Consider the following 227,926-nt stretch of genomic DNA (forward strand, 5'->3'; position numbering starts at 1 on the left):
CTTCACCCTCGACGAGTCCCTGTGGCTGGCGCGCTCGGGGTTCGAGGGCGTCCTCCCCGCCTACCCGTCCCCCGCCCCCACCGGCCTCCCCTGGGGCACCGCCACCCTTGCCGCGGGCCTCGCCGTGGAGGCGTACGGCAACCACACCACCGCCACCACGCACCTGACTCTCCCCGGCGGTCTGCCCCCCGGCCCCCTCAGCATCCTCATCGGCTGGACCCTGACCGCCCTCGGCCTGGCCCTCGCCGGCCCCGGCCTCACCCACCTGTGCGGCCGTCTCCTGCAGACCGCCCGCCCAGGTGCCCTCCGCCTCCTCGCCGGCCGTGTCCTCATGGAGGAAGCCGCCCGCATCGGCCGCCCCCTCGGCGTGGTCTGCGCGGCCGCGTCCGGCGCCTACACCCTGGCCGCCCTCTCCGCCCCGGACGACCCGGCCTTCGGCCCCCTCACCGGCCTCGGCACGCTGCTCGTCATGAGCTGCACGGTCGCGACACTGCTCACCTACGCCGTCGAGGCCCGTCAGGCCCGTGCCGACACCACCGCCGCCCTGCTCCGCCTCGGCGCCCCCGCCACGATGCTCCGCAGCGCCGCCGCCCTCCGCGCCGGCACCCTCCTCGCCCTCTTCGCCCCCCTCACCCTGCTCGTCGCCGAGCTGTCCGTCCTCCCCCTGACCGGCTGACGCCCCGCGGAAAGCGCCCCCCGAGAACCACCACGGAAAACGTCCCCGCTCACCGATGAGTTCCGCCCCGCCCCCCGGTCTACCCCAGCGAACAGCACGCCCCCGACGGGAGAGACTCCGATGACCACGACGTACCAGCAGATGATCTTCGTCAACCTGCCCGTGAACGACCTCGACGCCTCGAAGAAGTTCTTCACGGAGCTGGGCTACGCGCTCAACCCCCAGTTCAGCGACGAGAACGCGGCCTCCGTCGTGATCAGCGACACCATCGTCGCGATGCTGCTCACCAAGCCGTTCTACGCGACCTTCACCGGCAAGGAGATCGCGGACGCCACGAAGACCAGCGAGGTGCTGATCTGTCTGAGCGCCGAGAGCCGCGAGAAGGTGGACGAGCTGGTCGAGAAGGCGGTCGCCGCCGGTGGCACCGCCTCGGACAAGGTCCAGGAAATGGACTTCATGTACGGCCGCGCCTTCGACGACCTCGACGGCCACACCTGGGAGGTCGTGTGGATGGACCCGGCGGCCATCGAGGGCTGAGCCCCGCTGTGCCAGCATGGGCGGGTGCAGACGATGCCCGCCCATGCGGCCCACCACGACGACCGTGAGATCGAGACGCTGGAGGAGTTCGACGCGACCGTCTCGGCACGCGGCACACTCGCCGGATTCCGTGTCCAGGCCGTGGACCTGACGGACCGTACGCGCGAACTGCTCAGCACGGACACCGCGGGCGCCGTCTTCCTCGGCTGCCCGATGCGCGAGGACGCGGCCGCGAAGGTCCGCGCGGGCGGCGCCCTGGTCTTCCCGCCGGTCCCGGACCTCCCCTTCGATCCGTACCGGGGCCGGGTCTACTCCCCCGACGAGTTGTTCGCGTCCCTGCCAGTGGGCTACGAGTCCACGCCCGACGCGCTCGCGTACACCTGGTTCCAGCGGACCAAGTCGGACAGCGACATCTTCGCGTCGATGCTGCGCTCCATCCACGACGACGCGATATCCGACGCGCTCGACGAACTCCTCACCGGTACGCGCGTGGTGGGCGTCATGGGCGGCCACGCCATGGCTCGCGGCACGGAGGCCTACGCCGGTGCCGCCCGCCTCGGCCGCGAACTCACCCGCTCCGGCCTCACGGTGGCCACCGGCGGCGGCCCGGGCGCGATGGAGGCGGCGAACCTCGGCGCGTACGCTGCCCCCTTCGACGACGTGATGCTCGACGACGCCCTCCGGCTTCTCGCCAAGTCACCGTCGTTCACACCGTCGATCACAGAATGGGCCCGTGCCGCCTTCGAGGTGCGCGAGCGCTGGCCTGGCGGCGGGACCTCGGTCGGCATCCCCACCTGGTTCTACGGTCACGAGCCGCCCAACCCGTTCGCCTCGCACATCGCCAAGTACTTCGCCAACGCCACGCGCGAGGACGGCCTGTTGGCCCGCTCCACCGCCGGCGTGGTGTTCCTGCCGGGCGCCGCCGGGACCGTACAGGAGATCTTCGACAACGCGACGCCCAACTACTACGAGTCGCGGGGCGAACCCACGCCCATGGTGCTCGTGGACCGGGCGCACTGGACCGAACGGCTGCCCACCTGGCCGTTGTTGCGGGCGCTGGCGCGGGAGCGGTCGATGGAGACGCGCATCGCGCTGGTCGACCGGATCGAGGAGGCCCCCGCCGCGTTGAAACGCCTCGGTGGTTAATAAGCAGGCAAAGCCAGAGGCTTGAAACGGGCGCACGGATTGACACTTCTTATGGAACGCTTATAGATCTGGGAGACTCGTGGGGGCGATGTTGCTCCATCAGTCGGGGCGTCATCACCCCCTCAGCCCCCCGCAGTTGCTCATTCTGTAAAGGACAAACGTGTCCATATCCCGCCGTACCGTCGCACGTTCCGTGCGCATCCTCGGTGTCGCCACCGCCTCGTCCGCGCTCGCGCTCAGCGCCGCCGGCGGCGCGCTCGCGAGCAGCATCGACGAGTTCTCCGCCGAAGCCAAGTGCGACGGCGCGAAGGGCGTCATCACGGTCACCGACGTGGACCCGACGGGCACCCCGGCCATCGTGTCGGTCTTCCTCGAGAACAACGGCGCCGACGTGAAGAAGGTCGGCCAGCAGCCGGTCAAGGGCTCAAGCAAGGGCGTCACCGTCTCCTTCGAGGAGGACTGGGAGCCCAACGCCGTCTACCGCATCCACGTCAAGATCGGCAAGGACCTCGACGTGGACATCGCCCCCAACCTGACCACGCCGTCCACGGCTTGCAAGGCCGAGGACAGCCCGACGCCGACGCCGACTCCGACACCGTCGGCGAGCTCGACGCCGTCGGCCGGCGCGCGCCCGTCGCCGTCGGGCGCCGCCCCGGCGCCGGGCAAGGCAACGATCCCGCCGTCCCCGGCGGCCCCGCAGGGCGACACCTCCGCCCCGGCGGGCAGCGTGAGCAGCGCCCCGTCGCCGGCGGCCGGTGAGTCGAACCTCGCCGAGACCGGCGCCAGTTCCCGCACCGGTGTCATCGCCGGCATCGCGGCCGCCCTGGTCGTGATCGGCGGAGGCGCGATCTTCTTCGGCATGCGCCGCCGCGGGGCCAGCACCCGCTGACCCCCGTCAGGCACGGCTCCGTGGCCCGGCCCCGCACCAGGGGCCGGGCCACAGGCATGTCCGCTCAGCCGAAGGTGACCCGCTCCAGCCAGAACTCCAGCAGCTCCCGCTCCCCGAGGACCTCCAGCCCGGGAGTGTCGAGCGGCCGCCGTCGGTAGAAGGCGAGCAGCACATCCGTGAGCGGCCCGCGCAGCGCGACCGTCGCCTTCTCGTGCCCGCGCCGCCAGGCGACACCGTCCTCGCCGAGCTCGACCACCCACTCGGCGTTCAGCTCGGGCGGGGTGTCCGTCGAGTGGAGGTGGATGCTGCGCCCGTCCCTCGGCAGGTCCCGCCCCGCCTCGTGGGCCCCGCTCCGCTGCACGAACTCCACGAGTTGCAGCCACTCGTCGAGCGCGTCGGCGGCCACGTCCGGCGCGACGTCGTACGGCTGCTTCGCGGCCAGCGCGGCGTCCGCGCCGTGCACGACGAGTTCATGGGTCATACGGCGGGCCCAGAACCCGGTGTCGAGGATCCCGGCCCACCCCCACACCCGCGTGTCGGGCCCGGCTTCGCGCAGCGCGGCCACGAGCAGCTCGCCGGTCTCCGCGAGCCAGGCGTCGAGTGCGGCGGGATCGTCCTGGGCGTCAGGTCCCTGGCCCAGCGGGATCCGCTCCTCGGGTACTTCCTCCTGCGCCCGAGTGCGCACCATGAACTCCACCCAGCGCAGGGCGCCGCCCGTGTGGCGGACCAACTGCTCCAGCGACCAGTCGGGGCAGGTCGGCACGGTGGCGGAGAGATCGGCGCCGGACGTCACCACGGCCCTCAACCGGCCGACCTGGTGGGCGATCTCGTCGCAGTAGCGGTCATGCGTGAGTAGGGTCATGCGCAAGACCCTAGGCGGACCCCGGTCAGTCGAGCACGACGATTTCGGCCGCGTCGAACTCCACCCCGACCGCCTCCCCGATCTCCGGCGCCGCCCGTAGCGCGCAGGCCGCCTCCAGGCGCGGCGCCTCCTCCGGCTGGAGGTGCACGGCGACATGGGTGCCCCGGAAGGTGCGGGCGGTCACCGTGCAGGGCAGGCCCTCGTCCACGGGCACCAGCCGGACCGCGGCGGGCCGTACGAGCAGCGTGCGCGGGCCCTGCGGGGCGTCCTCGGGTACCGGCACCTTGCCCCACGGCGTATCCGCGGCCTCGCCGGCGACCGTCGCCGGGACCACGTTGTCGAAGCCGAGGAAACGGGCCACGAACGCGTCGGCCGGGCGCTGCCACACCTCGAGGGGCGTACCGGACTGCGCGATCCGCCCGTCCCGCATCACCACCACCCGGTCGGCCAGCGCGAACGCCTCGCCCTGGTCGTGGGTGACGGCGAGCACCGTGGTGCCCAACCGCCCGAACAGCTCCCGCAGTTCGACGACGAGCCGCTCCCGCAGTGAGCGGTCGAGCTGCCCGAGAGGCTCGTCCAGCATCAGCAGCCGTGGCCGCGGCGCGAGGGCCCGGGCCAGCGCGACGCGCTGCTGCTCACCGCCGGACAGCGCGCCCACGGCCCGCCGGGCGGCGCCGGGAAGCCCGACGAGGTCCAGCAACTCCCTTACCCGGTCCCCCTGTTCACTCCGGGACGCGCCGTGCATCCGCAGCCCGAACGCCACGTTGCCGCCCACGTCCCGCTGCGGGAAGAGCTGATGGTCCTGGAACATCAGGCCCACCCCACGCCGGTGCGCGGGCACCCCCGTCTGGTCCCGCCCGTCGAGCGACACCCGCCCCGCGTCGAGGGGTTGCAGCCCGGCGACCACTCGCAGCAGCGTCGACTTGCCGCTGCCGCTGGGCCCGAGCACACACACGACCTCGTTCTCGGCGACGTCCAGGTCTACGGCGTCGAGCACGGCCCGCCCGCCGAACCGCACGGTCGCGCCATCGAGGCTCAGCAGCATCAGAACTCCCCCGTCCGGTTGGTGCGCAGCCGCTCCAGGACCAGCAGCGCCACCGCGCACACCAGCATCAGAATCGTCGACAGAGCCATCGCCTGCCCGTAGTTGAGGTCACCGGCCCGCCCGAGCAGCTTCGCCACGGCGACCGGCAGGGTCGGATTGTCGGGCCGGGCGATGAACACCGTCGCCCCGAACTCCCCCAGCGACACCGCGAAGGCGAACCCGGCCGCGACGAGCAGCGCCCGCCGCACCATCGGCAGGTCGACCTCCCGCCACACCTTCCACGGCGACGCCCCGAGCACGGCCGCCGCCTCCCGCAGCCGTACGTCCACCGCCCGCAGCACCGGCAGCATGGTCCGTACGACGAACGGCACGCCCACCAGCGCCTGCGCGAGCGGCACGAGGATCCAGGAGGCACGCAGGTTCAGCGGGGGCTCGTCGAGGGCGATCAGGAACCCGAAGCCGACGGTCACCGCGGAGACGCCCAGCGGCAGCATCAGCAGCGCGTCGAAGCCGCGTACCAACCGGCCCGCGTCCCGCCGGGTCAGCGCGGCGGCGGCGAGTCCGCCGATCACCACGGCGATGGCGGTGGCGGTGGCGGCGTACTCCAGCGAGTTGCCGATCGCGTCGATCGGCGGGACCAGGAACACGCCCCCGTCCGCCGACGTCAGCGCCCGGTAGTAGCCGAAGTCCGGCGCGTCCAGCGACCGCTGCACCAGGACGGCGAGCGGCAGCACCAACAGGACGGCGATCGTGGCCAGCACGCCGGCCAGCAGCGCCCACTGCCCCGCCCCGCGCGGCCGCCGCGCCGTCACCGACGCGTCGACCAGCCGCAGCGCGGTCTCCCGCCGCCGTACGGTCCACGCGTGCACGGCGAGGATCGCGCCCACCGCCAGGAACTGCACGATCGTGAGGACGGCGGCGGTGGACAGGTCGAAGATCTCCGAGGTCTGCCGGTAGATCTCCACCTCCAGCGTGGAGAAGGTGGGCCCGCCGAGGATCTGCACCACACCGAAGGAGGTGAAGGTGAACAGGAAGACCATCAACGCGGCGGCTGCCACGGCGGGCGCGAGCGCCGGCAGCGTGACGTTGCGCCAGGCCTTCAGGGGCGACGCCCCCAGCATCCGCGCCGCGTCCTCCTGACGCGGGTCGAGCTGCGCCCAGAGCCCGCCGACGGTCCGCACGACGACCGCGTAGTTGAAGAAGACGTGCGCCAGCAGGATCGCCCACACCGTGGTGTCGAGGCGTACGCCCCACAGCTCGTCGAGCAGTCCGCCGCGCCCGACCAGCGCGAGGAACGCCGTACCGACGACGACCGTCGGCAGCGCGAACGGGACGGTGACGACGGCCCTCAGGACCTGTTTACCGGGGAAGTCGAAGCGGGCGAAGACATACGCGCCGGGCAGCGCGATCAGCAAGGTGAGCGCGGTGGAGGCGAGCGCCTGCCAGGTGGTGAACCACAGCACGTGCCGGATGTCGGACTCGGCGAGCACGTCCACGAGCCGCCCGAACTGCCAGCCGCTGTCGGTGTCGAGGCCGCGGGCGACGATCGCGGCGACGGGGTAGGCGAAGAAGAGCCCGAAGAACGCGACGGGCAGGGCCATCAGCCCGAGCCGCGCCGCGCTCCCGCGAGCGCCCGGCTTCACTTCAGTACGAGCGAGGTCCACGACTTGACCCACTGGTCACGGTTGTCGGCGATCTTCGCCGGGTCCATCGTCTCGGGATCCTTGGCGGCGGGTCCGTACCGGGTGAACTCGGCGGGCACCTTCGCCCCGGCGAGCACCGGGTAGACGAACATCTTCAGCGGCATGTCCTCCTGGAACTCCTTCGAGAGCAGGAAGTCGATGAACGCCTTGCCGCCCTTGGTGTTCTTCGCGTTGTTCAGCAGCCCCGCGAACTCGGTCTGCCGGAAGCAGGTGCCGGTCGCCACTCCGGTGGGCGCGGTCGTCGGCCTGGGGTCGGCGTAGATCACCTCGGCCGGCGGCGAGGAGGCGTAGGAGACGACGAGCGGCCGGTCGGCCTTGGCCTTCTTGCCGCCGGCGGACCCGGAGAACTCCTCGTTGTAGGCCTGCTCCCAGCCGTCGACGACCTTCACGCCGTTGGCCTTGAGCTTCTTCCAGTAGTCCTGCCAGCCCTCGTCCCCGTACTTCGCGGCGGTCGCCAGCAGGAAGCCGAGACCGGGCGAGGAGGTGGAGGCGTTCTCCGTGACGAGGAGGTTCTTGTACGCGGGCTCGGCCAGGTCGTCGAGGGAGGTGGGTGGGGCCAGTTTGTGGTCGGCGAAGTACTTCTTGTCGTAGTTGACGCAGATGTCGCCGTAGTCGACGGGCGTGACCCGGTGCTCGTCCTTGTCGAGCTGGTACTGCGCGCCGACCTGGTCGAGCGCCTTGGCCTGGTACGACTGGAACAGACCGTTGTCGAGCGCCCGGGACAGCAGGGTGTTGTCGACGCCGAAGAAGACGTCGCCCTGCGGGTTGTCCTTGGTCAGGATCGCCTTGTTGACGGCCTGGCCGGCGTCTCCGTCCTCGAGGACCTTGACCTTGTAGCCGGACTGCTTCTCGAAGTCCGCGAGGACGCTCTTGGAGACGGCCCATGAGTTGTGGCTGACGAGGGTGACGGTTTTGGAGTCCGCCGAGCTCCCGCCGTCACTGCCGGACGACCCGCAGGCGGACAACGTGATCAGGCCGAGGCCTACGGCCGCCGCCGTGAACGTCTTGGTGTGCACTGGTTTTCCTCCTGGGGTGGACCAGGAAGAGACGCGGCCCTGCCCGGGAGCCTTTCGACTCCCGGGCAGGGCGCAACAGCTTGAGTGAAGACCGAACTTCCTACCCAGAATGACCTGGGCAAGGTTCAGAGGGTCTGCGGCCCCTTCGCCGCACTCTCAGCGCTGTGGCGCTCCCCTGTCGGAATATGAAGATGTGGTGGGACCAATGGAACGCAGCCAGGTTACCGCTCGGTGGCCGCGAGCTGACCACAGGCCCCGTCGATCTCCTGTCCACGGGTGTCCCGGATCGTCACCGGCACACCATGGGCGGCGATGGCCTCCACGAACGCCTTTTCGTCCTCGGGCCGCGAGGCGGTCCACTTCGAGCCCGGGGTCGGGTTCAGCGGGATGAGGTTGACGTGCACGGGCTTGCCCTTGAGCAGCCGTCCGAGCCGGTCACCGCGCCAGGCCTGGTCGTTGATGTCCCGGATCAGCGCGTATTCGATGGACAGCCGGCGCCCCGACTTCTCGACGTAGTCGAAGCCTGCGTCGAGGACCTCGCGCACCTTCCACCGCGTGTTCACGGGCACGAGGGTGTCGCGCAGCTCGTCGTCGGGGGCGTGCAGCGAGATGGCGAGACGGCACTTGAAGCCCTCGTCGGCGAACCGGTGGATCGCCGGGACCAGCCCGACGGTCGACACGGTGATGCCGCGCTGCGACAGCCCGAGCCCGTCCGGGGCGGGGTCGGTGAGGGCCCGAATGGACTGCACGACCCGCTTGTAGTTGGCGAGCGGCTCGCCCATGCCCATGAAGACGATGTTGGACAGCCGAGCCGGGCCACCCGGGACGTCACCGTCCCTGAGCGCCCGCATCCCGTCCACGATCTGGTGCACGATCTCGGCGGTGGACAGGTTCCGGTCCAGCCCTGCCTGTCCGGTCGCGCAGAACGGGCAGTTCATCCCGCACCCCGCCTGCGAGCTGATGCACATCGTCACCCGGTCCGGGTACCGCATCAGCACCGACTCGACGAGCGTCCCGTCGAACAACCGCCACAGCGTCTTACGGGTGGTGCCCTCGTCCGTCGCCAGATGCCGTACGACGGTCATCAGCTCGGGAAGCAGCGCCTCCTGCAGCCTGGGACGCGCGGCGGCCGGGATGTCGGTCCACTCCGCCGGGTCGTGCGCGTACCGCGCGAAGTAGTGCTGTGACAGCTGCTTGGCACGGAACGGCTTCTCCCCGATCTCCGCGACAACCTCCTTCCGCTCAGCAGGCGAAAGGTCGGCAAGATGCCGCGGCGGCTTCTTGGCTCCGCGGGGGGCGACGAAAGTGAGTTCTCCGGGCTTCGGCATAACCCACCCAGTGTCGCAGATCCAATCGGGTGACCTTGAGCTGCCGCCGGAGCCGGGCTGCCCGCGTCGGACGGAGTAGCACCGCTCGCCCGCCCCGGGGCGTGGTCCTAGCGTCGCCGGAAAGGCCCACGATCACGTGGAACGGAGATCCCCGCCATGCCCGTACTGGGATATCACTACGGCCCCGACTGGACCGAGGAGCTGTACCAGGTGACCCTGGAGCGGGTCTTCCCCGACCCGGACGACCTGCCGAGTGGGCTGATCGCCCACTATGCCGCTCCGGCGGAGGGAGGCGGCTGGCAGGTCGTCGACATCTGGGAGTCGCGGGAGCAGCACGACCGTTTCATCCAGGAGAAGGTGCTCCCGGTCGCCAAGGAGTTCGACGCGCCGCCGTTCGAGACGAAGGTGACCGAGATCTACAACGTGATGGTTCCGGCGGACCGCTCCTGAGGCTCTACGCGGTGGTCCGTTCCAGGTGCTGCTTGAGGAGTTGCTCGTCGTACGGCAGCTCCTTGCGGACCTGCGGGCGGACCACGAGCGGGACGAGGACCTTGCCGACGCCGTGGCCCTCGAGCTCGATCTCCATCGTCACGCGCGAGCGGCGGCCGTCGTCGAGCGGCGTGATCTCGCCGTGGACGCGCGGCCGTACGGGGCCTTCCAGTGCGCGCAGGCCCCAGGCGTGGGGCGGGTCGCACTCGGTGTATTCCATGAGGAACGGCATGTCGCGGCGGCCGACGTGCCGGGTGATACGCAGGCGGGAGCCGACGTGGACCGGTCCCTCGTCCAGCTGCTCCACGGCGACGGCGCTCTCCTGCCACTCCGGCAGGTGCTCGGGGTCCATGATGTAGGCCCACACGTCCTCGGGGGTGCGGTCGATGTCGACCGCTTCTCGGAAGTCGGACATCGTGTCCGCCTCCTTTCGGGGAGATCCCTTCGATCCCTTCCCTGCCATGGGCTTCCACAGGAATCGTCCCACTTCAACGCGTCGGGCTCCATCCCTGCGGAAAGGGCCGAGCTCCCCGTCCGCGAGGGACGGGGAGCTCGGTCGAACCGCGTACGCGCGCTCCGGTCGTTGTGCCGGTCAGCCGGCCCCGACGAAGATCACCAGCAGCAGCCACACCACGGGAGCCGTCGGCAGCAGCGAGTCCAGGCGGTCCATGATGCCGCCGTGGCCCGGCAGCAGGGTGCCCATGTCCTTGATGCCGAGGTCCCGCTTGATCATCGACTCGCCGAGGTCACCCAGCGTGGCACTGGCCGCGACGGCCAGGCCCAGGAGCAGGCCCTGCCACCAGGTGCCGTCGTCGATGAGGAACTGCGCGCACAGCGCGCCGGCGACCATCGCGAACGTGATCGCGCCGAGCAGGCCCTCGCGGGTCTTGCCGGGGCTGATGCGCGGCGCGAGCTTGTGCTTGCCGAAGCGCCAGCCGACGGCGTACGCGCCGGTGTCGCTGACGACCGTGAGGAGCAGGAACGTCAGCACCCGCCAGGGGCCGTCGTCGGCCCGCAGCATCATCGCGACGAACGTCGCCAGGAACGGGACGTAGAACGCCGCGAAGACGCCGGCGGTGACGTCCTTGAGGTAGCCCTCGGGCGGCTGGGTCATCCGCCAGACGAGCACGGCCAACGAGGTGAGCGCCATCGCGACCCACGCGCCGTCGGCTCCGCTCACGTACCCGGCGACGACCATGGCCGCACCGCCGATCGCGAGCGGCACCACGGGCGCCTTGATGCCCTTGCGCTCCTCGAGCCGCTTCGTCAGCTCCCACAGGCCCACGACGACGGCGACCGCGACCACACCGACGAACACGGCCTTGACGATGAACAGCGACGCGACGATCACCACGCCGAGCCCGACGCCGACCCCTATGGCCGCGCTCAGGTCGCGGCCCGCGCTCTTCTTCTGCGGCGCGGGCGCCGGCTGAGGGGCGTCGGGCATGGGCTCCGGATTCTGGTTCTGCGGCACAGCCCCATGGGGCTGTGCCTGCGGCGTGTCGTACGACCCGTAGGGCTGGGCCTGCGGCGTCTCGTTGCGGAACGAGGGGCCGCTCAGCCGAGCGGCCCCCCGGTCGTCATCCTGGTTTCCGCCGTATGCGGGCACGTCGGGCACGATGGGCATGGGGCGAGTGTGCTGCGCCTCAGGCGCATCGTACGCGGGACCCGCCGGGGCAGCCCCCTGGACAGGCCCCTGGTCGGACGGTCCCCAGTACCCGGTGTGTGACCCGGTGTGTGGCGGAGCGCCCCAGGAAGAGTCGTTCATCAGACCTCGAGCAGCTCCGACTCCTTGTGCTTGAGGAGCTCGTCCACCTGGGCGACGTACTTCGCCGTGGTGTCGTCGAGCTCCTTCTCCGCACGACGGCCCTCGTCCTCGCCGACCTCGCCGTCCTTGATCAGCTTGTCGATGGCGTCCTTGGCCTTGCGGCGGACGGAGCGGATGGACACCTTGGCGTCCTCGCCCTTGCCCTTGGCGACCTTGATGTACTCGCGGCGGCGCTCCTCGGTGAGCTCGGGGAACACCACACGGATGATGTTGCCGTCGTTGCTCGGGTTGACGCCCAGATCGGAGTCGCGGATCGCCTGCTCGATGTTGCGCAGCGCGCTCTTGTCGAACGGGGTCACGACCGCCATGCGCGGCTCCGGCACGGAGAACGAAGCCAGCTGGTTGATCGGCGTCGGCGCGCCGTAGTAGTCGGCAACGATCTTGTTGAACATCGCCGGGTGCGCACGACCGGTGCGGATCGCGGCGAAGTCCTCCTTGGCGACCACGACGGCCTTCTCCATCTTCTCCTCGGCCTCGAGGAGGGTCTCTTCGATCACCACTTGCTCCTGCGTGTCTTGAGTAGGCCCGGCTGCGGTTCCTTGGCGGTGGCGGCGGCCGGCTGCGTCGCGTCTTCTTCTTGAACGGTTCCCGACCGGCAGGACATTGTCCACCCCCGGCCGGTCTCCGCGGTCAGTCCCGGCTGCCTTGCTCACCCACAAGCGTGCCGATCTTCTCACCCTTGACCGCGCGGGCGATATTGCCCTCCGCCAGAAGCTCGAAGACGAGGATCGGGAGCTTGTTGTCGCGGCACAGCGTGACGGCCGTGGCGTCGGCGACCTTGAGGTCGCGCGTGATGACCTCGCCGTAGCCGAGGGAGTCGAACTTGACCGCGTCGGGGTTGGTCTTCGGGTCGGAGTCGTAGACCCCGTCCACACCGTTCTTGCCCATCAGCAGCGCCTCGGCGTCGATCTCCAGGGCGCGCTGCGCGGCGGTGGTGTCGGTGGAGAAGTACGGCATGCCCATACCGGCGCCGAAGATGACCACGCGGCCCTTCTCCAGGTGGCGCACGGCGCGCAGCGGGATGTACGGCTCGGCGACCTGGCCCATGGTGATGGCGGTCTGGACCCGGCTGTCGATGCCCTCCTTCTCCAGGAAGTCCTGGAGGGCCAGGCAGTTCATCACGGTGCCGAGCATGCCCATGTAGTCCGAGCGGGCGCGGTCCATGCCGCGCTGCTGGAGTTCGGCACCGCGGAAGAAGTTGCCACCGCCGATGACGACGGCGACCTGCGCGCCGTCCCTCACGACGGCCGCGATCTCGCGGGCGATCTTGTGCACCACGTCCGGGTCCACACCCAGGCCCCCACCACCGGAGAAGGCCTCTCCGGACAGCTTCAGCATGTACCGGCCGCGTACTTTGCCGTCGTCGTTCTTCTGGGCCTTGGTGGTCATGGGGATCCCGCCTCTTTCACCTGTCGCACATACGAAGAAGGCCATTGCCGGTGGGGTGTCGTCCGCAACCCGTGCTCGGCAATGGCCTCCTCGTCAGATCTGCTGTCGTCCGTCACCCGCTGACAACTGCGTACGACCCTATCGGGGTCGCGCGTCGATCGCGGTAGGGACTCAGATGCCGACCTTGATGCGCGAGAAGCGCTTCAGGGTGACACCGGCCTCGTCCAGGATCTTCTGGACCGACTTCTTGTTGTCGAGGGCGTACGGCTGACCGAGCAGCGTGGCGTCCTTGAAGAAGCCGTTGAGACGACCCTCGACGATCTTGGCGATCGCGGCCTCGGGCTTGCCCTCGGCGCGGGTGGTCTCCTCGGCGATGCGACGCTCGGACTCGACGACGTCGGCCGGGACCTCGTCCTTGGAGAGGTACTTCGGCGCGAAGGCGGCGATGTGCTGGGCGACGCCCTTGGCGACCTCGGCGTTCGGCTTGTCCAGCTCGACGAGGACACCGATCTGCGGGGGCAGGTCGGGCATCGTGCGGTGCATGTACGCGAGCACGAAGCCGTCCGCGAACTGCGCGAAGCGGTCCAGGACGATCTTCTCGCCGAGGTTGGCGTTGGCCTCGTCCACGAACGCCTGGACGGTCTTGCCGGCCTCGATCTCGGAGGCGAGCAGGGCCTCGAGGTCGGCCGGGGAGGTCTTGGCGACGTGCTCGGCGATCGCGGTGGCGGCGGCCTGGAACTTGTCACCCTTGGCGACGAAGTCCGTCTCGCACTTCAGCTCGACGAGGACACCGGAGGAGTTGTCGTCCGCGATGATCGAGACCACGGCGCCGTTCTCGGCGGAGCGGCCCTCGCGCTTGGCGACGCCCTTCTGGCCCTTGATGCGGAGCGCCTCGACGGCCTTCTCGACGCTGCCCTCGGCCTCGTCCAGCGCCTTCTTGCAGTCCATCATGCCGGCGCCCGTGAGCTCACGGAGCTTCTTGACGTCGGCGGCGGTGTAGTTCGCCATGAGTCTGAAAATCTTTCTCGAAGTCTGGAAGATCGAAGATCTACGGGGTCCACGGCCCCCAGTACATAGCGGGGGCCGTCGACGCTCCGCCGACCTACGGGTGAACGGCGGGAGCGGTTTTTATGTCACCGCTCCCGCCGTCACCACGGACGCTGACGGATCAGGCCTGCTCGGCCTCGGCGGCCGGGGCCTCAGCGGGGGCCTCGGCAGCCTCGGCGGCAGGGGCCTCCGCGGCGGGGGCCTCGGCGGCAGGGGCCTCAGCAGCGGGGGCCTCGGCAGCGGCCTCGGCCGGCTTCTCGCCCTCGGCGGCAGGGGCCTCGGCCTCGTCCGCCTTCTTCTCACCTTCGAGCAGGTCACGCTCCCACTCGGCGAGCGGCTCGCCCGCGGCCTTCTCGCCCTTGTCGCCGGTGGCGACACGAGAGCGGGAGATGAGGCCCTCGGCGACCGCGTCGGCGATCACACGGGTGAGCAGGGTGACGGAGCGGATCGCGTCGTCGTTGCCCGGGATCTTGTAGTCGACCTCGTCGGGGTCGCAGTTGGTGTCGAGGATCGCGACGACCGGGATGTTCAGCTTCCGGGCCTCACCAACGGCGATGTGCTCCTTCTTGGTGTCCACGATCCAGACGGCGCTGGGCACCTTCTGCATCTCGCGGATACCGCCGAGGGTCTTCTCCAGCTTGGCCTTCTCGCGCGAGAGCACGAGAAGCTCCTTCTTGGTCAGACCGGACGCGGCGACGTCCTCGAAGTCGATCTGCTCGAGCTCCTTGAGGCGCTGCAGACGCTTGTAGACGGTCGAGAAGTTGGTGAGCATGCCGCCCAGCCAGCGCTGGTTGACGTAGGGCATGCCGACGCGGGTGGCCTGCTCGGCGATGGCCTCCTGCGCCTGCTTCTTCGTGCCGACGAACATGACCGTGCCGCCGTGGGCGACGGTCTCCTTGACGAACTCGAAGGCGCGGTCGATGTACGACAGCGACTGGAGCAGGTCGATGATGTAGATGCCGTTGCGCTCGGTGAAGATGAAGCGCTTCATCTTCGGGTTCCAACGACGGGTCTGGTGACCGAAGTGGACGCCGCTCTCCAGCAGCTCCCGCATCGTGACGACGGCCATGGCCGTATCTCCTTGAATTTCTCGGTTGTGCCGCGGATGCCGGACGGCTCCCGCGCCTGACGCCCGCGACGCGCCGTGCCACGAAGGACCGAGGGGCGCTTGATACGTGGGGGCCGTTTCCGGCCGCCTCATATCGGGGCGTGCGAAGTCGACCCGGTGACCCGGATCGCCAGAAGAAGTGTACGGGACCCGGGAGGTACCGGGTGACGCCACTGTCCACAACCGGGCGGTAGTCCACAGCCCCCGGCCCTGATCGACCGGCCTGCGCGAGGCTCCTGCCATGCGACAAGCACGAGCGACACGGGCGTTGCTGTGGGGCCTCGCCCTCACCGTCCTGACCCCGCCGGCCTGGGCGGACGCCCCCACACCACCCTCTGCTCCGGCGCCGCCGCCACCCGTACCGGCCATCGGCCGCGCCTGGCCGGTGGGCACCCGCCCCCCGATCCTGCGCGGCTGGGAGCCCCCGGCGACGGTCTACGGCCCCGGTCACCGCGGTGTGGACCTGGCGGCGCCTCCCGGCACGCCGGTACGGGCAGTGGCGGCGGGCCGGGTCTCCTACGCCGGCCGGGTGGCGGGCAGGGGAGTGGTCTCGGTGGAACTGCCGGGCACGGGCACGCCACCCCTGCGCACCACCTTCGAACCGGTACGGCCCTCGGTGCGCGAAGGCGACGAGGTGAGCGCGGGCGAGGTGATCGGCACGGTGGAACCCACGGGCTCCCACTGCACCGGGCCCTGCGTCCACTGGGGCCTGCTGAGGGCCGACACCTACCTGAACCCCCTCACACTGCTCCCCGGGTGGCTGCTCAACAGGGGCCCCTCACGCCTGCTGCCGGTACTGGGCGTGCCGCTCCCGACCTAGGGCCTGTCCGGCGGATCATGCCGCAGACGCGGGGCTTGGCACGCCCATCTGCGGCGTTGTCGTCGGTTGCCGACGCTCCGCGTCGGCGCCCTCCTCCGCCTTGCAGCTGGACGCGCCAAGCCCCGCTCACCAGCGTCAATGGGGCAACGCCCATTTCCTGCGACTTGATCCGCCGGAAAGGCCCTAGGGCGGCAGCCGCGCGACCGACCTCAGCCCCGGACCCCCCGCAGCGCCATCGACACCGCCGCGTCGGTGATCGCCGCGGGATCCTCCGCCGCGCCCAGCTCGATCCTCCGCACGGCCGCGTCCACCACTCCCTGCAACAGCATCGCCGCGAGCCGGGGCTCCCCGTGCCCCATCTCCCCCAGCGCCTCCACGATCATCGCCACGAGCCCGCCGTGCGCGGCCCGGATCCTCTCCCGGGCCCCGGCGTCCAGCTCACTCGCCGAGATCGCCACAACCGCCCGGTGCCGCCGGTCCCCCACCAGCACCAGTTGTTGCCGCACGTAGGCCTCGACCTTGCCCTCAGGCGTGTCGGCCCGCTCCATCGCCGCCGAGACCTCCGCCGCCCAGACCGGAAAGTCGACCGCGCACAGTTCCTCGACGACGGCCGCCCGCGACCGGAAGTACTCGTAGACGGACGAGCGCGCCAGCCCCGTCCGCTCCGCCAGAGCGGGGAAGGTCAGCGCCTCCGTCCCGCCCTCGGACAACAAAGAACGCGCCGCGTCCAGCAGGGCGGCACGCTGCATCGACCGGTGCTCGGCCACGGAGGCCGCTCGAATCCTTGGCACGCCGACCACTTTACGGACGCGCCGCCCCCGGCGGGAGTGACTCCCGCTCACCTGCCCCCGGACGGCCGCTCCCACCAGCCGGCCGCTCCCGACGCACGGGCCTGCTCAGCGACCGAAGCTCGCCAGTTTCGCGCGCAGCTGGAGCACCGACTTGGTGTGGATCTGACTGACCCGGCTCTCGGTCACCCCCAGCACATTGCCGATCTCGGCCAGCGTCAGCCCCTCGTAGTAATACAGCGTGACCACCGTCTTCTCCCGTTCGGGCAGCGTGTTGATCGCCCGCGCCAGGAAGCGCCGCAGTTCCCGGTCCTCGGCGACCTCCACCGGGTTGTCGGCGGTGGTGTCCTCCAGCGTGTCCATGAAGCTGAGGCCGTCACCGCCCTCGCCGCCGACGTGCAGCAGCTCCTCCAGGGCCACCACGTTCGCCAGCGACAGCTGACTGAACACGGCGTGCAGTTCGTCCACCGCGATGCCGAGCTCGGTGGCGACCTCGCTCTCCGTGGGCGTGCGTCTCAGTCGCGCCTCCAGCGTCGCGTACGCCCGCTCCACGTTCCGCGCCTTCTGCCGTACGGACCGCGGGATCCAGTCCAGCGCGCGGAGCTCGTCGATCATCGCGCCCCGGATGCGGGTGATCGCGTACGTCTCGAACTTGATCTCCCGGTCGATGTCGAACTTCTCGATCGCGTCGATCAGACCGAAGACCCCCGAGGACACGAAGTCGGCCTGCTCCACGTTCGGCGGCAGACCGACGCTCACCCGTCCCGCGACGTATTTCACGAGCGGTGAGTAGTGCAGGATCAGCTGCTCCCGCAGCCTGTCGTCCCCCGTCGCCTTGTAGGACCGCCACAGCTCGTCGAGCGTCGAGGGAGCGGGCGGCCGCACGCTGCCACCGTCGCGGGCGGCTGGGGGGACAGCCGCCCGGTCGGACCCGGAGGTGTGCTGGGGCATTCGTCGCCTTGTGCCGTTCTGCCGTGAAGTACGTGAGGTGTCGGTCTGATGTCGAGTTGCCGGACTGTGCCGGAATCATCGTGAGCGTAGCGTGACTGGAAGGTTGCGGTGCGCGAAGGGCGAGGGCGCTACCCATAAGCGGCATTCTCACGCCGGACGACTTGCGGCGACGCGGCGATCGCTCTCGGTAATGACCCGGAGATCCCAACTCCGGGAAACCCCAAGGACATCGGGGTTCCCCCGGACGGCCGAACACGCTCGGTCAACACGCACCGCGACCACTGCGGGCGGAGATCATCGCCTGGCGTGTCAACTTCCAGCCATCGCCGTGTCGTTCGACGTAACCAAGTGCTCTAAGTTCGTACAGTCTCGCGATCGCGTCGTCCTCCGCCGTCTGGGCGCCCCGGGCGATCTCACCGGCCGTCGCCGCTCTGCGCGCGGGCAGCGCGGCCAGGACGCGTCGGGCGCCGGGTTCCAGCAGGTCACGCGGCAGGACGGGCCCGCGCCGGTCCGGGGCGAGCTCTCCGATGTCGCCGACCTGTTCGACGACCTCCGCGGCGTCGGTGACGAGCACCGCCTCCCCGCGCAGAAGTTCGTGCACGCCCGCGGAGAGGCCGCTGGTGGCCGGCCCCGGCACACCCATGGTGTGGCGGCCGAGGCGCTGCGCCGCCCGGGCCGTCACCAGCGAGCCGCTGCGGTACGCCGCCTCGACGACGACCGTGCCCCGGGTGAGTGCGGCGATCACCCGGTTCCGCAGGATGAACCGGCTGGGCGTGGGGTGCTCGCCGGGCGCCAGCTCGCCGACGACGAGTCCCTGTTCAGCGATTCTGCCGATCAGCTCGGTGTGCCCGCGGGGGTAGGGCCGGTCGACGCCGCAGGCGAGGACGGCGACGGTGGCCCCGCCCGCGCCCAGGGCGCCCCGGTGGGCGGCGCCGTCGACCCCGTAGGCGCCGCCGGAGACCACCACCCAGCCGCGCTCGGCCAGGCCCGCGGCGAGGGTGGCGGCCATGTGGGCGCCGTACTCGGTGCAGGCGCGGGCGCCGACGACGGCCACCGAGCGCAGGACCCACATCCGCAGGCTGGGCCGCCCGCGCACCCACAGCCCCAGAGGCCGGGCGTCCCCCAGGTCGTCGAGCACGCCCGGCCACTCCACCGCACCGGGCCACACGAACCGCACGCCGGCCTCCCGCGCCAGGGCGAGATCCCGCTCCGGCTCCGCCCGCCCGGCCCGCGCGAGCAGCCCCGCCCACCGCTTCTCACTCGCCCCGGGAAACGCGGCTCCACCATCCCGCAGCCGCCGCGCCACCCCGACGGCCCCCACCTCCCGCACCCACCGCCCGGCGACCTCGTCCCCGGGCTCGATGACCCGGGTGAGGAAGACACGCGCGAACAGTTCCGTGTCCGGATCGTCGCCGCTCACGTCAGGGCTCCGATGGACATCGGCACGCCGCGCGGCACCCCGGTGCGCAGTTGCAGTGCCAGGGCGAGGTCCGTGGCGTCGGGCCGGTCATGACCGACGAGGTCGGCGACGGTCCAGGCGACGCGCAGGACGCGGTCGAGACCGCGGGTGGTCAGCACGCCCCGTTCCAGGCTCCGCTCGGCCTCGTCCATCGCGCCGGGCGCGGCGTGCCAGCGGTTGCGCAGTTCCCGGCCCGGAATCTCGCTGTTGGTCCGCCAGGGCGTGCCCGCCAGCCGCACGGCCGCCCTTTCCCGGGCAGCCCGCACCCGAGCGGCGACCGTGGCGGTGGATTCGCCCGAGGCGCCGCGCTGCGTGAGCTCGGCTCTGCCGACGGGCTCGACGTCCACCCGCAGGTCCACCCGGTCGAGAAGTGGTCCGGAGATCCTGGCCTGGTAGCGGCGGATCGCCGAGGGCGGGCATTCGCAGAGGTTGTCCCTGAGGGAGAACCGACCGCAGGGGCACGGATTGGCCGCGAGCACCATCAGGAACTTCGCCGGGAACCGCACCACTCCCGCGCTGCGCGCGATCACCACATGGCCCGCCTCCAGGGGCTGCCGTAGGGCGTCGAGCGCGTGGCTGCTGAACTCGGGCGTCTCGTCGAGGAAGAGCACCCCGCGGTGAGCGAGTGACACGGCCCCGGGCCGGGCGACGCCCGGGCCGCCGCCGACCAGCGCCTGCATCGTGGCGGAGTGGTGCGGGGCGCAGTATGGCGCCACGTCGATCATGGGCTTGCCCGGCGGCAGCAGTCCGGCCACCGAGTGCACCGCCGTGACCTCCAGTGACTCCTGCCTGGCGAGGCGGGGCAGGATGGCGGGCAACCGCTCCGCCAGCATCGTCTTGCCCGCCCCCGGCGGCCCCTCGAGGAACAGGTGGTGTCCGCCGGCGGCCGACACCTCGACCGCGGTGCGTGCCGAGACCTGGCCGATGACGTCGGCGAGGTCGTGCCCCTGGTCGTGCTGGGCGGCGCCGGAGCTGTGCATACCGGTGGCCGCACCCGTGCCGGGTACGCGCAGCCCGGCGAGCAGCGGGTCGGGGCGCCCCGGCTCTTCCGGTTCCTCCTCGGGGACGGGCTCGTCCGTCAGCACGGCGATCAACTGGCGCAGGCTGCGGATGCCCAGCACGGAGATCCCCGGCACCAGCGAGGCCTCGGCGGCGGCGCACTCCGGTACGACCACCTGCTCGTACCCCGCGTCCGCCGCGGCGATCACCGCCGGGAGGATGCCCCTGACGGGGCGTACCCGGCCGTCCAGGCCCAGCTCTCCGATCATGACGATGTCGGCGAGCACCCTCGGGTCGATCCGCTCGGCGGCACCGAGGACGGCGCAGGCGACCGCCAGATCGAAGCCACTGCCCGCTTTCGGCACCGATGCGGGGCTGAGGCCCACCGTGAGTTTCTTCTGCGGCCACTCGCCTCCCGAGTTCACCACCGCCGCCCGAACCCGGTCCCGGCTCTCCGTCAGGCTCTTGTCCGGCAGCCCCACCAGAGTGAACGCCGCCACGCCGGGTTCCAGGTCGGCCTGGACCTCGACGACGACGCCCTCGACGCCGACCAGGGCCACGGAGCAGGTACGTGCGAAACCCATCTCAGGCCACCCCCCGCACGTGCTCGACGACGGGTGCGCCGCGCAAGGGCAGCTGGACGCCGACGAGGTCGATGCGGACGCCACCGGGCGGCGCTCCGCCGTGTTCCTGGATGAAGCGTTGCGCGAGGCCCCGCAGGCGGTCCGCCTTGAGGGGTGTGATCGCTGCCATGGGGTGCTGGAAGGGACCCGCCCTGCGGGTCTTCACCTCGCAGACGACCAGGACGTCCCCGTCCCGCGCCACGATGTCGATCTCTCCGGTCCTGCCGCAGCGCCAGTTGCGCTCCAGGACCGTCATTCCGGCCTCGGCCAGCCGCCGCGCGGCCAGCGTCTCGCCGTACCTGCCGAGTGCACTGCGTGCCCGATGTGCGTTCATGTCGGCACCACCTCCGGCGCCAACCGTCACGCAACCGCTCCCACGAAGTGGATCTTGGTGGAGAACTCAGTGGTTGTGGATAACTCCGTCACCCACTCGGGAGCTCCAGATCGCTCTTGTTGAGCTCCTCGATGTTCACGTCCTTGAACGTGAGGACGCGCACCTGCTTCACGAACCGGGCCGGTCGGTACATGTCCCAGACCCAGGCGTCCGCCATGGACACCTCGAAGAACACCTCGCCCTGGACCGAGTGCACCTGCATCTCGTAGTCGTTGGTCAGGTAGAAGCGCCGCTCGGTCTCGATCACGTATTTGAACAGACCGACGACATCGCGGTACTCCCGGTAGAGCTTCAGCTCCATCTCGGTCTCGTACTTCTCGAGGTCCTCGGCGCTCATGGCATGTTCCCCTTCAGCCGTGCGATCCCACCATTGTGCGCCAGTCCCGTGAGCCTCTAGACGATTTCCGTGTCAAGGATCTCGGGCCTGGCCGGGGGACCTTCGTCGAGCAGCCTGCGCAGCAGCTCGGCGAGTCTGGTCGGATACACCGTCTCATGTGCCCGGCTCAGTTCCCGACACGTCCACCAACGCGCTCCGGCGACACTGCGCCGTTCCAGCTCGGTGAGGGCCGTGGCCCGGGTGGCCGTCTGGGTCGTACGGGCCAGGTAGTACCACTCGTCCTGGTCCCAGCGGCGGCCCGCGAACGGGAACGAGCACATCCGTCTCCACAGCACCGGACCGAGCTCGACCTCGGTGATGCCGGTCTCCTCCGCGAGTTCCCTGAGCGCGGCCTCCTCACGACTCTCGTCGCCCTCCAGGCCACCGCCGGGCGTGAACCACCAGCGGTCGTCCGGATCGTCCGGTTCGTGGCCGTGCAGCAGCAGGATGCGGTCCTCGGGATCGAGGAGGACGACCCTGGCGACCTTGCGCAGGCCGCCTTCGTACGAGTCCGCACCGGCGCCGGCATCCCCACCGGCATGAGCGCCGGTCTCCGCGCCCGATGTCTCAGCGGACACCGGCGGGCTCCGTGCGGGCACGCCCGCGGCCGCCGAGCCGCTTGGCGACGGGACCGTAGGCCCCGCCACCGAGCACCAGCACGGCACCGACGGCGATCATGAGGCCGATCGTGCCGAGCGGGCCGGGCGAGGAGAGGGCGCCGAGCTCCTCGAAGCCCGTGGGGCGCTTCAGCATGCCGTTCATGGGCCACACGACGGCGTCCACCCGGGCCTGTACGGCCTTCACGGCCACCGTGCCGCTGGCCGCGTCCGTGAGGTGGGCGGAGGAGTCCAGGGAGCTGTGGCGTTCGTCGCCGAGGAGGAAGAGCCGCCCCTTGGGGACCTCCACCGTCGGGATCTTCTTGTCCTCGGCCGGGCCGCCCGGGGCGAGATACGGTTCGTCGATCTGCTTGCCGTTGACGGTCAGCTTGCCGTCGGTGCAGCAGGAGACCGTGTCCCCGCCGACGGCGACCACACGCTTGACCACGGGAGCGTTGGCCCAGGTGGTGTCCTTGAAGACGACGACGTCACCGCGGCGCACCTCGTCGCCGTCCACCCGCTCGGCCAGCACACGGTCGCCCACGCCGATCGTCGGCGTCATGGAGCCGGTCGGCACGGTGTACGGCCGGTAGATCAGCGCCCCCCAGCCGAAACCGCCCAGGAACAGCGCCAGGCCCAGCGCGACGGCCAGCCCGGACAGCCTCTGTCCGGTCCGGCTGCCCACCGGGCCCTTGACCGCGCCCGTGCTGCGCGGGGCCGTACGTGTCGCACTCTCGCCACTCATGGACCCGCACCCTACCCGGGGGTACGGCCCCGGGTCAGCCCGTGCTCGAGATCATGACCGGTCCTTGGGCAGGTGGCGCTGGGCCGGCTCGGTCAGGAGCCGCCTGCGGCGCCACAGGGCCACCGGCACCACGCCGACGAGGGCGAGGCCCTCGGGGGCGACCGTGAGGGTGGCCGCCGCGGAGGACTGGTCGTTCAGGCCGTCCTGGTCGAAGGTGTCCGGGACGGGCAGCGTGCCCCAGCGGTTGATGGGCCAGGCCTTGACGATGGCGCGTCCGACGACGTCGCCGACGGGAACCATGCCGTGGTGCTCGTCCGACTGGTTGTAACGCGAGTCGCGGGAGTTCTGGCGGTGGTCGCCCATGACCCAGACGGAGCCCTTGGGCACCTTCACCTTGAACTGGCCGCCCTGGTCGTCGACCGTGCACGGGGTGTTGCCCGGGTAGATGTACGAGTCCTCGCTCAGGGCCTTGCCGTTCACCCGCACCGGGCCGGTGCCCTTGCACTCGACGGTGTCGCCGCCGACGCCGATGACCCGCTTGATGAGGTCCTTCTCCTGCGCGGACGGCATCAGGCCGATCCAGCTGAGGAACGTCTGCAGGGCGTTCGGGTCGGGGGTCGGTTCGCCCGCCAGCCACTGGTCGGGGTCGTGGAACACGATGACCTCGCCGCGCTCCGGCTCGGAGCCGAACCACGGGGTCAGCTTGTCGACGAGCACGCGGTCGCCCTGCTGGAGGGTGTTCTGCATCGAGTCCGAGGGGATCGAGAACGCCTGCACCAGGAACGTCTTGATCAGCAGCGCCAGCACGAGCGCGATACCGATCAGGATGGGCAGTTCCTTCCAGAACGAGCGTGGCTTCTTCTGCCGGGGCCCGGCGTCGCCCGGCCCCTCGCCACCGCCCTGGGTCAAGTCCTCCACCGGCCTGCCGTCCTCGGTCGCTCCGGAGTCACTCCCGGAGGTCACGGCGCTGTCCGCGGCAGGGACGGCAGCTCCCGCGGGGCTTCCGCGGTGCTCCTCGCCATCGTGTCCGGACCGTGCGCCAACCGCCACATCCCCCACGCCAACTCCTTACTCTGTGCCGCCGCCTGCCCCATACACGGCGCAGGCCCACCACTCCCATAACGAGCGGGAGTTCCGCAGGGCTCGGGAGCTGGATCGTTCCGTTCGAATCGTCCGGGACAACCCTATGCGACAGCCGGGCAGCGGCGGTCGACCCCGCCACCGAGTCGGACACGGAAGCGTAGGTCTTCGGTTCGTCGAGGCTGGTCATGTGGTTGAAGGGCCAGGCGATCACCATGGCCCGCCCCACCACCTCGTCCTCGGAGACCGTGCCCCCGTCGGTGTCCTGGTGGAAACGGGAGTCCGCGGAGTTGGCCCGGTGGTCACCCATCACCCACAGCCGCCCCGGCGGCACGGTGATGTCGAACGGCGTGTCGGACGGAGCGTTCCCGGGATACAGGTAGTCCTCGCTCAGGGGGATGCCGTTGACGGTGACCCTCCCCTGCGCGTCGCAGCACTGCACGCGGTCCCCGCCGACCCCGACGACCCGCTTGATGAGGTCCTTCTCGTTGTCGGAGGGCAGCAGGCCGATGAAGGTCAGCGCCTCCTTGGCCTGCTTGATGACGACCGGGTCGTTCTTCTTCGTGGTCGTCTGCTCGTCCTTCAGCCAGCCGCCGGGGTCCTTGAACACGACGACGTCCCCGCGCTGCGGCTTGGAGCCGAACCACGGGGTGAACTTGTCGACCAGGACGCGGTCGCCGATCTGGATCGTCTGCTCCATGGAGCCCGACGGGATCACGAACGCCTGGACGAGGAAGGTCTTCAGCACCAGCGCTATGAGCACCGCGACGCCGACCAGCAGCGGTATCTCCTTGACCGCCGAGCGCCGGCGGCGCCGCTTGACCTTGCGCTGGAGCTTGCGCCGCTCGGCGCGGCTGCGACCGGCCGACGGAGCGGGTCCGGCCCGTCGGGAGCCGGTGGGCAGAAGACTGTCGGCGGGGCTGATGCTCGCGCCGCGTGGTTTGCCGCGGTTACCCATGGGCGCCCTCCGCGGCGGGCACGCGCGCGTAGGCGACGGGCCGTTCCAGACGGGAGAAGTGGTCGAAGGGCCAGGAGATCCAGTCGGCGCGCCCGATGACCTCGCCGACGGGGATCATGCCACCACCGGGTGACCCCAGGTGGTCACGGGAGTCGCTGGAGTCGCCGCGATGGTCGCCGAGGACGAACAGGGTGCCGTCGGGCACGACGACGTCGAAGGGCACCGAGGACGGGCTGTCGCCGGGGTACAGGAACCCCGACTCGTCGACCGACCGGCCGTTCACCTGGATCCTCCCCTCCTTGTCACAGCAGACCACATGGTCTCCCCCCACACCGACAACGCGCTTGATGTAGTCGGCGTCCCCGAAATACCCAGTGCCGTCGAACACAACCACGTCGCCCCGCAGCGGCTCGGCTCCGAAACGGTACGCCAACTTATTTACGAGAACGCGGTCCCCGATCCTCAATCCCTGTTCCATGGATCCGCTCGGAATCTGGAACGGTTGCACCACGAACCTGTTGAGGACGAGCAAAAACAGCAGGCAGACGAGCAGGGTCAGGGTGATCCGTCCACCGGGAAGCCAGTCGGTGATCCGCGACACCAACGAGAAACGCGACCGTCCCTCCTGCCCCCCTGTGTCCGAGATCGTCTCGGAATCGGAGGGGCTGGAGGAGCGGTCGCGCTCCGTCGGCTGTGCTTCGGTGTCCATCGGGGCCAGATGTTATCCGGCCCTTCTGTGAACCCCGGGAAGCGCTCAGTTCTCGCGCTTCTCCTTGATCTTCGCGGCCTTGCCGCGCAGCTCGCGCAGGTAGTACAGCTTGGCGCGACGCACGTCACCGCGGGTGACGAGCTCGATCTTCTCGACGATCGGGGTGTGCACCGGGAACGTGCGCTCGACGCCGACGGAGAACGAGACCTTGCGGACCGTGAAGGTCTCGCGGACACCGGCGCCCTGGCGGCGGATCACAACGCCCTTGAACTGCTGCACACGGGAGCGGTTGCCCTCGATGACGCGGACGTGGACGTTGACGGTGTCACCCGGGCGGAAGGCCGGGATGTCGCTGCGCAGCGACGCGGAGTCGACGGTGTCGAGCAGGTGAGACATTTCGTCTGCTTTCCTCGCTGATGCCACAGGTCATCAACGGAACTAGAGGTTCTTGGATGAGAGTCGTACGCGTCGGGGCGGGCGTCGTGTCCCCCTGTGGCAGGGGCGCACGCCGGACGGCGCACAACAGCGGCCTATTCTTCCACGCCCGGTGTCCTGCGCCAAAATCGGCCGTGGGGCTCGCCCTGCGGGTCCGGTTCCCAGCCCAGGATGGAGAGCATCTCGCGGTCCTTCTTGTCGAAGGCCTTGGGGTCACAACGCTCGATCAGGTCGGGCCTGTTGGCCGTCGTACGCCGTAGTGCCTCGTCGCGGCGCCAGCGCGCGATCTTCCCGTGGTGGCCACTGAGCAGCACTTCCGGGATCTCTCGGCCGCGCCACTCGGGCGGCTTGGTGTGGACGGGCCCCTCCAGGAGGTTGGCCATGGCGCCGGGCGCGAAGGAGTCGTCGCGATGGGACTCGGCGTTGCCGAGGACGCCGGGCAGGAGGCGCGCCACCGCCTCGGTGACCACGAGGACGGCCGCCTCGCCGCCGGCGAGGACGTAGTCGCCGATGGACACCTCGTAGACGGGCACACGGGTCGCGTACTCGTCGACGACGCGGCGGTCGATGCCCTCGTAGCGGGCCGGCGTGAAGATCAGCCAGGGGCGCTCGGAGAGCTCGACGGCGAGTTCCTGGGTGAAGGGCCGGCCACTGGGGGTGGGGACGATCAGCGCGGGCGCGCGGGAGCCCGTCTCGTAGCCGTCGGCGAGGACGGAGTCCAGGGCGTCGCCCCAGGGGTCCGGCTTCATGACCATGCCGGGCCCGCCGCCGTAGGGCGTGTCGTCGACCGTGTTGTGCCGGTCGTACGTCCAGGAGCGCAGATCGTGCACATGGACGTTCAGCTGTCCACGCGCGCGGGCCTTGCCCACCAGGGAGACGTTCAGGGGTTCCAGGTACTCGGGGAAGATCGTGACGACGTCGAGGCGCATCAGGATTCTTCTTCCCGGGACGAGGCGATCTCGGCGCGGTCGTCGATCAGGCCAGGCGGCGGCGTGATGACGGCTCGCTGTTCCTCCAGGTCGATCTCGGTGACGATCTCCTCGACGAACGGGATCATGACCTCGGTGCCGTCGGGCCGCTCCACGATGAACAGGTCCTGTGAGGGCAGGTGCGAGATCTCGGTGATCCGGCCGACCTCCACGCCGTCCGAGGTCACCACGTCGAGGTCCATGAGCTGGTGGTCGTAGAACTCGTCCTCGTCCTCGGGCAGCTCGTTCGGGTCGACCTCGGCGATCAGGAGGATGTTGCGCAGCGCCTCGGCGGCGGTGCGGTCCCCGACGCCCTCGAAGCGCAGCAGGAGGCGGCCACTGTGGACGCGGCCCGTCTCGATGGTGAGCGGACCGACCGAGGCCGGGTCGGTGGCCAGGACGGCGCCCGGCGCCAGCCGCAGCTCGGGCTCGTCGGTACGTACCTCGACGGTGACCTCGCCCTTGATGCCGTGGGCGCGGCCGATCCGCGCGACTACCAGCTGCACGTGTTCAGATCTCCTGTCGTACGACTACGGGCCGGGGACGGCCCTCAGGCCCTCCCCGGCCCGAGCCGGTTGCGATAAGCGTCAGCGGACGTGGTCCACATCGACGAGGTCGACGCGGACACCGCGGCCACCGATGGCGCCCACGACGGTGCGCAGGGCGCGTGCGGTGCGGCCGTTGCGGCCGATCACCTTGCCGAGGTCGTCCGGGTGGACCCGGACCTCGAGCACACGCCCGCGACGCAGGTTGCGCGAGGCGACCTGCACATCGTCAGGGTTGTCGACGATGCCCTTCACGAGGTGCTCGAGAGCCTCCTCGAGCATGCTCAGGCCTCGGTCGACTCGGACTCAGCCGCAGCCTCGTCCTTCTTCTCAGCCTTCTTCTTCTGGGTGATCGCCTCACCCTTGCCCTCGTCGTCGCCGCCGAGGGACTCGAACGACACGCGCGAGGTCTTCGGCTCGGCGACGAGCAGCGGGGCCGGGGCGGGCTCGCCCTTGAACTTCTGCCAGTCGCCGGTCTTCTTCAGGATGGCGAGCACGGGCTCGGTCGGCTGGGCGCCGACGCCGAGCCAGTACGCGACGCGCTCGGCGTCCACCTCGATGACCGAGGGGTGGTACGTCGGGTGGTACTTGCCGATCTCCTCGATCGCACGGCCGTCACGACGGGTACGGGAGTCGGCGACGACGATGCGGTAGTGAGGCGAACGGATCTTGCCCAGACGCTTCAGCTTGATCTTGACTGCCACGGGAGTGGGTTCTCCTGGATTTGACGTGGTTGGGCACGGCGAGATGGCCGCGTGGGGTTGCGGTACCCGAATGCCCGATGGACGCGTCAGCCGGAGGAGAGAGGGGTCCTGTGCGGCTGTCGAGTACAGCTAGCCATTGTGCCATACCCCGCGGGTCGCCTTTGGCCGAGGGTGCGGTGAGCTGAGCTCGGGCATGGCTGAGAGGCACCCGGCGTCACGGTGACCGCACGTCGGATGCCCGACCCGGCGCCCGCGGGGTGCCGCTGCGCCCACCCTCCCCCAAGCTCTCGACAGGACAGCGCCACCCCACACCGCACACCGAACCGACAGCCACGAGATGCCGGTTCTCGCGTCGCGGCTACGCCGCGCCCATGACCTCCGGGATGCGGAACGGCTTGCCGCAACCGCCGCAGACGATGGGGGCCTGGGCCAGGACCGACGGGACGACGCGGACGTTGCGGCCGCAGTCGCAGACCGCCTTGACGCGGACGCCCCCGCCGGAGGAGCCGTGCCGGGCGGCGGGGCCGCGGAAGGCGCGGGTGGTCTCGGCGGAGGTGGCCGCGGTGTGGGCCTTCAGGGCACGCTGCAGGCGCTCGATCGTCGGCCGGTACCGGCGCTTCGCCTCGGGGTTGAGCGTGACCAGCGAGAAACCGCTGCTGGGATGCGGCTCCTCGGGATGGTCCAGCCCCAGCTCCTCGGCGATCGCGAGGAACCGGCGGTTGTGGTAGCGGCCGGCCCGGGACGTGTCGCGGACCCCGCGGGCGGCCGCGATGCCATGGACTGCCTCATGGAGCAGTCGTTCGAAGGAGAGCTCGTGACCGCACGCGGACGACGACTCCCCGATCAGGGACTCTGGCGCGGCGAGATCCGGCAGCTCGGGGTGGTACCGCTGAATGTCGGCCCACGCCTGCGCCAGTTCTGCGGCGAGAACAGGTGGTGTCTGTGTCGTGCTCACGTAATGACAACGAGCCGGGGTGCCCCAGTGTTCCGATTCCGGGGCATCCCAAATAATTTGCACGTACCCGTCAGTTGCGAATGATGCGCCACGACGAGGGCGGGTGCGCCGATCTGCGGAGAAGCCTCACAGCTCATACCAAGCTGGTGCGTAGTTCGCCCTACGCCCACCGTCTAGGCATGTGAGGTCCGCGGGCGCACAAGGAGCGTTTCGGCCGCTCTCCCGCCGCCGGGGCTCCCCTCAGTAAGCGCGCGCGACGATCGCGACGTTACCCGGTGCGTCACCGTCCTCCGGCACCGACCCGTCCTCGGCGACCAGACACCGTACGGTCACCGCGTGGTCGGCCAGCTTGGCCTCGCCCTCCTCGCCGAGGGTGGCCCACGGGATGCGCGCCCAGTTGCCGGCCGTGGCGGCCTCGACCGCCTCGTCGATCGAGGTCACCTCCACCGTGCGGGACTCGCGGCGCTCCCGGGCCTGCCTCAGCAGCAGCGCCTGGTCCTCCTCGAGGACCGTGGGCAGCAGTTCGGCCAGCGCGTCCAGGGAGACCGGCTCCTTGCCGCCGGGGATACGGCGGGCCAGCATCGCGGTGCCGTTCTCCAGGTCGCGTGGGCCGATCTCGATGCGGACGGGCACGCCCTTGAGCTCCCAGTCGACAGCGCGGCGGCCGAAGGGGGTGTCGGTGCGGTCGTCGACCTGGACACGGATGCCGGCCGCCTTGAGCCGGTCGCCGATCTCACGGACCTTGGCCAGAACCGCCTCGTCGCCCTTGATCGCGAGGACGACGGCCTGGATCTGGGCCAGGCGCGGCGGGACACGCAGCCCGTTGTCGTCGCCGTGCATCATCACCAGGGCGCCGATCATGCGGGTGGTGGAGCCCCAGGAGGTCTGCCAGACCAGTTCCTGGGCGCCGTCCTTCGACAGGTACGAGGTGTTGAACGCCTTGGCGAAGTTCTGCCCCAGCTCGTGGCTGGTGGCCATCTGCAGCGCCTTGCCGTCGCCCATCATCCCTTCGAGGGTGAGGGTGTTGATGGCGCCGGCGAACCTCTCCTTGACGGTCTTGCGGCCGGGCACGACGTCCATCGCGAGGACGTTCACCATGAAGTCCTCGTAGACCTCGCGGTGGATGTGCGAGGCGAAGTCGCGGGCGTCCTCGTAGGTGGCGTGCGCGGTGTGCCCCTCCTGCCAGAGGAACTCGGTGGTGCGCAGGAAGAGCCGGGGCCGCAGCTCCCAGCGGACCACGTTCGCCCACTGATTGATCAGCAGGGGCAGATCGCGGTAGCTCTGCACCCACTTCGAGAAGTAGTCGTTGATGATCATCTCGGAGGTGGGGCGGACGACCGCCGGCTCCTCCAACTCCTTGCCGCCGCCGTGCGTGACCACGGCGAGCTCGGGCGCGAAGCCCTCGACGTGGTCGGCCTCCCGCGTCAGGTACGACTGCGGGATCAAGAGGGGGAAGTACGCGTTCTGGGTGCCCGTCTCCTTGATCCGGGCGTCCATCTCGGCCTGCATGCGCTCCCACAGCCCGTACCCGTACGGTCGGATCACCATGGTGCCGCGCACCGGCCCGTTGTCGGCCAGCTCGGCCTTGTTGATCAAATCCTGATACCAGCGCGGGAAATCGTCCGCCCGCGGTGTGAGAACGGGTGCTTTGGCCATGACGAGATGGTACGGGCCCACGTTGCCGGGATGTGAATTCTCGCCACACGCACCAGTGAGCCCCAACCCGCGCTCCACAACCCCTGGACGCCGTCGCGAGCCGGGAGTTTCCTGGCATACGGGGGAAGTGCCAGCGCGCACCACGGGGGCCTCGGAAACGACGAGCACACACCCGGCAACTCTCGGCGGATTGGGGCGCTTTCATATGACACCTACGCTCGTGCGGCAGCATCTGCCTCACGCGGGAGCCGAATCCCGCGTGGACCCCGGTGCACGCGCGCGTGACTGGTCCGAGATTCAGGAGCGGATGCTGGTCCCGCTCCACGAGACCGTCTACGAGCGACTCCAAGTGGGCCCGGCCACCCGACTGCTCGGCCTCGGCTGCGGCTCCGGGCTCTCCCTGCTGATGGCGGCGTCCAGAGGCGCCGCCGTCACCGGTGTCGAATCCCGCTGCGCGGAGCGGCTGGCGCTCGCGCGGGAGCGGCTGCTGGTGGAGGCGTCGGGCACGCGCGCGCGTGCGGCCACCCGGCTCATCGACGGCGGGCCCGCGGACGCGGCCGACGCGGAGACACCCCCGTACAACCTGGTGACCGCCTTCGAGCCCATCGGGTGCCTCGCGGGCGACTCGGAGGGGCTGAGCGAGTTAATCACGGCGGCGGTACCGCTCACCGAGCGCGGGGCACCCGTGGTACTGGCCGGCTGGGGCCCGCCGGAGCGGTGCGCCACGTCGTCCGTGCTGCGGGTGGCCACCAGGCCGGCCGAACCGATGCGCACCACCGGCGGCTGGCGTCCCGCCCTGCGCGACGACCTGGAGGAGGTCGCCCAGCGCGCCGGTCTGCGGCCGGACGGCTCCGGACGGGTGTCCTGCCCCTTCGGCTACGCCGACCTCGACAGCGCGGTGCGCGGGCTGCTGTCGACGGGGCTGTTCGACGCGGCGATCTCCGCGACGGACCAGGAACAGGTCGACAAGGAACTGGTCGAAGCCCTGCACGCGCATCAGCGGCCGGACGGAACGGTGTGGATGCCGAACGTCTTCCGGTACCTGGTGGCCCGGACACCCTGATCCCGATCGGACCGGAAAGCACGGGGGCGCCCCTCTTGCGAGGAGCGCCCCCAGCGGCGTACGCGGTGACGAGACGGCGTGGGCGTCGGCCCGTATGCCGTGTCAGCCCATGAACTTCTTGAACTCGTCCGGCAGTTCGAAGTCCTGGCCGGCCTGCTGACCCGGCACCCCGAAGGCGTTGCCGCCCTGCGCGGCGGCGGCCCGGCGGGCGGCCTCCTCCTGCTCCTGCTGCTTGCGCTTCATCGGGTTGCCGGAGCGCTGCTTGCCCTTGGCCTTCTTCGGCTGCTTCTTGGTGCGGCCCGGGCCGCCGCCCATGCCCGGCATCCCCGGCATGCCCGGCATGCCGCCGCCCTGGGCCATGCGGGACATCATCTTGCGGGCCTCGAAGAACCGCTCGACGAGGTTCTTCACCGCGCTGACCTCGACGCCGGAGCCCTTGGCGATACGGGCACGGCGGGAGCCGTTGATGATCGTCGGCTCCTGGCGCTCGGCCGGGGTCATCGACTTGATGATCGCGGCCGTGCGGTCGACGTCCCGCTCGTCGAGGTTGTTGATCTGGTCCTTGATCTGCCCCATGCCCGGGAGCATGCCGAGCAGCTTGGAGATGGAGCCCATCTTCCTGACCTGCTCCATCTGCGCCAGGAAGTCGTCGAGGGTGAAGTCCTCACCCTTCTTGGACGCCAGCTTGGAGGCCATCTTCTCGGCCTCTTCCTGGCTGAACGTCTTCTCCGCCTGCTCGATCAGGGTGAGCAGGTCACCCATGTCGAGGATGCGGGAGGCCATCCGGTCCGGGTGGAAGGCGTCGAAGTCGTCGAGCTTCTCGCCGTTCGACGCGAACATGATCGGCTTGCCGGTGATCTGGCGGATCGACAGGGCCGCACCACCGCGGGCGTCACCGTCGAGCTTGGAGAGCACCACGCCGTCGAAGCCGACGCCGTCGCGGAAGGCCTCGGCCGTGTTGACGGCGTCCTGACCGATCATCGCGTCGACGACGAAGAGGATCTCGTCGGGGCTGACCGCGTCACGGATGTCCGCAGCCTGCCGCATCATGTCCTGGTCGATGCCCAGGCGGCCGGCGGTGTCCACGATCACGATGTCGTGGACCTTGCTCTTCGCGTGCTCGATGGAGTCCTTGGCGACCTTCACCGGGTCGCCCACGCCGTTGCCCGGCTCGGGCGCGAAGACGGCGACACCGGCGCGCTCGGCGACGACGCTCAGCTGGTTGACCGCGTTCGGGCGCTGGAGGTCGGCGGCGACGAGGAGGGGCGAGTGCCCCTGCTCCTTGAGCCACCGGCCGAGCTTGCCCGCGAGGGTGGTCTTACCGGCACCCTGCAGACCGGCCAGCATGATCACGGTCGGCGGCTGCTTGGCGAACCGCAGCCGCCGGGTCTCGCCGCCGAGGATCGTGACCAGCTCGTCGTTGACGATCTTCAGGACCTGCTGGGCCGGGTTGAGCGCCCGCGAGACCTCGGCGCCGAGCGCGCGTTCCTTGACGTTCTTGATGAAGGTGCGCACGACGGGCAGGGCGACGTCGGCTTCGAGGAGGGCGATGCGGATCTCACGCGCCGTGGCGTCGATGTCCGCCTCGCTCAGCCTGCCCTTGCCGCGCAGGTTCTTGAAGGTCGCTGAGAGGCGATCGGAGAGAGTGTCGAACACGGCGGCGTCGGTCCTCGGGGGTCGGGGGCGGTCTGAGCGTCTTCCAGACTATCTGGCCGCGCAAGACATTCGTCCCCGCCTGCCGCATCCGGCGGACGGGGACGAGCGCGCGGGGTCACGCGCGAAGCGTCTCCTCCAGCTTGCGTGCCAGCCCCGCCGCCTCCGCGCCCGGCAGCGGCGTGCCCTTCGGGCCGGTGACGTAGAAGGCGTCGACCGCGTTGGCACCCAGGGTGCTGACATGGGCGCTGCGGACGTGCACGGCCGCGTCCTCCAGGGCCCGGCCGATGCGGAAGAGCAGTCCGGGCGCGTCCTGGGCGCGGACCTCGATGACCGTGGCCAGGCGAGAGGCGGCGGAGGCGACCTTGACGCGGGCCGCGGGCGCCACGACGCCCCGGCGGCGCGGATAGGCCGCGTCGCGTTCGGCGAGGCGCCCCGCGATGTCCAAGGAGCCGTCCAGGGCGCGTACGAGATCGGCGCGCAGCCGGGCGGCCTGGGGCAGGGAGCCGTACTCGGCGGCGACCCGCCAGTTCAGCAGCAGGACGGAGCCCTCGTCGACGCCGTCGGGCAGGCCCAGGGTGCGCAGTTCCGCGGTGCGCACGGTGAGGCGGTGCATGGCGAGGACACCGGCGACCGCGGGCAGCACGCCCGGCTGGTCGGGTACGGCGATGAGCAGTTCCACGCCGAGCGGCTCGGGGTCGCCGGACGGTTCGACGTCGGCGGGCGGCTCGGTCTGCGCGCGCAGGGACAGCACCGGCCCGCCCGTGCGGTGCGCCTCGACGGCGAGCCGCTCCTGCTCGGCGGTGGGCGCGGCGGCCTCGGGCTCCTCGGGGTCGTCCCCGGCGAGCACCGCCGAGACCCGCTTGACCAGGTCGGCGACGAGCGAGCCCCGCCAGGACGACCAGGCGGCCGGGCCGGTGGCCAGCGCGTCCGCCTCGGTCAGCGCGTGCAGCAGCTCCAGCGTGCCCTGGGAGCCCACCGCGTCGGCCACGGAGCGGACGGTGGCCGGGTCCTCCAGGTCGCGCCGGGTGGCCGTCTCGATGAGCAGCAGGTGGTGGCGTACGAGGGAGGAGAGAACCGTCACGTCGGTGCGGTCGAAGCCGATGCGGGTGGCCACGTCCTTGGCGATGATCTCGCCCGCGACGGAGTGGTCGCCGGGCCAGCCCTTGCCGATGTCGTGCAGCAGCGCGGCGACCAGGAGCAGGTCGGGGCGGCTGACGCGGCGGGTGAACTCGGAGGCGCGCACGGCGGTCTCGATCAGGTGCCGGTCGACGGTCCAGAGGTGGACGGCGTTGCGCTGCGGGCGGCAGCGCACCCGCTCCCAGTCCGGCAGCATCCGGGTGATCAGGCCCTCGGCCTCCAGCGCCTCCCAGACGTCGATGGTGGGCTGCCCGGAGCCGAGCAGGGTGACGAGCTGTTCGCGCGCCTCGGCGGGCCACGGTGTGGGCAGGGGGCGGGTGGCGGCCGCCATGCGCCGTACGGCGTGCAGGGAGAGCGGCAGCCCGGCCTGCGCGGCGGCGGCCGCGGCGCGCAGCGGGAGCACGGGGTCGCGTTCAGGGCGTGCGGCGCGGGCGAGCACCACCTCGCCGTCCTGCTCGACGACGCCCTCCGCCAGCGGGGACCGCTCGGCTACCGGCTTCCCGCCGCCGCCCAGCATGGCGCGCAGCCGTGGCCGCACCGCGCGTGAGCGCAGCACGCGCCCCACTTCACGCCAGGTGACATCGCTGGCGTACGAGATGACGCGCGCGGCCTCGTACACCTGCCGCAGCAGAGTGTCGGCGTCGAGGAGTCCGAGTTCGGCGGCGACCTGGTCCTGCTCCTGGAGCGCGAGCCGGTCGGTCGCGCGCCCGGTGGTCAGGTGCAGGGCGTCGCGTACGTCGAGCAGCCGGCGCCGGGCGTCGGCAAGGCCTTCACGCGGGGCGTCGGCCAGCCAGGAGGCGGCGACGGCACGCAGCGCGGTGGCGTCGCGGAGTCCGCCCCGGGCCTCCTTGAGGTCCGGCTCCAGCAGGTACTGCAGCTCGCCCTGCCGTTCGGCACGCTCGGCGCACAGCTCCTGGAGTTCGGGCAGACGCTTGGGCGCCTGGTTGCGCCAGTCGGCGAGGACCGCGGTGCGCAGGCCGGCCGTGAGGCCGCGGTCGCCCGCGAGATGGCGGGCGTCGAGCAGGCCGAGCTGGACCTTGAGGTCCTCGCCGGCGGTCTTGCGGGCCTCCGCGGGGGTCCGCACGGAGTGGTCGAGCGCCAGCCCGAGGTCCCACACGGGGTACCAGAGGCGGTCGGCCAGGGCCGCGACGGCCTTGGGGTCCTGACCGTCGTGCAGCAGGAGCAGGTCGAGGTCGCTGCGCGGGGACAGCTCGCCCCGGCCGTAACCGCCGACGGCGACCAGGGAGGCGCCGTTCAGTTCCTCGGCGCCCGCCTCGAAGAGGCCGGTGAGCCATTCGTCGGTCAGTTCCGCGAGGGCCGCACGGCGCGGCGGCCCGGACCGCGCCTCCTCCTGGAGGAGGCGCAGCCGGGCCGCCGCGTAGCCGCTGGGTCCCGAGTCCTCTGCTTCCGTGCGCGTCTCCGTACTCGTCACCCAGCGACTCCTGCCTGTATTCAGGTGGTTCTCTTCTTACAGCGCGTCCGGACCGCGCTCGCCGGTGCGGACCCGGACGGCCGTCTCGACCGGCAGGGACCAGACCTTTCCGTCACCGATCTTGCCGGTGCGGGCGGCCTTGACGATGACCTCGATCAGCTGCTCGGCGTCGTCGTCCTCGGCCAGGACCTCGATGCGGATCTTGGGGACCAGGTCGACGGTGTACTCGGCACCGCGGTAGACCTCGGTGTGGCCCCTCTGACGACCGTAGCCGCTCGCCTCGGTGACCGTCAGGCCGTGGACGCCGAAGGCCTGGAGGGCCTCCTTGATCTCGTCGAGCCGGTGGGGCTTCACGACGGCGGTGATGAGCTTCATGCGTCCACCTTCTTGCTCGCGGCCGGGGCGGCCGGGGCGACGGCGGTCTTGACGGCGCCGCCGCCGGCGCCACTGAAGTCGTATGCGGTCTCGGCGTGCTCGGCCTGGTCGATGCCGGACACCTCCTCGTCCTCGGTGACGCGCATGCCGATCGTCTTGTCGAGGAGGAAGGCGAGGATCGCGGAGGCCACCAGCGAGTAGGCGAGGACCGCGAAGACACCGGCGCACTGCTTCCAGAACTGGGTCATGCCGCCGCCGTAGAAGAGGCCCGCGACGTCGGACTGGCCCTTGCCGCTGGCGAAGAAGCCGATCAGCAGGGAGCCGACGACACCGCCGACCATGTGCACGCCGACGACGTCCAGGGAGTCGTCGTAGCCGAACTTGTACTTCAGGCCGACGGCCATGGCGCACAGGACACCGGCGATGGCACCGATCGCGATCGCGCCGATCGGGGTGATCGCACCGCCGGACGGGGTGATGGCGACCAGACCGGCGACCGCGCCGGAGGCGGCACCGAGCGTGGTGAACGCGCCGTGGCGGATCTTCTCGTAGATGAGCCAGGCCAGCATGGCGGCGGCGGTGGCGATCTGGGTGTTGACGAACATCAGCGAGCCGACGCCGTCGTCGTTGCCGAGCCACGAGCCGGCGTTGAAGCCGAACCAGCCGAACCACAGCAGACCGGCACCGAGCATGACCAGCGGGAGGCTGTGCGGGCGCATCGGGTCCCGCTTGAAGCCGACGCGCTTGCCGATGACCAGGATCACGCCGAGTGCCGCGGCACCCGCGTTGATGTGGACCGCCGTACCACCGGCGAAGTCGATCACTCCGAGCTCGAAGGCCCAGCCGCCGGTGCCCCAGACCCAGTGGGCGACCGGGAAGTACACGATCGTCGCCCAGAGCACGACGAACAGCGACCAGGCGGAGAACTTCACGCGGTCGGCGATCGCGCCGCTTATGAGGGCGGGCGTGATGATGGCGAACATCATCTGGAAGACGGCGAAGGCGAAGACCGGGATCGTGTATCCGGACCAGATGTCGCCCTTGTCGATGCCGGTCCATCCGAAGAAGTCGGACTCCCAGCCGATGAGCGAGCCGTGGTCCGTACCGAACGCCATGGAGAAGCCGTACAGCACCCACAGGATGGTGACGATCCCCATGCTGATGAAGCTCATCATCAGCATGTTGAGGGTGCTCTTGACCCGGACCATGCCTCCGTAGAAGAAGGCGAGGCCCGGGGTCATGATCAGCACCAGGGCGGAACAGATGAGCATGAAACCTGTGTTGGCCACCGACAGCTTGTCTGCGGCGAGCGTGATGGCTGGTGCCATCGGCGTCTCCTCGTCGTTGGTACGGCCCCGTGCGGGCGAAGCCTGAGCGGATTGAGGGGTGGGCCGGTTATGCGCCATGAGATTGGCGCAGCGCGGTTTCGGTGGAAGCCCCTCGTTGTTTCGCCGCCGTGACGAAGGCGCCCTGCGTGTTACACGTCGATGAACTGCCGGATGTCCGGCGAGTGGATCGTTATCGTGGCGCAACCTTCACTCGAAGGAAGAAAACCGGCCGCGGTCGGCCTTCCGATGACCTGGCACGGGGGAGCCGAGTCGGGCAGTTCGGGAAGGCCGGCCACGGCCGGGGCTCAGCGGGCTTCAGACGGCTTCGGCCGCCTCGGGCAACTCGGTCGCGAGCCGCTCCGTGAGGTCCGTGATCTCGGTGAGGTCCCCGAAGTCGCGTACAGCCGTGTCCACTGTCTTCCGGATCCGTGTGTTGACGCGTTCGGAGCGCACCTTCTTGGCGATCTGCATGGCCTGCACGGCAGGTACCGTGCCCTGCTCGGGCTCGCGCTGGAGCAGGTGGACCGTGGCCATACCGATCAGGTTCAGCGCGTACGACCGCTGGTGCTCCTTGTCGTCGGCGAACAGCTCGACGGCCCGCCGCATCAAGGGCTCGGCCAGCGAGGCGTAGGTGGGGCTGCGGCCCGCGACATAGGCGAGGTCGCGGAAGGAGTGGCTGTTCTCGCCGTGCAGCTCGGCCTCGGAGAAGAAGCGGATCCAGTCGGGGTCCGGCTCGTCCCAGTCGTCGGCGTCGGCGAAGGAGTCCTCGGCCATCCGCACGGCCCGCTTGCACCGGCCGGGCTGTCCCATGTTGGCGTACGCGCGGGCCTCCATCGCATACAGCATGGCCTGGGTGCGCGGGCTCGCGCAGTCCCGGCTTCCGTACTGCGCGAGGTGGATCAGTTCCAGGGCGTCCTCGGGCCGCCCGAGGTGGATCATCTGGCGGCTCATGCTGGACAGGACGTAGGAACCGAGTGGCTTGTCCCCCGCTTCCTTGGCGGCGTGCAGGGCGAGGACGAAGTACTTCTGGGCGGTGGGCTGCAGGCCCACGTCGTAGCTCATCCAGCCGGCCAGTTCGGCGAGCTCGGCGGCGCACTTGAACAGCTTCTTCGTGGTGGCCTCGGGCTGAGGTTCCTGGAGGAGGTCGGTGACCTCGTGCAACTGGCCGACCACCGCCTTGCGGCGCAGGCCGCCGCCGCACTGGGCGTCCCACTGCCGGAACATCACGGTGGTGGACTCCAGCAGCTCCAGCTCGGGCTTGGAGAGCCGCCCGCGCGCGCGGCTGCTGGGGACCGGCTCGGGATCGGTGCGCGGGGCGGGCGGGGCGGGCACGAGCCAGCGCTGCATGGGTTCGATGAGGGACGGGCCCGCGGACAGGGTCAGCGAGCTCCCGAGGAAGCCGCGCCGCGCCAGCATCAGGTCGCTGCGCGAGAACTCGCCGAGCAGGGCCACTGTCTGCGGCCCCGTCCAGGGCAGGTCCACACCGGACACGGACGGTGACTGGCGGGCGGCGCGCAGGCCGAGGTCCTCGACGGATACGACACAGCCGAACCGCTCGGAGAACAGCTCGGACAGGATCTTCGGGATGGGCTCCCGAGGGTTCTCGCCGTCCAGCCAGCGGCGCACGCGCGAGGTGTCCGTGGAGATGTGGTTGGCCCCCAGCTGCCGGGCCCGGCGGTTGACCTGGCGCGCGAGCTCGCCCTTGGACCAGCCGCTGCGCACGAACCACGAGCCGAGAAGCTCGTTGGGGCGCTTGTCAGCGTTCGTGACGCTTCCGCCGTTGCCGCCCACTGGAACGCCCCCATCCCTGAGACCACTTGTCGCCGAGTGCGCCAAGCCCTATCAGAATGCCGCCAATCGACGCTCCCGTACGCCGGTTGCCACCCTTCGAACGGAAAGCCGACTTGCCTCCGGCATACTCATAGAGGCATGTGCCCCCGGGCCTCGTGCACTCAAAGTAATCCCGCGATCACGCGTCCAGCCACGGCGAACACGGAATCGCCACCATTCGCCACCCCTTCGAATGAACTAAGGGCCACCCAGGCGCGATTCACTTGACAGAGGACAGCCGAAAGCGAGCGGAACGATGCACTCAGGGGCGCGTGTTGACGCGCACGCCACCCTGCGCGCTTCCCGGCGCCGATTCGGCGGTGACCGAACACGGAAGTGAATAACGCAAAGTGACACTCCGGGTGCTTCTCGTAACCATCGGTGTGTCGGACCCGTTGGAGGGGGCATGGGCTTCACGATCGGCAGCAGTCGGGGGATCCGCGACCTCCGGTCCACCTCACGCCGTCGCGGCCGCTCGTCCGAGTGCACGGCCGTGGCCGAGTTCACCGGCCTGTGGGGCTGGGACGTCGTACCGGGCGCGCGGGCTGCCGCAGACGCCTGCTCCTGCGGCCGCTCCGGCTGCCGGGCACCGGGCGCGCATCCACTGGACTTCGCGCCGGAGATCCCCGCGGGAGCGACGCTGGACGAGGTGACCGACGCCTGGGGCGAGGTCCCCGGGGCCGCGGTCATGCTGCCGGTCGGGCGCGCGTTCGACGTGATCGAGCTGGCCGAGCCCGCCGGCCGCCGGGCGCTGGTCCGGCTGGAGCGCATGGGCCTCCCCCTCGGCCCGGTGACCGCGACCCCTGAGGGCCGCACCCACTTCTTCGTCGCCCCCGGCGCGGCGGCGGACCTGAAGGCGCTGCTCTACCGCATGGGCTGGGACGACCCCTCCTCCCTCGACCTGCGCGGCCTCGGCCCCGGTACGCACATCACGGCGCCCCCCTCCGACCGCGGCGGCCGCGGCCCGGTCCGCTGGCTGCGCCCGCCCGCGCTCGACTCGGCCACCAAGCTCCCGGCGGCCCGCCTGCTGCTGGGCACGCTGGCGTACGTGGCCCACCGGTCGCGCGCGTAACCCCGACCCCGTACACAGCGAAGCGCCCGCCCCCCGATGCGTCTCGGGGACGGGCGCTTCTTCGCCGGGACGGGTGTCTAGTCACCGATCAACGCGTCGATGAACGCCTCCGGCTCGAAGGGCGCCAGGTCGTCGGCGCCCTCGCCGAGTCCGATCAGCTTGACCGGCACTCCGAGCTCGCGCTGGACCGCGATGACGATGCCGCCCTTGGCCGTGCCGTCCAGCTTGGTCAGCACGATGCCGGTGATGTCGACGACCTCGGCGAACACCCGGGCCTGCACCAGACCGTTCTGTCCGGTGGTGGCGTCGAGGACCAGCAGCACCTCGTCGAGAGGGGCGTGCTTCTCGACGACGCGCTTGACCTTGCCGAGCTCGTCCATGAGGCCGGTCTTGGTGTGCAGCCGCCCGGCGGTGTCGATGAGGACGACGTCGAGCCCCATCTCCTTGCCCTCCTTGACCGCGTCGAAGGCGACGGAGGCTGGGTCACCGCCTTCGGGCCCGCGCACGGTGTGGGCGCCGACGCGCTCACCCCAGGTCTGGAGCTGGTCGGCGGCGGCGGCCCGGAAGGTGTCGGCGGCACCGAGGACGACGCTGCGGCCGTCGGCCACGAGCACGCGCGCGAGCTTGCCGGTGGTGGTGGTCTTGCCGGTGCCGTTGACGCCGACGACCATCACGATGCCCGGCTTGCGGTCCTCGGGCTCGGTCTTCACCGTGCGGTCGACGTCGGTGCCGACCAGCTTGACGAGCTCCTCGCGCAGCAGGCCGCGCAGTTCCTCGGGAGTGCGGGTGCCCAGCACCTTCACCCGCTCACGCAGCCGCTCCACCAGCTCCTGGGTGGGCTGCACGCCGACGTCGGCGGTGAGAAGGGTGTCCTCGATCTCCTCCCAGGTGTCCTCGTCGAGGTGCTCGCGCGAGAGCAGCGTGAGCAGACCCTTGCCGAGGGCGTTCTGGGAGCGGGACAGGCGGGCGCGCAGGCGCACCAGGCGTCCCTCGGTGGGCTCCGGGATCTCGATCTCGGGAACCTCGACGACGGGCGGCTCCTCGACTGCGACGCCGGTCGAGCCGCCGTCCGGGAGATCCACCTCCTCTATCGTGCGGCGCGGTTCGTCGCGCGGCGTCTCGGCCTCGTCGCCGACGTGCGGTTCGGCTGGAGGGGCGGTGATGTCGGGCGCGGCGGGCGGCGGCGGGGGCAGCGGCTTCTTGCGCCGGCTGCCGACGATGAGCCCGCCGATCGCACCGAGCACGACCACGGCGATGATTACAGCAAGGATGACGATGTCCATAACCCGTCCAGTATCAGCCATGGGTCCGCGACGGACCCGGCTTGTACTTTCCTCCGAGTGAGAAAGTCGCCGGGCCCGAACACCCGGGATCCTTCTCTGGCTGTCTGACGCCCCGTCAGCTACGGTCCCCCTTCGCACGCGACTCCACACACGAAGGGGGCTCGCCATGCCCGTCACGGTCGTCCGTTTCAACCTCGTCGAGCCCGGCGCCACCCCGGCCTCGCTGAGCGCCCGCTACCGGGCGGCCCTGGAGATGGCGGCGTACGCCGACGAGCACGGGGTCACCGCCGTGCAGACCGAGGAGCACCACGGCGCCGACAACAACTGGCTGCCCTCCCCGTTCGCCTTCGCGGGCGCGGTCCTCGGCGCGACCCGGCGTCTGGCGGTCACCGTCTCGGCGGTCATCGGCCCGCTGCACGACCCGCTGCGGCTGGCGGAGGACATCGCCGTGCTCGACCTGCTCAGCGGCGGCCGGCTCGTCACCGTCGCCGGGATCGGCTACCGGCCCGAGGAGTACGACCACTTCGGCGTCGACTTCAAGCAGCGCGGCCGGCTCCAGGACGAGCTCCTTGAGACGGTGCTGAAGGCGTGGACCGGCGAGCAGTTCACCTACCGGGGCCGTACGGTACGGGTCACCCCGCGCCCGTACTCCGACCCGCACCCCCTGCTGCTGGTGGGCGGCTCCTCCAAAGCCGCCGCCCGCCGGGCCGCCCGGCTGGGTCTGCCCTTCTTCCCCAGCGCGCACCTTCCGGAGCTGGAGGCGTACTACAAGGAGCGGCTGGCGGAGTACGGCACCGAGGGCTGGACGATGATGCCGGGCGCCAAGGTCCCGCTGTTGCATCTCGCCGAGGACCCGGACCGGACGTGGGCCCGCTACGGCGGGCATTTCCTGCACGAGGCACGCACCTACGCCTCCTGGCAGTCCGGCTCGGTCCGCTCGGCGGTGAAGTCGGGGGCGACGAGTGTGGCGGAACTGCGGGCCGAGGGCGTGTACCGGGTGCTGACGCCGGACGCGTGTGTGGCCCTGGGCCTGGACAGCCTCGTCCTGCATCCGCTGGCCGGCGGGATGCCGCTGGAGGAGGGGTGGCGCAGCCTGCGCCTGTTCTGCGAACGCGTACTGCCCCGGCTCGGGGGGTGAGCCGGGGCAGTACGTCCTACGGATACGGGGAGAAGGGCGGCGGGGACTTGGCCCCTTCTCCCCGAGTTCGTGGGGCCGGGCGAGAGCCCGGCCCGTCGAGGGCTGGGACTCAGCCCATCTCCTCCAATGCCTTGCCCTTCGTCTCCTTGACGAACTTCAGGACGAACGGGATGGAGAGCGCGGCGAACACGGTGTAGATCACGTAGGTCGCGGAGAGGTTCCAGTCGGCCAGCGACGGGAAGCTCGCGGTGATGGCCCAGTTGGCGAGCCACTGCGCGGCGGCGGCCACACCCAGGGCGGCGGCGCGCAGCCGGTTCGGGAACATCTCGCCGAGCATGACCCAGACGACCACGCCCCAGGACAGGGCGAAGAAGAGGACGAAGATGTGGGCCGCGATCAGGGCGGTCCAGCCCTGCGCGCTGGGCAGCTTCCCGCCGACCAGGTCGAACGAGAACGCCCAGGCCTCCAGCGCCAGGCCTACGACCATGCCGACCGAGCCGATGATGGCGAGCGGGCGGCGGCCGATGCGGTCGACGAAGATCATCGCGACGACGGTGCCGACGATGTTGATGATCGACGTGGTGAAGGAGTAGAAGAACGAGTCCGTCGGGTCGACGCCGACCGACTGCCACAGCGTCGAGGAGTAGTAGAACGCGACGTTGATGCCGACGAACTGCTGGAAGACCGACAGGCCGATGCCGACCCAGACGATCGGCTTGAAGAAGAAGCCGCCACCGAGCAGGTCCTTGAAGCTGGACTTGTGCTCGCTCTTCATGGCCTGCTCGATCTCGGCGACCCGCGCGTTCAGGTCGACCTGAGTGCCCTCGACCTCTTCGAGGATCTCGCGGGCGCGCTCGCGCTTGCCGACGGAGATCAGGAAGCGGGGAGACTCGGGGATGGCGAAGGAGAGCAGGCCGTAGAGGACGGCCGGGACGACCATGACACCGAGCATGACCTGCCAGGCCTCCAGGCCCATCAGCTCTCCGCGCTGGTCACCGCCGGAGGCGTTCAGCAGACCCCAGTTGACCAGCTGCGACACCGCGATGCCGACGACGATCGCGGCCTGCTGGAAGGAGCCGAGGCGGCCGCGGTAGGCGGGCGGGGCGACCTCGGCGATGTAGGCCGGGCCGATGACCGAGGCCATGCCGATGGCGAAGCCGCCGACGACGCGCCAGAAGGCGAGGTCCCACAGGGCGAAGGGCAGCGCCGAGCCGACGGCGCTGACGGTGAACAGGACGGCGGCGATCTGCATGCACCGGATGCGGCCGATGCGGTCGGCTATGCGGCCGGCGGTCGCGGCGCCGATGGCGCAGCCGATCAGGGCGATCGCGATGACCTGGGCCAGTGCCGCGGATCCGATGTCGTACCGGTCCCGGATCGCCTCGACGGCGCCGTTGATGACGGAGCTGTCGTAGCCGAAGAGGAAGCCGCCCATCGCGGCGGCTGCCGCGATGAAGATGACGTGCCCGAGATGATCGGGGTGAGCCGTCCTGGCTCCTGACTGTGATGCCTGCGCTGTGCTGGTCACGTGTACTCCTCGAACCACCGGCAACGCTGCCGGATGGGGGCGACCCTTCTGGTTGGTGGTACCTGAAGGTAAAAGCAACGTTGCCGAGACTATTCCTTCAAGTTTCGAAGTCAATAGAGCCTGTATGTGATTTAAGGGGCCATGGGTGAAGGTGATGTGTTCAAGTGTTGAAGAAGTGAAGATCGCTCAGCGCGAACTCTCAGCGCAGTCGCTGGCTGATGACCTTGGACACGCCGTCACCCTGCATGGAGACGCCGTAGAGGGCGTCCGCGACCTCCATCGTCCGCTTCTGGTGCGTGATGACGATGAGCTGGGAGGCCTCCTGGAGCTCCTGCATGATGCGGATCAGCCGCTGGAGGTTGGTGTCGTCGAGGGCGGCCTCGACCTCGTCCATGACGTAGAACGGGCTGGGGCGCGCCTTGAAGATCGACACCAGCAGGGCGACGGCGGTCAGTGACCGCTCACCGCCCGAGAGCAGGCTGAGCCGCTTGACCTTCTTGCCCGGCGGCCGCGCCTCGACGTCCACACCGGTGGTGAGCATGTTGTCGGGGTCGGTCAGGATCAGACGCCCGTCACCACCGGGGAACAGCCTGCTGAACACACCCTCGAACTCCCGGGCGGTGTCCCGGTAGGCCTCGGTGAAGACCTGCTCGACGCGCTCGTCGACCTCCTTGACGACCTGGAGCAGGTCGGCACGCGTCTTCTTCAGGTCCTCCAGCTGCTCACTGAGGAACTGGTGGCGCTCCTCCAGCGCCGCGAACTCCTCCAGGGCCAGCGGGTTCACCTTGCCCAGCTGCTGGTACGCCCGCTCGGCGGCCTTCAGCCGCTTCTCCTGCTCGGCTCGCACGAACGGCACGGGCTGGTTGCGCGGGTGCTCGGGGTCCTCCGGCAGCTGCTCCCCCTCGGCGGGGGGCGAGGGCGGCACCAGGTGGTGCGGACCGTACTCCGCCACGAGCCCCGCCGGTTCCACACCGAGTTCCTCCAGCGCCTTCGTCTCCAGCTGCTCGATCCGCAGCCGTTTCTCGGCGCCGAGTACCTCGCCTCGGTGGACTGAATCCGTCAACTTGTCGAGTTCTGCCTTGAGATCGCGTCCCGTGCCCCGAGCGGCGGTGAGCTCCTGCTCACGCCGGGCCTTCGCGGCGTCGGCCGCGGCGCGCTCCTCCTCGGCGCGGGCCACGGACACCTCGACGTGTGCGAGCAGTTGCCGGGCACCGGAGGCGACGGCCTCCGCGACGGCCGCCTCGTGCCGCAGCCGGGCGCGCCGCTGTTCGGCACGCGCGCGTGCCTCGCGTTCCGCGCGGGCGCCCCGGTCCAGCGCGTCGGCCCGCCCGGCGAGTCCCTTGACCCGTTCCTCGTGCGTACGGACCTGGAGGCGTGCCTCCATCTCGGTCTGCCGCGCGTTGGCCCCGTCGGCGGCGAGCCGGTCCCGCACGGACGTGTCGGGCTCCTCCTCGACCGGCATCTCCTCGGCGACGGCGAGCCGTTCGGCCAGTTCCTCGACGTCCTGGAGCGCCTTGTCCAGCGCCTCCTGGGCCCGAGCGGCGGCCGCCGCCGACCGCTCGGCCTCGCCGGCCGCACCGCGTGCCTGCCCGGACAGCCGCCCGAGCTGCTGGGCCACGGCCGACTTCTCCCGGTCGGCGGCCCGGCGCCGCTCCCCCAGCTCCTCGACGAGCGTGGCGCACTCCGTGCGCCGCTCCCCGGCCGCGAGCTGCGCCCGCGTCAGCTCCTCGCACCGCACCGCCAGCTCCTCCAGCTCGGCGGCGGCCTCGTCCACGGACGCCTGCACCTCCAGCAGGCTGGGCGCGCCCGCGGATCCGCCGTGCGCGAAGTGCGCCCCGAGCAGGTCGCCTTCGGCGGTGACGGCCGTGAGGTCGGGGTGCGCGTGGACGAGGTCCACGGCGTCCTCGAGGGTGTCCACTACGACGATGTCCCGAAGGAGGCGGCGGATGGTGGGGAGGAGGTCGGCGGGGCCGCGTACGAAGCGTTCCGCGGGAGGGGCGGGGAAGGGCCGTCGTTCGTCTGCGGGCTCGTCGTGGTCGGTCGCGCTGTTCCCCGCGCCCCTTGGGCGCGCTGTCGTACCGTGCGACTCTCCCGCCAGCAGCAGCGCCGCGCGCCCCGCGTCCTGCTTGCGCAGCAGCCGGATCGCGTCGGCCGCGGCCGACGGTGAAGTGACCGCGATCGCGTCGGCCGCCGCTCCGAAGGCCGCCGCCAGCGGGATCTCGTACCCGGGTGCCACCGTCAGCAACTCCGCCGCCGGGCCGAGCAGACCGCTCAGGCGATCCTTCGCATCGAGCAGCGCGCCCGTCCCGTCCTTGCGCCGCAGGCCCAACGCCAGGGCCTCGTGGCGGGCCTGGGTCGCGGCGCGTTCGCGTTCCGCCGCGGTGGCCGCCTCGCGGGCCGCGGTCAGGGCGGTCTCCGACTCGGCCAGCTGCAGCTTCGCCGCCTCGTGCCGCTCACCGAGTTCCGCGTCGCCGGCGTCGAGTCCGTCGACCTCGGCCTTCAGTGCCTCGTACTCCTCCCGGGCCCGGACGGCGCGTTCCTGCGCCTCGTCCCGGGCGGCGGCCAGGCGGTCGATCTCGGCCTGGGCGGAGGCGGCGCGGGAGCGGGCCGCGTTCACCTGGCCGCCCAGCCGGGCCAGGCCCTCACGCCGGTCGGCGATGGCGCGGGCGACGTCCTTCAGGCGGCGTTCCTCCAGGGCCAGTTCGCGCTCCAGGTCGGCGCGGTGGGCGACCGTGTCCTCCAGGGCCCGCTCGGCCGCCTCCAGCGCCGCCTCCAGTTCGGCCTCCTGCTCACGGATGCGGGCGGCCTCGCGCTCCATGTCCTCGGGGTCGCGGCCGCGCCGCTCCTCGGGCGGCACGGAGGTGGCGCTCTTCACGCGGGCGTCGGCCAGCGAGATCGTGCCGCGTACCCGCTCGGCGAGCTGGGACAGCTCGTACCAGGTCTGCTGGGCGCGCTGGAGGCGGGGCGTGAGCTGCCGTACCTCGTCCTCCAGGAGTGACTCGCGCTGGAGTGCCTTGCGCAACTCCTCCTCAGCGGTCTCCTTGCGTTCCTTCAGCGCGGCCTCGTCGGCGACCTCGGCCTTGAGCGCCTCCCGCAGCCGTACGAGGTCGTCGGCGAGGAGGCGCAGGCGCGCGTCGCGCAGGTCGGCCTGGATGACGGCTGCCCTGCGGGCCACGGCGGCCTGACGCCCCAGGGGCTTGAGCTGGCGGCGCAGCTCGTCCGTGAGGTCCTGCACGCGCGCGAGGTTGGCCTTCATCGCGTCCAGCTTCCGCAGCGCCTTTTCCTTGCGCTTGCGGTGCTTGAGGACGCCGGCCGCCTCCTCGATGAAGGCGCGTCGGCCCATGGGGTCGGCGTGCAGGACGGAGTCGAGCTGGCCCTGGCCGACGATGACGTGCATCTCGCGGCCGATGCCGGAGTCGGACAACAGTTCCTGGATGTCGAGCAGGCGGCAGGTGTCGCCGTTGATCTGGTACTCGCTGCCGCCGTTGCGGAACATGATCCGCGTGATGGTGACCTCGGCGTACTCGATGGGCAGGGCGCCGTCGGAGTTGTCGATGGTCAGGGAGACCTCGGCGCGGCCCAGGGGCGGACGGCCGGTGGTGCCGGCGAAGATGACGTCCTCCATCTTGCCGCCGCGCAGCGACTTGGCGCCCTGCTCCCCCATGACCCAGCTGAGCGCGTCCACCACATTGGACTTGCCCGAGCCGTTGGGTCCCACCACGCACGTGATGCCCGGCTCGAACCGGAGCGTGGTCGCGGAGGCGAACGACTTGAAGCCGCGGAGGGTCAGAGCCTTGAGGTGCACGCCGCCGGACTCTACCTCCCGGTGTTGTCTCACTCCATGAACCCGCGGTTTCGCCCATGAACGCGCAGGGCACACCCAACGTTAAAGACGGTGAAAGGATGCGCGGGGAAAGCACATGGAGGCCCCGGAGAACCTGGGGCCGCGGGGGTGCGGGGGTAAACGCGGGGGAAAAGAAAGAAGGGACGCCGAAGCGTCCCTTGCAAATCTGACAACTTAGCGGTTGATACGGGCAGCCCAACCGCTGCGTGTGGTGTAGAGCGATGCAGCGATCAGGTGAGCGCAGGCTCCGCCTGGTGTGCGTCGATGCTCTCCATGATCCTGTCGTGAGAAGCGGCAGCCGTCAGCGCGTCGTTCTCCGCCTGGATGCGTCCGAGCTCGGATTCCAGGTCCTGTACGCGCTGCTGGAGCCGTCGCATCTCGGCGAGGAGTCGAGGGTCGGAGCCGCCGACGTAACCGAGAAGCGCCTTTGCCATGATGGATGGTCCTCCACAATGAGTGACCGACCGAAGCGGTGTGGGTCGTGAGGGATTCGCACCCGCGGTGCTTGACACTCTTCAGTTCTTGCTGCTGTTCATCCATGCCAAACAGCTAAGGTGCGCGGGGTGCTTTCAGCGTCTCACCAAAAAGTTTGACGGTCAACACGATCACGCCCCGTATTGGCGGGCATCCCGGGGGCACGCGGCCTGAAAAGGCGGCGCGGCGGCTCCTGCGGGCCCCTCGGGGCGTGGCGATCATCCTTGCGTGCGGAGCCTGCCATCGCAAGCGGTTCTTGGCAACCACCTGCTCCTTTCTGCTGGGGGCATGTGCCCGTGGCATGCCCCTCCGCTGCCAGCGGGCTCGGTTCCCGGTACGGGTCAGCGGATCGCGAAGCCGTCGTAGCCACCACGCGGTGTGTCCCAGATCTCGGTGACTCCGTCCACGCGCCCGGGCGTGTCGTCACTCTGGAGCCACTCCAGGAGCCCCTCGCACCCCTCGGATGCCCCCTCGGCGACGACCTGCACCCGGCCGTCGGCCAAATTGAGAGCAAAACCACTCAGCCCGCCGATCTCCAGCGCCTTGGCCCGCGTGAACCAGCGGAAACCCACGCCTTGGACGCGTCCTCGTACCCAGGCGACCAGCCGTACATCCTCGCTCATGGGTGCAACCTAACCGGCCAATGTCACTCGGGACACTTCCACCCCGGGCGCCATGCGGTACCGTCCCCACCCAAACGAATCTCATATGAAACTCACTCGATCAGGTGAGTCAGACTGACCACAAGATCGTATGGGTGGGGTTGACCGCTAGGACGAGGAAGGCCAGGACATGGGACGCCACCGACGCCACGCCGCCGGCCGCGCCGCCACGGGCCGCGCCACTGGGGGCACAGAAACCAACGGCTCCTTCCCGGGGGGCCGCGACCCACAGGACTCGTACGAGGGCGAGCACGCCACGATGGGCATCGCGCCCTATCTGCGGCCCGAGGCCTACGGCGACACCTACACCAGGAGCCACGACTACCTCTTCGCGACGGACGACGACTACGCCCGCGCCACCGACACGGGCGCCACCGCGGTCTTCGGGTCCGAGGGCTACACGCCGTCCGGCGGGAGCGCCGGGCGCGGCGCAGGCCGCCGCCGCAGGAAGAGGGTCGCCACACCGGTCCGGGCCGGCCTGCTCGGCGTCTCCGCCGCGGTCGCCCTCGGCACCGTCGCGGTCGCCACGGGCGCGGTACCCGGACTGGAGAACTACAGGCTCGGTGGCGGCAGCGGCAGCGACACCACGCAGGCCGCCGAGACACCGACGAACGCGGAGGCGCAGCAGGGCGGCACCTCAGGCTCCGCCTCGGCGTCCGCCTCCACGAACGGCCGCGGTGGTACGGCGGCCAGCCGGGGCTCCGAGCGATCCGCCTCCCCCACGCCCACCCCCTCGGCCTCGACGACGTCGGCGACGCCGTCCGAGAAGCCCACCACCGAGAAGCCGGCACACGAGCCGACGGCGACCCCCTCGAAGAAGCCGAGCTCCACGCCGTCGCACACGGCGACGAAGGCACCGGAGCGCGGCAGCACCCCGGGGACGGTCTCCCCGGAGGCCGCCGTAGAGGCGGAGGTCCTCAGGCTGGTCAACGAGGAGCGGTCGAAGGTAGGCTGCAGTGCCCTGGCCGCCAACAGCTCGCTGACCGAGCTGGCCGAGAGCTTCAGCGCGGACATGGCCGCGCGGGGCTTCTTCGACCACACCGACCCTGACGGGGCCTCCCCCTGGGACCGGGCCGCCAAGGCCGGCATAACCGACCTCGGCGGCGAGAACATAGCCCGGGGCCAGGCCGACGCGGCCGCGGTCATGGAGGCCTGGATGAACAGCCCCGGCCACCGCGCCAACATCCTGAACTGCGACTTCAAGACCCTGGGCGTCGGCGTGCACTACGGCTCCGGCGGACCGTGGTGGACCCAGGACTTCGGTTACTGAGCCTCACCACTCGGGCGGCGCCACCGACTGGTGCACTGACCACTGATGCACTTACTATGAGTTAGTGCAACCTGTCGGTTAGCGCTGCGTTCGAGTACGCTTCAGACATGAACAGCACTCAGGAGCGCGCGGAGGAGCAGGACCTCCCCTTCAACGTGTTCGCCAAGGCCTGCCCCTCGCGCGGCACGCTGGAGCACGTCACGGGACGCTGGGGCGCGCTCGCCCTCGGCGCGCTGCACGAGGGCTCCCTGCGCTTCAACGAGCTGCGCCGCCGTGTCGACGGTGTCAGCGAGAAGATGCTGTCCCAGACCCTGCACGCGCTGGAGCGCGACGGTCTGGTGCTACGCGAGGCCCAGCCGACCAACCCGCCGAGGGTGGACTACGAACTCACCCCGCTCGGCCACGAGGTCGCCGAGCGCCTGCTGTCCCTCATCCACTTCGTCGAGGGCAACATGGAGGACGTGCTGGCGGCACGGCAGCGCTACGACGACACGCGCGGCGGCCGCTGACACCTCGGGCAGAAGTAGCTGGACCGGTTCATCCACGGGCGCCGGCGCATCGGCGTGCCGCACCTCTTGCAGGGCAGCCCCTCGCGGCCGTACGCGTCCAGGGACCGGTCGAAGTACCCCGACTCGCCGTTGACGTTGACGTACAGGCTGTCGAAACTCGTGCCGCCGACGGCGAGGGCGGCGGTCATCACGTCCCGTACGTGGCCGAGGAGTTCGGCCGTGCGGGGGCGGGTGAAGCCGGCCGTCGGGCGTTCGTAGTGGACGCGGGCGCGCCACAGGGCCTCGTCCGCGTAGATGTTGCCGACGCCGCTGATCAACGACTGGTCGAGCAGGGCCCGTTTGATGGTGCTGCGCTTGCGGCGCAGCGCCTGGTGGAACGCCTCGTCGTCGAAGAGCGGGTCGAGGGGGTCACGGGCGATGTGCGCGATGACGTCGGGCAGACCGTCTGCCGTGCTGTCGTGCAACGACAGGCCGCCGAAGGTGCGTTGGTCGACGAAGCGGAGTTCGGTCGCGAACTCGTCGGCGAAGCGGACCCGGATGCGCAGGTGCTTCTCGTCGGGCGACCCCTGCGGCTGCACCAGCAGCTGACCGCTCATCCCGAGATGCGCCAGGATCGACTGGCCGGTGTCCTCCAACGGCAGCCACAGATACTTGCCGCGACGGCTGGGGACGCCGATGCGGTGGCCCTTGAGCCGGTGCGCGAAGTCGTCGGCACCGGCGATGTGCCGGCGCACCGCGCGAGGGTGCAGGACCTCCGCGTCGGCGACGGTCCGATGGGCGACCCACCGCTCCAGACCGCGCCGTACGACCTCGACCTCGGGCAGTTCGGGCATGGCGTCCCCCGTGACAACCGGTTGATGAGCCGAGCGCCCGCCCCGGGGCGGGGCGGGCGCTCGGGTCGCTGTCGTTGTTCGTCAGGCGGAGGCGGACGCTTCGTCGGCATCCGCGGCGGCGGCCCTGGCGCGTGCGTCCACGGTCGCGGCCTCGGCTGCCGCCTTGGCGCGCTCGTCCGCCGCGGCGCGGATGGAGCGCCACGCGGACTCGGCGGCCTGCTGCTCCGCCTCCTTCTTGCTGCGGCCGGTGCCGGTGCCGTACGAGACGCCTCCGACGCGGGCAGCAGCAGTGAAGGTCTTCTCGTGGTCGGGGCCGGTCTCCGTGACCAGGTACTCGGGGACGCCGAGGCCTTCGGTCGCGGTGAGCTCCTGGAGACTGGTCTTCCAGTCCAGGCCGGCTCCGAGGTTCGAGGACTTCTCGATCAGCGGGTCGAACAGGCGGTGCACCAGTTCGGAGGCCGCTTCGAGGCCCTGGTCGAGATAGACCGCACCGATCACCGCTTCCAGGGTGTCGGCGAGGATGGACGCCTTGTCCCGGCCGCCCGTGCCCTCTTCACCGCGGCCGAGCCGGATGAAGGAGCCCAGGTCGAGGCCACGACCGACCTCCGCCAGCGCACGCGAGTTGACCACCGCGGCCCGCAACTTGGCCAGCTGGCCTTCGGGCAGGTCGGGGTGGGTGCGGTACAGCGTGTCCGTGACGACGAGGCCGAGCACGGAGTCCCCGAGGAACTCCAGCCGCTCGTTCGTCGGCAGGCCGCCGTTCTCGTACGCGTAGGAGCGGTGGGTCAGCGCACGCACCAGAAGGGCGGACTCGAGCGTGTAGCCGAGCCGCCCTTCCAGAAGCGTGTGGGACGAGGCCGTGTTGTCCGCCTTTTTCTTGGCGGTTGAGTCCGCCTTGGCGTCATCCGCCTGCTTGGGGCTAGACACGGTGCCTCTCACCAGCCGCTCAGACCTCGAGGACCTGGCGCTTGTTGTAGGTGCCGCAAGACGGGCACGCGATGTGCTGCAGCTTGGGCTCGTGGCAGCGCTCGCACGCAACCAGGGTGGGGACCGCAGCCTTCCACTGCGACCGGCGGTGGCGCGTGTTGCTGCGCGACATCTTCCGCTTCGGAACAGCCACGGCTACTTCTCCTGCTTCTCGTCGACGCCCGGTTCGGCGCCGCTCATCTCGTCCTTCTCGCCGTCCGTCATGGTTTCGGCGAGTCCCTGCAGTGCCGCCCAACGGATGTCGACGGCGTCATGGTGGTGGTCCGGGTCGTCCGTGAGCCGCGCTCCGCACTCGGAGCACAGGCCCAGGCAGTCGTCCTGGCACACCGGCTGCATCGGCAGTGCGAGCACCACCGCATCGCGCAGCACGGGTTCGAGGTCGAACAAGCCGTCCTCGAGGAAGAGCCTGTCCTCGTCTTCCTCGGCGTCGTCGGCCGGTTCCGCCTTCACGCGGCCACGGTCGTCGGCGTCAGGGTACGAGAACATCTCCTGGAAGTCCGCTTCGAGCTCAAGCTCGAGCGGCTCCAGACACCTTACGCACTCCCCCTCGGCCTGTGCACGGGCGGTGCCCGTGACGAGCACCCCTTCCATGACCGACTCGAGCCGGAGTTCGAGCTCGACCGGGGCGCCTTCCGGCACTCCGATGACTCCCTGGATACCGAAGTCCTTGGGAGCGTCGACCGTGCGAGTCAGGCGCTGCAGCGCACCAGGACGCCGTCCCAGCTCGTGCGTGTCGAACACGAGGGGGTTGCGGTGGTCGAGGCGGGCGTTCAGTGCCATTCCTGCTTTCGGTCTTTCCGAGCTCGGGGTCGCCACCCTCGGTCTTCCCGGGCAGCGTTGATCGCGGATGTACGCGCGACCGAAGAGCCAGGATACTGGACCTTTCCCTGACAGCCCAATCCGGTCCCTGGCAGCCCCTCCGTCACAGGCCGCGGCCCTGTTCATAGGCCCGCAACTGCTCCGCGCTGATCATGCCGGTGTCGAAGAGGCTGGTCTCGTCGAGGGCGTATCCCTGCTGGGACTGATCCTGGTGAGACTGATGGTCCTGATGCGACTGGTGGTCCTGATGCGACTGGTGGTCCTGGTGGGTCTGCTGCGGCTGCTGTGCGGCCTGGTGCGGGTCGTAGGCGGCCTGCTGGGGGTCGTAGCCCTGGAAGGGGGCACCTCCCGCCGGAGCGTAGCCGGAGGCGGGGGAATACGGATCGGCCTGCTGGTAGCCGTACGGGTCGGCCTGCTGGCCGTAGCCCTGCTGCTGGTAGCCGCCGTAGGGGTCGGCCTGCTGTTGGTATCCGTAGGCAGGCTGCTGGTCGTACTGCCGCTGGGCGTGCTGCTCCGCGGCGGCCGGGGTGTCCGCCTCGGCGAGGGCGGCCAGGTCGGCCAGGTAGTCGGCGTCACTGGAGTGCTGGACGGTGGTGAGGTCGTCGGCGAGGGCGCCGAGGTCGTCCGTGGCGATACGGCCGTGCAGCTTCTGGCGACCGCGGCCGACGGCCTCCAGGGTCTTGGCGAGCACCGCCTCGAAGGCACCGAGTTTGACGTCGACGTAGGCGTCGGCGTCCCGCCGCAGCGTCTCCGGGTCGTGGCTGCGCTCGGGGGCGTCCTCGTCCTCGTAGCCCTGCTCGTCGACGCCCGGACCGGTGCCGAGGAGCTTCTCGCGGCCGCGACCGACGGAACCGAGGGTCTTGGTGAGGACGACCTCGAAGTTGGCGAGCTTGGAGTCGACGTAGTCGTCGGCCTCGGCGCGGACCTCCTCGGCCTCCTTGCGGGCCTCGGCGAGGATGCGGTCGGCCTCGGCCTGGGAGCGGCGGGCGACCTCGGTGTCGGAGATCAGGGAGCCGCGCTCGGCGTGGGCGGTCTCGATGATCCGTTCCGCCTCCTGACGGGCCTGCTCGACCATCTCCGCACGGCCCCCGATCAGCTCCTGGGCCTGGGCGAGGGAGTCGGGCAGCGCCGCGCGCACCTCTTCCAGCATCGAGAGCAGTTCGGCGCGGTTGACCACGCACGAGGCCGACATGGGCATGGACCTGGCGCCGGAGACCGCGGTGACGATCTCGTCGAGCTTCTTCTGCACGTCCACCGTGTGCTCGCCACTCTCTACAGATGCGTTGGAGACGGACGGGACGACTGTACGGCCATGAGCGGGCCGCCGGACACCGGGTGACGGGCCGTCAGCGCGTCAGTCCTGGCGCAGGCGCCGGGTGAGCGCCTCCAGGACCAGCGGCGGGACCAGGTGGGAGACGTCGCCGCCCCAGGTCGCGACCTCCTTGACCAGGGAGGACGACAGGAAGCTGTAGGTGGGGTTGGTGGGCACGAAGAGGGTCTCCACGCCCGAGAGGCCGTTGTTCATCTGGGCCATCTGCAGCTCGTAGTCGAAGTCGCTGACCGCGCGCAGGCCCTTGACGATGGCCGGGATCTCGCGCTCCTTGCAGAAGTCCACGAGGAGGCCGTGGAAGGCCTCGACCCGCACGTTGGCGTACTCGGCGGTGACCTGGCGGATCAGGTCGATCCGCTCGTCGATCTCGAACAGGCCCTTCTTGGACTTGTTGATCATCACCGCGACGTAGACCTCGTCGTAGAGGCGAGAGGCGCGGGAAATGATGTCGAGGTGTCCGTTGGTGATCGGGTCGAACGACCCGGGACAGACGGCGCGGCGCACTTGTGATCCCTCGCTCTCCGGTCCGGTCATCGTGCGTCTTCGCACGTAGAGGCGGCGCGACCGTACCAAAACGTTCCCTCGCCGTAGCGACGGGACCGGACCGCGTCGAAGCCGGCCGGCCAGCGGAATTCGCCGCCTCTGGTGCTGCGCTCCACGGTGACGAGGGCGTCGGCCGCGAGCCAGCCCCCCGAGCGGAGTGTGAGCAGGATCTCGCGAAGATCGTCGTCCGTGACGGCGTAGGGCGGGTCGAGGAAGACGAGGTCGTACGGCGCTGCCGGCGCCGTCTGGATCACCTGGTGGGCCTTGCCCGCCCTCACCTCGGCGCCGGGGAGCGCGAGGTTTCTCACGTTCTCGCGGATGATGCGGGCCGCTCGCGCGTCGGCTTCCACGAGGAGGGTGTGGCTCGCGCCGCGGGAGAGGGCCTCGAGGCCGACGGCGCCGGAGCCGGCGTAGAGGTCGAGGACGCGTTCGCCGTCCAAAGGGCCGCCGAGGAGGGACTGCCAGGTGGAGAAGAGACCTTCGCGTGCGCGGTCGGAGGTAGGACGGGTGCCGGTCCCTGGCGGGACGGCCAGGCGACGTCCGCCGGCTGCGCCGGCGATCACGCGGGTCATCTTTGGTCCTTGGTCGAGGGTGGTTACGGATTCAGTCTGGCAGCAGGTTCGTCGTGGTCGCTCGCGCCCACGCGGCGGTAGCCGCATATCCAATGCAGCCCCGCGCCCCTTCAGGGCGCGCTGTCCTCAGCCCTTCTCCAAGTACTGCTCCCTCTCCTCGTCCAAGAGGGCGTCCAGGGCCGTCCGCAGGCCGGGAAGTCCCGTCAGCTCCGGATCTTCCGCCACCACCGCCACCGCCTCCTCCCGCGCTTCCGCGATGACCTCCTCGTCCTCGATCACCGCCAGCACGCGGAGCGAGGTGCGTGCGCCGGACTGGGCCTGGCCCAGGACATCGCCCTCGCGGCGCTGCTCCAGGTCGATGCGGGAAAGCTCGAAGCCGTCCAACGTCGACGCGACCGCGTTCAGGCGCTGTCGGGCGGCGCTCGCCTCGGGCATCTCGGTGACCAGGAGGCAGAGTCCGGCGGCCGAGCCACGGCCCACGCGGCCGCGGAGCTGGTGCAGCTGCGAGACGCCGAAGCGGTCGGCGTCCATGATCACCATCGCCGTGGCGTTGGGGACGTTGACGCCGACCTCGATGACGGTCGTGGCGACCAGGACATGGGTCTCGCCGGCGGCGAAGCGGCGCATGACCGCGTCCTTGTCGTCGGGGTGCATCCGGCCGTGCAGGACCTCGACCTTGAGTCCCTGGAGGGGGCCCTTGGTGAGCTGCTCGGCGACCTCGAGGACGGCGAGCGGCGGCCGTTTCTCCGCCTCGTCCTCGGCGGACTGCTTCCGCTTCTTCGGGTCGTCCTCCTCGTCGCCGATGCGCGGGCAGACGACGTACGCCTGGTGTCCGTTCTCCACCTCCTCGCGCACCCGTTCCCAGGCGCGGGTGAGGAAGTGGGGTTTGTCGGCGGCCGGGACGACATGGCTGGCGATGGGTGAGCGGCCGGCCGGGAGCTGGTCGAGGACGGAGGTCTCCAGGTCGCCGAAGACCGTCATGGCGACCGTGCGCGGGATGGGCGTGGCGGTCATGACGAGCAGGTGCGGGGGCTGTTTGCCCTTGCCGCGCAGGGCGTCACGCTGTTCGACGCCGAAGCGGTGCTGTTCGTCGACCACGACGAGGCCCAGGTCGTGGAACTGCACCTTGTCCTCGATGAGCGCGTGCGTGCCGATCACGATGCCGGCCTCGCCGGTGACCAGGTCGAGCAGCGCCTGGCGGCGTGCGGCCGCTCCCATGGACCCGGTGAGCAGCACCACCTTGGTGGCCCGCTCGGCCCCGCCGAGCATGCCGCCCTCGGCGAGCTCGCCCATCATCTCCACGACCGACCGGTGGTGCTGCTGGGCGAGCACCTCGGTGGGCGCGAGCAGGGCGGCCTGCCCCCCGGTGTCGACGACGGCGAGCATGGCGCGCAGGGCGACCAGTGTCTTGCCGGAGCCCACTTCCCCTTGCAGCAGCCGGTGCATCGGGTGCTCCGTCGCCAGGTCGTCGAAGATCTCCTTGGAGACCTTCCGCTGCCCGTCGGTGAGGGTGAAGGGCAGGCGGGCGTCGAAGGCCGTGAGGAGGCCGTCGGGGGCCGGCTTCCGGGGGACCGCCGGTAGTTGGGCGTCGGCGTGGCGGCGGCGGGCGAGGGCGACCTGGAGGATGAAGGCCTCGTCCCACTTGAGGCGGGAGTGGGCGTCGGCGATGTCGGCCTTGGTGTGCGGGCGGTGGATCTTCAGGAGGGCCTCGGGCAGGGGGACCAGGCCGCGGCCCTCGCGGAGGGAGTCCGGGAGGGGGTCGAGGGCCTCCTGGGCGCTGGGCAGGACCGTCTGCACCGCCTTGCCGATCTTCCAGGACTCCAGCTTGGCGGTGGCGGGGTAGATCGGGATGAGGGCGCCGGCCCAGGTCTCCACGGACTCTGCGGCGCCGTCGGGATCACCCCGCAGCAACTCGTACGCCGGATGAGCGAGTTGGAGTCGGCGGTTGAAGAGGGAGACCTTGCCGGCGAACATCGCGCGGGTGCCCGGCAGGAGTTCCTTGTGGGGCTTGTGCACGCCGTTGCCGAAGAAGACGAGTTGGAGGCGGCCACTGCCGTCCGTGATCGTGACTTCCAGGCGCTGGCCCTTGCCCCGGGGGGCCTTGGCCGAGGCGAAGGTGTGCAGCCGGGCGTCGGCGACCTGGGCGACCACCGTGACGTGCTCGTCCATGGGGAGGTCGGCGAGGTGGGTGAGCTGGCCGCGCTCCTCGTACCTGCGCGGATAGTGGTGCAGGAGGTCGCCGACGGTGTGCAGGCCGAGGTGCTCGGCCATCACCTTCGCGGTGGCGGGGCCGAGCACCTTCTTCAGCGGTTCTTCCAGTGCGGGCACGAGATCCATTGCACACCACACCACTGACATTGCCGTAAACATAGCCGGAAACCCCTGGTCAGGCCGCTCGTTCGGGGCCTAGGATGACGCGCTCCGGCCATCCCTCCCCGCGGTCACCGCCTCACCGGGACCGCCCGACCCCGCGCCGTTGCGAAGTTCCCCCCACCGGCGCCGTGACGATGGACTCCCAGACCTCACAGTCATCCCAGGCACCACAGTCACCTCATACGTTCCAGGTCGACCTGCGTGGTCTGGTGGACCTGCTGTCCCATCACCTCTACTCCAGTCCCAAGGTCTACCTGCGGGAACTGCTGCAGAACGCCGTCGACGCCATCACCGCCCGGCACGCCGAGGAGCCGGACGCCCCGGCCCGGGTGCGGCTGTACGCGGACGGTGGTTCGCTGCGGGTGGAGGATTCCGGTGTCGGGCTCACCGAGTCGGACCTGCACAGTCTGCTGGCGACCATCGGGCGCAGTTCCAAGCGCGCCGAGGGGCTTCAGGAGGTCCGCTCGGACTTCCTCGGGCAGTTCGGCATCGGGCTGCTGGCGTGTTTCGTGGTCGCCGAGCGGATCCGGGTCGTCAGTCGCAGCGCCCGCACTCCGGGCGCGCCTCCGGTGGAGTGGACGGCGCGGGACGACGGCTCGTACACCGTGCGGACGCTGCCGGACGAGGAGCGGCCCGAGCCGGGCACCACCGTGCATCTGGTGGCGCGGGCCGGGGCCGCGGAGTGGCTCGCGCCGCAGCGGGTGCGGGCGCTGGCGCGGGACTTCGGGTCGCTGCTGCCGTACGACGTCCAGGTGAACGGCGAGGCGGTCAGCGACCTGCCGGCGCCCTGGGACCGTTCCTACCCCTCCCCGGCTGCCCGGCGGGTGGCCCTGGCGCGGCACTGCCACGACCTGTTCGGGTTCACCCCGCTGGACTCGATCGACCTGGACGTGCCGCTCGCCGGGATCCGCGGGGTGGCGTACGTGCTGCCGTCGGCGGTCAGCCCGGCCCAGCGGGCGGGTCATCGTGTGCACCTCAAAGGCATGCTGCTGACCGAGCGCGCCGAACAGCTGCTGCCCGACTGGGCGTTCTTCGTGCGCTGCGTCCTGGACACCGACAGCCTGCGTCCCACCGCCTCGCGCGAGTCGCTGTACGAGGACGAGACGCTGGCCGCCGTGCGCGAGGCACTGGGCGAAAGGATCCGGTCCTGGCTCACGGCCCTGGCTGCGGGTGACCCGGAGCGGCTGGCGGCCTTCCTGTCCGTGCACCACCTGGGCGTGAAGTCCCTGGCACGGCACGACACGGAGATGCTGCGCACGATGCTGCCGTGGCTGCCCTTCGAGACGTCCGACGGGCGGCTGTCCCTGGAGGAATTCGCACAGCGGCACCCGGTCGTGCACTTCACCCGGACCGTCGAGGAGTACCGGCAGGTCGCGCCGATCGCGTCCGCGCAGGGCGTCGGCGTGATCAACGGCGGTTACACCTACGACAGCGAGCTGGTCGAGGCGCTGCCGTCGGTGCGGCCGGGGACGGTCGTCGCCGAGCTGGACGCCGACACCGTGACCGCGCACCTGGACGCGGTGGACCCCGCCCTGGAGCTGGCGCTGTCGGGCTTCCTGGCGGCCGCGCGGGCGAAGCTGGACCCGCTGGGCTGCGACGTCGTCCTGCGGGCCTTCCATCCGCTGTCCGTGCCCGCGCTGCACCTGGACGACCGGGCGGCCCGGCACGAGCAGGCCCGCGCGGAGGCGGAGGCGCAGGCCGACGACCTGTGGGCGGGCATCCTCGGCTCGCTGCGCGGCAGCGCCCCGCGCGCGCGGCTGGTGCTCAACCATCTCAATCCGCTGATCCGCAGGATCAGTTCCCTGCACGACCCGGAGCTGATCGGCACCGCGAGCGAGTCGCTGTACGGGCAGGCGCTGCTGATGGCGCAGCGCCCGCTGCGGCCCGCCGACTCGGCGCTGCTGAACCGGGCGTTCATCGGCCTGCTGGAGTGGGCCACGCACGGCGAGGACGGCCACTGATGAGCGAGATCACCGACTTCGATTCCCTCCGCCGGGCGATGGCGGAGAACTCCGAGCAGCCGGAGGGGCCGACCCGCAACGCGCGCGCGGAGCAACTGCTCGTCGAGGCCGAGAAGCTGGACGTCCCACTCGCCGTGATCGAGGCGCTCGGGCACCAGCTGAAGGTCTACAACTACAGCTCCGAGAAGGACAAGATGTTCGTCCCGTTCGCGCGTCTGCTGCGCCTGTGGGACGAGCGGCCCGAGGACTTCGACGAGTACGAGACGCACTCGCTGCACTGGGTCTTCAAGTGGATGTCGTCCGGCATGCTCGACCAGCCGCACGTGCCGCTCGCGTCCATCGAGAAATGGCTCGGCGAGATGGAGCACCGCTACCGGCTGGCCGGGCATTCCGAGCGGGCGGTGCGCAGCGCCGAGTTCAGTGTGGCAGCGCACGTCGGTGACGTGGCGCGGGCCGAGCGGGCGTACGCGGCCTGGCTGGCGGCCGACCGCGACAGCATGGCCGACTGTCACGCGTGCGAACTGCACGGGCAGGGCTGGTGGCAGGCGGAGCGGGGCCGCGCCGCGGAGGCGCTGGAGCTGTGGCGGCCGGTGCTGGAGGGCGAGTTCGGCTGCGCCCACGAACCGCACACCGTCCTGGCGTCCTCCCTGGTGCCCCTGCTGCGGCTGGGCCGCCTCGATGAGGCGCGCGGCAACCATCTGCGGGGCTTCCGGCTCGTGCGGCCCATGGAGAGCATGCGCGGCGCCTACGCGGACCACGTGGAGTTCTGCGCGCTGACCGGCAACGAGGCCCGCGGTCTGGAGCTGCTGGCGGAACGGCCCGCGTACTTCACCGATGACGGGCATCCGCGCAGCAAAATGGACTTCCTCACGGTGGTGGTCCTGCTCATGGACCGTCTGTCGGCCCTCGGGATGGGCGGTCAGCGGGTGCCGGGCCCCGCGGGCCGCACCTGGACGGCGGACGAACTGTCCACCCACGCGCGCGGGGAGGCCCTTACGCTCGCCGCGCGCTTCGACGCGCGCAACGGCACGTCGTACGTCAGTGAGCGGGCCCGCGCGCGGATGGCGCAGGAGCCCCTGGTGGAGCGGCTGCCGCTGGGCGTGCGCGCGGCGCGGCCGGCCGCCCCGGCGGTGGTGGCGGCGCCTCCCGCGGCGCCGCAGGAAACCGCCGAACCGGACCTGGCCGCCCTGCTCGCCGAGGCACGGCGCCGGTCGGACACCCTGCAGCCGAACGCCGTCGAGGCGTGGGCGGCCGTCGCGCGGGCCGCGCGGGACGTGGAGCTGGACCCGCGCGACCGTGCCGAGATCGCCGATCACCGGGCGATGGACCTCGGCCCCGAGGGCGCCGAGCTGTTCGCGCGCGCCGCCGAGCTGTACGCGGAGGCGGGTGACCCGGGCGAGGCGCTGGCGGCACACGCGCGTGCGGCCTACGTCCGTGCTCTGGCCGGTGACGTGGACGGGGCGCTCGTGGCCGTCGAGGAGTCGTACGACGAGGTGCTCGCGCTCTACGCCGACGAGGGCACGGGCGTGCGGCAGACGGCGTCGGTGCTGATGGCGCGGGCGCGGATCGTGATGCGGCGGGTGCACGAGGCCGAGGGCCCGGTCGCCCGGAGCGTGCTGACGGACGCGCGCGCGGCCGCCCGTGAGGTGCTGGCGCTGGTCGACGGGCGGGCCGGGGACGACGTACGGCTCGCGTCGCGGGTCGCCGAGGCGCAGGCGATGCTGGCGGAGATCGCCGCACACGAGGGGGACGCTCAGACGGGCGCGGAGCTGTTCGCGCGGGCCGCGTCGGTGTTCGTCGAGGCGGGGCTGCCGTGGTTCGCGGTGGAGTACGAGGCCCGGCTGGCCGGACTGGCGCACCACCTCGGCGACACCGTGCAGGCCGAGCGGGCGCTGCGGGCGGCCCTGGAGCACGGCGGGCCGCACCTGGAGGCCGTCGGGCGGGCGCAGCTGCACCTCCAGCTCGCCGAGGTCGTGGGCGGCCTGGGCCGGGCGGACGAGGCGGCCGAGCACGCCCTGGAGGCCGCGCACTGGGCCGACGAGGCGGGTGAGGGCCCGACGCTCGGGGCGTGGGCCCGTCAGCAGCTCGGCGGGCTCCTGCTGCGCCTTCGCCGGTTCGCCGAGGCCGCGGAGGTGCTGGAGTCGGCGCTGGCCGACCTCACCGCCGACACGCACGGCGACGGGGCGGTCGTCCAGACGCAGTGGTGGCTCGGCGACTGTCTGAGCGAGCTCGGCGAACACCGCGCGTCCGCGGAACGCCGGCTCCAGGCCGCCGAGATCGCCCGGCACTGGCCCGAGCAGCACGACCACGCGACGCTCGCGCACCTGGCCGCCGAGTCCCTCGGTCAGGCGGGGCTGCACGCCGAGGCGGACCGGGCGTACGCCCGCGCGGGTGATCTGTGGCGCTCGCTGGGCAACGTTCACGGCCTGGTCCGGTCCCTGCGGGCCCGCGCGTGGCTGGCGCTGCGCACCGAGGACGGGTCGGAGGGGGCACGGGAGTTGATGGCGGCCGCCGTCCACGCGTGCGTGAGCGCGCGGGACGCGGCGGACGACGAGGAGGACCGGCAGCGGCTCACCGCCGAACTGGGGCACACCCACCGACAGTTCGGCGACCTGCTCGCCCGTTCCGTCGCCGACGACGCCGAGGACGGATCGATCCACGGCGCGTTCCGGGAGGGCCTGGCACGGCTGGCGGACGCCATAGACGTCTTCGCCTCCCTCGGGGACGGCGCCCTGGACAGCCGCACCGGCGCGGAACTCGCCGCGGGCTGGCTGGAGGCCGACCTGGGCCACCCCGCACAGGCTGCGGCACGCGCGCGTGCGGTGCTGGCCGCCTACGAGGGGGCCGAGGGTGCCGCCGACCTGGACGGGACGGCGGGGGCACGGCGTGCGGAGGCCGAGCAGCTGCTGCAGGTGGTGGCGGAACAGACGGTGCGGTGACCGGTGGTGCGGTGACCGGTGGTGCGGTGACCGGTGGTGCGGTGACCGGTGGTGCGGTGACCGGTGGTGCGGTGACCGGTGGTGACCACCGTGTCGACGGCCAGGTACGCCTCCCGCACCCGGGCCTCCAGGTGGTCGGCGACGCCGTCGGGGGCCTCGTCGCCCAGGACGAGGGTGACGAGCTCCCCGCCCGCCGAGAGCATGCGGTCCAGGACGGCCGCCGCGGTGGCGGTGACGTCCGAGCCGATCACGGCCACGTCGCCGTCGACGAGGCCGAGGACGTCACCGGCCTGGCAGATGCCCGCCATGGTCCAGGACTGGCGTTCGGCGACGGTGACCTCGGCGTAGCGGGTCGCGCCGGCCGCGGAGGTCATCGCGACGACGTCCTCGTCGAAGCGGCGGTCGGGCTGGTGGACGGCGAGCGCCGCGATGCCCTGGACCGCGGAGCGGGTGGGGATCAGGGCGACCCGGACACCGTCCGCGCGGGCCTGTTCGGCCGCGGCGGCCGCGGTGTGGCGCAGCTCGGCGTCGTTGGGCAGCAGCACCACCTCGCGCGCGTGGGCCCGCCGTACGGCCTCGACGAGCTCTCCGCTCGCGGGCGCCTCCCCGGGGCGCGCGAGCACGGTGGTCGCGCCCGCCTCGGTGTAGAGGCCGGCCAGGCCCTCACCCGGCACGACGGCGACGACGGCCCGCTCGGCGCGCTCCCGGAGCGGCCGCTCGCCCCCTCCGCGCGTGTGCGCGTCGCCGAGCCCGAAGTGGGTGATGCGGATCCGGTGCGGCCGCCCGGCCTCGATGCCCGCCTCCACGGCGGCGCCCGCGTCGTCGACGTGCACATGGACGTTCCACAGTCCGTCGCCGCCGACCACCACGAGCGAGTCCCCGAGGCCGTCGAGCCGTTGCCGCAGCCGCGCGACGGCCGCGTCCTCGGCCTCCAGGAGGTAGATCACCTCGAAGGCGGGCCCGCCGTCCTCCGGGGTGGCCGAGCCGTCCGCGCACTCGTCGACGCCGTCGAGCCCCGCCAAGCCACCCGACTCCCCAGCCACGGCGGGAGCCTGCGACGCCTCCCCGCGCGCGTGCCCCCCGAAGCCCCCCGCGGCCGTGGCCGTCGCGGCCACCACCCCCGGTGCCTCCCCCGTGAACGTCTCCACCAGCGCCCCGAGAACCGCCACCAGCCCCCGGCCGCCCGCGTCGACCACCCCGGCCCGCTCCAGGACGGTCAGCTGGGCGGGTGTCTCGGCCAGCGCCGCGCGGGCTCCCTCGTAGGCGGCCCGGGCGACCGTGCCGCAGTCGCCCTCCGTCCTGCCCGCCGCGTCGGCGGCGGCCGAGGCGACCGACAGGACGGTGCCCTCGACGGGGTGGGCCACGGCCTGGACGGCGGAGTCGGCGGCCTGCCGCAGGGCCAGCCGCAGCCCCTGTCCGTCGGTGTGGCGGGCGTCGTCGTCCGCGGCGAGCACCTGGGCCATGCCGCGCAGCAGCTGCGCGAGGATCGTCCCGGAGTTGCCGCGCGCGCCTATGAGCGCGCCGTGCGCCATCGCCCGCACGGTGTCGGCCAGCGTGGGTCCCCCGTAGCCGGAGCCGTGCCCCGTGAACACCGCCTCGACCGCGGTCACCGCCGACTCGACGGTCAGGTACATGTTCGTTCCGGTGTCCCCGTCCGCGACCGGGTACACGTTGATCGCGTCGATCTCCTCACGCGCCCGCCCCAGTGCCCCGAGCGTCAGACCGCACCAGGTACGCACCGCGAGAGCATCGAAGAATGTCTGCGGCACCTGCGCCACCTGCGCCTCCCTGAGCTGCTGGACTGGACGCAGCGTAGACCCCGGGCCGGTGTCCCCCGGAAGAGGGCAGGGGCAGGGAACCGGGCCGACCATGGTAGTTTCGTTGTACTGGCGCAGTCGTTGTATGCTGCTCCGGTTGCCCGATCCTGATCGGGCCATTCCCCTGGCAGCGCCACTCAGATCCTCGATCCTGATCCCGGCATGCCGGGATCAACCGTAAGTGCATCTGAAGTCTTTGGAGTGACCCGTGGCTGCCAACTGCGACGTCTGCGGCAAGGGGCCGGGCTTCGGCAACAACATCTCGCACTCGCACCGCCGTACGCCTCGCCGCTGGAACCCGAACATCCAGCGCGTGCGTACCGTGGTGGGCGGGACGCCGAAGCGCGTGAACGCTTGCACCTCGTGCATCAAGGCCGGCAAGGTCTCGCGCTGACGCTCAGCTGAGCGCGCGGCCACAGCCGGTTCGCTGCACTGAGCCGGTCCACCTCAGGGTGGGCCGGCTTTTTGCCGTACCCGCACGCGCCCGAGCTGCCAGAATCTGCCGAATGCGCTTCGGCATCCTCGGCCCGCTGGACATCCGCACCGACGACGGCGCCCCCGTGGACCCCGGCGGTCCCCGCCCCCGCGCCCTCCTCACGCTCCTGCTCCTCGACACCGGCCGCACGGTCTCCACGGACCGCCTGACCCTCGGCCTGTACGGCACCCGGACGCCCGCAGGAGCCGCCAACGCGCTCCAGTCGCAGATATCCCGCCTCCGCAGGCGTCTCGCGCCGCACACGGGCATCGAGGCCTCTTCCGCCGGTTACCGCCTCACCACCTTTCCCGAAGCCGTCGACGCCCATCGGTTCGAACACACGGCCGGGGAGGGGCGGGCCGCCCTCTCGGCCGGGGACCCCGCGCGCGCGGCGGCCCGGCTGCGGGAGGCGCTCGCCCTGTGGCGCGGGCCCGCGCTGCCCGACCTGCCGGAGGCGCACGCCGAGCGGGCACGCCTGGAGGGGCTGCGGCTGGCCGCCGTACAGGACCGGATCGAGGCGGACCTGCTGCTCGGCGCAGGGGCCGAGCTCGTCGCCGAGCTGCGGGCGCTGCTGTCGGCGCATCCGCTGGACGAGCGGCTGTACGGGCAGCTGATGCGGTCCCTGCACGCGGCCGGGCGGCCCGCCGAGGCGCTCACGGTGTACGAGGAGGCCCGCCGCACCCTCGCCGACGAGCTGGGCGCCGACCCGTCCCCCGAGCTGTCCGCCCTCCACCTGGAGTTACTGCGGGGCAACGGCGTGCGCAGGCCCGCCCGACCGCGCGTCCCGGTCCAGCTCACCCCCTTCGTCGGCCGCGACCGCGAGCTCGCGCGCATCGGGCGCGGTCTGTCCGGCTCCCGTCTGGTCACGCTCACGGGCCCCGGCGGTGTCGGCAAGACCCGCCTGGCGATCGAGGCGGCCCGCACCCGGGCCCCCTCCCCACCCGACGCCTGCTTCGTCGAGCTGGCCCCCCTCAGTGACGGCGCGGGCATCCCGTACGCCGTGCTCGCCGCCCTCGGGGTGCGGGACGGCTTCCGCACTCCCGCCACAGACACCATCGACCGTCTGCTGGCCGCCCTGGAGGAGCGTGAGCTGCTGCTGGTGCTCGACAACTGCGAGCACCTGGTGGAGGACGTGGCGCGGCTGTCGGCGCTGCTGCTCGGCGCCTGCCCGGGCGTCCGGGTCCTGGCCACCAGCCGGGAGGCCCTCGGCATCACGGGCGAGGTCCTGGTCCCCGTGCCGCCGTTGCCGCCCGAGCCCGCGGTCCGGCTCTTCCTCGACCGCGCGCGGGCCGTACGTCCCGACTTCGACGACCACGCGCGCGTGGCCGACATCTGCCGGGCCCTCGACGGGCTTCCGCTGGCGATCGAGCTGGCCGCGGCCCGGCTGCGCACGCTCACCCCCGACGAACTCGCCGACCGCCTCGACGACCGGTTCCGGCTGCTGACCCGCGGCGACCGCTCCAAGGCGCCCCGGCACCGCACCCTGCGCGCGGTCGTGGAGTGGAGCTGGGACCTGCTGGACGACGAGGAGCGTGAACTCGCGGCCGAGTTGACCGTCTTCCCGGGCGGGGCGACCCTCGACGCCGTGACGGCAGTGTGCAACGCGGACCACCCGGAGGACCTGCTGGCCTCCCTGGTCGAGAAGTCCTTCCTGGAGGTGTCCGAGGGGCGATACCGGATGCTGGAGACGATCCGCGCGTTCGCCGCCGGGCACCTCATCGGCGCGGACGGCCTCCTGGACGCCCACGCGGAGTACTTCAGGCGGCTGGCCGAGCGCGCCGAGCCGTACCTCAGGGGCGGGGGCCAACTGCCCTGGCTCGCCCGGCTGACCGCCGAGCACGGCAACCTGGACGCGGCGCTGCGGCACCTCGTCCGCAGGGCCCCCGCGGACGCCCTGCGGCTCATGGCGCACCTGTCCTGGTTCTGGCGGCTGCGCGGCCCGCACGACGTGCACGCCTCGCTCGCCCGCACGCTGCTGGCGGCCGTCGGCGACCTGGTACCGGCGGAGCTGGCGGAGGAGTACGCCCTGTGCGCGATGAACACGGTCTCCGGCCGCGGTGACGACCCCGCGGAACCCGACCGCATGGCGCGCGTGGCCGACGTCCTGCGGGGCCTGGAGAAGCCGCTGCGGCTGCCGTTCACCCTGGTCCTGTGGTCACTCACCGGCGGCCCGCTGCTCGCCTCGGACGAGGAGCTGCGGGCCGTCCAGGTCGGGGACGACCCGTGGGGACGGGCGCTGCTCGACCTGGGGCTCGGCTACCAGATGCAGTTCAGGGGCCGCCCCGCCGAGTCGGAGGCCGCCTTCGCCCGCTCCCTGGCCGCCTTCCACGTCACCGGGGACCGCTGGGGCATGGCCAACTGCCTTGACCCACTGGCCGGTTTCGCGGCCCGGCGCGGCGCGTACGACGAGGCGCTGGCCCTGCTCGACGAGGGCCTGCCGTACGTACGGGAGCTGGAGGCCCCCGAGGAGACGGCGGACCTGCTGCGCACGCGCGGGACCGTGCTGCTGCACCGGGGCGACGCCGAGGCGGCGGTCGTCCACTACGAGGAGTCGGCCGCACTCGCGCGCGGCGCCGGTGCCCCGGACAAGGTGGCGGCCGCGTGGCGGGGTCTCGGTGACACCGCCCGGCTCTCCGGGCACACGGCCCACGCGCGCGTGCACTACGACAACGCCCTGGAGGCGTGCGCGGCGAACTGGTTCAGCGTCGGTGAGACGGCGCGGATCCTCATCGGCCTGGGCCGCACGGAGGCAGCCGAGGGCGACCCCGACAAGGCCCGCGAATGGTTCACCCGGGCCCACACGCACGCCCTCGAGTCGCCCGACTGCCTCGCCCTGGCCGACATCGCCGACGCCCTGGCGTCGGTCGCCCGGAGCGCCGGCCGGGCGGCCGAACTCCTGGGCGCCGCCGTGGGCCTGCGGGGCGAGCCGCTCGACGCCGACCCCGATGTCGTCCGGACGCGGGACGACGTACGGGCGGCGCTGCCCGCGGAGGCGTACGACGAGGCGTTCGAGCGGGGGCGGGGTCTGCGGGCAGCGGCGGTCAGCGGACGGTAGGAGGACGGTCAGCGCCCCCGCCCAAGCTGCCGTGCATGACGAACAAGACGCACGACCTCAGCCACCTCACCGTCCTGATCTCCGGTGCCAGTGTCGCCGGCCCGGCGCTCGCGCTGAACCTCCTCCGCCACGGCGCGCGGGTCACCGTCGTCGAGAAGGCGCCGGAGCTGCGCGGCGGCGGCTTCGCCGTCGACTTCCGCGGTCACATCCATCGCAAGGTCCTCACCGAGATGGGCATCCGGGACGAGATCCACGCCCGCCAGACCCACATGGGCCGCCAGATGGTCGTCGACGCGGAGGGCTCCCCGCAGGTCGATCTGCCGTCGGAGATGATGAGCGGCGACGTGGAGATCTTCCGCGGCGAGCTCGCGCGGATCATGTACGAGCGCACCAGGGATCGCGTCGAGTACGTGTTCGGCGACTCGATCGCCGCGCTCACCGACACGCCCCACGGTGTCGACGTCACGTTCGAGCAGAGTCCCGCCCGCCGCTTCGACCTGGTGATCGGCGCGGACGGCCTGCACTCGAACACACGACGTCTCGTCTTCGGCGACGAGTCCCGCTACCTGCGCTTCCTCGACCACTACGTGGCCGGCTTCGAGGTCCCCAACCACCTGGGCCTGAACCGCACCGGCCGCCTCTACAGCGAGCCCGGCCGCGCGATCGCCCTCGGCAACTACGACGGCGACCCGGACCACGCGGGCGCGTTGTTGGTCTTCCGGTCCGAGCGGTTGTCGTACGACCGCCGGGACCTCGCCGCGCAGAAGCGGATCCTCGCCGAGCGGTTCGCGGGGATGCGCTGGGAGGGGCCCAACGTCCTGAAGGCCCTGGAAGCGGCCGACGACCTCTACTTCGACGCGATCGCCCAGATCCACGTCGACCGGCTGACCAAGGGCCGGGTGGCACTGCTCGGGGACGCCGGGTACGGCGCCACGATGGGCGGCATGGGGACCGGCGTGGCGATCGTCGGCGCGTACGTCCTCGCCGGTGAGCTGGCCCTCGCGGGCGGGGACCACCGTACGGCGTTCGCCGCGTACGAGGCGCGGATCTCCGGCTTCGCCAAGGGTTGCCAGAAGACCTCCGGCAACGCGGGCCCCTTCTTCGCGCCGGCCACGGAGCGGCGGATCCGCAGCCGGGACCGGATGTACCGGCTGCTCGCCTCCCGCCCGCTGGCGGCCTTCTTCAAGAAGATCACCGAGAAGTCGGCGACCGGCATCAAGCTGCCGGAGTACCCCGGGTGAGCGCCCACCCGTGGTCCACCGGCCCGATGCCGCCGCCCAGCGCGAACCCGGCCGCGATCGCACCGGTGACGTACTCCTTCGCCGCCGTCACCGCCTCCGGCACGGACCGCCCCTTCGCCAGCTCCGCCGCGATCGCCGAGGCGAGGGTGCAACCGGTGCCGTGGGTGTGCCGGTTGTCGTGGCGCGGCGCGCGCAGCCAGTGCTCCTCGGAGCCGTCGGTGAGCAAGTCCACGGCGTCGCCGGAGAGATGACCGCCCTTGATGACGACCCACCGCGGCCCGTACGCCAGCACGGCCTCGGCGGCGGACCGCATGGAGTCCTCCGAGTCGACGTGTACGCCGGTCAGTTGCGCCACCTCGTCGAGGTTCGGGGTGGCGACGGTGGCGGCCGGCAGCAGCACGCTGCGCACGGAGTCGAGGGCGGAGGCCGCCAGCAGCGGGTCCCCGTGCTTGGAGACGCCGACCGGGTCGACCACGGCCGGCGCGTCCGTCGCCGCGATCAACTCGGCCACCGCCTGAACGAGTTCGGCGGAGGCGAGCATGCCGGTCTTCACGGCCTGTACGCCGATGTCGTCGACGACGCTGCGGTACTGGGCCCGCACCGCCTCCACCGGCAGCTCCCAGGCGCCCTGCACGCCGAGGGAGTTCTGCGCGGTGACGGCCGTGACGACGCTCATGCCGTGCACACCGAGGGCCAGCATCGTCTTCAGATCGGCCTGGATCCCCGCGCCGCCACCGGAGTCGGAGCCGGCCACGGTCAGCACCCTGGGCGGGGCGTCGCTCATGACTCCATGTCCCCGAAGTGGTCCCAGCCGCCCTTGCTGGTCCATGGCGCCCCGTCGACCGTGACCTGGGGCAACGCGGAGGGGTTGAGCACCTCGCCGATCACCTTCCAGCGGGCGGGGAGCTTCACGTCCGGCGGGAAGGTGGCCACGATCGCGTGGTCCTCTCCCCCGGTCAGCACCCACTGGATCGGGTCGACGCCGACGGCCTGCCCGATGTCGTTCATCTGGGTGGGGATGTCGATCGCTCCGGAGCGGATGTCGATCCGGACCTTGCTGGCCTCCGCGATGTGCCCGAGGTCGGCGATCAACCCGTCACTGACGTCGCACATCGCGGTCGCGCCGAGCCCGGCGGCGGCCGGGCCCGCGTGGTAGGGCGGCTCGGGGCGGCGGTGGGCCTCGACGAAGGCGCGGGGCGAGCGGAAGCCCCGGGAGAGCACCGCGTACCCGGCGGCGGACCAGCCCAGCCAGCCGGTCACCGCGACGAGGTCCCCGGGCTGGGCGCCGGCCCGGGTGATCGGCTCCTGATTGCGCAGGTCGCCGAGCGCGGTGATCGACACCATGATGGTGTCGCCGCGTACGACGTCGCCGCCGACCACGGAGGCACCCGCGACCTGACACTCGTCGCGCAGGCCGTCCATCATCTCGGTCGGCCAGGCGACGGGCAGTTCGGCGGGCACGACCAGGCCGAGCAGCAGCGCGGTCGGCACGGCGCCCATGGCGGCGATGTCGGCGAGATTCTGTGCGGCGGCCTTGCGGCCGACGTCGTAGGCCGTGGACCAGTCGCGGCGGAAGTGCCGGCCCTCCACGAGGATGTCCGTGCTGGCCACGACCCGGCGGTCGGGCGCGGCGACCACCGCGGCGTCGTCGCCGGGGCCGACCCGGACCGCCGGGGTGGTGGTGAGACGGGAGGTGAGCTCCCTGATGAGCCCGAACTCCCCGAGCTCACCAACAGTGCCCTTCATTGCCCTTTCTCCCCTTCTGTCCCTGTCCGTGCCCGGTCGCGCGCGACCAGTGTCCTCGATACGGTCGAAGTGACCGTCAACTTCTGTCGTGCCCGCACCCCGGCGCGCACGCCCCCGCCCCCACAGGTCTCCCCGCGGCGAGCGGCGACGCGATACCGTGGCGTTCCTTTTCCCCACATGATCCTCGTGGCCGCCCTGGAGGTTCCGTGGTACAGGCGTACATCCTGATCCAGACGGAGGTCGGCAAAGCGTCGACCGTCGCCGAAACGATCAGCAAGATCCCTGGGGTCGTCCAGGCCGAGGACGTGACGGGTCCCTACGACGTCATCGTGCGCGCCCAGGCCGACACGGTGGACGATCTCGGCCGCATGGTGGTCGCGAAAGTCCAACAGGTGGACGGCATCACCCGCACCCTGACCTGCCCGGTGGTGCATCTGTAGCCCCCGTCTACCCTTGGCCGGTGCGAACCTTCCTCCGTCACCGGCCTTTCGGACTGCCCGCGCTCGCTCTGTTGATCGCTGCGGCGGGCTGCTCATCAGCAGACGACAGTGCGTCGGCGGCGGTTCCCAGCCCCTCCTCGAAGACGGTGAGGCTGTGCCGGAACCTGGACGAGGCGCTGCCGTCGAAGGTCGACGGTCAGGATCGCCGGGACCCCGAGCCCGAGTCCGCGCTGACAGCGGGCTGGGGGAACCCGCCGATCATACTGCGCTGCGGTGTTCCGCGACCGCCCAAGATGATCGACCCGAAGATCGCCGAGGGGCACGACCCGGACGCGGTCGCGGGCGGTGTGAACGGGGTCGACTGGCTGATGGAGAAGCAGGACGACGGCGCGTACCGCTACACCACGGCCAGCCGTGAGGCGTACGTGGAGGTCACCGTGCCGAAGGGGCGCGACAGCTCGGGTGCGCTGATCGACCTGGCGCCGGCCGTCAAGAAGGCGATCCCCGAGGGGATCGCCGACTGAACGATGCTGCTCAGGCCTGAGCCCGCCCTCACCTGAGCCCGGTGGAGCGCCTCAGTGCCGCCTGCACCAGCCGGTCCACCAGCTCCGGGTAGCTGATCCCGCTCGCCTGCCACATCTGGGGGTACATCGAGATCGGGGTGAAGCCGGGCATCGTGTTGATCTCGTTGATCACGAACTCGCCGTCCTCGGTGAGGAAGAAGTCCGCGCGGACCAGGCCCTCGCAGGAGGCCGCCTCGAAGGCGTCGACGGCGAGTCGCTGGACCTCTGCCGTCTCCTCCGGCGTCAGCGGGGCCGGCACGATCCCCGGAGTCGAGTCGATGTACTTGGCCTCGAAGTCGTAGTACGCGTGGGCGTCCGGCGGCGGGATCTCGGCCGGGACGGAAGCCCGGGGGCCGTCCTCGAACTCCAGGACGCCGCACTCGATCTCACGGCCCCGCAGCGCCGCCTCGACGAGGATCTTGGGGTCGTGGCGCTGCGCCTCGGCGATCGCCTCGTCCAGCCCGGAGAGGTCGTCGACCTTGGTGATGCCGATCGACGAACCCGCGCGCGCGGGCTTCACGAACAGGGGCCAGCCGTGTTCGCCGGCGAGGTCGACGATCTTCTTGCGGGCGGCCGACTCGTCCTGCTCCCACTCGCGCGGCCGGATCACCACGTACGGGCCCACCTTGAGGCCGAACGACGTGAACACCCGCTTCATGTACTCCTTGTCCTGGCCGACGGCCGAGGCGAGCACGCCCGAACCGACGTACGGGACACCGGAGAGTTCCAGCATGCCCTGCAGGGTGCCGTCCTCGCCGTAGGGGCCGTGCAGCACCGGGAAGACGACGTCGACCTCACCGAGGGCCTTGGGCACGGAGCCGGGCTCGGTGTAGACGACCTCGCGGTTGGCGGGGTCGACCGGGAGCACCACGCCGCCCTCGCCGGACTCGGCGAGTTCCTCGACCTCGGGCGTACGGCGCTCGGTGATCGCCATCCGCTCCGGCGCGTCGGCGGTGAGCACCCAACGCCCCTCGCGCGTGATGCCGATCGGCAGGACCTCGTACTTGGTCCGGTCGATGGCCCGCAGGACGGCGCCGGCGGTGACCATGGAGATCCCGTGTTCGGAGCTGCGTCCGCCGAACACGACGGCCACCCGCGGCTTGCGGGACGACGGCTGCTCAAAGCTCTGGGGCTGGTTCTCGGTGCTCATATCGCGTTGAGAGTACCCGGTGGTAAGGCCCCGAGGCAGCGTGCCCCGGCCGGGTTCGCTCAGCGTCGTTCCGACTTCGCGCTGCGCGACATGAGCTCCTTCAGCGCCACCACCGGGGGCTTGCCCTCGTGCACGATGCCGACGACCGTCTCCGTGATCGGCATGTCGACGCCGTGCCGGCGGGCCAGATCCAGAACGGACTCGCAGGACTTGACGCCCTCGGCGGTCTGCTTGGTGACCGCGATCGTCTCCTGCAGCGTCATGCCCTTGCCGAGGTTGGTGCCGAAGGTGTGGTTGCGCGACAGCGGCGAGGAGCAGGTCGCCACCAGGTCGCCCAGACCGGCGAGTCCGGAGAACGTCAGCGGGTCGGCGCCCATCGCCAGACCCAGGCGGGTCGTCTCGGCGAGACCGCGCGTGATGAGCGAGCCCTTGGCGTTGTCCCCGAGGCCCATGCCGTCGGCGATGCCCACGGCGAGCCCGATGACGTTCTTGACCGCGCCGCCGAGTTCACAGCCCACCACGTCGGTGTTGGTGTACGGACGGAAGTACGGCGTGTGGCAGGCGGTCTGGAGTCGCTGGGCGACGGCCTCGTCGACGCAGGCGACCACGGCGGCGGCCGGCATGCGGGCGGCGATCTCACGGGCCAGGTTGGGACCGGTGACCACGGCCACGCGCTCCGAGGGGACCTTGGCGACGTCCTCGACGACCTCGCTCATCCGCATGGTCGTACCGAGTTCGACCCCCTTCATCAACGACACCAGCACGGTGTTCCGCGCCAGCAGCGGGGCCCACTCGGCGAGGTTGGCGCGCAGGGTCTGGGAGGGGACGGACAGGACGGTGAAGTCGGCGCCCGCGGTGGCCTCGGCCGGGTCCGTGGTGGCCCGCACGTTCCTCGGCAGCTCGACACCGGGGAAGTAGTCGGGGTTCGTCCGCGTGGAGTTGATCGCTTCGGCGACCTCCTCGCGGCGCGCCCACAGGGTGACCTCGCACCCCGCGTCGGCGAGCACCATGCCGAACGCGGTTCCCCACGAACCGGCGCTGAAGACCGCCGCCTTGACCGGGTTGCTCACGTGCCCTGCCCTTCGACCTGGGTACCCGGGGTCTGTGCCGGTGCCTGCGTCTGTGTCTGTGTCTGCGCCTGTGTCCGGCGCCGCTGCTCGACCCGCTCCCGGCGCGGGTCGTAGGGCGTCTCGGGGGCCTTCTCGCCGCGGATCTCCTCCAGCTGGGCGGTGATCGCGGCCATGATGACCTCGGTCGCCTCCTTGAGGACCTCCGCGGTCATCTCCCGGCCGTAGAAGCGCGAGAGGTCCACCGGCGGCCCGGCCAGCACATGGTGGGTCTTGCGGGGGAAGAGCTCGGGCTTCTTGGCGTACGGCGGCAGCAGTTCGTTGCAGCCCCACTGGGCGACCGGGATCACCGGGCACTTGGTCTGCAGGGCCACACGCGCGGCACCCGTCTTGGCGGTCATGGGCCAGCCGTTGGGGTCGCGGGTGAGGGTGCCCTCGGGGTAGAAGGCGACGCACTCGCCGCGCTCCACCGCGTCGATCGCGGCCCGGAAGGCACTGAGCGCGTCCGTGCTCTCCCGGTAGACGGGGATCTGACCGGTGCCACGCATGGCTGCGCCGACGAATCCCTTGCGGAAAAGGGCGCTCTTCGCCAGGAATCGCGGAACCCGTCCGGTGTTGTACTGATAGTGCGCGTACGCGAAGGGATCCACATACGAATTGTGGTTCACCGCGGTGATAAATCCGCCCTCGGCCGGAATGTGCTCCATTCCGCGCCAGTCCCGCTTGATCAGAGCCACCAGCGGCGGTTTGCAGATCACCGCGGCGAAGCGGTACCAGAAGCCGATTCTGCGGCGGGGCACGCGAACACCTTCCTCTAGGGCCTGGGGGCCGCACAAGTGTCACCCCAGGCCGCCGGTCTGTCGAGAACACCGTACGCCCCGACCCCAGGACGACCCGATGGCCCGGGGGACAATGTCCGCGAGAAGAGAGGGACGATACGCCTGTGCAGTGGACCTTGGTCATACCCCTGAAGCCTCTGGCGCAGGCGAAGAGCAGGCTGTCGGACACCGCTGCCGACGGGTTGCGCCCCGGGCTGGCCCTCGCCTTCGCCCAGGACACCGTGGCGGCCGCGTTGGCCGCGCCGTCCGTGGCGGATGTGGCAGTCGTCACCAATGACGCCCTGGCGCGTCGCGAGCTGGCCGCGCTGGGCGCCCGCATCGTCCCCGACGAGCCGGGCAACGGCCTGAACGCCGCTCTGGCACACGCGGCGGCCGCCGTACGGGGATCACGACCCGGAAAGCCGGTGGCGGCCCTGAACGCCGACCTGCCCGCCCTGCGCCCGCTGGAATTGGACCGGACCCTGGACGCGGCCGCGGAATTCCCCCGCGCGTTTCTTCCCGATGCGGCCGCAATCGGCACCACTCTCCTGGCCGCAGGCCCCGGCCATGAATTGCTTCCGGCGTTCGGCACCGATTCCCGGGCCCGCCACCGCGCGTCGGGCGCCGTGGAACTCCCGCTGACGGCGGTGGATTCGGTACGGCAGGACGTGGACACCGGCGACGATCTGCGCGCGGCGCTGGCGCTGGGCGTGGGGCCCAGGACGGCGGCGGCGGCCGCGCGCCTGTTGATCCCCGGGCAGTAGGCTGCCGCCATGCAGGCCACCGCATACACGTACGACCCCGAAACCCGCAGCGGGCAGGTCCTGCTGGACGACGGCACCCCCGTGCCCTTCGACGCGCCGGCGTTCGACGCGGGCGGTCTGAGGCTGCTTCGGCCAGGGCAGCGGGTGCGGATCGAGGTGGAGGGGGCGAAGGGCGACCTCCGCATCACCCTCGTGACACTCCAGACACTCTGAGTGACCGACCCCGAACACGCCGCGGGCCGGGCTCCCGAAGGAGTCCGGCCCGGCGCGTGAGTGCCCTTGTGCCGCCGCGCCCTCAAGACTTGCGGGCGGTGGCCTTCTTGGCGGTGGTGGTCTTGCGGGCCGTCGACCGCTTGGCCGGGGCCTTCTTGGCCGTCGTCTTCTTCGCCGGGGCGCTCTTGGCCGTGGTCTTCTTCGCCGCCGTGGTCTTCGCCGCGGAGGTCTTCTTGGCGGCCGCTCCGGTGGTCTTCTTCGCGGTCGTCTTCTTCGCCGTGCTCTTCTTCGCGGCGGCGGCCCCGGTCGTCTTCTTGGCCGTGGTCTTCTTCGCCGTGGTCTTCTTCGCGGCCGCCGTCCCCCTCGCCGGGGCGGCCTTCCTGGCGGCGGCCTTCTTGACCGTCGCGGAAGCACCGCCGGTCAGGCTGCCCTTCGGCGCCTTCTTCACGGAGACCTCGCCGCCGCGCGGGAGCTTCTTCGTGCCGCTGACCAGGTCCTTGAAGCCCTGGCCCGCGCGGAAGCGCGGAACGGAGGTCTTCTTGACCCGAACCCGCTCGCCCGTCTGAGGGTTGCGGGCGTAGCGGGCCGGACGCTCGACCTTCTCGAACGAACCGAAGCCGGTGACCGAGACCCTCTCCCCCGCGACGGTCGCCCGGACGATGGCGTCCAGGACCGCGTCGACAGCATCGGCGGCCTGCTGGCGGCCACCCATCTTGTCGGCAATCGCTTCTACGAGCTGCGCCTTGTTCACGTCTTCCCCTTCGGAGACATCGCCCGAACGAAAGTGTTCAAGCTTTTCGCACGTTAGGCAGATATATACCGCAAATCAAACACGAAACGGGCTAATCACCCGTTGTGCCGCAGCGAACTCGACTGTCCCGGTCCGTTCAGCGTTCCTCGTCGGGGATTCGTCCCTCGTCCAGGTCCTCCATGAACCGCTCCAGACGCCTTGTCGCATCGGCGAGATCGTGCTTGGCCGCGGCCGTAATGACCAGCAGCTTCCGGGTCAGCGCCATCCGTACGCCCTCCGGGACTTGCAGTGCGCGCACTTTTGCGTGCGCTTCCTTGAGTTGGATCGCGACTGCCGCATAGAGCTCGAGTTGGCCGTCGTGTTCCATGCACAGATTGTGCCATCTGGGGCGAGTTGTCGCCCGCTCAGGGGGCAACTCCTGCCTCGAACGGCCCTCCCGGCGCTGGCGGAAGTCACGTCCTCAACACTCGCGTACCCCGGCAACAAGGCCCCTAACGTGGGAAGTTGGCTCGGGGTGCGGCGGCGGGCGGGGCCGTTCGGGTACAGAAACAGCTGTACCCCCGATCGGGCTGATCGGGGGTACAGCGGGGGTGTTGAGGTGGCCGAAACTCGACTTGCGCCGAGCGATCAAGCCTGTCCGGTCACGCCTGGAGCGTCCGCGGCTTGTACGACGGGCGCTTGGCCTCGTAGGCGGCGATGTCGTCCTCGCTGCGGAGCGTGATGGAGATGTCGTCCAGACCGTTCAGCAGCCGCCAGCGGGAGTTCTCGTCCAGCTCGAAGGGGGCGCTGATGCCCTCGGCGCGCACCTCGCGGTTCTCCAGGTCGACCGTGATCTCGGCCTGCGGGTCCCGCTCGACGAGCTCCCACAGGACGTCCACGACCTTCTGCTCGAGAACCACCGTGAGCAGGCCGTTCTTGAGCGAGTTGCCACGGAAGATGTCGGCGAAGCGGGAGGAGATGACCGCCTTGAAGCCGTAGTTCTGCAGCGCCCAGACGGCGTGCTCACGGGAGGAGCCGGTGCCGAAGTCGGGGCCGGCGACCAGCACGGTCGCGCCCTCCCGCTCGGGCCGGTTGAGGACGAAGGACTCGTCCTTGCGCCAGGCCTCGAACAGCCCGTCCTCGAACCCGTCCCGCGTGACCTTCTTGAGCCAGTGAGCAGGGATGATCTGGTCGGTGTCGACGTTGCTGCGGCGCAGCGGGACGGCCCGGCCGGTGTGCTTGGTGAATGCTTCCATGACTGATCAGACTCCAGCGGGCGTACGGGTGGCGGCGTCGGACAGGTCGGCCGGGGAGGCCAGGTGACCCAGGACCGCCGTCGCGGCGGCGACCTGCGGCGACACCAGGTGCGTACGACCGCCCTTGCCCTGTCGGCCCTCGAAGTTGCGGTTGGAGGTGGACGCGGAGCGCTCACCGGGGGCCAGCTGGTCGGGGTTCATGCCGAGACACATCGAGCAGCCCGCGTGCCGCCACTCGGCGCCGGCCTCCTTGAAGACGACGTCCAGACCCTCGGAGACAGCCTGCAGACCGACCCGCGCGGAGCCCGGGACGACCAGCATGCGTACGCCGTCGGCGACTTTGCGGCCCTTGACGATCTCGGCGGCGGCACGCAGGTCCTCGATGCGGCCGTTGGTGCAGGAGCCTACGAAGACGGTGTCCACGTTGATGGAGCGCAGCGACTGTCCGGCCTCCAACCCCATGTATTCCAGGGCCTTTTCGGCGGCGAGGCGCTCCGAAGCGTCTTCGTACGAAGCCGGGTCGGGGACGGACGCCGAAAGCGGCGCGCCCTGGCCGGGGTTGGTACCCCAGGTGACGAACGGCGACAGCTCGGCGGCCTCGATGACGACCTCGGCGTCGAACTCGGCGTCCTCGTCCGTCTTCAGCGTCTTCCAGTACGCGACGGCGGCGTCCCAGTCCTCGCCCTTGGGCGCGTGCGGGCGGCCCTCCAGGTAGGCGAACGTCGTCTCGTCGGGAGCGATCATGCCCGCGCGGGCGCCGGCCTCGATCGACATGTTGCAGATGGTCATCCGGGCCTCCATCGAGAGCTTCTCGATGGCCTCGCCGCGGTATTCCAGGACGTAGCCCTGTCCGCCGCCGGTGCCGATCTTGGCGATGATCGCCAGGATCAGGTCCTTGGCGGTGACGCCGTCGGGGAGTTCGCCGTTGACGGTGATGGCCATGGTCTTGGGCCGGACCAGCGGCAGCGTCTGCGTGGCCAGCACATGCTCGACCTGGGAGGTGCCGATACCGAAGGCCAGACCGCCGAAGGCGCCGTGCGTGGAGGTGTGGGAGTCGCCGCAGACCACGGTCATGCCCGGCTGGGTCAGACCCAGCTGCGGTCCCACGACGTGGACGACGCCCTGCTCGACGTCGCCGAGCGGGTGCAGGCGGACGCCGAACTCGGCGCAGTTCTTGCGCAGCGTCTCCAGCTGGGCGCGGGAGACCGGGTCGGCGATCGGCTTGTCGATGTCGAGGGTCGGGGTGTTGTGGTCCTCGGTCGCGATGGTGAGGTCGAGGCGGCGCACCCGGCGACCGTTCTGACGCAGACCGTCGAAGGCCTGCGGGCTGGTCACCTCGTGCAGCAGGTGCAGATCGATGAAGAGGAGGTCGGGCTCGCCCTCGGCGCGCCGGACGACGTGGTCGTCCCAGACCTTCTCCGCGAGTGTCCTACCCATCGCTTTCCCTTCGGCCGGAAAAAGGTGCACCGGCCCAACTAGAGATCTTGAGGAGACGGCGACGCCTCCTTTGTGGCGGCTCACCTCCGGTGCGCTCCAGCTGTAGCGCATCCCTGCGGTTCACCGGCTGCCCCTGTGTGTTTCCGGGCGTCCGCCGCCGGGCCCGTCGGTCTGCGGGCCGCTGTGTATTCCAGGGTGGCGCGTTCCACGGAAAATTGAACTTGCGTTTCACAGAGTGAGACGCGAGTATCGTTTCATGGACAACAGTAGCGGCGTCGGCGTTCTGGACAAGGCGGCCCTCGTCCTGAGCGCTCTGGAGTCCGGTCCGGCCACCCTCGCGGGTCTGGTCGCGGCCACCGGACTGGCACGACCCACGGCCCACCGTCTGGCCGTGGCTTTGGAACACCACCGTATGGTGGCGCGCGACATGCAGGGCCGTTTCATTCTGGGCCCGCGTCTGGCCGAGCTGGCCGCGGCCGCCGGCGAGGACCGCCTCCTCGCGACCGCGGGCCCGGTGCTCACCCACCTCCGTGACATCACCGGCGAGAGCGCGCAGCTCTACCGCCGCCAGGGCGACATGCGCATCTGCGTCGCCGCGGCGGAGCGCCTGTCCGGACTTCGGGACACGGTCCCGGTCGGCTCGACGCTCACGATGAAGGCGGGCTCCTCGGCCCAGATCCTCATGGCCTGGGAGGAGCCCGAGCGCCTGCACCGGGGCCTCCAGGGCGCCCGCTTCACGGCGACGGCCCTGTCGGGCGTGCGGCGCCGCGGCTGGGCCCAGTCCATCGGCGAGCGGGAACCGGGCGTCGCGTCCGTCTCCGCGCCCGTACGAGGCCCCTCCAACCGCGTCGTGGCCGCGGTCTCCGTCTCCGGCCCCATCGAACGCCTCACCCGCCACCCCGGCCGCATGCACGCCCAGGCGGTCATCGACGCGGCAGCCCGCCTGTCGGAGGCGCTGCGCCGCACGGGCTGAGGATCACCATCGAGGAAGAGGCGGCCTCAACGCCGCGGCAGCCTCTTCCCCGACGGCAGGTCGACCCACTCAGGGGCGCGGGGCTGTATCGACATGCGGCTCCGCCGCGCGGGCGCGACAAGCCACGCACCACCCGCACCCGCCGTACAACCACGCCCCCGGCGCCTACGCGCCCCGCCGGTGCGCGAACCGCTCCTTCGCCCGCCGCCCCCGGCGCTCGACCGGCAACACCCCCGTGGCTGCCGCGAGGCCGAAGGGCGGCATGTCGACGTAGATCGCCTCGTAGGACCCCTCGGGCACGACGTACGTCTCGTGCCACAGCCCCACGTGCCCGCGCACCTTCCCCGCCCGCTCCTTGCGGTTGATGATCGACCACGCCCGGTGATGGAACATGTCGGGCGAGGTCGCGTACGCGTACAGCTTCTCCTTGGACTCCCAGTACTGGACGACGTAGTACGTCCGCGGCGAGGCCGTCAGCAGTACGCGCCCCAGCAGCCCCCGGTCCTTGTCCCGCGTCAGCTCCGCCAGCATGCGCAGCATCGCCAGGATGACCGGCACCCACTGGTGCACCGCCCAGAAGTGGTTGACGCGCATGCCGATCAGCAGGACCACCACATCCCCCTCGGCAGCCGCGGTCGTACGACCCCGCACCGGTTTCGCGAACATGACGGCCCCCCGTGTCCTCATCGGATAGCGGCACTATCGTCTGCAGCGATGCTTGGATAGTGGCACTACCCAAAGGAAGGCGCAAGAGATGCGACTGGCGGAGCTGAGCGAGCGCAGCGGGGTGTCCACGGCGACGATCAAGTACTACCTGCGCGAAGGGCTGTTGGCGCCCGGCCGCCAGATCAACACCACCACGGCCGAGTACGACGAGGAGCATCTGCGCCGGCTGCGTCTGGTCCGCGCGATGATCCAGGTCGGCCGGGTGCCGGTGGCCACCGTCCGTGAGGTGCTGCGGCATGTCGACGACGATTCCCTGGGCCGCACGATCCGTCTCGGCGCCGCGCTGTGGGCACTTCCGCAGATTCCCGAGCCGGACACGGAGGACGAGTACGTCCGGGCCGCGCACGGTGAGACGGAGCAGCTGCTGGACACCCTGGGCTGGTCGAACGCCAAGGCGCTGGTCACCATCTCGCCCGCCTATCGCTCACTGGTGGTGGCGGTGGCGGCACTGCGCCGGCTCGGCTACGACTGGAGCCCCGAACTCCTCACGTCCTACGCCCGGTTGATGCACCAGGCAGCCGTCCTCGATCTGGACTTCATGGAGACCCACCCGACGGAGGCCGAGAAGGTGGAGGTCGCGGTCCTGGGAGCGGTCCTCGTCCAGCCGATGCTGCAGGCCCTGCACCGGCTGGCGCAGGAGGAGGAGTCGGCGCGGCGGTACGGCTTCGAGTAACGGCGAAGGCCCTCCACCGAAGTGGAGGGCCTTCCCTTTGTGTACCCCCGACCGGATTCGAACCGGCGCTACCGCCTTGAGAGGGCGGCGTGCTAGGCCGCTACACAACGGGGGCGTGGACACTGCGTTTCCGCAGGTCCGAGCTGGTCTACCTGGACTCGAACCAAGACTAACTGAACCAGAATCAGTCGTGCTGCCAATTACACCATAGACCAATGTGGTTTAGACCAGTCCGTACCCCCGACCGGATTCGAACCGGCGCTACCGCCTTGAGAGGGCGGCGTGCTAGGCCGCTACACAACGGGGGCCCTAGCGATCCCGAGTTGATCGAGATCAGTACCCCCGACCGGATTCGAACCGGCGCTACTGCCTTGAGAGGGCAGCGTGCTAGGCCGCTACACAACGGGGGCGGGTGCAGATGAGCTCTGCGAGCTGGCCTACCTGGACTCGAACCAAGACTAACTGAACCAGAATCAGTCGTGCTGCCAATTACACCATAGGCCACTGGAACGCAAGCCCCTGAGGGGATCTTGTTCTAGCTTGCACCTCCGGCTCCGGCCTTTCGGCTCGCTGCCCGGCGGCGCAGGAAGAACATTACCCGAAGGTGGACGGGGCTCCAAAACGACTATCCGTGCCGAGGATCGCGGGAAGTTCGGCGAGGGAGGCGATGCGGTGGCGTCCGGAGGGCAGTTCGACGGTGGCCGTGCCGCCGTAGCGATCGATCCACACGGAGAGCAGACCGGCGTCGGCGGAACCCTGCCCGTCGATCTCCGGGTGGTCGCCGACGTACGCCACCTCGTGCGGAGGCAGGCCGAGGGCCTCGCAGGCCGCGAGGAAGGCGGCGGCCTCCGGCTTGGACACGCCGAGCTCGGCGGCGCACAGGATCGCCTCGAAGCGGTCGTGGACACCGAGGACGCGCAGCTTGTGGTCCTGGACGTGGATGCTGGAGTTGGAGAGCACCGCGTGCCGGTGGCTGACGGCCAGCGCGTCCAGCACGGGCAGGACGTCCGGGAAGAGGGCCCAGGCGGCCTCGTAGTGGCCGATGTAGCGCTGGAACCAGTCGTCGGCCTCGGCATCGGTCATCCGTCGGCCCAGGAAGACCCGTACGCGGTCGCGACGCTGCTCCTCCCAAGTGAGCTCGCCGGCGGAGAAACGCGCCCACTGCCGGTCGGTGACCTCGCGCCACCGGACGAGGGCGGCCTCGGGCGTGTCGTACCCCTCCAGCAGGCCTTCGGCGGACAGGTGGCCGCGCATGCCCTCACGGTCCGCGGTGGTGTAGTCGAAGAGGGTGTCGTCAACGTCCCAGACCACGGCACGGATGCTCATGGGTCGACGGTAACCCGAAGGCCCGGAGTACGTCCGGGGAACGGCGAAGGGGCGGCGCCCGTCGCCCGGGTGCCGCCCCTCATGTCACGCGCGTGTGCGTTACGCCGTCAGCCTGGCCAGCGCCGCGTCGACACGGGCCAGCGCCTTCTCCTTGCCGAGGACCTCGAGGGACTCGAACAGGGGCAGCCCGACCGTGCGGCCGGTCACGGCGACACGGACGGGGGCCTGGGCCTTGCCGAGCTTGAGGCCGTGGGCCTCACCGGCGGCCAGGACGGCCTCCTTGAGAGACTCCGGGGAGCTCCAGTCGGCCGCGTCGAGCTTCTCGCGGGCGGTGCGCAGCAGGGCGTCGCTGCCCTCCTTCATCGCCTTCGTCCAGCTCGCCTCGTCGAAGACCGGCTCCGGCAGGAACAGGAAGTCGACGTTCTCCGTGATCTCGGAGAGCACCTTCAGGCGGGTCTGGGCGTGCGGGGCGATCGCCAGCCACTTGGTCTCGTCGAAGTCCTCCGGCGCCCAGGGCGCGAACGGGGCCTTCAGCCACGGGCCGCAGCGCTCCGTGAAGTCCTTCACATCCAGCAGGCGGATGTGGTCGGCGTTGATCGCCTCGCACTTCTTGAGGTCGAAGCGGGCCGGGTTGGGGTTCACGTCCTTGATGTCGAAGGCCGCGACCATCTCGTCCGTCGTGAAGATGTCCTGGTCGGCGGAGAGCGACCAGCCAAGGAGCGAGAGGTAGTTGAGCAGGCCCTCGGGCAGGAAACCGCGCTCCCGGTAGAGGTTGAGGGACGACTGCGGGTCGCGCTTGGAGAGCTTCTTGTTGCCCTCGCCCATCACGTACGGCAGGTGTCCGAACTCCGGGGTCCGCTTGGCGATGCCCAGCTCGGTCAGCGCCTTGTACAGGGCGATCTGGCGCGGGGTGGAGGAGAGCAGGTCCTCGCCGCGCAGGACGTGGGTGATCTCCATCAGGGCGTCGTCGACCGGGTTGACCAGGGTGTACAGGGGCGCGCCGTTGGCGCGGACGATCCCGTAGTCCGGGACGTTCTCCGGTGTGAAGGTCAGCTCGCCGCGGACCAGGTCGGTGAAGGTGATCGTTTCGTCGGGCATCCGGAAGCGGACGATCGGCTCGCGGCCCTGGGCCGTGTACTCCTCGACCTGCGCACCGGTCAGGTCGCGGCAGTGGCCGTCGTAGCCGGACGGCTTGCCGGCGGCGCGGGCGGCCTCACGGCGGGTGTCCAGCTCCTCCTGGGAGCAGTAGCAGTGGTAGGCGTGGCCGGTGTCCAGGAGTTTGGCCGCGACGTCCTTGTACAGGTCCATGCGCTGCGACTGGCGGTACGGGGCGTGGGGGCCGCCGACCTCGGGGCCCTCGTCCCAGTCGAAGCCCAGCCAGCGCATCGAGTCGAGCAGCTGCCCGTAGGACTCCTCGGAGTCGCGGGCCGCGTCGGTGTCCTCGATGCGGAAGACCAGCGTGCCCTGGTGGTGCTTGGCGAACGCCCAGTTGAACAGGGCGGTGCGGACCAGGCCCACGTGGGGGTTGCCGGTGGGCGACGGACAGAAACGGACGCGGACGGGTACGGGGGAGCCTGATGCGCTAGCCACGCTTGACAACCTTGTTGGTGAGAGTGCCGATGCCTTCGATGGTGACGGCGACCTCGTCGCCGACGTTGAGGGGGCCGACCCCTGCCGGGGTGCCCGTGAGGATCACGTCGCCGGGGAGCAGTGTCATGGCCTCGGTGATGTTGACGATCAGGTCCTCGATGGAGTGGATCATCTCGCTGGTGCGGCCGAGCTGGCGCTGCTGGCCGTCGACCGTGAGCTGGATGGTCAGGTCGGAGGGGTCCAGGTCTGTCTCCACCCAGGGGCCGAGCGGGCAGGCGGTGTCGAAGCCCTTGGCCCGGGCCCACTGCTTCTCGCGCTTCTGGACGTCGCGGGCGGTGACGTCGTTGGCGCAGGTGTAGCCGAAGATCACGTCCTTGACGCGCTCCCGGGGGACCTCGCGGCACATGCGGCCGATCACCACGGCCAGCTCGGCCTCGTGGTGGAGTTCCTCGGAGAAGGACGGGTACTGGATCTGGTCGCCGGGGCCGATGACCGAGGTCGAGGGCTTGAAGAAGGCGAACGGGGCGTCGGGCACCTCGTTGCCCAGCTCCCGCGCGTGCTCGGCGTAGTTGCGGCCGAAGGCGACGACCTTGTTGGGGAGCACCGGCGGCAGGAGCCTGACCTTGCTCAGCGGGACCTTCGTACCGGAGAGTTCGTGGTCCGCGAAGGGGATGCCCTTGATGATGTCGAGAACGAGCTCGTCCTGCTTTTCGCCCTCGACCGCGCCGAAGGCGACGTTCCCGTCGATGGAGAACCTGGCGATGCGCACGGGTTGCTTGGCCCCTTGACTGAGCTGGCTGGAGTCTGACGCTCCAGGCTAACGCGGCAGGGGCGCCGCGCCGCGCGCATTACCGCCCGGCACGGACCAAGGGCGCCCCGGGATCGGGGCGCCCTTGAGGTTTCGTGTCCGGCCGTCTTGAGCAGGAGACGGCCCGTGCGCGTACTACTCCGCGGCGGTGGCGGCGACCGGGGCCTCCATGAGGACGGTGCGCCGAGGGTTGGCGGTCTGCGAGGGGAGGTCGACGGAGTGCTCCGGCAGTTCCGGCGTCTGCAGTGCGTCGGCGTCCTCGAGGTGCACCAGCGTCGTGCGTCGCGGGTTGGCTATCGTGCGGAACATCGTCGTCGTCTTCACGGTTGTACTGACCCTGTCGTGCTCGGGCGCCTGGAAGGTCCAAGGACCTTCGCCTCGGCGCGGGTTGTCGGATTTGCGATCTCTGTAAAGCGTCAGGCTAGACACGCCATTCCCCGCGAGGACGCGAAGGGCTCATGATCACTGTGTGAGTTTCCTCACGATTCCATGGCCAAACCGGTCAATTCAGGCCCTCAACCGACCGCAACGAAACGGACATTGACACCCTGAAGCCGTCATTCCGCTCCTGATCATGGCGACTGGGACACCAGCCGAGTCGAGTCGATAAGGTGCTGAAAGTCCGTTATGAAGGAGATCGGCCGCTACGGCTTGCAACGGACCCCTCACGCGGTGTCATGGATGTCACAGCCTGGACAACTGGCCTTGTTGGAGATCCTGCACTGTGCTGGAATCTCACGGACCGCCGCAGGATCGAGCCGGCGCGCAGGGGGCGCTCAGCAGCGCCGAGTGGCGGCGAGATAGGGGGAACCAGCGCCGGTCACTCACGACCACCCGGGGAACGTATTCAGGACGTTCCCCAAGACGCCGACACCCGTCCTTCCGTTCACCCGGAGGGGCGCCTGGTCCAGAGGTTGCGACGCTAGTGCAGGGACGTTTCAAGAGGGATGGCAGCGCTTCGGCGGAGCCGGAGCCGCAAGGCGGGACTGGCCCCATGAATGGCAGCTCCGCGCCCCAGCACGCCCAGAACCCAGGCCCGGCCCCGTCCGGCGACGGCGGTGAGCGTGCTGGTCGCCCCGGCGCGTCCACGGCGCCGAACCCCTCGGCATCGACGGTGAAGCCGCCGAGCGGGCCCAGCGGCCCCGGCTCGCGAATAGCTCTGCGCAACTGGCGCATCTCCACGCGTCTGGTGGCGCTGCTCACGCTGCCCGTGGTCGCGGCCACCACCATGGGCGCCCTGCGCATCAACCAGTCCATGGACGACATCCAGCAGCTCGACAACATGAAGCTGCTGACGGACATGACCAAGCAGGCCACCGAACTGGCCGCCGCGCTCCAGGAGGAGCGCGACCAGTCCGCCGGTCCGCTCGCGCACGGCTCGACGTCGACGAAGTACACGATCAAGGGCTTCCGGGACAAGACCGACCGGGCCTCCGAGAACTTCATCAACGCCTCCGAGGAGATCGACGCCTCCAGCAAGGACGGCAACCTCCAGGGCGTCCGCGAGAGCCTGGTCGGCCTCGTCGGCGAGATCGGCAACATCGCCAAGATCCGCAACACCGCCTACCAGTCCAAGGGCAACTCCACGCAGACGGTCGAGGCCTACCACCGCCTCATCACCCATCTGCTGGAGCTCTCCCAGGACATGGCAGAGGCCACCAGCAACCCCGAGATGATCAGCCGCACCCGCGCGCTGTCCGCGTTCTCCTCCGCCAAGGAGTACGCGTCCATCCAGCGCGCGGTGCTCGCGGCCGCGCTGCCCGCCAGCAACACGACCTACGGTGACCTCTCCGACAACGACCGGCTCTACGCCGAGTCGGCCCTGGAGAGCGAGGAGTCCGAACTCTCCAGCTTCCGCAGCATCTACGGCGACGAGGGCGCCGAGGAACTGCTCAAGCCCATCGAAGAGGGCAACCCGACCATCGAGGCGGCCGACACCTACGCGACCCGCGCCTTCAACCAGGGCGGTCTGCAGTCGCTGGACAAGCGGTCGTACAAGGACTGGGTGGACGACTCCTCGACCAAGATCGAGGAGATGCGGAAGATCGAGCACACGCTGCTCGACGACATGGAGCAGAAGGCGCGCGAGCTGCGCAGCGAGTCGGAGCGCGAAGCGATCATCTCCGGTGCGCTGATCCTGCTCGTGCTCGGCGTGTCGCTGGTCGGCGCGTTCGTCGTGGCCCGCTCCATGATCCGCTCGCTGCGCCGCCTCCAGGAGACCGCCACCAAGGTCGCCCAGGACCGCCTGCCCGAGCTGGTCAAGCAGCTGTCCGAGTCCGACCCGCAGGACGTCGACACCTCCGTCGAGTCCGTCGGTGTGCACTCCCGGGACGAGATCGGCCAGGTGGCCGCGGCCTTCGACGACGTGCACCGCGAGGCGGTACGCCTCGCCGCCGAGCAGGCCCTTCTGCGGGGCAACGTCAACGCGATGTTCACCAACCTCTCGCGCCGCTCCCAGGGCCTCATCCAGCGCCAGCTGTCGCTGATCTCCGAGCTCGAGTCCCGCGAGGCCGACCCGGACCAGCTGTCCTCGCTGTTCAAGCTCGACCACCTCGCGACGCGTATGCGCCGTAACGGTGAGAACCTCCTCGTCCTCGCGGGTGAGGAGCCCGGCCGTCGCTGGACCCGCCCGGTCCCGCTGGTCGACGTGCTCCGCGCCGCCGCGTCCGAGGTGGAGCAGTACGAGCGCATCGAACTGTCCGCCGTGCCGACCACCGAAGTGGCCGGCCGCGTGGTCAACGACCTCGTGCACCTGCTCGCCGAGCTGCTCGAGAACGCGACCTCCTTCTCCTCGCCGCAGACCAAGGTCAAGGTCACCGGTCACGCGCTGCCCGACGGCCGCGTCCTGATCGAGATCCACGACACCGGTATCGGCCTCTCCCCCGAGGACCTCGCGGCGATCAACGAGCGGCTCGCCTCGCCGCCCACCGTGGACGTCTCCGTCTCCCGCCGCATGGGCCTCTTCGTGGTCGGTCGTCTGTCGCAGCGCCACGGCATCCGCATCCAGCTGCGCCCGTCCGACTCCGGTGGTACGACCGCGCTGGTCATGCTGCCCGTCGACGTCGCCCAGGGCGGCAAGAAGCCCCAGCCCAAGCCGGGCCAGGGCGGCTCCGGCGGCCCGGCCGCCGCGCAGGCCGCCGCCGGTGCGGCCGCGGCCCGTCGCCAGGCCGGTCAGGCCGGTGGTGGTGCCCTCGGTGGTGGCGCCTTCGGCGGAGGCGCGCCGGGTGGTGCCCTCGGTGGTGCTCCCGCACCCGGTGGCCGTCTCGCCCCCGGTCAGGGCCCGCGGGCCGCGCTGCCCGGTGCGGGCCAGGGCGGACACCCCGGTGCTCCGGGTGGTCCGCGCGGACCGCAGAACCCGCCCGCCCCGCAGCAGGGCCGGCCGGCTCCGGCCGGTGCGGGCGCCTTCGGCCAGGCGCCGGGTGCGCCGCAGGGCCTGCAGGCGGCCGGTACCGGCGCGCCGGGCCAGGACGCCTTCGCGCCCCGCAACCCCGTCGCCCCGCAGCGCTCCGGCAACGGCAACGACAGTGAGCAGCAGGGCGGCCGTACGCGCCGTCGGCCGCAGCTCCCCGGCCGCGGTGGACCGCGCGCCGAGCTGCCGGGCGGCGACCAGCAGCAGCCGCGCACGCCGAGCTGGGGCGACGAGAACGCGCAGCCTCCGGTGCCGCGTGCCTCGCTGGACGCCCCGCGCGGCCACGAGGAGCCGGACGTCTCGCAGACCGCGCCGATGCCCCGCGTCGACGACCGGTACGGTCCGGGCTCGACCTCGGAACTCCCCGCGGTCCCCCGGCTCGACGACCGCCAGGGCCCCGGCTCCCGCCAGGACTTCAACCGCCCGGGTGCGAACGCGCCGCAGGGCACGGGCCAGTTCCCGCGCCCCGACGCCGATGCCCAGCGCCCCGGCGCGGACGGTTCGCAGGACAGCGGCCAGTTCGTCCGCCCCGACGTCTTCGGCACCGGCGGCACGGGCCGGTCCCCCGCTCAGCAGGGCTACGACAACGGCTCCACCGGCCAGTTCCCCGCTCAGCAGGGCTACGACAACGGCTCCACCGGCCAGTTCCCCGCGCCGGGCTATGACGGCCCGTCCACGCCCGGACGGCAGAACCCCGCCTCCACCGGGCAGTTCGAGCGCCCGCAGGTCAACGGTTCCACCGGTGGCTACGGCTACCCGCAGCCGTCGGCGCCGCAGCGGCCCGCCGCCCGCCCCGAGCCGGAGGCTCTGCCGCCGGCCACCGGTCCGGGTGACGGCCGTACCCCGCTGTACGACACGCTGGAGACCAACTGGTTCCACGGTGGTCAGCAGTCGGGCGGCAACAGCGGCGGCAACAACAGCAACGGTGCGGCGCAGGCCCCCCAGCAGCCGGCACCGGCCGCGCCCGCGCCCGCCGCGCCCCAGCGTCCCGCCGCGCCCTCGGGCTGGCGGACGTCTCCCAATGACGAGCTGGTCCGGCAGGCCGAACGCGTCCGCCAGCCGGCCGCGGGCGGCATCACCACCTCCGGCCTGCCGCGCCGGGTGCCCCGGGCGAACCTGGTCCCGGGCACGGCTCAGCAGCAACAGCACCAAACCGGTCCGCAGGTCTCGCGTGCGCCTGACGACGTTCGCGGCCGGCTGACCAATCTCCGTCGGGGTATCGCGCAGGGTCGCCAGGCCGGCAACGGCCAGACCGGCAGCTTCCCGAGCCCCACTCACCAGCAGGAGCGTTAGTTGAGCCAGATGAGCCAAGCGGCACAGAACCTCAACTGGTTGATCACCAACTTCGTGGACAACACCCCGGGTGTGTCCCACACCGTCGTCGTGTCCGCCGACGGTCTCCTTCTGGCGATGTCCGAAGGCTTCCCGCGCGACCGCGCGGACCAGCTCGCCGCGGTGGCGTCCGGGCTGACCTCGCTGACCGCGGGAGCCTCCCGGATCTTCGAGGGCGGCAGCGTGGCGCAGACGGTCGTCGAGATGGAACGCGGGTTCCTCTTCCTGATGTCCGTCTCCGACGGCTCGTCGCTGGCCGTACTCGCCCACCCCGAGTGCGACATCGGCCTCGTCGGCTACGAGATGGCGCTCCTGGTCGACCGCGCGGGCGCCGTGCTCACGCCCGACCTGCGCGCCGAGCTCCAGGGCAGTCTGCTCCACTGATCGGTTACGGCACCACCCATCTCACCAAAACACCGTCCGGCCGCCACAATCCCCCCACCGGCCACGTCAGACGGCTTGACTGACCCACTTGCTGTCCCGCCCGGAGGATTCATGACCCCGCCCACCGCCTCTCATGATCCGTACGCGGAGCCGTACGGGGACGAAGGCGACCAGCCGCTGGTACGTCCCTACGCGATGACCGGCGGGCGGACCCGGCCGCGCTATCAGCTCGCCATCGAGGCGCTGATCAGCACCACGGCCGACCCGGCAGCACTCATGGGGCTGCTTCCCGAGCACCAGAGGATCTGCCACCTGTGCCGCGAGGTGAAGTCGGTCGCCGAGGTCTCGGCGCTGCTCGCCATGCCGCTCGGTGTGGCGCGGATCCTCGTCGCCGACCTCGCCGAGGCCGGCCTGGTCGCCATCCACCAGCCGGGTGGCGACGAGAACAACGGCGGTGCACCGGACGTGACACTGCTCGAAAGGGTGCTCAGTGGACTTCGCAAGCTCTGACGCGGGCCGGGCGACCACCTCGGCGAAGATCGTGGTGGCGGGCGGCTTCGGCGTGGGCAAGACCACGTTCGTCGGCGCCGTCTCGGAGATCAACCCGCTGCGCACCGAGGCCGTCATGACGTCCGCCAGCGCGGGCATCGATCGGGCCCGACACCCCGATCATCACGACGGACGCCCGGCACCGCTCGGACGCCAAGAGCGCGCTGATCACCCTGGTGGAACACGCCCTGATGGCACGGCTGAGATAGCCCTCAAGTCAGAAGATCAATACGGCAGTTGTCGTAGGCGTTCCGGAGTCGGCTGTGGCCTTTGACACGGTCGGCTCCGGTGTTCATAACGTTTCGGCAGAGGAATCGGGTGGTACGGCCACGCGTCGCGGTCAACCGGTCTCGCTGCGTCCACATAAGCCCCGTCATTTGACGGGGCTCGCTCTGTATGACCGTTTTATGTGGGGCTTACTTCACTCGGAACCATCTCTTTCCCATGTTTGGAAGACCGCAGGCCGTCGTGCTGGAATGCCTGAACTGCCCAATAGTCAAAGACGTACTTGTACGAGGTACTGGTTGGTCGATGGCGGACCGGGCTCTGAGACACTGCGGCACGACGAAGGTGCCGACCGCCGAGAGGTTGTTGGTCGAGTGAGGCGAAGCAAGAACAGTCCCGAGCCGGCGGCGCGGGGCAACTTCACCCCGCCGCCGCGCGGAGCGGCGCCCGCCCCTGTGCCCGGCTCGGAGCCGACGGCCGCGCCCGCCAAGAGCGGTGGCCGTCTCTCGCCGCGCAACTGGCGCGTGCCCACCCGGCTGAACGCGATCCTGCTCATACCTGTGCTGGTCGGCCTCGTCATGGGCGGCTTCCAGGTGAAGGGCTCGATCGACACCTGGCAGGAGGCCCGCGACGCCGAGAAGGTCGCGAAGATCGTGGCCGCCGCCGGCGACTACGCCGAGGCCCTCCTCGACGAGCGGGACGTCTCCGCCCAGCCCCTCCTCAAGGGCGACCGCAACAGCCAGATCGTGAAGGACGCCCGCGCCCTCACGGACGAGAAGGCCGCCGCCTTCCACAAGGAAGTCATCGGCATGCCGGCCAAGCAGGGCCTGGAACGCCGACTGGCCCTGGTCGAACAGGCCGAGCCGAAGCTGGAGCAGATCCGCCAGGCGGCGTACACCGCGTCCATGGACCCGGTGAGGACCGAAGAGGGCTACGTCGCGGTCGAGCACCTGCTGATGGAGTTCTCCAACGAGCTCGGCCTCGGCACCGGCAACATCACCGCCTACGGCCGCACCGTGTACGCCGTCGCGCTCGCCAAGGGCGCCGAGTCGCTGCAGCGCTCCATCGGCATGCACCTGCTGGTGCGGCCCAGCAGCGACCAGAAGATCTACCGCCAGCAGGTCACCGCCTTCACCTCGTACGCCTACCTGGAGGCCGTCGCCGTCCAGGAGTACCAGTCCGGTGGCACCACGCAGGACGCCGCCCGCCTCCAACAGGTCATGCAGCAGAAGACCGAGGAGGCCAAGAAGCAGTTCGCGGCCGCCCAGGCCAAGGAGGAGGCCGCGGGCAAGAACGTCGTGACGCCGCCCTCCATGAGCGAAATGATCACGGCGATCGGCAGCGGCCGGACCCCCGACCAGCTGGAGCAGGCGGGCATCACCCCCTCCACCTGGATGACGGCCGCCACCGCGAAGTTCGAGGGCTACAGCCAGGTCGAGAGCGAGCTCATCAACCGGGCCGTGCAGGACGCCGGCCAGATCGCCTCCGACGCCCAGCGCGACGCCTACATCAACGGCGCCATCGTCGTGGTGGCCCTGCTCGCCGCGTTCATCATCGCCGGCCTCATGGCTCGCCAGATGAGCCGCTCGATGCGCCAGCTGCGCAACGCCGCCTTCGGTATCGCCGAGCAGCGCCTGCCCATGCTGGTCGACCAGCTCTCCCGCACCGACCCCGGCCGTGTCGACACCCGGGTCGCGCCGATCCCGATCACCACCACGGACGAGATCGGCGAGGTCGCCCGCGCCTTCGACCAGGTCCACCGCGAGGCGGTCCGGCTCGCCTCCGAGCAGGCCCTGCTGCGGGGCAACATCAACGCGATCTTCACCAACCTCTCGCGCCGCAACCAGTCCCTGATCGAGGGCCAGCTGACCCTGATCACCGACCTGGAGAACAACGAGGCCGACCCGGACCAGCTGGAGAACCTCTTCAAGCTGGACCACCTGGCCACCCGTATGCGCCGCAACGGCGAGAACCTCCTCGTCCTCGCCGGCGAGGAGCCCGGCCGCCGCTGGGACCAGCCGGTCCCCCTGGTCGACGTGCTGCGCGCCGCCTCCTCCGAGGTGGAGCAGTACGAGCGCATCGAGCTCTCCGGCGTCCCGGAGGCCGAGATCCACGGCCGCGCCGTGACCGACCTCGTGCACCTGCTCGCCGAGCTCCTGGAGAACGCCACCACGTTCTCCTCCCCGCAGACCAAGGTCCGCGTCACCGCGACCCGTCTCCCCGACGGCCGCGTGATGATCGAGATCCACGACAAGGGCATCGGCCTCACGGCCGAGGACTTCGCGGACATCAACCACAAGCTGGCCAACCCGCCGACCGTGGACGCCGCTATCTCCCAGCGCATGGGCCTCTTCGTGGTCGGTCGGCTGTCCGACCGGCACGGGATCCGCGTCCAGCTGCGCCCCTCGGGCGAGCAGGCCGGAACCACCTCGCTGGTCATGCTGCCGGACGCGATCACGCACGGCGGTGGCGGCGAGACCGCGCTGGGCGCCGACGAGTTCACCGTCTCGCAGATCATCCCGGAGCAGCAGTTCCAGGGTGAGAGCTTCAACCAGCTCCCGCCCATGCGCACCGCCGCCGAGCTCGGCTTCGACGACAGCCGCTACACCGAGGTCCCGGACGACATACGGGACCTGGACCCGGTGGGCCGCTCCCTGATGCGTGAGGAGCGCCGTGCGGCCCTGGAGGCCCAGACGCAGGGCCAGCCCTCCCCCGAGACGCCCGGATACGGCGACGAGTTCGAGGCCCAGCAGCCCGGCTACACCAACGGGCACGGCGCGTACCCCGAGCAGACGACGGCGTACGACCAGCAGACGGCGTACGACGATCAGCAGCAGACGGCGTACGAGGAGCAGCAGCGCCCCTCGTACGACGAGCAGTACTACGCGCCTGGCGGCGGTCTGCCGCACAACGACTCCTTCACGCCCAACGGCCAAGGCTCCTTCACGCCCAACGGCGGTGAGTCGTTCACGCCCAACGGCGGTGAGTCCTTCTCGTCGAACGGCGGCTACCCCGAGCCCTCCTATCCGGAGCCGGCCCAGGAGGAGCCCGCGTCGGCCGCCGCCGCCACTCCGGAGGGCTACCAGGCCTACGACGAGCAGCCCTACCAGGACGACTGGCCGCAGCAGCAGCCACAGCAGAGCGGTTTCCAGAACGGCTACCCGGACCAGTACGCTCCGGAAGCGGAATCCACGCAGGCCGCTGACGCGAGTGAGCAGGACCGCGTAGGCTTCGACCGTCCGGAACCGGCCCCTTCCGCCGGTCACGGGCTCACCGACGCCGGGCTTCCCCGCCGCGGATCCTTCGCGAGTGGTTCGAACGGCGCGCGGCCCGCGCGCCAGGAAGCGCCGGCCCCCACGTCGGAGAGCAACGGCGAGGGCGACTGGCGTTCGGCGAACGACGCGCGCTGGCAGCAGGCCTCGCAGCTCCGGAAGCCCAAGGCAGGCGGGGTCACCTCGTCCGGTCTGCCGCGGCGGGTGCCCAAGGCCAACCTGGTCGAGGGAGCCGCCGAGACCACCCCCCAGGGCGGTCCACAGATCTCCCGCGCCCCGGAGGACGTCCGGGGCAGGCTGAGCAACCTGCGTCGAGGCGTCCAGCGCGGACGCAACGCAGGCAGTGAAACGAACGGCCAGGGCTTCGGTCCTGACAGCACCTACAACCAGGAGCGTTAGTGTGAGCCCGATGAGCCAGGCGGCACAGAACCTGAACTGGTTGATCACCAACTTCGTGGACAACACCCCGGGGGTGTCCCACACGGTGGTGGTCTCCGCCGATGGACTCCTTCTGGCGATGTCCGAAGGCTTTCCCCGCGACCGCGCCGACCAGCTCGCGGCCGTCGCATCCGGTCTGACGTCACTGACGGCGGGCGCCTCCCGAATCTTCGAGGGCGGCCACGTGAACCAGACGGTTGTGGAGATGGAGCGGGGATTCCTGTTCCTCATGTCCATCTCCGACGGTTCCTCCCTCGCGGTCCTCGCGCACCCCGAGGCGGACATCGGCCTCATTGGGTACGAGATGGCCCTTCTGGTGGACCGGGCCGGATCGGTCCTGACGCCCGATCTTCGTGCGGAACTCCAGGGAAGCCTGCTCAACTAACAGACGGACGGTGCGTTTTGGCGTCTCGGGGCCGTAAGGTTTCGAGACGCGGCTTCCACAGCGATGGGTGCCCGGCACAGTCGGAGGAGGAGAGAAAGTGGCAACACCCCCAGGCGGTTCGTCTTCGGGTCATTGGCCGTACGGCCCTGGCCAGGGCCAGGGCGACGGCTCGGCGAACCGGTACAACTTCCCCTCCGCACCCAGCCACGGGCGGCAGCCGTACGCACCCCAGGGCCCCCAGGGGCCCGGGCCGTCGCCGTACGACCAGCCGCCGGCGCCGCGCATCCAGCCCGTGCAGCCGCAGCGCCGAGGCCCCGAGCCCGCGCCCGCCGGGGCGTCGAACAACCCTCTGGTGCGCCCGTACGCCATGACGGGCGGCCGCACCAGGCCGCGGTACCAGCTCGCCATCGAGGCGCTGGTCCACACCACTGCGCAGCCGCACCAGATGCAGGGCCAGCTGCCCGAGCATCAGCGGATCTGCAACCTCTGCCGGGAAATCAAGTCGGTCGCCGAGATCTCGGCGCTCCTCACGATCCCTCTCGGCGTGGCCAGGATCCTCGTCGCCGACTTGGCGGAGGCGGGACTGGTCGCCATCCATCAGCCCGGCGGCGACGAGAACGCCGGCGGCCAGCCAGACGTGACACTGCTCGAAAGGGTGCTCAGTGGACTTCGCAAGCTCTAGCGGAGGGCCTTCCCGCTCCACCACGTCCGCGAAGATCGTGGTGGCTGGCGGCTTCGGCGTGGGCAAGACCACGTTCGTCGGCGCCGTCTCGGAGATCAACCCGCTGCGCACCGAGGCCGTCATGACGTCCGCCAGCGCGGGCATCACGACGGACGCTCGGCATCGCGCTGACGCGAAGAGTGCGCTGATCACTCTCGTGGAGCATGCGCTGATGGCTCGGCTCCGGTAGGACATCTCCCTCCCCGCCGCCGCGGCGCGCAGCCACGACGGCGGGGACCGGCGGTGCCGAACCGACCGGGAACCGTCGCACACAGAGAAGGGCCCCTCCTCGACGGAGGGGCCCTTCTCTTACGTACAACCGGCTCAGCGGCGCAGCCTAGTGCCAGCTGTGCGGGGCGCGGAAGCCGCCCTCGCGCTCCAGGCGGCGCCAGCCGGCCTTCGCGCGGCCGCGGTGCGTCGGGGTGGGCTCGGAGGTGCGCGCCGCGGCACGGGCCAGGAGGATCGCCGTGATGGCGGCGACTTCCTCGGGCTCGGCGTGGCCCTTCTCGACGCGGATGTCAGGGGTTTCCATGGCTGTCAGTCTCCAGGAGAGAGGTTTCCGCGGAGGTACCGCGAGGAATCCGCCGGGTTACTGCGGGGGGTTGCCGTGCTTGCGGGAGGGCAGGTCGGCGTGCTTGGTGTGCAGCATCGCCAGGGACTTGATCAGTACCTCGCGCGTCTCCGCCGGATCGATGACGTCGTCGACCAGGCCGCGCTCGGCCGCGTAGTAGGGGTGCATCAGTTCGGCCTTGTACTCCTTGACCATCTTCTGACGCATGGCCTCGGGGTCCTCGGCGCCGGCGATCTGGCGGCGGAAGATGACGTTGGCCGCGCCCTCCGCGCCCATCACGGCGATCTCGTTGGTCGGCCAGGCGTACGTGAGGTCGGCGCCGATGGACTGGCTGTCCATGACGATGTAGGCACCGCCGTAGGCCTTGCGCAGGATCAGCGAGATGCGCGGCACGGTGGCGTTGCAGTAGGCGTACAGCAGCTTCGCGCCGTGCCGGATGATGCCGCCGTGCTCCTGGTCGACACCGGGGAGGAACCCGGGGACGTCCAGGAAGGTGACGATCGGGATGTTGAAGGCGTCGCACATCTGGACGAAGCGCGCGGCCTTCTCCGAGGCCTCGATGTCCAGGACGCCGGCCAGCGCCTGCGGCTGGTTGGCGACGATGCCGACGACCTGGCCGTCGAGGCGGGCCAGGGCGCAGATGATGTTGCGCGCCCAGCGCTCGTGGACCTCCAGGTACTCGCCGTCGTCGACGATCTCCTCGATCACCTTGGCCATGTCGTACGGCCGGTTGCCGTCCGCGGGGACCAGGTCGAGCAGGGCGTCGCCGCGGCGGTCGGCCGGGTCGGAGGCCTCCACGCGCGGCGGGTTCTCGCGGTTGTTCTGCGGCAGGAGCGAGAGGAGGTAGCGCACCTCGGCGATGCACGTCTCCTCGTCGTCGTAGGCGAAGTGGCAGACACCGGAGGTCTCCGCGTGCACGTCCGCGCCGCCGAGGCCGTTCTGGGTGATCTCCTCGCCGGTGACCGCCTTGACGACGTCCGGGCCGGTGATGAACATCTGCGAGGTCTCGCGGACCATGAACACGAAGTCCGTCAGGGCGGGGCTGTAGGCCGCGCCGCCCGCGCAGGGGCCGAGCATCACGCTGATCTGCGGGATGACACCGGACGCCTTGGTGTTGCGCTGGAAGATGCCGCCGTACCCGGCGAGGGCGGAGACGCCCTCCTGGATGCGGGCGCCGGCGCCGTCGTTCAGGGAGACCAGCGGCGCACCGGCCGCGATGGCCATGTCCATGATCTTGTGGATCTTGGTGGCGTGGGCCTCGCCCAGCGCGCCGCCGAAGATGCGGAAGTCATGGGCGTAGACGAAGACCGTACGGCCCTCCACCGTGCCCCAGCCGGTGATGACACCGTCGGTGTGCGGCTTCTTGGCCTCCAGACCGAACCCGGTCGCCCGGTGCCGGCGCAGCTGCTCGACCTCCTGGAAGGAACCCGGGTCGAGCAGCAGCTCGATCCGCTCCCGGGCGGTCAGCTTGCCCTTGGCGTGCTGCGCCTGGGTCGCCTTCTCGCTCGGTCCGGCCAGTGCCCGCGCACGGATCTCGTGCAGCTCGGCGACGCGGCCGCGAGCGTCCGTCGGCTCGTCCGTCGGCCCGTCGGTCGACTCACCCGTCGTCTCTTCCAAAACGGTCATGTAGCGACCATACGAAGCCGGGCAAGAAAAGCGGGCCGTCGACTCCTCACAGTCTCCGGAGCGTTTTCCTGGTACCACTGAACAGAACCGCACCGCCATGCAGCCCTTCTGACTGCTCAGGGGGCATGCCCGTTGTAGGTGTCGGACAAAGTCAGGGGCTGAGAGTCAGCTCACATACATGTGTGGCGCATACCGCCCCCGGAGTGATGAGCAGCCTCGCACGACGGCCGGTCGCGAGTACGTCGACCGTATCGTCCGCCCGCACCACCCCTGCCACCGGACGGTCCCAGACGATCTCCAGCGGCTCGCCCGTGCGGGGCGGCTCGCTCACGCAGAGCGTAGCCGTCCGGCCCCGCCGCCTGACCAGCACGCTCGCACCCGCCGACACGGACAGCCGGCCCACGCTGCCGCCCCGCCAGAAGACGGCCGCCGTGAGGCCGAGCGCGGGCACGGCCACCGCCTGCCGGTCGCCGTCGTTGGCGAGGACCGACAGCCGCCCCCCGGCCGCCGCCCACGTCCCGACGGTACGGCGGGAGGCACCGGGGAGCAGGACGTAGGCGTAGGTGGCGCCGGCCGGGTCCGTGCCGTGGTCGAGCCAGAGCGTCTGCCAGCGCCGGGTGCGCCGCTCGGTCGTACCGCCGGTGTTGATGTCGGCCCAGGCCCCGGTGCGGTCCTCGCGCAGCGCCCGCAGCTCCCCGTCGAGCACGATCCAGCCACCGTGGCCCTCCAGGTGTGCCCAGTTCCGGCCACGCACGAAGGCCTGGGTGCCGCCCTCGCCGAGGTTGCGGTTGTCCACGACCGTTTCCACGGGCACCCCGTCGGCGCAGCTGATGTCCGCACCGAGGCAGATCACAGCCTCGGCGGCGCAGAACCACGCCTTGCGGGCCTCGAGCGTCGAGCCGAGCCCTTCGAGGTGCTGCCCGATCGCCGCGTACTCCCCGTCCGTGGTGCCCCCGACCCACCGCACGTCCGGCTTCGGCTCGCCCCACTCACCGCCGGCGCGGTCGGGCAGGCGCCGGGTGGAGACCGTGGTGCCGGGCAGCCGGTACCAGTCCACGGTCGGCCAGAACCAGTCGCTGTACTGGTCGGTGCGCCCGGCCCACCAGCAGAGCATTCCGGCGCCCGTGTGCCAGCCGCGCGGGTTCTCGCCGTTGCCGCACTCGTAGTGGGCGATGCGGTCGCTGGCCATGGAGATGCCGGCGGTGAAGGCCGGGCGCCGGTGCACGGCACGGTCCATCGCCGCGAACAGGTGGTGCCCGACGGGTTCCGGGGCTGCCGGCACGGCGGACGCGGCGACGGCGTGCAACCGTGCGAGGTCGGCGACGCCGAACTGGGGCGCCGTCAGGACCGGTGTGACGTCGTCCCGTTCGATCCACCCCTTGATCAGGCCGTACCAGCGCTCGCGCTCACCCCGGCCGGCGCCGGCCGCGAGCAGGGCGATGGCGGCGATGAGCGCCTGTCCGTGGAAGTGGTCACCGCGCGGAATCTGCCGGTCGTCGCTCTTCAGCTGTCCCCGGCTGATGGCCCGCCCGCTGACGCAGTCCATCACCAACCCGTCGTGGATCAGCGGCGCGTAGGCCCGCTCGACACTGTCGAGGACGATCCGCCGGTTCGGGTCGGTCACCTCCCAGTCGGAGCCGGCGAGCAGAGTGAGAAGCCGGCCGAGCCCGTCCAGCATGACCTGTCCGTACGTCCCCGAGTAGGCGACCCAGGTGTGCTGCACGAACGAGCCGTCGGCATACAGGCCGTCCCCCTGGGTGACGTACGGGAAGACCGGCGAGAGCGCGTCCCGGGCGAGGGCGATGCGCTCTCCGGCCCGGCCGAGGACGCCGCGCAGGGCGACGGAGCGGCACAGGTCGACACGGTTGGCGCCGGTGGACGTGCCCGAGTAGTCGGTGAGCATCGCGTCCGGAATGAAGTGGTCGACGGCGGCGCAGGCGGCGGCTCGCTGTCCGTCGGTGAGGTGGTCGTGGAGGGCGAGCGCGATGTCCATCAGCAGCCGGGGGCTGCCGATCTGCCATTCCCACCAGTTGCCGTGGCGGGTGGTGGAGGGGTTGTAGACCGTGGCGGAGAGGTGGTCGAGGCCGCGCAGCACGTCGGCGAGGAGGGCGGGGTCGCCGGTGGATCCGGTGCCGCGCTGGACGTACGCCTGGGCCATGGTCCACAGCCGGCTGTAGCTGTGGGTGATGCCGGACGGGGGGTCGTAGGGGTGGTCCGGCCAGAGGGAGGTGAGGCTGGGGACCATCGCGGCACGGTGGGAGCGGGCGAGCCGGCCGGTCTGGGCGAGGCGGGAGGCGTAGGGCTCGGCGGTGGGGTCGTAGCGGGTGCCGAGGGTGATGTCGAGCCAGCGGTGGCGGAGGGAGTCGTAGGGGTCGGGCGGGAGGCCGGGGGTGATGGCGAGGAGGGGGGTGAACAGGAAGCTGCGGCGGGTGGGGGCATGTCACCGGCATCTATCACGTGGGGCGACGAATGTGAACAGAAAGTAGTTTCGTGAACACTCTGCGAATGGCGACCGATGATGTTGAATCTTGAACAGAATGGGTCTATGGTCGTAACCGTTGGATCTGATTGAAGGTTCAACAACAGCCTGAACGCCTGAACTCATCCCCCCAGGAGCACGCCATGGGCATCTTCGGCCGCAAGGACACCAGCGACGCGACCGCCGCCGCAGCAGCCGTCAACCCCGAGCTGGCCTCACTCACCGGCGACTACACGATCGACACCGCTCACTCCACCCTGGGCTTCGTCGCGCGCCACGCGATGGTCACCAACGTCAAGGGCAAGTTCTCCGACTTCGCCGGCTCGCTGCACCTCGACGGCAGCGACCCGGCCGCGTCCACCGCGTCCCTCGACGTCAAGATGGACAGCATCGACACGGGCTCCGCCGACCGCGACGGTCACCTCAAGAGCGCGGACTTCTTCAAGACGGACGAGTTCCCGACGATGACCTTCCGCTCGACCTCGGCCGAGGCGCTGGGCGGCGACGACTACCGCATCACCGGCGACCTCACCATCCTCGGCGTCACCAAGCCCCTCACCATCGATCTCGAGTTCAACGGCTCCGCCAAGGACCCCTTCGGCAACGAGCGCGTCGGCTTCGAGGGCAAGGCGGAGATCCTGCGCTCCGAGTGGGGCCTGACGTGGAACGCGGCGCTGGAGACGGGCGGGGTCCTGGTCTCCGACAAGATCAAGCTCAACTTCGACATCTCGGCGATCCGCAACGTGTGAGGCCGTTCCTGCGTGGTCTCCTGATCGCCCCTCCCTGAGCGCGCCCGCCCTCCACTCCCCCGCCATGGGGAGGGCGGGCGCTCGGCGTTTCGTCACACGGCCCGCAGTCCGGTGAGGGCGGCTGCCGGTTGAGCCGCGCGGGTGTCCGGGGTACGGGCGCGGAGCAGCCCGAGCATGAGGAGGTACTGATCCGTGTGTCCGAGCGCCTCGAAAACCTCCTTGCGCCGGGGTCACGCTCGAGCGCGGCGGCAAGATCCTCGGGGACGGTGGCGTTCCGCTGCGACGCGTAGGCACCGGCCCACCGCCCGTCCGCCTTCGCCTCCTCGGCCTCGGCAATCCCATCCGGCCGCATACGACCGTCGGCGGCCGACTCCCCCGCCCGCCGCACGTTGACCATCGACCACAGACTCGCCGGCCGACGCGGGGCAGTCCTTCCGGGCTGCCGGTGTGGCCGGAACGCGCCCCTTGTGCGGGCGCTTCCGGCGTTTACATAATCCAGCAGCAAGATTTGACAAGAACATGCCAGCAGAACGGCCATTTTTTACCGTTTTCTGCTTGGCATGCGCATGCCATCCCCGAAGGTCGACCCCCCACGGAAGGCATCACCTTGAAGAAGCTCCTCACGGCCCTCAAGAGATGCGCGGCCGCCGCTGCCGCCGCCCTCGCGATCGTCAGCCTTCAACCCGTTTCCGCCGCGCAGGCGGCCCCGTCTCCCGTCGTCGGCGGAACCCGCGCCGCGCAGGGCGAGTTCCCGTTCATGGTCCGTCTCTCGATGGGGTGCGGCGGCGCGCTCTACACCCAGCAGATCGTGCTGACGGCCGCCCACTGCGTGAACGGCTCCGGAGCCAACACCAGCATCACGGCCACCGCCGGAGTCGTGGACCTCCAGTCCAGCAGCGGGCGCGTCCAGGTCCGCTCCACCAGGGTCCTGCAGGCCCCCGGCTACAACGGCACCGGCAAGGACTGGGCGCTCATCAAGCTCGCCCAGCCCATCAACCTGCCGACCCTGAAGATCGCGACCACCGCGCAGTACAACACCGGTGACTTCACGGTCGCCGGATGGGGAGCGGCCCGCGAGGGTGGCGCGCAGCAGCGCTACCAGCTCAAGGCCACGGTTCCGTTCGTCAGCGACGCCACCTGCAAGGCGTACGGCGGTCTCTACCGGGGTCTGGTCGCGAGCGAGGAGATCTGCGCCGGCTTCGCCGCGGGCGGTGTCGACACCTGTCAGGGCGACTCCGGCGGCCCGATGTTCCGCAAGGACAACGCCGGTGCCTGGATCCAGGTCGGCATAGTCAGCTGGGGCGACGGCTGCGCCCGGCCCAACGCCCCCGGCGTCTACACCGAGGTCTCCACGTTCGCCTCTGCCATCGCCTCGGCGGCGTCCACCCTCTGATCCTCGGCCTCGCACACCTCTTCCGCGGGCCCGGCGCCACCAAGCGCCGGGCCCGTACGCCGTTCCGCCCTCAGAACCCTCCCCCGAAGTCCCCGCCGCCCCCGCCGAAGTCCCCTCCCCCGCCGAACCCGCCGCCGAAGTCGCCGAAGTCGCCCGAGTCGAAGTCGGCGCCGGAGACGTCGCCGCCCTCGTACCCGCCGCCTGCGAAGTCGCCGTAGCCGGAGCCGTAGTCGGTGGCGTAGCCGGGGGTGGCCATCATGCTGCCGAGCAGGGTGCCGACGAGCAGGCCGGGCAGGAGGCCGCCGCCGAAGTAGCCGCCGGCCCAGGGGCCGTAGGCGGGGCCCGCCTCCCAGTAGGGGCGGCGGCCGTAGTCGCTGTCCACCTCGCGGATCACGGGGTCGCGGCCGTCGGCGAGACGGGTGCGGTCGGCCGCGCAGACCGGGACCTCGCGGGCGGCACCGGACGGCGGCGACCAGGCGGCGTCGGCCACCGACGGGCCGTGGCGGGGGTCGAAGAAGCAGGGTGGGCGGCGTTCCGGCAGGGGGCGGCGCTCGCGGCGGGCGGCCAGTTGCGCGAGCGAGAAACGGCCGTCGTCCAGGGCCTGGGTGACCGGGCGGACGTCCTCCGGTCTACGGGCCTGCGCCATGGACGTCTTCGCCGTGTCGTAGGCGTCCAGCGCGCGTTCGTAGTCCGCGCGCATCGCGTCGTCGGCGCCCCGTTCGGCCGGGTGGAAGTCCAGGCGGTCCAGTTCCTCGCCGAAGGCCGTGATGTCCTCGTCCACGACCACGCGCAGACGCTCCAGGGCGGCTCGCTGTTCGTTCTCGTGGCGGCGGCGGTTGCGGCGGACCAGGGTGTACGCGCCCGCGCCGCCCGCGAGCAGGATCGCACCGACGGTGATCAGGCCGGTGGCGGAGACCCCGCCCCGGCTGCCGTCGGAGCCCCAGCTCGCCGGTGCCGAGCCGCCCATGTTGGTCAGGGCGCGGTCGGTGAAGTCGTCCAGCTGGGTCTTGGCGTTCGACTCGTCACTGACGCTGGTGACGAGGTTCCGCACGGCCGCGTTGGACAGGACGGTGGAGTCGGCGCGGGCGCTGAACTCGTCGCCGAGGCGGATGGCGTACAGGCCGGTGACGCCGGTGGCCGTGCGCAGGTCGGTGAAGAGGTCCTGCTTCGGGTAGTCCTTCGGCAGCACCGCGATGAAGAGCGGTTTGTCCGCGTCCTTGATCTGCTTCTCGAGGGCGTTGGCGTCCGCCTCCGACAGCTGGCCGGAGGCGGCGGGGTCGACGTAGACCGGGCTCTCGCGGAGGGCGGCGGCGATCGTAGAGACGCTGGTGGCAGCACCCGCTCGTGGGGCGCCCGCCGAGAGCAGGGTCAGGGCGGCGAGCGCCAGCGCGATCAGCAGTCCGGCGAGGCCTCGGGTCGGTGTCACGACCTTCATACTTCGAAGCTACCCAAAGCGCATCAATGCCAGACATAAAGAGCAATTCTCAGGCGGTGCGGGTGGGCGCCCCGCTTCAGCGGTGCCCACCCGCCCCGGCTCACTTCGCCGGCGCCACACCCGCTCGCAGGAGGCCGTAGGTGTACGCGTCCTCCAGCGCCTGCCAGGACGCGGCGATGACGTTCTCGGCGACGCCCACCGTGGACCACTCGCCGGAGCCGTCGGTCGTGGAGATCAGGACGCGGGTCGTGGACTGGGTGCCGTGCACGCCCTCCAGGATGCGGACCTTGTAGTCGACCAGGTCGAGCTTGGCGAGCTGGGGGTAGATCTTCTCGAGGCCGACGCGCAGGGCGCGGTCGAGGGCGTTGACCGGGCCGTTGCCCTCGGCGGTGGCGACGATGCGCTCGCCCTTGGCCCAGAGCTTGACGGTGGCCTCGTTGGCGTGGGTGCCGTCGGGGCGGTCCTCGACGATGGCGCGCCAGGACTCCACGTCGAAGTACGTGAGGGGCCTGCCCTCGACCTCCGCGCGCAGCAGGAGCTCGAAGGAGGCGTCCGCGGCCTCGTAGGTGTAGCCCTTGAGTTCGCGTTCCTTGACCCGCTCGACGACCCGGCCGACCAGTTCGCGGTCGCCGCCGAGGTCGATGCCGAGTTCCTTGCCCTTGAGCTCGATCGAGGCGCGGCCGGCCATGTCGGAGACCAGCATCCGCATGGTGTTGCCGACCAGCTCCGGGTCGATGTGCTGGTACAGGTCGGGGTCGACCTTGATGGCGGAGGCGTGCAGGCCCGCCTTGTGGGCGAAGGCGGAGACTCCCACGTAGGGCTGGTGGGTGGAGGGAGTGAGGTTGACGACCTCGGCGATGGCGTGCGAGATGCGGGTCATCTCACGCAGGCGGCCGTCGGGGAGGACCTTCTTGCCGTACTTCAGTTCCAGGGCGGCGACGACCGGGAAGAGGTTGGCGTTGCCGACGCGCTCGCCGTAGCCGTTGGCGGTGCACTGGACGTGGGTCGCGCCGGCGTCGACGGCGGCCAGGGTGTTGGCGACCGCGCAGCCGGTGTCGTCCTGGGCGTGGATGCCGAGGCGGGCGCCGGTGTCGGCCAGGACGGTGGAGACGACGGCCTGGACCTGGGCGGGGAGCATGCCGCCGTTGGTGTCGCAGAGGATGACGACGTCCGCGCCGGCCTGGGAGGCGGTGCGGACGACCGCCTTCGCGTACTCGGGGTTGGCGCGGTAGCCGTCGAAGAAGTGCTCGCAGTCGACGAAGACCCGGCGGCCCTGCGCGCGCAGGTGGGAGACGGTGTCGCGGACCATCTCCAGGTTCTCGTCGAGCGTGGTGCGCAGGGCCAGTTCCACGTGCCGGTCGTGCGACTTGGCGACGAGGGTGATCACCGGGGCGCCGGAGTCCAGCAGCGCCTTGACCTGCGGGTCCTCGGATGCCTTGGCACCGGCGCGGCGGGTGGAGCCGAACGCCACCAGCTGCGCGTGCCGGAACTCGATCTCCTGCTGGGCGCGGGCGAAGAACTCGGTGTCGCGAGGGTTGGCGCCGGGCCAGCCGCCCTCGATGAAGCCCACGCCGAAGTCGTCCAGGTGCCGTGCGATGGCCAGCTTGTCGGCGACGGTGAGGTTGATGCCCTCACGCTGGGCGCCGTCGCGGAGGGTGGTGTCGAAGACGTGGAACGAGTCGTCGAGCTCGCTGGTTTCCGTCATGGTGTCAAGGCTCCTGTTGAAAATCTCGGTCTACCGGAATGACCGGCTCCACCGTCCCCCCATGGTCCCTCGCGCTCCCTTCCCGGCTGTAGGTGGGCCAGGAAAACGAAAAACCTCTCGCGGGTGCGAGAGGTCTGCGCGCGGGTCGAGGACACGATGGCCGCCCGTACCTGGTCGTACGTGGCGGTCACTGCGGACCGGCGCGCCTGCTGCCAATAATCGTGGCGAACGAGAGCACGGAGGCAGTCTGGCACAGCGCTGCGCCCGTCTCACGCCCGTCTCAGGATGCGAGCAGCGTCATGGGGCCGCCGCCACGCGGACGGCGTCCGGGACGAGCCGCGTCTCGTACCCGCTGCAGCAGTCGCTGGCCTCGACGGCGATCTCCGCGCCGCAGGAGCAGATCCGGTTGATGCCGCGGTAGGGGTCGGATCCGCAGCAGCCGCCCCAGCGGGAGGTGTCGGGGTGGTTGTCGAGCTCCACGACGTCGTCCGGGTGCAGGACGTACGTGCCGCGCGGTCCGGCCGAGACGAGAAGGCCGCGTTCGTCGGACATCCACTTGCCGCCGGGCACGATTCCGTCGTACTCGTCCTCCGCGTCGGCCCCGACCGGCTCGAACGGCGCCCCGAAGGGAAGCGGATCGACGACGTACGTCCCGCGCGGGACGCTCGGGGGGCCGTGCCGCCGGCCGTCCGGGCCGGGGAGGCCGTCCCAGCCGGGGTACGGGGGCATCTCGTCGAGCCGGCGGACGGGTTCGGTCAGCCGGCGTCCACAGGAGACACAGAGGAGTACGTTCACTCGTACGTTCTAGTCGGTCGTCGGCCCGGGCCGCTGCTGAATTTCGCGGTGGCGCACCAGCAGCGGCCCGTGTGGCGTTGCTCAGCCCAGCTCGTGCATCCAGCCGTGCTTGTCCTCGGCCGTTCCGCGCTGGATGTCGAGGAGGGCGCGGCGCAGCTTCAGGGTGACCTCGCCGGGCTCGCCGCCGGACTGCTGCCACTCGGCGCCGGTGCGCTTGACCGTGCCGACGGGAGTGATGACAGCGGCGGTGCCGCAGGCGAAGACCTCGGTCAGGGTGCCGTCGGCGGAGTCCCGCTGCCACTGGTCGACGGAGACGCGACCCTCCTCGGCCTCGTAACCGAGGTCGCGGGCGACGGCGAGGAGGGAGTCGCGGGTGACGCCCTCCAGGATGGAGCCGGTGAGGGACGGGGTGATGATCTTGTTTCCGTACACGAAGTACAGGTTCATGCCGCCGAGCTCCTCGACCCACTTGCGCTCGACCGCGTCGAGGTAGCAGACCTGGGCGCAGCCCTGGGCGGCTGCCTCGGCCTGGGCGAGGAGGGAGGCGGCGTAGTTGCCGCCGGTCTTGGCGTCGCCCATGCCGCCGGGGACGGCGCGGACGTGGTCCTCGGAGACCCAGATGGAGACGGGCTGGACGCCGCCGGGGAAGTAGGCGCCGGCCGGGGAGGCGATCACGAGGAAGAGGTACTCGTTGGCGGGCTTCACGCCCAGACCGACCTCGGTGGCGATCATGAAGGGGCGCAGGTAGAGGGACTCCTCGCCGCCGTGGGCGGGCACCCAGTCCTTGTCCTGGCTCACCAGGACGTCGCACGCCTCGATGAACGTCTCGACGGGCAGCTCGGGCATGGCGAGGCGGCGGGCGGAGGCCTGGAAGCGCTTGGCGTTCTTGTCCGGGCGGAAGGTGGCGACGGACCCGTCGGGGCGGCGGTAGGCCTTGAGGCCCTCGAAGATCTCCTGGGCGTAGTGCAGGACGTTGGTCGCCGGGTCGAGCGGAATCGGCGCGTACGGAACGAGCTGGCCGTCGTGCCAGCCGCGGCCCTCGGTCCACTTGATCATCACCATGTGGTCGGTGAAGTGGCGGCCGAATCCGGGGTTGGCCAGGATCGCCTCGCGCTCCGCGGCGGAGAGCGGGTGGGCGGACGGCTTGAGCTCGATCGTGGGCGTCGTCATGAGTGGTTGTCCTTCACCGGTTGTAGTGACGGGCCGCGCTCACGCCTGTACTGCCAGTCGTCAGTGCTAGGACGTCCGAGCATTCCCTCACACCGCGGCTCCGCGTTCGATTATCTCGCGAGCCTGGCGGCGGAAGAAAACGGGGTGAACTCGGCCCAGGGGATCGATGGTGGCACCCGGCGAGGCATACGAAAAGCCGCCGGGTGCGGATGCGACCCGGCGGCTTCGAGGAAGCGGAGCAGCCCGGGTCAGCCGGCTACTCGTACGGCGAGCGCGTCGCCGATCTCCGACGTGGAGCGGGCGGGCTTGCCGGTGCGCTCCGCGAGGTCGGTGGAGACGGCCTCGTCGATGCGGGCGGCCTCGGCGTCGTAGCCGAGGTGGCGCAGCAGGAGGGCGACGGACAGAACCGTGGCGGTGGGGTCGGCCTTGCCCTGGCCGGCGATGTCCGGGGCCGAGCCGTGGACGGGCTCGAACATGGACGGGAACTCGCCCGACGGGTTGATGTTGCCCGAGGCCGCGACGCCGATGCCGCCGGAGACGGCCGCGGCGAGGTCGGTGATGATGTCGCCGAAGAGGTTGTCGGTGACGATGACGTCGAAGCGCTCGGGCTGGGTCACCAGGTAGATGGTGGCCGCGTCGACGTGCATGTACTCGGTGGTGACCTCGGGGAACTCCGCGGCCACCTTGTTGAAGGTGTTGGTCCACAGGTGACCGGCGAAGGTCAGCACGTTGTTCTTGTGGATCAGTGCGAGCTTCTTGCGCGGGCGGGCCTGAGCGCGGGCGAAGGCGTCACGGACCACGCGCTCGACACCGAAGGCCGTGTTGACGGAGACCTCAGTGGCGACCTCGTGCTCGGTGCCCTTGCGGATGGTGCCGCCGTTGCCGGTGTACGGGCCCTCGGTGCCCTCACGGACCACGACGAAGTCGATCTGCGGCTCACCGGCGAGCGGGGTGGCGACACCGGGCAGGAGCTTCGACGGACGCAGGTTGACGTGGTGGTCGAAGGCGAAGCGGAGCTTGAGCAGGAAGCCGCGCTCCAGGACACCGGACGGCACCGAGGGGTCGCCGATGGCGCCGAGCAGGATGGCGTCGTGCTGCTTGAGGGCGTCGAGGTCGGCGTCGGTGAGGGTCTCACCGGTGGCGTGGTAGCGCCGGGCGCCGAAGTCGTACTCCTTGGTCTCCAGCTTCACATCCTGCGGAAGGACGGCGGAGAGGACCTTCAGGCCTTCGGCCACGACCTCCTGGCCGATGCCGTCACCGGGGATCACTGCGAGATTGAGGCTGCGAGACATGCGGGCACCCTACTCCTCGTCCCATGGAATGACATGGACTGTCCGCCATCCGGACACGTCCCGGGGTGGCGGCTTCATCCTGTCGGGTTGCGTTCACCCCTACGTTGGACGGGCGTTGGGGTTTGCTGGGAAGTTCACCGTCATGGAGACCCCGGACTTCGGCATCCCGCCCAGGCTCGCGAGCCGGATGAGCATGGCGGAACAGTACGAGTACCTGCGCACGAGGCTGTCCCGGCGCCGCACGCTGGTGACCGCGGGCGCGGTGGCGGGCGGGCTGCTGACCGGCTGCTCGGGAGGGTCGCAACCGTCCGGCGCGGCGACTCCCGCCCCCTCCGCCTCGTCCCTCGACAAGGCACCCGGCTCCGCCGTCGTCCCCTTCGGCCGCCATCTCGCCTTCGGCGCCGACCCCAGGACGCAGATGCGGATCTCCTGGCAGGTGCCGTCCACGGTCAGGAAGCCCTACGTGCGCGTCGGGGCGCGGCCGGACGACCTGGGCCGCAGGATCGAGGCGGAGGTGCGCGACCTGCACACCCCCGGGGTCGAGGGCGTGCGGCCCGCCGTCGAGCAGTACTACCTGCACGCGGCCCTGGACGACCTGCTGCCCGGGACGACGTATTACTACGGCGTCGGCCACGACGGCTTCGACCCGGCCGCCCCGGACCACCGCTCCACCATCACCTCGTTCCGTACGGCGCCCTCGAACCCGGAGACGTTCGTGTTCACCGCGTTCGGCGACCAGGGCGTCGGGCGGGCCGCGGCCGCCAACGACCAGGTGCTGCTGCGGGAGAAGCCCGCCTTCCATCTGCACGCGGGTGACATCTGCTACGCGAACTCCAGCGGCAGCGGCAAGGAGTCGGACGGCTACGACGCCCGCTTCTGGGACCTGTTCCTGAAGCAGACCGAGCCGGTGGCGAGGTCGGTGCCGTGGATGGTGACGACCGGCAACCACGACATGGAGGCCTGGTACTCCCCCGACGGCTACGGCGGCCAACTGGCCCGCTTCTCCCTCCCGGACAGCGGCTTCGACCCGCGCACCGCGCCGGGCGTCTACGCGTTCAGGTACGGCAACGTCGGCATCGTGGCGCTGGACGCCAACGACGTGTCGTACGAGATCCCGGCCAACTTCGGCTACTCGGAGGGGAAGCAGACGGCGTGGCTGGACACCGAGCTGGGTGAGCTGCGGGCGGCCAAGGGGATCGACTTCGTCGTGGTCTTCTTCCACCACTGCGCCTACTCGACGTCCGCCCACGCCTCCGACGGCGGTGTCCGCGCGGAGTGGCTGCCGCTGTTCGCCCGGCACCAGGTGGACCTGGTGATCAACGGGCACAACCACGTCTACGAGCGGACCGACGCCGTGAAGAACGGCGAGGTGGGCAAGCCGGTGCCGATCGGCGGGTCCACGGATCCCACGCGGGACGGGATCGTGTACGTCACGGCCGGCGGGGGCGGCAAGGACCTGTACGGCTTCCCGGCGGGCGTGAAGGAGAGCTACGAGGGGCACGTCGGCGAGCGTGAGGCCGTCGACACCTTCCACTGGACGAAGTCACGGCAGAACAGCCCGGAGACCGTTCAGTGGTCGCGGGTGCGCTACCGGGGCTTCTCCCTGCTGTCGGTTCAGGCGCGGGCCGGGTCCGACCCGCGCCTGACGGTGTCGGCGTTCACCGACACCGGTCGGCGTGTCGACCACTTCGAGGTGCGGCGCGGCCGGTGAGAGGTTCAGTGGCCGGTCTCGCCGCCGTTGTCGCGGCGGTCGAGGGCGCGCTGGAGGGCTGCGGCGGCGTTCTTGCGGTCGGACTCGCTCGTGCGGGAGACGTGACGGACTCGGCGGCGGACGGTCGTCTCGGCCATGGGGATCGACTCCTTCGAAAACCCGGGAGGCGGACAAGAGACGCCGGAAGGGGCGGGGAGCGTGGGCCGCAGGGATTGCCTGCGTGGGGCCCGGCTCACGACCGCCATTCGCTTGGTCGAGCGAGACGTTCGGCTTCTACAAAAGTAAGTGAGGACAGCGCGCCTGTCTCCACAATTACTTGGGCTTCCTACTATCTGAGACGGTGAAACGAGTCACACGGCGCTGACCTGCCCTTTCGCCGTTGCCGTCAGTTCCCCGATCTGCGCCCGCGCGGCCGCGTGGCGGCGAGTTCCGGGGAGGGGCGATGCCGAGGTCGGCCCGCCCCTCGACCACGCCCGTCAGAGCACTTCCCCGTCCCGCCAGTCGAAGACCAGTTCGGCCTCGGGGTTGTCCACGTCCGCCGGGCCGGGCCATACGAAAATGGAGCCCTCCTCCTCGGGCAGCCGGACCACGCCGTCCGGGCCGAGCGCGCAGATCCGCCCGGCCCAGCTCCGCCAGCCACGGGCCGTGTACAGCTGGGCGCCCTCCGCGCTCCCGGACAGCGCGCCCAGGGCGTAGGCGCGGGTGATGACACCTTCGAGGGCGCCCATGATCTGGGTGCCGACCCCGGTGCGCCGCACGTCCCGGCGTACGGCGACCCCCTCGACGTAGCCGACACGCAGCCAGCGCGTCCGGTACCGCACGCGCCGCATGACGACGGCGCCGTGCCCGGCGAGCCCGCGCTCGTCGTGGGCGAGGGCGTGCATGCCGCCGAGGGTGTGGTCCCAGTCGTCGTCGCTGAAGTCCGCGTCGAAGGCGTCGTACAACAGGCCACGGACGGACCGGAGTTCGGCGGGGGTGAGGTCGGCGGTGTGGGCGGTGCGCAGGTCGAGGGCCATGCGGCGAGTATCACCGGCCCCGTCGGCGGCACGGCCGTCATTCGGTCACAGCGCGCCGGTCACAGCGCGTCCGTCACCGCCTCGCGGAAGCCCTCCGGGTCCTCGACCCAGGGCAGGTGGCCGGCGTCCGGCAGGATCACCCGGCGCACCCGGGGCAACGCCCGCTCCAGCGAGTCCACCGCCGGGCGGGGGCGGATGTCGTGGGCACCGTCGACGATCAGCACCGGCACGTCAAGGGCCTGGCAGGCGGCGTACAGCCCGGGGGTGCCCCATGCGCGTCGCCGCTCGTCATTGAGGGTTCTGCTGCACTCGACGTTGACGCCGAGCCAGGGGTCGGCCAGGCGGGCGGCGTGCTCCAGGGCCCGTTCGCGGTCCTCGAACTCGACGGACCACTGGAGCACCGCCCTTTCCCGCTCCTCGGCCTCGGTGAGTCCATGACGGTCGGTCAGTTCCCGCCAGCGGGACAGGCGTTCGGGGTGTTCGCCGAGCCGGGCGCGGAGGTTCGCGTGGTACCCACCGTGCCAGTCGGCGTCCGGGCCGATGCCGGTCCCGGAGGCGTAGATCAGCGTGCCGACCCGCTCGGGGTGGGCCAGGGTGTAGCTCAACGCCAGCTGGGCGCCCCAGGAATGGCCGAACAGCGCCATGCGCTCCAGGCCGAAGTGGTGGCGCACGGCGTCGAGATCGGCGACGAACCGCTCGCTCGTCCAGGGCCCGGCGCACGGCTCGGAGCGGCCGCACCCGCGCTGGTCCCAGCGGATCGTCATGGCCCGGTCGGCGAGCAGGGCGGCGACGTCGGTGAACGTGTCCCACAGTCCGGGGCCGCCGTGGCACAGCACCAGCGGCACGCCCTCGCCCGACCGGGACGCCCACAGGCGTACGCCGTCGTCGGCGGTCACAGTCATCGTCATGCCGACAAGTCTGCCCGTGCGGAAAAGCGCGAGGGGCCGGGCAGGTGCCCGGCCCCTGTCACGCCACGGACGTCAGCCCATGTGCGGGTAGGTGTAGTCGGTCGGCGGGACCAGCGTCTCCTTGATGGCCCGGGTCAGCGTCCAGCGCATCAGGTTCTGCGGGGCGCCGGCCTTGTCGTTGGTGCCGGAGGCGCGGCCGCCGCCGAAGGGCTGCTGGCCGACGACGGCGCCGGTCGACTTGTCGTTGATGTAGAAGTTGCCCGCCGCGTAGCGCAGCTTCTCCATCGTGTACGCGGCGGCCGCGCGGTCGCCGGAGATGACCGAGCCGGTGAGGGCGTAGGCCGACACCGACTCCATCTGGGTCAGCATCTCGTCGTACTTCTCGGGCGAGCTGTCGTCGTAGACGTGCACGGCGAGGATCGGGCCGAAGTACTCGGTGGTGAAGACCTCGTTCTCCGGGTCGCCGCACTCGATGACGGTCGGGCGGACGAAGTAGCCGACCGAGTCGTCGTAGCTGCCGCCCGCGACGATCGTGCAGGCCGGGTCCGCCTTCGCGCGGTCGATGGCGGCCTTGTTCTTGGCGAAGGCGCGCTCGTCGATGACGGCCCCGATGAAGTGGGACAGGTCGGTGACGTCACCCATGGTGATGCCGTCGACCTCGGCGGCGAACTCCTCCCTGAAGCCGGAGTTCCAGATGGAGGCCGGGACGTACGCCCGGGAGGTCGCCGAACACTTCTGGCCCTGGTACTCGAAGGCGCCGCGGGTCAGGGCGGTCTTGAGGATCGCCCGGTCGGCGCTCGGGTGGGCGACGACGAAGTCCTTGCCGCCGGTCTCGCCGACCAGGCGCGGGTAGGAGCGGTACTTCTCGATGTTGTTGCCGACCGTCTTCCACAGGTACTGGAAGGTCTTGGTCGAGCCGGTGAAGTGAATGCCGGCGAGATCGCGGTGCTCCAGGGCGACCTCGCTGACCTCGATGCCGTCGCCGGTGACGAGGTTGATGACGCCCTTGGGCAGGCCGGCCTCCTCGAGGAGCCGCATGAGCAGCACGGCGGCGTGGGTCTGCGTCGGGGACGGCTTCCAGACCACGACGTTGCCCATCAGCGCGGGGGCGGTGGGCAGGTTGCCCGCGATGGCCGTGAAGTTGAACGGCGTGATCGCGTAGACGAAGCCCTCCAGGGGGCGGTGGTCGAGGCGGTTCCAGACGCCCGGGGAGTTCGCCGGGGGCTGCTCGGCGAGCAGGTCACGGGCGTACTTGACGTTGAAGCGCCAGAAGTCGATCAGCTCGCAGGGGGTGTCGATCTCGGCCTGCTGGGCGGTCTTCGACTGGCCGAGCATGGTGGAGGCGGCGAGTGTCTCGCGCCAGGGGCCGGACAGCAGCTCGGCGGCGCGCAGAATGATCGCGGCGCGGTCGTCGAAGGACATGGCGCGCCAGGCGGGCGCGGCGGCGAGGGCCGCGTCGATGGCGTCCTGCGCGTCCTGCTGGGTGGCGTTGCCATAGCTGCCGAGGACGGACTTGTGGTTGTGCGGCTGTACGACGTCGAAGCGCTCGCCGCCGCCCATCCGCCGCACGCCGCCGATGGTGCAGGGCAGGTCGACCGGGTTCTCGGCCAGCTCCTTGAGCTTGGCCTCCAGCCGGGCGCGCTCGGGCGAGCCGGGGGCGTAGCCGTGCACCGGCTCGTTGACGGGGGTGGGGACCTGGGTCACAGCGTCCATGGGTTCCGTAACTCCTTACTGAGCGGGTGTTGCTGCGAGCGGGGTGGGCTCAGCCCTTGGTGATCATGCTTCGTGCGAAGAACCGCAGGTTGGCGGGCTTCTCAGCGAGACGGCGCATGAAGTAGCCGTACCAGTCGGTGCCGTAGGCGGTGTAGACGCGCATGCGGTGGCCCTCGGCGGCGAGGCGGAGGTGTTCGTCGCCGCGGATGCCGTACAGCATCTGGAACTCGTACTCGTCGAGTTTGCGTCCGGCGCGGTGGGCGAGCTCCTGGGCGATGGAGATCAGGCGGGGGTCGTGGGAGCCGATCATCGGGTAGCCCTCACCGTCCATGAGGGTCCGCAGGATCCTCACGTACGCCTTGTCGATCTCGTGCCTGTCCTGGTGGGCGACCTCGGCGGGCTCCTTGTACGCACCCTTGACCAGCCGTACGCGGCTGCCGTTCGCGGCGAGCCGGCGGGCGTCGGCCTCGGTGCGGAAGAGGTAGGCCTGGATCACACAGCCGGTCTGCGGGAAGTCCTTCCGCAGTTCCTCGTGGATGGCGAACATCGAGTCGAGGGTGGTGTGATCCTCGGCGTCCAGCGTGACCGTCGTACCGATGGCGGCCGCGGCCTCGACGACCGGGCGGACGTTCTTCAGCGCCAGCTCGTGACCGTCCTCCAGCGCCTGGCCGAACATCGACAGCTTCACGGACATCTCGGCGCGGGTGCCGAGGTCGAGTCCCTCCAGCCGCTCGACGAGCCGGAGGTAGGCGTCCCGGGCGGCCTCGGCCTGCTCGGGGCGGGTGATGTCCTCGCCGACGACGTCCATCGTCAGCTCAAGGCCGCGGTCGGTGAGGTTCCGCACGATCGGGACGATCTCGTCCACCGTCTCGCCCGGGATGAAGCGGTCGACGACCTGTTTGGTCACCGGTGCCGCCGAGATCAGGCGTCGCATCCGGTCGCTGCGCGACGCGGCGAGAATCACGGGACCCAGCACGGGGCACCTCCATACCTACGCGTACGAGGCCGATGCCCGACGATCCGGGAACGGCACGGAGAACCACCGTGAAACCTAAGGATCCCTCCGATCGTGGGCCATCGACAGCTGTCACGCATCCGTGCCCCAGATCTCAGACAGATGTATGAAGGGCCCGCGGGGATGGGGGAGAATGCCCGGGTGACCGCCGATTCCGCATCCTCCAACCGCGCAGGTGACTACCAGGATCTGGTCGACGAGATCTCGGAGCTGCTGGGCGCCCCGGCGACCCTGGAGAACCGGGACTTCGAGCTGATCGCCTTCGGGGCGTACGACAGTGAGGGCGAGCTGGACGCGTCCGCGCTGGATCCGGTGCGGACCCGCTCGATCCTGACCCGGCGTTCGACGGCGGCGGTGCGCGCCTGGTTCGAGGGCTTCGGCATCACCCGGGCGACCGGTCCGGTCCGCATCCCGCCGACCCCCGAGGCGGGGGTGAACCGCGGTCGCATCTGTCTGCCGGTACGCCATCGTGGCGTCGTCCTCGGCTACGTCTGGCTGCTGGCCGACGATCCGGGGCCCGCCGAGCGGCAGCTGGCGGCGGCGATGGAGGTGACGGTCCGCATCGGCGCGCTGCTCGCGGACGAGGCGCAGCACGGGGCGGATCTCACCCGGGAGCTGCGGGCGGTCCTCACCGCCGAGCCCGGCTGGCAGCGCGACGCCGCGATCGCCGAGCTCCGCACGGCCCTCGGGTCCCGCGCGGACGCCCCCCACACCATGGTGTGCGTGGCCCCTTGGCCGTCCGCCGACCCCGAGGACGCCCCCTCGGTCCGTACGATCCCGGGTGCCACGGCCCTCTGCACGGTCCCGTGGGGGACCCGGGGCCACTGCCTCGCCCTGCTGGTACGGCTGCGGTCGGCGGACTTGCTGACTCCGGCGACGACGGCGGCGGGGAGACTGCTGGAGCGCGCGGGGGCCGGCGCGGGGGCCGGGAACGGTTCGTCCGGGGGTGCGGTGTCCGCGAAGGGGCCGGTCGCCGGTGTCGCCGGAGCGCGGCCCGGGCTCGGGGAGCTGGGCGCCGTGTGGCGGGAGGCGTCCGGTGCGGCCCGGGCGGCGCTGGCGGAGCCCCGCTTCGGCCCGGTCGCCGAATGGGCGTCGATCGGCCCGTACCGCCTGCTCACCGCCCTGCCCCCGGAGGCGGCCCACGACCCCGCCATCGACCCCCTCCTCTCCCCCACCCACCACGAACTCGCCCGTACCGCCGAGATCTACCTCGACTGCGGCGGCCAGGCCGGCCGCACGGCGGCGGAGCTCGGCATCCACCGCCAGACCCTCTACTACCGCCTCTCCCGCGTCGAGCAGCTGACCGGCCTCGACCTGGACGACGGCGAGGACCGGCTGTTGCTGCACATGGCGCTGAAGGGGGCGCGACTGTAGGTCCGCGGAGCCGGATCGATTCCGTTCGAGCCGACGACGTCGACCGTGGCCGGCTGGGCGGCCGGGTGGTACGGCGACCGGTACGGGGCCGCCGCACTCGTGCTGCCGGGCCTCCTGCCGTCCGCCGAGTCGGTACTGATCACTGCCCCCGACCGGCAGCCCCGTCGCCGTCGTCACGGTAACCGCGAGAGCCATGGTTGAGACGTCGTCGATCAGCCCGTCGTAGCCCCCTTGACGACCCGGCGCAGCCCCTCGGTGAGCTGCTCGGCGTCCGTCGCGGTGTCCGGGTCGAAGAGCCACTGCACCATGAGCCCGTTGAGCAGGGTCTGGTAGAAGCGGCCCTCCGTGTCGACGGTCTCCTGGTCGAGTTCGGCCTCCGGGACGCCGTTGAACAGGGGCACGATGCCCGAGCGGCCCTGCTCCTGTGCCTCGGCGAGCAGTTTGCGTACTTCCTGGAGCCGATCCGCGTGGACGACGACCTCCAGGCTCAGCATCCAGATCGCGCGGGCCTCGGGCAGTGAGCGGATGACGGTCGTCCACACGGCCTGGAAGCGCTCCAGCGAGCCGGGGGCCGACGCGGGCTCGTCGCCACCCCAGCCGGGATCGAAGGTGTCACCGAGCCCCTCGATCAACGAGACGTACGCCTGTACGAGCAGTGCGTCCTTCGATCCGTAGTGGTAGCCGATCGACGCCAGGTTGGTCCCCGACTCCTTGACGATGTCCCGCGCCGTCGTACGCACGAACCCCTGGCCGAGCAGGCAGCGCTTGGCGCCTTCGAGCAGATCCTCACGATGTCCCATGCCGGCCACCCTACAACGGATCTATACAACCGTCCTATACGGATGACCTATACAACCGACTCACACGGTTGACCTATACATTCGTTCTAGACAATCGTTTAAGACGACCGTACATTTCTCGGCATGACGAACTCGACCACGCACGAGACGAGCGCCACCCAGCCCCCGCCCGCCCGGGCCGGCCGCCGCGAATGGACCGCCCTCGGCGTCCTGATGCTTCCGCTGCTGCTGGTCTCGATGGACGTCTCGGTCCTGTACTTCGCGATCCCGGCGATCAGCGCGGACCTGGAGCCGAGCGGCACCCAGCAGCTGTGGATCTTCGACATCTACGCGTTCGTGCTGGCCGGGCTGCTGATGACGATGGGATCGCTCGGTGACCGCATCGGCCGCCGCCGCCTCCTGCTGATCGGCGCCGCCGCCTTCGGCACCGCCTCCCTGATCGCGGCCTACGCCGACAGCGCGGAGACCCTGATCGCGGCCCGCGCGGTCCTCGGCATCGGCGGCGCGACGCTGATGCCCTCGACGATGGCCCTGACCCGCACGATGTTCACCGACCCCGCCCAGCGCGCGAAGGCGATCGGCCTGTGGTCCGGAGTGATGACGGCGGGCGTCGCGCTCGGCTCGGTGCTGAGCGGGGTGCTGGTCGAGTACTTCTGGTGGGGCTCGGTCTTCCTGGTCAACCTGCCGGCGATGGCGCTGCTCCTGGTCCTCGGCCCGGTGCTGCTGCCGGAGTCGCGTGACCCCGCTCCCGGCCGCTTCGACTGGCCGAGCGTCCCGCTGTCGATGGCCGCCGTGCTCCCCGTGATCTACGGCCTGAAGGAGATCGCCGCCGAGGGATGGCACGCCGAGTACGTCCTCTCGATCACCGTCGGCCTGCTCTTCGCGGCCCTCTTCGTCCACCGCCAGCGCACCGCGGACTCACCGATGATCTCCCCGGCACTGTTCCGCGGCCACGGTTTCGCGCCCGCCGTCGTCCTCAACCTCGTCGCCTCGTTCGGGATGATGGGTTCGGCGTACTTCACCATGCAGTACCTGCAGTCGGTCCTCGACAAGAGCGCGCTGGAGGCGGCCCTGTGGGCGCTGCTGCCCTCGGTACCGATCGGTATGACCGCCCCGCTGGCCACCTCGCTGGTCCAGAAGGGTGTCAACCGGGCCTACGTCGTGACGGCGGGCTTCGCGATCGCCGCGGCCGGCTACGCCCTGCTGCTCTTCGCCGGCGCCGACTCGATGTGGCTCGTGCTGGCCGCCTGCGGGGTCCTCGCCTCCGGGATGGTCATGGTCGTCTCCCAGATGACGGACCTGGCGATGGGCGCGGCCCCGGTCGAGCGCGCCGGCTCCGCCTCCTCGCTGCTCGAGACCGGCGGCGAGTTCGGCGGCGCGCTCGGTATGGCCGTCCTCGGCTCCATCGGTACGGCGGTCTACCGCGACGACATCCCCGCCTCGGCTCCGGCTGCGGCCCGGGAGACCCTGGGCGGTGCGCTCTCGGTCGCGAACCAGCTCCCGGGGCGCGCGGGAGACGCCCTGGCGACGGCCGCGCGGGAGGCGTTCACCAGCGGGATGCAGGGGGCGGCGGTCGCGGGGGCGGTGCTGCTGGCGGGGTCGGCGGTAGCGGCTTCGGTGACGCTGCGGAGGATCCGCGTGAAGTGACGGAACAGGCGAACGCCGGGCGGGCTGACCTCGGTCAGCCCGCCCGGCGTTCGTGTGTGCTGTGTCAGACGAGGTTCACGGAACGCGCGGACGTCGCGCCGATCTCCTCCGCCACCTCGGCCAGCACGGCCGCGGTCACCGTGTCGTCCACGGTGAGAACGGCCAGCGCCTCGCCGCCCACCGCCGCGCGGGCGACCTGCATACCGGCGATGTTGATGCCCGCCTCGCCGAAGATACGGCCGACCGTGCCGACGACGCCGGGACGGTCCTCGTAGCTCAGGACGACCATGTGGTCGGCGAGCGCGAGGTCGACGTCGTACTCGCCGACCGCGACGATCTTCTGCAGGTGCTTCGGGCCGGCCAGCGTGCCGGAGACCGAGACCTCCTCGCCGCCCGACAGCGTGCCGCGCACGGTGACGACGTTGCGGTGGTCGGACGACTCCGAGCTGGTGGTCAGGCGCACCTCGACACCGCGCTCCTGGGCGAACAGCGGCGCGTTGACGTACGACACGGTCTCGTCGACGACGTCCTCGAAGACACCCTTGAGGGCGGACAGCTCCAGCACCTTCACGTCATGCTGGGTGATCTCGCCGTACACCTCGACGTCGAGGCGGACCGCGACCTCGCCCGCGAGGGCGGTGAAGATGCGGCCGAGGCGCTCGGCGAGCGGCAGGCCCGGCTTGACGTCCTCGGCGATCACACCGCCCTGGACGTTCACCGCGTCGGGCACGAGCTCACCCGCGAGCGCGAGGCGGACGGACCTGGCGACGGCGATACCGGCCTTCTCCTGCGCCTCGTCGGTGGACGCGCCGAGGTGCGGGGTCGCCACGACCTGGTCGAACTCGAACAGCGGGGAGTCCGTGCACGGCTCCTTCGCGTACACGTCCAGGCCGGCGCCGGCGACGCGGCCCTCCTTGAGCGCCGAGTACAGCGCCTCCTCGTCGACGATCCCGCCGCGCGCGGCGTTGACGATGCGCACGCTCGGCTTGACCTTGCGCAGCGCCTCGTCGCCGATCAGGCCGACCGTCTCGGGGGTCTTGGGCAGGTGGACGGTGATGAAGTCGGAGACCTCGAGCAGCTCGTCCAGCGACAGCACCTTGACGCCCATCTGCGCGGCGCGGGCGGGCTGGATGTAGGGGTCGTAGGCGACGACCTTCATGCCGAAGGCGGACATGCGCTGCGCGACGAGCGCGCCGATGCGGCCGAGGCCGACGACGCCGAGGGTCTTCTCGGCGAGCTCCACACCCGTGTACTTGCTGCGCTTCCACTCGCCGTTCTTCAGCGCGGCGTTGGCCTGCGGGATGTGGCGGGCGGTCGCGACGAGGAGGCCGCAGGCCAGCTCGGCGGCGGTCACGATGTTGGAGGTGGGGGCGTTGACGACCATCACGCCGGCCTTGGTGGCGGCGGAGACGTCCACGTTGTCCAGGCCGACGCCGGCTCGCGCGACGACCTTCAGCTTCTTCGCGGCGGCGACCGCCTCGGCGTCGACCTTCGTGGCCGAGCGGATCAGGATCGCGTCGACGTCGGCGATGGCGGGGAGCAGTTCGGCTCGGTCCGCGCCGTTGCAGTGCCGGATCTCGAAGTCCGGGCCAAGTGCGTCCACGGTCGCGGGCGACAGCTCTTCAGCGATGAGTACGACAGGTTTCGAGCTCACGTGAGTCCTCACAAGTCCAGAGCGTGCGGACGGCCGTCCCGACGGCCGCAGGCGGAGGAGGGGGCGCGACGCCGGGGAATTTCGGGTGCGCTCCCGCGCCCGCCGCGGCAGCGGCTGATGTCTCAGCCGGAGAGTGCGTGCCGGGCGGCGTGGGGGCGTGCTCGCAATTCCTCGGTGTCGCTGGGCCGCGTGGAAGACGCACGACGCTGTGGGCCTGAACGCGTATATAAACAGCAGTGTAGTGCTGCGACGGAGGTCGCCTCATGCCTCCGCGAAAGGATCACCCGTCCGTGGCGGGACGGGGATGGCCAAGAGGGCCGGAGCAGCGCCCCGGCCCCCCTGACATGAGGCTTACGCCTCCTCGTCCACCCAGCTCATCAGCTTGCGCAGCTGCTTGCCGGTGGTCTCCAGGAGGTGCTCGGAGTCCTGGTTCTTGTACTCGTTGTACTTCTTCAGACCGCCGTGGTACTCGTCCATCCAGTTCTGGGCGAAGGTGCCGTCCTGGATCTCCGCGAGGATCTGCTTCATCTCGGCCTTGGTGGCGTCCGTGATGATGCGCGGGCCGGTGACGTAGTCGCCCCACTCGGCGGTCTCGGAGATCGACCAGCGCATCTTCTCCAGGCCGCCCTCGTACATGAGGTCGACGATCAGCTTCAGCTCGTGCAGGCACTCGAAGTACGCGATCTCCGGCTGGTAGCCAGCCTCGGTCAGCGTCTCGAAACCGGCCTTCACCAGGGCGGCCGTACCACCGCAGAGGACGGCCTGCTCACCGAACAGGTCGGTCTCGGTCTCCTCGGTGAAGGTCGTCTTGATGACGCCGGCGCGGGTGCCGCCGATGCCCTTGGCGTAGGACAGGGCCAGCTCGAAGCCGTTGCCCGTGGCGTCCTGCTCGACGGCGGCGATGCAGGGAACGCCGCGGCCCTCCTCGTACTGGCGGCGGACCAGGTGGCCCGGGCCCTTGGGGGCGACCATGCAGACGTCCACGCCGGCCGGGGGCTTGATGAAGCCGTAGCGGATGTTCAGGCCGTGGCCGAAGAACAGCGCGTCGCCGTCGTTCAGGTTCGGGGCGATGTGCTCCTCGTAGACCTGGGCCTGGATCGGGTCCGGGACGAGGATCATGATGACGTCGGCCTCGGCGGCGGCCTCCGACGGGGTCACCACGCGCAGGCCCTGCTCCTCGGCCTTGGCCTTGGACTTGGAGCCCTCGTGCAGACCGACGCGGACGTCGACACCCGAGTCACGGAGCGACAGCGCGTGGGCGTGGCCCTGGCTGCCGTACCCGATGACCGCGACCTTGCGGCCCTGGATGATGGACAGGTCGGCGTCGGCGTCGTAGAACAGCTCGGCCACTTTGGGTTCTCTCCTTGAATGCAGGTGGTGCGTCCACCGTATGACGTGGAGCGGTGGTGAAGTCTCGGGGTCTCGGTATACGGGCGGCCTGTGGTTCACGGCCGCCCGTTTCCGGTCGTGACCGTGGCTTACGCCGATCGGTCCAGAGCGCGCAGGGACCGGTCCGTGATCGAACGCGCACCGCGTCCGATCGCGATGGTGCCGGACTGGACGAGCTCCTTGATGCCGAAGGGCTCCAGCATCTTGAGCATGGCCGACAGCTTGTCGCTGCTGCCGGTGGCCTCGATGGTGACGGCCTCCGGGGAGACGTCGACCGTCTTGGCGCGGAACAGCTGGACGATCTCGACGATCTGGGAGCGCGTCTCGTTGTCGGCGCGCACCTTCACCAGAACGAGTTCACGGTGAACGGCGGCGGACGGCTCCAGTTCGACGATCTTCAGCACTTCGACGAGCTTGTTGAGCTGCTTGGTGACCTGCTCCAGCGGCAGGGCGTCGACGCTCACCACGATAGTGATGCGGGAGATGTCGGGGTGCTCGGTGACGCCCACGGCGAGCGAGTCGATGTTGAAGCCGCGGCGGGAGAACAGGGCGGCGATCCGGGCCAGGATGCCCGGCTTGTTCTCCACCAGGACGGAGAGCGTGTGCTTGGACATGGTCTTTTTACGTCTCTCTCGCTCAGTCGTCTTCGTTGTCGCCGAAGTCGGGGCGGACGTCCCGGGCGGCCATGATCTCGTCGTTGGAGGTGCCGGCGGCGACCATCGGCCACACCATCGCGTCCTCGTGGACGATGAAGTCGACGACGACCGGGCGGTCGTTGATCGAGTTCGCCTCCTCGATGACCTTGTCGAGGTCTGCCGGGTCCTCGCAGCGGATCGAATAGCAGCCCATGGCCTCCGACAGCTTCACGAAGTCGGGGACGCGGGTGCCGGCGCTGGGCTGCTTTCCGTCCGCCTCCGGGCCGGAGTGCAGCACGGTGTTGGAGTAGCGCTGGTTGTAGAACAGGGTCTGCCACTGACGGACCATCCCGAGGGCGCCGTTGTTGATGATGGCGACCTTGATCGGGATGTTGTTCAGGGCGCAGGTGGTGAGCTCCTGATTCGTCATCTGGAAGCAGCCGTCGCCGTCGACGGCCCAGACGGTCTGGCCGGGCGCGCCGGCCTTGGCGCCCATGGCGGCCGGGACGGCGTAGCCCATGGTTCCGGCGCCGCCGGAGTTCAGCCAGGTGGCGGGCTTCTCGTACTGGATGAAGTGGGCGGCCCACATCTGGTGCTGGCCGACACCCGCGGCGAAGATCGTGCCCTCGGGGGCGAGCTGTCCGATGCGCTCGATGACCTGCTGCGGGGAGAGCGATCCGTCGGCGGGCTGGTCGTAGCCGAGCGGGTAGGTCTCGCGCCAGCGGTTGAGGTCCTTCCACCAGGCGGTGTAGTCGCCGGGGCCGCCCTCGCTGTGCTCCTTCTGCACCGCCTGGATCAGGTCGGCGACGACCTCGCGGGCGTCGCCGACGATCGGCACGTCCGCGGCGCGGTTCTTGCCGATCTCCGCCGGGTCGATGTCGGCGTGGACGATCTTGGCGAAGGGGGCGAAGCTGTCCAGCTTGCCGGTGACGCGGTCGTCGAAGCGGGCGCCGAGGGCCACGATCAGGTCGGCCTTCTGCAGGCCGGTGACGGCGGCGACCGATCCGTGCATGCCCGGCATGCCGAGGTGCTGGGGGTGGCTGTCGGGGAACGCTCCCAGCGCCATCAGGGTGGTGGTGACGGGGGCGCCGGTCAGCTCGGCGAGGACCTTCAGCTCGGCGGTGGCGCCGGCCTTCAGGACGCCGCCGCCGACGTAGAGGATCGGCCGCTTGGCGGCGGTGATCAGCTTGGCGGCCTCGCGGATCTGCTTGGCGTGCGGCTTGGTGACCGGGCGGTACCCGGGCAGGTCCAGGACCGGCGGCCAGGAGAAGGTGGTCTTCGTCTGGAGGATGTCCTTGGGGATGTCGACGAGGACCGGTCCGGGGCGGCCGGTGGAGGCGATGTGGAACGCCTGCGCGATCACTCGGGGGATGTCCTCGGCCTTGGTGACCAGGAAGCTGTGCTTGGTGATCGGCATGGTGATGCCGACGATGTCCGCCTCTTGGAAGGCGTCCGTGCCGATCGACGAGGACACCACCTGGCCGGTGATCGCGACCAGCGGCACGGAGTCCATCTGCGCGTCGGCGATCGGGGTGACCAGGTTGGTCGCACCCGGTCCCGAGGTCGCCATGCAGACGCCGACCTTGCCGGTGGCCTGCGCGTAGCCGGTGGCCGCGTGGCCGGCGCCCTGCTCGTGGCGGACGAGGATGTGGCGCACCTTGGTGGAGTCCATCAGCGGGTCGTACGCCGGAAGGATCGTGCCGCCGGGAATGCCGAATACCGTGTCGGCGCCGACCTCCTCGAGAGAGCGGATGAGGGACTGCGCACCCGTGACGTGCTCGATGGGAGCGGAGTGCTGTCCTCCGGATCGGGGCCGCGGCTGCGGATGGGCCCCGGTGGCCTGCTCGGTCATCGTCATTCTCTTCTCGATGCTGAGGTTTTTGCGACGTTCGTGCGGTGTACGACTCTTGTACGACTGGTGCGTGTGCAACAAAAAACCCCTCGTGCCATAAGGCAAGCGAGGGGAGCGCGTCGGGAAGGGGCGCTGAGCGGTCGAAGCTCAGCGTCAGCCGACGCGCTGTCCAAGTACGAGAATTCGGGTGCGCATGGATCTGACCCTCTCCCCGGCGCACACCGACTGTCAAGTGGGTGGGACGGGAGTCTCATTATGTGGGCGCAACCCACTCCCGCCTCCGAGCACGGCGGGGACACCGCCCGCGAACACCGGTTCCGCCGGTCCGTTGGGCATCGGATAGTGGCCGGAGCCGAGTGCCCGGCGCAGCCGATACTCGTCCAACGGCCCGGAGAACGCCATGCCCTGCCCGTGGGTACAGCCCATCGCGCGCAGGGCGACGACCTGTTCGGGCAGATCGACACCGTCGGCCACGGACTGCAGCCCGAGGTCGTTGGCGATGCGCAGCAGCCCACTGGTGATCTTGTGCAACCGCGCGGACTCGACGACCCCCTCGACGAGACTGCGGTCGAGCCTCAGCACGTCCACGGGAAGTCGCCTCAGGGCCGTGATCGCGCCATGGCCGCTGCCGAACCCGTCGAGCGCGATCCGGACGCCGACCCGTGCGAGGGCGCTGAGCCTGCGCTCCAGCTCGTCCAGCGGGACCCGTGGGTCGGTGTCGGACAGCTCGATCATCAGCGACCCGGACGGCAGTCCGTGCCGGGTCAGCAGCGCCTCCACGGTGCCCAGGGGCATGGAGCGGTCGAGCAGGCGCCGGGCGCTCATCCGGACCGCGACCGGCACGTCGATGCCGTTCGCGGCGCGTTCGGCGGCCTGTTCGACGGCCTCCTTGAGCACCCAGCGGCCGAGCTCGGCGGTCTTGTCGCTGTCCTCCGCCACCCGCAGGAACTCGGCGGGTGTGAAGAGGACCCCCTGTGCGGAGCGCCAGCGGGCCTGGGCGGCGACCGATGTGATCCGGCCGTCCTCCAGGCACACCACGGGTTGGTGCAGCAGCGCGAACTCGCCGTCGTGCAGTGCGGCCCGCAGCCGCGTGGCCAGCTCCGCCTTCCGTACGACGTCCTGCTGCATCTGCGGCTTGTACAGCTCGACCCGGCCCTTGCCTCCCGCCTTGGCGCGGTACATGGCGAGGTCGGCGTTGCGCAGCAGTTCGCCCGCGCCCAGGCCGGGCTCGGCGAAGGCGACGCCGATGGAGGCGGCGACGCGGACGTCCTGGCCGTCGATGAGGTAGGGCTGGGAGAGCGTGAGCCTGAGGCGGTCGGCGAGCTCCAGGATGTGGCGCTCCCGTGCGGTGCGGTCGCGGGTGCCGTCGCCGATGATCAGTGCCGCGAACTCGTCGCCGCCGAGGCGGGACGCCGTGTCGCCGTGCCGGACCGATTCATGGAGCCGGCGGGCGGCGTGCACGAGCAGTTCGTCGCCGGCCTGGTGGCCGATCGTGTCGTTGACGGCCTTGAAGCCGTCGAGGTCGATGAAGAGGACGGCCGTGCCGCGCAGGATGGCTCCGCGGTCGGTGGCGCGGCGGCCCGAGACGGCCTGCTGGACGCGCTTGGTGAACAGGGCGCGGTTGGGCAGGTCGGTGAGCGGGTCGTGTTCGGCGTTGTGCTGCAGCTGTGCCTGCAGGCGCACGCGCTCGGTCACGTCCCGGCTGTTGAAGATGAGGCCGCCGTGGTGGCGGTTGACGGTGGACTCGACGTTCAGCCAGCCTCCCCCACCGCCGGACCGGAAGCGGCACTCGATGCGGGTGGTGGGTTCCTCGAGCGGATTGGCGGCGAGGAAGCGGCGCACCTCGTGCACCACGCAGCCCAGGTCCTCCGGGTGGATGAGGTTGGCCAGTTCGGTGCCGACGAGTTCCTCGGCGGGCCGGCCGTAGACCCCGGCGGCGGCCGGGGAGACGTACCGGAGGATGCCGTTGGGTGCGGCGATCATGATGACGTCGCTGGAACCCTGGACCAGGGAGCGGAAGTGGTTCTCCTTCTGCGCCAGTTCCTGGGTGAGGGTGATGTTGTCGAGCAGCATGATGCCCTGGCGCATGACGAGGGCGAGGACGACGGTGCCTCCGGTGAGCAGGACCACGCGGTCGACGCTGCGGCCGTTGAGGACGTTGTACAGGATGCCCAGGGTGCAGACCGCGGCGGCGAGGTAGGGCGTGAGGGCGGCCAGGGAACCGGTGATGGGCCGGGTGGCGGGATACCGGCTGTGGTCACCTCCCTGCGCGGGTACGTGGTGGTGGTGGCCGCCGGTGCGCCGGCCGGGAAGGTGCTCGTGCACCACGCGCGTGTGCCCGTCCGGGACGTGCCGCTCGGGGTGGTGCCGGACGGTGTGCTGCTGACCGTGCCGGGGCACGACCCAGGGGGCGTACGCCAGCAGCAGGGAGCCCGCGAACCAGCCCGCGTCGAGCAGCTGGCCCGAGCGGTAGCTGTGGTGCAGCAGCGGTGAGGTGAACAGGGCGTCGCACATCACGGTCAGGGCGAGGGCGCCGATCGCGGTGTTGACCGCGGAGCGGTTGACCGCCGAGCGCCGGAAGTGCAGCGCGAGCACCATGCTGACCAGGGCGATGTCGAGCAGCGGGTAGGCCAGTGACAGCGCGGCGTGGGAGACGCTGGAGCCTTCGGACTTGGCCGCCTGGGCGAGCGCCAGGCTCCACGACAGCGTGAGCAGCGAGCCGCCGATCAGCCATGCGTCCAGGCTCAGGCAGACCCAGCCGGCCTTGGTCACGGGCCGCTTGGCGAGCACGAGCAGGCCCACGATGGCGGGCGGTGCGAAGCACAGGAAGAACCCGTCGGCGTAGCTGGGGCTGGGCACGGGACGGCCGAGGACGACCTCGTACCACCCCCAGACCAGGTTGCCCAGGCAGGCCATCGCCGAAGAGAGCGAGAACAGCAGCCAAGCGGGTCGGAAGCGGACGCGGCGGGTGCGCGCGTAGAAGAAGCAGGACACCGCGGCGGTGCCCGCCGCGGCGCTCAGCCCGAAGTCGCCCATGATCAGCGCGACTTCGTCGGAGCCCCAGCCGAGGGCGGAACCGAAGGCGTATCCCGCGCACATCAGGGCCAGCACGAGTTGGCGGACCAGGCTCGCGCGGCCGCCGGGGGTCGACGGGCGAGTGAGCGGCTCCTTCGCCGGCGGCTGTGCCCGCGGCGCTCCGTCGAGCGTGGTCGTGGGAGACGGGGGCGAACTCACCGGTCCCTCCCGGTCCGTGTCGCCCCCGCGCCCGGCGTGCCGCGTTGCGCCGGCGGGGCGGACCTGCGGCGATGGGTGCGATCGGGGTGGTAGTGACTGTGGTGGCCGCTGTCGCTGTCGCTGCCTTGGCGGCCGCGCCTGCGCGCGGTCGGGTCGCAGGGTCGCCGTCGGCGGTCCCGCCGCGTCGGATCGTTCGCCCATGGGCCGTGCATCGCCCGTCGCCCCCCTCACAAGTCTGAAATGTCCGTCCCCGGCGCCGAAGGTACGCGGCGCAGCCCCTGTCGGGACGATACACCAGTATCGTCACTCAGGGACATAGTTCCTCTACGCTCCGTGACGATCAGCGGCGATGCGAGTACGGACCGCTTTCGCGGGATTGCGGAGGGTACTCGAACCGGGCTAGGCGCCGGTCGGGCCCGTCGTGAGGATCACGTTGCCGAGCGGCTCCCGGTTCACGAAACGGGTCAACTGATCCACCAGCAGCCGCTTGGCGCGGGGCAGGAACGCGGACGTGGGGCCGCCCACGTGCGGGCTGATCAGCACGCCCGGCGCACGCCACAGGGGGTGTTCGCGGGGCAGCGGCTCGGGATCGGTGACGTCGAGCGCGGCGGTGATGCGGCCGCTGTCCAGTTCGGCGAGCAGGGCCTTGGTGTCGACGACGGGGCCGCGGGCCACGTTCACCAGGAGCGCCCCGTCCTTCATCCGGCCGAGGAAGTCGGCGTTGACCAGGTGCCGGGTGCTCTCCGTCAGGGGCGTCGAGAGGATCACCACGTCCGCCTCGGGGAGCAGGGCGGGCAGGTCGGTGAGCGGATGCACCGGACCGCGCGCCGTGGTGCGCTCGGAGCGCGCGACGCGCGCCACCCGCGCGACCTCGAACGGAACGAGCCGGTCCTCGATCGCCGCTCCGATCGATCCGTACCCCACGATCAGCACGTTCTTGTCGGCGAGGGCCGGCCGGAATCCGCCGAGCCACTCCCCCCTGTCCTGCGCGCGCACGAAGCCGGGGACACCGCGCAGCGAAGCCAGGACGAGGGTGAGCGTGAGCTCGGCCGTGCTCGCCTCGTGCACTCCGCGCGCGTTGCACAGCCGCACGCCGGGAGACAGGTACCTCAGGGCGGGCTCGACGTGGTCGATGCCGGCGGAGAGCGTCTGGACCACCTGGAGGGAGCTCATCCCGGCCAGCGGGCGCTGTCCGAGCTCGGGCGGCTTCATGTACGGGACGACGTAGAAGACGCAGTCGGCCGGGTCGGCGGGGAACTCCGGCTCGCCGTCCCAGAAGCGGTAGGCGGGTCCCTCGGGGAGTCCCTCGATCTGGTCCGGCGGGATGGGCAGCCACACGTCAGCAGTCATGCTCAGGAGGCTATGTCAGGTACGCGCGAGCGCAGAGGTTAGGTTGGGGGGCCAGGAAAGGGAGGGTCACGACCAGGTGGAGCGCAGGACGATCGGCGCGGCGGCGCTCGCGGTGGGGGCCGTCGGACTCGGGTGCATGCCGATGAGCTGGGCGTACAGCGGGTCGCGGCAGCGGGGGGAGGAATCGCTGCGGGCCGTGCACCGGGCGCTCGATCTGGGCTCGACGCTGCTCGACACGGCCGACATGTACGGCCCGTTCACCAACGAGCTGCTGGTGGGGCGGGCGTTGAAGGAGCGGCGGCAGGACGCCTTCGTTTCGACGAAGGTCGGGCTTCTGGTGGGTGAGCAGCACATCGTGGCCAATGGCCGTCCCGGATATGTGCGACGGGCCTGCGACGCGTCGCTGCGGCGGCTCCAGACCGACGTGATCGACCTCTACCAGCTGCACCGTGCCGATCCCGAGGTCCCGGTGGAGGAGACCTGGGGCGCGATGGCGGACCTGGTGCGGGCCGGGAAGGTGCGGGCGTTGGGGCTGTGCGCGGTGGGCGCGCGGGGTAGGAGGCGGTCCGGGGGGCTGCACGACGCGACGATCCGGCAGCTGAAGCGGGTGCAGCAGGTGTTCCCGGTGAGCGCGGTGGAGGCGGAGTTGTCGGTGTGGTCGCCGGAGGCGCTGGACACGCTGCTGCCGTGGTGCGCTTCCCGGGGGATCGGCTTCCTGGCGGCTATGCCGCTCGGCAACGGCTTCCTGACCGGCACGCTGAGGCCCGGCGAGGGCTTCGAACCCGACGACATGCGTGCCCGCCACCCCCGCTTCACCGCCGAGATGATGGCCGCCAACCAGCCGATCGTCGTCGGCCTGCGGCGCGTCGCCCGGCGCCACGGGGAGGGCGTCACCCCCGCCCAGGTGGCGCTCGCGTGGGTGCTGGCGCAGGGCCGCGACGTGGTGCCGGTACCGGGGACGAAACAGGAGCGCTGGGTGACGGAGAACGCGGCCGCGACGGCCCTGCGGCTCACCGAACGGGACCTGGCGGAGGTGGCGGAGCTGCCCCGGGCGCTGGGGTCGTGGGACTGAGGGGTGCGAGGTCCCTGCGGAAGCGGGGGTGACGGGTGCCGGCGTCACCCGTTCTGCTTGGGGTGGGCGTGATCGGGAACCCGGGACGCGCGAGGCGCGTATGACAGGAAGAACGGCCGTGTCGAAGGGGGACGATGATGGTGCAACGGCGAGCGGTGTCGGCGGTGTTGGCCGCCGCCGCGCTCCTGGTGACGGCCGGTTGCTCTTCCGGCGACGGGGGCCCGCCGGGCACCGCGGGCACCACGAAACCGGGTGGTACGGGCACACGGTCGCCGTCGCAGGCCGCCGAACAGGCCCCGCCCGCGAAGGGCACGGTGAAGGTGGTCCGCACGGTCACCGAGGGCCTGGACTCGCCCTGGGGCCTCGCCCCGCTCCCCGAGGGCGGCCTGCTCGTCTCCTCCCGTGACGAGGGCACGATCACCCGTGTCGACGAGCGGACCGGGAAGAAGACGGAGCTCGGCGAGGTACCCGGGGTGTCGGCGGCCGGCGAGGGCGGCCTGCTGGGCATCGCGCTCTCCCCCGACTACGCCTCGGACCACATGGTCTACGCGTACTTCACCTCGGCCTCGGACAACCGCATCGTCCGCATGCTGTACGACGCGAAGAAGCCCGCCGGTGAGCAGCTGGGCGCCCCCGACACGGTCTTCAAGGGCATCCCCAAGGGCATGATCCACAACGGCGGCCGGATCGCCTTCGGTCCCGACCGGATGCTGTACGCGGGCACGGGCGAGAGCGGTGACCGCGGTCTGTCGCAGGACCGCGGCTCCCTGGGCGGCAAGATCCTGCGCCTGACACCGGAGGGCGAACCGGCCCCCGGCAACCCGTTCCCGGACTCCCCGGTGTTCTCCTACGGCCACCGCAATGTCCAGGGCCTGGCCTGGGACGACCATCAGCGACTGTTCGCCTCGGAATTCGGCCAGAACACCTGGGACGAGCTGAACGCGATCAAGCCGGGCGGCGACTACGGCTGGCCCCGGGCGGAGGGCAGGTCCGACGACTCCGGGTTCGTGAACCCGATCGCCCAGTGGCACACCGAGGAGGCCTCCCCCAGCGGCATCGCGTACGCGGAGGGCTCCATATGGATGGCCGGTCTGCGCGGCCAGCGCCTGTGGCGCATCCCCCTGAAGGGCACCGAGGCCTCGGCGGCCCCGCAGGAGTTCCTCGCGGGTGACTACGGCCGTCTGCGTACGGTCGTGTCGGCGGGCGGCGACAAGCTCTGGCTGGTCACCAGCGAGACCGACGGCCGCGGCTCTCCGCAGGGCGGGGACGACCGCGTCCTGGAGCTGCGGGTGAGCTGAGCGGCCTGCTCAGTCCTCTCCCGGGCCGTGGTCCGGCCCGGCCTGGGGCTGAGCGAGGCGTACGACGACCTTTCCGGACGCGAGGTCTATCGGCCCGCGCCCCGGATCGGCGTCCCCGACGTCCACCCGGGTGAGCTCCAGACGGTTCTGCTCGTCGCGGGTGTGCTTGCGACCGGGTGCGAACAGTTCCTCGAACATGTTGAACACGGTGCCTCCCCTGGCGGTCCGCTCCCCTGACGGTCCGCCTCCCCTGACGGTCTCCCTCAGCGTACGCCTCGCCCCGTCAGGGAAGCCGGGTGAGCGTCGGGCGGGAACAGTCCCAGCCGGTGTGCCACCGCCGCCGCCTCTCCTCGGGTCGAGACGTCGAGCTTGGCCAGGATGTTGGAGACGTGGACGCTGGCTGTCTTGGGGGAGATGAAGAGTTCCCCGGCGATCTGGCGGTTGGTGCGGCCGGTGGAGACCAGGCGCAGGACGTCGCGCTCCCGGCTGGTCAGACCGAGGGCCTGGACGGGGCCCGCCGACGGCGCGACGGCGTGTGTCAGGGACAGACGGGCGCGCTGGGCGAGCGCGGTGACCGCGTCGGCCAGCGGTCGGGCGCGGAGGTGGTCGGCGACGGCGTGGGCGAGGCGGAGCAGTTCCGTGGCGCGGGCGCGCTCGTCCTCGCCGCCGGTGCACAGGAGGGCCTCGGCCAGCCGGCGCCGGACGCGGGCGAGGTCGTAGGGGCGTTCCAGCGACTCGAAGGCGGTGACCACGTCGGTCCAGGTGTCGGCGGTGTCCCGGTCCTCGGCGCGCAGCAGTTCGGCACGGACCCACTTCTCGTGGGCGAGCCAGACCGGGGCGTGCGTGGTGAGTTTCCTGGCCGTCTCGAAGAGGAGCGACAGGGTCTCGGGGCGCCCCTGGTGCGCGCCGGGGGTGCGGGCCTCGGCCTCGGCGGTGGCGGCGGCCAGCAGCAGGGGCCAGCCGTAGCGGTGGGTTCCCGGCGGGAGGCCGGCGTGCAGGGCTCGTTCGAGGTGGGCGCGGGCGTCGGGGAGCCGGCCCTCTTGCGCGGCGAGGCCGATGGCGAGGCGGGTGAGGGGCAGTCGGTGCTGGGGCGCGTCCTCGTGGTCGCCGAAGTGGTCGCGGGCGGCGGCCAGGTGCTGTGCGGTCCCGCCCAGGTCACCGTGGGCGAGGGCGAGTTCGGCGCGGTGGGTGGCGTGGAAGCCCTGGGTCCTGGCGGACCGGCCGACCTGCCGGGCGGTGGCTCCCGCGCGGTCCGCCTCGTCCCAGCGGCCCAGGGAGAGAAGGGATTCGGCGAGGTTGCCCCATACCCAGGCCTCGGTGTCGGGCAGTCCGTGCCGCTGGGCGAAGGCGACGCCCTCCTCCAGGATCGGTACGGCCTCCCGGGAGCGGCCGAGCGCTTCCAGCTCGGCCGGCAGGTTCACATAGGCGTTCAGCGCGACATGGGGGATGTTCTCGGCGAGCGCCCGTTCCTTGATCTCGTGCAGCTCCGCGAGGCCGTCCTCGATGTGGCCGGCGTCGACCATGAGGACACCGAGGACCTGGCGGGCGTCGAGCTCGGTCTCACGGGCGCCGACCATCCGGGCGTACTCGACCGCCCGCTCGGCGGCCGAGTAGGCGTCGGGGCCGGGGGCGTGGACCATGGACCAGCAGGCGACCTGTACGAGCACCTCGGCGTGCACCTCGCTGGGCGGCAGACCGCGCACCAGTTCCTCCGCGGCGGCCAGTTCCTCCCGGCCGTCGCCGCAGGACAGGGCCCGTACCAGCCGCGAGCGCTGCACCAGGAACCAGGCGGTGCGCAGGGGGTCGGGGTCGTCCTCCAGGAGGTGCAGCGCCCGCTTGGTGATCTTCAGGGCGCGTCCCCGCTCGCCGCACAGGCGTCCCGCCACGGCGGCCTCGGCCATCAGGTCCAGGTACCGCAGCGGGGTGGTGGCCGGGTCGCAGCCGCACGGAGGGTAGAGCTCGGCGTGGTCGGCGGGGCGCAGGGTGGCCCGTACGGCCTCGGGGGTGGTGTCCCACAGCTCCATCGCGCGTTCCAGGAGCCGCAGTTGTTCGGCGTAGGCATGCCGGCGGCGGGCGGTGACGGAGGCGTCGAGGACGGCGGGGAGGGCCTTGGCCGGGTCGTGGGCGTGGTACCAGTAGCTGGCCAGGCGGGTGACACGTTCGTCGGCGGGGACGAGCGTCGGGTCGGCCTCCAGGGCCTCGGCGTAGCGGCGGTTGAGGCGGGTGCGTTCGCCGGGCAGCAGGTCGTCGCTGACGGCCTCGCGGACCAGGGAGTGGCGGAAGCGGTAGCCGTCGCCGGCGGGCGAGGCGAGCAGGAGGTTGGCGTTCACGGCGGCACGCAAGGCGTCGATGAGGTCGTCCTCGCCGAGCCGGGCGACGGCGGCGAGCAGCCGGTACTCCACGGTGGAGCCGCCCTCGGCGACGATCCGGGCGATCCGCTGGGCGCTCTCTGGCAGGCGCTCGACGCGTACGAGGAGCAGGTCGCGCAGGGATTCGGTGAGGCCGGTGCGGTGGCCGTCGCAGCCGGCGGCGGCGAGTTCCTCGACGAAGAAGGCGTTGCCGTCGGAGCGGGCGAAGATCTCGTCGACGCGGGCGGGTTCGGGTTCGGTGCCGAGGATGCCGGCGATCTGGCGGGCGACCTCCGGGCGGGTGAGGCGGGCGAGTTCGACGCGCTGGACGGTGCGCATCCGGTCGAGTTCGGCGAGCAGGGGGCGCAGCGGGTGGCGGCGGTGGATGTCGTCGGCGCGGTAGGTGGCGAGGACGACGAGGCGGCCGGTGCGCAGGGTGCGCAGGAGGTAGGCGAGGAGGTGGCGGGTGGAGGTGTCGGCCCAGTGCAGGTCCTCCAGGGCGACGACGACCGTGCGGTCGGAGGCCACGCGTTCGAGGAGGCGGGCGGTGAGTTCGAAGAGGCGGGCCATGCCCTCCTCGTCGTGCCGGCCCGGGGAGGCTTCGCCGAGTTCGGGCAGCAGCCGGGCGAGTTCCTCCTCCTGGCCCGCCGCCGCGGCGGCCAGGTCGTCCGGCAGTTCCCGGCGCAGGGCGCGCAGGGCGGTGGAGAACGGGGCGAAGGGCAGTCCGTCGGCGCCGATCTCGACGCATCCGCCGACCGCGACGACGGCGCCGCGGCGGGCGGCTGATGCGGCGAATTCCTCGATGAGCCGGGTCTTGCCGACCCCCGCCTCACCGCCGATGATCCATGCCTGCGGCTCGCCCCCGGCGGCGCGGTCGAGCGCCTCGTGCAGCGCGCTCAACTCGTCGGCCCGGCCGACGAAAACGGGACTGACGCACCTGGTTTCCACGGCCCCGAGCATCCCATGGTGCGGGGACGCCCTGGGGCCGGTTTCCGGCAGTGCGGGGGCGCGGCCGGGGCCGGCCGTCACCGGTCTCATGCGACGCGGGCGTACCAGGGCCGCCGTGGGCGGTCGGTATGGGAGTCGGGCTCGGCGGTGCGTGCGGCCGCTTCGCGGCGGGCGGCGCGGCGGACGCGGACGGCCTCGCGGACCCGCCGCTGGTGCTCGGCCCGCCGGATGAGTTCGGCGGACCGGAGCTGCTGGAGTTCGTACTCGTACATGGTGTGTCCCTCGGTGGAGATCGGTGTGGTGCGTCGCTCGGTGCGATGGGTCCACCTTCGTCTGCCAGGGGGGTACGCCACATCGGGAGAGTTCCGCATCTTCGGCCGGGGACGGGGGCCTTAGACGCACGTGAGGGGTCTTAGGGCTGCCGTAAGGTACTTACGGCGGCCCTAAGACCCCTCGTGGCCTGCGCTGACGCGGGCCGGTGCTCAACCGGCCGAGGGCAGGCCGAGCAGGATGTCGGTGTACTTGAGGACGGCGAGGAACAGGCCGAGGACGCCGAGCGAGACGCCCGCCCAGGCGACCGACTTGATCCACGGGGCCTGCGGCCGGCCCGGGGCGCCGAACGCGGGCCGGACGAGCACGACGACGCCGACGATCAGCGCGATGAGGGCGAAGACGCCGGCCCACAGCGCGGTGGCCTGCCAGGCGTCGCCGTAGCCCTCCTTGATCATCTTGGCCACGCTGGAGGACTGCGAGTTCTGCAGCTGGCCGATGAGGGACTCCCGTGCGGAGGCCACCGTGCCGACCCAGCTGCCGGTCAGGGACACGATGCCGAGTCCGGCGGAGACGACGGCACCGGCGCCCTGGCCGACCCCGGAGGGACCCTCGTCCTGCGTGGCCTCGATCTCGTCCGCCTCGGTGTGTGCCACCGCGTCCGGGGTGTCAGTCGCTTCGGTGGCCTCGTCCTCGGCGGGGGCCGCCGTCTCGTCGTCGTGCTTCACGTGGGCCGCGCCGGCCTCGTCAACAGTCTTGGTTTCCATGCCTCGCACCGTACGGACGCTCTCTGAGAGGTCTCTTAATGATCGTTGTGTGCGGCACGCGCGCGTGCCTCGCGCCACTCGGGGGCGAGCACCGACCAGATCTCGGTGTTCTGCCGTACGCCTCGGTACGGGTAGTCCTCGCGGAGCACCCCGTCGCGGCTCATGCCGAGCCGTCGCGCCACGCTGATGCTGGCCGTGTTCGCGGACGATGCGTGCCACTCCACACGGTGCATGGCACGTTCGTCAAACGCCCAGTCGATGAGCACGCGCGCGCCGCGGGTGACGAGGCCCCGGCCGGTTCCGGCGGGCTCCAGCCAGCAGCCGATCTCGCAGGTGCCGGTGTTCGCGTCGAAGACGCGGAAGAGCAGCCCGCCCACCAGCTTGCCCTCCAGCCACAGTCCGTGCAGGGAGCCGCTGTCGGCGGCGCGCTTGTCGGCGTAGCTCTGCAGGATGGCCCGCGCCGAGTCGACGTCGGTGGCGTTCACGCCGAACGGGATGTGCCGGGTGATGAACTCGCGTCCCCGGTCCAGGTTGCCGAGGAACTCCTCGGCGTGCCAGGGCTCCAGGGGACGCAGCTCGGCTCCGTCACCCAGGGATATCGCGTACATCCTGTTGCCGCTCCTTCTCCATGACCTCCACGACGTCCGTGAGCCTCTCATGGGCGGCACGGCTCTCGGGCGGTTCGATGCTGATGCGCGGCATACGGCGGTCTAGCCAGCCGGGCAGCCACCAGTTGGCGCCGCCGAGCATGTGCATGAGAGCGGGGACGAGGAGGGTGCGCAGGACGAAGGCGTCCAGGGCGACGGCGGAGGCGAGCGCGATGCCGAACATGGCGATCACGCGGTCGCCGCTGAGGACGAAGGCGAGGAACACCGAGATCATGATGACCGCGGCGGAGTTGATCACGCGACTGGTCTCGGCGAGACCGACGCGTACGGCGCGCCGGTTGTCCCGCGTCTCCAGCCACTCCTCGTACATCCGGCTGACCAGGAAGACCTGGTAGTCCATGGAGAGGCCGAAGAGAACGGACACCATGATCACGGGGAGGAAGGGTTCGATGGGGCCCGCGTGGCCGAGTCCGAGCAGTTCGCTGCCCCAGCCCCACTGGAAGATGGCGACCACGATGCCGAAGGCGGCGGCGACGGCGGCGATGTTCATCACGCCGGCCTTCAGCGGGATGCCGAGGGAGCGGAAGGCCAGCAGGAGCAGGAGACAGCCCAGCCCGATGACGACCCCGACGAACAGCGGCAGCTTGCCGACGATGACGTCGGCGAAGTCGTCGTAGGAGGCCGTCACCCCGCCGACGTGCACATCGAGCGAGGTGCCCGTCTCGGCGCGGGGCAGCACCTCGGTGCGCAGCCGGTCCACGAGGTCGCTGGTCTTCTGGGACTGCGGCGCGGACTCCGGGACGATCGTGAAGAACGCGGTGTCGCCGCCGGTGTCGTACGTCACCGGGGTCACCGAGGCGACGCCCTCGGTGGTGCGGATGGTGGCGTCGAGGTTGTCGAGGGCGAGCTTGTCCTCGGCGCCGTCGACGTGGGTGACGAGGGTGAGGGGCCCGTTGACTCCGGGGCCGAAGCCGTCACCCAGAAGGTCGTAGGCCTGGCGCGTGGTCGAGGACCGCGGGTTGTTGCCCTGGTCGGAGGTGCCCAGGCGCAAGGAGAACGTGGGCAGGGCGAGGACGGCGATGACGACGACGGCCACCGTTCCGAGCACCTTGGGGTGGCGCTCGACGAACGCCGACCAGCGGGCGGCGAAGCCGGTCGGCAGCTCCGGCTCGGGCCCGTGCTCCTCCAGCCGGCGCCGTTCGCGGCGGCTGAGGGCGCGCATGCCGATGAAGGACAGCAGGGCGGGCAGCATGGTCACGGAGGCCGCGACGGTCAGGACGACGGTCAGGGATGCGGCTATCGCGACGCCGTTGAGGAAGTTCAGGCGCAGGATCAGCATGCCCAGGAGGGCGATGCACACCGTCGCACCCGCGAAGACGACCGCCCGCCCGGTGGTGGCGACGGCGTCGGTGACCGCTTCGGCGACCGGCAGGCCCCGCTTCAGTCCGCGTCTGTGCCGGGTGACGATGAACAGGGCGTAGTCGATGCCCACGCCGAGCCCGATGAGCATGCCGAGCATGGGGGCGAAGTCGGCGACGGTGATGGCGTGGCCGAGCAGCACGATCCCGGCGTACGCGGTGCCGACGCTCACCAGCGCGGTCGCGATGGGCAGCAGTGAGGCGGCGAGCGAGCCGAAGGCGAGGAACAGCACGGCCGCGGCGACGATCACGCCGACGACCTCGGCGAGGTGTCCGCCGGAGGATTCGGTGAGTCCGACCGCCGTGCCGCCCAGCTCGACCTGGAGCCCATCCGTCCCGGCGGCCCGGGCGGTGGTGACCACGGCCTGTGCCTCGGACCGGTCGATGTCCTGCGCGGGGTCCTCGAAGGTCACCGTGGCGTACGCGGTGTGTCCGTCCTGGCTGATCTGCCGGGTGCCCTGGCCGCCGTACGGGCTGGTCACCGCGGCCACACCGGGCAGGTCGGCGATCTTCTCGAGGGTTTTGGTCATCGTCTGTTCGACGTCGGCGGCGCGGACGGTGCCGGACGTGGTGTGCCAGACGACGGTGTCGCTGTCGCCGCCGAGCCCCGGGAAGCCGTCCTGCAGCAGCTGGGTGGCACGGCCCGACTCGGTGCCGGGGACGTCGTAGTCGTTGGAGTACGCGGAGCCCGTGACGGTGGCGGCCGCCGCGACCCCGCCGAAGGCGAGGAGCCACAGCAGAACGGCGACGAGGCGTCGTTCGACACACCAGCGTGCGAGGGCTGCCACGGATCGTGCTCCCGGAGTTCAAATTGTGCATCTTTGCCCGGGAACCGTCGTTCATGAACTGAACAGCCCGCAAAGAACGCATGAGCAATGCGAAGCCACTCTTGCAGCCAGAAGTGATCGTTTGCGCCATTCGTGGGGTTATTCACAGGAGTGGGAGGCAGATCACAGGACAGTAACGTTCCCTCTGTCGACTCTGTCGCCTCGGCCCTGTCGACCGCCCGTCTCAGTCGAACTGGTCCCCCAGGGCCATCACCATCACCCCGAGGATCAGCAGCCACAGGGCCCGCCGGGTGCGGCCCCGGGACCCGAGGACGGACGCGAACGCGCACACGGCGGCGCCGACGGCGTAGGCCACCGGGACGAGCGTCGGGGCGGAACCCGTCAGGCGCAGGGCCGCCGCCGCCAGTCCGGCGAGGGCCAGCAGCACCCCGGTACCGACTGCCGTCCAGCGGGCACGCCGCGCGTCCTCCGCCCGGTCGTCGAGGTCCGGATCCTCAGCGGCCGCCCCGTCGGGTGTCTCGGAATCACCGCTTCCACTCATGGCGGGCGAGCGTAGCGCCTCCGGCCGGAAAACCGGGTGCGGGGCGTCCCGGCGCACTGCTACGGTCCCGCCGTCCGTCGTCTCCGGCTGATCGCCGCCGACCGAAGCAGGTGCATTGTTTGAAGGTCCGACCGAGCTCCTACGCATCTCTTTCCCCTACGAAGGACTCAAGGAGCCCGTTCACCGATGTCCGACACCACGACCGACATCACATCGACGACCTCGAACGATGACGACCTCACCAGGCGTCTGACCCACCCCGGCCATCCGCGCAGCAACCGCTACGACGCCCGCTGGACCATCGAGAACCAGATGGGCCCGAACGCGCTGTGGCTGCTGGAGTGGCTGGCCCCCGCCCTCGGCCTGGAGGAACTGCGCCCCGGCGCCCGTGTCCTCGACCTCGGCTGCGGACGCGCCATGACGTCCGTGTTCCTCGCCAGGGAGTACGACGTCCAGGTCGTCGCCGCCGACCTGTGGGTGAAGCCCGACGAGAACGCCCCGCGCATCGCCGAGGCGGGCGTCGCGGACCGGGTCCTGCCCGTGTTCGCCGAGGCCCACGACCTGCCGTTCGGCGAGGGCACCTTCGACGCGATCGTGAGCATCGACGCGTACCAGTACTTCGGCACCAACGACCTCTACCTGCCCACCGTGACCAGGCTGCTGAAGCCCGGCGGGCGGATCGGTGTCGTGATGCCGGCGCTGCGGGAGGAGCCGGAGGGCGACGAGCCGCCGGCGCACCTGAAGGAGTACTGGAAGAAGGATCCCGGCTTCTGGGCGTTCCACTCCCCCGCCTGGTGGCGGCGGCTGTGGACGCGGAGCGGGGCCGTGGAGGTCGAGACGGCCGACTGGCTCGACGACGGCTGGCGCGACTGGCTGCTGTGGAGCGAGGTGTGCGCCGAGGAGAGCCCGAGCGAGTTCATGGCCGAGATGGCCCGCTGGTCGGTCGAGCTGATGCACGCCGATGTGGAGCACGTCCTGGGCTTCACCCGGATCGTCGGCCGCCGCCTGTAAGCCCCTGCGTGTAAATGCCCAGGGGGATGCATCGAGTCCGATGCATCCCCCTGGGGTTCACGCTCAGCCTTCGCTGACTCCCAGCTTCTGAAGGATCAGTTCCTTCACACGGGCCGCGTCGGCCTGACCGCGCGTGGCCTTCATGACCGCGCCGACCAGGGCGCCGGCCGCGGCCACCTTGCCGCCGCGGATCTTGTCCGCGACGCCCGGGTTGCCGGCGATGGCCTCCTCGACGGCGGCGGTCAGCGCGCCCTCGTCGGAGACGACCTTCAGACCGCGCTTGTCGACGACCTCGTCCGGAGTGCCCTCGCCCGCGAGGACGCCCTCGATGACCTGACGGGCCAGCTTGTCGTTCAGGTCACCCTTCGACACGAGCGCGGTGACCCGGGCGACCTGCGCCGGGGTGATCGCCAGCTCGTCCAGCGCCTTGCCCGACTCGTTGGCGGCGCGCGCGAGCTCGCCCATCCACCACTTGCGGGCCGAGGCCGCGTCGGCGCCGGCGTCCATCGTGGCCACGATCAGGTCCAGGGCACCGGCGTTGGTGATCGACTGCATGTCGACGGCGCTGATGCCCCACTCCGCGAGCAGCCGGTTGCGGCGGGCCAGCGGCAGCTCCGGCAGCGCGGAGCGGATCTCCTCGACCCACTCGCGGGACGGGGCGACCGGGACGAGGTCGGGCTCCGGGAAGTACCGGTAGTCCTCGGCCTCCTCCTTCACGCGGCCCGAGGTCGTCGACCCGGTGTCCTCGTGGAAGTGGCGGGTCTCCTGGACGATCAGGCCACCGCTCTGGAGTACGGCGGCGTGCCGCTGGATCTCGAAGCGGGCCGCGCGCTCCACGGACCGCAGCGAGTTCACGTTCTTCGTCTCGGAACGCGTGCCGAACTTCTCGGTGCCGTTCGGGCGCAGCGACAGGTTCACGTCGCAGCGCATCTGGCCCATCTCCATACGGGCCTCGGAGACGCCGAGCGCCCGGATGACCTCGCGCAGCTCACGGACGTAAGCCCGCGCGACCTCGGGGGCACGCTCGCCCGCGCCCTCGATCGGCTTGGTGACGATCTCGATGAGCGGGATGCCGGCGCGGTTGTAGTCGAGCAGGGAGTGGGACGCGCCGTGGATACGGCCGGTGGCGCCGCCGACGTGGGTCGACTTGCCGGTGTCCTCCTCCATGTGGGCGCGCTCGATCTCCACGCGGAAGGTCTCGCCGTCCTCCAGCTGCACGTCGAGGTAGCCGTTGAAGGCGATCGGCTCGTCGTACTGGGAGGTCTGGAAGTTCTTCGGCATGTCCGGATAGAAGTAGTTCTTCCGGGCGAAGCGGCACCATTCGGCGATCTCGCAGTTCAGCGCGAGACCGATCTTGATCGCGGACTCGACGCCGGTCGCGTTGACGACCGGGAGCGAGCCGGGCAGTCCGAGGCAGGTGGGGCAGGTCTGCGCGTTGGCGTCCTGACCGAGTGCGGTCGAACAACCGCAGAACATCTTGGTCTTGGTGCCGAGTTCGACATGGACCTCGAGGCCCATGACGGGGTCGTACGACGCGAGTGCTTCCTCGTACGACACCAGGTCGGTCGTGGTGGTCACGGTGTAACTTCCCTCTCAGCCCAGCAGGACGTCGTCGTCGCCCAGCCGCTTCAGCTCGCGGTAGAGGATGGCGAGGCCGGTGACGATCGCGGCGGCGGACACGGTGGCGTCGATCAGGACGAGCGTGTCCTGCTCGGCCCGGGCCTTCTTCAGCCGCTTGGCGACACCGATCGCGCCGAACGCCGTGGCGGCCATGGACAGGTACGTACCGGACTTGGACTTCTTGAAGCCCTTGGCCTTGTTCAGTGCGCTCACAGCGACGGAGCCTCCTCGATCAGCGGGTGCCCCCACTTTTCCACGAAGGCGGCCTCGACGGCGGCGCCGACCTTGTAGAGGCGCTCGTCCTTCATCACGGGGGCGATGATCTGCAGGCCGACCGGGAGGTTGTCCTCCGGGGCGAGGCCGCAGGGCAGGGACATGGCCGCGTTGCCCGCCAGGTTGGTCGGGATGGTGCACAGGTCGGCGAGGTACATCGCCATCGGGTCGTCGGCGCGCTCGCCGATCGCGAAGGCGGTGGTCGGGGTCGTCGGGGAGACGATCACGTCGACCTGCTCGAACGCCTTGTCGAAGTCCTGCTTGATGAGCGTACGGACCTTCTGGGCGCTGCCGTAGTAGGCGTCGTAGTAGCCGCTGGACAGGGCGTACGTGCCCAGCATGATCCGGCGCTTGACCTCGGGGCCGAAGCCCGCCTCACGGGTGAGGGAGGTGACCTCCTCGGCCGAGTGGTTGCCGTCGTCGCCGGTCCGCACGCCGTAGCGCAGGCCGTCGAAGCGGGCGAGGTTGGACGAGCACTCGGAGGGGGCGATCAGGTAGTACGCCGAGAGGGCCAGGTCGAAGGACGGGCAGTCCAGCTCGACGATCTCGGCGCCGAGCTCCTTCAGGAGGGCGACGGACTCGTCGAAGCGCTGGATGACACCGGCCTGGTAGCCCTCGCCGCGGAACTGCTTGACCACGCCGACGCGCATGCCTTCGACGCTGCCGTTGCGGGCGGCCTCGACGACCGGCGGGACCGGGGCGTCGATGGAGGTGGAGTCGAGCGGGTCGTGCCCGGCGATCACCTCGTGCAGCAGGGCCGCGTCCAGGACCGTACGGGCGCAGGGGCCGCCCTGGTCCAGGGAGGAGGAGAACGCCACCATGCCGTAGCGGGAGACGGCTCCGTACGTCGGCTTGACGCCGACCGTGCCGGTGACGGCGGCCGGCTGACGGATCGAGCCGCCGGTGTCGGTGCCGATGGCGAGCGGGGCCTGGAAGGAGGCGAGCGCGGCGGAGGAGCCGCCGCCGGAGCCGCCGGGGATCTTGGTGAGGTCCCAGGGGTTTCCGGTCGGGCCGTAGGCGCTGTTCTCGGTGGAGGACCCCATGGCGAACTCGTCCATGTTGGTCTTGCCGAGGATGACGACGTCGGCGGCCTTCAGCCGCTTGGTGAGCGTCGCGTCGTACGGCGGGATCCAGCCCTCGAGGATCTTCGAGCCGACGGTCGTGGGCACGCCCTCGGTGGTGAAGATGTCCTTGAGCGCGAGGGGGACGCCGGCCAGCGGGCCGAGCTTCTCGCCGCGCTCGCGCTTGGCGTCGACGGCGCGGGCCTGCGCGAGGGCGCCCTCGCGGTCGACGTGCAGGAAGGCGTGCACCTTCTCGTCGACGGCCTCGATCCGGGCGAGGTGGGCCTCGGTGACCTGCACCGCGGTGAGCTCACCGGAGGCGATCTTCGCGGCGGTCTCGGCGGCCGTGAGCTTGATGATGTCCGTCATGGCTGTTAGTCCTCCCCCAGGATCTGCGGCACCTTGAAACGCTGCTGCTCCTGGGCCGGGGCGCCGGAGAGCGCCTGCTCGGGGGTGAGCGACGGACGGACCTCGTCCGCGCGCATGACGTTCGTCAGCGGGAGCGGGTGCGAGGTCGGCGGTACGTCTTGGTCGGCGACCTCGCTGACGCGGGCCACCGCGCCGATGATGTCGTCCAGCTGTCCCGCGAAGTGGTCGAGCTCTTCGGGCTTCAGCTCCAGACGCGCCAGCCGGGCGAGGTGGGCGACCTCCTCGCGCGTGATGCCAGGCATGCAGCGATCCTCTGGGGTGAGTGTGTGTGGTTTGGGGCCGGGGCTGGTCGTCCCCTTCCCGTCGCCCGCCCGAAGGGCGGGTCGCGCGGCGTCTGGTGCGTGCGATCGCAAGGCGCCGGAGCGTCCTCGTGGCGGAGCCACGTGGACGATTCGGCAACGCGGCGAGCGTGCGTGCCAGGCGTCGCGCGACAGATGGGAATGGGACGACCAGCTCCAATCCTAGGGTGTGGCGCCCACTGCCCGTGAAACGGTTTGCCGCTAGCGCCTTCCGTCCCACGCCGCGCTCTTCAGGAAGTGGTTGTCGTACAGCTCCTGCACTTCGAGGAGGCTCTCCGGGGTGGCCTCGCCCAGGGCGATGCGCTGGAGGTGGCGGAAGTACTCGAAGCGTTCGACGCCGGGCGTGAGAACGATGAGGAGGTCGGCGTCGGCCCCGGGGACGGCGGCGAAGGCGTGCGGCCTGCCCGGCGGGACGATGACGAGGTCGCCCGGGCCGGCGGTGACGACGTCCTCGCCGGAGAGGATCTCCGCGGCGCCGTCGAGCAGGAAGAACATCTCGGCGGAGTTGTCGTGCCAGTGCGGCTTGGCGCCGTCCGCGCCCCCTGTGAGGGTGACGCGCTGGGTGGACAGGGCGCCGCCGGTCCGGCTGCTGTCGGCCAGCAGGCGGATGGTGGTGGGCGCGCGGCCGACGACTTCGGCCTCGGCCTCGCGCACGATCACGGTCTCGTCGAACTTCGGAACGAACAGCGACATGGTTCGGCTCCCCCTGTGAGACGTCGTCAGACCGCGAAGAGCAGTCCGGCACTGATCAGGACGATGATCGCGGTGGCGAAGTGGACCCCGAACGCTACGGCCTTCTTACCACCGTTGCGCAGGACTATCAGGGTGTCGCCGAACGGGATCAGCGCCACGGACAGCATCAGCCAGGCCTCGGCGTACGCGCCGCCGCCCGCCAGTACGGCGAGGCCGACCACACCGAGGGTGCCGTCCCGCAGCCCCTTGATCGAGAGGTAGGCCCCGGCGTCCCCGTCCGGACGGGCGGGCACGCCGTAGCCGGCGGCGGCCGCGCCGGGCTGGAACAGGAACCGGTAGCCGAGGAACAGGCAGAACAGGTTGAGGGCGATGGCCAGGGTGTACGCGGTGACGGTCATGCCGTTTCTCCTTGCTAGCAGCGCTAGGGACAAGAGCGAAGCTAACAGAAGCGTCGTTAGATTGTCTAGCGGTGCTAGAATCCGGAGCATGTCTATTCAGACGCGCCGGGAGCGCGAACGAGCGGAGCGTGAGCGGCTGATCGTGACGGCCGCGCGGGAACTGGCGGAGGCGGAGGGCTGGGACGCGGTCACCACGCGGCGGCTGGCCGCCGAGATCGAGTACAGCCAGCCCGTCCTCTACAGCCACTTCAAGGGCAAGGGCGCGATCATGGCGGCGGTCGCCGTGGAGGGCTGCGCCGAGCTGGCGGCGGAGCTGCGGGCCGCGCGGCCGGCGGCCCGGGACACCAGGGCCGCGCTCAGGGCGGTGGGCAAGGCGTACACGGCGTTCGCGCGGCGTCGGCCGGCCCTCTACGACGCGATCTTCACGCACGCCGTGGACCTGCCGTTCGCCACACCGGAGGCACCCGCGGCCCTGTGGGACGCCTTCAACGAGCTCGCCGCTGCGGTGAAACCGGTGGCGGCCGAGGGCGACGACCCCGGACTCCTGACGGAGACGTACTGGGCGAGCCTCCACGGCCTGGTCACCCTGATGCGCAGCGGCCGCCTCCCGGAGGGCGCGCACGAGCGGCGCCTGGAACTGCTGATCGGGCACTTCGCGGTGGGGGCCGACTGAGAGCGCGGGACGGGGCACGGCGGGCAGCGACGGCGGGCGGCCCCCACAGGGAACGCCCGCTCTGCCCTCGCATTCGCGCGCGGGCTATTCGTCGGTGGCCGCCGCCGGGAGGGCGGCGGCGGGGCGCTGCCAGCCGCGTGAGCCGCGGGCCCGCAGCCAGGCCGTGGTCTCTTCGGGCGGCATCGCCGCCGCGACCAGCCAGCCCTGTACGGCGTCGCAGCCGAGGTCGCGCAGCCGCTCCCAGGTCTCGTCGTCCTCGACGCCCTCGGCGACGACGAGCAGGCCGAGGGAGTGGGCGAGGTCGACCGTGCAGCGCACGATCTCGGCGTCCTCGGTGTCGACGGCCAGCCGGGCCACGAAGGAGCGGTCGATCTTCAACTCGCTCACCGGGAGCCGTTTCAGGTGCACCAGCGAGGAGTAGCCGGTGCCGAAGTCGTCCAGGGACATCTTGACGCCGTGCCCGGTCAGCCCGTGCAGGGTGTCGGCGGCCCGCTGCGGGTCCTCCAGCAGGACGTGTTCCGTTATCTCGAGTTGGAGCGCTCCCGCGGGCACTCCGTGGCGGGCGAGGCGGGCGGCGACGGAGCCCGCGAAGCCGGGAGTGTGCACATCGCGCGGGGAGACGTTGACGGCGACCGGTACGTACAGCCCCTGGGCCCGCCAGGCGGCGACCTGGCCGAGCGCGGTCTCCAGCACGTACTCCGTCAGGTGGGGCATCAGCCCCGAGGACTCGGCGATGGCTATGAACTCGTCCGGCGGCACCTTGCCGCGTTCCGGATGCACCCAGCGGACCAGGGCCTCCAGACCGGCCACCTGTCCGTCGAAGCGGACCTTCGGCTGGTAGTGCAGCTGCACCTCGTGGGCGTCGAGGGCACGGCGCAGATCGCCCAGCAGGCCCAGCCGGTCGGGGGTGTTCGAGTCCCGCTTGGACTCGTAGACCTCCACGCCCGTACGGTCGCGTTTCGCCTGGTACATCGCGACGTCCGCGCGGCGCAGCAGGCCCTCGGCGTCGAGGGCGTGGTCGGGAAAGACTGCGACGCCCGCGCTGGCCTCCAGCACGAGCGTGAGGCCGTCGAGATCCAGCGGTGAGCTGAGGGCCGCGACCAGGCCACGGGCGATACGGGTCGCGGAGGTGGTGGAGTCCGCGACGGGCAGTAAGACCGCGAACTCGTCACCACCGAGCCGGGCCGCCTCCGCCCCGCGCGGGAGGGCGAGCCGCAGCCGGTCGGCTATCTGGAGCAGCAGCCGGTCACCGGCGAGGTGACCGAGGGTGTCGTTGACCGAGCGGAAGCGGTCGAGGTCGATCAGCATCAGGGCGGCGCGGGCGTCGATGCGCTCGGCGTCGTCGAGAGCGGTCCAGATGCGCTCCAGGAGCCACTGCCGGTTGGGCAGCCCGGTGAGCGGGTCGCGCAGTTGCTCCTCCGCGCGGGCCCGGGCCATCCACAGGGTGGAGTCGAGCGCGATGAGCGGAATGGAGAACAGCGGCAGCAGGATCGGCTTGGCGACGGCCACCACGCACAGCAGCGGTGCGATGCCGAGCAGCGCGACCGCGACCAGACCGTGCCTGACCAGGGCGGTACGGGCGACGGTGGGCACACCCGCGCGGGGGGCGTGCAGGTACCAGAGCAGGACGCGGGTGATGGCCAGATAGGCGGCCGCGACCAGGACCACCTGGGGGCCGGTGTAGAGCGTCCAGCTGTCCGGGTTCCAGGGGTCCTCGACGGACGGCACGCCGCCGAAGAGGCCGAGGACGAGGGCGCCGGCGCCGATTCCGAGGATGTCCACCGCGCCGTGCAGGACGCCCTGCCGCCAGCGGTGGCGCCGGGCTATGCCGACCAGTACGACGACGGTGAGGCTGACCATGCCGGCGGGCACCCAGCCGTACAGCAGCAGGACGGCGAGGGTGAGGGCGGCGCCGGAGCCGGTGCCGCCCCACCAGCGGGCGCGGCCCAGCATGACGAGGTGGCCGACGATGATGCCGGTGAGGACGGCCAGGGACCAGCCGACGGTGCCGGACGGGAAGAGGGCGTGGCCGCCGGTGAAGCCGCGGTAGAAGCCGGCGCCGAGCACGAAGCCGGCCGCCGCGACGATCGCCGCCGGCAACGTGGGCCAGGACAGGTGCCGTTCGTGCTCCGCGCCGGGCAGTCCGGAAGCAGTGGCGGTGAGCGCGGCGCGGCCGTGGCCGTCGGCGGGGGTGTACTGTCCGGCGGCGCGCCCCGCCGCGCCGGAACGCTCCGCGGACCGCGTCGCCCAACGGCTCCCCCGCCAGACGCCGGTGACCCGGCGCAGGCGCAGCCGTGAGCCCGGGGCGGCGCTCTCGGTCGGTTCCATTCCCGTCCCTCTCACAGCCGGCGGTGCCCGCGCCACGCGGCCCGGTGCCCGACATCCGTCACGGCGCCGCGTTGGAAAACCCTTCCCCGAGCCCGTCACGGACACGGGGATGCACCGGCCGCAGCTGGGCACGGCAGGCGCACATCTCAACAGTAGGCCGCGGAACGCTTCCACGGGCAGCGGTCGTCGACGGTTGCCCGAATGCGCCCCGGCCACCCGTATGCATCTGGTATGCGCCGATCGGGTGGCCTTCAACCGCCGATCCCAGCTACTCCTGTGCCGGCAGGGCCACTTCGGTCGCCGCCTCCGGTCCCCGCTCCAGCAGGACGTCGAAGCCGTCCTCGTTCAGCACGGGCACCTTGAGCTGCATCGCCTTGTCGTACTTGGAGCCGGGGTTGTCCCCCACGACGACGAAAGACGTCTTCTTCGAAACCGAGCCGGTCACCTTGGCCCCGCGGCTCTGCAAGGCCTCCTTCGCGCCGTCGCGGGTGAAGCGTTCGAGCGTGCCGGTGACCACGACGGTGAGGCCGTCCAGGGGGCGGGGACCGTCGTCCTCGCCGGAGCCCTTCTCCTCCATGCGGACGCCGGCCGCCTTCCACTTGCGGAGGATCTCCCGGTGCCACTCCTCGGCGAACCACTCCTTAAGGGAGGCGGCGATGATCGATCCGACGCCGTCGGTGCTCGCCAACTCCTCCTCGGATGCCTGCTCGATCCGCTCGATCGAGCGGAATTCACGGGCCAGCGCCTCGGCGGCGACCGGGCCGACATGACGGATCGACAACCCGGTGAGAACGCGGGCGAGCGGGCGTTCCTTGGCGGCGGCGATGTTCTCCAGCATGGCGAGCGCGTTCTTGCGGGGCTCGCCCTGCTGGTTGGCGAAGACCGTGGCGATCTTCTCCTCGCCGGTCTTCGGGTCGCGCTTGGGCAGGCCGCTGTCCTGGTCGAGGACGTACGCCGTGATGGGCAGCAACTGCTCGACGGTGAGGTCGAACAGGTCGCCCTCGTCGATCAGCGGCGGCTGCTCGGGCTCCAGCGGCTTGGTCAGGGCGGCCGCGGCGACATAGCCGAAGTGCTCGATGTCCAGCGCCTTGCGACCGGCGAGGTAGAACAGGCGCTCACGCAACTGGGCGGGGCAGGTGCGGGCGTTGGGGCAACGCAGGTCGATGTCGCCCTCCTTCATCGGCCGCAGGGGCGTGCCGCACTCCGGGCACTCGGCCGGCATCACGAACTCGCGCTCGCTGCCGTCGCGCAGGTCGACGACCGGGCCGAGGATCTCCGGGATGACGTCACCGGCCTTGCGCAACACCACGGTGTCGCCGATGAGGACGCCCTTGGCCTTGACGACGTCCTGGTTGTGGAGGGTGGCGAACTCGACCTCGGAACCTGCGACCTTGACCGGCTCGACTTGCGCGTACGGCGTCACCCTGCCGGTGCGGCCGACACCCACGCGGATGTTCACCAGCTTGGTGTTGACCTCCTCCGGCGCGTACTTGTACGCGATCGCCCAGCGTGGGGCGCGGGCCGTGGAGCCCAGGCGGCCCTGGAGGCGGATCTCGTCGAGCTTGACGACGACGCCGTCGATCTCGTGCTCCACGGAGTGACGGTTCTCGCCGTAGTACGCGATGAACTCCCTTACGCCGTCGAGGCCGTCGACCACTTTGTTGTGCCGGGAGGTGGGCAGGCCCCAGGTCTTGAGGAGGTCGTAGGCCTCGGAGAGGCGGGTCATGCCGTCGAAGCCCTCCAGGGCGCCGATGCCGTGGACGACCATGTGGAGGGGCAATGTCGCCGTGACCTTCGGGTCCTTCTGGCGCAGTGAACCCGAGGCGGAGTTGCGCGGGTTGGCGTACGGCTTCTCACCGGCGGCCACGCGGCGCGCGTTGAGGTCCTGGAAGGCCTCCATCGGGAAGTAGACCTCGCCGCGGATCTCGACGAGCCGCGGGACACGGTCGCCGTTCAGCCGGTGCGGGATCTCCGCGATCGTCATGACGTTGGGCGTGATGTCCTCACCGATCCGCCCGGTGCCCCGAGTGGCCGCGCGGGTGAGCCGGCCGTCCTCGTACGTCAGGTTCACCGCCAGGCCGTCGACCTTGAGTTCGCACAGGAAGTGGTGATCGGACGCCCCGACGTCCTTGGCCACTCGCTCGGCCCAGGCGGCGAGCCCCGCGTCGTCGAAGACGTTGTCGAGGGAGAGCATGCGCTCGCGGTGCTCGACCTCGGCGAGATCGGTCGCGAACTCCACAGCGACCTTCTGGGTCGGCGAATCCGGGGTGCGCAGCTCGGGGTACGACTCCTCCAGGGCCTCCAGCGAGCGCATCAGCTCGTCGAACTCCGCGTCGCTGATGACGGGAGCGTCCTTCACGTAGTACCGGAAGCGGTGCTCCTCGATCTGCTCAGCGAGCTGCGCGTGCTGGTCGCGTGCCTCGGCGGGCACCGTCGTCTCCGCTTGCTTGTCGCCGGCCACCGTGTTGTCCTCCCGTTACTCTGGGTTGTCAGCGAGGGATCTCGCCGCCCGGGCGCAGTGGGCGAGCGCCCGGCGGGCGTACTCCGGGGAGGCGCCCGCGAGTCCGCACGCCGGAGTGACCGTGACCGCCTCCGCGAGCAGCCCCGGCCGCAGCCCCAGCCTGCGCCACAGCGTCCTGACACCCATGACGCTACCGGCAGGGTCCGACAATGCGCTGTCCGTGCCGGGTACGACACCGGTGAAGAGGTGGGTACCCGCTTCCACCGCCTCACCGATCGCGTCGTCGTCACGTTCGGTGAGGAGTGAGAAGTCGAAGGAGATCGCCGCGATGCCCGCCCGGCGCAGCAGGGCGAAGGGGACGTCCGGTGCGCACGAGTGGACCACGACGGGGCCGCTGTCGTGAACCCCGACGACGTCGCGGAGGGTGGCCTCGACGATCTGGCGGTCGACGGCGCGGTGGGTGCGGTAGCCGCTGGCACTCCTCACCTGGCCGCGCAGGACCGCGGTGAGGGAGGGCTCGTCGAGCTGGAGGACGAGCTGGGCCCCGGGGATACGGCGCCGCAGCTCCGCGAGGTGCAGGCGCAGGCCCTCGGTGAGGGAGGCGGCGAGGTCGCGGCAGGCGCCGGGGTCGGAGAGGGCGGCCTCGCCGTTCCTCAGTTCCAGGTTCGCGGCGAGGGTCCAGGGGCCGACGGCCTGCACCTTCAGCGGGCCCGCGTACTCCTGGGTGAACTCCTCCAGCGCGTCCAGGTCCTCGCCGAGCCAGGAACGGGCCCGCCTGGTGTCCCGGCCCGGGCGGTCGCCGAGGCGCCATCCGCTGGGCTCCACGCGCGCGTACAGCTCGACGAGCATCCCCGTGGTGCGGCCGATCATGTCGGCGCCGGGACCTCTGGCCGGGAGCTCGGGGAGGAAGGGAAAGTCCTCGAAGCTTCCGGTGGCCGTCTTGGCCGCTTCCCGGGCGTCGGCGCCGGGGAGTGAGCCGATACCGGTGGCGGGACCGAAGCGAAAGTTGTCGTTCACGGGGTGCAGCCTACGTAGGTTGAAGGAGTGCCCTTTCAGCCAACCGAGTCGGATGGTGGGTGGGCAAAGGCCGGGGCCTGGGGGCGGAGCCCGCCAGGTGGGATCAGCGGCCCGGGCGGACTGTCATGTCGTTGATCTCCGCGTCCCTCGGGAGGTCCAGCGCCGTGAGGATCGCCGTGGCGACGGACTCGGGGTCGATCCACCGCGCGGGGTCGTACTCCTTGCCCTCCTGCTGGTGGACCTTCGCCTGCATGGGGCTCGCGGTGCGGCCGGGGTAGACCGAGGTGACGCGGACGCCGTTCGCGTGCTCCTCCTGGCGCAGGGAGTCGGCGAGGGCCTTGAGGCCGTGCTTGGAGGCCGCGTAGGCGGACCAGTCGGCGTGGGCGTTGAGACCCGCGCCGGAGTTGACGAAGACCACGTGCCCCCGGGCGGCCCGGAGTTGGGGCAGGAAGTGGCGGGTCAGCTCGGCCGGCGCGATGAGGTTGACGTTCAGCTGGTGGCGCCAGGACTTGGGCGTCAGGTCGCCGACGGGGCCGAGGTCGACCACGCCGGCGATGTGCAGCAGGGAGTCCACCCGGTCCGGGAGCGTCTGGTGGGAGAAGGCCCAGGACAGCTTGTCCGGGTCCGCGAGATCCCCGACCAGCGTCTTCGCGCCGGGGAACTCCGCCGCCAGCTCCTTCGCCCGGCCGGCGTCGCGCGCGTGCAGCACGAGGTCGTCCCCGCGCGCGTGCAGACGGCGGGCGACGGCCGCGCCGATGCCGGATCCGGCGCCGGTGATCACATGAGTAGCCATGACGGCCATGCTCGCATCACCGCGGACCTACTCGATGCCCTGGCTCTCTTCCAGGTAGGCCAGCGCGCCCACCGGCTCCTGAGCGAAGAACAGCAGGTCGGTGAGGGGGCGGGGCAGGAATCCCTCGTCCTCCATGCGCCGGAACTGCTCCTTGAGTCCGTCGTAGAAGCCCGCGGTGTTCAGCAGGACGACCGGCTTGTCGGTGTGGCCGTGCTTCTTCAGTTCCAGGATCTCGGTGGCCTCGTCCAACGTGCCGGTCCCGCCGACCATGATGACGACGGCGTCGGACTTCTCCAGCAGCAACCTCTTGCGTTCGGCCAGGTCACGCGCGACGACCATCTCGTCCACACCGACCCGCGCCTTCGCCGCGAGGAAGTCCACCGACACCCCGCACAGCCGGCCGCCCGCCTGCTCCACGCCGTCCGCGACCACCTTCATCAGGCCCACGTCGGAACCGCCCCATACGAGCGTGTGGCCGCCCCTGCCCAGCAGCTCCGCGAACTCCCGCGCGGGGCGGGTGTAACGGTCGTCGAGGTCGGCGGCGGAGAGGAAGACGCAAATACGCATGGAGCCACCGTACGCGGGAAGAACCCGGGGCCCGCGAGCGCTTCTCCGGTATGGCAGACGGACACACGATCACAATCGAGCAGGGCGCCCGGCACATCCGGGTCGTCCACGGCGACCAGGTGCTGGCGGAGACCGACCGGCCCCTCCTGCTGAGGGAGACCGGCTGTCCCGTGCGGTACTACATCCCCGCCGAGGACGTACGCCTGGACCTTCTCACTCCCTCCGAGACGCACACGTACTGCCCTTTCAAGGGGACCGCGTCCTACTGGTCGCTGCCCGACGCGGCGGACCTCGTCTGGGCGTATCCGGACCCCAAACCCGACGTCGCCAGGATCAAGGACCACCTGTGCTTCTACGAAGTCGAGGTGTCGTGACCCGATGAGGCCGCTGCCCGGTGGCAGTCTGCACAGGCATGGACAAGAGGATTCTTTCGCGCGACGGCACCGAACTCGCCTATACGCGCGCCGGGACGGGCCCCGCCGTCATCCTGGTGAGCGGGGCGATGTCGACGGGCGGCACGGTGGCGCCCCTGGCCGGGCTTCTCTCGGGCCGCTTCACCACCCTGTGGTACGACCGCCGGGGCCGTGGCGAGAGCGGTGACACGGCGCCCTACGCGGTCGAGCGGGAGGTCGAGGACCTTGCCGCGCTCATCGACGCGGCGGGCGGCGAGGCGGCGCTGTACGGCATCTCGTCGGGCGGTGCGCTGGCGCTGCGGGCGGCGGCCGACGGGCTGCCCGTGCGCCGGGTGGCCGTGTACGAGACGCCGTTCGCCCTCGACGCGGAGGGTGCGCGGGGGCGCGCCGAGTACACCGCCCGACTGACCGAGGCGCTCGCGGAAGGCCGGCGCGGGGACGCGGTCGAGCTGTTCCTGCGGCTGACGGGTCTGGCCGAGGAGATGATCAAGGGGGCACGGCAGTCGCCGATGTGGGCCGCCATGGAGGGGATCGCACCGACGCTGGCGTACGACGACGCCGTGATGGGCGACGGACTGGTCCCCCAGGAGCGGCTGGCCTCGATCGACGTCCCCGTGCTGGCCGTCGCGGGCGGGGAGAGCCCCGATTGGCTGAAACAGGCCACCCGCGCGGTCGCCGACGCGGTCCCCCGGGGCGCCTATCGCACCCTGGAGGACCAGACCCACATGGTGGACCCGAACGCGCTGGCGCCGGTGCTCAGCGAGTTCTTCGCGCCGTAGACCGAGCCTCGGCGGGGAGGGCGGTTAGGCGACCGCCGTCCGCGCGCGCGTGGTCGACGCGATGGTCGCCGAGCCCACCACGCGTGTGCCGTCGTACAACACGATCGCCTGGCCGGGGGCCACCCCGCGGACCGGTTCCCCGAACAGCACCCGCAGCTCGCCGTCGACCAGTTCCGCCGTCACCTCGGTCTCGCCACCGTGGGCGCGGAGCTGGGCGGTGTAGGTGCCGGGGCCGGTGGGGGCGGTGCCGCACCAGCGGGGCTTGACGGCCGTCAGCCCGGTGACGTCGAGCGCGTCGGCCGGGCCGACCGTCACCGTGTTGTTCACGGGCGAGATGTCGAGGACGTAGCGCGGCTTGCCGTCGGCGGCCGGGGTGCCGATGCGCAGGCCCTTGCGCTGGCCGATGGTGAAGCCGTACGCGCCGTCATGGGTGCCGAGCTTGGCGCCGGACTCGTCGACGATGTCGCCCTCGGCCTTGCCCAGCCGCTTCGCCAGGAAGCCCTGGGTGTCGCCGTCGGCGATGAAGCAGATGTCGTGCGAGTCGGGCTTCTTGGCGACGGACAGGCCCCGGCGCTCGGCCTCCGCGCGGATCTCGTCCTTCGTGGTGACCGTGTCGCCGAGCGGGAACAGCGCGTGGGCGAGCTGCTTCTCGTCCAGGACGCCGAGGACGTACGACTGGTCCTTGGCCATGTCGGAGGCGCGGTGCAGCTCACGGCTGCCGTCCTCGTGGACGATCACCTTCGCGTAGTGGCCGGTGCACACCGCGTCGAAGCCCAGCGCGAGCGCCTTGTCCAGGAGGGCGGCGAACTTGATCTTCTCGTTGCAGCGCAGGCACGGGTTGGGGGTGCGGCCCGCCTCGTACTCGGCGACGAAGTCCTCGACGACGTCCTCGCGGAAGCGGTCGGCGAGGTCCCAGACGTAGAAGGGGATGCCGATCACGTCGGCGGCGCGGCGCGCGTCGCGCGAGTCCTCGATGGTGCAACAGCCCCGGGCGCCCGTGCGGAAAGATTGTGGGTTCGCGGAGAGCGCGAGGTGGACGCCGGTCACGTCGTGGCCGGCTTCGGCGGCGCGGGCGGCGGCCACGGCGGAGTCGACCCCGCCGGACATGGCGGCGAGGACACGGAGGGGGCGGGGGCGCTGCGGGGTGTCAGTCATAGCTCTTCAAGAGTACGGGGGTGCGGGAACCGGAGCCCGCGGATATCCGTTGTCGATCTCAGGGGGCGAGGAAGGATCCCATGGGGGCGAGGCAGAAGGACTCGGATCGGCGGATCGGGCGGCGTGCCCTGCTGGTGGGCGGCGCCGTAACGGCCGTCGGCTCGGCCGTGCTGGCGCGTGACGAGCTGGCGCACCTGTGGTGGCGGCTGCCCGGGGTGGAGAAGCCCCGGGTGGAGGGCGCGGTCGACTACCGGGGCGCGCGCTGGGTGGCGGCCTCCTCGGCGAACTGGCGGCGCGCGGACCGGCCGGACGACTACGACGTCGACATGGTGGTCATCCATGTCACCCAGGGCGACTACGGCAGCGCGGTGAAGGCCTTCCAGGACCCGGAGCACAAGGCCGCCGCCCACTACATCGTCCGCAAGGACGGGCGCGTCACGCAGTTGATCCGCGAGCTGGACGTGGCGTTCCACGCGGGCAACCGGGAGTACAACGAGCGCAGCATCGGCATCGAGCACGAGGGGTTCGTGGACCGCGCCTCCTCGTTCACGGACGAGATGTACGCGGCCTCCGCCCGGCTGACGGCGGGAATATGCGCGCGGTACGGCATACCCGTCGACCGGGAGCACATCATCGGGCACGTGGAGGTGCCGGGGACGGACCACACCGACCCGGGGAAGCTGTGGGACTGGGACCGGTACATGCGGCTGGTGCGGGAGGCCGGCGCCGCCACACGCGCCTGAGGCGGACGGCCGGTTAGGGCCTGTCGTGTGGATCAGGTCGCAGGGAATCGACGGTGCCTCGTCGGTGCCGGTGAGCGGGGCCTGGGGCGTGCAGCTGCAAGGCGGAGGAGGGCGTCGATGCGATGGGGCCCCTCCTGCGCGAGCGAAGCCGAGCGTGGGGGAATCGGCAACCGACGACAACGCCGCAGATGCGCGGCCAGGCCCCGCGTCTGCGGCGTGATCCAGACGACAGGCTCTACGTCAGTCCCGCGGCCCGGGCGCGTTCCACCGCGGGGCCGATGGCCTTGCCGACCGCCTCGACGTCATCCTCCGTGGAGGTGTGGCCCAGGGAGAAGCGCAGGGTGCCGCGGGCCAGTTCGGGATCGGTCCCGGTGGCGAGGAGGACGTGACTGGGCTGGGCGACGCCGGCGGTGCAGGCGGAGCCGGTGGAGCACTCGATGCCCTGGGCGTCGAGCAGCAGCAGGAGCGAGTCGCCCTCGCAGCCCGGGAAGGTGAAGTGGGCGTTGGCGGGGAGGCGGTCCACCGGGTCGCCGCCGAGGATCGCGTCCGGGACGGCCGTACGGACGGCGGTGATCAGGGCGTCGCGCAGGGCGCCGATCTCACGGGCGAACCACTCGCGCTGCTGGGCCGCGAGCCGGCCGGCGACCGCGAAGGAGGCGATCGCGGGGACGTCGAGGGTGCCGGAGCGGACGTGGCGCTCCTGGCCGCCGCCGTGCAGCACGGGTACGGGGGTGTGCTCGCGGCCCAGGATCAGGGCGCCGATGCCGTAGGGGCCGCCGATCTTGTGGCCGGAGACGGTCATCGCGGCGAGGCCGGAGGCGGCGAAGTCGACGGGGATCTGACCGAAGGCCTGGACGGCGTCGGCGTGCAGCGGGACGCCGAACTCGTTCGCGACGTCGACGAGTTCACGGACCGGGGTGATGGTGCCGATCTCGTTGTTCGCCCACATGACCGTGGCGAGGGCCACGTCGTCGGGGTTGCGGCCGATCGCCTCGCGCAGTGCGTCGGGGTGGACGCGGCCGTAGCGGTCGACCGGGAGGTAGTCGATCGTGGCGTCCTCGTGTTCGCCGAGCCAGTGGACCGCGTCGAGGACCGCGTGGTGTTCGACGGGGCTGGCGAGGACGCGGGTGCGGCGGGGGTCTGCGGCGCGGCGGGACCAGTACAGGCCCTTGACCGCGAGGTTGTCGGCCTCGGTGCCGCCGGAGGTGAAGACGACCTCGCTGGGGCGGGCGCCGAGTGCTTCCGCGAGGGTTTCGCGGGACTCCTCGACGGTTCGCCTGGCGCGGCGGCCGGATGCGTGGAGGGAGGAGGCGTTGCCGGTTCCACTGAGGTGCGCGGTGAGTGCCTCGACTGCCTCGGGAAGCATCGGGGTGGTCGCGGCGTGGTCGAGGTATGCCATGGTGTGGCCGAGTCTACGGCGCCGTGTTCGCGGGGCTCAGGGCAAGGTCGGCCGAAGCGGGTGGGGGGTGGTGCGCCTTGCCTGCGGTGCAACTGACCGAGCGAGGTGCCCCTAGAAGCTCCACGAGACCGTGCTGTCCGCCTGCATGAAGGCGACCAGGACGATCAGGTCGGCCACTCCGAGGGCGAGGCCGAGGTAGGCGCGGCCGCGGCGGGCTGTGCCGCGCCAGAGGGCGGCGGCGGCCAGGGCGATGGCGACGGGGCCGAGGAAGACGTTGAGGACGAGGAGGCCGACGAGGCCGAGGATGAAGGCGGCGACGGCCATGCCGTCGGCGTCGCGGACACCGGTGCGGCGCGTGGCCGGTGCGGTGAGGTGCATGGTGGGCAGCTCCAGACGGTCAGTGGTGGATCTCGGGGCGGAGGTCAGTGGGTCGAGGTGTGCCGGCGTCCGTGGCGCTCGCGGAGCGCGAAGATGCCGAGCCACGCGGCGATGACGACGGCCGCGACGAGGGTGAAGGTGAACGGCGCGTGGGCGACGGTGCCCAGGACGGCGCCGAACAGCAGCAGAGCGGCGACCAGGAACAGCATGGGACGATTCCCCTTACGTTTCGGTGAACGGTTGTAGTTACAGTTGTTCACTGACTTTCGAGTCTAGCGCCCTTCACGGCTTTCCAATTACAGAGAACAGTTGTTAACTGCATGGTATGAGTCACACCTTCGGCATCCGGCAGGCCCAGAAGCAGAAGACCAGGCAGGCGCTCCTGGACGCCGCCCTGGCCCTGCTGGAGGAGCAGAGCCTGAGCAGCCTGGGCCTGCGCGAGGTCACCCGCGCCGTGGGCGTCGCCCCCACCGCCTTCTACCGGCACTTCCGTTCCACCGCGGACCTGGGCGTGGCCCTCGTCGAGGAGGCGCTGGGCAGCCTCCACCCGATGATCCGCACCACGGTGACCGCCTCGGACAACAGCGAGGAACGCATCACGCGCGCTGTCGAATTGATCGCCCGTCATGTCAACGCGTACCCCGCACATGTCCGGTTTATCGCCCGTGAGCGACACGGCGGCGTCCAGCCGGTCCGGGAGGCCATACGGGCGCAACTGGTCCGGTTCGCCGAGGAGGTGAAGGCGGAGCTGGCCAAGGACCCGGAATCCGAGGGCTGGAGCGACGACGACCTGCTGATGCTCGCCCATCTCTACGTCGACCAGATGCTCATCACCGCCTCGCTCTTCCTGGAGGCCCTGGAGGCCCCGGAGGACGAGCGGGAGCGGGCCACCCAGGTCGCCACACGCCAGATGCGGCTGATCACCATCGGGCGGCACCACTGGCTGGACTGAGCACACGCGAGGGGCGGCGCACCCGGTGCCGGGCGCGCCGCCCCTCGCCGTACGGCCGCCGTGTCAGCCCTGCCGGTCCCCGCCGCCCGGGCCGCCGCAGCCACCGTCCTGCCCGCCGTGTCAGCCCTGCCGGTCCCCGCCGCCCGGGCCGCCGCAGCCACCGTCCTGCCCGCCCCCGGGGCCGCCCTGTCCACCCTGACCGCCCTGTCCTCCTCCGGGACCACCGCCAGGCATGCCGGACGGGGCACCGCTGGGCCGTCCCGAGGCGTTGCCGGTCGGCACGCCGGACGGCGCCCGGCAGGCCTGCTGTCCGGAGTTGCCGCTGTTGGAGGGAGAGGAGTCGCCGGAGCCGCACGCCACCAGGGCGAGGGGCGAGAGCGCCAGCAGGGCCACCGCGGGGACGAGACGCGCACGCATCATGAGAAACAACTCCAGGGGAGATGAGGGAGTCCTGAGGCGGGCACTCAACCAACGGCCCTTAGGGCCTCCTTGAGCTTCTGCTGTACGCCCCCTGTCAGCGGAGTAAAGGCAGGCTCAAGCCACCCCGCTGACCAGGTGTTTCACTCGGAGGGCGCGCTCACCCGCTGGTACAGGTCCGTGACAGAGGCCACCGCCGCGCGCAGTTCCGCGCGCGCCTCCGGCGGGGAGAGGACCTCCACGCGGTCGGAGAACGCGAGCAGTTGGCGGACCTCGCTCACGAAGCCGTACGACAGCCGGGCGGTCACCCAAGGGCTCTCGCCGTCGTCCTCGGGGAGTTCGGCCAGCGCGGAGGCGTTCAGGCGCAGGAACATGTCGAGGCGGTCGCGCCGGACGCGGACGGTGACGTCGAGACCGCCGGGGCGCTCCTCGACCTGGCGGCGCAGGACCTCCCAGGCGTCGCTGAGCTCGACTCCGGGCCGCCGTCGGACGGGGTCGTCGAGGGCCTTCGCCGAGTGCACCCGGTCGGCGCGGAAGAGCTGGGGCCTGGCCCGGCGGTCGGCGACCAGGTACCAGACGCCCGCCTTGGAGACGAGGCCGTACGGGTCGACGGTGTAGGTACGGGGCTCGCGGTCGCCGCTGTGGCGGTAGCGCAGGCGCAGCCGCCGGTCGGCGAAGACCGCGTCCTGGAGGGTGTCGAGGTCGACGGCGGGACTGGGGCCGCCCTTCCAGCGGGTGGCGTCGACGAGGATGCGCCTGCTGGTGACCTCGGCGGCCGGACGGTGCGGGGCCGGCAGCGCGGCCATCACCTTGCGCAGGGCGGACCCGAGGGCGGCGTCCAGGCCCAGCGCGGCGTGCGCGCCCTGCGCGGCCAGGATGAACAAGGCGCGGGACTCGTCGGCGGTCAGGCCGGTGACGTCCGTACGGAAGCCGGCGAGCAGTTCGATGCCGCCGTGCCGCCCGCGTTCGGCGTAGACCGGGACGCCTGAGGCGGACAGGGCCTCGATGTCTCGGTAGATGGTGCGGACCGACACCTCCAGCCGGTCGGCGAGTTCGCGGGCCGGGACGCGGCCGCGGGTCTGCAGGAGCAGCAGGATCGACAGCAGGCGGTCGGACTTCACGGCCCCAGGATCGCCCCGGCACGAGGTCGAGGCAAATGTTGACGGAAGCTGTCAGGTTATCCGGGGAACCTCGGCACACCGACTCGCAGAGAGGCCCAGCATGATGAACACCGCCGACCCCCGTCCCTTCTACGCCCGCGCCACCGAACAGGCCGCCTCGCTCATCAAGACCGTACGGCCGGAGCAGTTGACCGGCCGCACCCCTTGCGGCGACTTCGACGTCCGCACACTGCTGTCCCACATGGTCGGCGGCACCCTGCGCATCGCGGTCGTCGGGGAGGGCGGCGACGGGCTCGCCGTGCGGCCGTTCGCCGAGGGGGTCGCGGACGACGGGTGGACGGCGGCGTACGAGGAGGTGCGGGAGCGGGTGCTCGCCGCCTGGGCGGACGACGAGCGCTTGACGGCGCCGGTCCGGGTGCCGTGGGGCGAGGTGCCGGGGCACGCCGCCCTCTCCGGGTACGTGATGGAGCTCGTGACCCACACCTGGGACCTCTCCGAGGCCGTGGGACATCCCCTGGAACTCGACCCCGAACTGGCCGAGTTCGCGCTCGCGGCCGCCCACCGCGCCCTGCCCGACGCCCAGCGCGACGAGCAGACCCCGTTCGACTCCGCACTGCCGGCCCCCGAAGGGGCCGACGCCTACGAACAATTGGCCGCGTGGCTGGGCCGCGGGCCCCTCAGCCGAGCCTGACCCGCGCCAGCTGCCGTGACTGGGCCACCAGCCGGTCCGCGCTGTCCCAGACCTCCGCGTCCTCCTCCAGGAAGCCGCCGGCGAGGTTGCGGGTGGTGATGGAGACGCGCAGGGGGCCGGGGGCCGGGCGGGAGCGGACGTGGACGGTCAGCTCGACGGTCGGCACCCAGCCCTTGATGCCGAGTTCGAAGGCGGTGGGCGGCAGCGCGTCCACCGCGAGGAGCAGCGAGAGCGGGTCGTGGTCGCGGCCGTCGGCGAGGCCGAACCAGGCGCGCATCTCGCCCTTGCCGGAGGGCTGCCCGAGCGCCCAGCCCAGGGTGGAGGGGTCGAGCTTGAGCATCAGCCGGTCGGTGATGGCCGAGCTGCCGTCCACGGGGGCCGGTCCGTCCTCGGGGCCGAAGCAGTGCGCCATGGGCGGGATCGCGGGCGGCTTCGCCGTGGTGCGCACGTCGTCCGGGAGGGAGTCCAGGTCGCCGTAGGAGGCCAGGACGCGGATCCGCTCGACCTCGCGGCCCTGGTCGTCGTACTGGAAGAGGGAGGCCTGGCCGGTGGAGAGGGTGCGGCCGGTGCGTACGACGTCCGCGCGGACGACCGCCGGTCCCGGCTGGGAGGCGGTCAGATAGTGCGCGGAGATCGTGAACGGGTCGCCGTGCGGCAGGGTGTCCGCGAGGGCGCGGCCCAGGACGGCCAGCAGATAGCCGCCGTTGACGGCGTTGATGATCGTCCAGCCGGCCGAGAGGTCGATGTCGTAGACGCCCGGTTCGCGCCGGGTGAGCGCGGTGTCACGGTCGAACTCGCTGTCGCCGATGCCGGCGCACATGGTCCCGGTAGCTGCTTCTGGCATGGCTGAACGGTACAACATGAGATTACTAAGCGGTAGCTTTGGCATGCGCCCTCTCCCCGCCAAGGTGAGATGTGGTCAATTTCTCGGTAAGCGTCCCCACTCGTCCGTCAACCCTGGGCCCCGGCTTCGCCTCTTCAAAGGCATGAGCCTCACCGGAACTGCGTTCCTCTACACCCTGATCGCACTGGCCGTCGTCGCGATCGCGCTGCCACTCGTCCTGTGGTCACGAATGCGCGGACCCAGGGTCGTGCGGGCCGGGACACGGATGCTGATGCTGCTCTTCGCCCAGGGCACCGCCGTGGCCCTGGTCTTCACCCTGGTCAACAACAGCAACAACCTGTACGACAACTGGGACGACCTCCTCGGCACCGGCAACCACGTCCAGCAGGCCGCCGACCTCGGCGTCAACGGCACCGGCGGCATCGCCCTGGAGCGGCTGCCCAAGGTCGCCCAGAAGTTCAAGTCCGCGCACGGACCGGGTATGAACCAGGCCGGCGGAGTGCGCGTCACCCAGCTCAAGGGCCGTGTCTCCGGGGTGAACGCCGAGGTCTACGTCTGGCTGCCACCGCAGTACGACGAACCCGCCTACCGTCACCACAAGTTCCCCGTCGTGGAGCTGCTGCCCGGCTATCCCGGCTCGGCGAAGGCCTGGTTCGGGTCGCTGAAGGCGCACGAGCAGCTGCTGCCGCTGATGCGCGACGGGCGCGTGGCTCCGTTCATCCTGGTCGCGCCGCGCACCTCCCTGCTCCCCGGCGTCGACACCGGCTGCGCCAACCTCCCGGGAACGGTCAACGCGGACACCTGGCTGAGCGTCGACGTGCCCAAGATGGTCATGGACAACTTCCGGGCCGAACCGGCGCCGCGGGGCTGGGCGGTCGCCGGGTACTCGGCCGGCGCGCACTGCGCGGTGAAGCTGGCGGTGGCACACCCCGACCGCTACCGGGCGGCGGTGAGCATGTCCGGCTACAACGACCCGATCGGCGAACGTGACTCACTGGCCGCCGAGACCCCGGCCCTGCGCGCGCAGAACAACCCGTTCCTGCTGCTGCGCAAGCGGGCCGTGCCGCCCCGGATCGCGCTCTACCTCTCCGGTCAGCCGCACGACGGCTACGAGGCCGCCGTGGCCCTGGAGCAGATCGCGAAGGCGCCGACCGCCGTGCACGTGGTCTACATCCCGAAGAGCGCGGGCGGTCACACCATGGCGCTGTGGCGGCCACAGGTGGTGCCCGCGTTCCTGTGGTTGACCCAGGAGATGGGCGCGGGGCACATCACACGCGGAGCCACCGGGGCCGTGGGGGACGGCGGGGGCACTACTCCTCCCGCACCGTCGAGCGACGGTTCCACGCGCGCGGAGCTCGCCAGTGGTACCGCATCGCGAGCAGGCGCAGTACGAAGGCCGTGATCGCGGCGAGGCCGCTGGTCACCGGGTTCAGGGCGTCGTTCCGTATGCACAGCACGACCAGGGTGGCGCCGACCATCGCGGGGACCGCGTAGAGATCGCGGTCCCAGCGCAGCAGTGAGGGCACCTCGTTGGCCAGGACGTCACGCAGCACACCGCCGCCGACGGCGGTGGCGAGGCCGAGGGCGGCCGACGAGGTCAGGCCGAGGCCGTACTCGTACGCCTTGGTCGTGCCCGTGACGCAGAACAGGCCGAGGCCCGCCGCGTCGAAGACGTTCACGCCGGCCTGGATGCGCTCCACCTGCGGGTGGAGGAAGACGACCAGCAGGGCGGCGAGCAGCGGCGTGAGGAAGTACCCCAGGTCGGTGAAGGCGGCCGGCGGCACCGCGCCGATCACCACGTCCCGGAACAGTCCGCCGCCCAGCGCGGTGACCTCGGCGAGCATGGCGATGCCGAAGACGTCGAAGTTCTTGCGGACGGCCAGCAGCGCGCCGGAGATGGCGAAGACGAAGATGCCGATCAGGTCCAGGGTGTGCTGGACGGACGGGGTGAAGAGTTGCTGGAGCACCCTTCCATTCTTACGCAACACAAAACCCCTGCCTTACATTGCAAGGCAGGGGCTCCGCGTAGGGCTACTTCTCGGTGGTGTCAGAGGCCTCAGCGGCTTCGGAAGTACCGGTGGTCTCCTTGGCGACCTCCGCCGCCACCGCGGCCGACGTCGCCGCCGACTCCGCCAGGACCTCGTCGGCCACCAGCTCAGCGGCCTCCTTCGCGGCGCTCAGCAGGACGGTGTCCTGCGGGGCCTGGTCCGCGAAGTTCTCCGGGTGGTGGCAGGCGACCTGCTGGCCGGGACGCAGCTCGAGCAGCGGCGGCTCGGTGGTCCTGCAGATCTCCGTCGCCTTCCAGCACCGGGTGTGGAACCGGCAGCCGCTCGGCGGCGAGATCGGCGAGGGCACGTCGCCCTTGAGCAGGATCCGCTCGCTCTTGGCGTTCTTGCGCCTGGGGTCCGGGATCGGCACCGCCGACATCAGCGCCTTGGTGTACGGGTGCATCGGCGTCCGGTAGAGCAGGTCGCGGTCGGCCAGCTCCACGATCTTGCCGAGGTACATCACCGCGATCCGGTCCGAGACGTGCCGGACGACCGAGAGGTCGTGCGCGATGATCACGTACGTCAGGCCGAGCTCCTCCTGGAGGTCGTCGAGGAGGTTCACGACCTGCGCCTGGATCGACACGTCCAGTGCGGAGACGGGCTCGTCCGCCACGACCAGCTTGGGGTTCAGGGCGAGCGCGCGGGCGATGCCGATGCGCTGGCGCTGACCGCCGGAGAACTCGTGCGGGTAGCGGTTGTAGTGCTCGGGGTTGAGACCGACCACCGACAGCAGCCGCTGGACCTCCGTCTTGATGCCGCCCTCGGGCTCGACGCCCTGCAACCGGAAGGGGGCGCCGATGATCGTGCCGATGGTGTGGCGCGGGTTCAGCGACGAGTACGGGTCCTGGAAGATCATCTGCACGTCACGGCGCAGCGGACGCATGCCCGCCACCCCGAGATGAGTGATGTCCTTGCCCTCGAACTCGACCTTGCCGCCGGTCGGTTCGAGCAGCCGGGTGATCAGCCGGCCCATCGTGGACTTGCCGCAGCCCGACTCGCCCACGACACCCAGCGTCTCCCCGGCCCTGACCTCGAAGTCGATCCCGTCGACCGCGTGCACCGCCCCGACCTGCCGCTGGAGCAGGCCCTTCTTGATCGGGAAGTGCTTCTTCAGCCCGGTCACCTTCAGCAGGGTCTCGCCGGGGGCGGCGTCCTTGGTGAGGGTGGCGCCGTCGGCCTGCGCGGACTTGGTCACTGCTTTCTCGTCACTCACAGCTTCGGCGCAATCTCTTCGGTCCAGATACGCTCCCGCTGCTCCTTGCCCAGGTGGCAGGCGGCCCAGTGCCGGCTGCCGACCTCGGCCAGCTCCGGACGGACCGTGCGGGTGACGTTGTCCTTCGGGAGGTCCGCGTACGGGCAGCGCGGGTTGAAGGCGCAGCCGGACGGGATGTTGATCAGCGAGGGCGGGGAGCCCTTGACCGGGATCAGGCGCTCCTGCTGCTCGCGGTCGAGACGCGGCATCGAGCCGAGCAGACCCCAGGTGTAGGGGTGGCGGGGCTCGTAGAACACCTTCTCGGCCGGACCGCGCTCCACGCATCGGCCGCCGTACATCACCAGGATGTCGTCGGCCAGTTCGGCGACGACGCCCAGGTCGTGGGTGATGACGATGACCGCGGAGCCGAACTCCTTCTGCAGGTCCCGGATCAGGTCGAGGATCTGCGCCTGGACGGTCACGTCCAGGGCGGTCGTCGGCTCGTCCGCGATGAGCAGCTCGGGGTTGTTGACCAGCGACATCGCGATCATCGCGCGCTGGCGCATACCGCCGGAGAACTCGTGCGGGTAGCTGTCGACACGCTTGTCCGGCTGCGGGATGCCCACCCGGTCGAGCATCTCGACCGCGCGGCGCTTGGCGGTCTTCTTGTCGACGTCGTGGTGGATGCGGTACGCCTCCACGATCTGCTGGCCGATCGTGTAGTACGGGTGCAGCGCGGACAGCGGGTCCTGGAAGATCATCGCCATCTGACGGCCACGCAGCTTGCGCACGTGGTCGGGGTCGGCGGACAGCAGCTCGGTGCCGTCCAGCCAGATCTCGCCGGAGAGCTGCGCCTTGCGCTTGCCGTACTGGCCGGCGGTGTGCAGACCCATGATGCCGAGCGAGGTCACCGACTTGCCGGAGCCCGACTCGCCCACGATGCCGAGGGTCTTGCCCTTCTCCAGCTGGAAGCTGAGCCCGTCGACGGACTTGACCAGGCCGTCGTCGGTCGGGAAGTGCACCTTCAGGTCGCGTACTTCGAGGAAGGAGCTCGGCGCCGACGAGTTGCTCGTGGGTTCGCCCACGGCCGCTCCGGTCTTGCTCAGTTCGGTCATGAGAGCCTCACTCGGGGGTCGATCACGGCGTACATAACGTCCACCACGAGGTTGGCGATGAGCACCGCGAGGGAGGTGATCAGGACGACGCCCAGGATGATGGGCAGGTCCTGCGTCTTGATGGCGTTCAGCACGGCCTGGCCGAGTCCGGGAAGGCTGAACGTGGTCTCGGTCAGGATCGCGCCGCCGATGAGGGCGCCGAGGTCCATGCCGAGCATCGTCAGGATGGGCGTCATCGTGGAACGCATGGCGTGCTTGCCGATGACGGTCTGCTCACGCAGGCCCTTGGCGCGGGCGGTGCGGATGTAGTCCTCGCCGAGCACCTCGAGCATGGTGGCGCGGGTGATGCGGGCGTACATCGCCGCGTAGAGGAACGCCAGGGTGATCCAGGGCAGGATCATGCCGCCGAACCAGCCGGAGAAGCTGTCCTCCAGGGGCACGTAGTCGCCGTTGAACCATTTCAGCCCGAAGACGAAGATCGCCAGCGAGAGCATGCCGGTGAAGTAGATGGGCAGGGAGACACCCGCGAGCGCGACGACCATCGCGGTGCGGTCCCAGAGGGTGCCGCGCTTGAGCGCGGAGAGCACACCCGCCGCGAGACCGAAGATCAGCCACAGCACGGCGGCACCGAGCGCGAGTCCCAGGGTCACCGGGAGACGGTCGGTCAGCACCGGCCAGACGGACTGCTCGGTGCGGAAGGAGTAACCGAAGCACGGCGCGGGGCAGTTCGTCACGTCACCGCCGCCCGAGTAGGTGCGGCCCGCGAAGATGCCCTTGAAGAACTCCCAGGCCTGGGTGTAGATCGGTTCGCCCAGTCCCAGCTTCTGGCGGACTCCCTCGACGGCGGCCGGGTCGGCCTGCTTGCCGACGAAGCTCAGGGCCACGTCGACGCCCGCCCACTTGGGGAAGAGGAAGAAGATGCTGAAGACCACCAGGACGATGACGACCAGCATCACTGCGGCGGCGAACAGCCGCCTGATGAGGTAAGCGAGCACAGCTCTCGGCCCGCCGCGGACCGCGGGCCACCGGAGGTCTTCCGGTGGCCCGCGGTCACGCGTCGCCGGCCTTCACCTGCCTTTCGTGCCGTACGGCGGGTGCGCCGGGTTTTTACTTCGCGGACTTCAGGCCGAGGTTGACGAAGTCGTACATACCGCTGTAGCCGTCGGTGGTGTAGACGTTCGCCAGGCGGCTGGAGCGCCAGTTGAGGAACTTCTCGAAGACGAAGGGCAGGTAGTAACCGCCCTCCATCACCTTGTGGTTGATCTCAGTGGCGATCTTGGCCTTGCCGGAGTCGTCCAGCGTGTTGACGTACTGGTCGAAGAGGCCGTCGATCGTCTTGTCGTTGATGAGCGCGAAGTTGTTGTTGGCGCTCTCAAGGATGTACTTGCTGTTCCACAGCGGCAGACCGAAGCCCTGGACGGACGGGAAGTCCGGGCCCCAGCCCATGATGATGATGCCGTAGCCCTTCTTCTTCACGTTCGAGGGGCTGCCGATGACGCTGGAGCTCTGCGAGCCGTCGTACTGGTCGATCTCGACGTTGACGCCGATCTTCTTCAGCGACGCCTGCAGCGACTGGGCGGTGGCCACCTCGACCGGCTTGTTGTTGCGGACGGCGATGGTGGTCTTGAAGCCGTCCGGCTTGCCGCAGGCCTTCAGCTCTTCCTTGGCCTTGGCGACGTTGCCGCTCTTGTTGGCACCGTTGAGCTCGAACGGGTCGTACTTCTGACCCTCGGAGCCCGGGACGGACGGCGGCAGCATGTTGGTGCCGATGTCACCACCGGCGACGGGGCCACCGCGCGCGGTCTGCAGCGACACGTGGTCGGCGCCGTAGATGACGGCGTTGCGGCAGTGGATGTTGTCGAACGGCTTCACGCTCTGCGGGAAGGTCGCGTAACGGATGTAGCCGGAGACCGGGTTGTCCAGGTTGGCCTTGTGCTGCTTCAGGGCGATGGTGCGGCCCTGCGGCGACATGCCGGTCTGGTTGAGGTCGAGGTCCAGGTCACCGCTGATCAGGCGCTGGTCCAGGTCGTTGGCGTTGGAGAAGAACTTGATCGTGATCTTGTCCGGGTACGCCTTGCGGACCGGGTCCGAGGCCTGCTTCCAGTTCTCGTTGCGGACCAGGGTGAGGTCCTTGCCCGGGTTGTACGACTGGAACTTGTAGGGGCCCGAGGAGAACGGCTTCAGCTGGTACTTGGACTTGGTGTCCATGTCCTGGCGGACCGGGGAGCCCGAGATCAGGCCCAGCATCTCCTCGAAGTCCGAGTTGGCCTTCGGCAGCTTGAAGACGATGGTCTTGTCGTCCGGCGTCTCGATGGCCTTCAGGCCCAGCTTGTCCTTGGAGGTGTCCTTGTACGGGCCCTTGTACTCGCCCTTGGGGTCGAGGACTTCCTTGATGTAGGTCGGACCGCCGGACAGCACGTCCTGCGCCCAGATGCGCTCGATGCCGTACTTGACGTCCTTGGAGGTGATCGGCTTGCCGTCCTCCCAGGTGATGCCGTCACGCAGGGTGTACGTGTAGGTCTTGCCGTCGTCGGTGATCTTGGCGAGACCGGTGGCGAGGTCCGGGGTCAGCTCCGCGCCGGCCTTGCCGGGCTCCGTCTTGTTCGTGACGAGCTGACGGCTGTAGTAGCGCGCGAAGTTCCACATCATGCCGTAGTAACCACGCGTGGTGTCCCACGAGTCGGCGTCCTGGGCGGCGCCGAACTTCAGCTCGCCGCCCTTCTTCGCCGCGGACGCCTGGGCGACCTTGTTGTTGGCGGCGTCGAAGCCGGCCGCGCCGGTCTTCGAGCCCTTGTCGCCGTCGCTGTCTCCGCCGCCGCACGCCGCCGTGGTCAGCAGCGCGGCGACCACGGCGGCAGCGGCCATGGCCTGCTTGCGCCGCCCTGAGGTGCGTTGGGTAGTCACGATCTCGGATCCTCCGGATTTGATGAGAGACCCCGTAGTCGATGCCACGGGACGCTTGGGGTACGGCAGTTCAGCGGGAGCCCTTCGGGTCCAGCGCGTCACGCACGCCGTCGCCGAAGAGGTTGAAGGCAAGGACGGTGATGAAGATCGCCACACCCGGGACCACCATGTACATGGGGTCGGAGTCGTAGTAGTCGATCGCGCTCGAGAGCATCTGTCCCCAGGAGGCCGTGGGCGGCTTGACGCCCACGCCCAGGAAGCTGAGGGCCGCCTCGGTGAGGATGTTGGTGGGGATCATCATCGTCGTGTACACGATGATGGGCGCCACGAGGTTGGGCAGCAGTTCCTTGAACAGGATGTACAGCCGCCCGGCGCCCAGCGATCGGGCGGCCTCGACGTACTCGCGCTCACGCAGCGAGAGCGTCTGGCCGCGCACGACGCGTCCGATGTAGGGCCAACCGAAGAAGCCGATGACCAGGATCATCACGAAGACACGCACGCCGGTACCGGTCAGACCCAGCATCTGGTTCGGCATGACGGAGACCAGCGCGATGATGAACAGCAGCTGCGGGAAGGCCAGCAGGCCGTCCATGATCCGGCTGATGAGCGAGTCGACCCAGCCGCCGAAGAAGCCGGCGAGGATGCCGAGGACGGTGCCGAGGATGACGGCGACGACCGCGGACAGGAAGCCGACGAGGAGTGAGATCCGGGCCCCGTAGAGGATACGGGCGAAGATGTCGCGGCCGTTGACCGGCTCGACGCCCAGCAGGTGGTCGCCGCTGATGCCGCCGAGCGACCCGGTGGGAGTGCCGAACAGCGGGTCGATCAGGTTCTCGTGATACTCGTTCGGGTCCTGCCCGACCAGGCTGGTGATCACCGGCGCGAGCAGCGCTATCAGGATGAGCACGAGCACCACGACGCCGCCCGTCAGGGCGAGCTTGTCCCTCTTCAGGCGCTCCCAGGCGATCCGGCCCAGGGAACGACCCTGTACGGCCTTCGCGCCCGCGGTGCCAACCGCCGCTTCCTCGACCGCACTCGGGGCCGCTTCCGCGGTCGGCTCGTGCAATGGTGCCGTCATCTGGCAGGGACCCCTCTCAACCGGCGGTTGGCCGGCCCGCACTTGCCGCTGTGGCGGCATTGATCAGTCCGTCGTACACAGGGGCGAACCACCCCTGGAGCGGGAGTCTTCAACGCTTTGGCGATCTGTTGCCAGACTTAAGGGTGAAAGGATGCGTAAACGTGATGCTGTCTGAGGGGTTCCGTTATCCGGACAGCCGGTAACGGCCGCCGGACGAGGATCAAACATGACAGATCTGGACATAAGGTGACACAACTGCGCTATCTACGCGCGAAGATGAGCCTCCGCTACTGCTTCGGTGATGTCCGGACATCACCGACGGTCAGTATCTTCCGGCGGTCGGCGGATAGCCGTACCCGGACGCCGGAGCCGGGGCGGGCGCCGCGTGGGCCTCACGGTCGTAGAACGGGCGCGCCTGGTTGCGCAGCCACATCACGACGGGGTCGTACTCGTCCGTCATGGCGACGGTCGACACCGGCAGCCCCTCCGGGACCGCACCGATCGACTGCTGCATCATCGCCCGCACGGAGTCGACGGCGGTCGGAGAGGTCTCGTACACGTCCAGGCCGATGGCCAGGTACGGCGCTCCGAGCGCCGGTTGTACCCAGGCGCGGCGCAACGAGCGGACGGCGGGCGTGCGGTGGGCGTTCTGTGCGAGAAGGGCGTAGAACTGCGGGATCTCGATGCCGGGTTCGGACAGCCGCAGGGGTCCGGCCGGCTGTCGGTCCAGGCCGGTCGCGATCCGCCGCAGGTCGAGCCAGGGGATGCCGACGCCGCCGCCCGGCGCGTGCGGGTTCAGCCAGAGACCGTAGTGGTCCGGGTAGAGGGTGCGGGCCACGTCGAGCCCGTCGACCACTTCGTACGAGCGGTTCCAGCCGCTCGCCGAGAGTTCCTGGGCGGAGGTGACGCAGGGGGCGTAGCCGTGGCCGTCGACCTCCATGTTCCCGTACTGGGCGTCGGGGGAGCCGGCCTGGCCGTGCCACAGCAGCATCCAGACCTGGCCGGAGGAGGGGGTGGCGAGCGCGCGCAGGAGTGCCTCGTAGGCGTCGTAACGCCCGGGCGTGACCTGGCGCAGCATGTGCTCGACCTGTCCGGCCGCGGCGGTGCCGCTCGCGCTCACCTGTGCCGCCCTTCGTGAGTTGAGTGGGCCTCGTGTATGAAACCAGCTTAGGCGCTGTGCTGGGTTGAGCCGCTTGGGCGCGGGGGGCTGATTCGCCGTGGTCGGGTGCGGGTTGCGGGGGGTCTCGCGCCCACGCGGCGGAGCCGCACATCGATACCGCCCGCGCCCCTGGGCCGGCTACAGATCCCGTATGTAGAAAGGGCGGACCCTCTCGCGCATCCACTCCGCCACCGGGTCGCCCTGGGCCACGTCCAGAAGGACGAGGTTGACGGGCCAGGGGGTGGGGGTCTGACCCAGGGCTCGGCCCAGGGCGTCCAGGGGGAGGGCTCGCAGGTCGCCCTCCAGATGGGAGAGTTCGACGCCGACGAACATGACCGGGTCGGCCGTCTCGATGGTGGCGAGGCAGCGGCGGGCGGTGAGGACGACGCCGGTGGCGGCGAACTCGGTGGCGGCGGCGGCGAGGAAGTCGACCGGGTCGTCCTGCCAGTCGGGCTCGAAGAGGCGGACCCGCCCGCCGCTCGTGGGACCGTCCAGCGGGGTGCGGCCGGAGCGGCACAGCTCGGCGACGGCCTGCGGCGGCAGTGGGACGCCGACCACGCCGTCCGGGTTCACCATGATGCCGACCTGCGGGGGCAGCCCGCGGGCGAACTCGACGGCCGGGGCGATGGTGTACGACATGTGGGAGCCGACGACCTGGCGGAACTGTTCCTCGGAGCTGAAGACGGGCACGTAGGCCTGGCCCTCGATCTCCAGGGTGGGCAGGTCCAGGGGGCCGCTGTGCGGGCCGCGGCCGTTGGGCAGCGGCACCCACACGAAGCTGCGGCCGAGGACCTCCACGATCCGGCCGCCGGATCCGGGTACGCCGAGGGAGGCGGAGAGCACCTCCTCCAGTTCGTTGCCGGGCCAGCCGCCGTGCGAGTGGGGGTGTGCCTGTGCCGGGAAGTCCGCGGGAAAATCCGCCGGGAAGTCCATCTCTCTCAACCGTCTGCCGGGAACCACTGCTGTGGCGGAAAGGCTAGCGGGTGCCGGCCGTCGCGTTCCCCGCCCGTTCCCGCCCTGTGCTCAGGCCCGATCCGGCCCGCCTCGGCCCGTGGCCCGCTCAGCCCGTGAAGCCGATGCGGCGCAGCGTGTCCGCGGCGTCCCGGTCGACCAGGACCGCCGAGCCGCAGCCCGGGGGCAGCTCGCCGCGTTCCACGGAACGCAGCAGGCGGGAGGCGGCCGTGCGGTGGCGCAGGAACGCGTACCGGGAGACGCCCCGGCCGCGTTCGCGCTGACCGGCCAGCGCCGTGTCCGCGGTGACGTCCAGCAGGAGCAGGTGCAGGGTGCCGCCCCGGCGGCGGGCCTCGCGGGCCAGCCAGCGGCGCACCCAGGTCTGCGTACCGCAGTCGTGCACGACCACGCCCGTGCCGGAGCGCAGCGCGCGGTGCAGTCCGGCGTAGTGGGCGAGACGGACGAGGGGGCGGTAGAGGGCGTAGGGCACGAGGCGGGGCAGGCGGGCGTCCCAGCGGTCGCGGGTGTCCTGGGAGTCGATGCCGACGTCCTTCACCGTGCGCCGCATCAGGGTGGACTTGCCGCTGCCGGGCAGGCCGGTGACCACGACCAGGTCGTGGGGGCCGAAGAGCAGGGCGTGGGGGCTGTGACCCGCGCGCTCGCGCAGGTCACGGACGACGGGCTGCGGGCCGTACGCCTCCCGGGCCGGGGCGGCGGGCTGTGCGGGCAGCGCGACGGCCGTGCCGGTCGCGTACGCGGTGGTCCTGTTCACCGTGATCGTCCTCCCCTGGGGTGGCTCGGGTGTAACCTCCCCGCCGAGTGTAAAGAGAAGGTAATACGCGGTGTCTCGCCGTTTCGTTCGCTTTCTGCCACAGGCGGGTTACAGATGCGGCCTGCCACCGGCCGGTACGGGCGTGCAATGATGAGGCCGCCAACTGCATACCGGCCGTTTGAATCCGCGCGGGAGAGTCCCCAGCAGCAGCTGTCCCTGGGGCGCCGAAGGAGCAAGTCCCTCCCTTGAATCTCTCAGGCCCCGTTACCGCGCGGGCGAGGCACATCTGAAAAGCGGATCGCCGTCTGCGGTGGTCCCACCCAAGGTGCAAGCCATGCCCACAGTGGTCATGGCGAACCTCTCAGGTTCCGATGACAGATGGGGAGGAACGACCTCGCCCTGTCCTGTCATGCCATGGGAGACGACCGACCGATGAGCAGTACCGCACTCCGTCACACCGCGCTCGATGCCGTGCATCGCTCGCTCGGCGCGACGATGACCGACTTCGCCGGCTGGGACATGCCCCTGCGCTACGGCTCCGAGCGGGACGAGCACAACGCCGTACGCACGAAGGCCGGGCTCTTCGACCTCTCGCACATGGGCGAGATCACGGTCACCGGACCGCAGGCCGCCGCCCTCCTCGACCACGCCCTGGTGGGCAACATCGGGGGCGTCAAGGCCGGCCGGGCCCGCTACACCATGATCTGCCGGGCCGACGGCGGCATCCTCGACGACCTGATCGTCTACCGGCTCGCCGAGACCGAGGCCGCTTCTTCTGAATACCTGGTGGTCGCCAACGCCTCCAACGCCCAGGTGGTGCTGGACGCCCTCGTCGAGCGGTCCGCCGGGTTCGACGCCGAGGTGCGCGACGACCGGGACGCGTACGCGCTGATCGCCGTGCAGGGGCCGGAGTCCCCCGGCATCCTCGCCTCCCTGACCGACGCCGACCTCGACGGGCTGAAGTACTACGCGGGCCTGCCCGGCACCGTCGCCGGCGTCCCGGCGCTGATCGCGCGCACCGGCTACACCGGTGAGGACGGCTTCGAGCTGTTCGTGAAGCCGGAGCACGCCGTCGAGCTGTGGCAGGCGCTCACCAAGGCGGGCGAGGGCGTGGGGCTGGTCCCGTGCGGTCTGTCCTGCCGGGACACGCTGCGCCTGGAGGCGGGCATGCCGCTGTACGGGCACGAGCTGAGCACCTCCCTCACGCCCTTCGACGCCGGGCTCGGCCGGGTGGTGAAGTTCGAGAAGGAGGGCGACTTCGTGGGCCGCCAGGCGCTGGCCGAGGCTGCCTCCAAGGCTCAGGAGAACCCCCCGCGCGTCCTGGTCGGCCTGGTCGCCGAGGGCCGCCGGGTCCCGCGCGCCGGGTACGCCGTCGTGGCCGGCGGCGAAGTGGTCGGCGAGGTCACCTCCGGCGCCCCCTCCCCCACGCTGGGCAGGCCGATCGCCATGGCGTACGTCGACGCCGCGCACGCGGAGCCGGGCACCAAGGGCGTCGGCGTGGACATCCGGGGCACTCACGAGCCGTACGAGGTCGTGGCGCTGCCCTTCTACAAGCGGCAGAAGTAGACACTGGGCGCGGTGTCCCGCCCGTGCGTGACCCCGCGCACATTTTCGCTGCTCACAGCGGTTTCCGCAGTCACTCATTCACCAGCACTCCCCCGCGTACAGGAGAATTCAGGCCATGAGCAACCCCCAGCAGCTGCGCTACAGCAAGGAGCACGAGTGGCTGTCGGCCGCCGAGGACGGCGTCGCGACGGTCGGCATCACGGAGTTCGCGGCCAACGCGCTCGGTGACGTCGTCTACGCCCAGCTCCCGGACGTCGGCTCCACGGTCGCCGCGGGCGAAACCTGTGGCGAACTGGAGTCCACCAAGTCGGTCAGCGACCTGTACTCCCCCGTCTCCGGCGAGGTCACCGAGATCAACGAGGACGTGGTGAACGACCCGTCGCTGGTGAACTCGGCCCCCTTCGAGGGTGGCTGGCTGTTCAAGGTGCGGGTCTCGGAGGAGCCCTCCGACCTGCTCACCGCCGACGAGTACGCCGCCCACTCCGCCGGCTGAGGAGCCGTAGCCCCATGTCTGTTCTGAACACCCCCCTGCACGAGCTCGACCCGGACGTGGCCGCCGCGGTCGACGCCGAGCTGAACCGCCAGCAGTCCACGCTCGAGATGATCGCCTCGGAGAACTTCGCTCCGCTCGCGGTCATGGAGGCGCAGGGCTCGGTCCTGACCAACAAGTACGCCGAGGGCTACCCCGGCCGCCGCTACTACGGCGGCTGTGAGCACGTCGACGTCGCCGAGCAGATCGCCATCGACCGGGTCAAGGACCTGTTCGGCGCCGAATACGCCAACGTGCAGCCGCACTCGGGCGCCTCCGCCAACCAGGCGGCCCTGTTCGCGCTCGCCCAGCCGGGCGACACGATCCTCGGCCTGGACCTGGCGCACGGCGGTCACCTGACCCACGGGATGCGGCTGAACTTCTCCGGCAAGCAGTTCGACGTGGTCGCCTACCACGTGGACACCGCCACCGGCCTGGTCGACATGGCCGAGCTGGAGCGGCTCGCCAAGGAGCACCGCCCGAAGGTGATCATCGCGGGCTGGTCGGCCTACCCGCGCCAGCTGGACTTCGCGGAGTTCCGCCGGATCGCCGACGAGGTCGAGGCGTACCTGTGGGTCGACATGGCCCACTTCGCCGGTCTGGTCGCGGCGGGCCTGCACCCCAACCCCGTCGAGTACGCGGACGTGGTCACCTCCACCACCCACAAGACGCTGGGCGGCCCGCGCGGCGGCATCATCCTCGCGAAGTCCGCCTTCGCGAAGAAGCTGAACTCGTCCGTCTTCCCGGGCTTCCAGGGCGGCCCCCTGGAGCACGTGATCGCGGCGAAGGCGGTTTCCTTCAAGGTCGCAGCCTCGGAGGAGTTCAAGGAGCGCCAGCGGCGTACGGTGGAGGGCGCGCGGATCCTCGCCGAGCGTCTGACGGCCGCCGACGCCCGCGAGGCCGGGGTCAACGTGCTGTCCGGCGGCACGGACGTGCACCTGATCCTGGTCGACCTGCGGGAGTCCGAGCTGGACGGGCGGCAGGCCGAGGACCGTCTCCACGAGGTCGGCATCACGGTCAACCGCAACGCCGTCCCGAACGACCCGCGTCCGCCGATGGTCACCTCGGGCCTGCGCATCGGTACGCCGGCCCTCGCGACCCGCGGCTTCACGGCCGAGGACTTCGCCGAGGTGGCGGACGTCATCGCCGAGACGCTGAAGCCGTCGTTCGACGCGGAGGCGCTGAAGACCCGGGTCAGGGCGCTTGCCGACAAGCACCCGCTGTACCCCGGTCTGAGCAAGTAATCAAATACCGGTGGGGCACTCGACCGGAGTGCCGGGTGCCCCACCCCCTTGCACCACCCCTGTATTGAGGAGTCACCGTGGCCATCTCGGTCTTCGACCTGTTCTCGATCGGCATCGGCCCGTCCAGCTCCCACACGGTGGGCCCGATGCGCGCGGCGGGACTGTTCGCCCGCCGACTGCGCAACGAGGGTCTGCTGGAGTCCGTCGCCTCCGCACGCGCGGAGCTGTACGGCTCACTGGGCGCGACCGGTCATGGCCACGGCACCCCCAAGGCCGTGCTCCTAGGTCTGCAGGGCGACTCGCCGCGCACGGTGGACGTGGAGCGCGCGGACGAGCGGGTGGAGGAGATCAAGGCGTCCGGGCGGCTGCGGCTCCTCGGCGACCACGAGATCCCCTTCTCCTTCGACGACGACATGGTCCTGCACCGGCGCAAGACCCTGCCGTACCACGCCAACGGCATGACGCTGTGGGCGTACGACGCGTCGGGCGCCGAGCTGCTGTCGAAGACGTACTACTCGGTGGGCGGCGGGTTCGTCGTCGACGAGGACGCGGTCGGCGCGGACCGCATCAAGCTCGACGACACCGTCCTCAAGTACCCCTTCCGCACGGGCGACGAGCTGCTGCGCCTGACGCAGGAGACGGGCCTGTCGATCTCCGCGCTGATGCTGGAGAACGAACGCGCCTGGCGCACCGAGGACGAGATCCGCGCGGGTCTGCTGGAGATCTGGCACGTCATGGAGGCGTGCGTGGCGCGCGGCATGTCCCGGGAGGGCATCCTGCCGGGCGGTCTGAAGGTACGCCGCCGGGCCGCGAACACCGCGCGCAAGCTGCGCTCCGAGGGTGACCCGAAGGCCCTGGCCATGGAGTGGATCACGCTCTACGCGATGGCGGTGAACGAGGAGAACGCGGCCGGCGGCCGGGTCGTCACCGCCCCCACGAACGGCGCGGCCGGCATCATCCCGGCGGTCCTGCACTACTACGTCAACTTCGTGCCGGGCGCCGACGAGGAGGGTGTGGTCCGCTTCCTGCTCGCCGCCGGCGCGATCGGCATGCTCTTCAAGGAGAACGCCTCCATCTCCGGCGCCGAGGTCGGCTGCCAGGGCGAGGTCGGCTCGGCCTGCTCGATGGCGGCGGGCGCGCTGGCGGAGGTGCTCGGCGGATCCCCGGAACAGGTGGAGAACGCGGCCGAGATCGGCATGGAGCACAACCTCGGCCTCACCTGCGACCCCGTGGGCGGCCTCGTCCAGATCCCCTGCATCGAACGCAACGGCATGGCCGCGGTGAAGGCGGTCACCGCCGCCCGCATGGCGATGCGCGGCGACGGCTCCCACAAGGTGTCCCTCGACAAGGTCATCAAGACCATGAAGGACACGGGGGCGGACATGAGCGTCAAGTACAAGGAGACGGCGCGGGGCGGGCTGGCGGTGAACATCATCGAGTGCTGAGCACTTTGCCCTCACCGGGCCCGGTAGTGCCGCAGCCGCGCCGAATCCCACTCGACGATGTCCAGGACATCGTCGGCATACCCCTTGGCCTCAGGGGTCTGGGCGCCGAGAAACGCCCGGTGGACAAGCCAGAGCCCGTCGCGGACTGTCTCCACGCAGCGCGCCTGGAGACTGTCCTCGACCGAGTCGCCATCCACCTCGCCCGAGACGAACCCCAGAAGCAGCCTCAGGATCTCCTTTTCCTGCGGCACAGCCATGCCCTCGAGCATTTGAGGGCCCGGTCGCTGTTGCCGTTGCCGAAGGTGCCTTTGCCGGTGTGACGGATCGACTGCAGCCACATCACGGCCTGCAGCGAGCTCGCGTCCTTCGGGTCGACGGTGGTGCCGGTGACCGGGTCGACCGTGCCGCCCGCGTCGGAGTACACCTGCCCGAGGGCGTAGGAGTCGACCGGGACCAGCTTGTCCGTGTCGCCGTCCCTGACGTGCACCTTGGTGGTGATGGTGTCCAGCCGGGTGGTGGACCAGAAGGTCGGCGACGACACGATGCACACGTCGGTGGGCACCTTGGTGGCGTCGTCGGGCAGCTTGGTCTTGTCGGTCGAATCACAGTGCAGCTCCCAGGGGACGTCCGGCCAGTGCGGGGCCGTGTTGTCGTCCAGGTTCCCGGCGGAGCAGTCGGTGAAGGAGGACGTGGTCTGGCAGCGCTGCTTTGAGGAGAAGTCCACCTGCGCGGCCGGGGTGCGGCCAGCCCAGAACCGACTGGAACGCCGCCGGCCCTGTCCAGTTCGGCCGCCGCCTCTTCCAGGGCACGTACGGCGAGTACGCCGACGGCCGCCTCAGCGACGTCCGCCTGTACGCGACGGCCCTCCCCCCGGCGGACGCGACGGCGATCGGCGGGAGCCCTGCCCTCACCCAGCTCGGCTGACGACGCGATTCCTCCCAGATGTGAACGCCGTGGCATCCGGCAAAAGTCAGGTGACGTCAGCAGCAGCGAGGTGGACAACACCGTTCTGGGTGCGGCAGGAACATGTGCCAGAAGGTACAACGTACCCGCACTTGGAACGACCGCACCTGGAAGCCGGCCCTCGCCGTCTCCTTGTACTTCACGGTGCCGGCGCGTTCGTTGCTTTCAGCGCTGAGCCATGCCGTCTGTCAATCGTCCTGGGGTGGTTCCAGACCCCGGCGCATGAGGGCGAGAAGCACAAGAAGGCCCAGAATGCCCGTGGCGCCTATGACGACGCCCGGCTGTGCATACACGCCGACGGCCCCGGACACGGCAATGCCGATCCCCTGAGCCGTCATCAGGCCGCTGGTCTGAACCGTGAAGATGCGTCCCCTGTAGGAAGGGTCGCTCTCCTTGAGGATCAAGGGGTCGATCCCCTGGTTACAGGCGTATCCCGCTCCGGACAGCGCAAGCAGCACCGCCGCGACGGGAACTGACGGAGCCAGGAAAAAACCCGTCAGAGGGATCTGCGAGCAGATCACGAGGGGGATGACGAGGCGACGCCGATTGCTGGGCGAAAAGCGCGTGACGATCAGCTCCCCCAGGACGGTGCCGACGGCGTAGCCCGTGAAGAGAGCACCTGCCGCAGCCGCGGCCGCTCCGGCCTCCGCCACGTACGCAACAGCCAGGCCGTCACCCACGGACGAGAAACCGGGGACGGCCCAGGTCACCAGGATGAGCCGGCGCAGACGCCGGTGGGTCCACACGTAATGCAGCCCCTGCGTCGAGTCCTTCAGAACAGACCGCAGCGAGCGCTCGGCACCGGCTGCGGCGGCGGGAGTCATCGGGGTGCCGAAACCGATGAGGGCAGCCGACACCAAGAAACTGAACGCGTCAGCGGCCAGCAGCCACAGCGGACCGACCGCGGCAGCCATGACACCGCCTGCCGCGAATCCGGACACCACCGCGATCTGACTGATCGTACGCAGCAGCGAACGCCCTATCGGAAAGGTCTCCGCATCCAGCAGATGGGACAGACTCGCGGCTCTGGCGCCTTGGAAGAGGGGAGCGATGAATCCGGTGATGAGCAGCAGTCCCAGCAGAGCGAGAACCGGCATTCCCGGTATCAGCATGCAGGCGATGCAGGTCGCGCTGACCAGATCGCACACGACCAGCACGCGCCGCGGGGGGAATCGGTCCGCGAGGGACGACAAGGCCGTCCCGCCGACCGCATAGGGAAGAAATGAACAGACCAGGACCAATGCGGACAGAAAAGCGGATTCTGTGCGCTGGAAAATCAGGACGGACAGGGCAACCTCGGCGACAAGGGTTCCTGCCATCGAGATGGCGTGCGCAGCGAACACCGCACTCATCCCGGGAAAACCTAAGACCGACCGAATTCCCGGGGATGGTTTTGCGTCAATGTCCGATTGCCCCATGAGCTTCTCCCCATGCTAGCCCCTGTATCCTGCCGAGACCAGAATTCTGGTCTCGGCAGGATACAGGCTAAAACTCTCTCACTTTCGCATCAGTGAGCGTGACGCATAACTGTCCACCCCCATCCATGGTTCAGAGAATTCCACCTGCTCGGTACGATTCGTTCTGCGAGATCAGTGAGCGTGGCGCATGAAAGCTCACCCCCTTTCACCGGTCGGCGTAACGAACTCGCTCTGCGGGGGCCCCGGCTACCCGGGACAGCCCCTCAGAACGAAACCTCAAGGCGGTGCATCCCGTGCTCGGTCACGTTGAGCCGGGGCACCGGCTCCGCGACGAGACGGGCATCCGGGAAGCGACGGCCGATGGTGCCGAAAGCGATGCGGGCCACCTGGACGGCGACCTGGGCCCCCAGGCAGGCATGTGGTCCTCGGCCGAACCCGAGATGCCGGTTGGGCGTGCGCCCCCACTGCAGGACGTCCGGATCCACGAACATCCTGGGATCCCTGTTCGCCGCGCCGAGGAACATCGAGACGATTTCGCCCTTGCGGATCTTCTTGTCGCCGAGAGACACGTCGCGCACGCATGCGCGACTCTCGACGTGCACAGGACCGGCAAACCTGACGAGTTCATGGACGGCCGTGTCCGTGTCGACCGGAACACGACGCTCGGGCGGGAGCCTCAACAGGGCGAGCAGACCGGTGACCAGGAACCGACTCGCCGTCTGAAAGCCCGCTTGCAGCACAACGCGCAGCGAGTTGAGCAGCACTTCTCGATCGACTCCCACGCTCGGAGCCCGCCTGACGACGTGGGCGGTGAAACCGTCCGGCAGCGGTGAGTCGAGCCATGTCTTCACCAGCGCCGACAGTTCCGCGCGAGCCTCGACTCCAGGCTCATAGCACTCCGGTCGCAGACTCGAGTCCATGCCGTCCACGATGGTGTTCGACAAGGGCACGAACCATTCCCTGTCCGGCTCGGGAACACCGAGCAGCTCGGTCACCGCCCGCAGGGTCAGGGGCTCGGCAATCCTCGAGACGAAGTCGAACGTCTCGTGCTGCTCCACGGCTGCCAGCAACTCGTCGAGGGTGGCTCGGACGGTCTTCTCCAGGACCTCGGTGTCCGCCGCCTTGAATCCTTCGAGCATCAGATGCCGGATCTGGGTGTGCTCCGGCGGATCGAGCGTCTGAAGGCTGAGCAACGAAGGCGGGGTGTCCACGCCCACCCGCCGCCAGTCCTGGCAGAAGTTGTCGGCATCTCGCAGTGCCGCGAATGCCTCCTCGTAGCCCGTCACGAGCCATGCCTCGATGTCGGCGTCCCACAGGACGGTGGACTGCTCGCGCCACCGCCGGTAGATCGGATGGGGATCGAGCAGCGCACTCGGTTCGAGCAGGCTCCAGATGTTGGGCTCCGTCACGCTCTTCCTCTTCCTTCCGTGCGAGACCGGGCGGGCGGAACGGCCCAGCGAGAGAGAGGCATCCGGCTCTTCCCTCAGCCCCTGGTGCGCATGTGTTCGTCGGCGCGTCGCTCGAACTCCTCCGCGGACACGTCCTCGATGTGGGTGGCGAGCGTCCACCGGTGACCGAAGGGGTCGATGACCTGCCCTGCACGGTCACCGAAGAAGTGGTCCTGGACTGCTCGCTGCTGCTTCGCTCCGGCCTGCACGGCACGGGCGAAGGTGGCATCGGCGTCCTCGACGAACAGGTAGAGGGTGACCGGGGTACCGCCGACGCTCTTGGGGCCGAGCAGGCCGGCCTCCACCGACTCGTCGGACAGCATGACGATCGTGCCGCCGATCTGGATCTGTGCGTGCATGATCTTTCCGTCGGGGGCGACGTAACGGGACACTTCCTTCGCCCCGAAGGCCTCGGTGTAGAAGGCAATCGCCTCGCTCGCCCCGTCCACGGACAGATACGCCGTCAGCTCAGCGTATCCGTCCGGAATTGCCTTGACCATTCTTGACCTCCCTGATGTTTCGAGTGCTAGCCGGCGGTGAGCTGATCGAGTGCGTCAAGGAACTTCCGCAACTCGTCCTCCGTGCCGAGCGAGACGCGAAGATGGCCGGGAAAACCGAACATGCTGGTATCCCGTACGAGAATGCCGTAATCCTTGGCGAGTACGTCCTGCGCCTCCGCGGAGGCGTCTACCTGGACGGCGACGAAATTCGTCACCGACGACAAGTACCGGTATCCGCGCCGCTCCAGTTCCGCGGTGAACCACTGACGCCGTTCCGCAGTGCCCTCGCGGATCTCGTTGAGGAACCCCTGATCGGCCAGCGCGGCCGATGCAGCGGCCTGTGCGACACGGTTCACGCTGAACGGAAGGACGTTCAGGGTCCGGCGGACTTCGGCGATGAGATCGGCTCGACCAATGGCATATCCGATCCGCAAGGCAGCCAAACCATATGCCTTGGAGAAGGTACGCAACGCGAGTACCGGAGCACCCCGCTCAAGGAAGTCCCGTGTCTGCGGCAGGCCCGGGTCACTGAATTCCTGGTACGCCTCGTCCAGAACCAGCGGAACGTCGCCGTCGTGCGCCGCTGAGATCAGGGCGAACAACGCGTCCCTTGACAGCGCGGTTCCCGAGGGATTGTGCGGATTGCACACGTACCCGATGCCGCACTCGGGAAGTCTTTCCGCGAAGTCCTTGACGTCGATGGCGGCATCCCGCAGGGGTAGCGCGACAGCTCCACGGCCAATACGTTCAAGGACTTCCCGGTAGCCGGGAAAAGTGCCGGCGGTGACCAGGCCGGGGCGAGAGAGCTCACCGAGCGTCAGAGCGGTGGCCAGCACCAACTCGTCGCTGCCGTTGGCCACCGCGACCTGGTCCTCGGAAACGCCCCAGTACTCGGCGAGGGCCTTGACCAGGGTCTCCCTTTGCGGCGCCGGATAACGGTTGACCCGTTCCAACGCTCCGGTCGCCGCGGCGACGGCCTCCGGGCTCGCGCCGAAGGGACTCTCGCTCAGGTGCAGCCGCACCAGCCTGTCCGCATCCGGCACACTGGTGTTGTAGACCTTCGGCTCCGGCCGTGTCGGCGCACTCACAGCTGAGATCCCAACAGGATTCCGAAGCAGTAACTCCCCACCGTCGCTTCCTTGGTGACGAAACAGTGCTCGCTGCCCGCCGGAATGCGCATCACCGCCGGCGAAGTCAGTTCATGACGCACCCCGTCGAGATGGACCTCGATACGAGCCTGACCCGGAACCGGCGAGATGAGGAAGTAGATCTCGTCGACTTCGTGGGTGTGCGGCTCGGCGACCGGCTTGCCCACGAGGGCGCTGAGCTCACCACCCGCGATCTGCACCGGCATGCCGCCGAACATGTCCGCGGTGAGATAGAAGGGCGCGGGCTGGTGATGCCCTGCCACCGCGAGCGGAATGGGAAGCTTGGATTCGATTTCAGCGCTGGTGACGCGGCTCACGCTGCCTCCAGTACGAAGAGGTAGGTGTGCGGCGCGCCGAACGGCACCGCGCGACGCAGGCGCATGCCGCCCTTTTCGAAGAGCTCTTCGTACGACTCACGGGTGTAGATGGGGACGCCCATGAGAGCGTGCGCCAGTTCAAAACCACTGGAGAAGATCGGCAGGCTGCTCTCGCCGTTTCGCGGCCGCACTGTGGTGTCACCGAGCAGGAACGTGTTCGCCTCGGGAAAAGCAGCACGCAGCCGGGGGATCACTTGGTCGCGACGTTCCGGGTCGACCAACAGGTCGTGCAGGAACATGAAGCTCATGACGACATCGGCTTCGCCCGCACCCTGGACCTGGTGCCCGTTGAACAGGATGTCGAGTACGTCGGCGCACACGGGCTGGACCGTGCCGCCGAGACCGTACCGATCTACGGTGCCGGCCGCGAGTTCGGTGGCGGACTTGCTGATGTCGATTCCTATTCCGCGGCTTCCGGGGCGTGCCTTGACCAGCCGGGAGACCCGCTCGCTGACGCCGGCCCCGAGGTCGACGAGCGTGGTGAAATCGAGCTGGGAGATCTCCTCGTCCAGGATGTGCCGCATGAGCGCGGTGTCCGCCTGTGCCGAGCCGAGTGCCACCATCCCCTCGTCGCGATGGAGATCGACGCCGAATCGGCGCTCCCCCCGTGCGATGGAAGCGGCGTTCGCGAACACGTCGTGGTAACCGCCGACCCCCCACGTGAAGAAGCCGATCATCCGACGGACATCCTCGCCCGTCCGGGTCATCCGAACGCGGTCACCGTGCGAGGACACGAAGCCGAAGGATTCCGCTGCGCGGACCAGGGCGTGGACGACCGCCTCGTCCAGCTTGTTCTCCTGGCAGAACGAGGAGACATAGACGGAACCGTCGTCCTGCAGTGCGTGGAACAACCCAAGGCGCTCCATTGCGTGCACCACGTGTGCACCGATGAAGCCGTTGAAGGCGGTATCAGGGTTCAGTGGCGTCAGAGCCTCGCCGTGCCATTGTGCGGTCAACGTGTGTACCGGCGACAATCGTCTACACCTCTCAGGAGAAGCGGCGGACGGGGAGCGCGCCGTCCGCCGCGAGAACGACCCGGTCAGAAGGCCTCAAGCCGGGCCAGGTTGGTGGCCAGCGAGTACGGCGTGAGATCGACGCTGGGCTGGCGGCCCAGGTAGAGGTCCCGGATGATCTGGCCGGAGATGGGCGCCTGCGCCAGTCCGTGGCCGGTGTAACCGGCGGCGAAGAAGATCCGCTCGTGCTCGCCGCCGGCCTTGCCGATGAGGGCCGACTTCGTCGGCGTGACGTCCAGGCTGCCGGTCCACGCGCTGTGCAGCTTGACGTCCTTCAGCTGGGGATACCACTTCGGCAGCTCGTCGACGGCCGCCTGGAACCAGATGTCCCGCATTCCGTCCTGCTTGGAAATGCGCTCGAGGCCGACGAGGAAGGACTTGCCCATGCCCATCGTCTTCAGCCCGGACACGGGGTGGAACGTGAACGGCGAATCGTGCACGTCGCCCTCGGTGACGAGCGGGTCGGTGTGCAGGAGTTCGGCGAACTGCCCCCACACCGGCAGGTCCAGGCCGGCCATCTTGGCGACGTCGCCGCTCCACGGTCCGGCCGCGATGACGACCGCGTCCGCGGTGAAGTCGCCGGCGCTCGTGCTGACCACGCCGCTGCCGGCGTCCAGCCCGGTCACGGTGATGCCGCTGAGGAGCCGTGCGCCGAGCTTCCGCGCGCCCTCGGCGTAACCCTCGACGATCACCTCGGGCTTGATGCGGTACGTCTGCGGGTTCCAGATGGCGGCCTCGATGGTGTCCGGGTCCAGCCAGGGGTTGAGCTCGACGGCCTGCGCGGCGGTGAGCAGTTCCAGCTCCGCTCCGGCCTCGCGGTGGTCGGGCAGCTCCGCCTCCAGCTCGGCCGCCTGCTGCGGGTTGGTCAGCACTGTCAGCAGCCCCAGGTTGGCAAGCCCGAGGTCGACACCCATGGCCGTGGCGAACGACTTGAAGTCGGCCAGGCTGCGTGCTGCCAGCTCGGAGTCGTGCGGCTTCCTCGGGAAGTAGGTGCGGAAGGCGCGGGCGGTCTGGGATGTGGTCGCGGCCCCGAACGTGCCCTTCTCCAGGAGGAGGACGTCGATGCCCTCCTTGGCGCAGTGGTAGGCGATGGACGTACCGATCACCCCGCCACCGATGATCAGCAGCTGTGCCGTGTTCTTCTGCTCAGACATTCGCACCCCTCATGACGGTCGGACGGTAGGTCCACTTCTCGCCTTCCAGAGCCCACGGGAACAGCTGAAGATTCCATGCACCGATGGCATTGACGTACGTCGCCATCTGCCCCATCAGTGCGACGAAGTCTTCCTTCGTGGTAATTCCTTCGAGCGCGGCAACGACTTCTTTGGTGATGTCCCACAGCGTGTTCAATCCGCAGTAGCCGAGGAATTCGGTCGGCTTGACCAGCAGGATCTTGGCCATCTCGAGCAACGCCGAGAGCTCAATTTCAGTCTGCCGGGCCGCACGCACGAGACTCGTGTAGGACACGTAGCCAAGGGGTCGCGTCTCACCATTGACAGCCACCAGGGTTGTCAATACCGATTTCTTCGTCCCAGCTCCGGACGGAAACGTGCCCTCGTGGATGTCGACCAGTTCATCCGTCGGGTCGACCAGCACCCGCTCGGTTTCCGCGGCGATCCTCTCGATCAGCTCGCGGACCCGCTCGGACTCGGCGGGAAGCCGACGCACGCCGTGGCCGGCCGGCCCGTCCACCCGCCGCACCTGGGCAATCACCGGCTCACCGTTGCGGTATACGGAATCCCAGATCAGCTGCCCGATCTTCGGCAGCGACTCGACGTCCTCCGGCACGACGGAGCCGATCGGCGAGGTCGGCATCGGCTCGGTCAGCTCGCCGTACTTGATGGTCAGGTGCTGCACCGGGGAGAGGAACACGGTGCCGTTGGGCTGAATCTTGCGGTCCACCCGGTAATCCGGCACCGCGTGCAGCACATCGTGCGCCGGCGGCACGTGGTACATGCAGTCGCCGGCCACGAGCGCGTGACCCTGCAAGGTCCGGTACGGCAATGCTGCCCATAGCGGCTCGACAAGGCCTGCGTTACGCCCCTCGTCGAGGGTGATCCGAACCCTGGCGCCGATCGACTCCCAGGCGATCTCAATTTGGCGCATGATGCCCCTACCTCGTTCTACTCGACCCCTGTTTTCTGACGAGAGTGCATGACAGTTTCCAGGGGATTTGGATACCAGCAACGGGCAAGATGCCGTCTCCAACGACTATAGGAGCCACTGCTTTTTTTCGGTCAACACGAGCGCCACCTTTGTCAGAACGCCGAGTGTTTGTCACTTCGAGTTGCGCGCCGTATTTAGGCATGCCGAATGCCGGGGCCTGCCACGGCAGGTACCGGCATTCGGCACAGTGAAATATGGGAGATTTCCTGAGTGCTGAGGTCCTCAGCCCGCTCGTCGCGTGGGAAGGTGGACCTGACTCGTGCTCCCCGGGCCCGTCATCGGCGCCTGGGGTGTCCGGTGCAGCAACCTCGACGCACAGAGCAGCGCGATCAAGGAGACCCCGACGGGCAACATCGTGGTCTGCCGCATGGCGTCGACGAACCCGTCCCGGAGCACTTCGCCGCCGACGCTTCGGATCGTGTCGATGACATCGGGCGACTGGCCGGCGGTCAGTGTCCCGGCGAACGTGTCACCGTCCTGCAGGGTGATGGTGCTGACATTGGCGAAGTGGTCGATGAACGAGGCTCTGACCTCCGGCGGAAGCTCGGCCGCCTGCTGGACGGCATGCTCGTGCAGCGAGGCGTTGAGCCGGTTCTGCAGCAACGCGCCGATGGCGGATCCGCCGAGCACCGCGCCGATCTGCCGGGTGGTGTTGAAGACGCCGGATGCTCCTCCGGCCAGTCTCGGGTCCAGGTCACCGACAGCCAGGTTGGCCGTCAGGACGAACACGCAACCGATACCGACGCCCGTGATCAGGAGCGCGGGTATGAACTGCCACGGACTCGCGCCTGCCCTGGCCTGGATCGCCAGCAGCGCCAGGCCGACGGCGTAAGCGATCAAACCGAACATGAGCATGGGCTTGCGGCCCATCCGGTCGGACAACCGGCCGCCGATCGGGGCCACCAGGCCCGATGCGAACGAGGCCACGGCCAGCGTCATCCCGGCCATGCTCGACGACAGGCCCAGCACGAACTGCAGATAGATCGTCATGGGCAGTGCCAGGCCGATCATCGCGAAGCCGAAGCACAGCATGGTGCCGCTGGCCACGGAGAAGCTCCGGTTGGCGAACAGACTGAGCGGAACCAGCGGCTCCCGTTTCTCCACCCGTTGCAGGAACACGAACGCGACGAGGAGGAGCCCACCGAGGGCGAGCAGCAGGGGGATCGACAGCGGACCCGCGACGGTGCCCCAGTGGTAGCGCTCGCCCTCGAGCAGGCCGAAGCTGATGGCGAGCAGCGCCAAGCAGATCAGGATCATGCCGGGGACGTCGAACCGGTGGTGGGCGCCCGGCCGCGGATCGGGAACGACCACCACCGCGAGGATCACGCCCAGGACACCGATCGGCACGTTCACCAGGAAGATCCACTGCCACCCGAGCGCGTCGACGAGCACACCGCCGAGCACCGGACCGCTCACGGTGGAGAATGCGGCGACCATGCCCCACAGCCCGATGGCGGCACCCCGCCTGTGCGGCGGGAAGAGCATCGTGATGAAGGCGAACGTCTGCGGGCCGAGCAGGGCGGCGCCGGTGCCGGCGAGGACACGGGCCGCGATCAACTGGTTCGCACTCGTCGCGGCGCCGCAGAGCGCGGAGGCCACCGTGAAGACGATCAGCCCGGCCACGTAGAGCCGTTTCGGCCCGAAGCGGTCACCCAGCCGGCCCGCGGCGATCAGCTGCACGGCCAGGGCGAGGACGTAGCCGTTGACGACCCACAGGATCTGGTCGAAGTCGGCGTTCAGATCGGCCTGGATGGCGGGTATGGCGACGTTGACGATCGAGGTGTCGAGCAACGTCATGAAGAACCCGGCACACAGCACCCCCAGCACGCCCCATGGGCTGTCGCGGAATCGCGCTCCCGCTCCCCGCATGGTCAGGCCCCGTTGCGGGCCAAGGAGAACGGCGTGATGTCGACGCCGGGCTGCCGGCCGAGACAGAGGTCTCGGATGATCTTGCCGGTGGCGGGTGCCTGGCCGAGATCGTGGCCGGTGAAACCGGCGGCGAAGAAGATTCGCTCGTGTTTGCCGCCCGCCTTGCCGATGAGTGCTGTCCTCGAGGGCGTGACGTCGAGGGTTCCGGTCCAGGCGCTGTGCAGCTTGACGTCTCGCAGCCGCGGGTATCGGCGCGCCACCTCGTCGCAGGCCGCCTCGTGCCAGATGTCCCGCATACCCTCCCTCTTGGAGAAGCGCTCGAGTCCCACCAGGAATGACGGCCCCATCCCCATCGTCTTCAGCCCGGCCTCGGGGTGGAACGTGAATGGCGCTTCGACATCACCGTCACCGACCGGGTCGGTGCGGAACAGCTCCGCGTACTGGCCCCACACCGGCAGCTTCAAGTCGGCCATCGCGGCGATGTCACCGCTGCACTGCCCGGCCGCGATGACGATCGCCTCCGCGGTGAAATCACCCGCCGTGGTGCTGACGCGGCCGGTGCGCGCATCCACCTCGGTGGCGGTCGTGCCGGTCCACACGCGCGCACCGTGCTTCCGTGCGCCTTCCGCGTAGCCTCGGAGCACCTCGTCCGCTCTGAGGTGGATCATCTGCGGGCACCAGACCGCCGCCTCGACGCCCGCCGGATCCAGCCAGGGGTTGCGCCGGATGGCCTGAGCGGCGGTCAACAGCTCCAGTTGCACACCGACATCGCGCTGTGCGGGCACCTCCGCTTCCAACACGGCCGCCTGATCCGCAGTGGAGGCCACCACCAGCATTCCCGTCTCCGTCAGCCCGAGATCCACCCCCACGGTGGCGCCGAACGAACGGAAGTCGGCCAGGCTGCGCACCACCAGCTCGGAGTCGTGCACCCGCCCCGGAAAATAGGTGCGGAACGCGCCCGCGGTCTGCGTCGCGGTGGATTCGATCGCATCCCGTTCCAGGAGAACGACGTCGATGCCCGCCTCCGCACAGTGGTAGGCAATGGACATGGCGATCACGCCGGTACCGATGATCAGTAATTGTGCCGTGTTCTGCTCAGACATGCACGATCTCCCGTGACGTGGTCTACCCGCAGCGATACCGGAAACGTATCAGCGGCGATAATTTATCCCGGCTGCAAAAGAACAGGCTTTGTCACCTTCGCGCCCGCGCGAAAAAATTAAGCATGTGTCAGCTTCGAACGTGCGGCGGGCTAGGAGCAGTTCTGCCGGTTCATGGTGCCCGTACCCCAGTGCCGCGAAAGGCTCGGCTGATGACCGGTGCCGGACAGCACGCGTGCGGCGTGTGCCGCAGAGGCAAGGGTGACGTGCCGATGCCAGCCGGGGTAGGACCGGCCGCTGAAGTCCCAGATGCCCACCTGCTCGGCAATCACCTCGAGGTCACGGTCGACCTGCGGCAGAAGTCTGGTCAGGCTCACCAGGGACGCGATCGGCATGGTCGTCAGATTCGTGAGCCACAGTTCCTCGCCCGTGCTTTCACCGAGGGGATTGATCGTCAGCAGTTGCAGCGGGGTTTTCCGGGAATCAGATCCGGGGGCCTGGACGTCAACGGTCGCGACCATATGCGCCTTCGGTCTCCCCGGTTCCATAAAGGTGATCGGACGGCGGCGGAATTTGGCCGCCTCCGCGACCTGGCGGGCGACCTGCGGGGCGTGCCCACGGTAACCGGCGAAACCCCCGTCATCGATAGCCAGCGGCATACTGTGCGGAATACGGACCAGCATGGGAAACTTGCCCGCGCGTAGTGTCCGGAAAAGCTGGGTGGCGTCCAAAGCACGACCGTCGAGCAGCACCGGACGGTCGGTGACGTCGCGCTCCCCGGGAAGGTGCAGAAATGCCTGGGCCATGCATTCGCCGAGTGTCTCGGCGCGCAGGTCGTCGGGAAGCGCCGCGCGGGTCCGCCGGCGATCGTCTTCCAGCCACTCCTTGGGCATCTGGAGCCGCCAGCCCACGGGGAAGCTCCCCTGCTCGGACACGGCCAGAACGCCGACTGCCTGCTGGGCGTGCACGGCCTTGCGGCGGTCGGGGCAGAACCGCCTGCTCACGCCCACGGTGTGCAGGCCCGCCTTGGGAATCATGACCGGACGGATGACCCACACCTCGGGTGCCGCCGCGCGCGTCACGTACTGGGTCAGTGCCGCTCGGACCGGCTCCCAGTCCCACGTCGAGTCGCTGATGAAGTGGTGCAGGCGCTGATCGATCCCCGGTCCGCCGATGAACGCCGCGATGTTCCTGATGGTTTTGCGCCCCGGTGTTTCCAGCAGCCCGTGCAGGTACTGCCGCGCCCGCTGCCGTTGGTCACGGCGGACCAGCCTGCCGAACAAGTCGTCACACAGGTCGTCGAGGACAGAAGTGAGCAGCTCGGGCGCACCCTGGCGGACCAGGTCCGGCAGGTCGGCGCGCCCGCTGTCGGATTTCGGCACGTCCGGCTGCCGCTGCGAACGGCCCTGTCCGTCGGGCATCCGGGGCGAGCGGTTCGACTGACGCGGCGGCAGGTGTCGAGCCGGCGCTTCCGGCTCGGATCCCACCGGTTCGCAGATGTTCCCGTGACCGGTGGCCATGCAGAGGGGGAGGACACGGCCGTCGAACGCGGCTCGCGTGGTCGACGCGACGTCCGGGACGGCCGAGCATCCACACATCGCGCCCACGGTTCCCGGCTCAGGACGGGTCGCTGCCGCAATGGCCCGGTCCGACCGCTGGGGATGCGGTATGACGAACCGATTCTCTTTCGAATTACCGTCGGCGCGCGGCAATGGCGCACCCTGCGCGACGACCGGCCTGTCCGACGTGATGAACACGTCCTCCTCGTCGCCGTCGAAGAAGACGACGTCGATGGATTGCTCCCCACGGATTTCCGCAGCCCTTAATCGGTGCATGCCTTCGATTATTCGCATCGTATTACGATGCACGATTATGGGCGGTAATCTCCCCGACAGCTGGGCAAGCATCTCCACATACTCGTCGTCCTCACCCTTGCCACGGGCGGATTCCTCCAGCCTCAGACAGCGGATCGGAACGTTTCTCACCTGTCCGGACTCCTGCGCATCCGCGTCAGGAAATGTCGCATCGGTTCGGTTGGCATGAATGTCCGGAGAACGCTTGCACCCCATCGACGGTACCCCCTGTCCCTTTTTGTCGGTGCCAGTACCTCGTACGCATCCCGGGATCTGAATTGCCAAGCTCTTAGTATCCGCTCCCTTCCGACGTCGGCAACGGGTTCTTTCCGGACCGGCTCAAACCGGCTAATACTCGAGGATCAACCACGTCGAGCAAAAGGAATGAAGACAGTTGAGGCATGCCTGCAACCATGCGTTCCGCCAAAAGGCAAGACAGTGTTCAGCGGGCACTACCGCGAGGCACGCCCGCGGCTCGTGCTGGGGGACGCGCTCCGCGCGCCCGGCTCGGGCCGGTAGAGACACAGGAATGCCTTGACCCCGCCAATGACGAGCTCGGTGATGTCGGACTCGTGAAGCATGATCGCACCGTAGAACGACCGCTGCGCCACACTGACGAATGTCAGCAGGTTGAAGTGCATCGCGGCCGTGTCGGCGTCCTCGAAGACAAGGAGTCCGCGGTCGGCCATCTGGCTCAGATACCTGGCGAGCTCACGCTGGAACGCCCGAGGCCCGGTGTCCTGCCACGCCTCCAGTACCGCGGGCGGGATACGCGCGGCCTCCGACTGGATGATGCGGACCAATGCGAAGTGTCCCGCGAACGCCGCGGGGGAACTGGCCCACTCCAGCGCGAAGGCGACGAGATCCTCCTCGAGGTCGAGGATCTTGCGCAGGTGCCGGTCCGCGATCTGGGTGTGGGTCTCGGCCACCTCTGCGGAACCTTCGAGGATGACCGAAAGGAACAGCTGTTCCTTGTCCGTGTAGTGGTTGTAGATGGTGCGCTTGGAGACACCGGCTTCCGCCGCGATCATGTCGACGCTGGCGCCCGTGTAACCCTGCTGTCCGAACACCGCCCGTGCCGCCCGCGCGATGGCACGGCGCTTGTCCGGCTGACCACGGTATACACGCTGAGGTACTGAATCCTGGCTGGCCATCCTGCCCTCCCGGCAGATCACGCCGTGCGTCAGAACACTGGGGAGGCGGGCGGTCAGGTCGTACTTCTCGAGCGCGGATACCGCTTCCCCCATGTGGCGCATCTCGGCACCGTACGGCACCCACCACCATGATCATGGGGCGGTGATCACCGTGTTCGACTCCGAGATCTTCGCCGATCTCGCATGTCGGGACGTTACACTGGCTAGTGTAAGGACGCAACTGCTCGTTGCAGTCGGCGGACGGGACCGGGCACCGGAGGGGTTGCCGACCTGATGCACTGCCGACCCACTTGACGAAGTCGGGCGACGGGAGTTTGCGGCGCCTGCGGGTCACGCAGAAGACTTGCAGCGCGGTTGGAGTGGACGGCGTTGCCGATGAGGGCCGAGAAGTCTCGTGCCTGTCGAGTTGCATGCCCGCCCTACCGTGCGGAACGCCACAGCACGGCATCGAAATCCGTCCGCAGCTCGACACACATGAGCAAGTTCCGGGGGATCACTGTGCTCACCACTCGTTCGTCCCAGGACCGATCAGCTCACTCCGTGCACGACGTTGTCCGTGACTGCGAACTGAGGCCGGCCCTGCAGCAGCCGCAGTGGGACGACCCGTCGCTTGTTCAGCGAGTGCGCAGGGAACTGGCCGCCCTCCCCGGACTGGTCACCGGCGAGGACGTGGACACACTGCGTTCCCTGCTGGCCATCGTCGCCGCCGGCGGCGCCGACGTGGTACAGGCGGGAGACTGCTCAGAGGATCCCGCTGAATGCACGCCGGGCTATGTGGCCCGCAAGTCAGGACTCCTGGACGTGCTCGCGGGCACGATGAAGATGAACACCCACCGGCCCGTGCTGCGCGCGGGCCGGCTGGCCGGCCAGTTCGTCAAGCCTCGCTCCCGGCCCACCGAGCGGGTCGGGGACCTTGAACTGCCCGTCTATCGCGGCCACATGGTCAACGGCCCGGAGCCTGATCGTGAGTGCCGGCGGCCGGATCCGAAACGCATGCTGACCGGATACTGGGCGGCCAGCGCGGTCATGAGCCACCTGGGCTGGCCCGACCGGCACCGGGTCCCGGACGTGGACCCATTGATCTGGACCAGTCACGAGGCATCGTTACTCGACTACGAGTTGCCGATGCTGCGCAGGCTCGACTCCGGGCGACTGCTGCTGTCCTCGACGCACTGGCCCTGGGTGGGTGAGCGCACCCGACAGGTGGAGGGCGCCCACGTCGCCCTGCTCGCGCAGGTCGTGAATCCGGTTGCCTGCAAGGTCGGCCCCCGCATGACGGCCGACGAACTGCTGGCTCTGTGCGAACGGCTCGACCCGGGGCGTGAACCGGGCCGGCTCACGCTCATCGCCCGGATGGGCGCCGACAAGGTCGCCGAACGGCTGCCCGCGCTCGTCCGCGCCGTTCAGGCAGCGGGGCACCCGGTGATCTGGTTGTGCGATCCGATGCACGGCAACACCGTCGGGACACCGGACGGACTCAAGACTCGTTTCGTACAGACGATGGTGCAGGAGGTGCTGCAATTCCAGGTCGCGGTCCGCGACTCGGGCGGGGTCGCGGGAGGACTCCATCTGGAAACCACGCCTGACGACGTGACCGAATGCGTGCAGAACGAGTCCGACATCGGCCACGTCGGGGACAAGTACACCAGTTTCTGCGACCCACGCCTCAATCCGGGCCAGGCCGTCTCAGTGATCTCGGCATGGCGGGACTGAGGCCCTCAAAGGAGGTCGGAGCATGGAACACAAGGTTGCCCTCGTCACTGGGGCCGCAAGCGGGATCGGCGCGACCGTCGCCCGTGCGCTCGCCGAGCGCGGTGCGCGGGTCGCCGCGGTGGACCGGAACGCCACACGGCTCAGCGCGGCAGTGGAGAAGATGACCGCGGACGGCCTGCGCGTTGAGGCGTTCGCGGCCGACGTCACCAAAAGCACGGACGTGGAAAACGTCGTGGAGCAGGCCGAACGGCGGTTGGGGCCGGTGGAGTTCCTGGTCAACGCCGCCGGTGTGCTGCGTCTCGGGCAGGCACGCCATCTCACGGACGACGACTGGGCAGCCACGTTCGCGGTCAACGCGACAGGTGTCTTCCTGATGTCCAGGGCCGTGGTCAACCGGATGGTGCCCCGCTCGCGCGGCGCGATCGTCACCGTGGCGTCCAACGCGGCCGGCACGGCCCGCATGGAGATGGCGGCGTACTCCGCGTCCAAGGCCGCGGCGACGATGTTCACCAAATGCCTCGGCCTCGAGGTCGCCGCACACGGGATCCGGTGCAATGTGGTCGCGCCGGGATCGACCGACACTCCCATGCTCAGGTCCATGTGGCAGGACGAGAGCGGTCCGAAGGCGACGGTCGAGGGCAGGCTCGAAGCCTTCCGGGTGGGCATCCCGCTCGGCAAGCTGGCCCAGCCGTCGGACATCGCGAACGCGGTGCTGTTCCTCCTGTCCGACCAGGCCGAGCACATCACGATGCACGACCTGACCGTCGACGGCGGTGCCGCCCTCGGTGTCTGAGAAACCCTTGGTGGTGAAGGAGGAGTTCATGGCAGGCATCCCTGTCATCGCGCCCTACCCGGTGCCGACAACAGGCGAGCTGCCCGGAAACATCGCGCAGTGGGTGGTCGATCCGAAACGAGCGGTGCTGCTCATCCATGACATGCAACGCTATTTCCTGCGCCCTTTGCCCGACACCATCCGGCAGGACCTGGTCCGGAACACGGCGGTGCTGCGGGAGCGTTTCGCCGCAGTCGGCGCTCCGATCGCCTACACCGCGCAGCCCGGCGGCATGACGGATGAACAGCGCGGTCTGCTGAAGGACTTCTGGGGTCCCGGGATGAACACCGATCCCGTCGACCAGGAGATCGTCGAGCCGTTGTCCCCGGCCGAAGACGACTGGGTGTTCACCAAATGGCGCTACAGCGCCTTCTTCCGATCCGACCTGCGGGAGCGCCTGCACGAGTGCGGTAGGGACCAGCTCGTCATCTGCGGGGTGTACGGGCATGTCGGCGTGCTGATGACCGCACTCGAGGCGTTCTCCCACGACATCCAGCCCTTCATCGTCGCGGACGCCATCGCGGACTTCTCCGCCGACTACCACCGGCTGACGATCGAGTACGCCGCTCAGCGCTGCGCAGTGGTCACCACTGTCAAGGAGGTACTGGCGTGACAGCGTCCGAGGAAGCGGACACCTTACTCGACCGGGTGCTCGCGCCCCGGCCACCTGCCTTCGCTCTGCTGTACCGCCCCGAGACCGGCACGGGCATGCTGGACGTCCTCGTCGGCGACGCGTCCACGGTGGACACCGTTGAGAACATTCCGTTGCCCGCCTCCGGCCGCCGGCCAGGACACGACGTGCTGGTGCTCGTGCCCTACCGGCAGATCGCCGAGCGTGGTTTCGCGTGCGTCGACGACGGCGAGCCCCTGATCGCGATCACCGTCACCGACCAGGCCACCACGACGTGCCCTCGCGCGCTGGCCAAACTGCCCGACCTGCCGACCCGGTTGTCCCACACCGACTTCGACGTCTCCGACGACGAGTACGCCGAACTCGTCCGCAAGGTCATCACCGACGAGATCGGCCGGGGCGAGGGCGCGAACTTCGTGATCCAGCGTTCCTTCGTCGCGGACATCACGGATTACACACTCCACCACGGACTGTCGTTGTTCCGTCGGCTGCTGCAGCAGGAGGCCGGGGCCTACTGGACGTTCATCGTCCATACGGGAAGCCGCACGTTCGTCGGCGCGACTCCGGAACGGCACATCAGCCTGACGAACGGCACCGCGGTGATGAACCCCATCAGCGGCACCTACCGCTATCCACCGTCCGGTCCGTCACTGCCGGACGTACTGGAGTTCCTCGACGACCGCAAGGAGATCGACGAGCTCTACATGGTCCTCGACGAGGAACTCAAGATGATGGCACGGATCTGCCACACCGGCGGTCGCGTGACCGGGCCGTATCTGAAGGAAATGGCACGGCTGGCACACACCGAGTACTTCATCGAGGGGCACAGCACCCAGGATCCGCGCGAGATCCTTCGTCAGACGATGTTCGCTCCCACCGTGACCGGAAGTCCGCTGGAGAGTGCCTGCCGGACCATCAGCAGGTACGAACCGCGGGGTCGCGGCTACTACAGCGGAGTCGCCGCGCTCATCGGCCGTGACGAACGCGGCAGACGCACCATGGACTCCGCCATCCTGATCCGCACCGCCGACATCGACGGTGACGGCCGGATCCGGATCGGGGTCGGCGCAACGCTCGTCCGCCACTCCGACCCGGCATCCGAGGTCGCCGAGACCAAGGCCAAGGCCGCCGGGTTGCTCTCGGCGCTGCAGGCCGACGAACCGGCGCGGCTCGCGGAGCATCCACAGGTCCGCACGGCCCTTGCCCGGCGCAACACCGACATCGCCGCTTTCTGGCTGGACACGACGGGAAAACGAGCCCGTCCCCAGCCGACGCTCGCCGGCCGCCGCGTGCTGGTCGTCGATGCCGAGGACACCTTCACCTCCATGCTCGACCACCAACTGCGGTCTCTGGGACTGGTAGTGACGGTGCGTCGGTTCGATGAGAAGTACGCCTTCGACGGGCATGATCTGGTCGTCATGGGCCCGGGCCCCGGGGATCCGCGTGACACCGATCATCCGAAGGTCGCCCATCTTCACGCGGCGATCGGCCAGCTGCTCGCCGAGCGGCGACCGTTTCTCGCCGTCTGCCTCAGTCACCAAGTGCTCTGCACGCAGCTGGGACTCCAGGTGGTCCGCCGGGACGTGCCGAACCAAGGCCTGCAGCGCGAGATCGACCTCTTCGGGGTGCGGGAACGGGTCGGCTTCTACAACACCTTCAGCGCCCGCAGTACCGAGGACAAGACCAACTGTGCGGGCGTCGGCATGGTGGAAATCAGCCGGGACGTGGCGACGGGCGAGGTGCACGCGCTGCGCGGGCTCGGTTTCTCCTCCATGCAATTCCACGCCGAGTCGGTGCTCACTCAGGACGGAGTCCGGATCATCGGCACCCGTCTGAACGAGATCCTCGATCACTGATCTTCCCGGCCGGGTACGGGCCCGGCCTCCGAGGAACCACCCATGGCCGCATTGTCCGGCAATGCGGCCATGAGGCGTGCTCGGACAGCCCCGCCATCCGTCCGTACAGACGAAGCCGATGCTCCGTACGCAGGCCGCACAGCCGCCTCGGCGAACACGGCCGACCGGTGCGGCGTCCGATCGACTCGGGCGCCGCACCGGCCAGTCACTCAGGCTTCGTCACTGGACTTTCGCATGCTTCTCGGCAGCTGCCCCCACCGGGATGACGCGGTACGCGAACAGCACTCCGCACAGGACGATCACGGCGAACGTTCCGTACAGCCACTGCGAGGAGTCACCGATCTCCGACGTGTCTCCGCCGACGCCGGTCAAGTTGGTGACCGTTCCGGCGAGGGCCGCGCCCAACGACGTGGCCACGAGTTGGACGGTCGTGATGGACGCCGCAGCGGTGTCCTTCTCCTGCGGGGTGTCACCGACCGTCATGGCGGCCGCGCTCATGTGCGGCCACGCGATACCGACCCCGCTGCCCACGACGAACAGCAGCACTGCCCAGAGGAGGACCGTCGCGAGCGAGGCCGACGGCCGCGACACCAGAGCCAGGCCGGTCAGTCCGACGGCGCTGACGACGGGCGCGACCCCGACCAGCAGCCGCGACTTGGCCGTCCATGCGGCACTGGTCATGGAGCCCACCGTCCAGCCTGCGGCGATCGCGGCCCCGAGGAAGCCGGCCGCCAGCGGGGCGGCACCGCCCAGCTCCTGGCCGTAGAACGGCACGAAGACCTCGGTGGTGCTGGCGATGACCAGTACGGTGAGCGTGGCGTAGAGCGGACGCAGCGGCGAACGGGGCGTGAAGGCCATCGGCGGGAGCAGCCGTGGCGCACGGGTCCGCTCGCGGTGGATGAGCAGACCGAGCAGGAGCGCGGCGCCGACGAGTCCACCGAGGTTGACCAGGGCCTGGTGGGACAGGCTCGTCGCGCTCACCGTCAACACCGCGGCCGCGACGAGGGCGAGGTTCGGATACGCCACCGGCGCGGTCTCGCTCGCCGTCCGAGCGCCCGGCATCGTGGACCGCAGCAGCAGGGCCACTCCCAAGGCGAAGGGCACCAGGAGCAGGAAGGCGATGCGCCACTGCCCCCACTGGGCGACGCCGCCGCCGAGCGCGGGGCCGACGAGCGTGCCGACGCCCCACATCGCGGACAGGATGCCCGCCGCGCGCGTCCACAGTGCGGGAGGCAGGGTCGAGCTGATCATCGCGTAGGACAGACCGATGAGCAGCCCGCCGCCGATGCCTTGCACGGTACGGCCGATGAGCAGCACGGCCATGTTGGGAGCCGCGGCGCACGCAAGGGTGCCGACGACGAAGGCAGCCAGCGCGAGCTTGTAGGAGTTGCGTGGGCCGAGCGAGGCGAGACACTTCGGCGTCAGCGCGGACGACACCACGGACGCGAACATGAACAGCGTCGTGCTCCATGCGTAGAAGCGAAGACCGCCGACGTCCGCCACGACCGACGGCAGCATCGCGGTGACTAAGTAGATGTTGATCGCGTGCAGGGCCGTGCCGCCCGCGAGCACGATCGTGACCGCCAGATGGGGTGGTCGCAGCAGCGTCACCCAGCTGCGGGACTCAGCGGCAACGGTGGATTCTGCGTTCTCTTGTGCTTGGGTCATCGGAGGCTCTCACACATCCCCACGTAGTTTCGTTACGATCCGGATCGTATCTGAATCAGGTCGGGGTCACCATACGGCAGAAGCCCTACGTCGCGCCCGTATGCTGTCCGACGTGGCATCACATTCGTCAGAACGTCTTTCCGGTCGGCCCCGGGATCCAGCCATCGACCGGGCCATCCTCGAGGCGACCCTCGACGTGCTGCGCAAGAACGGTTATTCGGGCTTCAGTCTCGAAGCGGTCGCCACCGGGGCAGGCACGACCAAACCGTCCATTCTCCGACGCTGGCCGAACCGCCAGCATCTGATCATCGCCGCCCTGGTGACCGTGCTGGTCACGCCGCCGGTGCCCGACACCGGCTGCACCCGGTGCGATCTCATCGTCAGTCTCGAGCTGCTGGCGGACGCACTGCTACGGCGAGTGCCGCCGGGCGTGCTCGCCCCCCTGCTGGCCGACTGCTCGGCCGACCCGGAGCTCCGGCAGCATCTGACTTCGGCGCTCGTCCAGCCGGCTCGCGACGCGGTCGCGGCCACGGTCGCCCGTGCGATCGACCGAGGCCATCTGCGACCCGGCCTCGATGCCGACCTCGTCGTCGACATGCTGGCGTCCGTGGTGTTCCAGGGCAACATGTTCGGCGAGTCCCGGTTTCCCGTCGATCTCGCCGCCCACGTCGTCGATGTGTTGCTGCAAGGCATCGCGGTCGACTTCGACGAACTGGTCGCGATCAGCCGCGCCACACCGAAGTCGCACCGGCATCGACACGACACCTGACAAACCCCGCTCCCCGCCAGGCGGTCTCCCCGTCGTCCCGGTGTTAGTTTCACAAGCCGGAAGCGATCAAGGGGTGGACAGGTTTCCATGACAGATCTGCAGTTCGGCTTCTCACTCACGCCGACCACCGACATCTCCCTGCACCACGACCTGGTCACGGCGGCCGAGGAAGACGGCCTTGACCTGGTCGGCATCCAGGACCATCCGTACGCGTCGACACTGCTCGACACCTTCAGCCTGATGTCCACCTTGTTAGTACCCACGAATCGGTTGCGCTTCTTTCCGGACGTGACGAACCTGCCGTTGCGACAACCCGCCGTGCTCGCCAACATGGCCGCCAGCCTGGATCTGTTGTCCGGCGGGCGGTTCGAACTCGGCATCGGCGCCGGCGGCTACTGGGACGCCATCAGCAGGTTCGGCGTACCGCGCCTCACCACGGCCCAGGCGTTGGACGCGATGGAAGAAGCCATGAACGTGATGCGCGCCCTGTGGCAGCAGGACACCATCGTTCGCCTGAAGGGCGACTATCACAGCGTCGACGGGGTGCAGGCCGGACCTGCGCCCGCGCACCGGATCAACATCTGGATCGGCGCGCAGGGACCACGCTCGTTGCGACTCACCGGCAGGATCGGCGACGGCTGGGCCGCGCCGATCCCCTCCTATCTGCCGTACGAGAAGTGGGCCGAGGCCAACGCCATCATCGACGCCGCCGCCGGCGCGGCGGGGCGCGATCCGGCAGACGTCCTGCGCATGTCCCAGCTGGTCGGCACGGTGACCGACCGCAGGGGAGACGCCGAAGCCAGGGTCGGCTCCGCCCCGGTGCGCGGCACGCCGGACCAGTGGGCGGAGCTGATCGCCCGACTCGCCACCGAGCAGCCGTACAGGGCCTTCATCTTCTGGCCCGAAGCACAGAGCGTCGAGCAGGTCCAGCGCTTCGCCCGCGAGGTGGTCCCCGCGGCACGCCGGCTCGTCGATGCGGCCGAGCCGGCGTCCTGACCGGCTCGGGCCCTACAGCTCTACGCGTACGCCGTACTCCGTGACCCAGGTGTTGAACTCGATCAGTCGCTCGGGCACCGCGCGGGCGGTCCACAGACCGCCCACGCGGTACGCATCGATCGGGGCCTCGAGCAGCTTGCGGATCCCGTCCGCGGGGACCAACTGCAGGACGGGCGCGTCGTCGGTGAGCAGCTCCGCGCACTTCTCCCGCAGTGCCAGCTCGTACTTGACGTCCTGCGTGGACGGATAAGGGCTCTTCTTGCGTTCCAGCACCGATTCCGGCAGCAGGCCGGACATGGCGGCTCGCAGCAGGCTCTTCTCCCTGCCGTCGAAGCTCTTCATCGACCACGGCGTGTTGAACACGTACTCGACCAGCCGGTGGTCGCAGAAGGGCACCCGGACCTCGAGGCCGACGGCCATGCTGATCCGGTCCTTGCGGTCGAGCAGGAAGTTCTCCCACCGGGTGAGGTTGAGATAGTTGAGCTCGCGCATGCGGGCCTCGACGCCCGTCTCACCGTCCGGCCGCGGGACCTCCTCCAACGCCTCGCGGTAGCGCTGGTCGATGTACTCGGTCAGCCGCAGCCTGTCCCACAGGCCGACGTCCCGCAGCGCCTGCATTCCGCCGCCCTTGCGGAAGGGAGTGTGCCACGGGAAGGTGTCGGAGTTGATCGCGTCCTGGTCGTGGTACCAGGTGTACCCGCCGAAGAGTTCGTCGGACGCCTCACCGGACAGCGCGACCTTGACGTGTTCCCGCAGCGCCCGGCACAGCAGGTACAACGAGTACTCCATGTCTCCGGTGGACACCGGCAGATCCTGGGCTCGCAGTGCCGCGTACCGCACATCGGGGTCCAGCAGGTCACGGTTGTCGAGTACGACGTTGATGTGCTCGGCGCCGACGTGCTCCGCCACCTCGATGGCGAACGGGGTGTCCGGATCCGCCCACTGGATGTTCGCTTCGAACCGTTGGTCGTGACCGGCGAAATCGATGGAGTACGCCCGCAAGGGTTCGTCGACGCCCTGCCGGGCCTGTGTCCTCGCGGCGAGTGCGGTGATCGCGCTCGAGTCCAGCCCTCCGGACAGCAGGGTGCCCACCGGTACATCCGCGAACAGCTGCCGTTCGACGATGTCCTCGAGCAGGTCGCGCACGGTGTGGATCGTCGTGTCGAGATCGTCGGTGTGCCGCTTGGCTTGGAGCTGCCAGTACACGGTCTTGCGCAGTCCCTTGCGGGAAACGCGGACCATGGTTCCGGGACGGACTTCGTGCATGCCCTTGAAGACAGCCTGTTCGGGCGTCTTGACGACGCTGAAGATCTCCCGGAGCCCTGTGGCGTCCACGACGGCCTCGACACGGGGATGCGCGAGGATCGCCTTGGGCTCGGAGCCGAACAGCACGCCGTCGTCGGTCGGGTAGTAGTACAGCGGTTTGACGCCCATCCGGTCGCGGACCAGCAGGAGTTCCTCACTGCGGGCGTCCCAGATCGCGAAGGCGTACATCCCGTTGAGGTGCTCGGCGAAACTCTCGCCCCACTGCAGGTAGGACCGCAGGACGACTTCGGTGTCGCTGTCCGTGCGGAACCGGTGGCCGCGGCGACGAAGCTCGGCCCGCAGCTCACGGAAGTTGTAGACCTCACCGGTGTAGACGATGACGGCCTCGGTCTCCGCTTGACCGTCGGCGACCATCGGCTGACGCCCGCCCTCGAGGTCGATGATCGAGAGCCGACGATGTGCCAGCAGCGCGTGTTCGGCGGCCCAGACACCTTCGTCGTCCGGACCACGACACGCCATGGTCTCGTTCATCGCCGTCACCGTTTCGCGATGACGCGTCAGATCCCGCTGATAACTGATCCATCCAGTCATACCGCACACAGGTACTTTTCCTCTCTGCGGCTGGTGTTGACGCTCGATACTCTGGCCGATCCATGAAAAGGGCCGGTATCCCAGGTCGGCGTCATGAAGTCGGCGTACCGAAAGAACGGGAACACCGGCACCGACAATTACACTTAGCAGTGTTACCGCACAACTCGTCGGTGTAAATCCCTGACTTGACGAACTGCGGAGAAGAAAATTTTCGGGAACCCCGTGAAGCAGAACGGGAAAGGAATGGATTTTTGAACAGCGAACTTTTCTGTCCCGAAGCGCTCAATGAACAGCAGGCGGGATGTTGTGGTTGATGCGGAAGATGTTCTCCGGGTCATATCCGGCCTTGATCTCGCGCAACCGCTGGAAAGTCGCCGGCTCATAGGCGGCCTCCACGTGCCGCGGATCGGCCTCGCTCGCGCCGAGGAAGCTCGGGGAGGGGCCGCCCAGGCGCCACGGCGCCAGTGCTGCGACAAGGCTGTGCTGGGCGCCGTCGACCACGGCGGCCCGGTCCGGTCCGGCGGAGGCCACGGTGAACACGCTGAACTGTGCCTCGCGGAAGCCGATCGCGTTGGCATGCAGCGGCGACCGGCTCATGGCGCCGCCCAGGTGACGCAGCTCCACCACGGACACCGGACAGTCCGTGCCCGGGCCGGCCAGCCTGAGCAGCTCCTCGACCGTGTCCTCGGTCATCTCACGCAGCAGCGTCGAGCGCTCCCGGTACGGGCCCGGCCGGGTCGGATCCTGGTGGATCGACCCGACGTCGGTGTAGGGCATGTCGCGCACGGTGTCGACCAGCACCGGCGCGATGCCCAGAAGGGGACGGACCAGACGCTCGCCGTCCGCGGCGGAGCCGGAACAGGCGATCCGCACATGAACCACGAACCGGCCGCGCAACGGCTCCGGCACCGCCTCGACGGGCGGGAACCGCACCAGTGCCACCGAGGAGGACATGTTTTCCGGAACGGTGGTCGTCCACTTCCGGTAGGCGTGCAGGACGTCCGCGGCGGCTTCACCGGGAAAGAACAGTCCACCGCCGTACAGCCGGGACACCGGGAACAAGTCGATCTCCATCGACGTGACCACGCCGAAGTTGCCCTTGCCGCCACGCATCGCCCAGAACAGATCGGTGTTCCGGTCCGGCGCCGCGGTCCGCAGCTCCCCGTCGGCGGTCACCACGTCCAACTCGCGGACATGGTCGGCGGCGTACCCGTAGGCCCTGCCCAACGGCCCGATTCCCCCGCCCAGCGCGTAACCGACGGTGCCGACCAACGGCGAGGCGCCGTTGAGCGGAGCGAGGCCGAACTGGGCCGCCTCCCGCACGAGCCGGCCTGCCCGCACCCCGGCCTCGATGCGGGCCGTGCGGGCCACGGGGTCGATCCGGACGCCGGTCATCAGTCTGGTGCCGACCACCATCGCATCGTCCGTGGGCACCGACGGGCCGTGCCCGGTCGCCTGCACAGCGACGGGCAGCGAGCGGGCCGCGGCGAACCGGACCGCCGCCAGTACGTCGGCCACCCCGGTCGCCGCGACCACAACGGCGGGCCGGTGTCGGTAGGTGGTGTTGTAGAGATCATTGGCCACTTCGTAGCCCTGGTCATCAGGCTGCAGGACAGCACCGTCCACCGCCGGGACGAGGTGCTGGATATCGCTTGGTACTAACGCGTTCATGGCCTCATGATTTCAAAGCGCGGTCCACCAACTTGCCTGCCGCGCCGGTGTAGTTGGCAGGATCACACAGCTCGGTCAGCTCGTCGGCGTCGAGGCGGCCGTCGAGTTCCGCCGACTCGGCGAGAACCTCGGACAGCCGCCGGCCGGTCCGCTCGGTGGCCTCGGTGGCCCGAGCCAGCAGTCGCTTCGCGGCGGCCGTGCCGATGACCGGCGCCAGCACGGCGACGATCCGCTCCGAAACGACCTGGCCACCGGTCAGATCGAGATTGCTCCGCATCCGGTGCGCCCGCGCCTGCAGGCCCTCGGCCAGCTCGGCCGCGGTGTGCGCGGCGCCACCGGTCAGCCGCAGGCATTCCCGCAGCAGCAGCCATTCCGCATGCCACGCACCCCCCGAGCGTTCGTCCTCACTGGCCAGACACTGCGTCAGCGCGGTCGACAGTGCGGGAACCTGCATCGCCGCACTGCGCATGAGCGTGGACAGCACCGGATTGCGCTTGTGCGGCATGGCGGACGATCGGCCTCGTCCGGCCCCCGTCGGTTCGGTCACTTCCGCGATCTCGGTCCGGGCGAGTGTCTGCACATCGATCGCCATCTTGCCGAGCGCGCCCGCGGTGAACGCGAGGGCCGCCGCGAGATCCGCCATCGGGGTGCGCAGCGTGTGCCACGGCAGGACGGGCCGGGCCAGACCGGTCTCCTCGGCAAAGGCATCGACGAAAGCGTCGACGTACCCGCCGAGATCGCCCTCGGCTGTCTGCGCGTACTCCAGATATCCGGCGAGTGTGCCCGCGGCGCCGCCCAGGGCGACCGGCAGGCCGGAGTCGAGAAGCCGGCCCAGCCGCAGGTCGGCGTCCAGGATCAACTGCCGCCACCCCGCCGCTTTGAGTCCGAAGGTGGTGGGGACCGCCTGGAGCGCAAGGGTTCTGCCTGCCATGACGGTGTCACGGTTGCGGGCGGCCAGGTCGGCCAGCGCCTCGGCGGCGCGTGCGAGATCCTGTCGGATCAGGCGGACGGCCCGGTCGGCGATCAGCATGGCCGCGGTGTCGAGGATGTCCTGGCTGGTGGAACCCCGGTGGACGTACTCGGCGGCGTCCGGGGCATCGGAAGCGACGACCTCGGTGAACGCTCGCACCAGCCGCACCACGGGATTGGCCGTGTCGCGGGCGGCCAGCGCGATCCGACGCGGGTCGATGCGGTCGGCCTCGGCCGCCTTGGTGATGGCGACGGCCGCCGGTCCGGGAAGCGTGCCGAGCCGGGCCTGGGCACGCGCCAGCGCCGCCTCGGCGTCGAGCATGGCCTGCAACCATGCCTGGTCGCAGACGGCGGCTTCGATCGGGGTGCCGGCCCGTACCGGCGACAGCAGTCCGACGTCGAGACAGGGGTCGAAGGGGCCTCTCGGCGGCGCGGTCAAATGAGCACTCCCGTCAGGTCTGTCTCGTCCGGGGTCGGACGAACCTCGGCAGGCACGTGTGCGACCGGCGGCAGAGCGAGGGCCGCGCGGGCTATCGCGTCCGAGTCGCCCAGCGTGACCGAGTCGACCCCGGGCCGGATGCCTGCCGCCGTGACCCAGTGCACGGATTCGGTCGGGACACCGAAGGCGAAGCGGCGCGGGTGAGCGCGTCCCCGTGCGTCCAGGATGCGGTACGGGCGTTCGGTGACCGCGAGCCCGCCGGTCTCGTAGCTGGTTCCGCAGGATCCGGCGATGCGATAGGTCGTGCACTGTTCGGTGTTGAGGAGGTGGAGCAGCAACGGGTCGGCGGTGCGCCGCAGGTCCGGGTCCGGGAGCCGTGCCTCGATCAGCGCCCTGGACCGCACCGGCGGCCCGGGCACCCGGGTCGAGGTGGCGACGAAGGCCTGTGCCGCGGTGTCCAGGCGGACCTGGGTGGCCGGCCCGGTGATCTCCAGGAGGCCCGCCTCGATCAACGCGATCATCTCCTCGATCCGCGAAACCGGCGGCCCGATGGAGAGAAAGGCGTTCAGCGGGGTGTACCACCCCTCGAGGTCGTCCCGGTGCGAGTTGCCTTCCAGACCACCGTGGTCCACCGCGAGCCGGATCTCGTTGCGCAGGTCTCTGAGTACGTCGAGCGCGGCTTTCACGGGACCGCTGACATTGCCCTCCTTCGCATGCACGACATCGCGCGCCAGGTACTCCAGCAACCATTCCCGGAAATCCGCACGGTCGACGAACTCACGGCTGCCGTAAGGCCGGGAGACGCTTTCCCAGTCCCACCGGACCGCGGCGTCGATGCCGTGGGAATCCAGCAGCCGGGCCGCATCCTCGGCGTCCGCAGTGGCCAGATACCGCTCGACGAAGCGATCCGATTCCGCGCCTCGCCCCTGAGATTTCAGTAACGCGCCGTAGTAGACCGATTCCACTTCCCGTGTGATGAGCGGCCACAGATCCGTGGCGAAATGCACACGGTCGCCCTCCTGCGCACGCTGACGCAGTCCGTTGATGTGTTCGGGGGTGAGCAGCCTGGGAAAGTACCGGCCGAAGGCTCCCTTCTCGTTCTCCCCACGGGCGTGATAGGGCACGGAGCGACGAGAGAAGGCGTAGAGCCGAGGCTCGTTTCCGGACGGCTGGTACACGAGACGCTCACCGTCGCGGACGAAGGCCCCGCCGCGGCCGACGCTCAGCAGCGCCATGTAGTCGAAGAAGTTCAGGCCGAGGCCGCGCAGCAGCACCGGCCGGCCGGGCTCGATCGCGCTCAGGTCGACGTCGGCGGGATTGGCCGGGGTGATGTAGGTGAGGTAGTGGATACGGGCCAGGCTCGCCGCCCGTTCCTGTCGTGGTGTCAGGCGAGCCGGTACATGTCCCTGGGCCAGCACGATCGCGTCCAGGTGGTTGAGCCGGGTCAGATTCTCCAGGCGAACGCCCTGGGGGCCGCCGGGAACACCGTGTGTGTCCGCCACGGCGACCGCACGCGACCGGTGTACCTGCACGGTGACGTGATCGGGCGCGTTCTCCACGATGCGTTGAAAAACGTCGTGCAGGTAACGGCCGTACAGGGCACGGGTCGGGTACGAGTCCGGCCCGAGGGCCCTGGCCTCCGCCAGGGTGTGCTCGTCGTAGTCGGCGCCGGAGTCCGCCTGCGCCAGGCTCTTGGCCCATGCGTACAGGCTGGGCCCCGGCTCGATGGGCCCCTCGATGCGGACGCTGTCGTCGGTGAAGACGGTGATCTGGGACGCCACCGTGTTGGTCAGCAGAAACCGTGACTGGTCGGGCCGCCACACCGAGCCCGCGCCGGGGGCAGCCGGGTCGACGACGTGCACGGTCACCGTTTGGTGCGTCCGTGCATGGCGTTCGCCGGCACACAGGCGCTCCAGCACCGAAAGCCCGCGGGGGCCTGCGCCGACCACACAGATCTCCAGGTGCCGGCCGTTCACCGAGACGCTCCCCCGGTCAGGACGGCGCCGAAGCTCCGTGCGCCGTGCATCCAGGCCACGTGATCGTGCAACTGGGTAGCCGACATCGAGGACAGCTTCTCGTTGCGGGCCTTGGCATCGGTGCCGGCCGGGTGCCACAGCTTGATGCTCTCGCGAGAGACACGTTGGATACGGGCCGTGCGCTCGCGCCGTTCGTGGTTGTACTGGTCGAAGCGCCGGCCGAACTCGGCCGCGGAGCAGTCGAGCAGATCGCCGAGCACCACGGCGTCCTCGAGCGCCTGGCACGCGCCCTGCGCCGCGTAGTGCAGCATCGGGTGGGCCGCGTCGCCGAGCAGGGTGACCCGGCCGTCGGTCCAGTTGTCCACCGGGTCACGGTCGACCAGGACCCAGGCCTTCCAGTCCTCCCCCAGCGCGAGGAGCTGCCGCGGAGCCTCACCGAGTGCGCCGAACCGGCTCTGCACGAACTGCTTCTCCACCGGTGTCCCGGCGATCGCCCGGGTCGCCGCGTCGTCGAAACTCGCCGCCAGATTGAGGTACCGGCCGCCCGCGATCGCGTAGTGCACGAAGTGGCACTTGGGGCCCGCCCACCAGGTGACGGCATTCCACCGCAGTTCGTCCGGCACCAGCTCGATGGGAATGAGGGAACGGTAGACCGTGATGCCCGAGATGCGCGGTTCACCGTCGCCGACGAGCTGCCGCCGGATCGCCGACCGGATGCCGTCGGCCCCGATCACGGCATCGCCGGTGATCCGTTCGCCCGTTGCCAGGATGACCGTCGCACCGGTGTCGTCCTGGTCGTAGGCGGTGACGCCATGCCCGGCGCGCAACTGGATTCTCGGTGAGGCGAGGCAGGCGTCGAGCAGCATCCCGTGGAGTTCGCCTCGATGCACCACCACATAGGGGTTGCCGAAGCGGCGGCGGTAGTCCGCAGTGAGCGGCATGCTCACCACGTGCTCCCCGGTGACCCCGTCCATGAACCGCAGGTGGTCGATGTGCACCGCGCGCTCACGGACCTTGTCACCGAGGCCGAGCCTGTCCAGTGCCTCGATTCCGTTCGGCGCCAGCTGAATGCCCGCGCCCAGTTCGGCAAAGCGGTCGTTGCGTTCGAGCACCACGGCCTCATGGCCTCGACGGGCGATGCTCAGCGCGGTGGCCAGTCCGCCGATTCCACCTCCGACGATCAGTAGCGTCGCCATCCCTACTGGGCCTGACTTCCGTTGCTCAACAACTTCGCCAACTCCAGCCTCTTGATCTTGGTGGTCGCGGTCTGGGGCAGGTCCTGGAGCCGCCACTGCACGGGATCCGCCATGGTGGGCAACGATGCCGCCGCCGCCTTCCACGCGACCATGTCCAACGGCTCGTCGTCCTTGGTGCACACCACGGGAACAGGCGTACCGCCCTGGCCCGGAACGATGATGACCTCGACGAGTTCGTCGAGTCTGGAGAAGAGGGTGTCCTCGGCGGCCAGGGTGCTGCCGAATCCGGGGATGACGTCGACCTCACGGTCGAGCAGGTGCAGGCATCCCCACTTGGTGCGGTAGCCCACGTCGCCCATGCGCCACCAGCCGTCGTTCTCCTGCTTGCGGTAGCGCTCCTGCTCCCCCAGGTACGTCAGCACCCGGCCGTCCGTGCGGACTTCGATGTACCCCGGTGACGACTTCGACACCGGCTTGCCGTCCATGCTGACCACCCGGACGTCGGTCATACCGGGGAAGGCGAATCCCACGCAGCGGCCGTCCGCGGCCTGTCCTCTCCACGGGGTGAAGATCCGCCCGACGACGGGACCCGCCTCGCTCTGACCGTAGAGCTGGCCGAAGAGCGGCACCCGGTGCCGGGAGGCGCGCAGCGTGCGCTGAACGGTCCTGGGGTGGATGGCGTCGAAGGTGCTGCTGAAGTACTTCACGTCCGCCAGCGGACCGCGCGGGTCGTCGGCGAGCTTCTCCCACCGCATGAACGAGTTGGGATGCGCTTCGACCACGCCGGGGCGCAGCCGGGCGAAGAGGTCGGCTACGTGTTCGGGGTCGTCGTCGACGAGCATGACCAGCGGGAAGCCGCGCAGCATCGTGATGGCCAGTGCGGTGAAGAGTCGCGAATGGACGAACGAGACATGGACCGCCACCGGGCGCCGTTTGCGGACGAGGGCGGTCACCGATGCCTGCGGCCGGTAGCGCGCCTCCAGCGTCCGTCCCGTATGGACGGCGAGTTTGGGGATACCGGTGGTTCCTGAGGTGTGCGTGATGAGCGTCGGATGCTCCGGCGGCATGGTGACCGGCGCGACCCGGGTCACCCCGGCGAGCGATTGCAGCTGCGTCGCGCCCGGATGGCTTCCCTTGGTGAGCAGAATCTGGTGGGCGTGGTCGAACACGGACGCGGGCAGTTCGTCGTCGAGCTTGGCCTGGTCGGTCACCAGATGCGGCTTGTCGACGCGACGGACCAGCTCGGCGACGGTCGCTCCGTCGAGCTTGGGTGACAACAACACCGGCACGGCGCCGATGCGGGCTATCACGCACGCCAGCAAGGTGATGTCGAAGCTGTTGGACTTGTAGACGACCACGCGCTCACTGGGTCTGACTCCCGCGGCCCAGAGCCGGGAGGCGAAATCGTCGACCAGGTCGGCGACTTCCGTCACGGTCATTCGGCGTCCCAGCCCCGGCGCCATGTCGAGATCATGGTCCAGAATCAGGACGTTGGCGGGGTGCCGGGACGCGGCACGATCGAAGAGTGTGCCCAGCCGAATTCCACGGTTTCCTATGCGCTGGAGGAGCATCTATCCACCATCCCCGGTCACTTCTGCTCGATTACCGCCTTGATGCGCTGCAACGTGACCTGGAGGTCCTTGGCCAGCTTGGCGCTCCAGTCGACGAAGAACTTGCGCTTTTCGGCCTCGTCCATCTCCGCGGTGATGCCCTTGATCCCCTCGGTGGGGGCGTCCATCCGAAAGTGGTGCACCAGAACGCATCCGCCGTCGGCCGGCTCGATCTCGTAGGACCACACACTCTGTTGGGCACGTCCGGCGCTGTCGCGCATGGCCCAGCGAAAGGCGCGTCCGGGCTCGGCCGCGATCACTTCGGACTCGGTGCTCCAGACGCCGCGAACGACCGGCGCCCACTCGACGACATTCCGGGGACGCAGGTTCTCACCACGGAAGACCGCACCGACCGTGGCAGGCTCACCCGACACCCACGTTCCACCAGTGCATTCCGGACTCCATTCGGCACTGCGCGGCATATCGCTGACCACCGCGTATGCCTCTCGCGGAGTGGCCGAAAGACGGATGTCGGCCCGTACTTCGAACAGAGGAGTTTCCTGAGTGTTCGTTTGGCCCATGGGCTGAATCATGGGAGCCGTCGCGGACCCGGTCAAAGAAAGGCGACCCAGGTGCGTCAGGTCAACCGGGCCCTTCGCGAGTTGACGAACAGCCCCGGCTCTTCGCCGGCCACCACGGCGGAGCGCCCGACAATGAGGACGTGCGAGCAGCCTTCATCGAACGACTCGGACCATCGGAGAACGTCCGTTACGGCGAACTGGAACCGCCGCGGCCGGGACCGACCGACGTCCTCGTCGACGTGATCGCCACCACGGTCAATCCCGTCGACACCTTCGTACGTTCGGGTATGTTCCGTACTCCGCTCGAGTTCCCGTTCGTGATCAGCCGCGATCTGGTCGGCGTCGTGGCCGAGAGCCGTGCCCCCGGCTTCGCCCGAGGCGATCTGGTGTGGAGCAACAGCCTCGGCCACGGCGGCAGGCAGGGCGCGGCGGCCGAGCAGGCCGTCGTGGCTGCCGACCGGCTCTACCACCTGCCCGCCGGGGTGCCCCCGATCGAAGCGGTCGCCGTGGTCCATCCGACAGCCACCGCGTACCTCGCACTCTTCACGCACGGCGGTGTTCGAGCCGGGGAAACCGTTGTCGTGGTCGGCGCCGCGGGCAATGTCGGGAGCTCACTGGTGACGCTGGCCGTCGAAGCGGGCGCCAGGGTCATCGCCACGGCCGCCAAGCGCGATGCGGACTACTGCATGAGCCTCGGCGCGGCCGAGGTCATCGACTACACCGACCCCTGTGTGCCGGAACGCGTCAAGACGCTGTGCCCCCGGGGAATCGACGTGTATCTCGACACGTCCGGCGACAACGATCTGGCCGCCGCGGTCGACGTGCTCGCGCATCGCGGCCGGATCGTGCTGCTCGCCGGCGCACAGACACAGCCGGTCCTGCCGGCCGGACAGCTCTACATGAAGGACTGCTCCGTCAGAGGCTTCGTCATCTCGCACGCCACGACGGCCGAACTCGCCGAGGCGGCAGGCACGATCAACCGCCTGCTCGCCGCCGGCCGGCTCCGTTCCCGGGCGACCGAGGTCCTGCCCTTGAGCGCGGCCGCCGAAGCGCACCAGCGGATGGAGATGGGGCAGCTGCACGGCAAGCGAGTGATTCTCACTCCACAGTGGTCTGACGAACACCGATGACAGCTGCCCCGCACTCACTTCTTGATCGGAGCCTGCAGGCTCCAGACGCGTCCGTCGGGATCGCGCACCTTCATCTCCTGCGTTCCGTAGTGGGTCTCCTCGAAGGGCGTGACCACGTCGAGGGCCCCGTCGGCACTGAACGCCTCGGCGTCCGGCACCCGCAGCACGACCTGGAACTCAGGCTTCTGGTCCTCGGGGATTTCGGCCAGCAGGACGTAGGGACCCGCACCGTTGCGGAGCATCCCCGAACCTTCCTCGGTCGCGAATTCGACGTTGTAGCCCAAGGCCTGCAAGAACTTGGCGGCCTTTCCCCAGTTATGGGTCTCGAGGTACACGCCTTCCATGCCCTCGGTGGTCATATCAGTTTTCCTTTCGAAGGTTCGTGCTCTTGAACGGCGTCTTGCTCGTGAGCATCGAGATACGTGCGCACTGCCTCGGCGACCAGGGCCGAGAGCGAGGACTCGTTCTCAATGGCATGGTGCTTGATCCGCCGGATGAGATCCACCGGCAGATAGACGTTGAATTGCTTGACTTCTGCAGGCATGCTAGCATGCTAGCATGCGTCGACCAAGAATGAAGCCCCAGGAGCCGTCGATTTGCGAGCCGTCGACCGAGGAGGAGGCCGAACAATGAAACGCCAATGGTGGACGCTGTTAGTAGTCAGTGCCGCGACGTTCATGCTGCTGTTGGACGTCACGATCGTCGCGGTCGCACTGCCGGACATCCAACACTCGCTGGACGCGAGCTTCAGCGGCCTGCAATGGACGACGGACGCCTACGCGTTGAGTCTTGCGGCGCTCCTGCTCACCTCGGGCTCCCTGGCCGACCTCTACGGCAGGCGACTCCTGTTCGCCATCGGCCTGGCGATCTTCACCGCGGGATCGCTGCTCTGCGGTATCGCGCAGGATCAGACGATGCTGGTGGGGTCCCGTGCGGTGCAGGGGATCGGCGGCGCGATCCTGTTCGCCACCTCCCTGGCGCTGCTCGCCAGCACGTTCCAGGGCAAACAGCGCGGCGTGGCCTTCGGGATCTGGGGGTCCGTCGCCGGTGTGGCCACCGCGCTCGGCCCGGTGCTCGGCGGCGTGATCACCAGCGGGATCAGCTGGCGCGGCATCTTCCTGGTGAATCTGCCGATCGGTATCGCCGCGCTCGTCATCACCCTTCGCATGGTGGACGAGTCCCGTCCGCCGCGTGCCTCCCGGATCGACTGGCTCGGGATCGTGCCGCTCACCGCCGGATTGTTCAGCCTCGTGTACGCCTTGATCAGGGCGAGCGACACGGAATGGGGCGAGACGGGTGTGCTGGTCTCCTTCGGCCTGGCGGCGGTGTTCCTCGCGGCGTTCGCGGTGATCGAGTCGCGCGTCTCTGAACCGATGTTCGACCTTTCCCTGTTGCGCACCCCGACCTTCCTGGGCGGCTCGATCGCAGCGTTCGCGATGAACGCCTCGCTGTTCGCGATGTTCATCTACCTCGTGCTGTACCTGCAGAACGGCCTCGGTTTCAGCGCGATGGGCACCGGCGCCCGGCTTCTGGTCAGCTCCGGCTTCACACTCGTCGCCGCCATGGCGGCAGGCCGGATGCTGAACCGTGTCCCGACCCGATGGCTGATCGGCCCGGGCCTGGTCGTGGTGGGCATCGGCCTCTTGCTCATGACCGGTGTGACCGCCGGGTCGGAGTGGACCCATCTCATCCCGGGACTCATCGTCACGGGCATCGGCGCCGGAATGGTCAATCCGCCGCTGGCCTCGACCGCCATCGGTGTGGCGCCGGTGTACCGCGCCGGAATGGCCTCCGGCGTGAACCAGACCTTCCGGCAGGTCGGCATCGCCGTCGGCATCGCCCTGTACGGCTCGATCTTCACCGCGTCACTGCACGACGCACTGCGAGAGCGGCTCGCGGGCGTCCCCGGGATGCAGGGACGCACCGACCAGATCGCGGACGCCATCCGCATGGGTGTTCCCGGGAAGGCAAGCGCCAGTGCCCCGCCGGAGTTCCGTGGACAGGTGGAACATGCGGTCCACGCCAGTTTCGCGACGTCCATGAACGACTTGCTGGTCACCAGCGGCATCCTGGCGCTGGTGGGCGGCGTCCTGGCCTTCTTCCTCATCCGCGCCAAGGATTTCGTGGCACCCCAGGCACCCCAGGCACCCGGCCAGTCGGGCGGCCGACCCCAACCGCAGAGCACCGAGGCACCGCAATCGAGGTGACCGCGCGCGGCGACGGTGGCGTCGACAGCTGACCCTGTTGGTGCCGTCAACCGTCGCCGCTTCGTTGCCGTGTCCACCTCGTGGTGGACGTGGAGCACGACGTGGAGATCGACGGCCAGGGCGGAAACGGCCCGGGGCGGGCCGGCGGTGCAACCGCCGACGGCTGCGCGAGGGCGTCCGCCTGTGCATGCGTATCGCCCGTGAACAGTGGCTGACTGCCATGCTGCAATCGGACCTGCGCGGGGCCGCCGACGCCGGACTCGCCCCGCTGTCGGACAGCGACCAGGACATCGACGACGTCATCGGTACGCAGTCGTTCTCCTTCTACCACCCGTCGGGCACCTGCGTGATGGGCAAGGTCGTCGACCATGAACTCCGTGTGCACGGGCTGGAGAACGTCCGCGTGGCGGACACGTCGATCATGCCGACCCTCGTGAACCCACTCTCTCCGGGCGAGCCGTGCCGGTCTGTCAAACGGTCCGGACGACGGTGCCGCCGCCTTCGAGTGCGGTGACCTCGTCGGCGGCCGCGGTGGCATCGGTGACGAGGGTGTGCAGGAGGGCGGCGGGGCCGACGTAGGCGTAGGCGGTGTGACCGAGCTTGCTGCCGTCGGCGGCGGCGATGACGCGGCGGGCGGAGGCGATGCTCGCCTTCTTCACCGCGGCGTCGTCGAGGTCGTAGGCGGTCAGTCCGTCGGCAGCGGTCAGCCCGCAGCAGCCGATGACGGCGGTGTCGAAGCGCAGGGCGGCCAGGGAGGCGAGGGTGAGGGGGCCGGTGAGGGCTCCTTCGGCGGCGCGGGGCTGTCCGCCGGGCACGACCAGGGTGGCCGGGCCGGGTGTCTCGGACAGCAGGTGGACGGCCTGCAGGGACAGAGGCATCACGGTGACGGGCCGTTCGCGCAGCAGACGGGCGACCTCCAGGCAGGTGGTGCCGCTGTCCAGCAGGACGCTCTCGCCGTCGGCGACGAGTGCGGAGATCTCGGCGGCGATCCGGCGTTTGGCGTCGACCGCCTCGTGGGCGCGCAACGCGAAGGGGGGCTCCTCGCCCCGGAGCAACAGGGTGCGTGCTCCTCCGCGGACGCGTTCGAGGACGCCCTGGGCGGCGAGGGTGTCGAGGTCGCGCCGGATGGTCATCTCCGAGGCGCCGGTCAGCTCCGCCAGTTCCTGGACCGTGGCGCCTCCGGAGTCCCTGACGGCCTTCGCGATCAGGCCGTGCCGGTCTGTGCTGCTCATACCGCAGATTGAACACCACCAGTAAACGAACAACAACCTTGTTCATTACCTCGTCTTTCGAACATTCTCGATGTTCGTTACGCTCGTCGGCATGGACCCTTCCCTGCGAGCCGCCCGTGTGGCGACCTATGTCTACTTCGTCCTGTGCGGCACCTTGATGGGCGCCTGGGTGGTGCACATCCCCGCGATCGAGGAACGCGTGGGCATCAGTCACGCCACGCTCGGCGGCCTGCTGGTGCTGCTCGGGTTCGGGGCCTTCGTCGGAATGCAGGTGGCCGGTACCCTGACCGACCGCCTCGGCGCCCGGATCGTGGTACCCGTCAGCGGCGTAGTCTGCGGTGCGACCCTGGTCCTGCCCGGTCTCGCCCGGGATCCGTGGACGCTGGCCGGCGCGCTGCTGGTCTTCGGGTTCTGCAACGGCTGCCTCGACGTGAGCATGAACGCCCACGCCGTGCACGTGGAGAAGGCGTACGGCCGGCCCGTCATGTCCGGCTTCCACGCCACGTTCTCCGTCGGCGGTGTCCTCGCCGCGCTCGCCGGAGCGGGCGCGGCGAGCGCCGGCCTGTACCCGGCCGCGGCCATGGCCGCCATGGGAGCCGCGGGCATCGTGATCGCCCTGGCCTCGGCACGTGCCCTGCTGCCCGCCGCTCCCGACGTCGAGAGCCCCGGATCCGCGCAGGAGACCGATACGTCACCGGCCGTCGAGCGCTGCGGCACCACGGGCCGGGTCTGGCTGCTGGCCGTCCTGGCGCTGATGGTCATGCTGTGCGAAGGCGCCGCCAACGACTGGAGCGCCCTGCACCTGAAGGACGTCCTGGGCGCGCCCGCCGGCACGGCGGCCTTCGCGTACGGCACCTTCGCCGCGGCCATGACCATCGGCCGACTGCTCGCCGACCGCTTCGCCGCCCGGTTCGGTTCCATGGCGATCCTGCGCCACGGCGCGGCCACGGCCGCCGTCGGCATCACACTCGTGGCGCTCGGCCCGTGGCTGTGGGCCGCGTTCACCGGCTGGGCACTGTTCGGCCTGGGCCTGTCCGGCTGCGTCCCGCAACTGTTCAGCGCGGCCGGTCACGACGCCCCCTCCGCCGCCGGTGCCAACGTCTCCCGCGTCGCCGGACTCGGCTACGTCGGCATGCTGGCCGGCCCCGCCGTGATCGGCTGGCTGACCCACCTCGTCGCCCTCAACCATGCCTTCGTCCTGCTGACCCTGCTGTGCGCGACCACCGCCGTGGGCGCCCGCGTCCTGCGCACCGGATCCGAGCGCACCCGCCGGCCCGAGATGGCGGGCAGCAGCCGCTGACCGCTGGTGCGGCACGGTCCCCGCATCGCGCCCCTGCCCTTCGCCGGCGAACTGCGCGCACACCGCGCCGCCAGCCCCGACTCCGGGCACTTCGCCCGGCCGATGACACCGGCGCCCGCCGCCCGGGTCCGTGAGCTGAGCATCGCCGGCACACCCGCCCAGGCCCGCGCGGCGATCGACGCCCGCCATGCGGCCGTCGCGACCAGCGTCGTTCTGGCTCCGGCGGGCCCCGACGCCCTGACCGCACTCGACTCACTGGCCCGCGCCCTGCCCCACCGGCACTGAACCGATCGCTTCGAGACCCCAACGGAGCGGACCCTCATGTCCACCGACCACCGCCGCATCGTGCTCTTCGACCTGTTCGGCGTCATCGCCCGCCACCAACGCCCAGGCGCGCTGGAGAAGATGGCCGCCCGCTGCCACACCTCCCTCGACGCCTTCACCACCGCCTACTGGACCCACCGCCCGCCCTACGACGCCGGCCGGCACACCGCATCCGCGTACTGGACAGACGTGCTGCACGCGCTGTCCCGCCCCGCCGACGCCGACACGATCGAGGAGCTGCGGCTCATCGACATCGACAGCTGGTCCCGCGTCGACGACCGCATGGTCACCTACGTGCGGAGCCTGCGAGACCGCGCCCGGGTCGCCCTGCTGTCCAACATCCCCGCGGACCACGCGGACGCCTTCCTCGCCGCCCAGCCCTGGCTGCACCATCTCGACCACGTCGCCTTCTCCGGAAGGATCGGTGCGGCCAAGCCCGACCCCGCCGCCTTCCAGCACTGCGTCGTCGCCCTGCGGGCCGCACCCGCCGACTTCCTCTTCGTCGACGACCGCGAGGAGAACGTCCGCGCTGCGCAAGCCGTCGGCATGAACGGGCACATCTTCGACGGCCAGGACGGACTCGCAGCCGTCATCGACGCGTGGCTGCCGACCCGATGAGCAATGCCGCAGTTCAGTGCTCTTTGCAGGAGTTGGTGTAGTAGACGTCGATCCGGACCGCGTCGTAGTGTCGTCTGCCGTCGCTGAGGGGGTCGCCGTCCCAGAAGGGGCGGGTACCGACGTTCCTGCCGCAGAACAGCTTCGGCGCCTTCGCCAGCAGGGCCTTGTTGGTGTGGCGGGCCAGGGTGCGGGCGTTCTCCTCGAAGTGGGGGGCGCCGCCGAAGGTGATCAGCATGCCCACCTTGCGGCCCTTGCCGCTGCGGGCGACCTCCCGGGCCACGGCGGCGGTGACCTTGGCCGCGTCGGCGGAGGTGAGTCCCTTGCGCTGTCCGGCGCTGACGGTGGACCGCGCGGAGAGCGCGACGCCGACCGTGTGGTATTTCGGGTCGATGCCACCGGCCACCACCTTCCCGGCCGGCCGGCCCGGCGCGGGCGTCGATGCCTGGCCGGTGGGCCGCACCGGTGGTTCCTCCTTCTCCCGTGGTGCGGGTGGCAACAGGCCCAGGACCAGCACGAACAGGACGAGGAAGAGGTCCGCGAAGAGCCAGCCGGCGAGGTGGCGGGGGGCCGTGGCGGAGCTTTCCGCGTGCCCCGGCCCGCCGTCGCCGTTCCACTCCCCGCCCTCGGACGTGCCGCCTTCGTACGTGTCGTCGGATCCCTCCCAGGCGCGCTCGGTCGGGGCGGTCACCGCCGGCTCCCGTCGCCGTACCACTGGTCGGTGTCGGAGGTGTCGGGGTCAAAGCCGGGCGGCTCGTCCGGGTCCGGCTCGGGCTCGGGCCGGGGCTCTGCCCTCGGGTCCGTGGCGGGCGGGGGTTCCTCCGTCGCCGTGCCGGCACCGGACCAGTCGCGGCCCGCGGCGGGCGCGGTCCTGCCGTCGTCGTGTTCGTGCAGGTGGTCGAAGCCGTCGTCGCCCATCGGGTCGTAGCCTGGGGGCGGCGAGGTGGGCCCGGCCGCCGGTGGGGCGTCGGCCCAGTTGGGGTCGAGGCGGTTGAGGGTGTCCACCATGGCGTCCATGTACATGTCCAGCAGCTGGGTGCGCTCGACGAACCGCTCCATGGCCTCGCGCACCTGCCGGGTGCCCTCCAGCACCACCTCGGCCACACGTACGTGTGCCTGGTCGGAGTCGCGCGATGTCTCGGTCGCCTCGGTCAGCTCGGCGAGCAGCTCCGCGAGGGCGCGGCGGGTGGCCTCCTCGTCCGCGCTGAGGGACTTGCGCATCGCGGCGAACTCCTGGATGAGCTGGTGCGGCACGGTCAGGGACTTGCCCATCCGTTCCAGGGCGCCGGCCGACGCCGTCCAGCCCTCCAGCGCCTTCGTGAAGCCCGACTCCGGGCCGGGGTCGAAGATCTTCCCCAGTCGCTCGGTGGCCTCGTGCAGGATCCGGGTGAGCCGGTCGGTGGCGCCGCTGATCTCTCCGGCGGCGCGGACCAGTCGGCCGGTGGGCACGGCCGCCGCCTGGGCGCCGGACGTCATGGACAGCTCGAAGGTGATCAGCGCCAGCTGTTCGCCCACGGCGCGGCGCACCTGCGCGCGGGAGCAGGCCTGCTGGGTCCGCAGGCGCAGCCAGTGCAGGACGACGGTGAGGGTCACCACCACCAATATCAGTGTCACCACCGACAGCACGGCGACCCCACCGAAGTCGTGGGCCCACAACGTGAGGAAGTTGGCGCCGTCCTTGTACTGGTTGATCGCGGAGTAGAGCGACAGCCAGGTCACCACGATCGGCGCGAAGACGCACACGTCCCGGACCACGCCCAGCCAGCCCAGGAGTTGCTGGTTGGACTTCGGGGCATCGGGCACCAGCAGGTGCGGCGGGTAGACGTGGACGAGGTCGAGGCCGACCAGGGCCCGCCCGCCGGTGGCGACGTCCTCGGCCACCCGGTTCAGCACCACGCGGCCGGTGGCGCTGGGGGACCGCTGGGCGAGCTTCGCCAACTGCGACCCCGCCGCGCGCAGTTCCGGCGTCGCGGTCGGCGGGGCCGCCGCCCCGGGCGGCTGCGGCGGGACTGTGTTCGTGGTCACCGTATGCCTTTCGTGTTCATGACGCCGGCCGGCATGGCGACACCGTGGGTCAGTGGTGGCGTCGGTCGGTCGTGGTGTCGTTCAGCCGTGGTGTCGTTCAGCCGTGGGGTCGTTCAGCCGTGGGGTGTCGGTCATCCGTGGGGTGTCGGTTATCCGTGGCGGTGGTCGGGTTCGTCGGGGTGCGACGGGTCCGGCCGGGCGGTGGGCGTGGAGGAGTGGTGCATCGGGTCGGATGGCCGTTGTCGCGCGGACAGGTTCTGCCGGAAGTACTCGCTCGCCGCGATCGCGTCGACGGACTGGACGGCGTTCTTGGCCCCGTTCCGTCGCAGCGCGCTGAGCAGTGCCGCCGGCGGAGGGTGGCCGGCGAGGCCGAGTACCTCGTGCACGTCCCTGCGCTGGATGGTCTGGCTGCCGGTGAGGCAGTACAGCAGCCACTGGTAGTACTTGACGGCCAGGCCCGGCTGCCCGTCGGACATGACCCGCACGGCGTTCGCCAGGAAGCGCTGGTCGCCGAGGACGGCCGCGATCCGGTACCTGTTGTCGCGGCGGGAGCGGCGCCGGAAGCAGACATGGAGGAGTTCCCGGCCCAGCGAGGGGTCCGTGGCGGTGATGCGGTCGACCTGCGCCAGCAGGATCTCCAGGGGCAGCTCCGACAGGGCGAGCCGGCGCACCTCCTCGACCAGGTCGCCCTCGGGCAGCCCGGCGCTGCGGGCGACCAGCAGGACGCCCAGGACGTCGACGTTCAGCCCCTTGCGGCGCGCGAGTTCCAGCTCGTGGTCGAGCCGTTCGCGCATCAGGTCCCCGCGGGGCAGCGCCGACCGCAGGGCGGACACCAGGCCGGGGCCGGTCTCGGCGTCCGTGTGCGAGCCGGGGTCGGTCCGGGCCCGCAGCACGCGGCGCAGCACCTCGGTGTGCAGGGTGTCCCGGACGAGGGCCAGCCCATTGAGGTCCTGCCGGTGCGGCGACCAGTTCCGAACCAGCGTCTCCAGCTCCTGCGGCTTCAGCCGGCGCAGATGCGTCTCCACCTGGGGGACGCTCGCCGGCCGGCGCAGGAAGGCGATCTCGTCCGACTCCAGACGGCCCCCGACCGCGTCGAGCAGCATGCCGGCGACGTCCACGACCATGCCGGTGGCCGTCTGGTGCTCGTCCTGCCAGGCGCGGGCCTCCCGCCCGGTGCGCAGCGGCTGAGGCGGCCGCAGCCGGGCGATGGCCTCGGGGCCGCGCCGGCGGTGCAGGCGGACGAGATGCGCGGCACGATCGACGGAGGCGTCGGCCGCGCCCAGGTCCTCCACCACGTCGGCGCGCACCAGCCGCCGGTTGCCCTGGTGCAGGGGGCCGCGCTCGCGCTCCAGGAAGACGAACCGGGGCAGCCCCGGGGCCGAGTCGCTCTCCTCGCTGGTCGCGAAGGTCCACTCGCCCGCGGTCAGCGGTCCCAGCACCGCGCTCAGCGCCTGGATCACGACCTCCGCCGGGACCCGGGACCCGACGACGGTCACCGGCTCCTCGGGAGCGGACAGCACGGCGGCCGCCACCGGGGCGAGCAGCGCCTCCGGCACCTCGGCGGCGGCCTTCTCCAACCCGGCCGCGTCGGACTCCAGGTGCGGCCGCAACCGGTCCAGCGGCACCGGCGGCAGATGGCTCTGCGAGCCGTCGAGGCCCCCGGGTGGCAGCCAGTTCCAGCCGCTGCGGCACAAGGTCAGAGCGAGCGCCAGGTCGAGGTCGGCGGCCGGTCCGGTCAGGACGTGCGTCAGCGTCGACCCGCTGCGGCCGTGGGCGTCCTGGACGGAGACCTTGCGCAGGACGGCCGCCTCGTCGTCGTACGTCAGGTACATGTAGCCGGGCCGGATGGAACCCTGGACCGCCCAGACGAGCGGGGCGAGGCGGCGGTCCCAGCGGCCGAGGTCCGCGTCGCTCAGCGACGTGGCCACCGGACCCACGCCGTTCCCGCCGGTCAGGGAGAGCTCCGACCACCGGTAGACGGTGAGTTCGGCGAACGCCCTGGGGCCGGAGAGGGCGGGCAGGCTCATGTCCGCGACCCCCCGGGCGGTACGTCCCGGTGCAGACCGAGGTAGGCGCGCGGCCCGGTCATTACGCCCTTCATCGCGAGCAGCGACAGCAGCGGGGCGAGGACGCGGTGCTGGCCGAAGCCGTCGCCGAAGCGCCGCTCCGTTCTGCCGTCGGGGCGTCTGACCTCGACGGCTCCGGTGCCGGTGGCGGAGGCGAGGTGGAGAGTGGCGTCCTCGCACTCGTGGACCAGGTCCAGGGCACGCCGGCCGCCGCGCGCGGCCAGCAGCGTGTACACGTCCTCGCTCTCGCGTTCGACGCCGGTGAGGTCGTCCTCGGGTTCGTCGCCGCCGGGCAGCCAGGGCTCGGCCTCCCCGAGCCGAAGGTGCCGCAGCTTGTCCGACTTGGAGACGACCAACGCGCACGGCAGGCTCAGCAGGGGGCTGTCGGCGCCGTTGCGCTGCGCCTTCAGCCGGGTGCGTACGGCCGCCACCGCCAGGTCCTCGCCCTGCCCGGACCGGCGTCGGCCCAGGCGCCCCAGGCCGGGGACCGAGGTCGGGTCGACCACGCACAGCAGGGCGTTGAGACCACCGAGGAAGTCGACCTCGGGGCCGTGCCGCTGGAGTCGCTCGCCCGCGATGTCGAAGAAGACGACGGTGTGCCGGCGGCCGGAGTGCAGGTCGGTGACGATCAGCCCGACGGCGAAGTGCACGACGTCGGATTCCGGTGTGGGATGCAGTTCGAGGCGTCCCCGCATCAGCGGATCGATGGTTCTGGACCGGTACTCGTTGTACTGCCGCTGGTCCAGCGGCTGCACCTCGATGTCGTACTGCTGGGCCAGCCCGGCGTCCATCACCTGGTGGATCATCGCGGCGAGCAGGTGCGACTTGCCGGTCGCGGACTCCCCCACCAGGCCGATGCGGACCGGGGTGCCGTAGGAGGGGTAGCGCTCGGGGAGGGCGTGCGGGCCGACGGTGGGGTTGCCCGGGCAGGTGCGGTACGAGCGCGCCTCCTGGGCGGCCCGCGCGGCGCGCCCCCCGGCCCGGGCCGGCCTGGGCTCGGGCTCGTCAGGTTCGCCGCGCACGGCCGGGGACCGTACGTCCTCGTACTGCCCGCGCCGCAGGCTGTCCCAGACGAGGACGTTGAGGCAGACGGGGCACTCCACCGTCAGCTGCTCCGCTTCCCGGCTGGGAGGCGGGACGAACGGCGCCGCCCGCGGGGGCGGTGGCGGGCCCGGCTCGGGCGGGGTGTCCAGTCCCAACCAGGACAGCACGGTGGCGCGCAGCCCCCGGCGTCCGCCCGTGTTCCGGGGCGGCGGGCCGCCGCGGGCGGCCGCGGCCTCGTCGGCGGCGGCCCGGGTTGCCGCGGCGGCCGCCCGGTCCCGGCGTTCGCGCTCCCGGCGGGCGGCCTCCTCCTCGCGCTGCCGTCTGGTCTCGCGCACCGACCGCTGGTGGGTGCGGAGCTGGGCGAAGTTCTTGCGGGCCAGTTCCTGGGCCTGCTCCAGGTTCCGGTCCCGGCGCTCCTCCCACAGCCGTTGTCCGGGCGGCGGCTGGGGCTCCAGCCACTCCTGGACCTCGCGGGCCCGGGGCAGCCGGGGCGGCAGCTGTGCCGGTCCGGTGTGGGAGAAGATCCGCAGCATCAGGCCCCGGATCCATTCCTCGTGCGGGTCCACGAGGTCCCGCAAGGCGCTGCGGCTGCTGCCCGGGGGCACCGTCTGGCCGGTCGCCATCCAGAAGGCGAGCAGGGCCGCGCTGTGCACGTCGTCCTGCTCTTCCGCCGTGCGGCCGTACCCGAACTCCGGTGGGTCCCACGCGGTGACGGGCCGCGGCGGCAGCGTCCGGCCGGCCCGAACGGCCGTGTCCAGGCCGGACAGTTGGAGGCCGTTCCCGTCCCACCACAGGTGTTCCAGGTCCAGGCGTCCGTGCACCAGCCCGCAGCGGTGCAGCGCGGCGACGGCGGTGAACAGGTCGCGCACCGCGCTCTCGAGCTGGTTGCCGTGCAGGGCGTCCGGGGACGTCCAGTCGGCGAGCCTGCTGCCGCGCAGCGAGAGCAGCAGCCGGGTGCCCGTCGGGCCGGTGTCGTCCCGGGCGACGACGTGGGCGAGCTGCCGCGGCACCCGGTCGCGGTGGAAGAGCCGGACCAGCACGGCGGTGTTGTCGAACTCCCGGTCCAGCGCCGCCGTGTCACCGCCGCGGGCCGACTTGACCACGAGCTGATGACCGGTCACCCGATGGCGGAAACGAGTCATGCGCCAGCCGTCACAGACGAAGTCGGAACCCTCGCCGGCCTCCGGAACGATGCCTATCGTCACCCGCCGCCCTCGTGGCTCCGCGGGCCGTTCACCGCGAAACTCCTCAGTCAACGCCACGACCTCCCCCCAAGTCGACGCGCCCCGCGATACGTGCAGGGGCAAAGCTCTACCACAAACGGAACGCCGAGCGAGACGTTTTGTGCAGGAACCGTTACTTGGCGTGATGTCGTGTGCCAAGCTGTTCGGGACACGGGCAAAAACGGGGGGTGGGGCGTGTGGAGCCGATTTCGGCCGCCGACATGCAACGGGAGGGCATCGTGGCCGTCCTGGCCGAGTTGTATCCCGGCGTCCCCGAGACACGTCTGGTGGTGGAGCTCCTCGGCGGCAGTCTGTCCCGGGTCCCCGACCAGGTCGCTCCGCTCGTCAGGTGGTACCACGTCTGCCGGCTGACGGAGCACGGCGCCTTCCCCTTCGACCTGGAGAAACTGCTGGAGGCCGTGCTGGCGGAGTATCCGGGCATCACCCCGGTGCGGACGTTTCTCGCGAAGCGACGCGAAGAGGGAACCGGGAGGGCGGCGACGGGGACCGTCGGGACCGGGGCTGTCGATACGGGGGCTGTCGGGACCGGGACCGGCGAGACCCGGGCTGTCGACACGAAGGCTGTCGGGACCGGGACCGGCGAGACCCGGGCTGTCGACACGAAGGCTGTCGGGACCGGGACCGGCGAGACCCGGGCTGTCGCCGGCGGCCCGCGGCGACGGCGTGGTGCCGGCCCTGGACGCCGAGCGCCCGGACGTCCTGCACTACGCCGGGCACGGCTCGCCCGACGGACACCTGCTGATGGAGGGGCCGGGCGGGAGCACCGCCCCGGTGCGGACGGGGTGGCTGGCGACGGCGCTCTCGGCGGTCGGCGGGGTGCACTGCCTCGTTCTCACGAGCTGCCATCTCGGGCGTGACCTGGAGGACTTCCGCTCCTGCGCCGACTTCTCGATCGGCGCTACCGTGCCGCTCCGCGACCGCGACGGTCGGGCCTTCAGCCGGATCTTCTACGAGGCCCTGCACCGGGGCAGACCGGTCCCGGACGCCTTCGCGCTCGGCGTCGCCCAGGTCACCATGACAGCCGGCGACGCGCAGGGCCTCCGGATCGTGCGGGGCCACCGCGGCGGAGGTTCCCAGCAATGAGCGAATCGACGCCCCTGCCGTTGCCGGACGGCGGATCACCGCCGCCCGACCGTGCGTCGTCGCCACCCGAGGGTTCACGGACGGCCGACGCGGACCGGGCCGACACCCACCGGTTCGACGCCTCCTGGGCCGCCGGGGACTGGGGGGCCGGCAGGTGGGGCGGGGTCGACTGGGCCGCGCACCGGAAGCGGGCCCGGCCCGAGGGCGGGGAGGACGGGGCGGAGGGCCGCAGCCGACTGGCCGCCGAGTTCGAGCTCGGGCTCGCCGGGGGCGCGGACGACCCGGACTCCGACGCCGGAGCCGACCGGCCGGAGGGCGGCACGACGGTCGTGACGGACCGTCTGCTGTTCGCGCTCGGCGAGGAGCAGGCCTGTCCCGAGTGCCACCACACCTTCCGGCTCGGCGAGGAGGTCGTGGTCGACCGCGACCCCGCGAACGGCTCGTTCGCCCTTCGGCACCGCGGCAGACTGCTGGGCTGCGGAAACGCCG

The 227,926-nt window shown here is 70.3% G+C and carries 206 protein-coding genes, 5 tRNA genes, 4 pseudogenes and 2 riboswitches (1 of these 217 cut by a window edge); of the genes and pseudogenes, 65 read left to right on the forward strand and 150 right to left on the reverse strand.

Annotated elements, in window-relative coordinates:
* From IG99_RS25370 to IG99_RS25385, 4 genes and pseudogenes are all read left to right on the forward strand, one after another.
* Positions 1-676 (forward strand): annotated as a pseudogene (locus IG99_RS25370) (hypothetical protein); the annotation flags it as partial.
* A gap of 120 nt (positions 677-796) precedes the next feature.
* Positions 797-1,213 carry a VOC family protein gene (locus IG99_RS25375; RefSeq protein WP_037677518.1) on the forward strand — a complete coding sequence of 139 codons (417 nt, stop codon included), beginning with the start codon at positions 797-799 and terminating at the stop codon, positions 1,211-1,213.
* 24 nt (positions 1,214-1,237) lie between these two features.
* Positions 1,238-2,359, forward strand: a complete 1,122-nt coding sequence (locus tag IG99_RS25380; protein WP_037677520.1) for an LOG family protein — start codon at positions 1,238-1,240, stop codon at positions 2,357-2,359.
* 160 nt (positions 2,360-2,519) lie between these two features.
* Positions 2,520-3,248, forward strand: coding sequence for an LAETG motif-containing sortase-dependent surface protein (locus IG99_RS25385; RefSeq protein ID WP_037677521.1), 729 nt, complete (start codon positions 2,520-2,522; stop codon positions 3,246-3,248).
* 64 nt (positions 3,249-3,312) lie between these two features.
* Here IG99_RS25385 and IG99_RS25390 read toward each other — a convergent pair whose 3' ends face one another.
* The 5 genes from IG99_RS25390 to rlmN all read right to left on the reverse strand — a co-directional run bounded on the left by IG99_RS25390 (position 3,313) and on the right by rlmN (position 9,202).
* The gene (locus IG99_RS25390; RefSeq protein WP_037677522.1) at positions 3,313-4,110 is read right to left on the reverse strand and encodes a maleylpyruvate isomerase family mycothiol-dependent enzyme; all 798 of its coding nucleotides are present in this window, start codon (positions 4,108-4,110) and stop codon (positions 3,313-3,315) included.
* 25 nt (positions 4,111-4,135) lie between these two features.
* Positions 4,136-5,155, reverse strand: coding sequence for an ABC transporter ATP-binding protein (locus IG99_RS25395; RefSeq protein WP_037677523.1), 1,020 nt, complete (start codon positions 5,153-5,155; stop codon positions 4,136-4,138).
* Positions 5,155-6,756, reverse strand: coding sequence for an ABC transporter permease (locus IG99_RS25400; RefSeq protein ID WP_037677525.1), 1,602 nt, complete (start codon positions 6,754-6,756; stop codon positions 5,155-5,157). The genes IG99_RS25395 and IG99_RS25400 overlap by 1 nt, the downstream gene beginning before the upstream one ends.
* 38 nt (positions 6,757-6,794) lie before the next feature.
* The gene (locus IG99_RS25405) at positions 6,795-7,874 is read right to left on the reverse strand and encodes a thiamine ABC transporter substrate-binding protein (protein ID WP_037677526.1); all 1,080 of its coding nucleotides are present in this window, start codon (positions 7,872-7,874) and stop codon (positions 6,795-6,797) included.
* 221 nt (positions 7,875-8,095) lie between these two features.
* Positions 8,096-9,202: a dual-specificity RNA methyltransferase RlmN gene (gene rlmN, locus IG99_RS25410; RefSeq protein WP_037677527.1), complete on the reverse strand. Its 1,107-nt coding sequence runs from the start codon at positions 9,200-9,202 to the stop codon at positions 8,096-8,098.
* Between the two features lie 156 nt (positions 9,203-9,358).
* Here rlmN and IG99_RS25415 point away from each other — a divergent pair, with 156 nt between their 5' ends.
* Positions 9,359-9,652 carry a hypothetical protein gene (locus IG99_RS25415; protein WP_037677528.1) on the forward strand — a complete coding sequence of 98 codons (294 nt, stop codon included), beginning with the start codon at positions 9,359-9,361 and terminating at the stop codon, positions 9,650-9,652.
* Between the two features lie 4 nt (positions 9,653-9,656).
* Here the strand turns inward: IG99_RS25415 and IG99_RS25420 are convergent, their stop codons facing one another.
* The 6 genes from IG99_RS25420 to rpsB all read right to left on the reverse strand — a co-directional run bounded on the left by IG99_RS25420 (position 9,657) and on the right by rpsB (position 15,024).
* A complete protein-coding gene (locus IG99_RS25420; protein ID WP_037677530.1) occupies positions 9,657-10,106 on the reverse strand; it encodes an SRPBCC family protein in 450 nt (149 codons plus the stop codon).
* A gap of 177 nt (positions 10,107-10,283) precedes the next feature.
* Complete coding sequence (locus tag IG99_RS25425; RefSeq protein WP_037677531.1) at positions 10,284-11,459, reverse strand: phosphatidate cytidylyltransferase; 1,176 nt, start codon at positions 11,457-11,459, stop codon at positions 10,284-10,286.
* The gene (gene frr, locus IG99_RS25430; protein ID WP_030168208.1) at positions 11,459-12,016 is read right to left on the reverse strand and encodes a ribosome recycling factor; all 558 of its coding nucleotides are present in this window, start codon (positions 12,014-12,016) and stop codon (positions 11,459-11,461) included. The genes IG99_RS25425 and frr overlap by 1 nt, the downstream gene beginning before the upstream one ends.
* A gap of 133 nt (positions 12,017-12,149) precedes the next feature.
* Positions 12,150-12,908, reverse strand: a complete 759-nt coding sequence (gene pyrH, locus IG99_RS25435; protein WP_037677532.1) for a UMP kinase — start codon at positions 12,906-12,908, stop codon at positions 12,150-12,152.
* Between the two features lie 171 nt (positions 12,909-13,079).
* Positions 13,080-13,916: a translation elongation factor Ts gene (gene tsf / locus IG99_RS25440; RefSeq protein ID WP_037677534.1), complete on the reverse strand. Its 837-nt coding sequence runs from the start codon at positions 13,914-13,916 to the stop codon at positions 13,080-13,082.
* A 160-nt stretch (positions 13,917-14,076) separates the two neighbouring features.
* The gene (rpsB, locus tag IG99_RS25445) at positions 14,077-15,024 is read right to left on the reverse strand and encodes a 30S ribosomal protein S2 (protein WP_037677536.1); all 948 of its coding nucleotides are present in this window, start codon (positions 15,022-15,024) and stop codon (positions 14,077-14,079) included.
* Positions 15,025-15,304: 280 nt separating this feature from the next.
* On the opposite strand from rpsB, the gene IG99_RS25450 reads away from it, so the two are divergent.
* Positions 15,305-15,883: a M23 family metallopeptidase gene (locus tag IG99_RS25450; protein WP_037677538.1), complete on the forward strand. Its 579-nt coding sequence runs from the start codon at positions 15,305-15,307 to the stop codon at positions 15,881-15,883.
* 209 nt (positions 15,884-16,092) lie between these two features.
* On the opposite strand, the gene IG99_RS25455 is transcribed toward IG99_RS25450, so the two are convergent.
* The 18 genes from IG99_RS25455 to proS all read right to left on the reverse strand — a co-directional run bounded on the left by IG99_RS25455 (position 16,093) and on the right by proS (position 30,824).
* The gene (locus IG99_RS25455; RefSeq protein WP_037677539.1) at positions 16,093-16,650 is read right to left on the reverse strand and encodes a TetR/AcrR family transcriptional regulator; all 558 of its coding nucleotides are present in this window, start codon (positions 16,648-16,650) and stop codon (positions 16,093-16,095) included.
* A 129-nt stretch (positions 16,651-16,779) separates the two neighbouring features.
* The gene (whiG, locus tag IG99_RS25460; RefSeq protein ID WP_037677542.1) at positions 16,780-17,622 is read right to left on the reverse strand and encodes an RNA polymerase sigma factor WhiG; all 843 of its coding nucleotides are present in this window, start codon (positions 17,620-17,622) and stop codon (positions 16,780-16,782) included.
* A 262-nt stretch (positions 17,623-17,884) separates the two neighbouring features.
* Complete coding sequence (gene dprA, locus IG99_RS25465) at positions 17,885-19,042, reverse strand: DNA-processing protein DprA (RefSeq protein ID WP_037677543.1); 1,158 nt, start codon at positions 19,040-19,042, stop codon at positions 17,885-17,887.
* The gene (locus IG99_RS25470; RefSeq protein WP_037677544.1) at positions 19,039-20,664 is read right to left on the reverse strand and encodes a YifB family Mg chelatase-like AAA ATPase; all 1,626 of its coding nucleotides are present in this window, start codon (positions 20,662-20,664) and stop codon (positions 19,039-19,041) included. Before IG99_RS25470 ends, dprA begins: the two co-directional genes overlap by 4 nt.
* A gap of 1 nt (position 20,665) precedes the next feature.
* Positions 20,666-21,067, reverse strand: coding sequence for a YraN family protein (locus tag IG99_RS25475; RefSeq protein ID WP_078947898.1), 402 nt, complete (start codon positions 21,065-21,067; stop codon positions 20,666-20,668).
* Between the two features lie 58 nt (positions 21,068-21,125).
* Positions 21,126-21,434 carry a DUF2469 domain-containing protein gene (locus IG99_RS25480; protein ID WP_003993268.1) on the reverse strand — a complete coding sequence of 103 codons (309 nt, stop codon included), beginning with the start codon at positions 21,432-21,434 and terminating at the stop codon, positions 21,126-21,128.
* A gap of 56 nt (positions 21,435-21,490) precedes the next feature.
* Positions 21,491-22,051, reverse strand: coding sequence for an NUDIX hydrolase (locus IG99_RS25485; protein ID WP_051865878.1), 561 nt, complete (start codon positions 22,049-22,051; stop codon positions 21,491-21,493).
* Positions 22,041-22,814: a signal peptidase I gene (gene lepB, locus IG99_RS25490; protein WP_037677547.1), complete on the reverse strand. Its 774-nt coding sequence runs from the start codon at positions 22,812-22,814 to the stop codon at positions 22,041-22,043. The genes IG99_RS25485 and lepB (IG99_RS25490) overlap by 11 nt, the downstream gene beginning before the upstream one ends.
* A 51-nt stretch (positions 22,815-22,865) precedes the next feature.
* Positions 22,866-23,873: a signal peptidase I gene (gene lepB, locus IG99_RS25495; protein WP_078947899.1), complete on the reverse strand. Its 1,008-nt coding sequence runs from the start codon at positions 23,871-23,873 to the stop codon at positions 22,866-22,868.
* The gene (gene lepB, locus IG99_RS25500) at positions 23,761-24,852 is read right to left on the reverse strand and encodes a signal peptidase I (protein WP_037677549.1); all 1,092 of its coding nucleotides are present in this window, start codon (positions 24,850-24,852) and stop codon (positions 23,761-23,763) included. Before lepB (IG99_RS25500) ends, lepB (IG99_RS25495) begins: the two co-directional genes overlap by 113 nt.
* Entirely contained in the window at positions 24,845-25,561 is a 717-nt protein-coding gene (gene lepB, locus IG99_RS25505; protein WP_037677550.1) for a signal peptidase I, read from the reverse strand. Before lepB (IG99_RS25505) ends, lepB (IG99_RS25500) begins: the two co-directional genes overlap by 8 nt.
* 45 nt (positions 25,562-25,606) lie before the next feature.
* On the reverse strand, positions 25,607-25,957 hold the full coding sequence (gene rplS / locus IG99_RS25510) for a 50S ribosomal protein L19 (protein WP_037677552.1): 351 nt from the start codon (positions 25,955-25,957) through the stop codon (positions 25,607-25,609).
* Between the two features lie 134 nt (positions 25,958-26,091).
* Positions 26,092-26,925, reverse strand: coding sequence for a tRNA (guanosine(37)-N1)-methyltransferase TrmD (gene trmD / locus IG99_RS25515; protein WP_037677554.1), 834 nt, complete (start codon positions 26,923-26,925; stop codon positions 26,092-26,094).
* Positions 26,925-27,470 carry a ribosome maturation factor RimM gene (gene rimM / locus IG99_RS25520; RefSeq protein WP_037677555.1) on the reverse strand — a complete coding sequence of 182 codons (546 nt, stop codon included), beginning with the start codon at positions 27,468-27,470 and terminating at the stop codon, positions 26,925-26,927. Before rimM ends, trmD begins: the two co-directional genes overlap by 1 nt.
* Before the next feature lie 81 nt (positions 27,471-27,551).
* On the reverse strand, positions 27,552-27,791 hold the full coding sequence (locus IG99_RS25525; RefSeq protein ID WP_003973401.1) for an RNA-binding protein: 240 nt from the start codon (positions 27,789-27,791) through the stop codon (positions 27,552-27,554).
* Positions 27,792-27,793: 2 nt separating this feature from the next.
* Positions 27,794-28,213, reverse strand: coding sequence for a 30S ribosomal protein S16 (gene rpsP, locus IG99_RS25530; RefSeq protein WP_037677557.1), 420 nt, complete (start codon positions 28,211-28,213; stop codon positions 27,794-27,796).
* A gap of 358 nt (positions 28,214-28,571) precedes the next feature.
* The gene (locus tag IG99_RS25535; protein WP_037677558.1) at positions 28,572-29,168 is read right to left on the reverse strand and encodes a hypothetical protein; all 597 of its coding nucleotides are present in this window, start codon (positions 29,166-29,168) and stop codon (positions 28,572-28,574) included.
* Between the two features lie 240 nt (positions 29,169-29,408).
* A complete protein-coding gene (gene proS, locus IG99_RS25540; RefSeq protein ID WP_037677842.1) occupies positions 29,409-30,824 on the reverse strand; it encodes a proline--tRNA ligase in 1,416 nt (471 codons plus the stop codon).
* A 205-nt stretch (positions 30,825-31,029) separates the two neighbouring features.
* On the opposite strand from proS, the gene IG99_RS25545 reads away from it, so the two are divergent.
* Positions 31,030-31,887 (forward strand): SAM-dependent methyltransferase, encoded by an 858-nt coding sequence (locus IG99_RS25545; RefSeq protein WP_078947900.1) that lies wholly within the window; start codon positions 31,030-31,032, stop codon positions 31,885-31,887.
* Positions 31,888-31,989: 102 nt separating this feature from the next.
* Here the strand turns inward: IG99_RS25545 and ffh are convergent, their stop codons facing one another.
* The 5 genes from ffh to nsdA form a co-directional block, all read right to left on the reverse strand.
* Positions 31,990-33,543, reverse strand: a complete 1,554-nt coding sequence (gene ffh / locus IG99_RS25550) for a signal recognition particle protein (protein ID WP_037677562.1) — start codon at positions 33,541-33,543, stop codon at positions 31,990-31,992.
* Positions 33,544-33,658: 115 nt separating this feature from the next.
* Complete coding sequence (locus IG99_RS25555) at positions 33,659-36,112, reverse strand: [protein-PII] uridylyltransferase (RefSeq protein WP_037677564.1); 2,454 nt, start codon at positions 36,110-36,112, stop codon at positions 33,659-33,661.
* 36 nt (positions 36,113-36,148) lie between these two features.
* The gene (locus tag IG99_RS25560) at positions 36,149-36,487 is read right to left on the reverse strand and encodes a P-II family nitrogen regulator (RefSeq protein ID WP_030990174.1); all 339 of its coding nucleotides are present in this window, start codon (positions 36,485-36,487) and stop codon (positions 36,149-36,151) included.
* Positions 36,484-37,815, reverse strand: coding sequence for an ammonium transporter (locus IG99_RS25565; RefSeq protein ID WP_037677569.1), 1,332 nt, complete (start codon positions 37,813-37,815; stop codon positions 36,484-36,486). The genes IG99_RS25560 and IG99_RS25565 overlap by 4 nt, the downstream gene beginning before the upstream one ends.
* A gap of 315 nt (positions 37,816-38,130) precedes the next feature.
* On the reverse strand, positions 38,131-39,606 hold the full coding sequence (gene nsdA, locus IG99_RS25570; RefSeq protein ID WP_037677571.1) for a transcriptional repressor NsdA: 1,476 nt from the start codon (positions 39,604-39,606) through the stop codon (positions 38,131-38,133).
* A gap of 445 nt (positions 39,607-40,051) precedes the next feature.
* On the opposite strand from nsdA, the gene IG99_RS25575 reads away from it, so the two are divergent.
* Positions 40,052-40,717, forward strand: a complete 666-nt coding sequence (locus tag IG99_RS25575) for a bifunctional DNA primase/polymerase (RefSeq protein WP_037677573.1) — start codon at positions 40,052-40,054, stop codon at positions 40,715-40,717.
* A 77-nt stretch (positions 40,718-40,794) separates the two neighbouring features.
* Here IG99_RS25575 and ftsY read toward each other — a convergent pair whose 3' ends face one another.
* On the reverse strand, positions 40,795-42,000 hold the full coding sequence (gene ftsY / locus IG99_RS25580) for a signal recognition particle-docking protein FtsY (protein WP_037677575.1): 1,206 nt from the start codon (positions 41,998-42,000) through the stop codon (positions 40,795-40,797).
* Positions 42,001-42,166: 166 nt separating this feature from the next.
* Here ftsY and IG99_RS25585 point away from each other — a divergent pair, with 166 nt between their 5' ends.
* Complete coding sequence (locus tag IG99_RS25585) at positions 42,167-43,138, forward strand: LLM class flavin-dependent oxidoreductase (RefSeq protein WP_037677577.1); 972 nt, start codon at positions 42,167-42,169, stop codon at positions 43,136-43,138.
* Positions 43,139-43,247: 109 nt separating this feature from the next.
* Here the strand turns inward: IG99_RS25585 and IG99_RS25590 are convergent, their stop codons facing one another.
* The 4 genes from IG99_RS25590 to IG99_RS25605 all read right to left on the reverse strand — a co-directional run bounded on the left by IG99_RS25590 (position 43,248) and on the right by IG99_RS25605 (position 49,607).
* The gene (locus IG99_RS25590; protein ID WP_037677579.1) at positions 43,248-44,666 is read right to left on the reverse strand and encodes a sugar porter family MFS transporter; all 1,419 of its coding nucleotides are present in this window, start codon (positions 44,664-44,666) and stop codon (positions 43,248-43,250) included.
* 199 nt (positions 44,667-44,865) lie between these two features.
* Positions 44,866-48,471 (reverse strand): chromosome segregation protein SMC, encoded by a 3,606-nt coding sequence (smc, locus tag IG99_RS25595; protein ID WP_037677581.1) that lies wholly within the window; start codon positions 48,469-48,471, stop codon positions 44,866-44,868.
* A 269-nt stretch (positions 48,472-48,740) separates the two neighbouring features.
* Positions 48,741-48,944, reverse strand: a complete 204-nt coding sequence (locus IG99_RS25600) for a hypothetical protein (RefSeq protein ID WP_030048901.1) — start codon at positions 48,942-48,944, stop codon at positions 48,741-48,743.
* A 381-nt stretch (positions 48,945-49,325) separates the two neighbouring features.
* Positions 49,326-49,607 carry an acylphosphatase gene (locus IG99_RS25605; RefSeq protein WP_051865880.1) on the reverse strand — a complete coding sequence of 94 codons (282 nt, stop codon included), beginning with the start codon at positions 49,605-49,607 and terminating at the stop codon, positions 49,326-49,328.
* 169 nt (positions 49,608-49,776) lie between these two features.
* Between IG99_RS25605 and IG99_RS25610 the strand changes: the two genes are divergently transcribed.
* Both IG99_RS25610 and IG99_RS25615 read left to right on the forward strand, forming a co-directional pair.
* Positions 49,777-50,916 (forward strand): CAP domain-containing protein, encoded by a 1,140-nt coding sequence (locus tag IG99_RS25610; protein WP_037677585.1) that lies wholly within the window; start codon positions 49,777-49,779, stop codon positions 50,914-50,916.
* A 107-nt stretch (positions 50,917-51,023) separates the two neighbouring features.
* Positions 51,024-51,425 carry a winged helix-turn-helix transcriptional regulator gene (locus IG99_RS25615; protein ID WP_037677586.1) on the forward strand — a complete coding sequence of 134 codons (402 nt, stop codon included), beginning with the start codon at positions 51,024-51,026 and terminating at the stop codon, positions 51,423-51,425.
* On the opposite strand, the gene mutM is transcribed toward IG99_RS25615, so the two are convergent.
* From mutM to recG, 8 genes are all read right to left on the reverse strand, one after another.
* A complete protein-coding gene (mutM, locus tag IG99_RS25620) occupies positions 51,398-52,258 on the reverse strand; it encodes a bifunctional DNA-formamidopyrimidine glycosylase/DNA-(apurinic or apyrimidinic site) lyase (protein WP_037677587.1) in 861 nt (286 codons plus the stop codon). The two genes, IG99_RS25615 and mutM, sit on opposite strands and share 28 nt — an antisense overlap.
* Positions 52,259-52,339: 81 nt before the next feature.
* Positions 52,340-53,197, reverse strand: coding sequence for a ribonuclease III (gene rnc / locus IG99_RS25625; protein ID WP_199815596.1), 858 nt, complete (start codon positions 53,195-53,197; stop codon positions 52,340-52,342).
* Positions 53,198-53,204: 7 nt separating this feature from the next.
* Positions 53,205-53,378, reverse strand: coding sequence for a 50S ribosomal protein L32 (gene rpmF, locus IG99_RS25630; protein ID WP_007493396.1), 174 nt, complete (start codon positions 53,376-53,378; stop codon positions 53,205-53,207).
* Between the two features lie 2 nt (positions 53,379-53,380).
* Complete coding sequence (locus tag IG99_RS25635; RefSeq protein WP_037677589.1) at positions 53,381-54,025, reverse strand: YceD family protein; 645 nt, start codon at positions 54,023-54,025, stop codon at positions 53,381-53,383.
* Between the two features lie 142 nt (positions 54,026-54,167).
* Entirely contained in the window at positions 54,168-55,319 is a 1,152-nt protein-coding gene (locus IG99_RS25640) for an ATP synthase F0 subunit B (protein ID WP_037677590.1), read from the reverse strand.
* A 99-nt stretch (positions 55,320-55,418) separates the two neighbouring features.
* On the reverse strand, positions 55,419-55,898 hold the full coding sequence (coaD, locus tag IG99_RS25645; protein ID WP_037677591.1) for a pantetheine-phosphate adenylyltransferase: 480 nt from the start codon (positions 55,896-55,898) through the stop codon (positions 55,419-55,421).
* 26 nt (positions 55,899-55,924) lie between these two features.
* Entirely contained in the window at positions 55,925-56,509 is a 585-nt protein-coding gene (rsmD, locus tag IG99_RS25650; RefSeq protein WP_037677592.1) for a 16S rRNA (guanine(966)-N(2))-methyltransferase RsmD, read from the reverse strand.
* A gap of 126 nt (positions 56,510-56,635) precedes the next feature.
* A complete protein-coding gene (gene recG, locus IG99_RS25655) occupies positions 56,636-58,846 on the reverse strand; it encodes an ATP-dependent DNA helicase RecG (RefSeq protein WP_037677593.1) in 2,211 nt (736 codons plus the stop codon).
* A gap of 170 nt (positions 58,847-59,016) precedes the next feature.
* Here recG and IG99_RS25660 point away from each other — a divergent pair, with 170 nt between their 5' ends.
* Together IG99_RS25660 and IG99_RS25665 are read left to right on the forward strand one after the other, a co-directional pair.
* Positions 59,017-60,843: an HSP90 family protein gene (locus tag IG99_RS25660; protein WP_037677594.1), complete on the forward strand. Its 1,827-nt coding sequence runs from the start codon at positions 59,017-59,019 to the stop codon at positions 60,841-60,843.
* A complete protein-coding gene (locus tag IG99_RS25665) occupies positions 60,843-63,782 on the forward strand; it encodes a hypothetical protein (protein ID WP_037677595.1) in 2,940 nt (979 codons plus the stop codon). Before IG99_RS25660 ends, IG99_RS25665 begins: the two co-directional genes overlap by 1 nt.
* Here IG99_RS25665 and IG99_RS25670 read toward each other — a convergent pair.
* The gene (locus IG99_RS25670; RefSeq protein ID WP_078947902.1) at positions 63,677-65,560 is read right to left on the reverse strand and encodes a DAK2 domain-containing protein; all 1,884 of its coding nucleotides are present in this window, start codon (positions 65,558-65,560) and stop codon (positions 63,677-63,679) included. The genes IG99_RS25665 and IG99_RS25670 overlap by 106 nt on opposite strands.
* Before the next feature lie 247 nt (positions 65,561-65,807).
* On the opposite strand from IG99_RS25670, the gene rpmB reads away from it, so the two are divergent.
* The 3 genes from rpmB (at position 65,808) to IG99_RS25685 (ending at position 70,370) form a co-directional block, all read left to right on the forward strand.
* The gene (gene rpmB, locus IG99_RS25675; RefSeq protein WP_004924906.1) at positions 65,808-65,993 is read left to right on the forward strand and encodes a 50S ribosomal protein L28; all 186 of its coding nucleotides are present in this window, start codon (positions 65,808-65,810) and stop codon (positions 65,991-65,993) included.
* A 112-nt stretch (positions 65,994-66,105) separates the two neighbouring features.
* Positions 66,106-69,129, forward strand: a complete 3,024-nt coding sequence (locus tag IG99_RS25680) for an ATP-binding protein (protein WP_037677596.1) — start codon at positions 66,106-66,108, stop codon at positions 69,127-69,129.
* A gap of 35 nt (positions 69,130-69,164) precedes the next feature.
* On the forward strand, positions 69,165-70,370 hold the full coding sequence (locus tag IG99_RS25685; RefSeq protein WP_037677597.1) for an FAD-dependent monooxygenase: 1,206 nt from the start codon (positions 69,165-69,167) through the stop codon (positions 70,368-70,370).
* Here IG99_RS25685 and thiD read toward each other — a convergent pair.
* Together thiD and IG99_RS25695 are read right to left on the reverse strand one after the other, a co-directional pair.
* Entirely contained in the window at positions 70,345-71,154 is an 810-nt protein-coding gene (gene thiD, locus IG99_RS25690; protein ID WP_037677598.1) for a bifunctional hydroxymethylpyrimidine kinase/phosphomethylpyrimidine kinase, read from the reverse strand. The genes IG99_RS25685 and thiD overlap by 26 nt on opposite strands.
* Entirely contained in the window at positions 71,151-72,116 is a 966-nt protein-coding gene (locus tag IG99_RS25695) for a thiamine-phosphate kinase (RefSeq protein ID WP_037677599.1), read from the reverse strand. Before IG99_RS25695 ends, thiD begins: the two co-directional genes overlap by 4 nt.
* A 206-nt stretch (positions 72,117-72,322) precedes the next feature.
* On the opposite strand from IG99_RS25695, the gene IG99_RS25700 reads away from it, so the two are divergent.
* Positions 72,323-72,556: an Lrp/AsnC family transcriptional regulator gene (locus IG99_RS25700; protein ID WP_037677600.1), complete on the forward strand. Its 234-nt coding sequence runs from the start codon at positions 72,323-72,325 to the stop codon at positions 72,554-72,556.
* Positions 72,557-72,576: 20 nt separating this feature from the next.
* Positions 72,577-73,080: a DUF3515 domain-containing protein gene (locus tag IG99_RS25705; RefSeq protein WP_037677601.1), complete on the forward strand. Its 504-nt coding sequence runs from the start codon at positions 72,577-72,579 to the stop codon at positions 73,078-73,080.
* A 28-nt stretch (positions 73,081-73,108) separates the two neighbouring features.
* Here the strand turns inward: IG99_RS25705 and IG99_RS25710 are convergent, their stop codons facing one another.
* The 3 genes from IG99_RS25710 to IG99_RS25720 are packed head-to-tail and all read right to left on the reverse strand — an operon-like array spanning position 73,109 to position 76,136.
* Positions 73,109-74,269, reverse strand: a complete 1,161-nt coding sequence (locus IG99_RS25710; protein ID WP_037677603.1) for a D-alanine--D-alanine ligase family protein — start codon at positions 74,267-74,269, stop codon at positions 73,109-73,111.
* 59 nt (positions 74,270-74,328) lie between these two features.
* Positions 74,329-75,339, reverse strand: a complete 1,011-nt coding sequence (locus IG99_RS25715; protein ID WP_037677605.1) for an NAD(P)H-dependent glycerol-3-phosphate dehydrogenase — start codon at positions 75,337-75,339, stop codon at positions 74,329-74,331.
* Positions 75,336-76,136, reverse strand: coding sequence for a lysophospholipid acyltransferase family protein (locus IG99_RS25720; protein WP_037677606.1), 801 nt, complete (start codon positions 76,134-76,136; stop codon positions 75,336-75,338). The genes IG99_RS25715 and IG99_RS25720 overlap by 4 nt, the downstream gene beginning before the upstream one ends.
* 143 nt (positions 76,137-76,279) lie before the next feature.
* Between IG99_RS25720 and cofC the strand changes: the two genes are divergently transcribed.
* A complete protein-coding gene (gene cofC / locus IG99_RS25725) occupies positions 76,280-76,918 on the forward strand; it encodes a 2-phospho-L-lactate guanylyltransferase (protein ID WP_037677608.1) in 639 nt (212 codons plus the stop codon).
* 9 nt (positions 76,919-76,927) lie between these two features.
* Complete coding sequence (locus IG99_RS25730) at positions 76,928-77,131, forward strand: hypothetical protein (protein WP_037677609.1); 204 nt, start codon at positions 76,928-76,930, stop codon at positions 77,129-77,131.
* An 82-nt stretch (positions 77,132-77,213) separates the two neighbouring features.
* Here IG99_RS25730 and IG99_RS25735 read toward each other — a convergent pair whose 3' ends face one another.
* The 4 genes from IG99_RS25735 to leuC form a co-directional block, all read right to left on the reverse strand.
* On the reverse strand, positions 77,214-77,882 hold the full coding sequence (locus tag IG99_RS25735; protein WP_037677611.1) for an HU family DNA-binding protein: 669 nt from the start codon (positions 77,880-77,882) through the stop codon (positions 77,214-77,216).
* A gap of 136 nt (positions 77,883-78,018) precedes the next feature.
* Positions 78,019-78,249 carry an SCO5555 family protein gene (locus IG99_RS25740; RefSeq protein ID WP_037677613.1) on the reverse strand — a complete coding sequence of 77 codons (231 nt, stop codon included), beginning with the start codon at positions 78,247-78,249 and terminating at the stop codon, positions 78,019-78,021.
* Between the two features lie 274 nt (positions 78,250-78,523).
* Positions 78,524-79,117, reverse strand: a complete 594-nt coding sequence (leuD, locus tag IG99_RS25745) for a 3-isopropylmalate dehydratase small subunit (RefSeq protein WP_037677614.1) — start codon at positions 79,115-79,117, stop codon at positions 78,524-78,526.
* Between the two features lie 6 nt (positions 79,118-79,123).
* Complete coding sequence (gene leuC / locus IG99_RS25750) at positions 79,124-80,554, reverse strand: 3-isopropylmalate dehydratase large subunit (protein WP_037677616.1); 1,431 nt, start codon at positions 80,552-80,554, stop codon at positions 79,124-79,126.
* A gap of 256 nt (positions 80,555-80,810) precedes the next feature.
* Here leuC and ndgR point away from each other — a divergent pair, with 256 nt between their 5' ends.
* Complete coding sequence (ndgR, locus tag IG99_RS25755) at positions 80,811-81,527, forward strand: IclR family transcriptional regulator NdgR (protein WP_007384919.1); 717 nt, start codon at positions 80,811-80,813, stop codon at positions 81,525-81,527.
* A 165-nt stretch (positions 81,528-81,692) separates the two neighbouring features.
* On the opposite strand, the gene IG99_RS25760 is transcribed toward ndgR, so the two are convergent.
* The gene (locus IG99_RS25760; protein ID WP_037677618.1) at positions 81,693-82,193 is read right to left on the reverse strand and encodes a DUF4188 domain-containing protein; all 501 of its coding nucleotides are present in this window, start codon (positions 82,191-82,193) and stop codon (positions 81,693-81,695) included.
* A gap of 88 nt (positions 82,194-82,281) precedes the next feature.
* On the opposite strand from IG99_RS25760, the gene IG99_RS25765 reads away from it, so the two are divergent.
* Positions 82,282-82,926, forward strand: a complete 645-nt coding sequence (locus tag IG99_RS25765; protein WP_037677620.1) for a MerR family transcriptional regulator — start codon at positions 82,282-82,284, stop codon at positions 82,924-82,926.
* 42 nt (positions 82,927-82,968) lie between these two features.
* On the opposite strand, the gene IG99_RS25770 is transcribed toward IG99_RS25765, so the two are convergent.
* The 9 genes from IG99_RS25770 to IG99_RS25810 form a co-directional block, all read right to left on the reverse strand.
* Positions 82,969-83,041 (reverse strand) — tRNA-Glu (locus IG99_RS25770).
* Between the two features lie 28 nt (positions 83,042-83,069).
* Positions 83,070-83,141, reverse strand: a tRNA-Gln gene (locus tag IG99_RS25775).
* Between the two features lie 20 nt (positions 83,142-83,161).
* A tRNA-Glu gene (locus tag IG99_RS25780) sits at positions 83,162-83,234 on the reverse strand.
* A gap of 29 nt (positions 83,235-83,263) precedes the next feature.
* A tRNA-Glu gene (locus IG99_RS25785) sits at positions 83,264-83,336 on the reverse strand.
* Between the two features lie 22 nt (positions 83,337-83,358).
* Positions 83,359-83,430 (reverse strand) — tRNA-Gln (locus tag IG99_RS25790).
* Between the two features lie 90 nt (positions 83,431-83,520).
* A complete protein-coding gene (locus tag IG99_RS25795; protein WP_037677621.1) occupies positions 83,521-84,252 on the reverse strand; it encodes an HAD family hydrolase in 732 nt (243 codons plus the stop codon).
* A 99-nt stretch (positions 84,253-84,351) separates the two neighbouring features.
* On the reverse strand, positions 84,352-85,842 hold the full coding sequence (gene gltX / locus IG99_RS25800; RefSeq protein WP_078947903.1) for a glutamate--tRNA ligase: 1,491 nt from the start codon (positions 85,840-85,842) through the stop codon (positions 84,352-84,354).
* Positions 85,835-86,611: a fumarylacetoacetate hydrolase family protein gene (locus tag IG99_RS25805; RefSeq protein ID WP_037677624.1), complete on the reverse strand. Its 777-nt coding sequence runs from the start codon at positions 86,609-86,611 to the stop codon at positions 85,835-85,837. The genes gltX and IG99_RS25805 overlap by 8 nt, the downstream gene beginning before the upstream one ends.
* A gap of 174 nt (positions 86,612-86,785) precedes the next feature.
* A complete protein-coding gene (locus tag IG99_RS25810) occupies positions 86,786-86,974 on the reverse strand; it encodes a hypothetical protein (RefSeq protein ID WP_037677626.1) in 189 nt (62 codons plus the stop codon).
* Positions 86,975-87,575: 601 nt separating this feature from the next.
* Here IG99_RS25810 and IG99_RS25815 point away from each other — a divergent pair.
* The 8 genes and pseudogenes from IG99_RS25815 to IG99_RS25845 form a co-directional block, all read left to right on the forward strand.
* Positions 87,576-91,352, forward strand: a complete 3,777-nt coding sequence (locus IG99_RS25815; RefSeq protein WP_037677628.1) for a sensor histidine kinase — start codon at positions 87,576-87,578, stop codon at positions 91,350-91,352.
* A gap of 9 nt (positions 91,353-91,361) precedes the next feature.
* Positions 91,362-91,775 carry a roadblock/LC7 domain-containing protein gene (locus IG99_RS25820; protein WP_003993189.1) on the forward strand — a complete coding sequence of 138 codons (414 nt, stop codon included), beginning with the start codon at positions 91,362-91,364 and terminating at the stop codon, positions 91,773-91,775.
* A gap of 111 nt (positions 91,776-91,886) precedes the next feature.
* A complete protein-coding gene (locus tag IG99_RS25825) occupies positions 91,887-92,285 on the forward strand; it encodes a DUF742 domain-containing protein (RefSeq protein ID WP_019058642.1) in 399 nt (132 codons plus the stop codon).
* A pseudogene (locus IG99_RS45830) lies at positions 92,266-92,533 on the forward strand (hypothetical protein). The gene IG99_RS25825 and the pseudogene IG99_RS45830 overlap by 20 nt, the downstream one beginning before the upstream one ends.
* A 390-nt stretch (positions 92,534-92,923) precedes the next feature.
* Positions 92,924-96,220 (forward strand): sensor histidine kinase, encoded by a 3,297-nt coding sequence (locus tag IG99_RS25830; protein ID WP_199815597.1) that lies wholly within the window; start codon positions 92,924-92,926, stop codon positions 96,218-96,220.
* Positions 96,221-96,230: 10 nt separating this feature from the next.
* Positions 96,231-96,644, forward strand: a complete 414-nt coding sequence (locus IG99_RS25835; RefSeq protein WP_037677846.1) for a roadblock/LC7 domain-containing protein — start codon at positions 96,231-96,233, stop codon at positions 96,642-96,644.
* 97 nt (positions 96,645-96,741) lie between these two features.
* Positions 96,742-97,326, forward strand: coding sequence for a DUF742 domain-containing protein (locus IG99_RS25840; RefSeq protein ID WP_037677631.1), 585 nt, complete (start codon positions 96,742-96,744; stop codon positions 97,324-97,326).
* A pseudogene (locus tag IG99_RS25845) lies at positions 97,307-97,522 on the forward strand (ATP-binding protein); the annotation flags it as partial. The gene IG99_RS25840 and the pseudogene IG99_RS25845, both read left to right, overlap by 20 nt.
* Before the next feature lie 180 nt (positions 97,523-97,702).
* On the opposite strand, the gene IG99_RS25850 reads toward IG99_RS25845, so the two are convergent.
* The 3 genes from IG99_RS25850 to IG99_RS25860 form a co-directional block, all read right to left on the reverse strand.
* A complete protein-coding gene (locus IG99_RS25850) occupies positions 97,703-97,897 on the reverse strand; it encodes an acyl-CoA carboxylase subunit epsilon (protein ID WP_037677635.1) in 195 nt (64 codons plus the stop codon).
* 57 nt (positions 97,898-97,954) lie between these two features.
* A complete protein-coding gene (locus IG99_RS25855) occupies positions 97,955-99,562 on the reverse strand; it encodes an acyl-CoA carboxylase subunit beta (protein WP_037677636.1) in 1,608 nt (535 codons plus the stop codon).
* Positions 99,563-99,713: 151 nt separating this feature from the next.
* Complete coding sequence (locus IG99_RS25860; RefSeq protein WP_051865885.1) at positions 99,714-101,978, reverse strand: polysaccharide lyase 8 family protein; 2,265 nt, start codon at positions 101,976-101,978, stop codon at positions 99,714-99,716.
* Positions 101,979-102,184: 206 nt separating this feature from the next.
* Here IG99_RS25860 and IG99_RS25865 point away from each other — a divergent pair, with 206 nt between their 5' ends.
* Both IG99_RS25865 and IG99_RS25870 read left to right on the forward strand, forming a co-directional pair.
* Positions 102,185-102,790, forward strand: a complete 606-nt coding sequence (locus IG99_RS25865) for a YceI family protein (RefSeq protein ID WP_037677638.1) — start codon at positions 102,185-102,187, stop codon at positions 102,788-102,790.
* A gap of 607 nt (positions 102,791-103,397) precedes the next feature.
* On the forward strand, positions 103,398-104,183 hold the full coding sequence (locus tag IG99_RS25870) for a S1 family peptidase (RefSeq protein ID WP_037677640.1): 786 nt from the start codon (positions 103,398-103,400) through the stop codon (positions 104,181-104,183).
* 70 nt (positions 104,184-104,253) lie between these two features.
* Here IG99_RS25870 and IG99_RS25875 read toward each other — a convergent pair whose 3' ends face one another.
* The 5 genes from IG99_RS25875 to IG99_RS25895 form a co-directional block, all read right to left on the reverse strand.
* Positions 104,254-105,618 carry a hypothetical protein gene (locus IG99_RS25875; protein WP_037677642.1) on the reverse strand — a complete coding sequence of 455 codons (1,365 nt, stop codon included), beginning with the start codon at positions 105,616-105,618 and terminating at the stop codon, positions 104,254-104,256.
* Positions 105,619-105,718: 100 nt separating this feature from the next.
* Complete coding sequence (gene cimA, locus IG99_RS25880) at positions 105,719-107,323, reverse strand: citramalate synthase (protein ID WP_037677643.1); 1,605 nt, start codon at positions 107,321-107,323, stop codon at positions 105,719-105,721.
* 297 nt (positions 107,324-107,620) lie between these two features.
* The gene (locus IG99_RS25885; protein ID WP_037677645.1) at positions 107,621-108,118 is read right to left on the reverse strand and encodes a hypothetical protein; all 498 of its coding nucleotides are present in this window, start codon (positions 108,116-108,118) and stop codon (positions 107,621-107,623) included.
* Positions 108,119-108,199: 81 nt separating this feature from the next.
* Entirely contained in the window at positions 108,200-109,288 is a 1,089-nt protein-coding gene (locus IG99_RS25890) for a branched-chain amino acid aminotransferase (protein WP_037677647.1), read from the reverse strand.
* A 248-nt stretch (positions 109,289-109,536) separates the two neighbouring features.
* Positions 109,537-110,580, reverse strand: coding sequence for a 3-isopropylmalate dehydrogenase (locus tag IG99_RS25895; RefSeq protein WP_037677649.1), 1,044 nt, complete (start codon positions 110,578-110,580; stop codon positions 109,537-109,539).
* Between the two features lie 142 nt (positions 110,581-110,722).
* Between IG99_RS25895 and IG99_RS25900 the strand changes: the two genes are divergently transcribed.
* The gene (locus IG99_RS25900; RefSeq protein ID WP_037677650.1) at positions 110,723-112,291 is read left to right on the forward strand and encodes a purple acid phosphatase family protein; all 1,569 of its coding nucleotides are present in this window, start codon (positions 110,723-110,725) and stop codon (positions 112,289-112,291) included.
* A 5-nt stretch (positions 112,292-112,296) separates the two neighbouring features.
* Here the strand turns inward: IG99_RS25900 and IG99_RS51420 are convergent, their stop codons facing one another.
* The 5 genes from IG99_RS51420 to IG99_RS25920 form a co-directional block, all read right to left on the reverse strand.
* Positions 112,297-112,428, reverse strand: coding sequence for a hypothetical protein (locus IG99_RS51420; protein WP_015493350.1), 132 nt, complete (start codon positions 112,426-112,428; stop codon positions 112,297-112,299).
* 339 nt (positions 112,429-112,767) lie between these two features.
* The gene (locus IG99_RS25905; protein WP_037677652.1) at positions 112,768-113,307 is read right to left on the reverse strand and encodes a GNAT family N-acetyltransferase; all 540 of its coding nucleotides are present in this window, start codon (positions 113,305-113,307) and stop codon (positions 112,768-112,770) included.
* A 59-nt stretch (positions 113,308-113,366) separates the two neighbouring features.
* Positions 113,367-114,209 carry an alpha/beta fold hydrolase gene (locus IG99_RS25910; RefSeq protein WP_078947904.1) on the reverse strand — a complete coding sequence of 281 codons (843 nt, stop codon included), beginning with the start codon at positions 114,207-114,209 and terminating at the stop codon, positions 113,367-113,369.
* Between the two features lie 78 nt (positions 114,210-114,287).
* Complete coding sequence (gene pruA, locus IG99_RS25915; protein WP_037677655.1) at positions 114,288-115,928, reverse strand: L-glutamate gamma-semialdehyde dehydrogenase; 1,641 nt, start codon at positions 115,926-115,928, stop codon at positions 114,288-114,290.
* A 49-nt stretch (positions 115,929-115,977) separates the two neighbouring features.
* Complete coding sequence (locus IG99_RS25920) at positions 115,978-116,904, reverse strand: proline dehydrogenase family protein (RefSeq protein WP_037677658.1); 927 nt, start codon at positions 116,902-116,904, stop codon at positions 115,978-115,980.
* A 162-nt stretch (positions 116,905-117,066) separates the two neighbouring features.
* Between IG99_RS25920 and IG99_RS25925 the strand changes: the two genes are divergently transcribed.
* Complete coding sequence (locus IG99_RS25925) at positions 117,067-118,317, forward strand: PucR family transcriptional regulator (RefSeq protein ID WP_037677660.1); 1,251 nt, start codon at positions 117,067-117,069, stop codon at positions 118,315-118,317.
* Between the two features lie 212 nt (positions 118,318-118,529).
* Here the strand turns inward: IG99_RS25925 and IG99_RS25930 are convergent, their stop codons facing one another.
* Positions 118,530-119,117 carry a TetR/AcrR family transcriptional regulator gene (locus IG99_RS25930; protein ID WP_037677662.1) on the reverse strand — a complete coding sequence of 196 codons (588 nt, stop codon included), beginning with the start codon at positions 119,115-119,117 and terminating at the stop codon, positions 118,530-118,532.
* 123 nt (positions 119,118-119,240) lie between these two features.
* Here IG99_RS25930 and IG99_RS25935 point away from each other — a divergent pair, with 123 nt between their 5' ends.
* Complete coding sequence (locus IG99_RS25935; RefSeq protein WP_037677664.1) at positions 119,241-120,764, forward strand: MFS transporter; 1,524 nt, start codon at positions 119,241-119,243, stop codon at positions 120,762-120,764.
* A 64-nt stretch (positions 120,765-120,828) separates the two neighbouring features.
* Here the strand turns inward: IG99_RS25935 and serA are convergent, their stop codons facing one another.
* The 6 genes from serA to IG99_RS25965 form a co-directional block, all read right to left on the reverse strand.
* Positions 120,829-122,418, reverse strand: a complete 1,590-nt coding sequence (gene serA, locus IG99_RS25940) for a phosphoglycerate dehydrogenase (RefSeq protein ID WP_037677665.1) — start codon at positions 122,416-122,418, stop codon at positions 120,829-120,831.
* A gap of 351 nt (positions 122,419-122,769) precedes the next feature.
* Entirely contained in the window at positions 122,770-123,768 is a 999-nt protein-coding gene (gene ilvC, locus IG99_RS25945) for a ketol-acid reductoisomerase (protein WP_037677667.1), read from the reverse strand.
* A gap of 128 nt (positions 123,769-123,896) precedes the next feature.
* On the reverse strand, positions 123,897-124,421 hold the full coding sequence (gene ilvN, locus IG99_RS25950) for an acetolactate synthase small subunit (RefSeq protein WP_037677668.1): 525 nt from the start codon (positions 124,419-124,421) through the stop codon (positions 123,897-123,899).
* Positions 124,422-124,443: 22 nt separating this feature from the next.
* On the reverse strand, positions 124,444-126,294 hold the full coding sequence (locus IG99_RS25955; protein WP_107056024.1) for an acetolactate synthase large subunit: 1,851 nt from the start codon (positions 126,292-126,294) through the stop codon (positions 124,444-124,446).
* Positions 126,295-126,522: 228 nt separating this feature from the next.
* On the reverse strand, positions 126,523-129,528 hold the full coding sequence (locus IG99_RS25960) for a putative bifunctional diguanylate cyclase/phosphodiesterase (protein WP_037677673.1): 3,006 nt from the start codon (positions 129,526-129,528) through the stop codon (positions 126,523-126,525).
* 399 nt (positions 129,529-129,927) lie between these two features.
* Positions 129,928-130,878, reverse strand: coding sequence for a 2-hydroxyacid dehydrogenase (locus IG99_RS25965; protein WP_037677674.1), 951 nt, complete (start codon positions 130,876-130,878; stop codon positions 129,928-129,930).
* A gap of 76 nt (positions 130,879-130,954) precedes the next feature.
* Here IG99_RS25965 and IG99_RS25970 point away from each other — a divergent pair, with 76 nt between their 5' ends.
* Both IG99_RS25970 and IG99_RS25975 read left to right on the forward strand, forming a co-directional pair.
* Positions 130,955-131,950 (forward strand): aldo/keto reductase, encoded by a 996-nt coding sequence (locus tag IG99_RS25970; RefSeq protein ID WP_037677676.1) that lies wholly within the window; start codon positions 130,955-130,957, stop codon positions 131,948-131,950.
* Between the two features lie 134 nt (positions 131,951-132,084).
* Entirely contained in the window at positions 132,085-133,248 is a 1,164-nt protein-coding gene (locus IG99_RS25975; RefSeq protein WP_199815598.1) for a PQQ-dependent sugar dehydrogenase, read from the forward strand.
* A 9-nt stretch (positions 133,249-133,257) separates the two neighbouring features.
* Here the strand turns inward: IG99_RS25975 and IG99_RS25980 are convergent, their stop codons facing one another.
* The 7 genes from IG99_RS25980 to IG99_RS26010 form a co-directional block, all read right to left on the reverse strand.
* Positions 133,258-133,446 (reverse strand): DUF6191 domain-containing protein, encoded by a 189-nt coding sequence (locus tag IG99_RS25980; protein ID WP_394298049.1) that lies wholly within the window; start codon positions 133,444-133,446, stop codon positions 133,258-133,260.
* Positions 133,447-133,511: 65 nt separating this feature from the next.
* On the reverse strand, positions 133,512-136,556 hold the full coding sequence (locus IG99_RS25985; RefSeq protein ID WP_051865886.1) for a helix-turn-helix transcriptional regulator: 3,045 nt from the start codon (positions 136,554-136,556) through the stop codon (positions 133,512-133,514).
* Positions 136,557-136,630: 74 nt separating this feature from the next.
* Positions 136,631-136,816, reverse strand: a complete 186-nt coding sequence (locus IG99_RS25990; protein WP_037677680.1) for a hypothetical protein — start codon at positions 136,814-136,816, stop codon at positions 136,631-136,633.
* A gap of 210 nt (positions 136,817-137,026) precedes the next feature.
* Positions 137,027-137,581 (reverse strand): hypothetical protein, encoded by a 555-nt coding sequence (locus tag IG99_RS25995; protein ID WP_037677683.1) that lies wholly within the window; start codon positions 137,579-137,581, stop codon positions 137,027-137,029.
* Between the two features lie 35 nt (positions 137,582-137,616).
* On the reverse strand, positions 137,617-138,189 hold the full coding sequence (locus IG99_RS26000; RefSeq protein ID WP_037677685.1) for a GNAT family N-acetyltransferase: 573 nt from the start codon (positions 138,187-138,189) through the stop codon (positions 137,617-137,619).
* Positions 138,167-140,395: an MMPL family transporter gene (locus IG99_RS26005; protein WP_037677687.1), complete on the reverse strand. Its 2,229-nt coding sequence runs from the start codon at positions 140,393-140,395 to the stop codon at positions 138,167-138,169. The genes IG99_RS26000 and IG99_RS26005 overlap by 23 nt, the downstream gene beginning before the upstream one ends.
* A 223-nt stretch (positions 140,396-140,618) precedes the next feature.
* On the reverse strand, positions 140,619-140,936 hold the full coding sequence (locus tag IG99_RS26010; protein ID WP_037677689.1) for a hypothetical protein: 318 nt from the start codon (positions 140,934-140,936) through the stop codon (positions 140,619-140,621).
* Positions 140,937-141,122: 186 nt separating this feature from the next.
* On the opposite strand from IG99_RS26010, the gene IG99_RS26015 reads away from it, so the two are divergent.
* Positions 141,123-141,947: an SAM-dependent methyltransferase gene (locus IG99_RS26015; protein WP_037677691.1), complete on the forward strand. Its 825-nt coding sequence runs from the start codon at positions 141,123-141,125 to the stop codon at positions 141,945-141,947.
* 63 nt (positions 141,948-142,010) lie between these two features.
* Here the strand turns inward: IG99_RS26015 and gatB are convergent, their stop codons facing one another.
* The 6 genes from gatB to IG99_RS26045 all read right to left on the reverse strand — a co-directional run bounded on the left by gatB (position 142,011) and on the right by IG99_RS26045 (position 146,720).
* On the reverse strand, positions 142,011-143,525 hold the full coding sequence (gatB, locus tag IG99_RS26020) for an Asp-tRNA(Asn)/Glu-tRNA(Gln) amidotransferase subunit GatB (protein ID WP_037677693.1): 1,515 nt from the start codon (positions 143,523-143,525) through the stop codon (positions 142,011-142,013).
* Between the two features lie 15 nt (positions 143,526-143,540).
* Entirely contained in the window at positions 143,541-143,780 is a 240-nt protein-coding gene (locus IG99_RS26025; protein ID WP_037677694.1) for a hypothetical protein, read from the reverse strand.
* Positions 143,777-145,270, reverse strand: coding sequence for an Asp-tRNA(Asn)/Glu-tRNA(Gln) amidotransferase subunit GatA (gene gatA, locus IG99_RS26030; protein ID WP_037677695.1), 1,494 nt, complete (start codon positions 145,268-145,270; stop codon positions 143,777-143,779). The genes IG99_RS26025 and gatA overlap by 4 nt, the downstream gene beginning before the upstream one ends.
* Before the next feature lie 5 nt (positions 145,271-145,275).
* Positions 145,276-145,572 carry an Asp-tRNA(Asn)/Glu-tRNA(Gln) amidotransferase subunit GatC gene (gatC, locus tag IG99_RS26035; RefSeq protein WP_018531282.1) on the reverse strand — a complete coding sequence of 99 codons (297 nt, stop codon included), beginning with the start codon at positions 145,570-145,572 and terminating at the stop codon, positions 145,276-145,278.
* A gap of 258 nt (positions 145,573-145,830) precedes the next feature.
* A complete protein-coding gene (locus IG99_RS26040; RefSeq protein WP_037677696.1) occupies positions 145,831-146,322 on the reverse strand; it encodes a cupin domain-containing protein in 492 nt (163 codons plus the stop codon).
* 26 nt (positions 146,323-146,348) lie between these two features.
* A complete protein-coding gene (locus IG99_RS26045; protein WP_037677697.1) occupies positions 146,349-146,720 on the reverse strand; it encodes a DUF4267 domain-containing protein in 372 nt (123 codons plus the stop codon).
* Positions 146,721-146,808: 88 nt separating this feature from the next.
* Here IG99_RS26045 and IG99_RS26050 point away from each other — a divergent pair, with 88 nt between their 5' ends.
* A complete protein-coding gene (locus IG99_RS26050) occupies positions 146,809-147,393 on the forward strand; it encodes a TetR/AcrR family transcriptional regulator (RefSeq protein ID WP_037677698.1) in 585 nt (194 codons plus the stop codon).
* Between the two features lie 84 nt (positions 147,394-147,477).
* Here IG99_RS26050 and IG99_RS26055 read toward each other — a convergent pair whose 3' ends face one another.
* The 5 genes from IG99_RS26055 to IG99_RS26075 all read right to left on the reverse strand — a co-directional run bounded on the left by IG99_RS26055 (position 147,478) and on the right by IG99_RS26075 (position 154,559).
* Positions 147,478-149,721, reverse strand: coding sequence for a putative bifunctional diguanylate cyclase/phosphodiesterase (locus tag IG99_RS26055; protein ID WP_037677699.1), 2,244 nt, complete (start codon positions 149,719-149,721; stop codon positions 147,478-147,480).
* A 268-nt stretch (positions 149,722-149,989) separates the two neighbouring features.
* A complete protein-coding gene (ligA, locus tag IG99_RS26060) occupies positions 149,990-152,182 on the reverse strand; it encodes an NAD-dependent DNA ligase LigA (protein ID WP_037677700.1) in 2,193 nt (730 codons plus the stop codon).
* Between the two features lie 15 nt (positions 152,183-152,197).
* Positions 152,198-153,199: a methionine synthase gene (locus IG99_RS26065; RefSeq protein WP_037677701.1), complete on the reverse strand. Its 1,002-nt coding sequence runs from the start codon at positions 153,197-153,199 to the stop codon at positions 152,198-152,200.
* A gap of 103 nt (positions 153,200-153,302) precedes the next feature.
* Complete coding sequence (locus IG99_RS26070; RefSeq protein ID WP_078947905.1) at positions 153,303-154,001, reverse strand: SDR family oxidoreductase; 699 nt, start codon at positions 153,999-154,001, stop codon at positions 153,303-153,305.
* Between the two features lie 18 nt (positions 154,002-154,019).
* Complete coding sequence (locus IG99_RS26075) at positions 154,020-154,559, reverse strand: LOG family protein (RefSeq protein ID WP_037677702.1); 540 nt, start codon at positions 154,557-154,559, stop codon at positions 154,020-154,022.
* Positions 154,560-154,609: 50 nt separating this feature from the next.
* Here IG99_RS26075 and IG99_RS26080 point away from each other — a divergent pair, with 50 nt between their 5' ends.
* Positions 154,610-154,933: a DUF427 domain-containing protein gene (locus tag IG99_RS26080; RefSeq protein ID WP_037677704.1), complete on the forward strand. Its 324-nt coding sequence runs from the start codon at positions 154,610-154,612 to the stop codon at positions 154,931-154,933.
* Positions 154,934-154,971: 38 nt separating this feature from the next.
* On the forward strand, positions 154,972-155,751 hold the full coding sequence (locus IG99_RS26085) for an alpha/beta fold hydrolase (protein ID WP_037677705.1): 780 nt from the start codon (positions 154,972-154,974) through the stop codon (positions 155,749-155,751).
* Positions 155,752-155,775: 24 nt separating this feature from the next.
* Here IG99_RS26085 and mnmA read toward each other — a convergent pair whose 3' ends face one another.
* Entirely contained in the window at positions 155,776-156,906 is a 1,131-nt protein-coding gene (gene mnmA / locus IG99_RS26090) for a tRNA 2-thiouridine(34) synthase MnmA (RefSeq protein WP_037677706.1), read from the reverse strand.
* Between the two features lie 80 nt (positions 156,907-156,986).
* On the opposite strand from mnmA, the gene IG99_RS26095 reads away from it, so the two are divergent.
* On the forward strand, positions 156,987-157,649 hold the full coding sequence (locus tag IG99_RS26095) for an N-acetylmuramoyl-L-alanine amidase (protein WP_037677707.1): 663 nt from the start codon (positions 156,987-156,989) through the stop codon (positions 157,647-157,649).
* A 235-nt stretch (positions 157,650-157,884) separates the two neighbouring features.
* Here the strand turns inward: IG99_RS26095 and IG99_RS26100 are convergent, their stop codons facing one another.
* The 3 genes from IG99_RS26100 to IG99_RS49655 all read right to left on the reverse strand — a co-directional run bounded on the left by IG99_RS26100 (position 157,885) and on the right by IG99_RS49655 (position 159,635).
* Positions 157,885-159,048: a cysteine desulfurase family protein gene (locus tag IG99_RS26100; protein ID WP_037677708.1), complete on the reverse strand. Its 1,164-nt coding sequence runs from the start codon at positions 159,046-159,048 to the stop codon at positions 157,885-157,887.
* Between the two features lie 111 nt (positions 159,049-159,159).
* Positions 159,160-159,426, reverse strand: coding sequence for a hypothetical protein (locus IG99_RS26105; protein WP_037677709.1), 267 nt, complete (start codon positions 159,424-159,426; stop codon positions 159,160-159,162).
* A gap of 44 nt (positions 159,427-159,470) precedes the next feature.
* Complete coding sequence (locus IG99_RS49655; protein ID WP_037677711.1) at positions 159,471-159,635, reverse strand: hypothetical protein; 165 nt, start codon at positions 159,633-159,635, stop codon at positions 159,471-159,473.
* A gap of 116 nt (positions 159,636-159,751) precedes the next feature.
* Here IG99_RS49655 and IG99_RS26115 point away from each other — a divergent pair, with 116 nt between their 5' ends.
* The gene (locus IG99_RS26115) at positions 159,752-160,378 is read left to right on the forward strand and encodes a TetR family transcriptional regulator (RefSeq protein ID WP_037677713.1); all 627 of its coding nucleotides are present in this window, start codon (positions 159,752-159,754) and stop codon (positions 160,376-160,378) included.
* Between the two features lie 120 nt (positions 160,379-160,498).
* On the opposite strand, the gene IG99_RS48875 is transcribed toward IG99_RS26115, so the two are convergent.
* Positions 160,499-160,798, reverse strand: coding sequence for a hypothetical protein (locus IG99_RS48875; protein WP_037677714.1), 300 nt, complete (start codon positions 160,796-160,798; stop codon positions 160,499-160,501).
* Between the two features lie 140 nt (positions 160,799-160,938).
* Positions 160,939-161,916, reverse strand: a complete 978-nt coding sequence (locus IG99_RS26125) for a helix-turn-helix transcriptional regulator (RefSeq protein WP_037677716.1) — start codon at positions 161,914-161,916, stop codon at positions 160,939-160,941.
* Positions 161,917-162,019: 103 nt separating this feature from the next.
* Here IG99_RS26125 and IG99_RS26130 point away from each other — a divergent pair, with 103 nt between their 5' ends.
* A complete protein-coding gene (locus IG99_RS26130; RefSeq protein WP_199815602.1) occupies positions 162,020-162,607 on the forward strand; it encodes a TIGR03086 family metal-binding protein in 588 nt (195 codons plus the stop codon).
* On the opposite strand, the gene IG99_RS26135 is transcribed toward IG99_RS26130, so the two are convergent.
* The gene (locus IG99_RS26135) at positions 162,594-163,451 is read right to left on the reverse strand and encodes a thioesterase family protein (protein WP_037677718.1); all 858 of its coding nucleotides are present in this window, start codon (positions 163,449-163,451) and stop codon (positions 162,594-162,596) included. The two genes, IG99_RS26130 and IG99_RS26135, sit on opposite strands and share 14 nt — an antisense overlap.
* Before the next feature lie 142 nt (positions 163,452-163,593).
* Between IG99_RS26135 and IG99_RS26140 the strand changes: the two genes are divergently transcribed.
* Entirely contained in the window at positions 163,594-164,853 is a 1,260-nt protein-coding gene (locus IG99_RS26140) for an alpha/beta hydrolase (protein ID WP_037677720.1), read from the forward strand.
* Here IG99_RS26140 and IG99_RS26145 read toward each other — a convergent pair.
* The 9 genes from IG99_RS26145 to IG99_RS26185 all read right to left on the reverse strand — a co-directional run bounded on the left by IG99_RS26145 (position 164,762) and on the right by IG99_RS26185 (position 174,676).
* Positions 164,762-165,418 (reverse strand): trimeric intracellular cation channel family protein, encoded by a 657-nt coding sequence (locus IG99_RS26145; RefSeq protein WP_037677723.1) that lies wholly within the window; start codon positions 165,416-165,418, stop codon positions 164,762-164,764. The two genes, IG99_RS26140 and IG99_RS26145, sit on opposite strands and share 92 nt — an antisense overlap.
* Positions 165,419-165,482: 64 nt before the next feature.
* Positions 165,483-166,694, reverse strand: a complete 1,212-nt coding sequence (locus IG99_RS26150; RefSeq protein ID WP_051865887.1) for an ABC transporter ATP-binding protein — start codon at positions 166,692-166,694, stop codon at positions 165,483-165,485.
* A gap of 14 nt (positions 166,695-166,708) precedes the next feature.
* Positions 166,709-167,806, reverse strand: coding sequence for an ABC transporter ATP-binding protein (locus IG99_RS26155; RefSeq protein WP_037677727.1), 1,098 nt, complete (start codon positions 167,804-167,806; stop codon positions 166,709-166,711).
* Complete coding sequence (locus tag IG99_RS26160) at positions 167,803-168,801, reverse strand: ABC transporter permease (protein ID WP_037677729.1); 999 nt, start codon at positions 168,799-168,801, stop codon at positions 167,803-167,805. The genes IG99_RS26155 and IG99_RS26160 overlap by 4 nt, the downstream gene beginning before the upstream one ends.
* 112 nt (positions 168,802-168,913) lie before the next feature.
* On the reverse strand, positions 168,914-170,710 hold the full coding sequence (locus IG99_RS26165; protein ID WP_037677731.1) for an ABC transporter substrate-binding protein: 1,797 nt from the start codon (positions 170,708-170,710) through the stop codon (positions 168,914-168,916).
* Between the two features lie 70 nt (positions 170,711-170,780).
* Positions 170,781-171,788 carry an ABC transporter permease gene (locus tag IG99_RS26170; protein WP_037677733.1) on the reverse strand — a complete coding sequence of 336 codons (1,008 nt, stop codon included), beginning with the start codon at positions 171,786-171,788 and terminating at the stop codon, positions 170,781-170,783.
* Between the two features lie 322 nt (positions 171,789-172,110).
* Positions 172,111-172,908 carry an enhanced serine sensitivity protein SseB C-terminal domain-containing protein gene (locus tag IG99_RS26175; RefSeq protein ID WP_037677735.1) on the reverse strand — a complete coding sequence of 266 codons (798 nt, stop codon included), beginning with the start codon at positions 172,906-172,908 and terminating at the stop codon, positions 172,111-172,113.
* A gap of 177 nt (positions 172,909-173,085) precedes the next feature.
* Positions 173,086-173,880: an enhanced serine sensitivity protein SseB gene (locus IG99_RS26180; RefSeq protein WP_037677738.1), complete on the reverse strand. Its 795-nt coding sequence runs from the start codon at positions 173,878-173,880 to the stop codon at positions 173,086-173,088.
* Between the two features lie 127 nt (positions 173,881-174,007).
* Positions 174,008-174,676 (reverse strand): AAA family ATPase, encoded by a 669-nt coding sequence (locus tag IG99_RS26185; RefSeq protein ID WP_037677740.1) that lies wholly within the window; start codon positions 174,674-174,676, stop codon positions 174,008-174,010.
* A gap of 173 nt (positions 174,677-174,849) precedes the next feature.
* A riboswitch (glycine riboswitch) is annotated at positions 174,850-174,950 on the forward strand.
* A riboswitch (glycine riboswitch) is annotated at positions 174,951-175,058 on the forward strand.
* 44 nt (positions 175,059-175,102) lie between these two features.
* Here IG99_RS26185 and gcvT point away from each other — a divergent pair.
* The 4 genes from gcvT to IG99_RS26205 all read left to right on the forward strand — a co-directional run bounded on the left by gcvT (position 175,103) and on the right by IG99_RS26205 (position 179,454).
* Entirely contained in the window at positions 175,103-176,236 is a 1,134-nt protein-coding gene (gcvT, locus tag IG99_RS26190) for a glycine cleavage system aminomethyltransferase GcvT (RefSeq protein WP_037677852.1), read from the forward strand.
* Positions 176,237-176,351: 115 nt separating this feature from the next.
* A complete protein-coding gene (gene gcvH, locus IG99_RS26195; protein WP_037677742.1) occupies positions 176,352-176,729 on the forward strand; it encodes a glycine cleavage system protein GcvH in 378 nt (125 codons plus the stop codon).
* 14 nt (positions 176,730-176,743) lie between these two features.
* Positions 176,744-178,009: a serine hydroxymethyltransferase gene (gene glyA, locus IG99_RS26200; RefSeq protein WP_037677744.1), complete on the forward strand. Its 1,266-nt coding sequence runs from the start codon at positions 176,744-176,746 to the stop codon at positions 178,007-178,009.
* Between the two features lie 77 nt (positions 178,010-178,086).
* Positions 178,087-179,454 carry an L-serine ammonia-lyase gene (locus IG99_RS26205; protein WP_037677745.1) on the forward strand — a complete coding sequence of 456 codons (1,368 nt, stop codon included), beginning with the start codon at positions 178,087-178,089 and terminating at the stop codon, positions 179,452-179,454.
* Between the two features lie 11 nt (positions 179,455-179,465).
* Here the strand turns inward: IG99_RS26205 and IG99_RS26210 are convergent, their stop codons facing one another.
* Together IG99_RS26210 and IG99_RS26215 are read right to left on the reverse strand one after the other, a co-directional pair.
* Positions 179,466-179,711 carry a hypothetical protein gene (locus tag IG99_RS26210; RefSeq protein ID WP_158973238.1) on the reverse strand — a complete coding sequence of 82 codons (246 nt, stop codon included), beginning with the start codon at positions 179,709-179,711 and terminating at the stop codon, positions 179,466-179,468.
* A complete protein-coding gene (locus IG99_RS26215) occupies positions 179,681-180,178 on the reverse strand; it encodes a hypothetical protein (protein WP_037677748.1) in 498 nt (165 codons plus the stop codon). The genes IG99_RS26210 and IG99_RS26215 overlap by 31 nt, the downstream gene beginning before the upstream one ends.
* Between IG99_RS26215 and IG99_RS26220 the strand changes: the two genes are divergently transcribed.
* A complete protein-coding gene (locus IG99_RS26220; RefSeq protein WP_037677751.1) occupies positions 180,163-180,378 on the forward strand; it encodes a hypothetical protein in 216 nt (71 codons plus the stop codon). The two genes, IG99_RS26215 and IG99_RS26220, sit on opposite strands and share 16 nt — an antisense overlap.
* A 227-nt stretch (positions 180,379-180,605) precedes the next feature.
* Here IG99_RS26220 and IG99_RS26225 read toward each other — a convergent pair whose 3' ends face one another.
* The 12 genes from IG99_RS26225 to IG99_RS26280 form a co-directional block, all read right to left on the reverse strand.
* Positions 180,606-181,769, reverse strand: a complete 1,164-nt coding sequence (locus tag IG99_RS26225) for an MFS transporter (protein WP_107056026.1) — start codon at positions 181,767-181,769, stop codon at positions 180,606-180,608.
* A gap of 329 nt (positions 181,770-182,098) precedes the next feature.
* A complete protein-coding gene (locus IG99_RS44280; RefSeq protein WP_051865888.1) occupies positions 182,099-183,244 on the reverse strand; it encodes a cytochrome P450 in 1,146 nt (381 codons plus the stop codon).
* Between the two features lie 74 nt (positions 183,245-183,318).
* On the reverse strand, positions 183,319-183,783 hold the full coding sequence (locus tag IG99_RS26235) for a VOC family protein (RefSeq protein WP_037677752.1): 465 nt from the start codon (positions 183,781-183,783) through the stop codon (positions 183,319-183,321).
* Between the two features lie 26 nt (positions 183,784-183,809).
* A complete protein-coding gene (locus tag IG99_RS26240) occupies positions 183,810-184,871 on the reverse strand; it encodes a pyridoxal phosphate-dependent aminotransferase (RefSeq protein ID WP_037677753.1) in 1,062 nt (353 codons plus the stop codon).
* On the reverse strand, positions 184,868-185,248 hold the full coding sequence (locus tag IG99_RS26245) for a cupin domain-containing protein (protein ID WP_037677754.1): 381 nt from the start codon (positions 185,246-185,248) through the stop codon (positions 184,868-184,870). The genes IG99_RS26240 and IG99_RS26245 overlap by 4 nt, the downstream gene beginning before the upstream one ends.
* Positions 185,245-186,282 carry a class I SAM-dependent methyltransferase gene (locus tag IG99_RS26250; protein ID WP_037677755.1) on the reverse strand — a complete coding sequence of 346 codons (1,038 nt, stop codon included), beginning with the start codon at positions 186,280-186,282 and terminating at the stop codon, positions 185,245-185,247. The genes IG99_RS26245 and IG99_RS26250 overlap by 4 nt, the downstream gene beginning before the upstream one ends.
* Before the next feature lie 65 nt (positions 186,283-186,347).
* Positions 186,348-187,475, reverse strand: coding sequence for an NAD(P)/FAD-dependent oxidoreductase (locus IG99_RS26255; protein ID WP_051865890.1), 1,128 nt, complete (start codon positions 187,473-187,475; stop codon positions 186,348-186,350).
* On the reverse strand, positions 187,468-188,427 hold the full coding sequence (locus IG99_RS26260) for a cucumopine synthase-related protein (protein WP_037677756.1): 960 nt from the start codon (positions 188,425-188,427) through the stop codon (positions 187,468-187,470). Before IG99_RS26260 ends, IG99_RS26255 begins: the two co-directional genes overlap by 8 nt.
* Positions 188,428-188,709: 282 nt before the next feature.
* Positions 188,710-190,356: a DHA2 family efflux MFS transporter permease subunit gene (locus IG99_RS26265; protein WP_078947906.1), complete on the reverse strand. Its 1,647-nt coding sequence runs from the start codon at positions 190,354-190,356 to the stop codon at positions 188,710-188,712.
* Positions 190,357-190,358: 2 nt separating this feature from the next.
* Positions 190,359-191,459: an NAD(P)/FAD-dependent oxidoreductase gene (locus tag IG99_RS26270; protein ID WP_037677757.1), complete on the reverse strand. Its 1,101-nt coding sequence runs from the start codon at positions 191,457-191,459 to the stop codon at positions 190,359-190,361.
* Positions 191,460-191,608: 149 nt separating this feature from the next.
* The gene (locus IG99_RS44285; protein WP_051865894.1) at positions 191,609-193,441 is read right to left on the reverse strand and encodes an IS701 family transposase; all 1,833 of its coding nucleotides are present in this window, start codon (positions 193,439-193,441) and stop codon (positions 191,609-191,611) included.
* Between the two features lie 320 nt (positions 193,442-193,761).
* On the reverse strand, positions 193,762-194,556 hold the full coding sequence (locus IG99_RS26280; protein ID WP_234311954.1) for a TetR/AcrR family transcriptional regulator: 795 nt from the start codon (positions 194,554-194,556) through the stop codon (positions 193,762-193,764).
* A 447-nt stretch (positions 194,557-195,003) separates the two neighbouring features.
* Here IG99_RS26280 and IG99_RS26285 point away from each other — a divergent pair, with 447 nt between their 5' ends.
* Genes IG99_RS26285 through IG99_RS26300 form a run of 4 tightly spaced genes read left to right on the forward strand, consistent with a single transcriptional unit; the run spans position 195,004 to position 199,495 of the window.
* Positions 195,004-196,176 (forward strand): 3-deoxy-7-phosphoheptulonate synthase, encoded by a 1,173-nt coding sequence (locus IG99_RS26285; RefSeq protein ID WP_037677758.1) that lies wholly within the window; start codon positions 195,004-195,006, stop codon positions 196,174-196,176.
* Between the two features lie 22 nt (positions 196,177-196,198).
* Entirely contained in the window at positions 196,199-196,969 is a 771-nt protein-coding gene (locus IG99_RS26290) for a 2,3-dihydro-2,3-dihydroxybenzoate dehydrogenase (protein WP_037677759.1), read from the forward strand.
* Between the two features lie 28 nt (positions 196,970-196,997).
* Positions 196,998-197,621, forward strand: a complete 624-nt coding sequence (locus IG99_RS26295) for an isochorismatase family protein (RefSeq protein WP_037677862.1) — start codon at positions 196,998-197,000, stop codon at positions 197,619-197,621.
* Positions 197,618-199,495, forward strand: coding sequence for an anthranilate synthase family protein (locus IG99_RS26300; protein ID WP_037677760.1), 1,878 nt, complete (start codon positions 197,618-197,620; stop codon positions 199,493-199,495). Before IG99_RS26295 ends, IG99_RS26300 begins: the two co-directional genes overlap by 4 nt.
* 219 nt (positions 199,496-199,714) lie before the next feature.
* On the opposite strand, the gene IG99_RS26305 is transcribed toward IG99_RS26300, so the two are convergent.
* Complete coding sequence (locus tag IG99_RS26305; protein ID WP_078947909.1) at positions 199,715-201,163, reverse strand: MFS transporter; 1,449 nt, start codon at positions 201,161-201,163, stop codon at positions 199,715-199,717.
* Between the two features lie 100 nt (positions 201,164-201,263).
* Here IG99_RS26305 and IG99_RS26310 point away from each other — a divergent pair, with 100 nt between their 5' ends.
* Positions 201,264-201,932: a TetR/AcrR family transcriptional regulator gene (locus tag IG99_RS26310; RefSeq protein ID WP_037677762.1), complete on the forward strand. Its 669-nt coding sequence runs from the start codon at positions 201,264-201,266 to the stop codon at positions 201,930-201,932.
* An 87-nt stretch (positions 201,933-202,019) separates the two neighbouring features.
* Positions 202,020-202,928, forward strand: coding sequence for an LLM class flavin-dependent oxidoreductase (locus IG99_RS26315; protein WP_037677763.1), 909 nt, complete (start codon positions 202,020-202,022; stop codon positions 202,926-202,928).
* Positions 202,929-202,940: 12 nt separating this feature from the next.
* Here the strand turns inward: IG99_RS26315 and asnB are convergent, their stop codons facing one another.
* The 7 genes from asnB to IG99_RS26350 form a co-directional block, all read right to left on the reverse strand.
* Positions 202,941-204,794 carry an asparagine synthase (glutamine-hydrolyzing) gene (gene asnB, locus IG99_RS26320; protein WP_037677764.1) on the reverse strand — a complete coding sequence of 618 codons (1,854 nt, stop codon included), beginning with the start codon at positions 204,792-204,794 and terminating at the stop codon, positions 202,941-202,943.
* Between the two features lie 273 nt (positions 204,795-205,067).
* A complete protein-coding gene (locus IG99_RS26325) occupies positions 205,068-206,456 on the reverse strand; it encodes an FAD-binding oxidoreductase (protein ID WP_037677765.1) in 1,389 nt (462 codons plus the stop codon).
* Positions 206,457-206,460: 4 nt separating this feature from the next.
* Complete coding sequence (locus tag IG99_RS26330; protein WP_037677766.1) at positions 206,461-207,864, reverse strand: nitrosuccinate lyase; 1,404 nt, start codon at positions 207,862-207,864, stop codon at positions 206,461-206,463.
* The gene (locus tag IG99_RS26335; RefSeq protein WP_037677767.1) at positions 207,861-209,840 is read right to left on the reverse strand and encodes an FAD/NAD(P)-binding protein; all 1,980 of its coding nucleotides are present in this window, start codon (positions 209,838-209,840) and stop codon (positions 207,861-207,863) included. Before IG99_RS26335 ends, IG99_RS26330 begins: the two co-directional genes overlap by 4 nt.
* Positions 209,837-211,036, reverse strand: a complete 1,200-nt coding sequence (locus tag IG99_RS26340; protein WP_037677768.1) for a 3-hydroxybenzoate 6-monooxygenase — start codon at positions 211,034-211,036, stop codon at positions 209,837-209,839. Before IG99_RS26340 ends, IG99_RS26335 begins: the two co-directional genes overlap by 4 nt.
* A 2-nt stretch (positions 211,037-211,038) precedes the next feature.
* Entirely contained in the window at positions 211,039-212,607 is a 1,569-nt protein-coding gene (locus tag IG99_RS26345) for a class I adenylate-forming enzyme family protein (protein ID WP_037677769.1), read from the reverse strand.
* 17 nt (positions 212,608-212,624) lie between these two features.
* Positions 212,625-213,167, reverse strand: coding sequence for an SRPBCC family protein (locus tag IG99_RS26350; protein WP_037677771.1), 543 nt, complete (start codon positions 213,165-213,167; stop codon positions 212,625-212,627).
* A gap of 140 nt (positions 213,168-213,307) precedes the next feature.
* On the opposite strand from IG99_RS26350, the gene IG99_RS26355 reads away from it, so the two are divergent.
* Complete coding sequence (locus IG99_RS26355; RefSeq protein WP_037677772.1) at positions 213,308-214,297, forward strand: NADPH:quinone reductase; 990 nt, start codon at positions 213,308-213,310, stop codon at positions 214,295-214,297.
* Positions 214,298-214,311: 14 nt separating this feature from the next.
* Here the strand turns inward: IG99_RS26355 and IG99_RS26360 are convergent, their stop codons facing one another.
* Both IG99_RS26360 and IG99_RS45850 read right to left on the reverse strand, forming a co-directional pair.
* A complete protein-coding gene (locus tag IG99_RS26360; RefSeq protein WP_037677773.1) occupies positions 214,312-214,656 on the reverse strand; it encodes a VOC family protein in 345 nt (114 codons plus the stop codon).
* Entirely contained in the window at positions 214,653-214,841 is a 189-nt protein-coding gene (locus IG99_RS45850; RefSeq protein WP_078947910.1) for a ribbon-helix-helix domain-containing protein, read from the reverse strand. Before IG99_RS45850 ends, IG99_RS26360 begins: the two co-directional genes overlap by 4 nt.
* Positions 214,842-214,926: 85 nt before the next feature.
* Here IG99_RS45850 and IG99_RS26365 point away from each other — a divergent pair, with 85 nt between their 5' ends.
* Positions 214,927-216,504, forward strand: a complete 1,578-nt coding sequence (locus tag IG99_RS26365) for an MFS transporter (RefSeq protein ID WP_037677775.1) — start codon at positions 214,927-214,929, stop codon at positions 216,502-216,504.
* Positions 216,505-216,544: 40 nt separating this feature from the next.
* Positions 216,545-217,018, forward strand: coding sequence for a GMC oxidoreductase (locus IG99_RS26370; RefSeq protein WP_267882561.1), 474 nt, complete (start codon positions 216,545-216,547; stop codon positions 217,016-217,018).
* Here IG99_RS26370 and IG99_RS26375 read toward each other — a convergent pair.
* Positions 216,975-217,736: a DeoR/GlpR family DNA-binding transcription regulator gene (locus IG99_RS26375; protein ID WP_037677777.1), complete on the reverse strand. Its 762-nt coding sequence runs from the start codon at positions 217,734-217,736 to the stop codon at positions 216,975-216,977. The two genes, IG99_RS26370 and IG99_RS26375, sit on opposite strands and share 44 nt — an antisense overlap.
* 91 nt (positions 217,737-217,827) lie before the next feature.
* Here IG99_RS26375 and IG99_RS26380 point away from each other — a divergent pair, with 91 nt between their 5' ends.
* From IG99_RS26380 to IG99_RS26390, 3 genes are read left to right on the forward strand one after another with little or no spacing between them, the layout of a single operon-like run.
* Positions 217,828-219,036 (forward strand): MFS transporter, encoded by a 1,209-nt coding sequence (locus IG99_RS26380; RefSeq protein WP_037677864.1) that lies wholly within the window; start codon positions 217,828-217,830, stop codon positions 219,034-219,036.
* A gap of 6 nt (positions 219,037-219,042) precedes the next feature.
* Complete coding sequence (locus tag IG99_RS26385; protein WP_037677779.1) at positions 219,043-219,321, forward strand: hypothetical protein; 279 nt, start codon at positions 219,043-219,045, stop codon at positions 219,319-219,321.
* Between the two features lie 36 nt (positions 219,322-219,357).
* Positions 219,358-219,978 (forward strand): HAD family hydrolase, encoded by a 621-nt coding sequence (locus IG99_RS26390; protein ID WP_037677781.1) that lies wholly within the window; start codon positions 219,358-219,360, stop codon positions 219,976-219,978.
* A 13-nt stretch (positions 219,979-219,991) separates the two neighbouring features.
* Here IG99_RS26390 and IG99_RS26395 read toward each other — a convergent pair whose 3' ends face one another.
* The 4 genes from IG99_RS26395 to IG99_RS26410 all read right to left on the reverse strand — a co-directional run bounded on the left by IG99_RS26395 (position 219,992) and on the right by IG99_RS26410 (position 226,315).
* Entirely contained in the window at positions 219,992-220,666 is a 675-nt protein-coding gene (locus IG99_RS26395) for a hypothetical protein (RefSeq protein ID WP_037677782.1), read from the reverse strand.
* On the reverse strand, positions 220,663-222,000 hold the full coding sequence (locus IG99_RS26400) for a hypothetical protein (protein ID WP_037677783.1): 1,338 nt from the start codon (positions 221,998-222,000) through the stop codon (positions 220,663-220,665). Before IG99_RS26400 ends, IG99_RS26395 begins: the two co-directional genes overlap by 4 nt.
* Before the next feature lie 149 nt (positions 222,001-222,149).
* Positions 222,150-224,027: a hypothetical protein gene (locus tag IG99_RS26405; protein WP_037677784.1), complete on the reverse strand. Its 1,878-nt coding sequence runs from the start codon at positions 224,025-224,027 to the stop codon at positions 222,150-222,152.
* On the reverse strand, positions 224,024-226,315 hold the full coding sequence (locus tag IG99_RS26410) for a serine/threonine-protein kinase (protein WP_037677786.1): 2,292 nt from the start codon (positions 226,313-226,315) through the stop codon (positions 224,024-224,026). Before IG99_RS26410 ends, IG99_RS26405 begins: the two co-directional genes overlap by 4 nt.
* 239 nt (positions 226,316-226,554) lie before the next feature.
* On the opposite strand from IG99_RS26410, the pseudogene IG99_RS52030 reads away from it, so the two are divergent.
* From IG99_RS52030 to IG99_RS26420, 3 genes and pseudogenes are all read left to right on the forward strand, one after another.
* Positions 226,555-226,785 (forward strand): annotated as a pseudogene (locus tag IG99_RS52030) (effector-associated domain EAD1-containing protein); the annotation flags it as partial.
* Positions 226,786-227,017: 232 nt separating this feature from the next.
* On the forward strand, positions 227,018-227,437 hold the full coding sequence (locus IG99_RS26415; protein ID WP_037677787.1) for a hypothetical protein: 420 nt from the start codon (positions 227,018-227,020) through the stop codon (positions 227,435-227,437).
* Positions 227,434-227,926, forward strand: the 5' portion of a protein-coding gene (locus IG99_RS26420; protein ID WP_037677789.1) for a hypothetical protein. Its footprint extends 344 nt past the window's final position; the window shows 493 of its 837 coding nt (coding positions 1-493); it begins with the start codon at positions 227,434-227,436; the stop codon falls past the right edge of the window. The genes IG99_RS26415 and IG99_RS26420 overlap by 4 nt, the downstream gene beginning before the upstream one ends.

It is taken from the genome of Streptomyces griseus subsp. griseus, assembly GCF_000720255.1.
GTDB classification, from domain to species: Bacteria; Actinomycetota; Actinomycetes; order Streptomycetales; family Streptomycetaceae; genus Streptomyces; species Streptomyces griseus_I.

What these genes read in the sequence shown, in the direction of transcription:
- IG99_RS25375 (WP_037677518.1), top strand. Translation starts at nt 797, where the DNA reads ATGACCACGACGTACCAGCAGATGATCTTCGTCAACCTGCCCGTGAAC.
- IG99_RS25390 (WP_037677522.1), bottom strand. Translation starts at nt 4,110, where the DNA reads ATGACCCTACTCACGCATGACCGCTACTGCGACGAGATCGCCCACCAG.
- IG99_RS25395 (WP_037677523.1), bottom strand. Translation starts at nt 5,155, where the DNA reads ATGCTGCTGAGCCTCGATGGCGCGACCGTGCGGTTCGGCGGGCGGGCC.
- IG99_RS25400 (WP_037677525.1), bottom strand. Translation starts at nt 6,756, where the DNA reads ATGGCCCTGCCCGTCGCGTTCTTCGGGCTCTTCTTCGCCTACCCCGTC.
- rlmN (WP_037677527.1), bottom strand. Translation starts at nt 9,202, where the DNA reads ATGCCGAAGCCCGGAGAACTCACTTTCGTCGCCCCCCGCGGAGCCAAG.
- IG99_RS25415 (WP_037677528.1), top strand. Translation starts at nt 9,359, where the DNA reads ATGCCCGTACTGGGATATCACTACGGCCCCGACTGGACCGAGGAGCTG.
- IG99_RS25420 (WP_037677530.1), bottom strand. Translation starts at nt 10,106, where the DNA reads ATGTCCGACTTCCGAGAAGCGGTCGACATCGACCGCACCCCCGAGGAC.
- IG99_RS25425 (WP_037677531.1), bottom strand. Translation starts at nt 11,459, where the DNA reads ATGAACGACTCTTCCTGGGGCGCTCCGCCACACACCGGGTCACACACC.
- pyrH (WP_037677532.1), bottom strand. Translation starts at nt 12,908, where the DNA reads ATGACCACCAAGGCCCAGAAGAACGACGACGGCAAAGTACGCGGCCGG.
- tsf (WP_037677534.1), bottom strand. Translation starts at nt 13,916, where the DNA reads ATGGCGAACTACACCGCCGCCGACGTCAAGAAGCTCCGTGAGCTCACG.
- rpsB (WP_037677536.1), bottom strand. Translation starts at nt 15,024, where the DNA reads ATGGCCGTCGTCACGATGCGGGAGCTGCTGGAGAGCGGCGTCCACTTC.
- IG99_RS25450 (WP_037677538.1), top strand. Translation starts at nt 15,305, where the DNA reads ATGCGACAAGCACGAGCGACACGGGCGTTGCTGTGGGGCCTCGCCCTC.
- whiG (WP_037677542.1), bottom strand. Translation starts at nt 17,622, where the DNA reads ATGCCCCAGCACACCTCCGGGTCCGACCGGGCGGCTGTCCCCCCAGCC.
- IG99_RS25470 (WP_037677544.1), bottom strand. Translation starts at nt 20,664, where the DNA reads ATGGGTTTCGCACGTACCTGCTCCGTGGCCCTGGTCGGCGTCGAGGGC.
- IG99_RS25480 (WP_003993268.1), bottom strand. Translation starts at nt 21,434, where the DNA reads ATGAGCGCCGAGGACCTCGAGAAGTACGAGACCGAGATGGAGCTGAAG.
- lepB (WP_037677547.1), bottom strand. Translation starts at nt 22,814, where the DNA reads ATGAGTGGCGAGAGTGCGACACGTACGGCCCCGCGCAGCACGGGCGCG.
- lepB (WP_037677549.1), bottom strand. Translation starts at nt 24,852, where the DNA reads ATGGGTAACCGCGGCAAACCACGCGGCGCGAGCATCAGCCCCGCCGAC.
- lepB (WP_037677550.1), bottom strand. Translation starts at nt 25,561, where the DNA reads ATGGACACCGAAGCACAGCCGACGGAGCGCGACCGCTCCTCCAGCCCC.
- rplS (WP_037677552.1), bottom strand. Translation starts at nt 25,957, where the DNA reads ATGTCTCACCTGCTCGACACCGTCGACTCCGCGTCGCTGCGCAGCGAC.
- trmD (WP_037677554.1), bottom strand. Translation starts at nt 26,925, where the DNA reads ATGCGCCTCGACGTCGTCACGATCTTCCCCGAGTACCTGGAACCCCTG.
- IG99_RS25525 (WP_003973401.1), bottom strand. Translation starts at nt 27,791, where the DNA reads ATGCTCGAGGAGGCTCTCGAGCACCTCGTGAAGGGCATCGTCGACAAC.
- proS (WP_037677842.1), bottom strand. Translation starts at nt 30,824, where the DNA reads ATGGCCAAAGCACCCGTTCTCACACCGCGGGCGGACGATTTCCCGCGC.
- IG99_RS25545 (WP_078947900.1), top strand. Translation starts at nt 31,030, where the DNA reads ATGACACCTACGCTCGTGCGGCAGCATCTGCCTCACGCGGGAGCCGAA.
- IG99_RS25560 (WP_030990174.1), bottom strand. Translation starts at nt 36,487, where the DNA reads ATGAAGCTCATCACCGCCGTCGTGAAGCCCCACCGGCTCGACGAGATC.
- IG99_RS25565 (WP_037677569.1), bottom strand. Translation starts at nt 37,815, where the DNA reads ATGGCACCAGCCATCACGCTCGCCGCAGACAAGCTGTCGGTGGCCAAC.
- IG99_RS25575 (WP_037677573.1), top strand. Translation starts at nt 40,052, where the DNA reads ATGGGCTTCACGATCGGCAGCAGTCGGGGGATCCGCGACCTCCGGTCC.
- ftsY (WP_037677575.1), bottom strand. Translation starts at nt 42,000, where the DNA reads ATGGACATCGTCATCCTTGCTGTAATCATCGCCGTGGTCGTGCTCGGT.
- IG99_RS25585 (WP_037677577.1), top strand. Translation starts at nt 42,167, where the DNA reads ATGCCCGTCACGGTCGTCCGTTTCAACCTCGTCGAGCCCGGCGCCACC.
- IG99_RS25600 (WP_030048901.1), bottom strand. Translation starts at nt 48,944, where the DNA reads ATGGCAAAGGCGCTTCTCGGTTACGTCGGCGGCTCCGACCCTCGACTC.
- IG99_RS25605 (WP_051865880.1), bottom strand. Translation starts at nt 49,607, where the DNA reads ATGAGCGAGGATGTACGGCTGGTCGCCTGGGTACGAGGACGCGTCCAA.
- IG99_RS25610 (WP_037677585.1), top strand. Translation starts at nt 49,777, where the DNA reads ATGGGACGCCACCGACGCCACGCCGCCGGCCGCGCCGCCACGGGCCGC.
- IG99_RS25615 (WP_037677586.1), top strand. Translation starts at nt 51,024, where the DNA reads ATGAACAGCACTCAGGAGCGCGCGGAGGAGCAGGACCTCCCCTTCAAC.
- mutM (WP_037677587.1), bottom strand. Translation starts at nt 52,258, where the DNA reads ATGCCCGAACTGCCCGAGGTCGAGGTCGTACGGCGCGGTCTGGAGCGG.
- IG99_RS25635 (WP_037677589.1), bottom strand. Translation starts at nt 54,025, where the DNA reads ATGGCACTGAACGCCCGCCTCGACCACCGCAACCCCCTCGTGTTCGAC.
- rsmD (WP_037677592.1), bottom strand. Translation starts at nt 56,509, where the DNA reads ATGACCCGCGTGATCGCCGGCGCAGCCGGCGGACGTCGCCTGGCCGTC.
- recG (WP_037677593.1), bottom strand. Translation starts at nt 58,846, where the DNA reads ATGGATCTCGTGCCCGCACTGGAAGAACCGCTGAAGAAGGTGCTCGGC.
- IG99_RS25660 (WP_037677594.1), top strand. Translation starts at nt 59,017, where the DNA reads ATGGACTCCCAGACCTCACAGTCATCCCAGGCACCACAGTCACCTCAT.
- IG99_RS25665 (WP_037677595.1), top strand. Translation starts at nt 60,843, where the DNA reads ATGAGCGAGATCACCGACTTCGATTCCCTCCGCCGGGCGATGGCGGAG.
- IG99_RS25680 (WP_037677596.1), top strand. Translation starts at nt 66,106, where the DNA reads ATGCGCTTCGGCATCCTCGGCCCGCTGGACATCCGCACCGACGACGGC.
- IG99_RS25685 (WP_037677597.1), top strand. Translation starts at nt 69,165, where the DNA reads ATGACGAACAAGACGCACGACCTCAGCCACCTCACCGTCCTGATCTCC.
- thiD (WP_037677598.1), bottom strand. Translation starts at nt 71,154, where the DNA reads ATGAGCGACGCCCCGCCCAGGGTGCTGACCGTGGCCGGCTCCGACTCC.
- IG99_RS25695 (WP_037677599.1), bottom strand. Translation starts at nt 72,116, where the DNA reads ATGAAGGGCACTGTTGGTGAGCTCGGGGAGTTCGGGCTCATCAGGGAG.
- IG99_RS25710 (WP_037677603.1), bottom strand. Translation starts at nt 74,269, where the DNA reads ATGAGCACCGAGAACCAGCCCCAGAGCTTTGAGCAGCCGTCGTCCCGC.
- IG99_RS25730 (WP_037677609.1), top strand. Translation starts at nt 76,928, where the DNA reads ATGCAGGCCACCGCATACACGTACGACCCCGAAACCCGCAGCGGGCAG.
- IG99_RS25740 (WP_037677613.1), bottom strand. Translation starts at nt 78,249, where the DNA reads ATGGAACACGACGGCCAACTCGAGCTCTATGCGGCAGTCGCGATCCAA.
- leuD (WP_037677614.1), bottom strand. Translation starts at nt 79,117, where the DNA reads ATGGAAGCATTCACCAAGCACACCGGCCGGGCCGTCCCGCTGCGCCGC.
- leuC (WP_037677616.1), bottom strand. Translation starts at nt 80,554, where the DNA reads ATGGGTAGGACACTCGCGGAGAAGGTCTGGGACGACCACGTCGTCCGG.
- ndgR (WP_007384919.1), top strand. Translation starts at nt 80,811, where the DNA reads ATGGACAACAGTAGCGGCGTCGGCGTTCTGGACAAGGCGGCCCTCGTC.
- IG99_RS25760 (WP_037677618.1), bottom strand. Translation starts at nt 82,193, where the DNA reads ATGTTCGCGAAACCGGTGCGGGGTCGTACGACCGCGGCTGCCGAGGGG.
- IG99_RS25765 (WP_037677620.1), top strand. Translation starts at nt 82,282, where the DNA reads ATGCGACTGGCGGAGCTGAGCGAGCGCAGCGGGGTGTCCACGGCGACG.
- IG99_RS25795 (WP_037677621.1), bottom strand. Translation starts at nt 84,252, where the DNA reads ATGAGCATCCGTGCCGTGGTCTGGGACGTTGACGACACCCTCTTCGAC.
- IG99_RS25820 (WP_003993189.1), top strand. Translation starts at nt 91,362, where the DNA reads ATGAGCCAAGCGGCACAGAACCTCAACTGGTTGATCACCAACTTCGTG.
- IG99_RS25825 (WP_019058642.1), top strand. Translation starts at nt 91,887, where the DNA reads ATGACCCCGCCCACCGCCTCTCATGATCCGTACGCGGAGCCGTACGGG.
- IG99_RS25835 (WP_037677846.1), top strand. Translation starts at nt 96,231, where the DNA reads ATGAGCCAGGCGGCACAGAACCTGAACTGGTTGATCACCAACTTCGTG.
- IG99_RS25850 (WP_037677635.1), bottom strand. Translation starts at nt 97,897, where the DNA reads ATGGAAACCCCTGACATCCGCGTCGAGAAGGGCCACGCCGAGCCCGAG.
- IG99_RS25855 (WP_037677636.1), bottom strand. Translation starts at nt 99,562, where the DNA reads ATGACCGTTTTGGAAGAGACGACGGGTGAGTCGACCGACGGGCCGACG.
- IG99_RS25865 (WP_037677638.1), top strand. Translation starts at nt 102,185, where the DNA reads ATGGGCATCTTCGGCCGCAAGGACACCAGCGACGCGACCGCCGCCGCA.
- IG99_RS25875 (WP_037677642.1), bottom strand. Translation starts at nt 105,618, where the DNA reads ATGAAGGTCGTGACACCGACCCGAGGCCTCGCCGGACTGCTGATCGCG.
- cimA (WP_037677643.1), bottom strand. Translation starts at nt 107,323, where the DNA reads ATGACGGAAACCAGCGAGCTCGACGACTCGTTCCACGTCTTCGACACC.
- IG99_RS25890 (WP_037677647.1), bottom strand. Translation starts at nt 109,288, where the DNA reads ATGACGACGCCCACGATCGAGCTCAAGCCGTCCGCCCACCCGCTCTCC.
- IG99_RS25895 (WP_037677649.1), bottom strand. Translation starts at nt 110,580, where the DNA reads ATGTCTCGCAGCCTCAATCTCGCAGTGATCCCCGGTGACGGCATCGGC.
- IG99_RS25900 (WP_037677650.1), top strand. Translation starts at nt 110,723, where the DNA reads ATGGAGACCCCGGACTTCGGCATCCCGCCCAGGCTCGCGAGCCGGATG.
- IG99_RS51420 (WP_015493350.1), bottom strand. Translation starts at nt 112,428, where the DNA reads ATGGCCGAGACGACCGTCCGCCGCCGAGTCCGTCACGTCTCCCGCACG.
- IG99_RS25905 (WP_037677652.1), bottom strand. Translation starts at nt 113,307, where the DNA reads ATGGCCCTCGACCTGCGCACCGCCCACACCGCCGACCTCACCCCCGCC.
- IG99_RS25910 (WP_078947904.1), bottom strand. Translation starts at nt 114,209, where the DNA reads ATGACTGTGACCGCCGACGACGGCGTACGCCTGTGGGCGTCCCGGTCG.
- pruA (WP_037677655.1), bottom strand. Translation starts at nt 115,928, where the DNA reads ATGGACGCTGTGACCCAGGTCCCCACCCCCGTCAACGAGCCGGTGCAC.
- IG99_RS25925 (WP_037677660.1), top strand. Translation starts at nt 117,067, where the DNA reads ATGGGGGAGAATGCCCGGGTGACCGCCGATTCCGCATCCTCCAACCGC.
- IG99_RS25930 (WP_037677662.1), bottom strand. Translation starts at nt 119,117, where the DNA reads ATGGGACATCGTGAGGATCTGCTCGAAGGCGCCAAGCGCTGCCTGCTC.
- IG99_RS25935 (WP_037677664.1), top strand. Translation starts at nt 119,241, where the DNA reads ATGACGAACTCGACCACGCACGAGACGAGCGCCACCCAGCCCCCGCCC.
- ilvN (WP_037677668.1), bottom strand. Translation starts at nt 124,421, where the DNA reads ATGTCCAAGCACACGCTCTCCGTCCTGGTGGAGAACAAGCCGGGCATC.
- IG99_RS25955 (WP_107056024.1), bottom strand. Translation starts at nt 126,294, where the DNA reads ATGACCGAGCAGGCCACCGGGGCCCATCCGCAGCCGCGGCCCCGATCC.
- IG99_RS25965 (WP_037677674.1), bottom strand. Translation starts at nt 130,878, where the DNA reads ATGACTGCTGACGTGTGGCTGCCCATCCCGCCGGACCAGATCGAGGGA.
- IG99_RS25975 (WP_199815598.1), top strand. Translation starts at nt 132,085, where the DNA reads ATGATGGTGCAACGGCGAGCGGTGTCGGCGGTGTTGGCCGCCGCCGCG.
- IG99_RS25980 (WP_394298049.1), bottom strand. Translation starts at nt 133,446, where the DNA reads ATGTTCGAGGAACTGTTCGCACCCGGTCGCAAGCACACCCGCGACGAG.
- IG99_RS25985 (WP_051865886.1), bottom strand. Translation starts at nt 136,556, where the DNA reads ATGCTCGGGGCCGTGGAAACCAGGTGCGTCAGTCCCGTTTTCGTCGGC.
- IG99_RS25990 (WP_037677680.1), bottom strand. Translation starts at nt 136,816, where the DNA reads ATGTACGAGTACGAACTCCAGCAGCTCCGGTCCGCCGAACTCATCCGG.
- IG99_RS25995 (WP_037677683.1), bottom strand. Translation starts at nt 137,581, where the DNA reads ATGGAAACCAAGACTGTTGACGAGGCCGGCGCGGCCCACGTGAAGCAC.
- IG99_RS26000 (WP_037677685.1), bottom strand. Translation starts at nt 138,189, where the DNA reads ATGTACGCGATATCCCTGGGTGACGGAGCCGAGCTGCGTCCCCTGGAG.
- IG99_RS26010 (WP_037677689.1), bottom strand. Translation starts at nt 140,936, where the DNA reads ATGAGTGGAAGCGGTGATTCCGAGACACCCGACGGGGCGGCCGCTGAG.
- IG99_RS26015 (WP_037677691.1), top strand. Translation starts at nt 141,123, where the DNA reads ATGTCCGACACCACGACCGACATCACATCGACGACCTCGAACGATGAC.
- gatA (WP_037677695.1), bottom strand. Translation starts at nt 145,270, where the DNA reads ATGACGGACATCATCAAGCTCACGGCCGCCGAGACCGCCGCGAAGATC.
- gatC (WP_018531282.1), bottom strand. Translation starts at nt 145,572, where the DNA reads ATGCCTGGCATCACGCGCGAGGAGGTCGCCCACCTCGCCCGGCTGGCG.
- IG99_RS26040 (WP_037677696.1), bottom strand. Translation starts at nt 146,322, where the DNA reads ATGTCGCTGTTCGTTCCGAAGTTCGACGAGACCGTGATCGTGCGCGAG.
- IG99_RS26045 (WP_037677697.1), bottom strand. Translation starts at nt 146,720, where the DNA reads ATGACCGTCACCGCGTACACCCTGGCCATCGCCCTCAACCTGTTCTGC.
- IG99_RS26050 (WP_037677698.1), top strand. Translation starts at nt 146,809, where the DNA reads ATGTCTATTCAGACGCGCCGGGAGCGCGAACGAGCGGAGCGTGAGCGG.
- IG99_RS26055 (WP_037677699.1), bottom strand. Translation starts at nt 149,721, where the DNA reads ATGGAACCGACCGAGAGCGCCGCCCCGGGCTCACGGCTGCGCCTGCGC.
- IG99_RS26070 (WP_078947905.1), bottom strand. Translation starts at nt 154,001, where the DNA reads ATGGCCGTCATGGCTACTCATGTGATCACCGGCGCCGGATCCGGCATC.
- IG99_RS26075 (WP_037677702.1), bottom strand. Translation starts at nt 154,559, where the DNA reads ATGCGTATTTGCGTCTTCCTCTCCGCCGCCGACCTCGACGACCGTTAC.
- IG99_RS26080 (WP_037677704.1), top strand. Translation starts at nt 154,610, where the DNA reads ATGGCAGACGGACACACGATCACAATCGAGCAGGGCGCCCGGCACATC.
- IG99_RS26085 (WP_037677705.1), top strand. Translation starts at nt 154,972, where the DNA reads ATGGACAAGAGGATTCTTTCGCGCGACGGCACCGAACTCGCCTATACG.
- mnmA (WP_037677706.1), bottom strand. Translation starts at nt 156,906, where the DNA reads ATGACTGACACCCCGCAGCGCCCCCGCCCCCTCCGTGTCCTCGCCGCC.
- IG99_RS26095 (WP_037677707.1), top strand. Translation starts at nt 156,987, where the DNA reads ATGGGGGCGAGGCAGAAGGACTCGGATCGGCGGATCGGGCGGCGTGCC.
- IG99_RS26100 (WP_037677708.1), bottom strand. Translation starts at nt 159,048, where the DNA reads ATGGCATACCTCGACCACGCCGCGACCACCCCGATGCTTCCCGAGGCA.
- IG99_RS26105 (WP_037677709.1), bottom strand. Translation starts at nt 159,426, where the DNA reads ATGCACCTCACCGCACCGGCCACGCGCCGCACCGGTGTCCGCGACGCC.
- IG99_RS49655 (WP_037677711.1), bottom strand. Translation starts at nt 159,635, where the DNA reads ATGCTGTTCCTGGTCGCCGCTCTGCTGCTGTTCGGCGCCGTCCTGGGC.
- IG99_RS26115 (WP_037677713.1), top strand. Translation starts at nt 159,752, where the DNA reads ATGAGTCACACCTTCGGCATCCGGCAGGCCCAGAAGCAGAAGACCAGG.
- IG99_RS48875 (WP_037677714.1), bottom strand. Translation starts at nt 160,798, where the DNA reads ATGATGCGTGCGCGTCTCGTCCCCGCGGTGGCCCTGCTGGCGCTCTCG.
- IG99_RS26130 (WP_199815602.1), top strand. Translation starts at nt 162,020, where the DNA reads ATGAACACCGCCGACCCCCGTCCCTTCTACGCCCGCGCCACCGAACAG.
- IG99_RS26135 (WP_037677718.1), bottom strand. Translation starts at nt 163,451, where the DNA reads ATGCCAGAAGCAGCTACCGGGACCATGTGCGCCGGCATCGGCGACAGC.
- IG99_RS26140 (WP_037677720.1), top strand. Translation starts at nt 163,594, where the DNA reads ATGAGCCTCACCGGAACTGCGTTCCTCTACACCCTGATCGCACTGGCC.
- IG99_RS26155 (WP_037677727.1), bottom strand. Translation starts at nt 167,806, where the DNA reads ATGACCGAACTGAGCAAGACCGGAGCGGCCGTGGGCGAACCCACGAGC.
- IG99_RS26170 (WP_037677733.1), bottom strand. Translation starts at nt 171,788, where the DNA reads ATGACGGCACCATTGCACGAGCCGACCGCGGAAGCGGCCCCGAGTGCG.
- IG99_RS26180 (WP_037677738.1), bottom strand. Translation starts at nt 173,880, where the DNA reads ATGGACTTCCCGGCGGATTTTCCCGCGGACTTCCCGGCACAGGCACAC.
- gcvT (WP_037677852.1), top strand. Translation starts at nt 175,103, where the DNA reads ATGAGCAGTACCGCACTCCGTCACACCGCGCTCGATGCCGTGCATCGC.
- gcvH (WP_037677742.1), top strand. Translation starts at nt 176,352, where the DNA reads ATGAGCAACCCCCAGCAGCTGCGCTACAGCAAGGAGCACGAGTGGCTG.
- glyA (WP_037677744.1), top strand. Translation starts at nt 176,744, where the DNA reads ATGTCTGTTCTGAACACCCCCCTGCACGAGCTCGACCCGGACGTGGCC.
- IG99_RS26210 (WP_158973238.1), bottom strand. Translation starts at nt 179,711, where the DNA reads ATGGCTGTGCCGCAGGAAAAGGAGATCCTGAGGCTGCTTCTGGGGTTC.
- IG99_RS26225 (WP_107056026.1), bottom strand. Translation starts at nt 181,769, where the DNA reads ATGAGTGCGGTGTTCGCTGCGCACGCCATCTCGATGGCAGGAACCCTT.
- IG99_RS26235 (WP_037677752.1), bottom strand. Translation starts at nt 183,783, where the DNA reads ATGGTCAAGGCAATTCCGGACGGATACGCTGAGCTGACGGCGTATCTG.
- IG99_RS26255 (WP_051865890.1), bottom strand. Translation starts at nt 187,475, where the DNA reads ATGTCTGAGCAGAAGAACACGGCACAGCTGCTGATCATCGGTGGCGGG.
- IG99_RS26260 (WP_037677756.1), bottom strand. Translation starts at nt 188,427, where the DNA reads ATGCGCCAAATTGAGATCGCCTGGGAGTCGATCGGCGCCAGGGTTCGG.
- IG99_RS26265 (WP_078947906.1), bottom strand. Translation starts at nt 190,356, where the DNA reads ATGCGGGGAGCGGGAGCGCGATTCCGCGACAGCCCATGGGGCGTGCTG.
- IG99_RS26270 (WP_037677757.1), bottom strand. Translation starts at nt 191,459, where the DNA reads ATGTCTGAGCAGAACACGGCACAATTACTGATCATCGGTACCGGCGTG.
- IG99_RS26280 (WP_234311954.1), bottom strand. Translation starts at nt 194,556, where the DNA reads ATGGGGGAAGCGGTATCCGCGCTCGAGAAGTACGACCTGACCGCCCGC.
- IG99_RS26290 (WP_037677759.1), top strand. Translation starts at nt 196,199, where the DNA reads ATGGAACACAAGGTTGCCCTCGTCACTGGGGCCGCAAGCGGGATCGGC.
- IG99_RS26295 (WP_037677862.1), top strand. Translation starts at nt 196,998, where the DNA reads ATGGCAGGCATCCCTGTCATCGCGCCCTACCCGGTGCCGACAACAGGC.
- IG99_RS26305 (WP_078947909.1), bottom strand. Translation starts at nt 201,163, where the DNA reads ATGACCCAAGCACAAGAGAACGCAGAATCCACCGTTGCCGCTGAGTCC.
- IG99_RS26310 (WP_037677762.1), top strand. Translation starts at nt 201,264, where the DNA reads ATGCTGTCCGACGTGGCATCACATTCGTCAGAACGTCTTTCCGGTCGG.
- IG99_RS26315 (WP_037677763.1), top strand. Translation starts at nt 202,020, where the DNA reads ATGACAGATCTGCAGTTCGGCTTCTCACTCACGCCGACCACCGACATC.
- IG99_RS26325 (WP_037677765.1), bottom strand. Translation starts at nt 206,456, where the DNA reads ATGAACGCGTTAGTACCAAGCGATATCCAGCACCTCGTCCCGGCGGTG.
- IG99_RS26340 (WP_037677768.1), bottom strand. Translation starts at nt 211,036, where the DNA reads ATGGCGACGCTACTGATCGTCGGAGGTGGAATCGGCGGACTGGCCACC.
- IG99_RS26345 (WP_037677769.1), bottom strand. Translation starts at nt 212,607, where the DNA reads ATGCTCCTCCAGCGCATAGGAAACCGTGGAATTCGGCTGGGCACACTC.
- IG99_RS26350 (WP_037677771.1), bottom strand. Translation starts at nt 213,167, where the DNA reads ATGGGCCAAACGAACACTCAGGAAACTCCTCTGTTCGAAGTACGGGCC.
- IG99_RS26360 (WP_037677773.1), bottom strand. Translation starts at nt 214,656, where the DNA reads ATGACCACCGAGGGCATGGAAGGCGTGTACCTCGAGACCCATAACTGG.
- IG99_RS45850 (WP_078947910.1), bottom strand. Translation starts at nt 214,841, where the DNA reads ATGCCTGCAGAAGTCAAGCAATTCAACGTCTATCTGCCGGTGGATCTC.
- IG99_RS26365 (WP_037677775.1), top strand. Translation starts at nt 214,927, where the DNA reads ATGAAACGCCAATGGTGGACGCTGTTAGTAGTCAGTGCCGCGACGTTC.
- IG99_RS26375 (WP_037677777.1), bottom strand. Translation starts at nt 217,736, where the DNA reads ATGAGCAGCACAGACCGGCACGGCCTGATCGCGAAGGCCGTCAGGGAC.
- IG99_RS26380 (WP_037677864.1), top strand. Translation starts at nt 217,828, where the DNA reads ATGGACCCTTCCCTGCGAGCCGCCCGTGTGGCGACCTATGTCTACTTC.
- IG99_RS26390 (WP_037677781.1), top strand. Translation starts at nt 219,358, where the DNA reads ATGTCCACCGACCACCGCCGCATCGTGCTCTTCGACCTGTTCGGCGTC.
- IG99_RS26405 (WP_037677784.1), bottom strand. Translation starts at nt 224,027, where the DNA reads ATGAGCCTGCCCGCCCTCTCCGGCCCCAGGGCGTTCGCCGAACTCACC.